This is a genomic window from Serratia sp. FDAARGOS_506 (assembly GCF_003812745.1).
In the GTDB taxonomy this organism is placed as follows: domain Bacteria; phylum Pseudomonadota; class Gammaproteobacteria; order Enterobacterales; family Enterobacteriaceae; genus Serratia.
In genome coordinates this window covers 4,170,291-4,395,472 of sequence record NZ_CP033831.1, presented here as the reverse complement: position 1 = coordinate 4,395,472, position 225,182 = coordinate 4,170,291, and the positions used below count along the sequence as shown (strand labels likewise).

The window sequence follows — 225,182 nt, the reverse complement described above, 5'->3', positions numbered from 1 at the left end:
ACGCTGGAACAGCAGTCCATCACCGCCAACAACCTGGCCAATGCGTCGACGCCGGGCTTTCGCGCCCAGCTCGCCGCATTGCGCGCAGTGCCGGTCGACGGGCCGAGTCTGGCGACGCGCACGTTGGTGACCGCGTCGACGCCGGGCGCCGACATGAGCCAGGGAGCGCTGAACTATACGGCGCGCCCGTTGGACGTGGCGCTGCAGCAGGACGGCTTCCTGGCGGTGAGCCTGCCGGGTGGCGGTGAAGCCTATACCCGCAACGGCAACATTCAGATTTCCTCCACCGGACAGTTGACGGTGCAGGGATTGCCGGTGATGGGCGACGGCGGCCCGATCGAGGTGCCGCCGTCGGCGGAGATCACCATCGCGGCCGACGGCACCATTTCGGCGCTGAACGCCGGCGATCCGCCAAACACTATCGCGCAGATCGGCCGCCTGAAGCTGGTGAAAGCCGATGCGCGCGAGGTGATGCGCGGTGACGATGGGCTGTTCCGCCTGACGCCGGAAACTCAACAGCAACGCGGCAATCAGTTGCAAAACGATCCGCAGGTGCGGGTGATGCCTGGCGTGCTGGAGGGCAGCAACGTCAAGCCGATGGAAACCATGGTCGACATGATCGCCAACGCCCGTCGTTTTGAAATGCAAATGAAGGTCATCCACAGCGTGGATGAAAACGAACAGCGTGCCAACTCACTGCTCTCGGTGAGCTAAGCAGCAAGGAAATAACCGATGATTCCATCCTTATGGATTGCCAAAACCGGTCTGGACGCGCAGCAGACCAATATGGACGTGATCGCCAACAACCTGGCGAACGTCAGCACCAACGGCTTCAAGCGCCAGCGCGCGGTATTTGAAGATCTGCTGTACCAGACCATGCGTCAGCCGGGGGCGCAGTCCTCCGAGCAGACCACGTTGCCTTCCGGCCTGCAGATCGGCACCGGCGTGCGTCCGGTGGCGACCGAGCGCCTGCACAGCCAGGGTAACCTGTCGCAGACCAACAACAGTAAAGACGTTGCCATCAAGGGGCAGGGTTTCTTCCAGGTGATGCTGCCGGACGGCACTCAGGCCTATACCCGTGACGGATCGTTCCAGATCGATCAGAACGGTCAGTTGGTGACCTCCAGCGGTTTCCAGGTGCAGCCGGCGATCACCATTCCGGCTAACGCACTGTCCATCACCGTCGGGCGCGACGGCATCGTCAGCGTCACCCAGCAGGGGCAAACCGCCGCCCAGCAGGTAGGCCAACTGACGCTGACCACTTTCGTCAACGACAGCGGTCTGGAGAGCGTGGGCGAGAACCTGTATCAGGAAACCGAAAGCTCGGGCGCGCCGAACGAGAGCACTCCGGGGCTGAACGGCGCCGGCTTGCTGTATCAGGGCTACGTGGAAACCTCCAACGTCAACGTGGCGGAAGAGCTGGTCAACATGATCCAGACTCAGCGCGCGTACGAGATCAACAGCAAAGCGGTATCGACCTCCGATCAGATGCTGCAAAAGCTGACGCAACTGTAATCTGTCATTGACGGGGGCGGCATGCCGCCTCCGTCATTCTCATTCGTGAAACAAAGGCGATACCCGTGGTAACCACATATTCGATGGCAATCCTGCCGCGGCAGGGACAACGCTGGCTGGCGGGAATGGTGATGCTGACGCTGAGCGGCTGCGCCTACATCCCGCACAAACCGCTGGTGGACGGCGCGACCACGGCGCAGCCCGCGCCGGCCAGCGCGCCGATGCCGAACGGCTCGATCTTCCAGACGGTGCAGCCGATGAACTACGGCTACCAGCCGCTGTTCGAAGACCGCCGTCCGCGCAACGTCGGCGACACCCTGACCATCGTGCTGCAGGAAAACGTCAGCGCCAGCAAAAGCTCCTCCGCCAACGCCAGCCGCAACGGCGCCAGCAAGTTCGGCGTCGCCACCTCGCCGCGTTATCTCGATGGCCTGTTGGGCAATGCGCGCGCCGATATGGACATTTCCGGCGACAGTACCTTCGGCGGCAAGGGCGGCGCCAACGCCAACAACACCTTCAACGGCACCATTACGGTGACGGTCAACCAGGTACTGGCCAACGGCAACCTGCACGTGGTGGGGGAAAAGCAGATTGCCATCAACCAGGGCACCGAATTCATCCGTTTCTCCGGCGTCGTTAACCCGCGCACCATCAGCGGCAACAACTCGGTCACTTCGACCCAGGTGGCGGACGCGCGTATCGAATACGTCGGCAATGGCTATATCAACGAAGCGCAGACCATGGGCTGGCTGCAGCGCTTCTTCTTAAATGTTTCACCGTTCTAAGGATTGACTGATGCTGAAAAAATGGTTTATCGCGCTGTGCGTCGGGCTGGTGTGCATGCCGGCGGCGGCGGAGCGCATCCGCGATCTGGTGACGGTGCAGGGCGTGCGAGACAACGCCCTGATCGGCTACGGCCTGGTGGTGGGGCTGGACGGCTCCGGTGACCAGACCATGCAGACGCCGTTTACCACCCAGAGTCTGAGCAACATGCTGTCGCAGCTGGGCATCACCGTGCCGCCGGGCACCAATATGCAGCTGAAAAACGTGGCGGCGGTGATGGTGACCGCCAAATTGCCGCCGTTCTCGCGCGCCGGGCAGAATATCGACGTGGTGGTTTCTTCGATGGGCAACGCCAAGAGCCTGCGTGGCGGCACCTTGCTGATGACGCCGCTCAAAGGTGTGGATAACCAGGTTTATGCGCTGGCGCAGGGCAACGTGCTGGTAGGCGGTGCGGGTGCGGCGGCCGGCGGCAGCAGCGTGCAAGTCAACCAGCTGGCGGGCGGGCGCATCAGCAATGGCGCCACCATCGAGCGTGAGTTGCCGACCACCTTCGGCAGCGGTGGCGTTCTCAACCTGCAGCTGAACGACGAAGACTTCACGCTGGCGCAGCAGATCAGCGACGCCATCAACCGCCAACGCGGCGGCGGCACCGCGACGCCGCTCGATGCCCGCACGATTCAGGTGCTGGTGCCGCAGGGGAACAGCTCTCAGGTGCGTTTCCTGGCGGAAATTCAAAACATCACCGTCAACGTCGGGGCGATGGACGCCAAAGTGATCATCAACTCGCGCACCGGTTCGGTGGTGATGAACCGCGATGTGATCCTCGATTCTTGCGCCGTAGCCCAGGGCAACCTGTCGGTGGTGGTCGATAGACAGAATACCGTCAGCCAACCGACGACGCCGTTCGGCGGTGGCCAGACGGTGGTGACGCCAAACACCCAGATCTCGGTGCAACAGCAGGGTGGGTCGCTGCAGAAGGTGAACGCCAGCGCCAACCTGAACAATGTGATCCGCGCGCTGAATGCGCTGGGCGCTACGCCGATCGATCTGATGTCGATCCTGCAGGCGATGCAGAGCGCCGGCTGCCTGCGCGCCAAGCTGGAAATCATCTGATGGCCGGCGATCTGATGGCGATGTCGGGCGCGGCCTATGACGCCCAGGCGCTGAACGGCCTGAAGCGCGATGCGGCGGCCGACCCGCAGGGCAACCTCAAGCAGGTGGCCCAGCAGGTGGAAGGCATGTTCGTGCAGATGATGCTGAAAAGCATGCGTTCTGCCTTGCCGCAGGATGGGGTATTGAGCAGCGATCAAACGCGGCTCTATACCTCGATGTACGACCAGCAAATCGCCCAGCAGATGTCGCAAAAAGGGCTGGGGCTGGCCGACATGATGGTCAAGCAGATGAGCAACGCCAATACGGTGCCGAGCGAAACGGCGGGCCTGTCGCCGATGGCGCTGGACAACGAGGTGCTGCAAACGCTGCCGAACCAGGCGCTGGAGCAGATGGTGCGCCGCGCGATGCCGAAAGCGCCGCCGGCCGCCGCGCCGCTGTCGCTCAACAACGGCAACTTTGTCGCCCGCCTGTCGATACCGGCGAAAGTCGCCAGCCAGCAGAGCGGCATTCCGCATCAGCTGATCGTCGCGCAGGCGGCGCTGGAGTCCGGCTGGGGGCAGCGCGAGATCCCGACCTCAGACGGCACGCCGAGCTACAACCTGTTTGGCATCAAGGCCGGCGGCAGCTGGAACGGGCCGGTGACGGAGATCACCACCACCGAGTTCGAACAGGGTGCGGCGAAGAAGGTGAAGGCGAAGTTCCGCGTCTACGGCTCGTACGTCGAAGCGATCGCCGATTATGTCAAGTTGTTGACCAATAACCCGCGCTACGCCGACGTGGCCGCCGCGCGCAGCCCGGAGCAGGCGGCGCATGCGCTGCAACGCGCCGGGTATGCCACAGACCCGCAGTACGCCAGCAAACTGGTCAGCGTAATTCAACAGATGAAGAACGCGGGGGAACAGGCGGTCAAAGCTTACACCCACGATCTGAAAGATTTGTTCTAAATCCCCGTCATTCTTGACGCCGCTGCGACGCCAATTATTGAGGGGACAGGCGGCAATGAAGGCTAGCTGGATGCTGACCGCATTGCCGCTTTTTTTCCTCAAGTTCTTCTCATTTTTGCCGATAACCGAGACAGGCTGAGCGAACAGGCTCAGCAGCTCAATTAAGAACCCTGTGGGCCACCGGCGCCGCAGCATAAGGAATTCCGATGTCCAATAGCTTAATCAATACCGCGATGAGCGGGCTGAATGCGGCTCAGGTGGCGCTCAGTACCGTCAGCAACAACATCTCCAACTACAACGTGGCAGGCTATAACCGCCAGACCGCTATCCTGGCGCAGAACGGCGGCATGGCCACCATGAGCGGCTTTATCGGCAACGGCGTGACCGTCACCAGCGTCAACCGCGAGTACAATCAGTTCATCACCAACCAGTTGCGCGGCGCACAGAGCTCGTTCGGGGCGCAAAACGCCTATTACGAGAAGATTTCGCAGATCGACAACCTGTTGGCGAGCAAAACCAACCCGCTGTCGACCAACATGCAGGATTTCTTCACCAACCTGCAGAACCTGGTGAGCAACGCCGGTGACGATGCCGCACGCCAGACGGTGTTGGGCAAGGCCAACGGCCTGGTGAACCAGTTCAACAACACCGACAAATTCCTGCGCGACATGGACAACGGCGTCAATCAGCAGATCAGCGATACGGCGCAGCAGATCAACAGCTACGGCCAACAGATCGCCAAGCTGAACGACGAAATCACCCGTTTGCGCGGCAGCGCCGGCGGCGAACCGAATGCGTTGCTGGATCAGCGCGATCAGTTGGTCACCGAGCTGAACCAACTGGTGGGCGTGCAGGTTACGCAGCAGGACGGCGACGCTTATACCGTCTCCTTCGCTAACGGTTTGACCCTGGTGCAAGGCAGCAACACCTATCAGGTGGAGGCGATGCCTTCCAGTAGCGATCCTTCCCGGCTGACCATCGGTTATAACCGCGGCAATGGCGCCAGCGAAGTGCCGGAAGGCCAGATCACCAGCGGCACACTGAGCGGCGTGCTGAAATTCCGCAGCGAGACGCTGGACGGCGTGCGCAATCAGCTCGGCCAGTTAGCGCTGGCGATGGCGGACAGCTTTAACCAGCAGCATCGCGCCGGTTTCGACCTGAACGGCGACGCAGGCGGCGACTTCTTCAGCTTCAGCGGTGGCCGGGTGGTGGATAACACCCGCAACACCGGCGATGCGTCGCTGTCGGTTTCTTACACCGATACCGGCAAGGTGAAGGCTAACGATTATCGCGTCGAGTTCGACGGCAGCAACTGGCAGGTCAGCCGTCTGCCGGACAACGTGAAAGTCAACGCCACGCCAGGTACCAGCGCCGACGGCAAACCGACGCTGAACTTCGATGGTCTGGAAGTGAGCATCGACGGCAATGCGCAGGCTAAAGACAGTTTCACCGTGAAGCCGGTCAGCGACGTGGCGGGCAATCTGAAGGTGGCCATCACCGATTCGTCCAAGATAGCTGCCGCCGGTAAAGATGACAGCGGCCGCGGCGATAACGAAAACGCCAAGAAGCTGCTGGATCTGCAGACCAAAAACCTGGTGGACGGCAAGGCGACCCTGAGCGGCGCTTACGCCGGCATCGTCAGCGGCGTCGGTAACCAGACCGCTGCCGCCAAAGCCATCGCCACGTCGCAGGCCAAGATCGTGACGCAGCTGGGCGCGCAACAGCAGTCGATGTCCGGCGTCAACCTTGACGAAGAGTACGGCGAACTGCTGCGTTTCCAGCAGTACTACATGGCCAACGCGCAGGTGATTCAGACCGCCAGCTCGCTGTTCGACGCGCTGCTGAATATTCGTTGATTTCATTGTTAACCGGCGCCGATAACGGCGCCGGTCGCTCAGAGTAAGGAACCCACAGCATGCGCATGAGCACCAGCATGATGTACCAACAGAACATGAACGGCATCACGGGCAATCAGTCGCTGTTTATGAAGGCCGCCGAGCAGCTTTCCTCCGGCAAGCGGGTGATCAACCCGTCTGACGATCCGCTGGCGGCGTCGCGTGCGGTGATGTTGTCGCAGTCGCAGGCGGAAAACAGCCAGTACACGCTGGCGCGCACTTTCGCTCGTCAGAGCGTGTCGATGGAAGAGACGGTATTGGCCGGCGCAACCTCTACCATCGCCGACATGAAGGCACTGGTCGTCAGCGCCGGTGGCACCGAAAGCGATAACGACCGCCAGTCGTTGGCCACTCAACTGCAGGGGCTGAAAGATCAGCTGCTGAACCAGGCCAACAGCACCGACGGCAACGGCCGCTATATGTTCGGCGGATATGTGAACGACAAGGCGCCGTTCGTCGATAACGGCGGCACCGTCAGCTATCAGGGCGGCGACAAGACGGTTCAGCAGAAAGTGGATGCCAACCGCACCATGACCATCGGTCATACCGGCAACGCGGTGTTCATGTCGTTGACCAGCAATCCCAAGCCCGAGCCGGACGGCAGTGCCCCGGTCAGCAACGTGTTTGAGAGCATCGATATCGCGCTGAACGCGTTGAAAACGCCGCTGCGGGATGCCGATGAGGCCACCAAGCAGCAGGTGAATGACGCGCTGGCGAAAGCCAACCGCGGTTTGGACAACTCCTACAACAACGTGTTGAGCGTGCGCGCCGAGCTGGGCAGCCAGTTGCAAGAGATGGACCAGCTGGACAGTATCGGTAAAGAGCGCGATATGACCAACCAGGTCCAGATGAGTGCGTTGACGGATGCCGACCTGGCCGAGTCTATCTCGTCTTACTTCATGCAGCAGGCGGCGCTGCAGGCGTCTTATAAAACCTTCAGCGATATGCAGGGCATGTCGCTGTTCCAGATGAATCGTTAAGAGCAATACCCCGTTGCCTGACCGCGACGGGTTTCCCTTTAGTGCGCTTAGAAAACGTCCTCTCCGCCCCGCGGGGAGGGAGGCTTCTTGAAACCGGGCGCACTCGTTTGGCGCGTCACTCGTTCTCCCACTACTGACTGAGTGACGCGCCTTTTTTTCATCAAGAAAGAAATAATAAGATTGTCGCCAGCATTTAATGCACAACGGCATGATTGAACTCACCGGCGGAAAAATCGTGAAGGGATATTATTTCCCTGGTGATGAATAGCGGTATTATTTCTTTTTCTTCACTACTTTCCATTTTCCGCCATCGGCCGTCTCGGTAAAAGAAACTCTAAATTTGTTGCTTTTCCAGTGGGTCAAACCGAATAACCGGCGTGCCTTGCGGTTGCTTTTCGCTTTAATCATGATCTCGCTCCTGTAGTTAGCAAAGGTCAATGCTGCGCCCTGCAGCCGGCGGGCGTCGGACGCATTTATTCAAGGTGTCAGTCATCTGTCGCGCATTGAGCAATGCGTGACTGCGTTATTTTAATTTTTTACTCGGAATAAACGTATTTTATCGCCGTGGAAGATGAAGGTGATGCAGGCGATATTCTTTGTTGCCGGGTCTATTCTAGGTCGGGGTTTTATTTATTCAAGCCGCCGGAGACATTTGAACCTTAATCCGGATAAAAGACGTTTCTCAGGCTTTTGTCCCAAGAAAGCGTTTTTATTGCCATTTTGTCTTAGGCGGAAAAGGGGAGGAAGGGGCGGCGCAGAGGCTTAGAAGGTCATGCCGCCGATCACCGCCGCCAGCCGGTCGAAGATTTCACCGAACAGGTGCTCACAGAACGGCGCCAGCATCGGCATCATCATGCCGAGCGTCATGATGCCGAAGGTCATGGTAACCGGGAAGCCGATCACGAAGACCGACAGCTGCGGCGTCATGCGGTTAAGCAAGCCGAGCGCCATGTTCAGCGTCAGCAGCAGGCAGATCAGCGGCAGCGCCAGCATCATGCCGTTGATGAAGATCAGCGATCCGACCTGGGTCAGCACCAGGAAGCCGTTGCCGTTCAGCGGCTGCGTTTGGATAGGCAGGGTGTGGAAGCTGTCCGCCAGCAGCGAAATCAGCCACAGATGGCCGTCGAAGCTGAGGAACAGCAGCATCGCCAACAGGTTGAGCAGGCGCGCCAGCACCGGCATGTTCGGGCCGCCGCTGGGATCGAAGAAGGTGGCGAACGACAGGCCCATCTGCATGCCGATCACTTCGCCCGCCAGGCGCACCGCCGCGAAGGCGAACTGCATGGTCAATCCCAGCGCTACGCCGATCAGAATCTGTTGAATCGCCAGCCACAGGCCGGCGGCGGAGAAGATCGGGATATTGCTGGCGGGCAGCGTCGGCGCAATCAGGATGACGATCAGCCCGCCAAGGCCGATTTTGACCTTTTTGCTGATTTGCTTTTCGCTGAATATCGGCGCGGTGCTTATCAGCGCCAGAATACGCAGCAGCGGCCAAAAATAGTGACTGAGCCAGACGGTGAGCTGGGCGCTGTCGAAAGTGAGCACGGTTAGCCGATCAGGGTAGGCAGGTTGCTGAACAGGGTGCGCATGTAGTCCAGCAGCAAGTTCAACATCCAGGGGCCGGCGATGATGATGGTGGCCACCACCGCCAGAATTTTGGGGATGAACGACAGCGTCATTTCGTTGATCTGGGTGGCGGCCTGCAGCAGGCTGACCACCAGGCCGCTGATCAGCGCCGCCAGCAGCAGCGGGGCGGCCAGCGCCAGCGCCACTTTCATCGCTTCGGTGCCGAGCGCCATAACCGATTCAGGTGTCATCTCGCGTTCTCCGATCGGGGGTTACGAATAGAAGCTCTGCGCCAGCGAGCCGAGCAGCAGCTGCCAGCCATCGACCAGCACGAACAGCATCAGCTTGAACGGCAGCGAGATGGTGGCCGGCGGCACCATCATCATCCCCAGCGCCATCAGCACGCTGGCGACCACCAGGTCGATAATCAGGAACGGAATGAACACCGTAAAGCCGATCTGGAAGGCGGTTTTCAGTTCGCTGGTGACGTAGGCGGGCAGCAGGATGCGCATCGGCACCGCTTCCGGGCCGGCGATCGGCGGTTGATTGGCCAATCTGGCGTACAGCGCCAAATCGGTTTCGCGCGTTTGGCGCAGCATAAATTCGCGCAGCGGCTGCGCGCCTTTATCCAGCGCGACCTCCAGCCCGATCTTGTCCTGGCTGAACGGCAGGTAGGCGTCCTGATAGACCTTGTCGAACACCGGCGACATGATAAAGAAGGTCAGGAACAATGCCAGCCCGAGCATCACCTGGTTCGGCGGCGCCGACGGCGTGCCCAGCGCGTTGCGCAGCAGCCCAAGCACGATGATGATACGGGTGAAACTGGTCATCATCAGCAGCATGGCAGGCAGGAAGGTCAGCGAGGTCAACAGCACCAGCGTCTGCACCGGCAGCGACCAGCTTTGGCCGCCGTTGGCCAGCGGCTGACTGATCAGCCCCGGCAGTTGAGCCAAAGCCGCCGGGCTGATGAACAGCAGGGCGGCAGGGAGCCAAACCGCCGGACGGCGGACGAGGGTATGAAGAGTCGAGGTCATGCCGATTTTTCCGGGCGTTTCAGAACTTTTTGCATCAGTTGGCGGAAGTCCGCCGGCGCCGCCGCATCGGCCGCACCCTCGTCTTTCGGCGGGGCGGGCAGGGTGTGCAGCGGAGTGATCTGCTGGGCGGTGACGCCCAATACCAGCAAGGTATCGTCGACTTCCACCACCACCACGCGCTCGCGCTGGCCAACCTGGCAACTGGCGCGCAGGTTGAGCAGCTTGTTGTTGCGCGCCTGCGGGGCGAAGCCCAGCCGGCGAAACAGCCAACCGGCCAGCAGGATCAGCAGCAGAATACCGCCGAGTGCGCTGCTGACCTGCATCAACACCGAACCGGCCGGCAAGGCCGGCGCGGCGGGTTGTTGGGTGCTTTGGACGGTAACGGGCGCCGCGACGGTCATCAGCGGCTCAGTCGACGCATGCGTTCGGACGGGGTGATGATGTCGGTGATGCGCACGCCGAACTTGTCGGCCACCACCACCACTTCACCTTGTGCGATCAGGTAACCGTTGATCAGGATGTCCAACGGCTCGCCGGCCAGGCCGTCCAACGCCACCACCGAGCCTTGCGACAGGCGCAGCAGCTCTTTGATGGTCATCTTGGTACGACCCAATTCCACGGTCAGCTTGACCGGAATATCCAGGATCAGGTCGATATCCTGCAGGCTGCCGAGCGCATCCTGAGCTTCCAGCGACTTGAACACCCCTTCGGTGCTCGCGCCGGATTTCTCGGTCGACTGCTGCTCGTTAAACGCATCAGCCCACAGATCGTCCACGGATTCCTTTCCTTCGCCAGACGGTTGCTTAGGATCACTCATTGGGCTGTTCCTCACTCAGAGCATTCAAAATAGGGTTAATCAAATGTTCAACACGCAGGGCATATTGCCCGTTCAACGTGCCGTATTGGCTGGTCAGAACCGGTACGCCGTCCACATGGGCGATCAGGCGTTCCGGCTTGTCTATCGGTAATACATCGCCCGGCTGCAGCTTCAGGACTTTCGACAGCCGCATCGGGATATCGACGAAGTTGGCGATCAGCTCCAGTTCGGAGTGTTGCACCTGTTTCACCAGCGTTTCGCGCCAGTGGCTGTCTTCCTGCCGCGAGTTCTCCAGCGGCGGGTTGGTCAACAGCTCGCGCAGCGGTTCGATCATCGCGAATGGAATGCAGATGTTGAACTCGCCGGTCAGCGCGCCGATCTCCACCTGGAACGGCGTGGTAACCACGATGTCGTTCGGCGAAGTGGTGATGTTGGTGAACTTCACCTGCATTTCGGCGCGCACGTACTCTACGTCGATCTTGTAGATGGCGCTCCAGGCGTCCCCGTAGGCGTCCAGCGCCAGGCGCAGCATGCGCTTGATCACCCGCTGTTCGGTCGGGGTGAATTCGCGGCCTTCGACCTTGGTCGGGAAGCGGCCGTCGCCGCCGAACAGGTTATCGACGGCGATGAACACCAGGCTCGGCGCGAACACGAACAGGGCGGTACCGCGCAGCGGGTTCAGATGCACCAGGTTCAGGTTGGTCGGAACCGGCAGGTTGCGGGCGAACTCGTGATACGGCTGGATTTTGATCGGGCCGACGGTAATGTCCGGGCTGCGGCGCAGCAGGTTGAACAACCCCATGCGGAACTGCCGGGCAAAACGTTCGTTGATGATTTCCAGCGCGTGCAGACGCTCGCGCACCACGCGGCGCTGGGTGTTCGGATCGTAAGGCTTGACCTCGCTCTCTTTGCCGACAATCGCTTCGGGTTCATCGCCCGCGCTGTCGCCGTTGAGCAAGGCGTCGATCTCTGCCTGTGAAAGAATGCTATCGCCCATAGTGATTACCGCAGTATGAAGGCGGTGAACAGCACGTCGCTGACCACCTGCTTCGGTTGTCCCTTAACCAGCGGCGGGCTGAGCACATCCTTAATCTGCGCCACCAACTGTTGCTTCCCTTGTTCATTGGCCAGCTGACTCGCTTCCTGGCGGGAGAGCAGCATCAGCAGACGGCTGCGCACTTCCGGCAGAAAATCGTTCAACTGGCGGCGGGTACTTTCGTCCGGCAGACGCAGCGTGAGGCCGATGTACAGCACGCGATCCGGATTGTTGTCCGGCGTCACCAGGTTGACGGTAAAGGTGTCGAGCGGCATGAACACCGGCGCGGCCGGTGGTTGCTGTTTGGCGGCGGCCGGTTCGGCGCCGTTTTTATGCTGTTGCAGCAGCCACCAGCTGTAGCCCGCGGCGCCACAGGCGACGACGCTGATCAAAACCAGCAGGATGACCAGAAGGGGGCGTTTCGGTGCTGCCGGAAGGGAGTTCTGAGACATAGCGAAATCTAATTCCTGTTGTTCCACCCGCGGCCGGCGAGGCGGCGGGCATGGCGCGCGGCAAAGCCGCACGCATGACATGTAAAGGTATTATCGCGTCTATTGCGGCGTGCAATAGCCTGAATAGACGCGCAAATGGGTGCCAGCTTGGGCGTTTGCGGCAGCTCAGGCGAAAATATCGACGCCGTTGACCGCGCTGGCCATACGCTGCAGCGCCGCCGGTGCGCTGACGCCCTCGGCGGCTGCGCCGTCACCGCCGTGATGTTCAGCATAGCTGGAACGACCCTGGCCGTTGGAAGCCTGCTGCTGCGCCTGTTGCTGCCATTGCGGGGTGGACTCGCCGCCCACGCTGCTCTGCCCCAGGTTGATACCGCTCTCCGCCAGCGCGTGACGCAGCTGCGGCATTGCCGCTTCCACCGCCGCGCGCACCTGACCGTGAGCGGAGGCGATGTGCAGCTGCGCCTGCTGATCGTCCAGTTTCAGCGTGATCTGCAAGGCGCCCAGCTCCTGCGGATGCAGGCGCAGCTCGGCGCTCTGCTGGCCATTGCGATGGAACATCAGCACCTGTTGGTTCAACGCCTGCTGCCACTCCGGGCTGCCCAGCTGCGCGTTGAGCTGCGGCGCAGGCGGTGCGGTCACCAGTGCGCTGGCAGGGGCGGCCGTTTGCGTCGGGCTGGCGGCAGCCAGAGCGACGGCGTGATTGAACGTCGGTTGCGGTTGCGCATCGCCAGCCGGTAGCGGCTGTGCGGTATTTGCCCGTTCGCCGCTGGTCGGCTGTGGGAGCGCAGCTTGGGCATTATTGCCGTCGGTGGCCGGCGTTTTCGCGCCTGTCGGCGACGGAGCAGGGGATGCCGACGAACGAGCGGTGGTTTTATCACCGGCCGCCGCGATGTTCAGCAGGCCATTGCCGGGCTGCAGCGTAGTCGCATCATCGGCATTTTCCACCGGCAGTGGCCGTTGCCCGTCGGCCGGTTGCGCTTGGGCGACGATCGCGGCCGGCAGCATGGCGTACAGCGCCTGCAGCGTTGCGGCATCCAGCTCTTTGGCGGCGGCGATCGGCGGCTGAGCCGGTTTATCGCCGGCGGCGAGCGCCTCGCCCTCGACGCCGTCAGGTGAAAGCGCGTCGGCTGAGGTTGTCTGGCCCGGCAGCAGGCCGCCGCGTTCGCCGAAGGTGGCCAGCAGTTGATTGAGCTGGCTGCGGCTCAGGGCCGGGGCGTGTTCATCGTCCGCGCTCAGCGCGACCGGCGGCTGTTTGCCGTCGGCGGCGGGCGCGAAACGGGCGCCGAGCAGTTGAGCGAAAGCGGACGACAGCTGGCTCTCATCCAGCGTCGACGTCAGTTCGGCCAGGCCGCCGGTGTCGCCGGGTAAGACCAGGCCGGGCAGGGCGTTCAGATTCATGGGTTGGTATTCCTTTGTGCACTGCGTTGAGCGAACTCATCCATCAGTTTTTGATCCCGTTTGTTCTCCAACTGCTGCTCCGCCGTTATGGCGCGGGTATGCAGGGTTTCGAAAGCGTTCAGCCGCTGTTGTTTGTCTTGCCACTGCTTCACCGCATGATCCACTTTCTGCCCCCACTGCAGCAGCTGCTGGCGGTGCTGGTCGATGGCCTGTTCCAGCGTGCCGATAAACTGCTGGTAGTTTTGCCAGCGTGAGCTGTCCATGCCGTCGCAGAGCGTATGATTCAGCTTCTGGCGGTATTCGTCCTGGTAGTTGAGCAGCATCGACAGCTGTTGCTCTGCCGCCTGCTGCGCCTGCCGTACCTGGCCCAGCTGTTGCGCGGCCTGTTCCACCGCATCCTGCGCCAGATCTCGCAGGGTAATCAGGGGGGATTGTGATTTCATCGCTGTGCGCCTCTGGTGACGTTAAACAATCAACTGCTGCAACTGTTGACAGGCTTCATCATAGCCGCTGCGTTCAAAGATGCCCTGTTGCAGGTAAGCTTCCATCTGCGGATACAGCGTCATCGCTTTGTCCAGCAGCGGATCGCTGCCCGCTGCGTAGGCGCCGACGCTGATCAGATCGCGGTTGCGCTGATAGCTGGCCAGCATCTGTTTGAAGGTGCGTACCCGGCGGTAATGCTCTTCGTCGATCAGCGACGTCATGGCGCGGCTGATCGACGCTTCGATGTCGATCGCCGGATAGTGACCGGCCTCCGCCAGGCGTCGGGACAGCACCACGTGGCCATCGAGAATCGCACGCGCCGAGTCGGCGATCGGATCTTGCTGATCGTCCCCTTCGGTCAACACTGTGTAGAAGGCGGTGATGGAGCCGCCGCCGCTGATGCCGTTGCCCGCGCGTTCCACCAGCGCAGGCAGTTTGGCGAAGACCGAAGGCGGATAGCCTTTGGTCGCCGGTGGCTCGCCGATGGCCAGAGCGATCTCGCGCTGCGCCATGGCGTAGCGGGTGAGGGAATCCATGATCAGCAATACGTGCTGCCCGCGATCGCGGAAATCTTCGGCGATGCGGGTGGCGTAGGCCGCCCCCTGCATGCGCAGCAGCGGCGATACGTCCGCCGGCGCGGCGATCACCACCGATCGCGCCCGGCCTTCGGCGCCGAGGATGTTCTCGATAAAGTCTTTGACCTCGCGGCCACGCTCGCCGATCAGGCCAACGACGATCACATCTGCCTGGGTATAACGGGCCATCATGCCGAGCAGCACGCTCTTGCCGACGCCGGAACCGGCGAACAGGCCCATGCGTTGGCCGCGACCGACGGTCAGCAGGCCGTTGATAGTGCGCACCCCCACGTCCAGCACTTGCTCAATCGGCGTGCGCTGCAAAGGGTTGAACGGCGCGGTGATCAGCGGCGCGCGGTAACCGGTTTCCGGCGAAGGCAGGCCGTCGAGCGGTTTGGCGCTGCCGTCCAGCACGCGCCCCAACAGCGCCGGGCCGAGCGGCAGCTGTTTGCCGGCGCTTTGGCCTTCCGGCGCGATGCGGGCGTAAACCCGCGCGCCCGGCACGATGCCTTCCACTTCTTCCAACGGCATCAGGAACAGCCGTTGGCCGTTGAAGCCGACCACTTCGCTTTCCACTTCCTGCACCTCACCGGCGTCGTGCCGTTCGATGAGGCAGGTCGCGCCGAGCGGCAGCTGCAGGCCGGTAGCCTCCAGCACCAGCCCGGTCGCGCGGGTCAGGCGACCATAGCGGCGCACGGTCGGCGCGCGCGCAATGCGTTTTTCCAGCGTATCCAGAGAGCTCAGCCAGCGGCCGAGACGCGCGGTCATCAGACTTCTCCCGGTGCCGCCAGGCGGCACAGTTCATGCCAGCGTGTCGCCAGGCTGGCGTCGAGATCGCCTTCCTCGGCGCTGACCTTACAGCCGCCCGGGTGCAGTTCGCCGTCCGCCAGCAGGCGCCAGCCGTGCAGGCTGAGGGTGACCCCCAGCTGCTGCTCGACGCGCTGGTAGTCGTCCGGGTGCACCCGCAGCTGCGGCTTACCGTTGAACATCGGCTCCTGCTGGATCAGCTGTTGGATCTGCGCCAGCAGGGCGGTGCCGTCGCACACCGGCGGCTGGCCCAGCACCTGTTTGGCGGCGGTCAGCGCCAGCTGCATCAACCGCGAAGCGATCACGCTGTCGAGCGCGTCCAACGTGTGCTGGAATTCGGTGACCAACTGCTGCCAGTGGGCGGTCAGCGGCTGTTGTTGCTGTTGCGCTTCCAGCAGCCCTTGCTGGCGGCCTTCCTCCAGCCCGGACTGAAAACCGGCCTCATAACCTTTTTGCTGGCCGTCGGCATAGCCCAACTGTTGACCCTGTTGCTCCGCCTGCAACCGCAGCGTTGCCAGCTGCTGTTGTAATTCGGCCTGCGCGTCCGGCGACGGATCGTCAAGTTCGAGATCCGGCAGCTGCGGCAGTTCGATCGCCGGTTTCTGTTCGCCCAGGTCGTTGAGCGACCAGGGTTGCCAGGGCAGGGTGTTAATGCGATCAGACATAGGTGTCCTCGCCGCCGCCGATGATCATTTCGCCGCTTTCCGCCAGGCGTCTTACCACCAACAGAATGGCTTTTTGCTCGTTCTCCACCTGCGACATGCGCACCGGCCCACGGTTGGCCAGATCGTCGCGCAGGATGTCGGCGGCACGCTGCGACATGTTCTTGAGGAACTTCTCGCGCAGCGGCTGTTCGGCACCTTTCAACGCGATCAGCAGCGACTCGCCTTCCACTTCCTGCAGCAGGCGTTGGATACTGCGATCGTCGACTTCCACCAGGTTTTCGAACAGGAACATCTCGTCGATGATCTTCTGCGCCAGTTCGCCGTCGTATTCGCGCATCGCGTCGATGACCGCCTCTTCCTGCTGGGTTTTCATCAGGTTGATGATCTCGGCGGCGGTACGCACCCCGCCCATTTTGCTGCGCTTGAGGTTCTGGCCGTCGAGCAGGTTGTTCAGCACTTCGGTCAGTTCCGCCAACGCCGCCGGCTGCACGCCGCCGAAGGTGGCGATACGCAGCATCACATCGTTGCGCAGGCGTTCGTCGAACAGGGCCAGGATATCCGCCGCCTGGCCGCGTTTGAGGTGCACCAGGATGGTGGCGATGATCTGCGGGTGTTCGTCGCGGATAAGATCGGCGGCGCTCTGCGGCTCCATAAAGTTGAGCGTTTCCATGCCGGTGGTAGTCTCGCGCGATTCGAGAATGTCTTCCAGCAGGCTGGCGGCGCGCTCTTCACCCAGTGCTTTGACCAGCACCGAACGCAGGTAATCGCTGGCGTTGACGCTCAGCGCCGCGTATTGCTCGGCGTCGTCTTCAAACTCAGTCAGTATTTCGCCGAGCTGTTTGTGTGAAACTTGGCTCATGCCGGCCATGGTGCCACTCAACAGCTGTACTTCGCGCGAGGAGAGGTGTTTGAACACCTCCGCCGCGCGATCTTCACCCAGCGTCATCAGCAGGATGGCGCTTTTGTCGGTTCCGGTCAGGCTCATATCTCGTTACTCATCCATTGGCGGATTACCAGAGCGACCACGCGTGGGTCTTTGTCAGCCAGATCGCGGATCCGCTGGCTCTGGACTTCTGCGCTGACGCGCTGCTGCGATTTACGACGCTGCGCCAGCTCCTCGTTGCTCGGTTTGCTGCTGTCAACCGCTTTAGCGGCAGGGGCGTTGGCGGCGGCGATGGCGGCCTGTTGCGCGGCCTGGCGCTGTTGCAGCTGCGGCCGCACCAGTTTGCGCCACAGCAGCCAGGCTACCAGCAGCACCAGCAGATAGCGGCCCGCGTCGATCAGGCGATCGATAAACGACTGACTTTGCCAGAACGGCAGTTCGCCACCGGTCACCTGACTGTCGGTAAACGGCGTGTTGACCACGTTCAAGGTATCGCCGCGACTGCTGGAGTAGCCCATTGCCTCACGTACCAGCGCTTCGATCTGCGCCAGCTGTTCTTTGCTCATCGGCTGCGGTTTGCCGTCTTTATCGGTGCCCAGATAGTTGACCACCACGGCGACCGACAGACGCTGCACGGTGCCGGCTTTTTGCTGGGTATGACGGATGGTGCGGTCGAGTTCGTAGTTGGTGGTCGCGTCGCGACGGGTATTTTGCGGTACGCCGCTGGCCGCCGCGCTGCGGGTGGTTGCGGCGTTTTGCGCGGTGGTGTTGGCATTGTTGCCTGCCGCGCTGGCCGGCTTGGCGGTCTCAATCGGCGCTGTGGCCGGAGCGCTTGGCTGATTGGACAGCGCGCCCGGCACGCCGCCCACCTGTGGTCCGCCAATTTGCTCGCTCAGGCTGGTTTGCTGAGAGCGGATCGCGGCTTTGTCCGGCTGCTGGTTAGGCTGGTACTGTTCATCGGTTTGTTCGCGAGTGGCGAAGTCTATCTGCGCCGTGACCTGCGCGCGCACGTTGGCGCTGCCGACCACCGGGGCGAGGATCGCTTCGATGCGGCGCTGGAAGCCGTTTTCCACTTCGTTGGCGTATTTCAGCTGAGAGGCGTTGAGATCGCGCCCGGTGCCGTCGGACTGCGTCAGCAGACGGCCGGCCTGATCGACCACGGTCACGTTGCCCGGCGGCAGGCCGGCGACGCTGCTCGACACCATATACACAATGGCGTTGATCTGGCCGTCGTCCAGCGCGCGGCCGGGTTGCAGGGTCAGCGTTACCGACGCGGAAGGGGATTTTTGTTCGCGCACGAACAGCGAAGGTTTAGGCAGCGCCAGGTGAACGCGGGCGTTTTGCACCGGCCCCAGCGATTCGATAGTGCGCGACAGCTCGCCCTCGAGGGCGCGCTGATAGTTGATCTGCTCACTGAACTGGCTGATGCCGAACTTTTCCTGATCCAGCAGTTCGAAGCCGACCGCGCCACCTTTCGGCAGCCCTTGCTGCGCGAGGCGCAGGCGGGTTTCATGCACCTTTTCCGCGGGGATCAGCAGCGCTGCGCCATTCTCGGCAAAGCGGTAAGGGATATTCATCTGCGTCAGCTGGGTGACGATGGCGCCACCGTCGCGGTCATTCAGATTGCTGTATAGCACGCGGTAGTCGGGACTTTTCACCCACAACAGCAGTGCGACGACGATCGCGATCGCGGCGGAAGCGGCGACCAGCAACGGAATTTTTGGGTTGGCGCGCAGACGATTCCAGATGGCCTGCAGGCCGTTGTCGCGGCTTTCGCCGGCGGTTATCGAAGCACTCATTTTAGGTCTCGTCCTTCAATGGCGCTCACGATCCCGTACGGGCCGCTGAGCAGCTCCCTGCCAGGCTGATGAACGGTATGGTTAGCGTTGTGTGACAAAACAGACTCCCTGATACACATATCTTCTAAATAGCGGCGCTCCCATTTCTGGGCAGGCCATTATTCGCCTTATCAGATGATTCCGATTGCCCGATAAGCCGGGTTTTTTGCAGTTAATTAACCGCTTTAGGTCTGAAAACGCTGTGCTAGGGTGTGCATCATTGGAGAAGTGCAGGGTGAAACTTCACCCGGCGAGACGAGATGATTGAGGACCAGATGGCGATTCAGGGCATTGAAGGGGTACTGCAGCAGATGCAGACCATGGCGGTTCAGGCCGGCAAAATGGGGCAGAATGCGGCGCCGCAGGGCGTCAGCTTCGCCAGCGAACTGACCGCGGCGCTCGGTAAGATCAGCGAGACCCAGCAAACGGCGCGCAAGCAGGCGCAGGATTTCGAACTGGGCGTGCCGGGCATCAGCCTGAACGATGTGATGGTCGATCTGCAAAAATCGTCGGTTTCTTTGCAACTGGGCGTGCAGGTGCGCAACAAGCTGGTGGCGGCCTACCAAGACATCATGAATATGCCGGTGTGACGGGGGACATGACGATTCGGTCAACTTGAATCCACCGTTCAACAGTTTATTGATACCTACATGAGGGAGAAGGTACAGGTCGGTGGGATCACCATGGATACTTTTGCTTCCCATTTTAGTCGTTACCTCACTCAGCTAAGACTCAAATCGCGTTCATCACCAAACACATGATGAACGCTACACCTGACTACAGGCTTTAAGCGGTGGCTAGATTAAGGAATGAGGTTAGCCTGGTGGTGCACATCTGGGGGGAGATTGCATCGTATTTGAAATGTGAGCAGGTTGATGGCTGCCCGTTATGTTTGTTAATCCAAGCATTCTTTATCGGTCGTCTAAATTGCTCTCATTCTTAATCATTTACTATTTTTGCTATGGGGTATCATACTAATCCTATATTGTCATTTCATCGTATTAATGCCGCGGCAGTCATTTAGCACGGTCTCTCGCATATCCCGCTGAATAATATTGTTTTTTAATTTTTTTAGCGATATTCCCATCAGCATGAGGATGGTTGCTATCACATAATTAGCGCAGTTGCAAATATTTACATTGAAAAAAGGTGGTATATACTCATATTCTCAGTAATATCAATAGTGCAAGGTTTTTTACTAAAATGATAAATAATATACAAATACTTAGGGCCCTGGCTGTTTTAATGGTAATCGCAAACCATTCATCAGGTTTGGTCTATAAATATGGTTTCAATGCTAATGGGTTTTTACAGGTTGGACATTGGGGGGCATATGGGGTTGATATATTCTTTGTGATATCTGGTTATATCATGGCGATGATTGACAAAGTGAAAAGTAAGACGCCTGCAAGTTTTATCAAAGATAGGTTTGTTAGGATTGTTCCTGTTTATTGGATATTTACCTTGTTAATGATATTCATGCAGGCTGTTTATCCGGAGGCCTTTAGAGAAGGTTTATTCACGAATGAGCAGAATATTTCATCGATGCTTTTTATTAGCTATCTGTTAGGTTATGACTATCCAACCATATATGTTGGTTGGAGCCTTGAGCTTGAAATGACTTTCTATGCGATTTTTGCACTGTGCCTTTTTATTGGAAACCAATTCATAAAAATATCTTTGTTGGTTACGCTTATTTTTATTTTGTCCTTTTTGGGGTTCATGAGACCAGCAGCGGTAGAATTTTCATTCGGTATCCTGCTGTATTACTTGGCCAATGGGTTGAAGATAGAGAATAAACTCAGCGCTTTTTGGTTTATCCCTCTGATTGTGACCCTAGTTACCATTCTTATGATTAGCGATATGCCGATAGATCTTGTCTCTTGGAGTAGACCATTAGTTATCGGAGTTATATCATTTGCTATGGTTGCTTTTTCAATTGTTTGTGTTGACCTTCGTAAAGGCTTTCTTACATACATCGGCGATGCATCGTATTCTATTTATCTGGTTCAGGTTTTCTCACTGCCAATTATAATGAAGCTTTCAGTAAAATTTTTACATGGCATGGATGGGATATATGCATTTATGATCTCAATTATATTCACCGTTCTCAGTGGGGTGATTTTTCATGAGTGTGTTGAAAAAAATATTATTAATCTGGTAAAAAGAAAACCTCTGAGGTTTTTTAACTTTGGCTAGCATCTTATTGACATTCTGGTTGAGACTGTCGCTAATTAATGGGGCATGTGCTATAACATGCTACCAGGGATACCTCAGAGGGTGCCGGTAGCAGGAGAGGCGCCATGAGTCGCTCCATGGCGTAAATTTCTGACAGCGAATTCGCGCACTCGCGAACTAAATAGGCTTCTACTTAGTTCGCGGAAAATAGGGGGTTAGAACATGTTTTTCTCTTTCATCTTCTCTATGACGATGGCGAAAGTAAGGGCAAAGGCAAGGGTCGCAGTAGAGATAACCAGACCACCCGTATACCCTGCAAATTTGAACATCATTTCGCAGATTGGGTGGTAAAAGTAAACTCTCCCAGAAACTTTTTCTTCGAATGATAATGCCATGTTTTTAAAGAATATAAATAGTACTGGTGCTGTGAACATCAATGTGATATATAAATCCCGTGCCATGTTATCTTTTGTCTCCGCGAGTGCGAAAATTATAACTTCAGTTAACAATACCGCGATGGAAATCGCCAGCAATGGCAATGAAACCTTTAAATTCTCATTCTTTCTAATATAAACCCCTATCAGCATGAAAGGTACGGCGAATGTCAATGCGTTCCTATAAAGGTATAGCTTGCTGTTTAACTTTTCAAATATATCGCCGTCGAGTAAAAGATAAGAGTTTTGAATAAAATAAGATGCAATAAATAGAAGGGTAGATATTGCTAATAATAATCCGGTTTTATTGCGCATTATATAAATAATAACGGAAGCGACGATGAGTGATGACAAATACCATAAGTGATGCCATCCAATGACGATGTTATAGGTCAGTGTTTTCATTATCCCATAGGGTGATGATAAATCAAGCCAGAGTGGGGAGAATAGCATCAAGAGAAAGGCGTAAATAACAAAAAGCTTTTTTAATTTAGAAATGAATTGTTCTTTATCGAAACTAAAAAAATACCCATTCATCACAAAAAATAAAGGGACTGCTATTCTAAATATACCGTTCGAAGTGATTGAATTTATGAATGGATAATTTATAAAAGGCCTAGTGTGAATTAATACAACAAAAACACACAAGATAACCTGTAACAGACAGAGGCCACCGATTTTTTGTTTTTGCATTTTATACCCTTCAGATATGTGGTTTCATAAGGCAGGAAGTGAAACAATAGCGATATAGATAGCCTATTTTTTAATGATTAGCAAGTTAGGTGTGGTGTTCTGTCCTGATTTAAGATAAATCACACGATATTGATTCCATGCTGCCCGGGCTATGATGGAGAGTGAAAAAGGAGGGTAGACAGACTTCTACGGGAAGAGTCAAAGGAGGTTTGTATGTTATCTGTGCGATCATAATGAATTCGATAGTGTGTTAACATTTCTATAGTGAATGCTTTCCTCCGAATAGCGCAAGAGCTCCGACCAATGTGTTAATTGGCTCGTTAATATGAGTTGTTTTTCGGTACCAATAACAGCCAGTCCTAATTGCCATTATGTCGAGTGGCCACTGAAAGCGGCGGTTTAGCGCGCGTTTTTCCAAAGAATAGTGCTGACATGAGTGTTTCTATTTTCAAATGCATGATGTCGAAACTTGAAGGTGTGATAATACTGGCCGGTTTTTTAGGTGTTGTAAACTGAAAGAACAAGTGGTCATTTTAATCATGTTCTCTTCGTCGTATTTTCAGCAGCATTTATGGCACAGTAGTGCTGGAGATGGGGAAATGGTTTTATCTCAAGTGCAGCTAAAATGTCCCCTCTGACCCGGTATGTATCAGAGCGGCTACTCGCGGATACTGCGTCAATGGGGACTCGACGCAGCGACTTTAGTCCGCCAATTCCGCAATCCGTTCGTGGGCGCTCGCCAGCCCCTGAGCGAGGCCGTGCGGTTTCATATCCAGCCCCTCGGCGTAGATAAATTGCACATCAGTTATGCCCATCAGCCCCAGCACCGAGCGCAGGTAGGGGGTCACGGCGTCGGTAGGGTGGCCGGCGTGTATGCCGCCGCGTGAACTGAACACCAGTGCATTGACGCCTTCCACCAGCCCGACCGGATAGGTGGCGGTGTAGTTGAACGTCACCCGGGCGCGGGCCACCAGATCGAACCAGTTTTTCAGCTGGGTCGGTACGTTGAGGTTGTACATCGGCGCCCCGATCAGCAGCAGATCGCACTCTTTCAGTTCGGCAATCAGTCGATCGGAGAGCGCCACCGTCGCCTCGGCGCGTCGGCTGGCGTTTTCCGCACCGCGCAGCGCACTGAACAACTCTCCGTCCAATACCGGCAGATCCAACGCCGTCAGATCGTGTTCGACGACCTGGTCTTCGTGTCCTTTGGCTCGACGTTCCGCCAGATAGCGGTCAATCAGGTTATTGGTTTGTGAGTCGTTGCCCATAATGCTGGATTTGAGTACCAGTATTTTTTTCATGCTGTTGTCCTCTGACGATAATCTGCGGTTTTCACCGGGGTTCCGGGATGACTGCAGGTTATCATTGCTTGAGGTTCACCAGTGGTGATAGGTTTTCACCTAATTGATTCCAGTTTGGAAACGATAAAATGAAAAGTGATCTCAGTGCGCTGCCGGCTTTTGTCGCCGTGGCGGAAGGCGGCAGTTTTGCCGCTGCCGCAGAAAAACTGCATTTGACGCGTTCAGCGGTCAGCAAAATCGTGTCGCGTCTGGAGGCTCGGCTCGGCGTGATGCTGTTTCTGCGCACCACGCGCAGCCTGAAGCTGACGGATGAAGGCGCGCTGTACTATGAGCACTGTCGGCAAGCGTTGGTTAGCATTCAGGCGGCGGAAAACCAGCTGGATAGCGGCAAGATGCAGGTCAGCGGCCGTCTCAGGGTCTCGGTGCCGGTGCTGTTCGGCCATTTGTGCATTGCGCCCGTGTTGACGGCGCTGGCGAATGAGCATCCCTTACTGACGCTGGAAATTTCATTCAGCGACCGCAGGATCGATCTGATCGACGAAGGGTTCGATCTGGCGGTTCGCATTGGCGAGCTGGCGGACAGTGGCAGCTTGGTTGCGCGGCGCTTGGGCGAACACGGCATGCTGCTGTGCGCCTCGCCCGATTATCTGCAGCGCTGCGGCGAGCCCAGAACGGTAGAGGCGTTAAGCCGACATCAGGCGGTGGGGTATCTGCACGCCGGCGCCGTGCTGCCCTGGCAGCTTCGCGGCGAACACGGCGAGCTGCGGCCGTTCAGGCCACCGGCCAAGATGATGATGGATGACATGCAGGGGATCGTCGATGCCGTTTCCGCCGGCGCCGGTATTGCCTGGCTGCCGGAGTGGTTGGTACGTGATCGGCTGGTGGCGGGGACGCTGGTGGAGATCATGCGCGGTGAGTCCAGCCTCAGTTTTCCGGTGAATGTTGTGTGGCCCTATATGCCTTACCAACCGCTCAAGGTACGGCTGGCGGTGGACAAACTGGTGGCGGAACTGCCGGGAAAATTGGCGCTTGCGGCGCCGTCGGTATCACAACGCTAAGCACTGGTGCCATAACTGACAGGAAGTGCGCGCTAATGTACCGAATAGAGGGACGAAAACGGTGCTGTCAGGCTTATTGAATGCGCAGGTGACCATTTATTATGGCCCGATTAGTAGGGTTATTATTCGAGGCAGGTCAATGAGCACGAAAAGCGAATCCAGATGGCGTCTGATCAGTATTTTAATGCTGACGATACTCGTCGTATTAATTGGCATTCTGGTTAAACTGGACTGAAGTCTGACCAGGCGATAAAAAGCCTGGTCGTTTTATTGTGCGGCAAGTAGACGCATCATATCTTCTTCATACAGTAATGCTAGCAGCCAGAGTCCCAACAACATTATTGCCAGAGAAAATAATCGCTTTTCATTTCGCATCGTTTAATTCGCTTTTCGGCGGTTCGACATTGCGTAGCGTATCTCAGCGTTGTTACAACTGTTAGGGACTTGTGCCAAATAAAGCTGTTTTGTTGCGCGTCTATTTATGTTTCTCCGGCGGCTATCGCTTCGATTCCCTGTGGGCCCGGTTCCATAATCCTTTGGTGACCGCGAATGGCGGTAGGCGCAAAACCGAAACGCTTGCGAAAACGTTCGGCGAAACGCGACGCGCTTTCATAGCCGACGTGTTGCGCGATGGCGGAGATCGGCCAGTCAGTCGATTGCAGCAGAGCCAGCGCGCTGCTCATGCGCACGTCGATCATCAGGTTGCGCAACGCGGTATTTTCCATCGACAGTTTGCGGCGCAACATCACTTCACTCATCGACAGGCTCTCCGCGACTTTGGCCGCCGTCCAAATACTGTGTGGATCGGTTGCCAGACAGCGGCGCACGCGCTGCGTCAGGTCTTTAGCCTCGTTGTGAATGAAGCGAATACCGAACTGGGCCAGCCACAACAGAATTTCCAGCATTTTGTGCCGCACGATGATGGTGGGAAAACGCTGCCGGAGCGCCAGCGCCAGGCTGGTGGTCTCAAAGCTGTGCTTCAGAGCGCAGGGCAGGTTACGCAGCGCCAGGACGGCATCGAACGGCATCGGAGCCGGCGTTTCCTGGGCCGGAGGCTGAATAGTGAGCAGCAGTGGGTCGCAGGTCAGCAACTGACAGCTAAAAACACCTTCTTCGGATGGGCCATTAATAATATCCACCGTTTGTCCCCCGTCGATAATCAACAGCTCGCCGGGATGAGCCACCACTTCGTGTTGTTGCCAGCGTACGCGCTTATGGCCTTGTTGTATTAGATACAGATGTGGTTGCTCAAAATAGACTGAAGGGAATAATAATTCAGTATGCTGAACGATGTGCGCTGAGGCACCAATTCCTGGACAGAGATTAATTGTACGTTCCATCGATATTCATTTCGCAGCCATTATCTGAGAATATCTTTACGCTTTGATCAGCGTTGGAGCAACATTTTTCCATAGGCCGTGAAACACAGCGGCGTGTTTTATCTATCAAAAATCAATTTCCTGCTGAACAGAAAACGTCCGTGTCGGGATGATGTTTATCCATTAAAGTGAGAGCAAGGCTCGAAGCGCGCATTTTACCAATTACCCATAAACTGAATAATTCAAATGCCATAGATTAATATCCTAACGTAACCCGAGAGTAATAGCGCATAGTGCTATTTAATCCATTTTCGTCAGTATTGTCGATCTTATCGGACCTGTGGTTCCCCCAGCAACAGCGCACGGTCATGAAATTGGCCATAGGTCGTGTTGACCACGTTCTGGCGCGTGGACTGCTCGATCAGCATTTTCAGCTCATCCATTCGCTGCTGTAACAGACGTTTGAGCTCGGTTTCGTTGTCGAGGATCTGTTGCAGCTTATTGCGCAACATCTCCTGCAGTGCCATTGACGGGCCGGCTTGCCCGGTAAAGGCGGCGGTTTTTTCCACCGCCGTCACATAGGCGAATTCGAGCTCGACGAGCTCCTCCCAGCGCCCGGTTTGCGCCAGCGCGATCATCTGGCTGCTCAGGCTATAAATTTGTTGATAAGCGGCTAACAGCTGCTGTTGACGTTCCATTACACGGCGTCCTGCGAAGGTTGGTAGTTGGGGCCGATCTGGCGCCAGGCGTCGGCGATGTTTTCCAGCAGTTTGACCACTTCGGCGATCGCCGCTTCGTCGTTGTGCAGGTTGGCCTGCATTAACCGACGCTTCATGTAGTCGTACAACGCCGCCAGATTTTCGGCGATCTCGCCGCCCTGCTGAGGGTCCAGGCCGCCTTTAAGGCCGTTATCGATGATGTTGATGGCTTTGGACAGCGCCATGCCTTTGCCGGCGATATCGCCCTGGTTCATCAGGATGCGTGCGCGAAGCAGGGCGCTGAGCGCCCCGTCGAACAACATCACGATTAACTGGTGCGGGCTGGCGCTCATGGCGCCGCTTTCCAGACTGACCTGTGCATAGGCCTGAGTGCCGCTTCTGTTATACATGTTGTTTCTTTACCTGGTTAAAGGGTTACTTGAACTGTTGGGTCAAATAGTTACTGGTGCCGTTCATTTTCGACATCATGGTATCCAGCTGAACGAATTGCTGCTTATAGCGGTCGATGGTGCTCTGAATGCTGGCTGAAACCGTAGTGATCTGGCCGTTCAGGCGATCGAGGTTGGTGTTGATGCTCTTGGTCGAGTTCTCGATGATGCCGCCGGATTTGATGTAATTCTGGATCTCGTTGTGGATCTCGGTGGCCATGCCGGTGTCTTTGCCGTTGCCGACGAAGAAATTGCTGACCTGATCCGGTTTTTCATCCAGCGCTTTCTTCAGCTTGGCGCTGTCGATTTCCAGCTTGCCGGTCTTGGTGTTGGTGGAGATGCCCAGGTTGCCGAGGCCTTTCAGCTCCGGGTTGTCCTGTGCGGCGCTCAGCGCGCTTTTGATAGAAGACTGAATGCCGCGCAGGGTGTTGTCGCCGAGCAGCGGGCCATTGCTGGGGTTTGGCGCTTCGCCGGTTTTCACCGGGGTATATTTGGTCAGTGAATTAAAGGTGTCCAACAGCGAGTTATAGCTGTCGACCCACTCTTTAATCTTGTCGGTGGTGCCGGCGGTATTGCTGCTGATCACCAGGTTTTGCGGCTCGGCGTCTTTGGTTTTGGTCTTCAGATCGATGGTGACGCCCTGCAGAGCATCGCTGATCGAGTTGGTGCTGCGTTTGATATCCGTGCCGTTCACTTTCAGCTGTGCATCTTGCGGCGCCACCGTCTGTTTCATGGCGGTGCCGGTGCCGCGCGTGGCGTTGTAGTTCAGGATATCGCCCAGTTTGTCGTCATTGTCGACCTGGAGGGTGATCTTGTTGTTCTCGCCGGTCGTCGAGGAGCTGATCGCCAACTGATAGTCGTTGTCACCGACGCGCATGATGCTGGCGGTCACGCCGGCCTTGGCGCCGTTGATGGCGTCACGCAGTTCCACCAGCGAGGTTTGGTCGTCGCTGAGAGGGATCTTGGTTTCTTTCGGCGGGTTACCGGCGGTGATGGTCAGAGAACGGTCCGTCGCGCCGTCGGTGCCTAACTTAGCCGTTTGCTCGCTGATGGGGGCCTGGGTGGTCAGGGTTTGCGCCTGCGCCAGCTGCTTTACTTCCACCACGTAGTTGCCCGGCACCGCCTTGGCGTTGGTGGTGATCTTGAAGGCGTCGTGTTCAGTGGCGGTGGTGCCCTTGAAGAAGTCTTCTTTCGCCATCTCTTTGTTGAGATTGTCGAACTTTTCCAGCGCACCCTTGAGCGTGCCGTAACCGGTCAACTGGGCGTTATAGCTGGATTGCTTGGTGGTGTAAGGGGTCAGGCGCTGTTGTTCCGCTTTGGTCAGCTTGTCCAGCAAGCCGTTGAGGTCGAGTCCTGAGCCGAGACCTAATGAACTGATCGTTGCCATGAGTAATTCTCCTTGATTATGACTTTATTCGCTTTACGCGTTATCGGCCCAGTGATGAAAAAGTTTACCGAAAAAAACAAAAAGCCTATGGCGCAATAGAAGAGGGAAAAACCGCGCTATTTCCGCCATTGCCGCCGGCGCAAAAAAATTTAAAAAAATTCTAAAGGTTGTTAGGGGAGGGCCGATACCTGAGGGGACGGTGGTTGACGCCGTGGGCAAACAAGCCCGAACCTTTTAACTGTGTTGCGAAGAACGCAACTGACTCGTAAGGAAAGCAAACAATGGCACAAGTAATCAACACTAACAGCCTGTCTCTGATGGCGCAGAACAACCTGAACAAATCTCAGTCTTCTCTGGGTACTGCGATTGAGCGTCTGTCTTCCGGTCTGCGTATCAACAGCGCTAAAGACGACGCTGCGGGTCAGGCGATCTCTAACCGTTTCACCGCGAACATCAAAGGCCTGACTCAGGCTTCTCGCAACGCCAACGACGGTATCTCTCTGGCGCAGACCACTGAAGGCGCACTGAACGAAGTTAACGACAACCTGCAGAACATCCGTCGCCTGTCTGTACAGGCGCAGAACGGTTCCAACTCTTCCAGCGACCTGAAATCTATCCAGGACGAAATCACTCAGCGCCTGTCTGAAATCAATCGCATCTCCGAGCAGACTGACTTCAACGGCGTGAAAGTGCTGAGCAGCGATCAGAAACTGACCATCCAGGTTGGCGCTAACGATGGTGAAACCATCGATATCGATCTGAAAAAAATCGATGCTAAAGAACTGGGCCTGGATAAGTTCGATATCACAACTAAAGGTACTAAAGTTGGCGGCGCAGTAACCGACGGGTCAACTATTAAATATAAAGATGGTACCGATACTGTTGATGCAAAAGTAAAAGTTGATACCACGTCCATCAAAGATGGCGATAAATTGGTCAGCGGTACCGACAAAGATGGCGCGACTGTGTATATGGTTGAATCAACTGCTAAAGATGGCACTAAATCTTACGTTGAAGCAAAAGCAGCATATGACAACACAAGTGGCACCGTGACTTTCACCAAAGACACTAAAACAGTCGATGACGTGCAAAATCCACTGGCTACCTTGGACAAAGCGCTGGCACAGGTTGACGGCCTGCGTTCTTCCCTGGGTGCGGTACAGAACCGTTTCGACTCTGTTATCAACAACCTGAACAGCACCGTTAACAACCTGTCCGCTTCTCAGTCTCGTATCCAGGATGCTGACTACGCGACCGAAGTGTCCAACATGAGCCGTGCCAACATCCTGCAACAGGCTGGCACCTCTGTTCTGGCACAGGCTAACCAGTCTACTCAGAACGTGCTGTCCCTGCTGCGTTAATCGTCTCTCCCGATTAACTGTCGCAAAGAAACCCCGCTTCGGCGGGGTTTTTTTTATGCTCGCGCATCGCGCGGTTATTACATGGCGCAAATAAAGCCCGTTTTGTGCGACTGTTCAGCCGATTGGCATTCCGCCCCCTACGCATAATAGCGCTGACTCTCTTATCCGCAGGTTTAAGACATAGTGAGCGATCTGTATACCGCCGAAGGCGTGATGGACAAAAATTCTCTCTGGCTGCGCTACGTCCCGTTAGTGCGCCACGAGGCGTTGCGCCTGCAGGTCAGGCTGCCCGCCAGCGTGGAGCTCGACGACTTGCTGCAGGCCGGGGGAATCGGGCTATTGAACGCCGTTGAGCGTTATGACGCCCTACAGGGAACCGCCTTTACCACCTATGCGGTGCAACGCATTCGCGGCGCGATGCTCGACGAGTTGCGCAGCCGCGACTGGGTGCCACGCAGCGTGCGGCGCCATGCGCGCGAGGTCGCGCAGGTGATGCGGCAACTGGAACAGCGTTACGGCCGCCCGGCGAGCGAGACGGAAGTGGCGCAGGCGCTGGACATCTCGCTGGATGAGTACCGTCAAATTCTGTTGGACACCAATAACAGCCAGCTTTTCTCCTACGACGAATGGCGCGAGGAGCATGGCGAGAACGCGGAACCGATGCTGGAAGGGCATGAAGAGGCCAATCCGCTGCATCACCTGTTGGAAGGCAGCCTGCGCCAGCGGGTGATCGACGCCATCGAGGCGTTGCCGGAGCGCGAAAAAATGGTGCTGACGCTGTATTACCAGGAAGAGTTGAATCTCAAAGAGATCGGCGCCGTGCTGGACGTTGGGGAATCCCGCGTCAGCCAACTGCACAGTCAGGCGATCAAACGGCTGCGCGCGCGGCTGGCGAATGATACCTGACGGCGGCCGCCGCCCCTCAACTCGATGACCCATGCGACAACCGGACTGCCCCTTATGCCAGGAATACTGTTGAAAAAACGGCCGCTTAGCCGTTACCTGAAAGACTACAAGCACAGCCAGACCCATTGCTCCCAGTGCGGCAAACTGTTGGACCGCATGGCGCTGGTGTTTCGCGGCAAAATCATCAATAAAGAAGCCATCGCGCGCATGGATCAGCCGATCGACGATGCGGTCTGGCAAAACGTGCAGCACGAGCTGACCGCGCTGTGCCGCTTCTGCAGTGAGATCTCCTGCAACAGCCATCCGAGCTATTTCGACATCATGGCGTTCAAACAGTATCTGTTCGAACAGACTGAGATGAGCCACAGCACCATCCGCGAGTACGTGGTGCGGCTGCGCCGGCTGGACGAAATGCTGGTGGCGCGCAATTACCCGGCGGACAAGTTTGCCAACAGCGCCAGCCATCAGCGCATCATCGACGATCTGCCTACCGCGGCGCACAATAACTACCGCATCGCGCTGCGCAAATACGATCAGTATCTCGCCTGGCAGCGCAGCTACTGAGACTTTTCCCCGGCCGTTGAGCTGGGGCCTGCTGTTCCCCCCGTGATAAAGGATGATTATTCAGTTCACATCTGATAAACCTATCGCTTATCTGATGTTGATACTCGATTCCCTGGGGGGAAAGTAGTGAACCTGCAACAACAACTGGCGCAATTTCCGCGTCTGGATCTGGTTGGCACCGCCACACCGCTGGAAAAGCTGTCCCGTCTCTCCGATTACCTCGGCCGCGAAATCTACCTTAAACGTGACGATGTCACCCCTATGGCAATGGGTGGCAACAAGCTGAGAAAGCTTGAGTTCCTGGCCGCCGACGCGTTGCGTCAAGGCGCCGATACGCTGGTCACCGCCGGTGCCATTCAATCCAACCACGTGCGCCAGACGGCGGCGGTGGCGGCGAAACTGGGCCTGCACTGCGTCGCGCTGTTGGAGAATCCTATCGACACTCGTGCGGAAAACTACCTGACCAACGGCAACCGCCTGTTGCTCGGCCTGTTCAACGTCGAGGTGGTGATGTGCGAAGCGCTGCACGATCCGCAGCAGCAGCTGGCGGAACTGGCGACGCGCATTGAGGCGCAGGGCTTTCGCCCTTACGTGGTGCCGGTGGGCGGTTCCAATGCCCTGGGCGCGCTGGGATACGTGCAGTGCGCATTGGAAATCGCCGAACAGAGCCAACGCAGCAACGTGGCGTTCAGCTCAGTGGTGGTGGCATCCGGCAGCGCCGGTACCCACGCCGGACTGGCGGTGGGGCTGCAGCAGCTGCTGCCGGAAACTGAGCTGATCGGCGTGACGGTCTCGCGCACGGTGATCGATCAGCTGCCGAAGGTGGAACAGATTCAGAAAGCTCTGGCCTGTTCGCTGAATATCGACGAACTGGCGCCGATCGCACTGTGGGATGATTACTTTGCGCCGCAGTACGGCATGCCGAACGAAGAGGGCATGGCGGCGGTGCAGCTGCTGGCGCAGCAAGAGGGCGTGTTGCTGGATCCGGTATACACCGGCAAAGCGATGGCCGGTTTGATCGACGGCATTGCCCAGCGGCGTTTTCGTGATGAAGGCCCTATTCTGTTCGTTCACACCGGCGGTGCGCCGGCGTTGTTCGCCTATCATCCGCAGGTGTAAATACCGCTTGTTATTCCATTTTGAACTATATTTATAAAGTTATATTCCTTTATGCGGGCGGTCGCACTGTTAAAGTGCTGATATCAAAAAAGATAAATAACACACAGGGGTGTTTATGATGTTTGCGAAAGTTCGTCGTCAATGGTTGTTGGGCGTAGTGGGCGTCGCGTTGGCCGCCGGTTTGGCGACCCAAACCTACGCTGCCGACAATCTGCTACAGCAGGTGAAACAGCGTGGCACGCTGATCGTCGGCCTGGAGGGCACCTATCCGCCGTTCAGCTTCCAGGGGGAAGACGGCAAGTTGACCGGTTTCGAAGTGGATTTCGCCAACGCGCTGGCGGAACATCTGGGCGTGAAAGCCAAGCTGAACCCGACCAAGTGGGACGGCATGCTGGCTTCGCTGGATTCGAAGCGTATCGACGTGGTCATCAACCAGGTGACTATCTCCGATGAACGCAAGAAGAAATATGACTTCTCCACCCCATACACCGTTTCCGGTATTCAGGCGCTGGTGAAAAAAGGCAACGAAAGCACCATCACCAAACCGGAAGACCTGAAGGGCAAGAAGGTCGGCGTTGGCTTGGGTACCAACTATGAGCAATGGTTGCGCGAGAATGTGCAGGGCGTGGACGTGCGCACCTACGACGACGACCCGACCAAGTATCAGGATCTGCGCGTTGGCCGCATCAACGCCATTCTGGTGGATCGCCTGGCTGCGCTGGATCTGGTGAAGAAAACCGGCGACACGCTGGCGGTAGCCGGCCCGGCGTTTTCTCGTCAGGAGTCCGGCGTGGCGCTGCGCAAGAACAACCCAGAGCTGCTGGCCGCGATTGACCAAGCGATCGCCGAGATGCAAAAAGACGGCACGATGGCGAAGATCTCCGAGAAATGGTTTGGCGCGGACGTAACTAAATAATGCACGAAAGTATTCAACTGGCGCTGGATTCAGCGCCATTTTTATTGAAGGGCGCAATACTGACGCTTCAGCTCAGCCTGGGCGGCATGGCGTTGGGGTTGCTGCTCGGTTTTCTGCTGGCGCTGATGCGCCTTTCACCGCTGTGGCCGCTGGCGTGGCTGTCGCGTATCTATGTGTCGCTGTTTCGCGGCACGCCGTTGATCGCCCAGCTGTTTATGATCTATTACGGTTTGCCGCAGTTCGGTATCGAGTTCGATCCCTTCCCGGCGGCGCTGATTGGCCTGTCGCTCAATACCGCCGCCTACACCTCGGAAACGCTGCGTGCGGCCATTTCGTCCATCGACAAAGGGCAGTGGGAAGCCGCTGCCAGCATCGGCATGACTCGCTGGCAGACCCTGCGTCGGGTGATCCTGCCGCAGGCGGCGCGCACCGCCTTGCCGCCGCTGGGCAACAGCTTTATCGGCCTGGTGAAAGACACCTCGCTGGCCGCCACCATTCAGGTGCCGGAACTGTTCCGTCAGGCGCAGCTGATCACCTCGCGCACGCTGGAAGTGTTTACCATGTACCTGGCGGCATCGCTGATTTACTGGGTGATGGCGACCCTGCTTTCCGCACTGCAAAACCGTCTGGAAGCCCACGTTAATCGCCAGGATCAGGAGTAACGCATGAGTGCCATTGAAGTTAAGCAATTGACCAAGCAGTTCAAGGGGCAGACGGTGCTGCATGGGATCGATCTGGCGGTGGATGCCGGCGAAGTGGTGGCGATCATTGGGCCGAGCGGCTCGGGGAAAACCACCTTATTGCGTTGCATCAACCTGCTGGAGGAGCCGGATTCCGGCACCATTCGCGTCGGCGATATCCTGATCGACGGCAGCAAACCGCTGAGCAAACAGAAGAGTCAGGTGCGGGCGCTGCGTCAGCAGGTCGGTTTCGTGTTCCAGAACTTCAACCTGTTCCCGCACCGTTCGGTGTTGGAAAACATCATCGAAGGGCCGGTGATCGTCAAGGGTGAGGCGAAAGCCAGCGCGGAACAACGTGCCCGCGCGTTGCTGGCCAAGGTGGGGTTGAGCGGCAAAGAGCAGGCTTATCCGCGGCGGCTGTCCGGCGGCCAACAGCAGCGGGTGGCTATTGCGCGCGCGCTGGCGATGCAGCCGGAGGTGATTTTGTTTGATGAACCGACGTCGGCGCTCGATCCCGAGCTGGTGGGGGAAGTGCTCAATACCATGCGTTCATTGGCGGAAGAGAAACGCACCATGGTGATCGTCACCCATGAGATGAGTTTCGCCCGCGACGTGGCCGACCGGGTTATCTTTATGGACCACGGCCGCATCGTCGAGCAAGGCCCGGCCAAAGCGCTGTTCGCCAACCCGCAGCACCAGCGTACTCAGCAATTCCTCGACAAATTCCTGAATCAATAAGGCGGCGGGGGAGCCTCCCCCGACCGCATTCACTCAGTTTTCAATAATTCGTTTCGCGCAGCGGCGGCGAGAAACCCGCTGCGGCTGCCGTATCCTGGATGTTGCCGAACCAGAGAGTCAATGCGACTTAACAGGCGCTGGGGCAAGGTGATGTTAATCCGTTCGGCCCGACCGTCAAATTTATCCATATTGATAGCGACCAATAACCATTGTCCACCCTCGAAAGAGCCCGCACCTTTGGCAAGATGGGCAGCGACGGCATGCGGGCGCGGTATCGGTTGATTGTCTTCGCTCAACAACTCAAAGTGCGCATCCAGTGCGCTTTGGGCATCGATAAAAGCGTCGTCCAGGCTAGCGCCGGCGAAGTAGCAGCCAGGGACGTCGGGAAAGAAACCGCTGGCGCTGCCGTTTGACTCTGTATGGATATAAGCGGGATAAAACATGGTCTCTCCTGTTAACGCGTGGCGATGTGAAGCGCACTCAACCCCGCGTCTTTAAGTATCTGCCGCAGCGTGCCCAGCTTTAGATCTTTCTTTGGGGGCGGTACGGTGATGATCAGCGCAAAATCGGGATGTTTGAATTGATGGTGGCTACCTTTTACCCGCCGCAATACCCAACCGTGGCTTTCCAGTAACGCAATCAGTTCTGCACTCTTCACGATGTTATCGTCCTTAATCTACACACCATACACACTCTCAGGTAAGGAGATTAATACGCTAACGGCTGACCGGGCTGCGGACAATAAAAAACCCTGCACAGGTGCAGGGTTTGCGTGGCGGTATGCAAATCAGGCGGCAACGCATTGCCGCCTTGACTAAGCGTTAACCGATGGTCATCAGGCTGGCGTTACCGCCGGCGGCGGCAGTGTTGACGCTCAGAGAACGCTCGATCAGCAGGCGTTCCAACAGGATGTTGGTTTCACCGTGGGCAAAGCCCTGCACCGAGACGATCGCGCCGCCGCGCTGCGCGATCTGCTCGCACAAGGTGCGCAGCTGATCGGCATCGCCGTGATAGATGGCGGCGTCGAACTCGACCTTGTCCTGCTGCCAATCTTTGCTGAAGGCGATGCGCGCCTGTACATCGTTCGGCAAGCGGCGGAACAGGTTGCGTTGCAGTTCCGCTTCCGGCCACAGCGCGCTGCTGCCGACCGCCAGCACGGCGGCCAGTTGGATCAGCGCGTCGGTTTCGTTATCCGCCAGGCATAGCACGCGTTCACGCGGCAGCAGGGCATAGGTATTGCGCTCGCCGGTCGGGCCCGGCAGCGGGCGCACGGTGCCGCCCTGGCCCAGTTCCGCATAGCGCTGCGCCAATGCCGCCAGTTCGCCGTGTTGGCTGGTGATCGCCCATTTTTCCAGCGATTGCAGCGCGCCCAACAGCTGCGGCCGCGCGGTGGCTTCCATCGGGCGCTCTTCGTCCTGACGATGCAGCGTGCGCTGCAGCGCGTCGTCCGGACGGTTAGCCAGCAGACGGTACAGGTACAGCGGGCCGCCGGCTTTCGGACCGGTGCCCGACAGGCCTTCGCCGCCGAACGGCTGTACGCCGACCACCGCACCGACCATGTTACGGTTGACGTACAGGTTGCCAACCTTGGCGCGTTCGGTCACTCGCGCGATGGTTTCATCGATACGGGTGTGAATGCCCAGCGTCAGGCCATAACCGGCGGCATTGATCTGATCGACCAGCGCGTCCAGATTGTTGCGCTGGAAGCGCACCACGTGCAGCACCGGGCCAAAGATCTCCTTTTGCAGCTCGTCGAAGCTGTCGAGTTCGATCAGCGTCGGTTTGATGAAGGTGCCGCGCGCCCACTCTTTCTCATCCTGCGCGCTGCCTTTGGCGGCCTGGTAAACCTTGCGGCCTTTGGCGCGCATCGCCTGGATGTGGCGTTCGATGCCGGTTTTGGCTTCGGCGTCGATCACCGGGCCCACGTCGGTAGACAGGCGCTCTGGGTTGCCCATGCGGCATTCGGCCATCGCGCCGCGCAGCATTTGCAGCGTGTGCTCGGCCACGTCTTCCTGAATGCACAGGATACGCAGCGCGGAGCAGCGCTGGCCAGCGCTGTCGAAGGCGGAGGCCACTACGTCGGTCACGACCTGTTCGGTCAGGGCCGAAGAGTCGACGATCATGGCGTTCAGGCCGCCGGTTTCGGCGATCAGCGGTGTCGGACGGCCTTGCGGATCCAGACGACCGGCGATGCTGCGCTGCAGAATGCCGGCGACGTCGGTGGAGCCGGTGAACATCACGCCGCGGACGCGGGCATCGTTGACCAGCGTCGAGCCGACGGTTTCACCCTGGCCCGGCAGCAGCTGCAGCACGCCTTGCGGAATGCCGGCTTCCAGCAGGATACGCACCGCCTGCGCGGCCACCAGCGGCGTTTGCTCGGCCGGTTTGGCCAACACGCTGTTGCCCGCCGCCAGCGCGGCGGCGATTTGGCCGGTGAAGATCGCCAGCGGGAAGTTCCACGGGCTGATGCAGACCACCGGACCCAGTGGGCGGTGGCTGTCGTTGGCGAAATCGTCGCGCACCTGGCCGGCGTAGTAGTGCAGGAAATCGACCGCTTCGCGCACTTCGGCGATGGCGTTGTTGAAGGTTTTACCCGCTTCGCGCACCAGAATGCCCAGCAGGCTTTGCAGCTGGCTTTCCATCAGCTCTGCAGCGCGTTCGAGGATCGCGGCGCGCTCCGTCGGCGGCGTAGCGAACCAGATTGGGCCGGCGGCCGCAGCGGCGTCGAGCGCACGGCTGACTTCGCCTTCGGTAGCTTCACGCACGTAGCCGACCACATCGCCCGGCTCGGCCGGGTTGATCACCGGTTGCTCCACGCCCTGATCCAATTCGGCGTCGATGATCGGTTCCGCGCGCCATGGATGGCTGGCGCTGGTGAGCAGGGCGCTGGAGAGCGAGGCCAGACGCTGTTCGTTAGACAAATCCAGACCGCTGGAGTTGGTGCGCTTCTCGCCGTACAGCTCGCGCGGCAGCGGAATGCGTGGATGTGGCAGGCCAATCTGGCCTTCGCTGGCCGCCAGCGCTTCCACGGCGCTGACCGGATCGGCCACCAGCTCGTCGAGCGGCAGGGTGGCATCGGCGATGCGGTTGACGAACGAGGTATTGGCGCCGTTTTCCAGCAGGCGACGTACCAGATACGCCAGTAGCGTTTCATGGGTGCCGACCGGCGCATAGATGCGGCAAGGGCGGTTCAGCTTGCCGTCGGCCACTTTCCCCACCACCTGTTCGTACAGCGGCTCACCCATGCCGTGCAGGCACTGGAACTCATACTGGCCAGGGTAGTAGTTGTTGCCGGCCAGGTGATAAATGGCGCTCAAGGTATGGGCGTTGTGGGTCGCGAACTGCGGATAGATCAGGTTCGGCACCGACAGCAGTTTGCGGGCGCAAGCCAGGTAGGAAACGTCGGTATAGACCTTGCGGGTGTAAACCGGGTAGCCTTCCAGGCCGTCCATCTGAGCGCGTTTGATTTCGCTGTCCCAGTAGGCGCCTTTCACCAGGCGGATCATCAGGCGACGGCGGCTGCGTTGCGCCATGTCGATCACGGCATCGATGGCGAACGGACAACGTTTTTGGTAGGCCTGGATCACGAAGCCGATGCCATTCCAGCCGGCCAGCTGCGGTTCAAAGCACAGCTTCTCCAGCAGATCGAGCGAGATCTCCAGACGGTCGGCTTCTTCGGCGTCGATGTTGATGCCGATATCGTACTGACGCGCCTGCAGGGTCAGCGACAGCAGGCGCGGGTAGAGCTCTTCCATGACGCGTTCGTACTGCGCGCGGCTGTAGCGCGGGTGCAGGGCGGACAGCTTGATGGAGATGCCGGGGCCTTCATAGATGCCGCGGCCGTTGGAGGCCTTGCCGATGGCATGGATCGCCTGCTGGTAGGAAACCAGGTAGGCCTGCGCGTCGGCTTCGGTCAGGGCGGCTTCGCCCAGCATGTCGTAGGAGTAGCGGAAGCCTTTTTCTTCTAGTTTGCGCGCGTTGGCCAGTGCTTCGGCGATGGTTTCGCCGGTCACGAATTGTTCGCCCATCAGGCGCATCGCCATGTCCACGCCTTTGCGGATCAGCGGTTCGCCGCTCTTGCTGATAATGCGGTTCAGCGAACGGGACAGATTGGCTTCGTTATGCGTGGACACCAGCTTGCCGGTGAACAGTAGGCCCCAGGTGGCGGCGTTGACGAACAGCGACGGGCTGCGCCCCAGGTGCGAGTGCCAGTTGCCGTTGCTGATCTTGTCGCGGATCAGGGCATCGCGGGTTGGTTTATCCGGAATACGCAGCAGCGCTTCCGCCAGGCACATCAGTGCCACGCCTTCCTGCGAGGAGAGGGAGAACTCTTGCAGCAGGCCTTGCACCATGCCGGCGCGGCCGTTTGCACTTTTTTGGTTACGCAACTTCTCGGCGATGCCATAGGCCATTTTGTGAGTAGCCTGAGCAAGATCGGCGGGCAATCGCGCCTGTTCGAGCAACATCGGCACCGCTTCGGTCTCCGGGCGGCGATAGGCTGCGGTGATGGCGGCGCGAGTAACCGACTGCGGCAGAATTTGTTCGGCGAAATCGAGGAATGGTTGGTGTGACTCTTCCTGCGCTTGCGGCATAATGTCGTCCGCTTCAGCCTGGCCCGCAGCGGCCAGCGCTGGAATTTCAGGAATATCGGTACCGCTCTCGAGACGCTCGAGGTAATTAAAGATGGCCTGCTTGATGAGCCAGTGCGGCGTGCGATCGATGCGCTGCGCGGCGCTCTTGATCCGGTCGCGTGTTGCCTCGTCGAGTTTCACGCCCATTGTGGTAGTGCCCATGCCTGTCCAACTCCTGTGTTTAGAACCTATCCCATCAGGCTAGACAAACAGCAGGTCGGAAAGCCTGTTGGGATAGGTTCGTGAGATGTGTGGTGTCAAGAATGCTGACAATATCCTGCATGTTGCAACTTTGTGCAACCTTGTTAAATCAGGCTGATGAGCGAAGTGTGAGTTTCATCGATTTTTTAACATGGGCAGTTGGCACGAATGTTGCGTTATTGAGCGAATGCGGCGGGGTTTATGCTGCCGCAGACGCTTTACCTTGCGCTATATAAGGGTAATAACCAGGTGCAACTCATTTTGCTTGTCGTGAGTGCAACCTTTGGGCCCGGTAAATGTGACGCAGGGTAAACTTTGTGTAACTTTGTTGTTAAATATCTTGTTGGTTGATGAAAGGCTCATCTAGGATAACCGACGGTCAACAATTACGGGCAGAAACTATTTTACCTGCACTTGCTCGCAGGCTGCGCCACGTTCCGGTGCGGCGGCCAGTGAAATGCATTGCGCGTGGGTTTACCGGCGCCGGCTTGGCCGGAGCGAAACGCGAATAATAATGAAAGTGGAGAATTAAATGACAATGAGCACACCTATGCTGGTGACCTTCCTGGTGTACATTTTCGGGATGGTGCTGATCGGCCTGCTTGCCTACCGGGCAACCAACAACTTTGATGACTATATTCTCGGCGGCCGCAGTTTGGGCAGCGTGGTGACCGCGCTGTCCGCCGGCGCTTCCGACATGAGCGGCTGGTTGCTGATGGGCCTGCCGGGCGCCATCTTCCTCTCCGGCATCTCCGAAAGCTGGATCGCTATCGGCCTGACCATCGGCGCTTACCTGAACTGGAAGCTGGTGGCAGGAAGGCTGCGCGTACATACCGAAGCCAACAACAACGCCCTGACGCTGCCGGACTATTTCACCAGCCGCTTTGAAGACAACAGCAAGCTGCTGCGCGTGATCTCGGCCATCGTCATCCTGGTGTTCTTCACCATTTACTGCGCCTCCGGCATCGTAGCCGGCGCGCGCCTGTTCGAAAGCACCTTCGGCATGAGCTACGAAACCGCCCTGTGGGCCGGCGCCGCAGCGACCATCCTCTACACCTTTATCGGCGGTTTCCTGGCGGTGAGCTGGACCGACACCGTGCAGGCCAGCCTGATGATTTTCGCGCTGATCCTGACGCCGGTGATCGTGATCTTCGCCGTCGGCGGCATCGATACCTCGATGCTGGTGATCCAGGCGCAGAACCCGGCCAACCTCGACATGCTGAAGGGGCTGAACTTTGTCGCCATCCTGTCGCTGCTGGGTTGGGGCCTGGGCTACTTCGGCCAGCCGCACATCCTGGCGCGTTTCATGGCGGCGGATTCTCACCGCACCATCCGCAGCGCGCGCCGCATCAGTATGACCTGGATGATCCTGTGCCTGGCCGGCACCATCGCCGTCGGTTTCTTCGGGATCGCTTATTTCGCCAACAACCCGGAGCAAGCCGGTAACGTGTCGCAGAACGGCGAACGCGTGTTCATCGAACTGGCGATGCTGCTGTTCAACCCATGGGTGGCCGGCGTGCTGCTGTCGGCGATTCTGGCGGCGGTCATGAGTACCCTGAGCTGCCAGCTGCTGGTGTGCTCCAGCGCGATCACCGAAGATTTGTATAAGGCGTTCCTGCGCAAAGGCGCCAGCCAGCGCGAGCTGGTGTGGGTCGGCCGCGTGATGGTGCTGGTGGTGGCGTTGATCGCCATCGCATTGGCGGCCAACCCGGAGAACCGCGTGCTGGGCCTGGTGAGCTACGCCTGGGCCGGTTTCGGCGCCGCCTTCGGCCCGGTTGTGCTGATTTCGGTGATGTGGTCGCGCATGACCCGTAACGGTGCGCTGGCCGGTATGCTGGTCGGTGCAGTGACGGTAATTGTCTGGAAACAGTACGAGTGGCTGGGCCTGTATGAAATCATCCCGGGCTTTATCCTGGGCTGCCTGGCCATCGTGGTAGTGAGCCTGATGGGCCGCCAGCCTTCCGCCACCATGACCGAGCGTTTCGATCAGGCGGAAGCCGAGTACAAAACGGTGTAACTGCCGTTCGATGTCAGTCAGTAAGGGCGCGCAGAGCGCCCTTTTTTTTGCCTGCTTAACACCACCACCCGGCTGTAACACCTGGCGACATTTGATTAGAAAAAATCACGCTTGCGCCTCTTGTATTTCTTTTTGGCAGAATGATAATCACTCTCGTTGTATTTTACGTTTCTTTACATACTCGCCGCGGCTCATTGCGAGCCGGTTTTCTCTGCCGCCGCGGTCTTTTCAGGGGTGATTAGTTATGTTCGTTCCCTTTCTTATCATGTTCCGTGAGGGTCTGGAGGCCGCGCTGATCGTCAGCCTGATCGCCAGCTACCTGAAACGCACGCAGCGCAGCCAATGGCTGGGCGCGGTGTGGATCGGCGTGATAGTCGCTGCGGCGCTGTGTCTGGCGCTCGGCATCTTCATCAATGAAACCACCGGCGAGTTCCCGCAGAAACAGCAGGAGCTGTTCGAAGGCATCGTGGCGGTGGTGGCGGTGGTGATCCTCACCTATATGGTGTTCTGGATGCGTAAAGTCTCCAAGTCGGTCAAGGTGCATCTGGAAGGGGCGATCGATCAGGCGCTCAACGCCGGTAAAGGGCAGGGCTGGGCGCTGGTGGCGATGGTGTTCTTCGCCGTGGCGCGCGAAGGGTTGGAGTCGGTGTTCTTCCTGCTGGCGGCGTTTCAGCAAGACGTGGGCGCTGCGGCGCCGATCGGCGCGGTGCTCGGCCTGGTGGCCGCCATCGTGCTGGGGATGATGATTTATTGGGGCGGGGTGAAGCTGCACCTGGCCAAATTCTTCAAATGGACCAGCCTGTTCATTCTGTTCGTCGCCGCCGGCCTGGCCGCCGGGGCGATCCGCGCCTTCCACGAAGCCGGCTTGTGGAACCACTTCCAGGACATCGCCTTCGATTTCAGCGGCACCCTGTCGACCCATTCGCTGTTCGGCACCCTGCTGGAAGGCATTCTCGGGTACCAGGAAGCGCCGACGGTCAGCGAAGTGGCGGTCTACTTCCTGTATCTGATCCCGGCGCTGATTTTCTTTTTCCTGCCGCAGCGCGCGGAGCCGGCAGCGGCCCCGGCGCAACGTAAAATCAATCATTAATGTTTAATAGGGAATCTCGTATGTCTACTCCGTTATTTCGCCGTAAGGCGTTGCACGCAGCATTACTGGCTATCCCGGCGTTTGCGCTGAGCATCGACGCGTTGGCGGCGGACGTGCCGCAGGTCAAGGTTACGGTTAACGACAAGCAGTGCGAACCGATGCAGCTGACGGTGCCGGCCGGCAAGACGCAGTTTGTGGTGCATAACACCAGCCAGAAAAACGTCGAATGGGAAATCCTGAAAGGGGTGATGGTGGTGGAAGAGCGCGAAAACATCGCGCCGGGCTTCACCCAGAAAATGACCGCCACGCTGGAAGCGGGCGAATATGACATGACCTGCGGGCTGCTGAGCAACCCGAAAGGCAAACTGACCGTCACCGCGGCAACCAACGGCGCCACCGACGGCAAACCGAACGCGCTGGATCTGGTTGGCCCGATCGCTGAATACAAAGTCTACGTCATCAAAGAAGTCGACGGGCTGGTGAAACAGACCAAGCTGTTCACCGACGCGGTGAAGGCCGGCAACGTGGAACAAGCGCGCAAGCTGTACGCGCCGACCCGCCAGCACTATGAGCGCATCGAGCCGATCGCCGAGCTGTTCTCCGATCTGGACGGCAGTATCGACGCCCGTGAAGACGATTACGAGAAGAAATCGGCGGATCCGAATTTCACCGGTTTCCACCGTCTGGAGAAGGCGCTGTTTGCCGATAACTCGACCAAAGACATGGGCAAATATGCCGATCGTCTGTATCAGGACACCGTTGAACTGCAAAAGCGCGTGGGTGAACTGACCTTCCCGCCGAGCAAGGTGGTGGGCGGCGCAGCCGGGTTGATCGAAGAAGTGGCGGCCAGCAAGATCAGCGGTGAAGAAGATCGTTACAGCCGCACCGACCTGTGGGATTTCCAGGCCAACGTCGACGGCGCGCAGAAGATCGTCAACCTGCTGCGCCCGCTGTTGCTCAAGGCCAACAAGCCGCTGCTGGACAAGATCGACGCCAACTTCAAAACCGTGGACACCATTTTGGTGAAGTACCAAACCAAAGAGGGGTATGAGTCCTATGAGAAGCTGACCGATGCCGACCGCAATGCCTTGAAAGGGCCGATCACCACGCTGGCGGAAGATCTTTCCCAACTGCGCGGCGTATTGGGTTTGGACTGAGGCATACGGTTATGAGCAACAAGGCAGGCCCGAATAATGGGCCTCATCCGCACTTTCAAGGAGCTGCATCCCCTTCACGCCGCCGTTTACTGCAGGGGCTGGGACTGAGCGCGCTGGCGCTGGGTAGTGGCCGTCTGGTGCAGGCGGCGGACAAAGCGGCGGAACCGGTGGCGGCACCGCAGGATGAGCGCTGGCAGAAACAGCCGTTTTATGGCCGCCATCAGGCCGGGGTGCTGACCCCGCAACAGGCGGCGATGATGCTGGTGGCGTTCGACGTGCTGGCGACCAGTAAAGCGGACCTGGAGCGGCTGTTCCGGCTCCTGACCGACCGCATTGCCTTCCTGACCCACGGCGGCAAGGCACCGGAAGTGGATGCCAAGCTACCGCCGCTCGATTCCGGCATCATGGGGCCGGAGATTTACCCGGATAACCTGACCATCACCGTCTCGGTCGGCGCGTCGCTGTTCGACGAGCGCTTTGGCCTGCAGGCGCAAAAACCGCTGCGGTTGCAGAAAATGACTCGTTTCCCCAACGATGCGTTGGACGCCGGGCTTTGCCACGGCGATCTACTGCTGCAGATCTGCGCTAACACCAATGAAACGGTAATCCACGCGTTGCGCGATATTATCAAGCATTCTCCGGATTTGCTCAGCGTGCGCTGGAAGCGGGAAGGGTTTATTTCCGCGCACGCGGCGCGCAGCAAAGGCAAAGAGACGCCGATTAACCTGCTGGGCTTCAAAGACGGCACCGCCAACCCGAAAACCGACGACAAACCGTTGATGGATAAGGTGGTGTGGGTCGGCGACAATGTCGGCGAGCCGGCGTGGACGGTGGGCGGCAGCTATCAGGCGGCGCGCATTATTCGCTTCCGCGTCGAGTTTTGGGATCGTACGCCGCTGCAGGAGCAGGAAACCATTTTCGGTCGCGAAAAGCACAGCGGCGCGCCGCTTGGCATGAAGCATGAACATGACGAGCCGAACTACGCGAACGATCCCGACGGCAAGGTGATCCCGATGGATGCGCACATCCGGTTGGCTAACCCCCGCACGCCGGAAAGCCAAAGCAACCTGATGCTGCGGCGTGGCTACAGCTATTCCCTTGGCGTTTCCAATGCCGGGCAGCTGGAAATGGGGCTGCTGTTCGTCTGCTATCAGGCCGATCTGGAGAAAGGATTCCTGACGGTGCAAAAAAGGCTCAACGGCGAAGCGCTGGAAGAATACATCAAGCCGATCGGCGGCGGATATTTCTTCGTATTGCCGGGCGTGAAAGAGAGCGGCGACTATTTGGCCAGCGGCCTGCTCAAGGCCTGAGTGCGCAATGACGAGGCGGGATCTCCCGCCTCGTTTTACTTTAGCTTGCTTATTACCCGGACATTAAGCGACGGAGTTCAATTCAATCCTTCGCCTGCGGATTAAAAAATCTGAACGACCCGCCGACTTTAGATTGTGCAAAATTTAATCATAAAACCAAAGTGTCATTTGCGGTTTTTAATTGTAATTTATTGATATTAATGTGATTAAAATTTTTATGGAATGACGTGCCGAGCGTGATATAGTGTTTTTGCGCTCACTAAAAACAAAACATATAAAATTTTTTTACATTTTAGTAACGCGACAGGATTGAATGTCATTATACTGTAATCATCTGGCGGTAGTTTTCACACGGTGCACAGCTTGAAGCTGTAAATATCACTGCGGGGATCGCTAATGGTAAAGTCCTTGGTTGGGCTGGAAAGAAAAAATAACACATCTCCCCTGATTTCTCGTTGTAACGAGGGTTCTCTCTCCGACTCTCTTTTACCGGCAACCCCGCACTCTTATCGCTATCGAATCTCATCACTTTTTACTCCACGTTTATTGATGCAGTCCGCGTTGTCCCGTGAAGACACGGCGCTTAAGCGTTGCCGTCGATTCACCTTGTCCCTTGGCTCTTATTGGCTCGGAGGAGGCCAAAACCTAATACGTGTGTGAAACATAATCGCGCGGCCCGGCCGTTGCGGTAGGTGAAACAAACTGTAAGGTGCCACTATGGGTAGACAGAAAGCAGTGATCAAAGCACGTCGTGAAGCGAAACGCGTTATTCGTCGTGACGCTCGTAGTCATCGCCAGCTGGAAGAAGAGTCTGTGACCTCGCTGGTGCAAATGGGGGGAGTCGAGTCTATCGGCATGGCGCGAGACAAGCGCGATAGCTCACCCATCGAGGCTAGAACCGAAGCTCAGGGTCATTACTTATCAGCCATAGAGAATAAGCAGCTGATTTTCGCCACCGGCGAAGCCGGCTGCGGCAAAACATTCATCAGCGCCGCCAAGGCGGCGGAGGCGCTGATCCATAAAGAGGTGGATCGGATTATCGTTACCCGTCCTGTTTTGCAGGCGGATGAAGACCTCGGTTTCTTGCCGGGTGATATCTCCGAAAAATTCGCGCCTTATTTCCGCCCGGTGTATGACATTCTGGTGCGCCGTTTGGGTTCCTCCTTTATGCAGTACTGCCTGCGCCCGGAAATCGGCAAGGTAGAGATTGCGCCGTTCGCTTATATGCGCGGGCGCACCTTCGAAAATGCGGTCGTTATCCTGGATGAAGCCCAGAACGTCACCGCCAGCCAGATGAAAATGTTCCTGACCCGCCTGGGTGAAAACGTGACGGTTATCGTTAACGGCGACGTGACCCAGTGCGACTTGCCGCGCGGCGTGAAATCCGGCCTCAGCGATGCATTGGAGCGCTTCGAAGAGGACGAGATGATCGGCGTCATCCGCTTTGAAAAACAGGACTGCGTACGCTCCGCTTTGTGCCAGCGCACGCTCAACGCTTACAGTTAACCTATCCGCTACTGAAAAAAGGTCGCCTCGGCGGCCTTTTTTATCTGCGCAATTTCCCTTCTCGTTTAACCTTTGTGTAAATTATTGTGGCTTTTTGTATAGATTTTCGTTGAGTTAGCGTTAATGATTAGTGGGTTCCAGATTGGCGCGCAACTTGCGTGCGCCGCCAAAAGGACACTATCTGGGGTGTGCGCCGTGCGGCGCATTGCGTGTGGGTTCTTGATGCGATTCAAACATGAAATATATCATTCTGATTTTGCTTATTTTATGCGTCGTCTATGTGCATTACCGCGGACGGGTTCGCTACAACGTGTGGCGTCAGCTGTCTGACCATTCCACCTTTACCGCACCGCTGAACGTCTTCATGTATCTGTTTTCCCGCGTGCCGACCACGCCGTACCTGAAGCCGGAGCAGTTCCCTGAGCTGGCGGTACTGCGGGAGAATTGGGAAACCATCCGCGACGAAGGACAGAAGCTGATGGAGATCCAGCAGATCAAAGCGTCCGATCAATTCAACGACGCCGGTTTCAACTCGTTCTTCAAGACCGGTTGGAAGCGCTTCTACCTGAAATGGTATGAAGACAGCCATCCTTCCGCCATGACCCTGTGCCCGCAGACCACGGAATTGCTGCGCAGCTTGCCTTCGGTCAAGGCGGCGATGTTCGCCGAACTGCCGGACGGCAGCCGTTTGCCGCGCCACCGCGATCCTTACGCCGGTTCGCTGCGTTATCACCTGGGGCTGATTACCCCCAACGATGACCGCTGCTTCATTGAGGTGGACGGCGAGCGCTACAGCTGGCGCGACGGTGAAGGCGTGATGTTCGATGAAACTTACCTGCACTACGCGGAAAATCAGAGCGGGCAGAATCGTCTGATCCTGTTCTGCGACATCGAACGGCCGATGCGTTATCGCTGGGCGCAGGCGGTTAACCACTGGCTGGGGCGCAATTTGATGAGCGCCGCCACCGCGCCTAACGAAGAGGGCGATCGCACCGGCGGCGTCAACAAGATGTTCAAATACATCTATGCGATACGCCGGGTGGGGAAACGCCTGAAGGCCTGGAACCGCACCGGTTATTACATCATCAAATGGATTTTGTTCGGGGGGATCGCCGCGGCGATATTCTTCTCGGTATAACGAAGACAGGGGCGCACGGTGTGCGCCCCTTTTTGATCAGGCGAAGATAGTCATCATATAGGCGGCGAACAGCGCCAGGTGGGCAGTGCCGTTCAGCACGTTGGTGCGGCCGGTCGAGAACGACAGTTGGCACAGCAGCAGCACTGTCAGCATCACCACGATATGCGGCGTTTGCAGGCCGAAGATCAGCGTCTGTCCAGTCAGGGTGGCGATGATGGTGACCGCCGGAACCGTCAGGGAGATGGTCGCCAGCACCGAACCGAAGAACAGGTTCATGGCGCGTTGCACCTGGTTGTTCAACACGGCGCGCAGTGCCCCCAGCCCTTCAGGCGACAGGATCAGCAGCGCTACCAGGAAGCCGGTGAACTGAGCCGGCGCATTCATTTTGGTCAACAGACCTTCCAGCGGATTGGCGTTGAACTTGGTGACGGCGATAACCGCGATCAGGTGCACGATGAGCCAGGCGGCATGCCAGGCGCTGCTGTGCGAAGAGGGCTTGCCGTGGTGCGGGTCGCCATCGTCGTCTTCATGCTCGTACACGAACAGGCTCTGGTGAGTTTTGGTCTGGATCACCAAGAACACGCCATACATGGCGGCGGAGATCAGTGCCACCAGCAGCGCTTGCCCGGTGCTGAAGTTGCCGCCCGGCAGCGCGCTCGGGAATACCAGCACGATCACCGCCAGCGGGAAAATCGCCATCAGGTACTGTTTGATGCCGCCCAGGTTGACGTACTGGGTGGCGAACTTGCGCCCGCCGAGCAGCAGCGCGAAACCGACCAGGCCGGCGGAAACGATCATGATGATGGAGTACAGCGTGTCGCGCATCAACGCCGGCGCGGCGTCACCGGTGGCCATCAGCGCCGAGATCAGGCTGACCTCGAGGATCACCACCGACAGGCTGAGGATCAGCGAGCCGTAGGGTTCCCCCAAACGGTGCGCCAGCACGTCGGCGTGGCGCACAACGCTGAAGGCGCTGCTGAGGATACCCACCAGCGCGAGAATATTAATGCCAACGATCAGCGGAAAGTTATCGGTGCTGCCCCATAAATTCAACACCACCAGCGCGGCGATGGGGAAGATCAGTGAGTATTCGGTGTGGCGAGACTTGGTGGATCGGCCAGGATCGTGTTGCGACTTCATGAGGGTGGCACTCCTTCTCAAACAGCGTAGCCCGTCAGCGCCGGTCGCCGTGGCACGGCAACTCTGCGTTTCCAGTAGGTATTTTATATTAGGATACACCCGCGGCGCCGGTGTGATGTTGTTTTTATCTGAGAAAGCAATTGCTTGCTTTATGTGATCAGGGTAGCAAAAAAACCGCACGGGGTGCGGTTTTATTTACTTACTTTTACGCAATAACGCCGATTTTTAACGTTAGATTTGAGAAAAGTCGTGTTTACTTGTTTAGTTCGTGGTTAATCAAGGAATATACAGTCGTTAATCGTCAATATTATCCATGATTTCATGCCGTTTATTGTGGTAACCCTCTTCATTTAGTCCCTCACGCCAGTAAGGTACGGCATAAAGACGATTACGATCGCATTGGCGTTCGCGACGCAGGTAGCGGCGCAGCTCTACCACCAGGCGATCTTCACCGGCGAGCCAGAAGTGCGTTTCGCCCTGCGGCAGGGATTGTGCGCGGAAACGGGCGATCAGTTCGTCGGTGTTCTCCGTGCCGCCAACGATCCAATTCACCTCAACGCCGGCCGGTTTCTTCAGATCAATCACGTCGGCGGTGCTGTCGACGCGGACGAAAGCGCTCCCGGCGCTGTGCGGCGGCAGGTTCTCCAGCAGCGCGGCCAGCGCAGGCAGTGAGGAAGGATCGCCCGCCAGGCAGTAGAAATCGGCCGCCGGCAGCATAGGTTTCGGGCCACCTGGGTTGCTGATGCCGATTTTATCGCCGGCTTTCGCCTGGCGTGCAAAATCGACCGCTGGGCCCCGGTGATCGTGAATCGCGAACTCGATGTCCACCTCCGCCAGCTCCGGGCGCACGGCGCGAATGGAATAGGTGCGTACGATAGGACGCACCGCGTCTGCCGCCCACCGTGGACCGTTTTCGGTCAGCGTCGGCAGATCCGGCTGGGTTTGGCCGGCGAGCGGCAAAAATACTTTGATGTGTGCAGCAGCGGCGTTGGCCGGGTAGTAGCGCAGATCGGGGGCGGTAAAGGTGATACGGCGCAGGTGTGGCGTCATGTCCTGTACGGCGCTGACGGCGATCAGGTAGGGGGCGCGTGAGCGAGGGGCTTCGGTAGTCACGGGGATCTCCTTATAGTTCGTTTGGCGGTGAGTATATCATGCCGTTTGATAATGAGAATTGTTTGCTCATTGAGGCGCAGTCGCCTGTGGGCTAGGCTTAAGGTTCACGCAATACGCACGGGAGGACGTGATGCCCTATCAAGACACGAACGACTTGCCGGACAATGTGAAGCATGTGCTGCCGGCCCATGCGCAGACGATCTATAAGGAAGCGTTCAACAGCGCGTGGCAACAATATCAGGATCCTGAGGACCGCCGCGGTGACGACAGCCGGGAAGAGACGGCGCACAAGGTGGCCTGGGCGGCGGTCAAGCAAAGCTATCGCAAGGGCGACGATGAGCGTTGGCACAAAAAGTAACGCCTTTGTGCTCCGGTAAAAATCGCGCAGACGTTATGTTGACCTCGGCAATTAATATTATTGCTGCTCAGTACAAATACTTTTTCACTTTAACGCCGCTTTGCAACTTGATTGCGCGGCGGGAAAAGAATATGGTCATTGTTAATAGGCGCGGTTATTGAATTAATAAAATTCCGTAGCCAAAAATAAAATTGCAAAGATTCAGCAGTGGCGAGGGAGAACGAGAAATCGTATTCCCGGGAGGTTGTAACAGTGTTAACGCGAGATTTTCTGCAAAAAGCGGATTGCAAAACCGCATTCGGCGCTATTGAAGAGTCGCTGTTGCTGACGCCTGAACAGCGCGCAGCCTCGTTGGATTGCACGTTATCGCGTCGGCCGGATCACAGCCCGGTTTGGATATTCGGTTACGGTTCGCTGATGTGGAATCCGGTTTTTGAATCGGAAGAAGTGCGGCCTGCCCTGCTGCAGGGCTGGCACCGCGCGTTCTGCATGCGCCTGACCGCCGGGCGTGGCACGCTGCATCAGCCGGGGCGCATGCTGGCGCTGAAAGAGGGTGGCCAGACTACCGGATTGGCTTTCCGTTTGCCGGAAAGCAAGCTGCGCGAGGAGCTGGAGCTGCTGTGGAAGCGCGAGATGATCACCGATTGTTACGTGCCGACCTGGTGTGAGCTGCAGCTGGAGGGCGGTGAGGTTGTCACTGCGCTGGTGTTCGTGATGAACCCGCAGCACCCCCTGTTTGAGGCAGACACCAGCCACCAAGTGATCGCGCCATTGATCGCCAGCGCCAGCGGCCCGCTGGGCACCAACGCGCAATATCTGTTTGCGTTGGATAACGAACTGAAGCACCACGGCATGCAGGATGATTGCATCGGCGATCTGGTGCGTTACGTACAGCAATGGTTGCAGCAGAACCGCCCCGGCGCTTTCGGGGCGGAGGCCACGGCCTGAGGTGTTTGCGGGTTGGCAGAAAGTGAAGGGCTCAGCACGCTGAGCCCTTTTTAATATATCTAATACCTCTATTTAATAACTATATGCTGCATGATTACTTAAACCTCTTTCTCTGTATGGTTATTTATCTCTTTATTTTTAAAGCCTTTCATCATGTCCCCGCGTCTTCACCACCCGAGAGTTACGCTAAATAATTCACTTAGTATTAAATTGCATAACTAAAGGTTATTTCTTATTTGTTCAGCCCCGCAGGACTCCGTATCAATAATGGCAGACGCTACCGCAAGAAACAGGGAGACGGGATGAACTTTCAACAATTAAAAATTATTCGTGAATCGGCGCGCTGCAACTACAACCTGACCGAGGTCGCCAATACCTTATTTACTTCGCAATCCGGCGTAAGTCGGCATATTCGCGAGCTGGAAGAAGAACTGGGCATTGAAATATTCATTCGCCGCGGTAAGCGGCTGCTGGGCATGACCGAACCCGGCAAAGAGCTGCTGGTGGTAGCGGAACGTATTCTCAACGACGCCAATAACATCCGTCGCCTGGCAGACGTCTTCAGCAGCAACGATTCGGGGCAGCTGCATATCGCGACGACGCATACCCAGGCGCGCTACAGCCTGCCGGGGGTGATCAAAGAGTTTCGTGCGCTTTACCCGCGGGTGCGGGTGGTGCTCAATCAGGGTAGCCCGGAGGAGATCGTCTCGATGCTGGCCGCCGGCGAAGCCGATATCGGCATCGCCAGCGAACGGCTGATGAGCGATGAATCGCTGGCCGCGTTCCCTTATTACCGCTGGCATCACACTATTCTGGTGCCGGAAGGGCACGAGTTAACGCGCCAGCCGCAGGTGACGCTGGAAATGCTCAGCACCTTACCGTTGATCACTTATCGTCAGGGCATTACCGGGCGCGCGAAGCTGGATGCGGCGTTCAAAGCGGCGGGCCTGACGCCGGACATCGCGCTCAGCGCCCAGGACTCCGACGTGATTAAAACTTACGTCGAGCTGGGATTGGGCGTGGGCGTGCTGGCGGACATGTCGTATGAAAAAGAGCGTGACCGCGGGTTGGTCAGCCTCAATGCCGAGCACTTGTTTGAACCGAATACGGTATGGCTGGGTCTGAAACGCAGCCAGCTGCAGCGCAACTATGCCTGGCGCTTTATCCAGCTGTGCAACCCGACGCTGTCGCTGACCGAAATCAAGGACAAGGTGTTCTCGTCACAGCTGGATGCGGCCATCGACTACCAGATTTAATCAGACAACCGGGCCCCGCCGGATTGTCACGGGGAAGGGGGATTAGTCGTCGGTACGTTCGATCAGGTGACGTTTACTTTTTCTGAACGGGCCGATGGCTTCCCATTCCGGGAGTTCTTCGGGCGGACGCGGGTCGGTCAGATCCTTTTTGCCATTTTGGCTTCCTTTCTGCTCGTTATTTATACGCACCTCATCACATTTGGCCCCGTACTTTTCCAGCGATTGTATATACTTTTTCAGTGCGTTGAAGCTGGTTTCACATGTCATGGGGTGTCACCTCAAAGGCGGCCTGACGAGTATACAGCGCCAACACGCGGTGATTGATTGCGTGGCTGATAAGTATGTCCGGCGGAGGCACCGGCGTCAGCCTCTGCTCTTGCAGGTTCAGGCCATACAGATACAGTACCTGCAAGCAGTTGCGCAGCATATTGCCTTTCAGTGGATGTTGCGCTTCACGCAGGGAGAAATTCTCCAACGCGACAAGTTCGATAACGTTCTCTGCCTGGAGATAACGGCACAGGCAAAAGCCGGCGCGGCTGAGCGGGCTGGCCATTTGCCGATGACGAAAGCGAAAATCATCGGCGTTTGGGCATGATATTTAGAAAGAGAGCGCCAATTTAACGTATGCCCGTTTTTTCTGCCTTTTTGCCAGCACCGGTCTTGTACCGTCAGACGAGTCATAAACAGATCCGACTCAAGCAGGACGCTGTTCATGTCTGCCAGTGTTTGCTCTATCGCTCTCTCATGCCGGTGTGAGACGCCATTTTCTGATGGATGGTTTTCCATTTTCCCGTCCCTTGGGTGACCGAGCTCACGTTAATCACCCAATGAAACAGACTCAAACCCCGCCTTTCATCGCTGCGAACTGCGCCGCAAAACAGTTATCCATTGCGGCCAGGTGCTGTGAGAGTGCGATCTGGCGTGCAGTACTCTCTCTAATAATCAAAACCCCATCTATATATACAAAAAGAATATCTATAGTGATTTAAGTACCTTCAGCTGCCGATCGTGCTCGCATACACTCGCGAAATTATTATAAATTCCATCCGCTTGGAGAGTTTCAGATGAAAGCGCTCGTTCCTTCTTTGCTGTTTTTAGCCGTGGCGGCCAGCGTTAACGCGCAGGCGGCGACGCCGGCCAACACGCTGGTGATCGCGCAGTCTATCGATGACGTGGTCAGCTTTGACCCGGCCCAGGGATTTGAGTTAACCACGGTGCAGTCGTTCAACAGTCTGTATCAGCGTCTGATTCAGTCTGATCCGCACAACCCTATCGATCTCAAACCGACATTGGCCAGCAGCTGGCAGGCCGGTGCCGACAATCGCAGCCTGACTTTCAGCCTGCGCCCGGACGCCAAATTCGCCAGCGGCAATCCGCTGCGCCCTGAAGATGTGATCTTCTCGCTTTCAAGGGTGGTGAAACTGAATCTGGAGCCGTCGTTTATCCTGACGCAGCTGGGCTGGAACGCGAAGAACGTGGAGCAACATCTGAGCAAGGTGGATGATCACACGGTAAAAATCAGCTGGAGTGAAAACGTTAGCCCGGCCTTCGTACTCAGCCTGCTGTCAGCGCCGGTATCGTCGATCGTCGATGCCAAAGAGGCGTTGGCGCACCAGCAGGGCGACGATCTGGGGCACCAATGGTTGAACAGCCACTCCGCCGGCAGCGGCCCTTACAAAATCCGTACCTATGTGCCACACGAAGTGGTAGTGCTGGACGCCAACCCCGGCTCGCCGGAAGGGGCGCCGACGCTGAAAACCATCCTGATCAAAAACGTGCCCGATCCGGCTGCTCGCCGCTTGCTGATCGAGCAGGGCGATGCCGATATCGCGCGCAACCTGGGAGCAGACCAGATGGCGGCCTTGAAGGGCAAGCCGGGCGTCAAACCGCTGGCCATTCCTTACGCCTCGCTTTATTTCCTGCAGTTCAACGCCAAGGCGTCGCCGGCGCTTGGCAATCCGGCGTTCTGGGAGGCGGCGCGCTGGCTGTTCGATTACAAAGGCATCGCCGACGATTTGCTGAAAGGGCAGTTCCAAAGCCATCAGGCGTTCCTGCCGGACGGTTATCTGGGTGCGCTCAAGGATCAGCCGTATAGTTTCAATCCGCAAAAAGCCAAAGAGATACTGGCCAAGGCAGGGCTCAGCAACGTCAGTTTCCGTCTGGACGTCAACAACCAACCGCCATACCTGGATATCGCTCAGGCGCTGCAGGCCAGTTTTGCCCAGGGCGGCGTGAAAGTGGAACTGGTGCCTGGCATCAGTTCACAGGTCTCCACCAAGGTGAAATCACTTAACTACGATGCGACGCTGACTTCCTGGGGGCCGGATTATTTCGATCCTAACACCAACGCCGCAGCCTTCGCCTACAACCCGGAAGATGGCAGCAAGACGCTGGCCTGGCGCGCCAACTGGCAGATCCCGGCGCTGAGCAAGCTGACGTTGGCCGCCACCGCGGAAAACGATACCGCCAAACGGGTGGCCGACTATCAGCAGCTGCAAAAACAGGTGCAGCAAAGCTCGCCGTTCGTTATCGGTCTGCAGGCGCGCAGCCTGATTGCGGTGCGTGACAACCTCAAGGGCTATGTGCAGGGCATCAACCCTGACATGGTGTTCTACAGCAAGGTCAGTAAGTAATGGCCGGCGAACTGTCGGCCTCCGCCGGGGTTACCCGGCGGTATTGGCGCTGGGGTGGGCGGCTGCTCGGCGGCGCCTTGTCGTTGGCGTTAACGTTGCTTGGCCTATTGCTGTTCACCTTCATGCTGTCGCACCTGGCCCCGATCGATCCGGCGCTGCAGGTGGCGGGCGATCACGCGAGCGAAGCCACCTATGCGCAGGTGCGGCACGAGCTGGGGTTGGATCAGCCGTTGCCGGTGCAGTTTTGGCGTTATTTGGTGCACCTGGCGCACGGCGATTTGGGCATTTCGCGCATCACCGCCCAGCCGGTATTGAGCGATCTGCTGCGTACCTTCCCGGCGACGGTCGAACTGGCCACCTGCGCCATTATCCTCGGCGCCCTCGGCGGCATTACGCTGGCGTTTCTGGCGGTGCTCAAACCTGGCAGCTGGCTGGATAACGCGGCGCGTTTGCTGTCGTTGGTAGGCTATTCGGTACCGATTTTCTGGCTGAGCCTGCTTGGGCTGCTGCTGTTCTATGCCACGCTGCACTGGTCGGCGGGGCCGGGGCGGCTTGACGACATTTACTTGTACAGCATGGAACCGCGCAGCGGTTTCGTGTTGATCGACAGTTGGCTGTCCGGCGATCGCGAAATGTTCTACAACGCCATCGGCCACCTGTGGCTGCCGGTAGTGGCGTTGGCGCTGCTGTCGATGGCGGGCATTACCCGATTGCTGCGGGCGGCGATGCTGGAAGAGTGCAACAAGGAATACGTGACGCTGGCGCGTTCCAAGGGTGCCGGCCGCCTGCGCATTCTGCTGCGGCACGTGTTTCCCAACGTGCTGGGCACGCTGATCACCGTGCTGTCTCTCTCCTATGCCAGCCTGTTGGAAGGGGCGGTATTGACCGAAACGGTGTTCGCCTGGCCCGGCGTCGGGCGTTATCTGACCTCGGCGCTGTTTGCCGCCGACACGCCGGCGATCCTCGGCGCCACGTTGCTGATCGGCACCTGTTTCGTGTTGTTGAATGCGCTGGCCGACGCCTTGACCTATTTAGTGGATCCGCGAACCCGATGAGCCAATATCTCTCTGAACACGAACCGCAAAGCGAGCCGGCCATCGGTTACCGCAGCGGTCGCCGTCTGACCACGCTGACGCTGGGCGCGGCGCTGGTGGCGATTCTGATCGTCACCGCGCTGCTGGCCCCGTGGCTGGCGCCTTTCGATCCCAATCTGCAGCATATCGAGCTGCGGTTATTGCCGCCTTCCGCCGCACATTGGCTGGGCACCGACGGCTTTGGCCGCGATTTGCTCTCCCGCGTGATTTACGGCGCGCGGCCAACGCTGATTCTGGTGTCGCTGATTTTGGTGTTGACCATTCCCATCGGCCTGTTGGTCGGCATTTGCGCCGGCTACCTTGGCGGCTGGGTAGAGCGCATTTTGATGCGTCTGACCGACATTTTCCTGTCGCTGCCGAGTCTGGTGATAGCGCTGGCGTTCGTGGCGGTCATGGGGCCGGGGCTGATGAACGGCGCACTGGCGCTGGCATTGACCAGCTGGCCGGCCTTTGCCCGCCAGGCGCGGGCCGAAACCCTGGCGCTGCGCCGCAGCGACTACCTGGCGGCGGCGCGCATGCAGGGCATCAACGGGCTGCGGTTGATGGTCGGCCACATTTTGCCTTTATGCCTGCCGAGCGCGGTGGTGCGCGCGGCGCTGAGCCTGGGTGGCATCATTTTGTCCGCCGCCGGTCTGGGGTTTCTCGGCATGGGCGTCGCGCCGCCGACCGCCGAATGGGGCTCGATGGTGGCCGAAGGCAGTAAAGTGATTTTCGACCAATGGTGGGTCGCCGCCGCACCGGGCGGGGCGATCCTGTTCGCCAGCCTGGCCTTTAACCTGCTGGGCGATGGCCTGCGCGACAAAATGGATCCTCGTCATGGGCACTGATAACACCTTATTGACCGTCGAACGCCTGGCGATTGGCGTACCGGGGCCACAGCCGGTGGCGCTGGTGAAAAATATTTCGTTCAGCATGGGACGGGAGCGGCTGGCGCTGGTCGGAGAGTCCGGTTCCGGCAAGTCGTTGACCGCGCGTGCGCTGATGGGGTTATTGCCGCCGCCGTTGCAGCTGCAGGCGCAGCGTCTGACGTTGGGCGATGAAGACTTAACGCGCCTGAGCGAGCGCCAGTGGAGCCGCCTGCGCGGCGACCGGGTGGCGATGGTGATGCAAGATCCCAAGCATGCCCTGAATCCCAATCAGCCAATCGGCCGCCAGGTGGAGGAGCCGCTGGTGCTGCATGCGAAGCTGAGTCGCGCCGAACGGCGTGAAAAAGTGCTGGAGATGCTGGCGGCGGTGGGCTTGCCCGATCCGGCGGGGCTGTGCCGCCGCTATCCGCATCAGCTCTCCGGCGGCATGGGACAGCGGGTGATGCTGGCCATTGCGCTGATCAACGATCCGCAGTTGCTGATTGCCGACGAACCCACTTCGGCGCTGGATCATCAGATGCGCGATCAGGTTCTGCAACTGATAGAAAATCTGGTGGCGCAACGCAATATGGGCCTGATCCTGATCAGCCACGATTTGCAACAGGTGGCGCACCACTGCGAGCGTGTGCTGGTGATGTACAAAGGCGAACTGTTGGATCAACTGCCGGCGGCGGAGCTGGCGCAGGCCTCGCATCCTTATACCCGCACCCTGTGGGCGTGCCGGCCGAGCCGCGAGACGCGCGGCAAGCCGTTGCCCGTGTTGGATCGCGCGCTGTTGGAGACGTTGAAATGAGCGTGATCGCACTGGAGAAACTGAGCGTCAGTCACCGTCAGGGCTACGAGCTGCGCACCGTGGTGCATGGGGTTAACTTGCGCATCGAACCGGGTGAGTGTTTCGGGCTGGTGGGGCCTTCCGGCTGCGGCAAGTCCTCGTTGCTGTGGGTGCTGGCCGGGCTGAACGGCAGCTGGCAGGGAGGCTTTGAGTTGCTGGGGCGGCAGCTGCAGCCGGGGCAGGCGTTTACCGGCGAACTGCGGCGCGAGGTGCAGATGGTGTTTCAGGATCCTTATGCATCGCTACACCCCAAACACCGGCTTTTGCGCACGCTGTCGGAGCCACTCAAACTGCTGAAGGAAAGCGACATCGAACGCAAAATCAGCGCGGGCTTTCGCCAGGTCGGGTTGGATCCGCGCCTGCTGGATCGCTACCCGCATCAGCTGTCGGGCGGCCAGCGGCAGCGCGTGGCGATCGTGCGCGCATTGTTGTTGCGGCCGAAGCTGTTGCTGCTGGATGAGCCAACCTCGGCGTTGGACATGTCGGTGCAGGCTGAGATCCTTAACCTGCTCAACGAACTAAAACAGGCGGGCGATCTGACTATGGTGCTGGTCAGCCACGATGCGGACGTAATCGATCACATGTGCGATCGCGCGGTGGCGATGGCACACGGACGCATCATGGCTTGAATTCGTGCCCGCCAACGCGGCGGGCATATCCATCTTGGTAATAAATAAAGCAATTTATCGTCGTTCTGCCGTTAATTCTTACCCCCTACACTCGACAAACAGCGCAACCGCGTGATTGTGGAGAGTGTATCGATGAAACGGTTAATCCCAACCTTATTGTTTGGCGCGATGGCGGCCGCTTTCGGCGCGCAGGCCGCCACCCCGCAGGATACCTTGGTGGTCGTCAGTTCGCTGGAGGGCATTATCAGCCTCGATCCGGCGGAGAGTTTTGAAACCGTCAGCTCGGCCAATCTGGTCAACCTCTATCAGCGCCTGGTGGCACCGGATCGCAATGCGCCGCAAAAGCTGGCACCGGACGCCGCAGGCAGTTGGCAAGCGGGCGCCGATGGCCGCAGCCTGATCTTTACCCTGAAACCGCAGCAACGCTTTGCTTCCGGCAATCCGCTGCGGCCTGAGGACGTGATTTTCTCGCTGGTTCGCGCGGTGAAGCTGAACAAGGCGCCGTCGTTTATCCTCGGTGAATTTGGCTGGACGCCGGATAACGTTGAGCAGCAGCTGAAGAAGGTGGGGGATAACCAGGTGCAACTCAGTTGGCCGGCCAACATCGGCAGCGAGCTGGCGCTGCGCCTGCTGACGGCGAATGTGGCCTCGATCGTGGATGAGAAGCTGCTGAATGAGCACGCGCAACAGGGGGATTACGGCAATGCCTGGTTGCACAGCCATTCCGCCGGCAGTGGCCCGTATCGGGTGAACAACTATGTGCCGCACGAGGCGCTGCTGTTTGGCCGCAACGACTATGCGCCGTCGCCGGCCAGGCTGAAAACGGTGTTGTTCAAGAATGTCAGCGACGCCGGTACTCGCCGCTTGCTGCTGCTGAAAGGGGATGCCGATGTGGCCTACGATCTGGGGGCCGATCAGTTCGACTCGCTGCGCAATGCGCCCGGCGTACGCATCGAGCAGGCCGATGCGCCCAGAGTGTATTACCTCGGTTTCAACACCGGCAGCAAAGACAATCCGTCGCTGGGCAACCCTGCATTATGGCAGGCGGCGCGTTGGTTGGTGGATTATCAGAGCATCGCCGAGCAGCTGCTGAAAGGACAATATCGCGTGCATCAGGCCTTCTTGCCGCAGGGATTGGACGGAGCGCTCGACGAGCGGCCGTTTAAGCTCGATGTCGCCAAGGCCAAACAGATCCTGCGTGAGGCCGGCATTGCCGAAGGCACGCGCATCAGTCTGATCGTCATTAACCAGCCGCCGTATACCGACATCGCGCAGGCGCTGCAAGCCAGCTTTGCGCAGGCCGGGCTGCGGCTGGATATCCAGCCGGTGGTGGAGAGCGATTTGTGGGGCAAAATGCGTGGCCGCGATTTTCAGGCGATTTTCACCTACTGGGGTGCCGACTACCTGGATCCGAACACCAACGCCAGCGCCTTTGCCTACAACGTACCGGGCGGGCCGAAAACCCTGGCCTGGCGCACCCAGTGGAGCATTCCGGCCATCAGTGCGCAGACGCGTGCGGCGGCTGCGGAGGGCAACAGCGCCGCACGCGGCGCACGTTACGTCGCGCTGCAGCGGGAATTACAGGTTAGTTCGCCCTATGTGGTGACGCTGCAAGGGCAAACGCTGGTGGCATTGCGGGACAATGTTGAAGATGCCCGGGTGGATATCGCCAACAGCATGCTGTATCTGGACCGGGTGAGTAAGTAGCGACAGCGCCGCGCGCCTGGCCGAGCTTTGTGTCGCGTCGAAGGTCGACAGCGTGTGAACTTGCGTGCTGTTGCAACCACGAATTACGAGGTGTTGTGTCAGAGTGAAATAAAATGAAATTTCATAACGTGCTCACGTGACGATGATAGGTTGGGATTGCAAGACGGCGTTGGTTATGCCGTCCACCGCCACCGTCCGCATTGATGCGGACACATCATGTCAGGAGAGATTATGGACAATAACGAAAACGTTTCAGTTGAGCGCGCAGCAACCTTGCTCGCCACCGGTGAGGTTGTGACGCCGGAACAGTTTTATCAGGACAGCGACGGCAGCAACTGGGGGCCGGCGATCAACAAAGCGGCGGCGGCGGCGCTGCAAGCCGGCGGCACGTTGTCCCTGGGTAAACGGGTGTATACGGTCGCCGGGCATGTACTCATTCAAACGACAACGGACATCTACGGCGGCATCGGCTTGCGGGTGGTCGGGTTGGGGCGGGCGACCAAAATCGTCAAGACTGCGGACAGCAGTTATACCAATGAACAAGGCGAAACGAAGAAAGCGGTGATCGTGGTGAAAGGCTTCGCCAATCTGACGCTGCACGGCTTGACGTTGCGGGATGATACCGGCGCAGACGATACCCACGGCGTATGGTTCAGCGATCTCAATATGACGAAGTTTGATATCCGTGACATCTACACCAAGGTTGGCGGTTATTCGCTGTTTGTGTCGGGCGACATGTTCATTAACTGGCTGGTGAACGTGCAGATGGAAGCTAACGCCAATCGCCCGGGAGATGGTGTGCTGTGGATGAACAAGTCCGGCACCACCAACTTTATCGATGGGCTCTACGCCGCTCACGCCAAGGGCACTGCGTTCAGAATTTCAGGGTTCTATTCCACCATCGGCTCGTTGGCCGCGGATGACTGCACCGGCGATATCTACTCTTTCAAGGATTTTAACGGCACGATCAATTCATTGGGCTGTGAGAACCGCAACACGCAGCGTGCCGCCAGCGTCAGCGTGCTGTCCACCAACTTTGCTCAGGGCACGATAGGCAATATCAATATCCAGGACGCGCAGAACGTGGAGAGCGGGGGCGTGTTGTGCCGATTCATTAACGAATCCCGTTGGGATATCGGTCAGTTGAATCTTTACAGCGGTTCGAAGACGCCTTTCCCGATGGCAATCGCCGCCTGTAACAACAATACCGAGGTAACTTTCAGTAACGTATACAACGGCGGCATCCCGGTGGCCGGCAAAAGCAGCGTTGACGTTACGTCGTTTTTAAGCGGGGTCGAAACGATGTACAGTCTGGGCGAGCGGGGGATTGCCCCTTCCTCCACCAGCAATCATTTGCCGCGTAATATCTCGAAACAGCCATCGTGGACTTTTTTAGGCACACTGACCGCGCCGGATCGGCAACCCACAACGCACATTACGCTTCAGCAGGGCGTCAGCACCAAGGTGCTGGCGTGCGATTTATATATCACGTTCGATCTGTCTTCGCAGGCGACCGCCTTTGTCGTCAATAAAGGTAGCTATAGCGCGAAAGGCGCCTTTATGTTGCGGCGCACCGGGCCGTTGAGCTGCGAAATATATTATCGCGTCGAGAAGGATTTCGGCTTTGGCAGCTATCAGGTGCAGACTACGCGTGGCAGTTACTGGCGGCCGGACGGCGCTTCGTTGAGCACGCCTCCCTCCGATGCGTTGGAAATCCGTAGCGACGAGGTGTTATCCACGACCAAACTCGCGGTGATCCAGCCGCTGGCCAATCCGACAACGGCCAGCACGGCAGAAGTGGCCGGATTGCTCAACCGGCTGATCGAGGCACTGAAGAACTAACCGAACAGCGCCGGCGTATTTTGGTCGGCGTCCATCAAGAGCTGCAGCCAGCCGGCCACCGCCAAGGCGATACCGAAAGGTTGCGGCGTTCGCCAGGCGCGGCGGTTATGCAGGCCGTGCGCTACAGCCAGGCTTAACCCGAACGCCGCCGCCAGGCAGAGCAACAGCGGCAACGTCGTCCAACCGAGCCAGGCGCCTAGTGCCGCCAACAGTTTGAAATCACCCTGACCGATGCCGTTACGTCGCCGCGCCTGCCGATAAAGCGCGTTGAGCAGCCACAGCGCGCCGTAACCGGCCACAGCGCCGATAACCGCATCGTCCAGCGGCGCCCAGCGGGCGTCAAGGTTACACAGCAGCCCGCTCCACAACAGTGGCTGGGTGAGCCGGTCCGGCAGCCATCGGTGGCGCCAGTCGAGCCAGCTCAGGGCGATCAGCAGCGCCGCGGCCGGTGGCAGCCACAGCCGGTGCGCTGCCGGCAGGTCGAAGGGCAATGTCGCCAATGCTAAACCGAAGGCTGTCAGCAGCAGGCTGCAGCGGCGCAATCTCGGCGGGTTGGCGCGTACGTACTCCGTTCGTTCCAGCCAGGTGATGAGCGAGAAGGCAACCATGCCTGCTGACAGCAGCGCGGTGAAAAACAGCGCTTGCCACAGTAAAGGAATAAACATTCAGGGTTCCGCCAGCCGTAAAACAGACGTTTAAAATAACGGCAAAATGCACATTTCATCGGGATGAAACGCGGTGCTCTGCCGGATATGCGTGGTTGTTCGCAACGTGGCTTGGCGTATTGCATGATGAAACAAGCATCTACGTGTCGGCTCGCAGCTTTTACCGCACGTTTTTTCGGCAAAATTGGCGCTAAAATGGTATGAATTCACTGGGTGAACGGCGTGGCCGAGTTAATGGCACTATGTGACGGCGTCACAAGGTGCGATTGGGGTTTATCCTATTGTTTCTGCTCGTCAAGCCGCTAGGCTTAAGGGAGAGGCGCACCCGCCAGGCCGGGGGCGCGAGTTTTTTCAGATCTGCCGCGGGAAAAGCGGCGGCAAAGCAGTGAGTTGGTGTATTCCAGGAAGGAGATAAGCCAACGGTGTCATGAAAGACGTGATTCAGGCAATACTCATCAAGACCCAAAAAAGACTCTGGCGCTGCCGCCAGACGGCGTGGCTGGCCGGGCCGCTGGTGTGGCTGGCCGGCGCGTTGCCCGTGTACGCTGAGTCGCCACCGGCGCCGGATACCGTAAGTCCTTCCGAGCAGCAAGCCGCGGATCCGGCCAAAAACTTGCCGGAGCTGGGCGGCGCGCCCGACGACGCCGCGCGCGAAAAGCAGTGGGCCGAGATGGCCAAACAGCTCGGCGAAAAAGATCTGAATAACGTTTCACGTCAGCAGATGCGCAGCCGCGCCGAGGACTATTTGCTGGGCCAGGCGACGGGCGCTTTGCAGCAACAGGCGCAGGAACTGTTGTCGCCGCTGGGCACTGCCCGGTTATCGCTGAAGATGACCGGCGAGGGCGACTTTACCGGCAGCAACGGGCAGTTATTCAGCCCGCTGTACGACGTCGACGGATTGCTGACCTACAGCCAGATCGGCTGGCTGCAGCAAAGCGCCGGGGCGCTGGGTAATTTTGCGCTGGGGCAGCGCTGGATCGTCGGCGACTGGCTGCTGGGCTACAACACGGCGCTCGACAGCGATTTCGCCCGGCAGCGCAATCGCGGCAGCGTCGGTGCGGAAGCCTGGGGAGACTACCTGCGTTTCTCCACCAACTATTACTACCCGCTGTCGGCGCTGTCGCAGCAGCCCGGCGACGGGGTGTTTTTCAGCCGTCCGGCACGCGGTTACGAAATCACGACGCAAGGCTACTTGCCGTTTTACCGCCAGATCGGCGGTTCGCTCAGCTATGAGCAGTACCTGGGCGACAATGTCGATCTGTTCGGCAGCGGCAAAAAGCAAAATGATCCGCGCGCGATGCAGCTGGGACTCAATTACACCCCGGTACCGCTGGTGACGATGAAGGCGTTGCACAAGATTGGCGCGGGCGGGCAGAGCCAGGACCAGGTTGAACTGGCGTTGAGCTATCGGCTCGGCGTACCGCTGGTGAAGCAGATTTCGCCGGAGTACGTGGCGCAGGCCAAGTCGCTGCGCGGCAGCCGCTACGATCCTATCGAACGCAAGAACGTGCCGGTGCTGGAGTTCCGCCAGCGCAAGACACTGCAGGTGTTCCTCGCCACGCCGCCGTGGAGCCTGCAGGCGGGAGAAACCGTGCCGCTGGTGCTGGAGATCAAGGCATTGAATGGGATTTCTCACGTCAGTTGGCAGGGGGATACGCAGGCGCTGAGCCTGACGCCGCCGCATAATGCCAACGATCCGCAGGGCTGGACGGCGATTGTGCCGCCGTGGGATGACGCGCCGGGTGCCGCCAACAGCTATCGGTTGTCGGTCACGCTGGAAGACGATAAACAGCAGCGCGTGACGTCCAACTGGATAGAGCTGAAAGTGGCGCCGCCGCTGACGGCGACCACCGGGGAAGACGCGGACCTGCCGCCGATCAAAACCCTGACGCCGCCGCCCATTCCGGCGCAAACCGGGCCGCTGTACGGCGGCGATTAACCGTTTTTACCCTGCAGCACCCACACGGCCGCCTCGACGCGGGATTTTAGCTTCATCTTTTTCAGCAGGTGTTTGACGTGCACCTTGACGGTGCTTTCGGTGATGGTCAGGCGGCGGGCGATCAGTTTGTTCGGCAGCCCCTGAGCGATCAGCTTCAGGATATCCCGCTCGCGCGGCGTCAATTGCTGAATATCGCGATCGGCGCTGGGGCGGTTTTCCCGCAGGCTGGCGGCGAGGATTGGCGTCAGCGTCTCGCTCAGCACCATCTGCCCGGCCGCCGCCTGATGCAGCGCTTTCAGCAGATCCTCCGGCTCCATATCTTTCAACAGATAGCCGTCGGCGCCGCGTTTGAGCGCGCTGACGACATCGTCTTCATGGTTGGACACGCTGAACACCACGACGCGTCCTGACAGGTCGGTTTGGCGTAAGCGATCCAGCGTTTCCAGCCCGTTGATGCCGGGCATGTTCAGGTCGAGCAGGATCAGATCCGGATCGTGCTGTTCCGCCAGCGCGACCCCTTGTTCACCGTTGCTGGCTTCGGCGATGACCTGCAGGCGAGCGTCCATGCCAATCAGCTGTTTTACGCCGTTGCGCAGCATCGGGTGGTCGTCGATCAGTAAGATTGTGGCGGCGGTTTCTGTCGTCATGGTGTCTCCGTTAGTCGATGGCGTGGTTATCCGGCGTGAAGCTGACCCGCACCTCGGTGCCGCCGCCGCTGCGCGGTAAAATGTCGCAGCGGCCGTGCAGGCTCTTGGCGCGATCGCGCATGATGATCAAGCCGTAATGGTCGGGGCGGGAAGTCTCGGCCGGCAGGCCGCGTCCGTTGTCGCATACGCTCAGGGTCACTTCGCCCCGTTTGTTGATGACCTGAATGCTCACCTGGCTGGCGGCGGCATGCTTAAGGATGTTGCTGAGCGCCTCGCGGGCGATCTGCAGCAGGTGAATGGCCTGGTAGGCGGGCACCGTGCGCGGCCCCAGTTGGTAATCGAGATGGATGGTCAGACCCAATTTGGGATTGAACTCCGCGACCGTCGATTGCAACGCCGCCAGCAGGCCCGGTTCGGTCAACTGCAGGCGGAAGGTGGTCAGCAGCTCACGCAGCTGGCGATAGGCGCCGTTCAGCTCTTCGCGCATCTGTTGCACCAGCGCCTGGCTGGCGGACGAGAGTGTTTCGCCCTGCATCTGCAGGCAGGCGATTTGCATCTTCAGGCAGGAGAGCGATTGGGCGATGGAGTCGTGCAGCTCGCGGGCGATTGCCGCCCGTTCTTCCATCAACATCAGCTGCTGCTGGTGGTCGACCTGACGTTCGATGGCCAGCACGCTGGTTAACTGTTCTACCAGGGTGTTGATCAGTTGGCGGTGCTCATCGTTCAGCGGCTGTTGCGGCGCATGCTGCGCCACGATTACGCCGTAGTCGCCGAGCTTGTCGCTCAGGCTCCAGCTCAGCGACGGATTGTCGGGAAGCTGGCGGTCGCTGTCGTTCAGGCAGGCGCTGCATACCGGGTTATGGCAATGCTCCGGCCGCAGCGGCTGGTTGCCGCTCAGCTGCAACAACGGTTCCCGGCTGTCGTTTTCATACAGCCGTACCTGAATGGCGCGCAGCGGCGTCAGGGTTTGCAGTTGGTTGAGCAGCGGCGTCAGGCGGCTGCACAGCGGCTCGCTGGCGTGCAGCAGGCGGCTGGCTCGGTAGAGGAAGCTCAGCACCTGATTTTTCTGCTGCAGGTCGGCGGTCTTCTCGGCCACGCGCTGCTCGAGCCCGCTATAGGTGGCCGACAGCTCGTCGGACATGGTGTTCAACGCGCCGCCAAGCGACGCCATTTCATCCTGGTGGCCACGCTGCGCAAAGCGGCGGCTAAAATCGCCGCGGCCTACCGCCAACGCCATCTCCACCAGCTGTCGCCACGGATGCAGCAACCGGCGGCGCAGGTAGCAGGTGGTACCGATCAGCAGCAGCAGGGTCAGCGCGATGAAGCCGGCCTGCACCAGCGTCACCATCAGCAGGCGACGCTCGGTTTGCCTGTCGATATCCGAGACCAGCTTATCCAGCAGCTGTACGAAGTGCGCCACCTGCGGCGCGGCGTCGGCCGGGCGCTGTGCGGTTCGCAGGCGAGGTTGCAAGGTTTGTTGCCAATAGTCGCGCAAGGCGTTGAAAGGTTGTGTCAATCCCTCCTGTTCCACCGAACGCTGCAGGTCGGGGCTGTTTTCGTCGCGCTCCAGCTCCCGGATCAGCGTTTCGTGCCGTTCATCCAGCGGCACCTGCGCCAGCAGCCGGTAACTTTGCATACGCAGCGAACCGGCCTTGTTGATGGCGTGTGCGTTGCCCTGAATGCTCTGCGACATCCAGGCGGAAATCCCCATGCCGGCCACGCCCAGAATGCCCGACAGCAACATCAGCAGGGCGACCTGATTTACGATCGAAAGCGGAGCCAACAGGCGTTTCATAAGCGCGGATTCCTGGCATTTGGCGCCGCTGAAGCTCAGGGGCGAAGGCGGCGGCGGGGGTAAACAAGTAACGATTCAGCCGTATTTTTGATTATCCCTGAGCATAACCCCATACCTCGAATGAAGTACCCATTAGTTTCCGATGGCGGGGCGGGACGATGAAAGTGATGAGTGTTTTATTTTCAATGCGTTGATTTTAATTAATTTAATTTTTAATAGGGGCGTACCCCTAAGGGGATGAAGGCGCTATTTACGTCGCCAACTACTTGCACTCGGGTTGATATACATCAACTTTGCCGCCGGGGCCGCCCCCTAGGGTGTGCGGAATGATCCCCCCGTGTCTGAGGTTTTTATGTCGCAACTTGCAACGCCTTCATCAAAGAAAACCGGTGCGCTGATTCAGGACTGGCGTCCTGAAGACAGCGCCTTTTGGCAGCAGCGTGGCCATCGTATCGCCACCCGCAACCTGTGGATTTCCATTCCCTGTCTGCTGTTGGCCTTCTGCGTCTGGATGCTGTTCAGCGCCGTTGCGGTCAATCTGAACAAGGTCGGCTTCAACTTCACCACTGACCAGCTGTTCCTTTTGACAGCGCTGCCGTCGGTCTCGGGCGCTATTTTACGCGTACCGTATTCATTCGTGATCCCGCTGTTTGGTGGCCGCCGCTGGACCGCTATCAGCACCTGCTTCCTGCTGGTGCCGTGCCTGTGGCTCGGATTTGCGGTGCAGGACAGCAGCACGCCGTACAGCGTGTTCGTCATCATTTCCCTACTGTGCGGTTTCGCCGGCGCCAACTTTGCTTCCAGCATGGCCAACATCAGCTTCTTCTTCCCGAAAGCGCGTCAGGGCGGCGCACTGGGCCTCAATGGCGGGTTGGGGAATCTGGGCGTCAGCGTCATGCAGCTGGTCGCGCCGCTGGCGATCTCTTTCAGCCTGTTCGGCCTGTTTGGCGGCACGGCGCAAAATCAGGCAGAGGGTGGCCAGCTGTGGCTGGAAAATGCCGCCTGGGTCTGGGTGCCATTCCTGCTGGTCGCCACGCTGGCGGCCTGGTTCGGCATGAACGATCTGGCGGCGGCCAAGGCATCGTTACGTCAGCAATTGCCGGTGCTCAAGCGCGGGCATCTGTGGATGCTGAGCCTGCTGTACCTCGCAACCTTCGGATCCTTCATCGGTTTCTCCGCCGGTTTCGCCATGCTGTCGAAAACGCAGTTCCCGGACGTGGTTATCCTGCATTATGCGTTCTTCGGGCCATTCCTCGGGGCGCTGGCGCGGCCGGTTGGCGGTGCGCTGTCTGACCGTTTCGGCGGCGTGCGGGTGACGTTGATCAACTTTGTGGTGATGGCTGTTTTCGCTGCACTGTTGTTCCTGACGTTGCCGAATGCGGGTGAGGGCGGTTCGTTCATCGCTTTCTACGGCATCTTTATGGTGCTGTTCCTCACCGCGGGCCTCGGCAGCGGCTCGACTTTCCAAATGATTGCCGTCATTTTCCGTAAAATCACTGTCGATCGCGTCAAAGCGGCCGGTGGCAGCGATGAGAGCGCACAGCGTGAAGCAGTAACAGATTCCGCCGCTGCATTGGGCTTTATCTCGGCGATTGGCGCCGCCGGCGGCTTCTTCATTCCTCAGGCGTTCGGCACCTCGCTGGCGCTGACCGGTTCGCCTGCCGGGGCGATGAAGGTGTTCCTGGTGTTTTATATCCTGTGCGTGGTGATCACCTGGGCGGTGTATGGCCGTAAGAAAAAGGCCTGAGTACCAAATGGTTTTCTCTATCCCTTCCCGACAGGGGAGGGATATTTCGTTCATCCCGAGTCTTCTCTCCTCTCCTCCTCAGTGAAATTTTCTGTCTTTAGGTAAAATTCTCATCTCCGCTTGCCATTTTTTCCTTTTTTTATAGCACTATCTCTCAATGTCAGAATGCTTTCGCGCAAAGGGATTATATTATTTGCACGGTTTTTTCGTTTTGTTGAGAGTATTCTTACATTAAAGTATTAATGTCTTTCCCGCAGGTTAAATGAAATTTCCGAGTGGGTAAGGCATAATTAGTGCGATTGTTATAAAATCAGCAATAGGGTTTTGTCTTAGATGCTACGCCTGCTGAGTGGAATGAATGCCGGGGTTAAATCAGATAACTCTCATTCTGTTTTTTTCGGCTTTTTGTAGTCTATCTGGCAATCAGATTAGGTGGAAAAACAGGATGAATTCAAGGCGCGGAATGAAATTTCACAATTTTATTCGATTAACAATCAAACAACATTGTTAGTTTTTTCTTTTTAAATCAATGAGGTGTTCGTTTGAATTTTACGGTAACCATGAAAGAAATCCATGTTGCCAACAGGGAAAAAGAGTCATTTGGATAAACATAACATCCTCAATAAGGGCTAATGTAAAAAATGAAATCAGAAAATTTTTATAAAAGCCAATATCCAATGGATGCAACCTGTTGAGTTTACATTTAATTTCTTGAACATTTTTTGATATTTCTATACAAAGTGTGCAGGACAGGCACGCTAAGGAAATTAAAAGTGAATCTTGATAAAAGAATAAAGATTAGGAATCTCGATGTTCTGACTCCTGCCGGGGAGAAATTCCGTCTGCGTTGGAAAGAGTATCAAATTCTTTCGCTGCTTGTCGCCAGATCACCAGAGCTGGTTACCCGAACGGAAATTATAGAAAATATCTGGAAAGGAACTTATTGTTCAGATTCGACTATAAATCAAACAATTAAATCTATCCGTCAGAAAATTAGCGATGCGGAACACACGCTTATCAGAACTATTCCTCGATTGGGTTACAAGGTGGAAAATCAAGCAGTTTTTCACTTTATATCCGAAGATGAAGACTACGCTGGCGATGATATATTAAATGGCGACAATGATATTGGTGCTGATATTCAAGCGGAACTTTCTGAAAGTGAAAGTGAATCGCCTGAAATCAACGAAGAGAAAATAGATAAGCCGCGTAAATCGACGCTTGTCGCTGCGCCTGTCGCAACGATGGAGTCATCCAAAACACCGATGCAGGAAAAGAAGTCGGCGGCGATGCGCCGTTTTTTCAGCATGCCTGCCAGCCGCGTAGTGAAATACCTGACGGTATTCGCTTCTTTACTGGTTATTTCACATTTTTCATATGTCCTGGGCAACCAAACCCGCCCGCCGGTGATCAATGATATTCAGAACAACACGCGCGTCGTGTTGACGCTGACGCTGAATAACCCTCATACCAACAGCCCGCAAACCTTGTTCTGTCTGTACCAGGGAGAGAGCCTGGAGCAGGCGACCATTGAATGTGTCGACCCTAAGCAAGGCCAGCTTAAATTGCCGGTAAAATATGAGACCTCTTCTACACCAGGCAAGGGTCAGATTAATCTCATATTGCCTAATAAAACCCTGCAATATCAAGTCGCTTACGATGTTAAAAATTAGCGCTGAATGAGGTTTTATCTTTAGCGATAATTTCACATTTAATGAAATCTTTTATTTCATTATTTGTTATTTGAAAGCCAGGTTCGATTTGTCCAGTCTGGAGCTCATTACCTAACGCATATTAGCGTCCTGTTTCCGCCATGGTGACAGGAATAATGAGAACCTGCTGAGTGACAAATTATGGATAAGCGTAAAGTAGCTATTATCGGGGGTTCCGGTTTTATCGGAACACGCCTGGCGAAACGTCTCAGTATGCGCGACGACCTGTCGTTGGTCATCGTTGATAAGCAACCCAGTGCACATTTTCCTGATCTCTATCAGTATGGCGATGTGACGCAACCCCAGACTTTGCAAGCACCGCTGGCGGGCTGTGATGCCATCATTAATCTGGCAGCGGAGCACCAGGACAATGTCGATCCCATTTCGCTCTATTATCAGGTCAACGTTGAAGGCGCACGCCATGTCTGCATGACCGCCTCCGCATTGAATATTCGCCAAATCATTTTCACCTCTTCGGTTGCCGTTTACGGCTTCGTTGAACAGGAAACCGACGAAGGGGGACGTTTTGAACCCTTCAATCATTACGGCAAGTCCAAGCTCGAAGCAGAATATGTCTATGAGGCCTGGCGTAAGGCGGACAGCACCAACAAATTAACCATCATCCGTCCTACAGTGGTATTCGGCGAAGGCAACCGCGGCAACGTGTATAACCTATTCCGCCAGATCGCCAGCGGCCGATTTGTAATGATTGGCAGCGGCAATAATATGAAATCGATGGCCTACGTTGAAAATATTGCCGCTCGCCTGGAACATGCGCTGGATCAACAGTCAACTTATCAGGTCAGCAACTACGTCGATAAGCCGGACTTTACGATGAATCAATTGGTCGACGTTATCTCCTCTTCGCTGGGGCGAGAAAACAAGACGATTCGCATTCCCTATGCCGTGGGAATATGCGGCGCAACCGCATTGGATGTCGTGAGTAAAATAAGTCGAAAAAAATTCCCAATCAGTCGCGTCAGAGTGCAGAAATTCTGCGCCAGAACGCAATTTAAAAGTAGTGTGCAGAATAATTTCGTGGCGCCGGTTGAACTTGATTCGGCAATCGAAAGAACCATTAAACATGAGTTTTCTGATAGATAACTTAACCGCACGCTGACGTTATTTACCTATTTCCGCCGACAAGCGGATAAATCTGCATTTTTCAGGATTAACTCATGCTGACTTATATCCTGGCAGGATCAATTTTGTTTTTGTTAATAGCGCATTGGGAGCTGTAACTCAAGGGCGGTAGCGTGCTTATTCGCTGGAGGAACGATGTTATATCAACTGAGCGTGATATTTGTGCTGGCGGTGACGTGGGTGCTTATTGCCCGTCGGGCCGCCTTGGCGGTGGGGCTGGTGGATAAGCCCAATGCGCGCAAGCAACATCTGGGGCATATTCCGCTGGTCGGTGGTATCGCCGTGTACCTGACGCTGATGCTGATGACGCTGTGGCAACCTGCCTGGTTGCCCGACAGCACGATCTACCTGCTGTGCGTCACGGCGCTGGTGGTGTTGGGCGTGCTGGATGACCGCTTTGATCTGCCCGTGGCGCCGCGCGTCATGGTGCAGGGAGGGATCGCGCTGGCGATGATGCTGGCGGCAGGGATGCAACTTTCCTCGCTGGGTTATGTCTGGGGACATCAGGAAGTGATGCTTGGTTATGGCGCGTTGCTGCTCACGCCGCTGGCGGTCTGGGGGGCGATCAACGCCTACAACATGGTCGATGGCATCGATGGGCAACTGGGGGCCTTGTCCTGCGTTACCTTCGTTGCGTTGGCCATCGTGTTCGGACTGGGCGGCCGGGAGGACCTGGCGCTGTGGTGTCTGGGCCTGATCGTCGCTCTGGCGGCGTACCTCTTGTTTAACCTGAGCCTGTTCGGCGCACGCAACAAGATCTTTATGGGTGACGCCGGCAGCATGGTGATTGGTTTCAGCGTGCTGTGGCTGGTGTTGCTGGCGACTCAGGGGCCGCAGGCGGTGATGCGCCCGGTCACCGCGCTGTGGTTGATCGCCATTCCTCTGATGGACATGGTGACCGTGATGGTGCGCCGCCTGTTGCGTCGCCAAAGCCCATTCAAAGCGGGACGCGACCATTTACACCATATTCTGATGCGTCGCGGGCTTAATGCGCGCCAGGCGCTGGCGATGAGCACCATGCTGGCGGTGACGCTGGCCTGCATCGGCATTTGCAGCGAAGTGTTGAAGCTGCAGGAAAGCCTGATGCTGGTAGCGTTTCTACTCTGTTTTTGCGGTTATTTCGCCATGCTGCGCGAACCGCGGCAGGCAACGGTGCTTAGCGACAACCCAACCGTTGGTCGTTAATCTTTTCACGGGCTGCGGCAGCAGCCCGTCTATCACGGTACCCCCATGAATTTTCATTTGCCTCTTTTGATGCCGTTGGTCTGTACCTCTGCGCTGTTGAGCGGTTGTACGGTGGTCCCCGGCTCGCATTTACCTACCAGTGGAAAAACTATCGTCGTGCAGCAGGACGACGATTTCGATTTGAATAACCAGGTACAGGTTTATCGCATGTCGCCGATGCTGCTGCAGAAAATGCGGCGTGTAGAACCGGTCGCCCGGCCGAATCCGGCGCTGGATCAGCGGTTGCAGAGCTATCAATACCGCATCGGCATCGGCGACGTGTTGAACGTCACGGTTTGGGATCACCCCGAGTTGACCACGCCGGCCGGCCAGTACCGCAGCGCCAGCGACACCGGCAACTGGGTGCATGCGGATGGCACGATCTTTTATCCCTATATCGGGCGCGTGGCGGTGGTGGGCAAGACCGTCACCGAAGTGCGCAGCCTGATTGCCGGCCGTCTGGCGCAGTATGTGGAAAGCCCGCAGGTGGACGTCAGCATCGCCGCTTTCCGCTCGCAGAAGGCCTACGTGACCGGCGAGGTGAAAACCTCCGGCCAACAGGCGATCACCAACGTGCCGTTGACCATTTTGGATGCGATCAACGCCGCCGGCGGCCTGACGGACAACGCCGACTGGCGCAACGTGGTGCTGACCCATCAGGGCAAAGAGCGCGCTATCTCGCTGCAGGCGCTGATGCAGCGCGGCGACATCAGCCAGAACGCGCTGCTGCAACCGGGTGACATCCTCTACATTCCGCGCAATGACGAATTGAAAGTGTTCGTGATGGGTGAGGTGGGCAAACAAACGACGCTGAAGATGGATCGCAGCGGCATGACCTTGACCGAAGCCCTCGGATCTTCCGAAGGGATCAGCCAGACGGTGGCGGATGCGACCGGGGTGTTCGTGATCCGGCCGAGCGGCGGTAAAGCGCCGCAGCGGCTGGCGACGCTGTATCAGTTCGATCTCTCCGACGCCAGCGCGCTGGCAATGGGCGCCGAATTTCAGCTGCAACCTTACGATGTCGTGTACGTCACTGCGGCGCCGGTCGCGCGCTGGAACCGTTTGATCAGCCAGCTGGTGCCGACCATCAGCAGCTTTAACGATCTCAGCGAGGCTACCTTGCGCGTGCGCAACTGGTAACTCCGCAGGGTGAATAAGGAACAGAAGATGAAAAACAATGCGCTGTCTGTGATGGTGGCCGAACAAGATGAAAAGCTGGAGTGGGAGCGTCTGGTAGGGCCGCTGTGGGATAACCGTTGGCGGATCGCCGTCGTGACCGGTTTGGCCGGCGTGCTGGGTGTCGCTTACGCCCTGTTGGCCACTCCGGTGTATCAGGCTACGGCGGTGGTGCAGGTGGAGAAGCAGCTATCCGGCGATTCGCTGCTGCGTGAAACGCTGGACAACTCGATGGGGCAAAGTTCAGCGACGCAGGATGAGGTGACGTTGGCCAAGTCACGCTACGTGCTCGGCAAAACGGTGGACGCCCTCGGCTTGACGGTGCGCGTCAGCCCGGACTATTTCCCGGTGTTCGGCAAAGGTTTTGCCCGGCTGAGCGGCGAAAAACCGCCGGTCCTGGACATTGCCACGCTGACGACGCCGGCGGACATGCAGGACGAATCGCTGACGCTGACGGTGCGCGACGGGCAGCATTACGAGTTGAGCTATGACGGCGACAAACTGTTCAGCGGGATTGTCGGGCAGCCGGTGAAGCAGGGCGATTGGAACATGACCGTCACGGCGCTGGACGCGGCACCGGGCGCCAGTTTCACCGTGGTTAAAGTCGCGCGTCAAAAAGCGGTGGACGATCTGCGCAAATACCTGGACGTGGTGCCGGGTGGCAAGGACAGCGGCATCATAACCTTTACGCTGCCGAGCGAAGATCCGCAGAATGCCGAGGCGATGCTGAAGAACATCACCGACAACTATCTGCAGCAGAACGTGGATCGCAAAACGGAAGAGACGCAGCGCATGCTGGCGTTCCTGCAAGAGCAGCTGCCGCAAACGCAAACCTCATTGAACAACGCCGAAACCCAGCTCAATCAATTCCGCCAGCAAAACGACTCGGTGGATCTGTCGCTGGAAGCCAAATCGGTGCTGGATACTCAGGTGCAGCTCGAGGCCCAGCTCAACGAGCTGACCTTCAAGGAAGCGGAAATCTCCAAGCTCTATACCCGCGTGCACCCGGCTTACCGGGCGCTGCTGGAAAAGCGCGCCACGCTGGAGGCGGAAAAGGCGCGGTTGGGTAAACAGGTACAGACGCTGCCGAAAATGCAGCAGGAGATCCTGCGCCTCACCCGTGACGTGCAGGTGGATCAGCAGGTTTACATGCAGCTGATGAACAAACAGCAGGAGCTGAGCATCAGCAAAGCGGGCACGGTGGGCAACGTTCGCATCATCGACGAAGCGGAAACCGCTATCCGGCCGATTCAGCCGCAAAAGATGTTGATCGTGCTGCTGGCGCTGCTGCTGGGCGCAGGGGGCGCCGCGTCGGTGGTGCTGCTGCGTGCGGCTTTCCATCGCGGCATCAATGATATCGATACCCTGGAGAAGCGGGGCATTAACGTCTACGCCACCGTACCGCTGTCGCCGTGGCAGGTGAAGCGCAATCGCGAGCAACGGCAACTGCTGCCTAAGTCCGGTGGCCGGCGCTTGCCGATCCTGGCGGTGGTCGAACCGACGGATCTGTCGGTGGAAGCGATTCGCAGCCTGCGCACCAGCCTGCATTTCGCCATGCTGGAGGCCAAAAACAACATTCTGATGGTCTCCGGCGCCAGCCCGGAAAGCGGCAAGAGCTTTACCAGCACAAACCTGGCGGTGGTGGTGGCGCAGGCCGGGCAGCGGGTGCTGCTGATCGACGCCGATATGCGCAAAGGCTTCCTGCACCGTTGGCTGGCGGACGATGGCCATAAGGGCCTGTCCGACATGCTGGTGGGCAACGTGATGGCGGAAGAGGCGGTGCGGAAAACCGCCATCGCCAATCTGGATTTCGTGCCGCGCGGCCAGGTGCCGCCCAACCCGTCCGAACTGCTGATGCACCGCCGTTTCGCCGATTTTCTGCGCTGGGCTGGGCAAAACTACGATCTGGTGCTGATCGATACGCCGCCGATTCTGGCGGTGACGGATGCGGCGATCGTCGGCAATCACGCGGGCACCTCGCTGCTGGTGGTGCGTTTTGAGGTCAATACCGTCAAGCAGATCGAAACCAGCATGCGCCGTTTCGAACAGAATGGGGTGGCGATCAAGGGGGTGATCCTCAACGGCATGGTGAAGAAGGCGGCAACCGACATGAGCTATTACAACTTCGCCTATCCAAGTCATCGGGAAGATCTCCCGCCTGCAGGGAAATAAGCGGGTGAAGGCCATTATCACCAATGCCTTGTGGCTGATGCTCGAACGCGTTTCGCTCAGCCTGTCCGGCATCTTCGTCTCCATTTACGTTGCGCGCTATCTGGGGCCCGCGCAGTTTGGCGCTCTCAACTATCTGTTGGCGACGATCGCTATCGTGGTGCCACTGGTGCAGTTGGGCGCCGACAGCATCATTTTCAACCGTGTCGCCCGCCGACAGCCGAGCGGCATTCGCCTGATGCTGGCGTCAATTCGCCTGCGCCGTCGGCTGTTCCTGGTGGTGGCGCTGCCGATACTGATATGGAGTTATTTCAGTCAACCCCTCGCCAGCCAACTGATGACGCTGTTGCTGCTTATCAGCGCCTATTTCTCGATTCAGGACGTGTACAAAATTTATTACGACGCCCGCCTGCAGTCGAAACGCAATACGCTGATCAACAACCTGGCGCTGCTGCTGTCGATCGGGCTGCGGCTGGCGTTGGTGAGCGCTGCGCTGCCGCTGGTGTGGTTCGCGGTACCCTACATCCTCAGCAGCGCCGTACCTTACCTGGCGCGCCTCTGGCTATTCCGTGGGGAAGCTGCGGCCTCGCCGCGGATTACGACGCGCCAGGCCGGGCGCTATGGCCGTTATTTGCTAAAGGTGGGGTTGCCGCTGGCCATCTCCAGCCTGTCGATAGTGATCTATACCCGCATCGATCAAATCATGCTGGGCAATCTGGTCGGCGAGCAGGCGGTAGGCTGGTTCAGTGCCGCCACCACCCTTAGCCAAGGCTGGGTTTTTGTGCCGATGGCGCTGATCACCTCATTGATGCCGGGCATTGCCAGCTGTCGCGATCCGTTGGAGCAGGAGTACCGTATCCGGGTGCTTTACCTGGTGGTCTTGGGCCTGTCGTTGCCGGTATTGCTCGGCCTATGGTGGTTCGCCCAGCCGGCCATTGCGCTGTTGTACGGCGCCGCTTTCCAACCGGCCGCCGGCATCCTGGCTATTTGTACGCTGACCTCGCTGTTCTCGGTAATGGGGACGGTTTCCTACCGCAGCATCGTGCTGTTCGCCGGCTATCGCTTTATCGCCATCAAGATGCCGTTGGTGGCTGTGGCGAACGTGGTGATGAATCTGCTGCTGATCCCGCGCTACGGCCTGATCGGGGCGGCGGTGTCTACGCTGTTGGCGGAATTCATTTCGTTCTTTGTGCTGAACAGTCTATTTCGTGGCGGAAAAATTACCCGACTGCAGCTGACCTGTTTTTACTGCCTGCCGCGTCTTGTCAGCAAATTAAGGAGAGAGCATGTTAAATACCCTGGTTAAAAACATTTCCAAGCGCCTGCCCGATGCCTGGCACCATCAGGTTAAATACGCGCTCTATTTCAAGAAGCTGCCGCACCTGTCAAAACCGACCGGTTTCAGCGAAAAGATCATGCGTCGTAAGATTTACCCGCGCAGCATCTACACCACCTTGTCGGACAAGTTCAAGGTACGCGAATTTATCGCCGGCCTGTGGGGCGAGGAGTATCTGGTGGAACTGTATGCGCATGGCACTGAGCTCAGCTACGACATGTTCAGGCAGTTGCCTAACGCCTTCGTGCTGAAAGCCAATCACGGCAGCGGTTATAACCGATTGGTGTTCGACAAACGGCAGGTGAGCTACGCGGAGTTGTACGATCTCAGCAACTCTTGGATGCACAGCAACTTTTACGAGCAGAGTCGCGAAAAACATTATCTGGGCATCGAACCCTGCATCATGGTGGAGCGCATGTTGCTGGATGACGAGCAGGTGCCGAACGATATCAAGTTTCATTGTTTCAACGACAATCATGAAATTCGCATGTTCATCCAGGTGGATTATCAGCGTTTCGGCACTCATCGCCGCGACATTTTTGATATCGACTGGAACCGCACCGAAATCCGTATCAGCTTACCGAATGCCGACGAACCGATGCCGCGCCCTACACGGCTGGAAGAAATGACGCGTTTGGCTCGCCAGGCTGCGCAGCAGTTCTCTTATGTCCGCGTGGATTTCTACCAGGTCGGTGAGAAGGTGTATTTCGGCGAGTTGACGTTTACGCCCGGCGCGGGGTTAAGCAAGCTGATGCCGAAAAACATTGAGCAGGAATGGGGCAGTTATTTTACTGAGTAAACACTTATGCAAAGAGTCGCCTCCGATTTTCAAATGCATGCCAATGCCGGTTATAATCAGTCGCGGGATTTAGTCAATCAATCCATCGTATTGACATTTCTGCTGATGTTTTTCGTGAAAACTTTTCTGACCTCGGGATCGTTCAACAGCGAGCTGATTAATAAAGCCGTGATGGGACTTAATGGGGTGATGTTACTCTATGTCGGTTATGCATTTTTTATCGCTACGCTGGCGGAAAAGGTGGTTGCGGGTTTTTTGGCTCTGCTGTTTATGGTTAATATTGCCACTGGGCATGGAGATTATCTGTTTGGGGCGGTGTTCAGCACGGCGGTGATAATTTTATTTCGCCGCATAGACATGGGGCGTGGCGCTGAAATGTTTGCCATCACCTTTGTGGTGGCAGGGTTGCTGATGATTATTCCCTATGCCTTTTACACCAATGGGTTCGTTTACCTTGATGAGCGTTACGGCAACAGATTAACGCTGGGTTTCGATAACCCGAATACCCTGGCGTATTATTCTTTTGCCTTGTTCGCGACACTGCTGTGTCTGATCGATCATGCAAAATTAACGCGTGGAATGAAAAATATCGCTTCGTTGGCGGTGTCGGCGTTAATTCTCCCGGTGCTAATGTATTCCTATTCTCGCACCTGTTTTATGCTGGCCTTGTTGATGTTACTGCTGTTTTGGCTGGCGCCGCTGCTGCGTGTCGCCCCCAATAGAAAAGTCTGCATCGCGCTGACGTTGATCATTGTTGGCTTTCAATTCGCCAGCGTTATGCTCTGGGGGAGCAATCCGGCATTGGACGTCCTATTGAACCAGGCGTTGACCGGGCGAGTCTGGTTCTCCTGGCAGATGTTTCAGGCGGTGGGACTGCCCAACCCGCTGTTTGGCATGAATATAGAACCTTATAAGCCTGTCGATTTCTTCTTCATTGCCATGTTTTATTCGGCCGGTGGAATCGCCTCTGTTGTTATGCTTTTCTGTTACTTTCACCTGTTGGGTAATATGCGAAGGCTGAGTCGATTCATGCGCTGGGTGGTGGTCGTTTTCCTGTTAACAACGCTTACAGAAACCTATTTTTTGGTCCCGGTATTTAATGTGTCGTTATTGCTGCTTTGCCGTGGAAAAGAAATGATAAATTCTAAATTGGAGGGTTAAGAAATGGATTTCTCGATCGTGATCCCTATTTATAATAGTGCGCGCTACCTGCCTAAAACTCTGAAGCGGATTTTCAACGCTTGCCAAGGGTTCGACTATCAGGTGATTTTGGTTGATGATTGCTCTGACGAGGATGACATCAAATATATTCGCCAGATAGCAGCGACCAATAGCAACGTGATGCTGCATGAAAAAAAGCAGAAGAGCAATGCGGCGGTATCGCGTAACTTGGGTATCAAGCTGGCGCAATCGGAGATCGTGTTTTTCCTCGACTCTGATGATTACTTCACGACCAACTATATTATTCGCCGCATGAATAAACATGAAGATCGCCAGATTGATATTATCTTCGGCAACTATGCGGAGGTGAGCGGCGATTCGGTACGTGACTTCAACTTCCACTATAAATCGGGTTCCTCCGGCGAGGATTTCCTTTTTCTGGAAATGGGCGATATTCGTTCATCCACCATCAGCATACGTAAAAAAAGCGATCGCCGCTTTTTATTTCCCGAGTTTCTCAATAAGCATCAGGATTGGGGCTTTTTGGTCAATGCCACCAATTTGGGCGCGCATGTGGCGCACGACGCCGGCGGCGGCGTGTTTCTTGACGTAGGGCGCTACGGGCGCATGACGGCGAAGCTTAATCTGGAGGCCAGCGATCGCTTTATCAATACGTTCCTCAGCCCCAGCGATCGCCATATCAGCGGATTCGCCTGCAAGCATCTGCTGGCCTCGCTGTATTCGGAAAACGCCCAGGCGTTCAATTATTACTCGTCGCGCATCGTGCGGCACAGCCTGAGCGGCAAGTTCAAGATGATCAAATGGTATGGCGATTGTCTGGCGCGGTTGGGGTTGTTCTCGGTGGGTGGCCGGCTGCTGCGCAATGTGCGCCAGGGATTCAGGAGATGATATGCAACCACGCAAGGTAATCATCGTTATCGAAAATATAGCGGGCAAGGGCGGTACTGAACGGGTCGCCAGCGGATTGGCCAATGCGCTGGCGCGTCTGCCGGGCTACGACGTGGCGGTGTTTTCACTGTTTGGCGATCGGAGCTTCTTTCCGCTGGCGAGCGATGTCCGGCTGCGCTGCGGAGGTGGCGATTCGTTGTTCTGGCCATGGCGGCTTGCATTGGCACTGCGGCGTGAACGCGCGGACGTGATCATTACCGTTTCCATGGGGAAACTGTCGGTGGTGATGACGCCTTTTCTGCGTTTGTTTTGCGCCCGCAGTCGGCTGCTATTGAGTGAGCACGTCAGCTTTCACCAGTATCCGCGCGTATTTAAGTGGTTGAAGTTGTTGGTTTATCGGCTGGCTGATTGCGTGATTTTCCTGACGCGGCAAGATAGCGACGCCATCGCTCGCTGGGTGGGCGCCGGGAAATGTCGGGTGATCGAGAACGTTTCACCGTTCGGCGCGCAAGCGCCGGCGCCGGCGCTGCAGGAAAAGGTGGCGCTGGCGGTGGGGCGATTGAGTCGTCAGAAAGGCTTCGATCGTCTGATCGCGTTGTGGCGAGGAGTGGCGGCGCAGGTGCCGGATTGGCGGTTGCTGATTATTGGCGACGGCCCGGAGCGCGACGCATTGCGGCGGCAGATTGAAGACGCCGGGTTGGAGCGGCAGGTGAGCCTGCTGCCGGCCACCGCCGACGTGGCGGCCTATTATCGCCGAGCCAGTCTGTATTTAATGACCTCGCGCTATGAGGGGTTGCCGATGGTGCTGATCGAAGCGATGAGTTTCGGCCTGCCGCTGGTGGCCTACGACTGTAAGACCGGCCCGGCCGAGTTGATAGATGATGGCGTCAACGGCTATCTGGTGCCCGATGACGACGCCGCCGCCTTCAGCGAAGGGGTGATCAAATTGATGCTCGATCCGGGGTTGCGCGAGCACTTTTCTATCGCCGCGTTAGAGAAGTCTCGTCGTTTTTCTCCTGAACGTATTTATCCCCAGTGGCAACAGCTCACCGAGTGAGGACAGAATGGAAAAGATATCCGTGATAATGCCGGCCTACAATGCGGCGCACTCTATTAAAGAGTCGATCCTGGGCGTGCTGAATCAGCGATTTACCGATTATCACCTGTATGTGATCGATGATGCGTCCACCGACGATACTGCCGAGGTTGTGCGGCCGTTTATCCACGATCGCCTCACCTACATACGCAATGAGCATAACCAGGGCGTGGCGGAAACGCGCAACATCGGCATTGAGGCGGCGAAGGGTGACTATATCGCCTTCTGCGACAGTGATGACGTATGGCTCCCCAACAAGCTGTCGCGCCAGGCGAGCATTTTGCAAACCCGCCGCTATGACGTGGTGTGTTCCCATTATTACACCTTCGAAGACGACCTGAAATTGATCAAAAACACCCGCGGCGCGGATGAGCTCATTGGCTATCAGGACATGTTGAAAAGCAACTGGATCGGCAATCTCACCGGGATCTACAACCAGAAGCGTATCGGCAAGGTGTATCAGCAAAAAGTGGGCCATGAGGACTATTTGATGTGGCTGGCGGTGCTGCAGAAGGCGCGTAACGGCCTGGCTTACTGCATTCCCGAACCACTGGCCTGTTACCGATTGTCTACCCACTCGCTGTCGGGCAACAAAATCCGCGCCGCAGACTGGCAATGGCGGATTTACCGTCAGCATTTGGGGCTGTCTTACCAGAAATCCTGTTATCTGTTTGCCACCTATCTGTTCAATGCCGTGGTGAAAAGGAAATGACCATGAAGGGGATGTATCAGATGGTGGCTCTGGGCTGTTGCGCCTGGTGGAGCGCTTCGGCTTTGGCGCAGAGCTGCCAACTCAATCTGTTGGCCAACCCCGGTTTTGAGCAGGGGCTCAGCGGCTGGCGTGCGCAGGGCGCGCAGGCCGACGGCGATACGCACAGCGGCCGTGGTAGTCTGCGTTATGACAATGCAGATGCGGCACAGTACCGCACCTTCAGCCAGGCGCTGCGAGTTGTGCCCGGGCAGACGATCGATTTCGGCGTTTGGCTCAAGACCCATGGCGTACGCGGGCAAAGCCGCGACGGCGGCGCCGGGGTTTATCTGCAGAGCTTTGATGCGCAGGGGCGCTTTCTGGAAGGCAGCTATCCGACAGGGGTGACCGGCGACAGCGCCTGGCAGCAGGTGAGTGCCAGCTATACCGTGCCGCCGCAGGCGGCGCGAGTCACTTTTGGCGTCTATCTGCGCAAGGGGAGCACCGGTACCGCCTGGTTTGACGACGCCTATGCGTGTGCTCGAGCATCTACGCCGGCGTTGTATCAGCTCGGCGCGTCGACGCAGGGGAAGGTCGACACGCTGCTGGTCACTCCGCAGCCGCAGCATTTGCAGGTCGACAGTGAATTGCTCAATGCCGAGGGGCAGGTTGTTCACAGTAGCCGCGACCGTTATCAGGTTGAAGGGCAGCGCCGTATCGAGTACCCACTGCCGACTGGCCTGGCCCAGGGTGAATACCGCCTGCGTCAGCAGGTCATCGGGCAGCCTTCCCAGCCGGCACAGCGCAGCGAGCTGTCTTTTCGCGTCGGGCAGCCTGCGGCCAAAGTGGCGATCGACAGCGAAGGCTTTACCCTGCGCGATGGTCAGCGGCTTTTCCCGTTGGGCATTTATGCCAACGTGGCGACCGATGAGCATTTGGCGCGCATCGCATCGGCGGGATTCAACACGGTGCTGAACTATGATTATGGGGAAAAGAAAGATCCTTACGCCTTTTTCCGCAACGCACGCAAACGCGGGCTGCTGGTCATTTACTCCGTCAAAGATCAGTACAGCGGCACCCGTTTCGCTCCGGCCGTCCGCGGCGGCGACTACGCGGCGCTGACGGCCTGGTATGTGCAGCGCTTGCGCTCTCAACCTAACCTGCTCGCCTGGTACATCAACGATGAGCTGGGGCCGGAATATCTCGATAAGATCGAGGAAAAAAACCTGCAAATAAAGCGACTTGACGGCGATCATCCCACCTTCCAGGTGCTGAACAAAACCGGAGAGTTGGACGCTTACTTTAACAGCAGCGACATTTTGGCGACCGACCCTTACCCGGTGGGGAACGATCGCGATCTGACGCGCACCACGCGTTATACCGAACTCACGGTGCAGGCCGCCCGCCAGGCGCGTGGGGCCTGGGTGGTGATGCAAATCATGGATCACGCCGCTTATGACGCCCGCCGTAAGCCACATCCGCCGTCAGAGGCAGAAATCCGCAATCAGGCCTGGCAGGCGCTGATCGGCGGCGCCAAGGGGCTGTTGTTTTATTCTTATACCGATCTGTTTTACAAGCGCAAAACCGGCCGCTTCGATCAACGCGAGTTTGACGCCACCTGGCGTGGTGTGGCTGCCGTATCACAGCAAATCGCCGCCTTCACCCCTTATCTGCTGACGGGAAAATCGACTCCGCTGGCGGGAAGCGACCCTCAAATCCCGGTGCGGATGTTTATTCTGGGCGATCGCGCCTTGCTGCTGGCAGCCAACCCCTACTATCGAGAGGGAAGCACCCGATTGCGCCTTCCGGCGGGCTGGCGGCAGCAGGGAGGAGGAACGGAGATCCAGCTGGCGTTGTCCGCTGTGGGCACCGCGACGCTGTGGCTGCAGCGCTGAAGGCGTCGAGTAAACGTCACGCGGGAGGTTTCTCCCGCGTCCTACCCCCAAATACCCCGTCTAGCCTCCCTCCCGCCAAATTCTGTCGTGAACCCCAACTTTATTCATTTAAATTCAATCGATTAACATCATTTCCCGTACCTGTACTTTGGTGGTATTCCGCACCCGGAGAGTGTATCGCCTCCCGCTTTCTCTTGATCGCAATCAATTTGCCGCCGGTTGGCCGTCAGTAGGCTGGCGGCAGATTGAGCATGTCTTCTTATAACGACAAGAGCCTTCAGGAGCATTCCGGATGAGCAAATTTTTAGACCGTTTCCGCTATTTCAAGCAGTTGGCGGAACCTTTCTCTGGCGATCACGGCCAAACCTTGAACACCAACCGCGACTGGGAAGACGGCTACCGCAGCCGCTGGCAGCACGACAAAGTGGTGCGTTCCACCCACGGCGTGAACTGCACCGGTTCCTGCAGTTGGAAGATCTACGTGAAGAATGGCCTGGTGACCTGGGAGACCCAGCAAACCGACTATCCGCGTACCCGGCCCGATCTGCCCAACCATGAACCGCGCGGCTGCCCGCGCGGCGCCAGCTACTCCTGGTACCTGTACAGCGCCAACCGGCTGAAATACCCGTTGATGCGCAAGCGTCTGCTCAAGCTGTGGCGCGAGGCTAAAGCGCAGCACAGCGATCCGGTTGCGGCCTGGGGCTCGATCGTCGGTGATGCGGAAAAAGCCAAAAGCTACAAGGTGGCGCGCGGCCGCGGCGGTTTCGTCCGCTCCAGCTGGCAAGAGGTCAATGAACTGATCGCCGCCGCCAACGTCTATACCGCCAAAACCTTCGGCCCGGACCGCATTATCGGCTTCTCGCCGATCCCGGCGATGTCGATGGTGTCCTACGCCGCCGGCGCCCGCTACCTGTCGCTGATCGGCGGCGCCTGCCTGAGCTTCTACGACTGGTATTGCGATCTGCCGCCGGCCTCGCCGATGACCTGGGGCGAGCAGACCGACGTGCCGGAATCCGCCGACTGGTACAACTCCTCCTACATCATCGCCTGGGGCTCCAACGTACCGCAGACGCGCACCCCGGACGCCCACTTCTTTACCGAAGTGCGTTACAAGGGCACCAAAACCGTGGCGGTGACGCCGGACTACGCCGAAGTCGCCAAGCTGTGCGATCACTGGCTGAATCCGAAGCAGGGCACCGACAGCGCGATGGCGCTGGCGATGGGCCACGTGATGCTGAAAGAGTTCCATCTCGATCGCGAAGTCGGCTACTTCCGCGACTACGTGCGCCGCTATACCGACATGCCGATGCTGGTGCTGCTGGAAGCGCGTGAAGGCGGCCATTACGCCGCCGGCCGCCTGCTGCGCGCCGCCGATCTGGTGGGCGGATTGGGCCAGGAAAACAATCCCGAGTGGAAAACCGTCGCTATCGACAGCCGCAGCGGCGATCTGGTGGCGCCGCAGGGCTCCATCGGCTTCCGCTGGGGCGAGAAGGGCAAGTGGAACCTGGAGCAGCGCGAGGGCAAGTCGCAACAGGAGGTCGAGCTGCAGCTCAGTCTGTTAGGTCGCCATGACGACGTTGCCGAAGTGGGCTTCCCGTACTTCGGCGGCGCCGACAGCGAGCATTTCAACAGCGTGGCGCTGGACGAGATCCTGCTGCACAAACTGCCGGTGAAACGCCTGCAGCTGGCGGACGGCAGCGAAGCGCTGGTGACCAGCGTGTACGACCTGACGCTGGCTAACTACGGCCTCGATCGCGGGTTGGGCGACGCCAACTGTGCCGCCGACTATGACGAGGTCAAGGCCTACAGCCCGGCCTGGGCCGAGCAGATCACCGGCGTATCGCGTCACAACATCATTCGCATTGCCCGCGAGTTCGCGGAAAACGCCGAGAAGACCCACGGCCGGTCGATGATCATCGTCGGCGCCGGCGTTAACCATTGGTACCACATGGACATGACCTACCGCGGCCTGATCAATATGCTGATCTTCTGCGGTTGCGTCGGCCAGAGCGGCGGCGGCTGGGCGCACTACGTCGGCCAGGAAAAACTGCGGCCGCAAACCGGCTGGCTGCCGCTGGCGTTCGGCCTCGACTGGCAGCGTCCGCCGCGCCACATGAACAGCACCTCGTTCTTCTACAACCATTCCAGCCAATGGCGCTATGAAACCGTCGGCACCGACGAGCTGCTGTCGCCGCTGGCGGACAAGTCGTGCTTCGGCGGCAGCCTGATCGACTTCAACGTGCGCGCCGAGCGCATGGGCTGGCTGCCGTCGGCGCCGCAGCTGGGCACCAACCCGCTGCGCCTGGCGGAGCAGGCCCGCGCGGCCGGTCAGTCGCCGGTCGAGTTCACCGTCGACAGCCTGAAAAACGGCACGCTGGGCTTCGCCGCCGAGCAGCCGGACAATCCGCAGAACTTCCCGCGCAACCTGTTCGTCTGGCGCTCCAACCTGCTGGGCTCCTCCGGCAAGGGCCATGAGTACATGCTCAAATACCTGTTGGGCACCGAAAACGGCATCCAGGGGAAAGATCTCGGCCAGCAGGGCGGCGTGAAGCCGCAGGAAGTGGAATGGCGTGAGCAGGGCGGCGAAGGCAAGCTGGATCTGGTGGTGACGCTCGATTTCCGCATGTCGAGCACCTGCCTGTACTCCGACGTGGTGCTGCCGACCGCCACCTGGTACGAAAAAGACGACATGAACACCTCCGACATGCACCCGTTCATTCATCCGCTGTCGGCGGCGGTCGATCCGGCCTGGGATTCGAAGAGCGACTGGGAGATCTACAAGGGCATCGCCAAGGCCTTCTCCGAGGTGTGCGTCGGCCATCTGGGCCAGGAAACCGACGTGGTAACCCTGCCTATCCAGCACGACTCCGCCGCCGAACTGGCGCAGCCTTACGGCGTGCAGGACTGGAAGAAAGGCGAATGCGATCTGATCCCGGGCAAAACTGCGCCGCATATCATCGCGGTGGAACGCGATTACCCGGCCACCTACGAGCGCTTCACCTCGCTGGGGCCGCTGCTGGACAAACTGGGCAACGGCGGCAAGGGCATCAGCTGGAACACCCAAACCGAGGTCGACTTCCTCAAGCAGCTTAACTACGTCAAGGCCGACGGCCCGGCGGCGGGGCGGCCGAAGATCGAGAGCGCCATAGACGCGGCGGAAGTGATCCTGTCGCTGGCGCCGGAAACCAACGGCCAGGTGGCGGTAAAAGCCTGGGAAGCCCTGAGCAACGTCACCGGCCGCGATCACCGGCATCTGGCGCTGAACAAGGAAGACGAGAAAATTCGCTTCCGCGACATTCAGGCGCAGCCGCGCAAAATCATCTCCAGCCCGACCTGGTCCGGTCTGGAGGACGAACATGTTTCCTACAACGCCTGTTACACCAACGTACATGAGTTGATCCCGTGGCGCACTATCAGCGGCCGTCAACAGCTGTATCAGGACCACGAGTGGATGCGCGCCTTCGGTGAAAGCCTGCTGGTGTACCGACCGCCGATCGACACCCGCGCCGCGCAGCCGCTGCTCAACAGCAAGCCGAACGGCAACAAGGAGAAGGCGTTGAACTTCCTGACGCCGCACCAAAAGTGGGGCATCCACTCCACTTACAGCGACAACCTGTTGATGCTGACGCTGTCGCGCGGCGGCCCGATCGTCTGGTTGAGTGAGGAAGACGCCAAAGATCTGGGCATCGCGGACAACGACTGGATCGAGGCCTTCAACGCCAACGGCGCGCTGACGGCGCGCGCGGTGGTCAGCCAGCGTATCCCGGCCGGCATGACCATGATGTACCACGCGCAGGAGCGCATCGTGAACCTGCCGGGCTCAGAGATCACCCGCCAACGCGGCGGCATCCATAACTCGGTGACCCGCGCCTGTCCGAAGCCGACCCACATGATCGGCGGCTATGCGCAGCTGGCCTACGGCTTCAACTACTACGGCACCGTCGGCTCCAACCGCGACGAGTTCGTGGTGGTGCGCAAGATGAACCGTATTGATTGGTTGGACGACGAAGGTAACGACTACGCGCAGGGCAGTCAGCAGGAGAACAGTAAATGAAAATTCGTTCGCAAGTCGGCATGGTGCTGAATCTGGACAAGTGCATCGGTTGCCACACCTGTTCGGTCACCTGCAAAAACGTCTGGACCAGCCGTGAAGGCATGGAATACGCCTGGTTCAATAACGTGGAAAGCAAGCCCGGCGTCGGGTATCCGCACGCCTGGGAAGATCAGGAAAAATGGAAGGGCGGCTGGATCCGTAAAATCAACGGCAAGCTGGAGCCGCGCATGGGCAACCGCGTCGGCGTGCTGGCGAAAATCTTCGCCAACCCGGACGTGCCGGCGCTGGATGACTACTACGAGCCGTTCGATTACGACTACCAGCATCTGCACACCGCCAAACAGGGCAAGCACCAGCCGGTGGCTCGCCCGCGCTCGCTGATCACCGGCCAGCGGATGAACAAGATCGAAAGCGGCCCGAACTGGGAAGAGATCCTCGGTGGGGAATTCGAAAAACGCTCGCAGGACAAGAATTTCGACAACCTGCAGAAGGCGATGTACGGCCAGTTCGAAAACACCTTCATGATGTACCTGCCGCGCCTGTGCGAGCACTGCCTCAACCCGGCCTGTGTCGCCACCTGCCCGAGCGGGGCGATCTACAAGCGCGGCGAAGACGGCATTGTACTGATCGACCAGGACAAGTGCCGCGGCTGGCGCATGTGCCTGACCGGCTGTCCGTACAAGAAAATCTACTTCAACTGGAAGAGCGGCAAGTCCGAGAAGTGCATCTTCTGCTACCCGCGCATCGAAGCCGGGCAGCCGACGGTCTGTTCGGAGACCTGCGTCGGCCGCATTCGCTACCTCGGCGTGCTGCTGTACGATGCCGACCGCATCGAGCAGGCGGCAGCGGTGGAGAACGACCAGGATCTGTACCAGAGCCAGCTCGATATCTTCCTCGATCCGCATGACCCGAAGGTGATTGCTCAGGCGCTGGCGGACGGTGTGCCGCAGGGCGTCATTGAAGCTGCCCAGCAGTCGCCGGTGTACAAAATGGCGATGGACTGGAAGCTGGCGCTGCCGCTGCACCCGGAATACCGCACGCTGCCGATGGTCTGGTACGTGCCGCCGTTGTCGCCGATTCAGTCCGCCGCCGATGCCGGCGAGCTGGCGCACAGCGGCGTGTTGCCGGACGTCGAGAGCCTGCGCATTCCGGTGCAGTATCTGGCGAACCTGCTGACCGCCGGCGATACCGAACCGGTGCTGCTGGCGCTGAAGCGCATGCTGGCGATGCGCCACTACAAGCGGGCGGAAACCGTCGACGGTGTGGTGGACACCAGCGCGCTGGAACAGGTTGGCCTGAGCGAAGCGCAGGCGCAGGAGATGTACCGCTACCTGGCGATCGCCAACTATGAAGATCGCTTCGTGGTGCCGTCGAGCCACCGCGAGCTGGCGCGCGAAGCCTTCCCGGAAAGCAAAGGCTGCGGCTTCAGCTTCGGCGACGGCTGCCACGGCAGCGACGGCAAGTTCAACCTGTTCAACAGCCGCCGCATCGACGCCATCGACGTGACCGCGAAAACCGCACGGCCGGAGGATGCCTCATGATCAGCCTGAAAGTGATCGCCCGCCTGCTGGATTACCCGGAGCAGGCGCTGTTTGACCATCAGCAGGCGCTGATCGAGGCGCTGGAGCCGGCCAGCGAGCTGGATCTGCACCACAGCGCGCAGCTGATTCTGTTTATCCGGCGCCTGTGCGCCCGCCCGCTGCTGGACGCGCAGGCCGACTATTGCGAGCTGTTCGATCGCGGCCGCGCCACCTCGCTGCTGCTGTTTGAGCACGTGCACGGCGAGTCGCGCGATCGCGGCCAGGCGATGGTTGACCTGATGGCGCAGTACCGCGCCGCCGGGCTGGAGATCGACAGCCGCGAGCTGCCGGATTTCCTGCCGCTGTACCTGGAGTACCTGGCCAGCCGCAGCGCGGCGCAGGCGCGGGAAGGGCTGCAGGATATCGCGCCGATCCTGGCGCTGCTGGGCGCACGCCTGCAACAGCGCGAGAGCCCGTACGCAGTGCTGTTCGATCTGCTGCTGGCGCTGTCCGGCAGCGCGGTGCAGGCCCAGGCGCTGGAGACCCAGGTAGCGCAAGAGGCGCGTGACGATACGCCGCAGGCGCTGGATGCGGTGTGGGAAGAGGAGCAGGTCAAGTTTCTCGGCGAACAGGGCTGCGCTTCCGCCCAGCAGACGGCGCACCAGCGGCGCTTCGCCGGCGCGGTGGCGCCACAGTATCTGGACCTGACGGATGCGTTAACCGGAACCAAAGGACGCTAATCATGCAATTTTTGAATCAGTTCTTCTTCGATATCTATCCTTATCTGGCCGGCGCGGTATTCCTGATCGGCAGCTGGTTGCGTTACGACTATGGGCAGTACAGCTGGCGCGCCGGCTCCAGCCAGATGCTGGATAAAAAGGGCATGCGGCTGGCGTCCAACCTGTTCCACATCGGCATTATCGGCATTTTCGTTGGTCATTTCCTCGGCATGCTGACGCCGCACTGGATGTATGAGGCTTTCCTGCCGATCGACGTGAAGCAAAAGCTGGCGATGGTAGCCGGCGGCGCCTGCGGCCTGATGACGCTGATCGGCGGCGCGCTGTTGCTGAAGCGCCGGTTGACCAACCCACGAGTGCGCGCCACCAGCAGCTTCGCAGATATCATGATCCTGACGTTGCTGATGGTCCAGGTGTGCCTCGGCTTGCTGACCATTCCGTTCTCCGCCCAGCATATGGACGGCAGCGAAATGATGAAGCTGGTGGCCTGGGCGCAGGCGGTGGTGACCTTCCACGCCGGCGCTTCTGCGCACCTGGAAGACGTGGCGCTTATCTTCAAACTGCACATGGTGCTGGGCATGACGCTGTTCGTGCTGTTCCCGTTCTGCCGCCTGGTGCACATCTGGAGTGCGCCGGTAGAGTACCTGACCCGTCGTTATCAACTGGTGCGCAACCGCCGCTGAGCCTGATCCCGCCGCCGCCGCTGATCGCCAGCGGCGGCGCTATTCTGATAATTCACCCGCCACCTGCCTATTCTCGCCGCCTTGCCGTAAACTGAATATCTCAGTAATGTTACGTTTATGCTTCCGCCGACGGACGTCGGCCGTGCCAGCCGATAACAAGAGATACCGCCTTGATGAAAGGCATTTTGGGACATAAAAACCGGGGATGATCCGCGTGGCCTTCGCGCCGTGCGGGAGAATCGCTTTATGGATAGTCAGGTTAATCAATAACAATAATGACCACACAATTTCGCTCACCTGAGCTGCTGCCTCTGAAAGTCATCGCCACCGGGGCTGCGTTGCCGCCCAACCGCGTGGCTTCCTCTACGCTCGATGTCCGCCTGGGGAAACCGGCCGGCTACGTTGAGAAACGCTCGGGCATCGTTTACCGCTATCACGCCGCCGACGATGCCAGCCAGGCTGAACTCGCCGCCGCTGCGCTGCAAGACGCGCTGGGCCGCAGTGCCATCCCGGCGGCCTCCATTGATCTGCTGATCTCCGCCTCGGCGATAGCGGTGCAGGCATTGCCATGCTCCGCCGCGCATATTCTCAAGGTCGCCGGATTGGCGCCGGGTACGCCTGGTTTCGACATCAACAGCAGCTGCGTCAGCTTTATCTCTGCGCTGCAGGTGGCGGCGGGGCTGTTGAACGCCGGGACGTATCGGCGTATCGCCATCGTTTCGGCGGATCTCGCTTCGCGCGGTATCGACTGGCAGCACGAAGAGTCGTCGCTGATCTTCGGCGATGGCGCCGCCTGTGCCATCGTGGAGCGTGGCGACGGCGCCAGCGGCATTCTCGCCAGCCTGGTGGAAACCTATCCCGCCGGCAGCGAACTGTGCGAGATCCGCGCCGGCGGCACGCGCCGCAACCCGCGCGCCGGCATGTGCGAGCAAGACTTCCTGTTTCATATGCAGGGCAAGCCGCTGTTCCGTCAGGCGTCGGCGCTGATTGAGGGCTACCTCGACCGGCTGCTGAGCGCCAGCGGCTTGACCCTGGCGCAGATTGCCACCGTGGTGCCGCACCAGGCCAGCCATCTGTCGCTCGAACATATGCGCAAACGGCTGCACGTCTCCAGCGAGGCGCTGGTGGACATCTACCGCCATCACGGCAACCAGGTGGCAGCCTCTATTCCGACCGCGCTGCATGCCGCCGTGACCACCGGGCGCTTCAACCCCGGTCAACCGGTGATGCTGATCGGCACCGCCGCCGGGCTGGCGTTGGCCGGCATGGTGTTGCTGCCATGAGGGTGCTGGTGACCGGGGCGACCAGCGGACTGGGGCGCAACGCGGCGCAGTGGTTGCTGGAGGCCGGGCATCAGGTGCGCGCCACCGGCCGCGATGAGCGGGCCGGCGAAGCGTTGCGCCGGCTGGGCGCCGAATTTTACTCACTCGATCTGGCGCAGGCCACGCCGCCGCAGTGTCGGCAGCTGGTGACCGACTGCGAGTGGGTATGGCACTGTGCGGCCAAGTCATCGCCCTGGGGCAGCAAAGCGGAGTTTCACCGCATCAACGCCGCCGCGACGGAGAAGCTGGCGGAGGCGGCCGGGCGCTGCGGCGTGCGGCGTTTCGTGCATATCTCCACGCCGGCAATCTACTTCGATTTTCAGCCGCATTACAAGCTTGACGAGGGTTATCGCGCCCGGCGCTTCGCCAATCATTATGCCGCCAGCAAGCACGCCGCCGAGCAGCGGTTGTTGGCGCAGGCGAAGATCTACCCGCAAACCACCTATATCATTCTGCGGCCGCGCGGCCTGTTTGGCCCGCACGATCGGGTGATCGTACCGCGGCTGTTGCAACAGCTCGAACGCGATCGCGGCGTGCTGCGGCTGCCCGGCGGTGGGCAGGCGCTGCTGGATCTGACCTTTGCTCCCAACGTGGTGCACGCCATGGAGCTGGCCAGCCGGCAACGCGGATTGCAGTCCGGCGCCGTGTACAACATCACCAACCACCAACCGCAGCGGCTGGCGGAGATGCTGGATGCGTTGCTGCGCCAAGAGCTGGGGCTGCGCTACCGGCTGCAGGCTGTGCCGTATCCGCTGCTGCAGGCGTTGGCCGGCGGCATGGAGCTGTGGGCACGCCTCAGTGGCAAAGAACCGAGGCTGACGCGCTACAGCGTGGCGGCAGTGCATTTCGACATGACCCTGAGTCAGACTCGCGCGATCGAAGAGCTGGGCTACCGGCCGCGTTACTCGATGGAGGAGGGGATCCACCTGACCGGGGAGTGGCTGCGGCAGCAAGGAGGCGTACAGCATGGCTAAGGTCACCGTATTTGAAGTGGGCTATTGCACGCATATCGGCTGCATGGCGCTGCGCGGAGCCGGGTTCCGGGTGTGCAAATTCCCGGCGCGCGCCTATCTGCTGGAGGTGGGGGAGCGCCGCTGGCTGTGGGATACCGGCTACGCGCATTATTTTCAGCAGCACACGCAGTCGGGGGTATTCAGCCTTTATCGCCGCATGACGCCGGTTTATTTCGATCCCGCCGAGTCGTTGGCGCATCAGCTGCGTGAGGCCGGTTACGCCGAAGGCGACATCCAGGCGCTGATCGTCTCGCACTTTCACGCGGACCACATTGCCGGGCTGCAGGATTTCAGCCAACTCGATTTTATTTGCTCCGGCGAAGGCTGGCAGCAAACCCGTGGGCTGCGCGGTTTCGCGGCGCTGAAGCGCGCCTTTATTCCCGGCCTGATCCCGGCGGATTTCGAGAGCCGCCTGCAGTTTATGGAGGCATTTCCCTCGCTGGCGTTGCCCGCGTTGCTGGCGCCGTTCGATCGCGGTTACGCGCTGCCGGGCAGCGAAGGGCAGATCGTGCTGGTGCCGTTGCCGGGGCATGCGGCCGGCCATATCGGCGCCTTTATCCTTACCGACGCCGGTTGGACGCTGTTGGCCAGCGACGCCGCATGGTCGCCGCAGAGCTACCAGACGCTGCGCGGGCCTTCGCGCCTGGCCAATCTGGTGATGGACGACGCGGTGGCATACACCCGTACGCTGGAGCGGCTCAACCAGCTGTGGGCGGGCGGGCAGGTCAACATTTTGCTGTGCCACGAGGGGGACCTGTGATCTCCTTCATGACCCTTTGGCACTATTTCCGCGCCCGGCGCCTGCGCTTTGGCGATCGTGCGGCGCTGGAGGCGCATCAGGCTCGGCAGCTCGCGGGCTTTGCCCGCCGGGTGCTGAGCAAGAGCCCCTATTTTCAGCGCTTCAGCCGGCGGCCGCTCGCCGAATGGCCGCAGATGGACAAGGCGCTGATGATGGCGCAGTTCGACCGGATGAATACCGCCGGGCTGCAGCGTGATGCGGTACTGGCCTGCGCGCAGCGCAGCGAGGCGGATCGCGATTTCACGCCGAAGATCGGGCGCTACAGCGTCGGGTTGTCGTCCGGCACATCCGGGCAGCGCGGCGTGTTTGTCGTCAGTCCGCGCGAACAGCAGGTGTGGGCCGGCGGCATGCTGGCGAAAATGCTGCCGGACGGGCTGTTGGCCGGCGAGCGCGTCGCGCTGTTTCTGCGGGCGGACAATAATCTCTATCACAGCGTGAACAATCGTTGGCTGAGCCTGGCGTTTTACGATCTGCTAGCGCCGTTCAGTGAGCATCTGCCCGCATTGGAGCGGCAGGCACCCAGCATCATCGTAGCCCCGGCGCAGGTGCTGCGCGCCTTGGCGCTGGCAGTGCTGGCTGGGCAGGTGAAGCTGCCGGTCAAAAAAGCGATCTCGGTGGCCGAAGTATTGGAAGAGCAGGATCGCCGCCTGCTGATGCAGGTGTTTCCCGCGGTGGGCGAAGTGTATCAGGCTACCGAAGGATTCCTTGCCGCGACCTGCTCGCACGGCACGCTGCATCTGAACGAAGAGTTTTTGCATATCGAACCGCAGTGGATCGACGAGCAGCGTTTTACGCCGTTGATCACCGACTTTACCCGTAGCACACAGCCGATCGTGCGTTATCGGCTGGACGATGTGCTGGTGCTGCGCAAGGAACCCTGCCCGTGCGGGCAGCCGACGCGGGCGATCGCGCGTATCGAAGGGCGGCGCGACGATCAGCTGATGCTGCCCGATGCGCAGCGGCAACCGCAGGCAGTGTTCGCCGATGCCTGCAGCCGGACGATCGCCAATGCGCTGCCGCTGACCAGCGATTACCGCCTGATCCAGCGCGGCGAGCAGCGGCTGGAGCTGATCGCCGATTGCAGCCAGGCGGAATTGGCGCACTGTCAGGCGCAGCTGATCGCGCTGTTCGCTCGCCAGGGTATTGCCACCGATCGGCTCGAATGGCGGCTGACGGCACAGGCGGTGTTGCCGCAGTTCGATCGCAAGCGGCGGCGCATCGTGCGCCGGGCGGAGGACGCATGAAAAATATGCTGTTCCGGCTAGGGCACATGTTGCTGGGCTGGGGGACGGTCGGGGTGGTGTATAGCGTGACCGATCGTTTGCAGGGGGCGGGAACCCTGTTGCCGCCGTCGGCGCTTGACCGGGCTATCTCGTTCAACCCTGCGGCCATCTGGCTCTACCTGTCGTTTTTCCTCATCGTCCCGGCGGGTTATTTGCTGGCGCCGCTGCAACGGATCAAATGGCTGACGCTGGCGATGCAGTTGACGGCGTTGGGCGCCGGAGTGGTTTACCTGCTGTGGCCGACCACCATGGCCTATCCGCAGAACGATGGCGTTGGGATCAGCGCGCAGCTGCTGGCGGCGCTAACGCAGGTGGATTCGCCGCAGAACTGCCTGCCTTCGTTGCACATGGCGCTGACGGTGCTGGCGGTATGGGCGCTGAGCGACGGCGAGCATAAAGTGCGGACGGCGTTGTGGATGCTGTGGGGCGTGGCGATCGCGTTCTCCATTCTGCAACTGCGCCGGCATTTGTTTGTCGATTTGGCCGGCGGGACGCTGCTGGCGTTGTTCGCCGGCTGGCTGGCCCTGCGCATAAAGGCCCTGCGCCGGCGTGTGGTTAAAGGAGAAATGGGATGAGCGATCTGGCGTTGCCGATAGTGTTCATGCTGTTCATCGTGGTGGCCGAGGCGGTGGCGCTGCAGTGGGGTCGTCGTGAGCCGGTCAATTGGCACGATCTGGTGTTCAACCTGAACTCCGGTCATATCATGCTGTGGCTGTTCCGCGGACTGGAGATTACCTGCTACGGCTACGTGGCCGCGCATTTCAGTCTGGAGCTGCTGGATGCCTGGCCGCCGCTGTTGATGTGGCTGTTCGCTTTGCTGGCGTGGGACTTCGGTTTCTACTGGCTGCACCGTCTGCACCATCGCTTCCGGCTGCTGTGGGCGGTACATGTGGTTCATCATCAGGGCGAGCACTTTAATCTGTCGCTGGGGGTGCGCAATTCCTGGTATTCGTCGTTGACGTCGATCCCGTTCTTTTTGCTGCTGGCGCTGGCGGGCGTGCCGCTGTCGGTGTTTGTCACGGTGTCGATTTTTCACTACAGCATTCAGCTGTTTAACCACAATGCGCTGACGCCGAAGCTCGGCGTGCTGGAAAAAATCCTGGTCACGCCGGCGCACCACCGGGTGCACCACGTCAAGGACATGGCGTATTCCAATAAGAACTTCGGCGGCAGCTTTATCTTTTGGGACAAGCTGTTCGGCACGTTCTGCCCGGCATTGCCGACCACGCCGTTCAGCTACGGCGTCAGCGGCGATCGGTCGTCCGCCAACCCATTTTGGGCGAGTAACCTGCCGTTCCTGCGTTATTTCCGTCTGGCCTGGCGTCCGGCGCCGGGCCGGCCGCGCGACCGCCGTTCGGCGCTCAGCGTATTCAGCGGCGCGATGCTGCTGTTTACGCTGGTGGTCGGTTACGTCTACCAATACGGTTATGGCTATAGCGACATCAGTTGGCCGCAAATGATGTTGCTGGCGCTGTTGGCTCTGGGCTCGGCGGCGTTGGGCGGTATGACCGAAGGGCGGCCGTGGGCGAGCGCCGTCTGGTTGCTGATCGCGCTGGGCATGCCGCTGCTGTTTATCGGCTATCTCGGCTGGCCGCAGCGTTATTGGCATATCACCATGGCCGCTGTGGCGCTACATGCTCTGTGCGTGGCGCTGGGCTGGGGGCGAGTGGCCGCACCGGTCGCCGTGGAGGAACCGCATGGCTGAATCATTACCGCCGCTGCGTTTTCCCGCCGATGGCGAGCAGGCGTTTCACCGCGATCTCAAGCACGCGGCGCACGCCTGCCTGGCGGGCGATCATCGCTATGCCGATGCCGCGCGGCTGGCCAAGGCCGCGCTGTTGCTGGCGCTGTGCATCGGGTTTTACGCGCTGAGCCTGATGCAGCATCAGCCCTGGGCGTTTTTCCTCTGCTATTTCCTGTTCGTGGCCATGGGCATGCTGCTTAACGTCAACGTCAATCACGATGCTTCGCATAACGCCTTCTTGCGCGCGCCCTGGGCCAATCGCCTGGTGGGGCGGTTGGTGACGCTGCCGCTCGGCGTCGATCCGGACTATTGGCGCACGCGCCATGTGGATTACCACCACGTTTACGCCAACGTCGAACACTACGATCTGGACACCGAAGAGAACGGTTTTTTCCGCCAGACGCCGTTCCAGCGCTGGCGGCCGCATATGCGCTATCAGCATCTGTACTGGCCGCTGATCGCCGCGCTCTCGCTTCCTTACATTGCGTGGATTTTCGATTGGTCCGATCGGCTCGATAAAACGCCGCTGCGGGAAAAACGCGTGCTGGCGGGGCGGGGCGGTTGGGCGCTGTTCGTGCTGTGCAAGTTGCTCCATGTGGCGCTGGTGCTGGTGGTGCCGCTGATCCTGTGCCACCTGCATGGCATCGGTTGGGGCTGGGTGCTGCTGGCTTACACGCTCAGCCAGATGTTTGCCTCGCTGCTGGTGGTGTTCCTACTGCTGGGCACCCACTGGGCGCAGGCCGAGTTTTACCCGGCGCCGACGGGCGGCAGCATGCCGCACGGTTGGTACCGGCACAATTTCGCCACCGCCTGCGATTGGCGTCCCGAGCCGCGCTGGCTGGAGCACTTGACCGGCGGGCTGAACTATCACCTGACCCATCACCTGTTTCCAGGCTGGAATCACCGCCATTATCCAGCGCTGGCTGCCGCGGTGGCGGAAGTGGCGCAGCGGCACGGCATGGCGTATCGCTGCATCGGTTATCACGAATTGCTGGCGCAACAACAACACTTCTTGCGCCGGATGGGGCAACCATGAAACCGTTGCGCCCGTTAGCTTATCGGCGCGACGATAGCGGGTTGCATCGCGCGCTGATGCAGGCCGCCCAGCATTATCTGGCGGCCAACGGCGATCACCGCTTCGCCGACGGCGGCATGCTGGCTAAGGTGGCGTTACTGTTGGCGCTGTGCGGCCTGTGTTACGGGCTGAGCCTGCAGCAGCAAAACGGCTGGGCGTTTTTCGCCTGTTATTTCGGCTTTATCTTTATCGGCATGTTCCTGACGGTGAACGTGGTGCACGACGCCTCGCATAACGCGTTTTTCCGTCGGCCCGGGGCCAATCGCTGGCTGAACGCACTGGTGAGCGTGCCGCTGGGGCTGGATCCCGACTGCTGGCGCGTGCGGCACGTGCTGTTCCACCATGCCCATAACAATATTGAACATTACGATCCCGACATCGATGCCAACGGCGTGTTGCGGCAAACGCCGTTCCAGCGCTGGCGGCCTTTTATGCGCGCGCAGCGTTACTATTGGCCGCTGGTGGCGGCGCTGACGTTCCCGTACTACATCTGGCTGTTCGACTGGCTGGATCGGGCGGGCCGAACCCGCGTGGCGGCGCGCATGGCGCAGCAGGGCGTGCGCGGCTGGTGCGAGTTTCTGGCGGGCAAAGCGGCACACCTGCTGCTGGCGCTGGCGATCCCGTGCTGGCTGCTGCCGCCGGCCATCGGCATCGGGCAAATTCTGCTGGTCTATTTGTTGAGTCAGATGCTTTCTTCATTGCTGTTCGTGATGTTGATCATCGGTACCCACTGGGCCAAGGCCAATTTTTATCAGGCGCCGGCGCAGGGCGCGATGCCACACGGCTGGTATCATCATGTGTTCGCCACCACCTTCGACTGGCTGACCCGGCCACGCTGGTTGGGATACTGGCTCGGCGGGGCGAACCTGCATTTGACGCATCATCTGTTCCCGCACTGGAGCCACCGTCATTACCCGGCGCTGAGCCGCATCATCGGTGAGGTGGCACCGCATTTCGGCATCGACTACCGCCTGCTGGAGCTGGAGGAGCTGTTGCGCCTGCAGCAGCGTTTCCTCGGCGCGATGGGGCGCAAGCCCCAATAGCGTTGCATGCGGATTGTGCGAGGCGTTACGCAGTTCACTAATTGAACGATGTTTGCCCTTCCAGTAGACTTTCCCTCGGTGAATCAACGACCACAGGAGGTGGAGTATGCGCAGCTTGCCGATTCGGGTATCGAATAAAATTGATGATGATCTGAACGCTATCGCCTGGCGTCACGGGATGGAAAAAACCGAGGTAATCAAAATGGCGTTTGCACTGATTACCATTGCCGATAAGTACTGGATGAAACAGGATGGTACTTCACTTGGCATTGTACGGGAAAATGGTGAACAGCTTGAAGCGGTGGGGCGGGTCGTGGAGATCTTCCCATGAACATCGAAAGCCATAATCTGTGCGATGAGGCTAGCCAGGTTTATCTGGAGCAGGTCTTGGTCTTCGACGAAATGGAGCGGCTGCGCCTGGCGCGCCAGGTGCTGTGCGGGATCTTCGTGGTCAGCGTGGGCGTATTCGCCGCCCACGCGTATTGGGAGAAAAACGAAGCGCTGAGGCAAGCGTTCGAACTGGTGAAGATCGGCGCCTTGCCGCTGGTCACGCTGGTGGTATCCTTCTACTTTCCCAACAGCGCGGCCAGATAAGGCGCCGCGTCAATGCGACTTCATGCCTGCCGCGGTCATCAGCAGGCGGAACAGCGAGGCGACCACGAACAGCCCCAGCACGCTGGCGCTCCAGATGATCACCAGCCAGCCGATGCGTTTCCACCAGGGCGCCGGAGCAACGGCTGCCGTTTTATCTTGCATAGCGTCCTCCCTTCTCAGTGATAGCCGTGTTCATGGCTGATCTTGCCGCGGAACACGTAGTAGCTCCAGAAGGTGTAGACCAGAATGATCGGGATGATGAACAGCGCACCCACCAGCATAAAGCCGAGGCTCTGCGGCGGGGCGGCGGCGTCCCACAGGCTGATGGCCGGCGGGATCAAGTGCGGCCAAATGCTGATGCCAAGCCCGCTCAGGCCGAGGAACACCAGCAGCAGCGTCAGCATGAATGGCGAGTAGTGCGCGCCGCGTTTCACCCCGCGTTGAATCCCCCAGGCGCTGAGCAGCACCAGCACCGGCACCGGCAGTAGCCAGAACAGGTTCGGCAGCGTAAACCAGCGGGCGGCGATTTCCGGATGCGCGATCGGCGTCCAGATGCTGACCGCAGCCAGCACCAGCAACAGGATCGCCAGCAGCGGCGTCGCCAGATGATACATGCGCGCCTGCAGGTCACCTGCGGTTTTCATCACCAGCCAGGTGCAGCCGAGCAGGGCGTAGGTCACCACCAGACCCAGTCCGCAGAACAGTGCGAACGGCGTCAGCCAGTCCAGCGCGCCACCGGCGTAGGTGCGGCCTTCGACCGGGAAGCCGTTGATCACGGCGCCTACCACTACGCCCTGACTGAAGGTGGCGAAGATCGAACCCCAGATGAACGCTTTGTCCCAGATATGGCGTTTCTCCGGCTTCGCCTTGAAGCGAAATTCGAAGGCCACGCCGCGGAAAATCAACCCGATCAGCATCAGCGTCAGCGGGATCGCCAGCGCGTCGAGGATCACCGAGTAGGCCAGCGGGAAGGCGCCGAAAAGCGCCGCGCCGCCCAGCACCAGCCAGGTCTCATTGCCGTCCCACACCGGGGCGACGGTGTTCATCATCAGATCGCGGTCGCCGCTCTCTTTCACCCACGGAAACAGGATGCCGATGCCCAAATCGAAACCGTCCATCACCACGTACATCATGGTGCTGAACACGATGATCACAAACCAAATCAGTGGAAGATCGATGCCCATGTTCAGCTCCTGTCGTCCAGAGTATCGTTGACCGCGGACAGCGGACGCGCCGGGCGGCCCTCGGTATTGTCTTCTTGATGTTCATGCGGCTGCGGCCCTTTGCGGATCAGGCGCATCATGTAGGAATAGCCCACGCCGAACACCGAGCAGTAGACGATGATGAACGCCAGCAGGCTGATGCTCATGTGCAGATCGCCGTGCGCGGACACTGCGTCCTTGGTGCGCAGCAGCCCATACACCACCCACGGCTGGCGGCCGATCTCGGTGGTGAACCAGCCAGCCAGCAGCGCCAGCAGCCCGGAAGGACCCATCCACAGAATGAAGTACAGGAACGGACGCGACTGATACAGCCCGCCGCGCCAGCGCAGCCACAGGCTCCACACCCCGGCGAGTATCATCAGCATGCCCAGCCCGACCATGATGCGGAACGACCAGAACACCACGGTGGAGTTGGGGCGATCTTCCGGCGGGAAGGATTTGAGCGCCGGTACCTGTTCGGTCAGGCTGTGGGTCAGGATCAGGCTGCCGAGGTAGGGCACTTCCAGCTTGAAGCGGGTCTCTTCGCGCTGCATGTCCGGCCAGCCGACCAGGATCAGCGGCGTGGCTTCGCCCGGCGGGTTTTCCCAGTGGCCTTCGATGGCGGCGATCTTCGCCGGCTGGTGTTTCAGCGTATTCAGGCCGTGCGCATCGCCGATCAGCGCCTGCACCGGCGCGACGATCAGCGCCATCCACATCGCCATCGACAGCATCTTGCGCATCGCCGGGGTATCGCGGCCGCGCAGCAGGTGCCAGGCGGCGGAGGCGCCGACGAAGAACGCCGAGGAGAGGAAGGCGGCGGTGGACATGTGCAGCAGGCGGTATGGGAAGGACGGATTGAAGATGACCTTCAGCCAGTCGACCGGCACCACCTGACCATTGATGATTTCATGCCCCTGAGGGGTCTGCATCCAGCTGTTGGAGGCCAGGATCCAGAAGGTGGAGATCAGCGTGCCGAGTGCCACCATGCAGGTGGCGAAGAAGTGCAGGCCGGGGCCGACGCGGTTCCAGCCGAACAGCATCACGCCGAGGAAACCGGCTTCGAGGAAGAAAGCGGTCAGCACTTCATAGGTCAGCAGCGGCCCGGTAATGCTGCCGGCGAACTCGGAGAAGAAGCTCCAGTTAGTGCCGAACTGATAGGCCATCACCAGCCCGGACACCACGCCCATGCCGAAGTTAACGGCGAAAATCTTTGACCAGAAGTGGTAAAGCTCACGGTAGGCTTCATTGTGCGTTTTCAACCATAATCCTTCCAGCACCGCCAGATAGCTGGCTAAACCGATGGTGATGGCGGGGAAAATGATATGGAAAGACACGGTGAAGGCGAACTGTATTCTGGCAAGTTCCAGTGCATCAAGACCCAGCATGGCGCCTCCTAGGGTTGAACATAAATTAACCTCTTGAGTATAGCTGTCATTTTTATGTGAAAAGCTTGGCGTTAAGTTAATCACGAAGTACAGTGACTATAATAGTGACAGTTATTTTACTTTTTCATATAACAGTTAAGAGCTATGACCCGATACGAACAGCTTGCGCAGCAGATTAGAGAACAGATTCAGAACCGGGTGTGGCGGGCGGGCGACAAGCTGCCTTCGCTGCGCGAGAGTGGCAAACGCGCCGGATTGAGCCTGATGACGGTGGTACAGTCTTACCAACTGCTGGAAAGCCAGGGCTGGATCGTCGCTCGGCCGCAGTCGGGCTACTACGTGGCGGCGCGCCCGCAGCCGCTGCCTCAGCCTTCGCGCGGCGAGAAGCTATTGCTTAGCGAGCAGGTGGACATCAACGCCTTTATTTTCGACGTGCTGCAGGCCTGCAAGGATCCGGATATCGTGCCTTTCGGTTCGGCCTTTCCCGACGCCACGCTGTTTGCCCAGCCCAAGCTGGCGCGTGCGCTGAGCAGCGTGGCGCGCAAATTCACGCCACACAGTTCGCTGGCCAACCTGCCGCCAGGTAACGATGCGCTGCGGCGGCACATTGCCCAGCGTTACGCGCTGAGCGGCATGCAGGTCGCGCCGGACGAGATCGTCATTACCGCCGGGGCGATGGAGTCGCTCAGCCTCAGCCTGCAGGCGGTGACCCAGCCGGGAGACTATGTGGCGATCGAATCGCCGGCGTTTTACGGCGCGCTGCAAGCGCTGGAACGACTGCGGTTAAAGGCGGTGGCGATCGCCACGCATCCGCAGGACGGTATCGATCTGGACGCGCTGCAGCAGGCGGTGGAACAGTATCCGATCAAAGCCTGCTGGCTGATGACCCATTTCCAGAACCCGCAGGGTGCCACCCTGCCGGAGGCCAACAAGCAGCGGCTGGTGACGCTGTTGCGCGACCGACAGATCTCGCTGATTGAAGATGACGTTTACGGTGAGCTGTACTTCAGCGCGGAACGGCCGCTGCCGGCCAAGGCGCTCGACAGCGGCGGCCAGATTCTGCACTGCTCATCGTTTTCCAAATGCCTGGCGCCGGGCTTTCGCGTCGGCTGGGTGGCGGCGGGGCGTTATGCGCAACAGATCCAGCGTTTGCAACTGATGAGCACCGTTTCCACCAGCGTACCGACCCAGATGGCACTGGCGGATTATCTGCTGCACGGTGGCTACGACACCCATCTGCGGCGGTTGCGCCGCCTGCTGGCCCAGCGCCAAAGCGCGATGCGGCAGGCGATCGCCCACCATTTCCCGCCGACGGTGAAAGTCAGTCAGCCCGACGGCGGTTATTTCCTGTGGCTGGAGCTGGATCAGGCGCTGTCGTCGATGGAACTGTACCGGCGCGCACTCTCACGGGGCATCAGCATCGCGCCGGGGCGCATGTTCACCACCGGCGACCATTTCAACCACTGCTTCCGCCTCAACGCCTCTTTTGAATGGAACGACCGGTTTGAAGAGGCGATCAAAACCTTAGCCAAACTTATCCGGGGGCTGGCGGCGGCCGGTTAAAACGCGTTTTGCACCGAGCTTCACCCAAGAAAAATTCATAATGCTTTTTTCGGCAATGGAATGCCGGTTTCGTTGTTAGACAGCCCTGCAGTGGCCCATTACTCTGCGATAAATTTTGTCACATTTTTATCAACGGGAAGACGAGGGGCTGTGGGTGAGCAGAATAAAAAATAAGCTAAACAAACTGTTGCGTTATCGGCTGACGCCGCTGGCGTTGGTCTGCGCGCTGGGGCTGAGCGCCGGTGCGCAGGCGGAAACGCTGGCCGAAGGCATCACGCCGGCCAGCGACGCCGCTCGGGTTCCGGCCGCCGCCAAGCTGCGCAAAGACACCGTGGTGGCGGGTATCTCGGAGCCGCAAGGGATTTTCAACCCGTATCTGTTCACCAACGGCTGGGACGAGAACGTGACCGACGTGATCTTCAGCCGCGTGATTGGCCTGGACAGCCAGGGCAAGCCAGAAGGGCGATTGGCGGAGTCCTGGCAGGTCAGCCCCGATAATCTGACTTACACCATCAAGCTGCGGCCGAACCTGGTCTACAGCGACGGCTCGCCGCTGAAAGCCGACGATATCGCCTTTACCCTGACGCTGCTGCACGATCCGGCCTATGATGGTGACACTGACATCACACCGGCGCACATCCAGGGCGGCGCCGAGTATAAAAACGGCACCGCTTCAGGCATCAGCGGCCTGAAGGTGATCGACGATCGCACCATTCAGATCGTCACCACTCAACCGGGTGCGACTACGTTGCAACTGATCGGCGGTCCGGTGCTGTCGCGGGCTTACTACGGCAAAGACTATCAGCGCGGCAAGCTCGACGGCGTGCGCGCCTTCAACGGCAAACCGCTCGGCAACGGCCCCTATATTTACGATAAATATGTGCCAGGGCAGGAAATCCGCTTCCACGCCAACCCGAACTTCTATCTCGGTGCGCCGCCGATGGCACGCTTTATCTACCGCGTCACCAATCCGGCCACCAACTTCCAACTGTTCCAGACTGGCGAGACCGACTACGACGCTTTTACCGCCAAGCCGGACGATATCGAACAGCTGAAGCTGCTCGGCTTCGCCAATATCAACCTCTACAGCTCAAGCGACTACAGCCGCATCGATTTCAACCTCAAGCGCCCGGCGCTGCAGGACAAACGGGTGCGCCAGGCGCTGATCTACGGCCTGGATCGGCAAAAACTGATCGCCGTGGTGTACCAGGGTTACGGCAAGGTCGCCAACCAGCCGATCTCGCCGATCTCCTGGGCCTATGACGCGAACGGCATCAATCCCTACGCTTACGATCTCGATAAGGCCGGGAAACTGTTGGACGAGGCCGGTTGGCGAGTGGGCGCGGACGGCATTCGGCAAAAAGACGGTAAGAAGCTGGAGCTGACGCTGCTGGTGACCAAAAAGTTGATCAACGATGCGCTGGTGCCGATTGCCAAAGACAACTACCGCCGGCTCGGCGTGGTGCTCAAGCCACAGGTACTGGATTTCAACGCGCTGCTGGCGCAGCGCAAGGCGGGTAATTATGACCTGGCGTCTCTCAGCACCAGCACGCTGAACGACCCGCACGACGGCGTGCGCGATTTCATCAGCCGCGAGAGCGAGACCGGCTATAACAACCCGCAGGTGGACGCGCTGATCGCCAGAGCCAACGCCACGCTGGATATCGCCCAGCGCAAGCCGCTGTACCACCAGCTGTATCAGGCGCTGGCGGACGATCCGCCGGTGATCCTGCTCGGCAACCGCGAGATTTTGAGCGCCAGCAGCGCGCGCGTCACCGGCTTTAAACCGGATATCTACAACGGCTTGGTCGGCAGCCTGCCGAACGTCAAACCGGCGCCGTAACGCCCTGACGCCGCCGCGCCACTCCGGGCGGCGGCGATGGAAATCGCGATGAGAAATTTTATCCTGCGCCGTCTGTTGCAGACTATCCCGATGCTGCTGTTGGCTTCCTTGCTGATTTTTTGCATCTTCGCCCTGGCGCCCGGCGACTTTATCGACGGCAACATCAACCTGACCGCGCAACGCGCCGCCGAGCTGCGGGCGCTTTACGGGTTGGATCAGCCGTTGTTCAGCCGCTACCTGCACTGGCTCGGCCGGCTGCTGCAGGGCGATCTCGGTTTTTCGCTGCAGTATCAGATCCCGGTCAGCACGCTGCTGAACCAATACATCTGGAACTCGTTCCTGCTGGCGGCGGTGGCGATGGTGCTGTATTGGGGTATCGCGCTGGCGGTGGGGGTGATCTCGGCGATGAAACCCTATTCGCTGTTCGATCATCTGATTACCGTGGCGGTGTTCGCCGCCATGTCGTTTCCGACGTTCTTCCTGTGTCTGCTGCTGATCAAATGGTTCGCCGTCGATCTGCACTGGCTACCGGCGGGCGGCATGCTGCGCACCGGCAGCGAAGCGAGCGGGCTGGCCTGGGTATTGGAGGTGGCGGCGCACCTGCTGCTGCCGGTGCTGGCGCTGGTGATGCTGCAGGCCGGCAGCCTGACGCGCTATTTCCGCGCCAGCATGCTGGAGGTGATCCGCATGGACTACATCCGCACCGCGCGCGCCAAAGGGCTCAGGGAGAAAACGGTGATCCTCAAACACGCGCTGCGCAATGCGCTGTTGCCGATCGTCACACTGCTGGGGTTCGAGCTGCCGGGATTGTTTTCCGGCGCGCTGATCACCGAAAAAATCTTCAACTGGCCGGGCGCCGGGCATATCCATATCGATTCGCTGGCGGCGCGTGATTACCCGGTACTGATGGGGTTCACGCTGTTTCTGGCGGCCCTGACCATTCTCGGCAATCTGCTGGCGGACATTCTGTACGCCTACGCCGATCCGCGCATTCGCTTGAGGTAACGCTATGTTGGCTACGTTGTTTTTCGGCCGCCGTCGCCGCTGGCGCCAGGCCCAGTTGCCGGCGCTGGCGCAACTGTCGCCGCCGCCCGCAGCACAGGCCTGGCGGCGGCTGCGCCGCCATCGGCCGGCGATGATCTCGTTGGCATTACTGGTGCTGTTGGCGTTGCTATGCCTGATTGGGCCGTCGCTGTCGCCGTGGCGCGACGACGCTGGTGATGTGCTGAATATCAATCAGGCGCCGAGCGGCGCGCACTGGTTGGGCACCGACTTTCTCGGCCGCGATATCTGCACCCGGCTGCTGCTGGCGGGGCGGATATCGCTGACCATCGGCCTGGTGTCGATGTTGCTGTCGGTGACGCTGGGTTATGTGCTGGGCGCGCTTGCCGGTTATCTGGGCGGCGTAGCGGATCGGCTGATCATGCGCTTCGCCGATCTGTTGATGACCATCCCCGGCTTGCCGCTGTTGATCATCATGGGGGCGATGCTGACCGAGCTCGACGTCTCGCCGGATTACCGCATCTACATGGTGATGATCATGCTGAGCCTATTGGGTTGGCCGTCGCTGGCGCGGCTGGTGCGCGGCCAGATCCTGTCGCTGCGCGAGCGGGATTTCATGCTGGCCACCGAGGTGCTGGGGCTCTCCACCCGGCGGCGTCTTTTCGGCCATCTGCTGCCCAACACCGTGCCGATTTTGGTGGTGGTAGCCACCATGGCGGTGGCCAACGCCATCCTCAGCGAATCGGCGTTGAGCTATCTCGGGCTGGGCGTGGTGCCGCCGACGCCGTCGTGGGGCAACATGATGGACGCCGCCAACAGCCTGATCGACTTTCAGCACCGTCCCTGGCTGTGGATGCCGCCGGGGCTGGCGATCTTCGTCACCGTAGTGGCGATCAATATCTTGGGCGACGGCCTGCGGGACGCGCTCGATCCGAAAATGAACGGGGTAACGCGATGAGTCAACCGCTGGTGGCGTTCGATCGGCTGTCGGTGTCGTTTCAGGGAGAGCAAGGGCCGGTGCGGGCGGTGCAGCAGGTCAGCCTTGAGCTGCAGGCCGGGCAAACGCTGGGGATCGTCGGCGAGTCGGGCTGCGGCAAAAGCGTGACCGCCATGGCGCTGATGGGGCTGTTGCCGCAGCCGCTGGCGCAGGTAGACGGCGGTGAAATTCGCTTTGAAGGGCAGAACCTGCTGTCGCTGCGGGCATCCAAGATGGCCGACCTGCGCGGCAACCGGCTGGCGATGATCTTTCAGGAGCCGATGAGCGCGCTCAATCCGGTGTTGACCCTCGGTGAACAGCTGGTGGAACCGCTGATTCGCCACCTGTCTCTGCCGCCGAAAGCGGCTTGGCGTCAGGCGATTCAGCTCTTGACGGAAGTGGGGTTGGCGCGCGCGGAGGCGCTGATGCGCTGCTATCCGCATCAGCTGTCCGGCGGCATGTTGCAGCGCGTGATGATCGCCATGGCGATCGGGTGCCGCCCGGCGCTGCTGATCGCCGATGAGCCGACCACGGCGCTCGACGTCACGGTACAGGCGCAGATCCTGGCGTTGCTGCGCGAGCAGAGCCGGCGACACAATATGGCGATGATCTTGATCACCCACGATCTTGGGGTGATCACCCAGATGGCGGACCGGTTGGCGGTGATGTACGCCGGGCGCGTCGTCGAGCAGGGCTCGACGCGGGAAGTGCTGTCCGAACCGCGGCATCCCTATACTCAGGGGCTGATCGCCTCGCGGCCGGTGCCGGGCCAGCGGCTCCGCCGCCTGTATTCCATTCCCGGGCAGGTGCCGGATCTGGCGCGCTTGCCTGAACATTGTGCGTTTGCTGAGCGCTGTGCGCAGGCCTCCGCTCGCTGCCGCGACGGCATTCCGCCGCTGTATGGCACACAGCAGCGCCAATCCGCCTGCTTTCTCAACGCCGGAGGGCGCCCACATGTCGACTGAACCCCTGGTGGAAGTGAAAGGGTTAAAGAAATATTTCCCGCTGCGCGACGGGCTGTTCGGGCGAACCACCGGCCAGCTGAAGGCGGTGGACGACGTCAGCTTTAGCATTCGCAAGGGCCGCATTTTCGGGCTGGTGGGCGAGTCCGGCAGCGGTAAAACCACCGTTGGCCGCACGCTGCTCGGCCTGCATGATAAAACCGCCGGCGAGGTGATGTTCAAAGGGCAGGCGCTGGATAGCCTGAGCAAAGACGCGTTGCGCGCCCTGCGGCCGAAAATGCAGCTGGTGTTTCAGGATCCGTACAGCTCGCTGAATCCGCGCCTGCGCGTGGGCGACGCCATCGGCGAAGCGCTGTTGCAGCACGGCTTGGCGAGCAAGGCGGAACTGCGCGAGCGGGTGCTCGACACCCTGGCGATCTGCGGGCTGTCTCCACAGCATTACGGGCGGTTTCCGCATGAGTTTTCCGGCGGCCAGCGGCAGCGCATCGGCATCGCGCGTGCGCTGATCCTACAGCCGGAGTTTATCGTCGCCGACGAACCGATATCGGCGCTCGACGTGTCGATTCAGGCGCAGATCATCAATCTGTTTTCCGATTTGCAGGAACGGCAGGGGGTGACGCTGCTGTTTATTTCGCACGATCTCGGTGTGGTAGAGCATCTGTGTCAGGACGTGGCGGTGATGTATCTCGGGCAGATCGTCGAGAGCGCCGACCGCGATGCGCTGTTTCGCCGGCCGCTGCATCCCTACACGCAGGCCTTGTTGGCGGCGGTGCCGACGCTGGATGCGCATCGCTTGCCGCCGCAGGCAGCAAGCGGCGAGCCGCCGAATCCCGCCAACCCGCCACACGGCTGCCGTTTCCATCCGCGCTGCCCGCAGGCCACGGCGCAGTGCCGTGAACAGGCGCCGCGCCTGCGCAGCGTGGCGCCCGGTCATCAGGTGGCGTGCCACGTCGTCGGCTAGCGTCAGGACAGGTAGTGCTTCAACGCGCGCCCGGCCTGGTGGATCGCCGAATGCACCGCCGGGACGTGGGCGAGCGGATTCAACAGGCCGTAGTCGTGGATCAACCCGTTATAGCGGGTGGAAGTGACCTCGACGCCGGCGGCGTCGAGCAGACGCGCGTAGGCTTCGCCCTCATCGCGCAGTACGTCCAGCTCGGCGGTCTGCACCAGCGCCGGCGGCATGCCCCGCAGCTGTTCGGGCGTCGCGTTGAGCGGCGAGGCGTAGATCTCTTTGCGCTGCGCCTTATCGGGCGCGTAGCTGTCCCAAAACCACTTCATCATGTTGCGAGTCAGGAAATGGCCTTCGGCATACTGATGATAGGAGTCGGTATCAAAATGGGCGTGGGTGACGGGCCACAGCAGGATTTGGCAGCGCAGCGCCGGTATGCCTTTCTCTTTGGCCATTAGGCTGACTACTGTCGCCATATTACCACCGGCGCTGTTGCCGACCACCGCCAGTCGCGAACCGTCGACGTTGATCTTCTCGCCGTATTCGGCCACCCACTCGGTGGCGGCGTATGCCAGGTTGATCGCCTCAGGGTAGTGGACCTCCGGTGAGCGGGGATAGTTAACGAACACCGCTGCCGCGCCAGAGCTGTGCACCAGATCGCGTACCAGTCGCTCATGGGTGGGGAAATCCCCCAGCACCCAACCGCCGCCGTGAAAGAACATGAATACCGGCAGCGCCTCTTTGACCCTGGCCGGCCGCACCAGCTGCAGCAGAATATCCTGACCTTCCACGTGGATGGTTTTCTCGCTGATTTCCACTTCGCGCAGCGGCACCTCAACGCTGCGTTGCGCATCCTCCAAGACCCTACGCGCCTCTTTGGGTTTCATCTGTTCCATGGGTTTACCGCCGGCGGCATTCAACGCGTCGAGAAACGTGCGAATGTCCTGTTGGGCGCGTGGCTGGCTGAGATCGACGGTTTTCTTGGACATGGTGACTCCTTGTACGCAGAAGAGAAGATGCAGTCAGGATCACAGTGTAGTCGCTGGCGCACAAAGCAGGAGCCGCGGTCAGCCGGCCCTGTTTCGGGAGCATGGCGGGTGGGATCTTTGCGTCGCTGTCACGTTGCACGATCCTGGCGCACCGCTGCACCCGATTGGGCAAAAAGTGTGATAGCGAGCAAATCCGATGAAATTATTTTTGCGAGCCCGATCAGAAATCCTGAAGTTTTTCGTAATTGAATAGGATTTCGCGCGCAATGATGATTTTAGGCCTTATTTTTTAATTTATGCATTACCAATGCATAGAAATTGAATAAATATGCATTATAAGCCGTTGTTTTAACGCAAAAAATCGCAAAATTCGGCAAAAATCCCGTTTTGGCACGATAGCTGCTCTACACTCTTTATCAAACGACATGTATTTTAACTGCTCGTTAACATTTACTCCCCGCTCAGGGACCGGATATACGCCATAAATAGTGAAAAACCGATTTTATGTAACAGATTTGTTTCTAAATCAGCGGTAAGGGACAGCATTTTCTCCGCCGGGAAAGTCGGTTTCGAACAGCGGTTTTTTTGCATTGTGGCGGCCTAGCCGGGCTTGAGCGGTCCTTACAGTCAAAATTCAGCCTTTGCTGAGATTATGAGGTCACTATGGAACAGCCAATCGCAGTTACCCGCCAGTCTTTCGATGACTGGATGGTCCCGGTTTATGCCCCTGCCGATTTTATTCTGGTGCGGGGAGAAGGATCGCAGGTGTGGGATCAGCAGGGTAAGTCTTACATCGATTTCGCCGGCGGCATCGCGGTTAACGCGTTGGGGCATGCGCACCCGGCGGTCAAGGCGGCGCTGGTGGAGCAGGCGGGCAAACTGTGGCATCTGGGCAATGGCTATACCAACGAACCGGTGTTGCGCCTGGCCAAAAAGCTGATCGACGCCACCTTCGCCGACAAGGTGTTCTTCTGTAACTCGGGCGCCGAAGCCAACGAAGCGGCGCTGAAACTGGCGCGCAAACATGCGCACGACCAGCACGGCGCCGGCAAAGATCAGATTGTGGCGTTCAACAACGCGTTCCACGGCCGCACGCTGTTTACGGTGTCCGCCGGCGGTCAGCCAAAATATTCGCAGGACTTTGCACCGCTGCCGGGCGGCATCACCCATACGCCGTATAACGATCTGGCCGCGGCGGCCGAGCTTATCAACGATCGCACCTGCGCGGTGATCGTCGAGCCTATCCAGGGCGAGGGCGGCGTGCTGCCGGCGGAAGCCAGTTTCCTGCAGGGGCTGCGTGAGCTGTGCGATCGCCATAATGCGCTGCTGATCTTCGATGAAGTGCAGACCGGCGTCGGCCGCACCGGCCACCTGTATGCCTACATGCAGTACGGCGTGGTGCCGGACGTGCTGACCACGGCCAAAGCGCTGGGCGGCGGCTTCCCGATCGGCGCCATGCTGACCACCGATGCGCTGGCGAAAACGCTGGGCGTCGGTACCCATGGCACGACCTATGGCGGCAACCCGCTGGCGACGGCGGTGGCGGGGGAGGTGTTCTCCATCATCAACACCCCGGAAGTGCTGGAAGGCGTCAAACAGCGTCACCAGTGGTTTATCGACGGGTTGAACGACATCAACCGCCAGTACCCGATCTTCGCCGAGATTCGCGGCGGCGGTTTGCTGATCGGCTGCCAACTGAAGAAAGACTATGCCGGCAAAGCGAAGCAGATCACCCAATTGGCCAACGAAGAAGGCGTTATTGCGCTGATCGCCGGCCCGGACGTGGTGCGTTTCACGCCGTCGCTGATCATCCCTGAGCAGGATGTGAAAGAGGGGCTGGCGCGATTCGCGCGTGCCGTGGCGCGCATTTGCAGCTAATCAGCGGGCTGCGCCTTCACCGGCGCAGCCTGATTCAGAAGAGGTTCGCATTATGATGATTATTCGCCCTATAGAGCGTCGCGATCTGGCGGATTTATTGACGCTTGCCGGTAAATCCGGCATCGGTCTCACTTCACTGCCGCAAAATGAAGATACCTTGTCGGCACGCATTGAGCGGGCGTTAAAAACCTGGCAAGGCGAACTTCCGCAAAGTGACCAGTGTTATTTGTTCGTGTTGGAGGACAGCGAGCGCCGGCAGGCGGTGGGTGTCTGTGCGATCGAAGTGGCCGTCGGCCTGGCGGAACCCTGGTACAGCTTCCGGGTCGGCACACAGGTGCACGCTTCCAAACAGTTGAACGTCTATAAATCGGTACCGACGCTGTTCCTCAGCAACGACCATACCGGCCATTCGGAGCTGTGCACACTGTTCCTCGATCCGGATTATCGTCACGGCGAGAACGGCAAGCTGCTGTCGAAGGTGCGTTTCCTGTTTATTGCCGCGTTCCGCGAACGTTTCTCACGGCGCCTGATCGCCGAGATGCGCGGTTTCTCCGATGAAAACGGCCGTTCGCCGTTTTGGGAGAGCGTCGGACACCATTTCTTCTCCATCGAGTTCGCCAAGGCGGACTACCTGAGCGGCACCGGGCAAAAGGCGTTTATCGCCGAGCTGATGCCGAAACACCCGTTGTATGTCGATTTCCTGGCCGAAGACGCGCAGAAAGTGATCGGTGAGGTGCATCCGCAAACCTTGCCGGCGCGCCGGTTGCTGGAAGCGGAAGGCCTGAGTTACCAGGGGTACGTCGATATTTTCGACGGTGGCCCGACGCTGGAAGCCGAGATCGATCACATCCGCGCGGTGAAGCAGAGCCGCTTGGTGAAAGTGGTGCTGGATGACACGCCGATGCGCGCCGATGCACCGGTGCATCTGGTTGCCAACGACAACTATCAGAACTACCGCGCACTGTTGGTTAATGCCGATCTGTATGACGACCGCCTGCATATCAACGCCGCCACCGCTGCGGCGCTGGGTGTCGAGCAGGGCAGCCCGGTGCGGGTGCTCCCCCTTATTGCACAGGAGAAAGCATGATGTCCCATCCTGCACTGTTGATTAACGGCGTCTGGCGGCAGGGCCGCGGCGCCGAGTTCGGCAAGGCCGATCCGGTCGACAACCAGCCGCTGTGGCGCGCCAACGCCGCCGACGCCGGTGACGTTGCCGCCGCCTGTGAGGCCGCGCGCGCTGCGTTCCCGGCATGGGCGCGTACGCCGTTCGAACAGCGTGAACAGCTGGTGAAACGCTTCGCCGTCTTGCTGGAAGAACACAAACAGTCGCTGGCGGAAACCATCAGCCGCGAGACCGGCAAACCGCGCTGGGAAACGCTGACCGAAATTCAGGCGATGATCGGCAAGGTGGGCATTTCGCTGCAGGCTTATCAGACGCGGACCGGCTTTAGCCAGACGGCGATGGCCGACGGCGCTTCGGTGCTGCGCCATCGTCCGCACGGCGTGCTGGCGGTGTTCGGGCCTTACAACTTCCCCGGCCATCTGCCGAACGGCCATATCGTGCCGGCGCTGTTGGCCGGTAACTGCGTGGTATTCAAACCGAGCGAGCTGACGCCGCTGACCGCCGAGGAGACCCTCAAGCTGTGGCTGCAGGCCGGTCTGCCGGATGGGGTGATCAACCTGGTGCAAGGCGGCCGCGAGACCGGCGAAGCGCTGGCGGCCAGTGCGGATATCGACGGCCTGCTGTTCACCGGCAGCGCCGGCACCGGCTATCACCTGCATCGCCAACTGGCGGGGCAGCCGGAGAAGATCCTGGCACTGGAGATGGGGGGCAACAACGCGCTGATCGTCGACGGGTTCGACGATCGCGATGCGGCGGTCAACCTGGCTATCCAATCGGCGTTTATCTCCGCCGGCCAACGCTGCACCTGTTCACGCCGTATTCTGGTGAAGCAGGGAGCGGAAGGCGATGCCTTTATCGCGCGTCTGGTGCAGGTGGCGGGGGAATTGCGGGTCGGCCGCTGGGATGCCGAACCGGAACCGTTTATGGGCGGGGTGGTGTCGTCCGCCGCGGCGGAAAACATGCTGAAAGCGCAGCAGCGCTTGCTGGCGCTGGGCGGCAAATCGCTGCTGACCATGCGCCTGCTGGAGCCGGGCAGCTCGCTGCTCAGCCCGGGCATCGTCGATCTGACCGGCGTGGCCGGCGTGCCGGACGAAGAGTATTTCGGGCCGTTGACCACCATCGTGCGTTACCGCGACTTCGACGAAGCGCTGCAGCTCGCCAATCGGACGCGCTACGGCCTGTCGGTGGGCCTGGTGTCGCCGCAGCGCGAGCTGTTCGAGCGCTTGCTGCTGGAGGCGCGCGCCGGCATTGTCAACTGGAACAAGCCGCTGACCGGGGCATCCAGCGCGGCGCCGTTTGGTGGTGTGGGGGCCTCCGGCAACCATCGACCAAGCGCCTTCTATGCGGCGGACTATTGCGCCTGGCCGATGGCTTCGCTGGAAAGCGAAAGTCTGTCGCTGCCGGCGACGCTCTCGCCGGGCTTGTCGTTCCGTTAATTGTCTGCGGCGTCGCGATGGCGTCGCCGCACGCTATCCCCAGGGGATGAACATGTCAGGATATGAAGTCAATTTCGACGGTTTGGTGGGGCCGACGCACCACTATGCCGGGCTGTCGTTCGGCAATGAGGCTTCGACGCAGCATCAGAACAGCGTATCGAACCCGAAGCTGGCGGCGAAACAAGGCTTGCTGAAAATGAAGGCCTTGGCCGATCTCGGTTTCCAGCAAGGGGTGTTGCCGCCGCAGGAGCGGCCGCATTTGCCGATGTTGCGTCGCCTGGGCTTCAGCGGCAGTGATGAGGCGGTGCTGGCGCAGGCGATGCGTCAGTCGCCGCGACTGCTGTCGGCGCTTAGCTCGGCGTCATGCATGTGGACCGCCAATGCGGCCACGGTGTCGCCTTCGGCGGACAGCGCCGACGGTAAGGTGCATTTCACCGCCGCCAATCTGAACAACAAGTTCCACCGCGCCATCGAAGCGGAAACCACCACCGCCGTATTGCGGGCGATGTTCAGCGACGATCGGCATTTCGCCCATCACGAAGCGTTGCCGCAGGTGGCGTTGTTCGGCGACGAAGGGGCGGCCAACCACAACCGCTTGGGCGGCGACTACGCCAAGCGCAGTGTACAGGTGTTCGTCTACGGTCGTCAGGAGTTCGGCGGCGAAACGGCGCCGGCGCGCTATCCTGCGCGCCAGACGCGCGAAGCCGGCGAGGCGATCGCTCGCCTGCACCAGTTGGACGAGCAGCATACGGTCTTCGTGCAGCAAAACCCGGCGGTGATCGATCAGGGCGTGTTCCATAACGATGTGATTGCAGTCAGTAACCAGAACGTGCTGTTCCACCACCAGCAGGCGTTTTATCGCCAGCAACAGGCGCTGGATGAAGTGCGCCGCAAGATGGCGACGTTGGACAGCGAGCTGGTGGCGATCGAGGTGCCGACAGAACGCGTCTCGGTAGCGGACGCCGTGGCGACCTACCTGTTCAACAGCCAAATTCTTACCAAACCGAACGGCAAGATGATGATCGTCGTGCCGGAGGAGTCGCGTCAGCATGCCGGCGTGTGGCGTTATCTCAACGACATGATCGGCAGCGGCGGCCCGATCGATGAAATCCGCGTGTTCGATCTGCGCGAAAGCATGCGCAACGGCGGCGGCCCTGCCTGCCTGCGGCTGCGGGTGGCGCTCAATGAACAGGAGTTGCGGGCGGTGAACCCGCGCGTGATGATGAACGAACGGCTGTTTGCGACGCTGAATGAGTGGGTGGATCGCCATTACCGCGATCGTCTGACGCAGGATGACCTGGCCGATCCGCTGCTGCTGCGCGAAGGGCGCGAAGCGCTGGATTCGCTGACGTCGATCCTCGGTCTTGGTTCCATCTATCCATTCCAACGCTAAGGGAGGCGGCATGATCGATCTACTGCCTCTGACGCTGGAAGGGAACGAGCCCGTCGAATGGCAAGGTGAAACACCGCAGCTGCGCTGGCGCTGGCAGGGGGAAGGGGTGCTGGAGCTCACGCCGCGTCAGCCTTACCGCCAGGCGATGGTGATGTCGGCGGGCGTGCACGGCAACGAAACAGCGCCGATTGAACTGCTCAATCAGCTGGTCGGCGACCTGTTGACCGGCCGGTTGCCGCTGACGGTGCGGCTGTTGGTGGTGCTGGGTAATCCGGCGGCGATACGGGCCGGCAAGCGTTATCTGCACAGCGATATGAACCGCATGTTCGGCGGCCGTTACCGCAACTTCGCCGCCAGCGGCGAAACCGTGCGTGCGCAGCAGTTGGAGCGTGCGCTCGCTGCCTTTTTCGATGGGGAACAGGCGGCGCGTTTCCATTATGATTTGCACACAGCCATTCGTGAGTCGCGTTTGCCGCGCTTCGGCATTTTGCCTTTCCAGAAACGCCCGTACAGTGAGCCGATGTTGAAGCTGCTGGATGCGGCCGATCTGGATGCGTTGGTGGTACACAGCGCGCCGGGTGGTACTTTTAGCCACTATTCCAGCGAACATCTCAATGCGGCGAGCTGTACGCTTGAGTTGGGCAAGGCACGGCCGTTCGGCAGCAACGATCTTCAGCAGTTCGCCGCTATCGATCGCGCGTTGCGGGCTGCGGTCAGTGAAGGTGCTTTGCCGGTGCGTGCGGGCGATGAGATTCGGGTTTTCCGTGTGATGCACTCGTTGATTAAACACAGCGAAGACTTCAAGCTGCATCTGGACGATGACACGGCCAATTTCACCGAACTGAAACCGGGCATGTTGCTGTGCGAGCAGCCGCAGGAGGACTATCGCGTTGGCCAAGAGGGGGCCTGGATACTGTTCCCGAACCCCAGCGTGGCATTGGGCCTGCGCGCCGGTATGTTGTTGAAAGAAGTTTCCCGCTCTACGCTGTATTGATTTATCCACGGCGGCGCCGGCAGCGCGCCGCCGTTATTCCTTTCATTATTTTTATCTGCTATTTCTCCCTATTTAAATTGCCGTAAGGTGAATTTTATTCGCTCCGGAGATCTTCCTTTACGCGAATGAATAAAAGGTTGTGTCAGAGGGTTATCTGAAAGCCTTAATTGCCTGGCGAGTTTGTTAAGATAAAAATGTGAAATAAGTAACGTTTTTAATAACCATGCTAATTTTGTTGTTACTTTTGAATCGCTCAGAAAGCACACAAAACGAAACTGGTGTGCACTATTTTGATGCATTGCACCATTTTAGTTATAACTTATGTGATAAAATATTCTTATATTCAACGATTTGCGCGATTTCTTTGTTGTAATATTTTCTTACAAATAAACATGCTTTCTCCTCGTTGTTTCATGAATTTTTTGATTTTAAGTTTTGATTCATGATGCTAATGTCACATCACCCCGTATTAGGGGAACTCAAAAAATACCAAAAGATAAAATCACAGCCCAAATTATAAATTGGGCGTGACGGGCAGGGTTCTAATTATAATATCTAGGAAAATAAATGATGAAACGCAGTGTATTAGCCTTAGCTGTCGCCCTCGGGGCGGTCACCTCCTTCGCCAACGCGGCTGAAATCTATAATAAGGATGGCAATAAACTCGACCTGTACGGCCGCGTTGCTGCCAAACACGTTTTCAGTAAAGACAAGGATGAAGACGGGGATAAAACGTACGTTCGTCTCGGCTTTAAAGGCGAAACCCAAATCAACGATCAGTTGACCGGTTACGGCCAGTGGGAATACCAGGTTGCTTCCAACCACGACGAAGCGCAGGGCACCACCGGCACCAAAACGCGTCTGGGCTTCGCCGGCCTGAAGTTCGCCGACTATGGCTCATTCGACTACGGCCGTAACTACGGCGTGGTGTACGATGCCGAAGCTTACACCGACATGCTGCCAGAATTCGGCGGCGACTCCTACAGCTACACCGACAACTACATGACCGCCCGTTCCAACGGTCTGGCGACCTACCGCAACCGTGACTTCTTCGGTTTGGTGGAAGGGCTGAACCTGGCGTTGCAGTACCAGGGTAAAAACGACGGCGACAAGCGCAGCGTAACCAAACAAAACGGCGACGGCTACGGCATGTCTCTGGACTATCAGGACATCGGCGGCAGCGGCATCGGCGTAGCGGCGGCGTTCTCTGACTCCAACCGCACCAGCGATCAGAAGGCGCTGCAGTACGGTAAAGGCGACAAGGCCACCGCTTGGACCACCGCTGTCAAATACGACGCCAATCAGGTGTACCTGGCGGCAATGTATGCCGATACCCGCAACATGACGCCGATCAGCGTCAACGGCACGTCGGGCTTCGCCAACAAAACGCAAAACTTCGAAGTTGTGGCTCAGTATCAGTTTGAGAACGGTTTGCGTCCGTCCGTGGCCTACGTACAGTCCAAAGGCAAGGATATCGAAGGGATTGGCGATGCTGACTTGGTGAAATATGTGGAAGTTGGTGCGACTTACTACTTCAACAAAAACATGTACACCTACGTCGACTACAAAATTAACCAGTTGAACGACGACAACAAACTGAAGCTGAACACCGACGACATTGTTGCCGTCAACCTGACCTACCGCTTCTAAGTTTCCATCATTACCTTCATCCTGTGTCGGGATCGGTAATCAGGCAGGGCGCAAGCCCTGCCTTCGTTTTATCGGCCGCTCAACTTTTGGGCGCCAGCCCCACCAACTCAATAGCAGAGCGCAGCGCGGCGAAACGTTGCTGATCCTGCTCGCGTTCTATTTCCGTTACCAGCTGTGAAAGAATATTGCTGCCGGATACTTTTTTATGGTTTTTGATTAACTGCAACACCGCGTCGCCTAACGCCAGGCTGACGTTGCGGAGCAGTATTTCATAATGCTCGTTGGAATGAGCTGTTACTGACATGACCTTTCTCTGTCTCTCTTCTTCGGAAGCCGCAATTTAGCAAAACAGCGGCCTAAAGCCTCGGAGGCAGACGAAGTTTCCGATGAAATCAGAAATTCCTCAGTATCGGATGGGGGGCGTTAAAAATCCGAGTATTCGCTAGCCGGCAACCAAAAACCGTCGATAAACTCTTCCATGGGGTAACAGCCGGCGTGGCGCAGGTTCTGTTCCTTCATCACGACCAGGCATTGCGGTTCGTCGCGCAATATATCGACCACCATTTCACTGCAGCCGCCATCCAGATAACAGACAAACATCACCAATGCGTACATCGTTGCATGCCTCCTTCGTCGAACCGCCCTGTCTGCAACAGTGTAGGTAAAAAAGCGCGATTTTTCAGCACCATTGCGTTATATATCGCCATCGAGACGCCGCGGACGGCACTTTCGGAATTCTCTAACCGTTTCTGATGCCGGGAGCGGATGGCATATCCTTTTGACGATGCTAAGCTTAACAAGCCTTACTTAAACGCATTATTGCAACCATCAAAAGGAGTGAATATGGGCTTGTTTAACTTCGTCAAAGAAGCGGGCGAAAAACTGTGGGACACAGTCACCGGCAATGCCTCCACCGAAGATCAAAGCGCCAAACTCAAGGAGCATCTCGATAAGAGCGGCCTGCCAGGCACCGACAAAGTCGATGTGCAGGTGGTCGATGGTAAAGCCGTAGTGACCGGCGATGCCGTCAGTCAGGAGCTGAAAGAGAAGATCCTGGTGGCAATTGGCAACGTGGCCGGCATCAGCGGCGTGGAAGACAAGGTGGCGGTGGCGCAATCCGACGCTGAGAGCCGCTTCTACACCGTGAAGAAGGGCGATACGCTGAGCGCGATTTCCAAAGAGATGTACGGCAACGCCAATCTGTATAACAAGATTTTCGAAGCCAACAAGCCGATGCTGTCGAGCCCGGACAAGATCTATCCGGGGCAGGTGTTGCGTATCCCGCAATAACGTGTCGGTCTGCCATAGCCCGGTGCGTACCGGGCTTTTTTTTTGCCCTCTGTAATACGCATCTCTTATTTTCTTGCGATCCCAATGCCGGTTACATCTACCCTGTGCCCCTGCTCGCTTGCCGGCAGGGGGAGTGTTGACCCTGATGGGGAAAGTTGATAGCGTCATGCCCCGGTTGAAGCCGGAACGACCAAGGCGGCAACGTTAACGTCTTATTATGAGGGGACCTTTTGCCCCGTTAAACAGCAATGCAGCAGTTGAACGAGTGAAAACCGATTTAGTGAAACAACAGCGTGACGCCTCAACGGATAAAAATTATCGAGAAACCTTGGGTGATGCGCAATTTGCGATCGTCGTGTTGGCGGTGGCGTCCTGCTCACTGATTATCTTTACGCTGGCGGTCACGCTGTGGGTGACCTGATGCGATTAACTAGGGGAGATGAAATGGAGCCGAATCTCCATGACGAAACCAAACTGCTGGCGATTATCGGCCTGTTGGTTTCCGTGCTGCTGGTGGTATCAATTCTCTTTGGCGTGACCTATTTCTCCGATCTCAGGCACGCGCACGATGATATCGACATTAAAAGCTGCTACATCAAAGCGTCCTAATCCGCGCGAACGCGCCTGAGCGTCGCTGCTCTGTGAGGTGAACCGTCCTGTGTTAAGCTGGGGCGAGTTACCTTTGGCGAATCGACGCCATTCAGGAGGTCTTTGCGATGAGTCAGCCCCGTCCTATGCTCTCTTCACCTTCACGCGAGTGCCCCGTCGTCGACGGCGTGCGCCAGATCCAACGTATTGCCGTGCGTAACGCCGAAGTGGGGGGTATTCCGATCAACCGTGCGCTACCGACCCGGGAGCGGCGCACTGTCGGCGCCTGGTGCTTTCTCGATCACGCCGGGCCGACGGTATTCAACGGTACTTCGCCCGGCATGGATGTGGGGCCGCATCCGCATATCGGTCTGCAAACATTCACCTGGATGATCGAGGGCGAAGTACTGCACCGCGACAGCCTCGGCAGCGAGCAGGTGATCCGTCCGGGCCAGGTCAATTTGATGACCGCGGGGCACGGCATTGCACACACGGAACAGTCGGTGGGCGAGCAGCGGCGATTGCATGCCGCCCAGCTGTGGATTGCGCTGCCGGCCGAACATGCCGACATGGCGCCGCGATTCGATCATTATCCTGACCTGCCGCAGTGGCAGAATAACGGTGTGAACCACCGTTTGCTGGTCGGGGAATTTGGCGCTTATCGTTCGCCAGTGTTTACCCTTTCGCCATTAATCGCCATTGATATGGAATGGCAGGAGGCGGCAACGGTGCAATTGCCGCTGCGCGATGACTATGAAATCGGCTTCTTGCCCCTGATGGGGGAATTCGAACTTAATGGTGAAACCTTTTCACCTGACGAGTTTGCCTATTTGGGTATGAAGAATAACTCCATTGAGTTAAATGCTCAGAAGGGCAGCCGGGGATTATTAATTGGCGGCATGCCGTTAAACGAAGAAATCCTTATCTGGTGGAATTTCGTTGGCCATACCAAGGCAGAAATTACTCAGGCTCAGCGTGATTGGGAACAAGGGGCGCCGCGTTTTCCTGCGGTGAACGGTTATTCTGGCGAGCGTATGACCGCGCCACGCCTGCCCTGGAGCGATGTTTGATAGCGTTAGGATATAATCGCCGCGAATATTCGGCTTATTTCGCTCTAATAAGGCAAAATTACTGTGATCGCGGCTCCAGCTTTACGACAGAATAAGGTTTCTCGGCAGAACAGTGATCTGGCGCATATAATGATAACGAGAAGAAGTTTAGGATAATCCTCAGGAAGTCAGGTTGTCTCCCGTTAGTTAGATGTCAGTGAGGTCATTATGAGTCAGGTACTCTATCGTGCAAGACTGTCCCATGTCGTGATCGCCACGGCGCTGTTTTGGGTTTCTGTCGCGGCATTGTTGGTCGCCGTCTTAAGCTAACTTCAAAAAATGACTCCTGCATAAACCCGCTTCGGCGGGTTTTTTTATCGCCATTGTCTGGCAATATAGGCTACACGCTTATACTTAATGACATCTTCAATAAGCGATAGGACAATTATGAAGCTGTTTGCCGATATTTTGCTGTTGTTTATCGCAGTGCTCCATCTTTATATCCTGGTGCTGGAAATGTTCCTGTGGCGTGCGCCGCTTGGCAGACGGGCATTCGGTACGACGGTGGAATTTGCCGCGGCCACGCGGGTATTGGCCGCCAATCAGGGGCTGTACAACGGTTTTCTGGCGCTGGGGCTGGCATGGGGCTATTGGCGTGAGGACACGGCGCTGCAACTGTTCTTTCTCGGGTGCGTGTTGGCGGCTGGAGTGTTTGGCGGCCTGACCGCCAGCCGTAAGATCCTGTGGGTGCAGGCGCTGCCGGCCTTGATCGCGATGCTGGCGGTATGGGGAGGGCGTTAACCCACCGGTTTACGGCGGGCGTCAGGCGGATTTTTGATGAATGACGTGCAACGGCGGATCGATGTGCAGATCGACGCTCAAATCCTGGCGGAAATCATAAGGCGTGATATTAAAACGCTTTCTGAACATGTAGGTGAAGTGGGACTGTGAGCCGAAGCCAAAGTCCAGGGCGATATCGAAGATCGACGCTTCACTGCTGCGCAGTTGGTAGACCGCGCCGGCCAGACGGCGTTCGCGAATGTATTTGCCCAGCGAAATCCCTGTCGCTTCTTTGAACAGCTTCTGCATATGCCACAGCGAGTAGCCGGAATACTCGGCCAGCTCTTCGAGATGGATCACTCGTCCAAGGTGAGTTTCGACCCATTTGCTGAGGGCGCAGACCAATGAGAGATGGTGTTCTTGTATCATCAGTGCGTCAGTGTGAGATCTACATAGCGGTGAAGTATACACAACTTGCCGCCGCGGACAAAAACGCCGCCGGTGACGGGGAGCAATTATTCGGAAAAACCGTTCAACCGCCGCTTGTCAGTCGAAAGGAAAAACGGCTAATCTGAGACTGTCTCCGCCGAAATGGGGGACGCGGGGAAGGCCGCAGCAAGTAACCGCCAAAACAGAGTCAGCCGTAACAACTCAACGTTGATGGGGTGATCGCATGTTAATGACAGTGATTATTACTCTGGTTGTAATCGTGGGCGTCGGCGCTTTTATGGCGATGCCGGTGATGAGCATGAAAAATGCGGGAGGTGTGGGAGGTGAAGAACCGTGAGAGCAAGAGGCATTGCACGCCGCTGAGCGGGGCGATCGCTAATCGGGAAAGCCTGGGTCAGAAACCCGGGCTTTTTGTTGTATTGCCGCTAAACGTTTTTCCGCTCGACGGTTTCCTCTCCCCAATAAAGCTGGTCGGCGGTGGTTTTGGCAAAGGCCTTTTCCAGCGCTTCGTCGCTGCCTTCTTCCCAGATCTTCTGCGCCAACACTTCGTCATTCCCTGCCAGTTCAAAAATAGCTTCGGCGATTTCCACCGAAGTTTCACGCACTGTCGCCCAGGATTTCACATTGTGATTCGCCATAACTTTCTCCTGTTGGTTGTGGCTTACGGGTGGTTTTTGCCACCATCATGCTGCAAGTATAGGCTAATCTGCCGCGGGCTTTTGCTCGGCGGTGCGCAGAATGGGGAAAAAGGCGGGGAGAGCAGGCAATGGAGTGGGCGGCATGCTATTCTGTGCGGCGTTTGAATCAAGAGGAAAAGTTATTATGTCTGACATGCTGAGCAACGAACAGGAACTGGCTTCCGATCTGGTCGCTTGCCAACTGGTCATCAAACAGATTCTGGACGTTATCGACGTGATTGCACCGACCGAAGTGCGCGACAAGATGGCGGGACAGCTCAAAAGCATCGATTTCTCTACGCATCCTGCAGGCGCCGATCCGGTGACCCGGCGAGCGATTGACAAGGCGATTGCGCTGATCGAGATGAAGTTTACCCGCAACTGAGGCGGGGCCGCCGCAAAGCGGCGGCGTCGGGCGGTGGGGGGTTAATCCACCACCGTTTCGATTTTCTTGAACAGCGGACAGTCGGCTACGCCGATGAAACCGTTGTCGCCATTGACGTACTGGGCGATCGCCACGTTGCGCGCCGTCAAGTATTTGCACTGCAAACCCAACCCGCCAACGTTTTTGTTGCTGCCTATCAGCACGCCGTAACCCGAAATCAAAAAGCCGCCGTAAATGACCGCCAACACCACTACCCACTTAATCAATCTGCTCATTGCGCTTCCTCATTATCCCTGAGGGTTTATCTAGCCATGACTGCCGGGCGACGACAAGGGTAACAGTCTGAAAACCGGACGATAGCCAGAAATCTAAACGACAAGTTAAACTTCGTTTAACTTCGCTGTGATAACATGCGCGATAGGTTACCAAGATAACAATGAGGCTGCTAAATTTGTTGCGAAAAAAAGTCCTCGTGATAATGACGGCCGTCGCTGCCTGCCTGTTTTTCTACCTGTTGGCGCTGGACAGTTATTGCGACGATGGCGGGAATTTTGCGCTGGGCATCTGCTCGGTGACGCGCTTCGTGCCCTGGTAAGCAATTTTTGGCAGGGATGTTCGCACGGCCGTCGCGAGTGTTAAGATAGCGGCCTGAATTTTGCGGTAAATAGGGTTGTCCATGTACGATTTAGGTTTTGGCCAGAACGGCCTGTTGTCACTGGCGGTCGCCACGGTGGCGCTGTTGGTCGGGCTGTGGGTCTGGTTTCTGGTGAACCGCGCCAGCGTGCGCGCCAACGAGCAGATTCGCCTGCTGCAGGAAATTGCCGAACAGCAACGCCAACAAACGGCGCTGTTGAAGCGCCTGGCACACAGCGCTCGCGCTGACGGCGGCGATGCTGACGACGATGAGCTCAACCCTGCGCTGGACTTCAAAGGTTTCATCCCCGAACGTTGAGCATGATGCTCCGGTCGGCGGTCGCGCCGCCGGGGTAATTCAGTAAAACACCATGCCCTGATACGGTTTTTCCCGGCATGCCGCCAGGCGGCTGGCTAGATCGCCGGCATGGATCTCCAACTGATGCCCATCAGGATCGAGAAAATAGAGCGATTCGCCTTCGCTGCGATTGCTTTTCCACTCCTTGACGCCGCTCTGGCGCAACCGCTCGCTGACCTGCTCAATGTGATCCGGCGCTACGCTGAAGGCATAGTGGGTGTAATCGCGCGCGCTTTGTTGCGTCCGCGCCTCATCCCGCGACAGGCATAGCCATAATGCTCCCAACGAGAGATAGGCGCCGCCTTGCCAGCGGGCGTGCGGGGTAAATCCCAACAGATGACGATAAAAATCGAAGCTGCGATCGAGATCGCTGACGGCAAGCGTCAGGTGGTTGAGGCCGGTCAACATGCATGCATTTCCTGGGCGCTGAAGAAGGAGAAAAGTGTACGCAGGCGCTAAGGAAAGATAAAGGGGGACAAAGCATTAGTAGAGATAATGTGAAAACCGGCGGCGCTGTCATAAAACTGTCGTACAGACATCGTAATGTAGCGCGAACCTTACGAAAGATGGATAAAGCCGATGATTAAATGGTACGAAGAAAGCGATGCCGAAGTGAACCGCAGCATTGCGCTGCTGACCGGGGAGAACCCGGACAAGTGGTATCCCTACGGTGGTGTGAAAGGTAAAGATTACTGCAAGAATCCCTCCGATGCCTGGCCGATCATTTGCGCCAACAAAATCAGTCTGAACCCCGATAACCAAAGCGATAGCACGCAATGGCAGGCGCGCATGAGCACCCAGTGCGGTGAATGGCAAGCGGACAGCGCCAGCCCGTTGCGCGCGGCGATGATCTGCTTCCTGATGAGTCAACAGGCAAACTGATTCGAACAATGCCGGTGATTGGTAAGAGTTTCTCCTTTTTCTAATAACAGAGCTGTCGTTGGCGGAGGCTGTTTATGAAGCGCATTATCAAAGGTGATAAAAACTTGTCTCATCTGGTGATTGCCCATGCGGCGATCGATCGTCATGCCGAAAGCTTCGGTCAGCGCCGTCAGGGCTGGCCCTCGACCTACCTGATAAAATATCAAAACGATCGCGTGGCGGTGGAAGTGGTCACGCGTAGCCAATCTTATGTCGCCACGTTGATGATCGGCGCGCGCAACCTGACCAAACTGTGCGGTATGCCTGGCTAAACGTTGCCGATACCCGCTTTCTCACGGTAAAAAATCGCGCTCCGGCCTGCCGTCTCGGGGCGCTACTCCTTGATGCTCACGGGGTTAAGTGTTAAAAAGCCGCCCGCAGATACATTTATTGATTGGTGAAATCTTGGCCAATAACGGCAAGGATGGACGCCATATGAGGATAAGATGGGCGGTCAGCATCAGGATACTCCGCTAAAACGCGGCTTAAAAAACAGACATATACAGCTTATTGCCCTCGGTGGCGCCATCGGTACCGGTCTATTTCTCGGCATTGCGCAAACCATTAAAATGGCCGGCCCCGCCGTGCTGTTGGGCTACGCCATCGGCGGTTTTATCGCGTTTTTAATCATGCGCCAGCTGGGCGAAATGGTGGTGGAAGAGCCGGTCGCCGGATCTTTCAGCCACTTTGCCTATAAATATTGGGGCGACTTCGCCGGCTTCCTTTCCGGCTGGAACTACTGGGCGATGTTTATTTTGGTCGGCATGGCGGAGTTGACCGCTGTCGGCATTTACATTCAATACTGGTGGCCTGAGATCCCCACCTGGGCCTCCGCCGCGCTGTTCTTTGTGCTGATCAACCTGATTAATCTGGTGAACGTGCGCCTGTACGGCGAAACCGAGTTTTGGTTCGCCATCATCAAAGTGGTGGCGATTGTCGGCATGATCGTGTTCGGCGCCTGGCTGTTGGTCAGCGGCAGCGGCGGGCCGCAGGCCAGCATCACCAATCTGTGGCAGCAGGGCGGTTTTATGCCGCACGGCTTCTCTGGGTTAGTGATGGCGATGGCGGTGATCATGTTCTCGTTCGGCGGGCTGGAAATGGTCGGCATCACTGCGGCGGAAGCTGCCGATCCGCGTCGCAGCATTCCTAAAGCCACCAACCAGGTGGTGTACCGCATTTTGATCTTCTATATCGGTTCGCTGACCGTGCTGCTGTCGCTTTATCCGTGGGGGCAAGTGGTGGAAGGCGGCAGCCCGTTCGTGCTGATCTTCCATGCGCTGAACAGCAATCTGGTGGCGACCGTGCTCAACGTGGTGGTGTTGACCGCCGCACTGTCGGTTTACAACAGCGGCGTTTATGCCAACAGCCGCATGCTGTTCGGGCTGGCCAGCCAGGGCAATGCGCCGCAGGCGCTGACGCGCGTTAACAAGCGCGGTGTGCCGGTGCTGTCGATCGCGCTGTCGGCGTTGATTACCTCGATCGGCGTGTTGATCAACTACCTGATGCCCGGCAAAGCTTTCGAGTTGCTGATGGCGCTGGTGGTTTCAACGTTGGTAATCAACTGGGTGATGATCTGCCTGGCGCATCTGAAATTCCGTGCGGCAAAGAATCGTCAGGGTGTCATTCCCAGCTTTAAGGCGCTGTGGTATCCGTTCGGCAACTACCTGTGCCTGGCGTTCCTCGGCCTGATTCTGGTGATTATGTATTTCAGCGAAGGGATCCGCATTTCGGTGTTGCTGATGCCGGTGTGGATTGCGGTGCTGTGGGGCGGGTTTATGCTGACGCGCCGTAAAGGTGCCAAGCGTTAATCTGTGTGCTGCGGAGGCGTATTGCGCGCCTCCGTTTCTCTTCTCGTCAGCCGCGTGGCATAAAAGCGCGCCCCTCACTCTGGCCCCGTCCCAGCAGTTTCCGGCACAGCAGCAGCAGGGTGCTAATCACGTCGATGGCTACCACGCTGAGCATCAGCAGGGTCAGCATGAAGAACCCAAGCAGCGAACCGCCCAGCAGAACCAACGGCGCCGGTACGCGCAGACGGCGCAGCTTCATGGCGAAATACATTTTCCAGTATTGCTTTTGCGCCAGCAGCGCGCTGCGAATACGGCGCCCCAGGCCGATGCCTGATTTGCGGGATGTAGAACGACTCATAACTTCTCCTTTTCTGTATGCCCTACAAGTCAATCACAAAGATCTTAAGAGAGTCTTAACGGGCTCTTGGCGGCCCTGGCTGTCTCACCGAAGTGAGACAACAGCATACGGCAAAAGGTCCCGCAATGCAGCGCACGACTGACGAAGTGCGAGTTTCGTCTGGTTTGTTACACTGAAAATCACGCCCGAGCAGAGGGCGCAGCGGTCAGGAGAAGGGGCTGGATGAAGAGAGTCAATCGTTATTACGACGCGGCCAAGGCGCATCACACGCCGGAGGGATTTCGCAACCCGGAACCTTCACAGCGCCAGGAGGGGGACCTGCAGCGTTGGCAGGATGAACGCAAACGGCAGGGGTTGCCCAAGCCGCCGCAGCAGGGATATGCGCAATTTACCGAACGCTGGTGGCAACCCGCCGATCTCAGCGGCAGCGATGACGGCATCTGGTGGCTGGGGCATGCGTCAATGCTGCTGCGGCTGGGCGGCCGTTATATCCTGATCGATCCGGTGCTGTCCGAACGCGCATCGCCGCTGAGTTTCTACGGCCCGAAGCGCAAAACGCCTACGCCGCTGACGGTGGGGCAACTGCCGGCGGTGGATGCGGTGCTGATCTCCCATAATCATTATGACCATCTCGACAGGCGCACGGTGCGGCAGCTCGCGCGGCGCTTCCCGCAGGCCGAGTTTATCGTGCCGCTCGGATTGAAGCGTTGGTTCCGCCGTTATCGGCTGAAGGTGCATGAACTGGACTGGTGGCAAAGCCTGTCGCTGGGCGAATTGACGGTCTACGCCACGCCGGCGCGGCACTGGAGCATGCGCACGTTGTGGGATCGCAATCGCTCGCTATGGTGCGGTTGGGTGATCCATCATCCGGCACTGCGGTTCTATTTTTCCGGCGACAGCGGCTATTCGGCGCGGCTGGCGGAAATCGGTCAACGGCTGGGCCCGTTCGACGTGGCGGCGTTGCCCATTGGCGCCTATGCGCCGCGCTGGTTCATGCAGGAACAACATATGGATCCGCAGCAGTCGGTGACGCTGTATCGCGAGCTGAATCAGCCGCGAGCCATTCCCATCCATTGGGGGGTATTCGAATTGGCGGATGAATCGTTGGATGAGCCGCCGCAGCAGTTGAGCCTGGCGTTGAGCGAGGCGGGGCTGGGGCAGCATCAATTCCGCCCGCTGAAGATTGGCGAGCGCATCGCGTTGCAGGACTTACTGCCAACGTTGTCTATCCGCCCTGCGGTGCAGGGGAAAGAATAAGAGCAACGGTATGAAAGCGTGGCAGTAATTAGCAAAATTGATAAGTGCGGGTGGTGATTCAATTAACCACCCGATTTTCAGGATTTAATTCAACGCCGTACTTTCGCTATTCACAGGATTATTCCGGCTATTCAGACTAATGGCTTTCGGATTATTTATGATGCTGCCCAGGTGAGCGGTAGCTTTGCATGCTTATGCAACCGTTGCCTGCTGCGTCAACGGCACCCGTGTCTTCACTACGCTCCGGCGCGCGCCGTAGGCTTGCAGGTCTGATAGACGCCGATGAATGTGCTTTCCAGCGGTAAATGGTCGGAGGAGCATTGAATAAATCGGCCCCCGTTCATCGATATTCAAATGTTGCATATTACATTCCATAAAGATTCAAATTTTTTAACGCTATAAGCGGCCAAAAAGCGGAAAAGTCGCAACAGGGATGCGTCAAAACGATGAAAGTTTTGTTAAAAGGCCACCAGAATGCGGGGTTTGGCGCGATGATTTTGGCAAGCAGAAAATAGCCGATGCTTCAACATCTTTTGGGCTATTTAAGCTAATGTGGCTCTCGACCGTTTCAAATATGTGCGACATGTCGTTCAGTGATTAAAAATGGCTTGCCATCGCATACAGAGTATGTGATAACGCATCTGGGTAAAACGAGGTACAGTTCTGTATATGTGTGGCATTTTCAGTAAAGAAGTTCTGAGTAAAGACGTTAGCGTTGAATACCGCTTCTCTGCCGATCCTTATCTTAGTGCCTCAAGCAGTAACGACTCTAGTTTGTCTATGTAACGCCCTCGGGCGGTTTAAACAATCCAAAGGAAATACTCAAGATGGCAAAGATCAAAGGTCAAGTTAAGTGGTTCAACGAGTCTAAAGGTTTCGGTTTCATCACCCCGGCTGACGGCAGCAAAGACGTGTTCGTACACTTCTCTGCAATCCAGGGTAACGGCTTCAAAACCCTGGCTGAAGGCCAGAACGTTGAGTTCGAAATCCAAGATGGCCAGAAAGGCCCATCTGCAGTAAACGTTACTGCTATCTAATCAGCGTCAGCTGTACAAAAAGCCCGCCTTCGAGCGGGCTTTTTCGTTTCCGTCATCCGGCAGCGATGATGATGCCGGCGTACTGGTTGCGGCCTTTGATCCCCGGATGCGTCGGGTCCTGCGCGCGCCGGTGGCTGTTGCGGCGATAGCTGGTGTATTTGAAGCGCTGTGGCCGCTGAGGATCAACGTCCGGTGTACAGATGGTGCAACTGCCGGCGCGATCAATGGCGGCGAAACCGAGCGCCGCCAGCTTGTATTCGGCGATCGCGGCCAAATCCAGATGCCGATAATGCGGGCTGATCAGCGTGGCGGGCAGCGGCAGACGCTGTTTAAAATTCTCCACCAGCGCTTCATCGACTTCGTAGCAGCATGGGCCGGCGGCGGGGCCGATAGAGGCCACCCAATCGGCGGTGTCGTCGTCTTGGCGAATGCGCGCTGCCATCTGTTCCAGAATGCCGTCCAGCAACCCGCGCCAGCCGGCATGAACCGCGGCAATGGCACCCCCATCACGGCGACTGAACAGCACCGGCAGACAGTCCGCCGTCAGCACGCCGAGCAGAATGCCGGGCTGGCGGGTGTAGAAGCCGTCGGCTTCACCGCACGCCTGCGCCGGTTGCACTACGTCGACGATGCGGGTGCCGTGCACCTGCTTCTTTTCCGGCAGCGTGGCGCTGTAGGGCAGCAGATGCCCGGGCAGCAGCGCGAGTTTGCTGCCGAAGCCGTGCTGTATGTGAGGTACCGCATCGAGCAGCGTGGAACGATCGCTCATAAGTCATTTTCACCTGCGTGAGAAAACAGACTCTCAGTGTAGCCAGCTTTTTCCCCGCTTGACCAGGTGTTGTTGGTGGTGGAAGCGAGCGGGGATGCGCCTTGCATCGAGCCGACGCCTTCTTTAGACTAGCCGCGCCCTGTCTTTCTGGAAGCCCATTCATGTCTTATCACTGCCCCCTGTGTCATCAACCGCTGCATTTTTCATCACAACAATGGCGTTGCGACGGCAATCATCAGTTCGACCAAGCCAAAGAAGGCTATGTCAATCTGCTACCGGTACAGCATAAACGTTCGAAGCAGCCGGGAGACAGTGCGGAAATGATGCAGGCACGGCGTGCATTTCTCGACGGCGGTTATTATCAGCCGCTGCAACAGCAGGTGGCCGAGTGGCTGGATTTGGCGCTGGTGGCCGATGCAAGGGTGTTGTTGGACATAGGCTGTGGGGAAGGGTATTACACCGCCGCCGTAGCCGCACGGCTGGCACAGAAGCGCAATATGGCGGTTTATGGGCTGGACGTCGCCAAGGTGGCGATCCGCTACGCCGCCAAACGTTATCCCGCGGTCTCGTTCTGCGTGGCCTCCAGCCACCGTCTGCCGTTCGCCGATGGGGCGCTGGATGCGGTCTTGCGCATTTACGCGCCTTGCAAGGCGCAGGAGCTGGCGCGGGTGGTGAAGCCTGGCGGTGTGATTGTGACGGTCTCGCCGGGCCCCCGTCATCTGTATCAGCTGAAAGAGCAGGTGTATCAGCAGGTGCAGTTGCATGCCGAACAGGACGAACAGTTCGACGGTTTCGAGTGCGAGCGCAAAGAGGCGTTGGCCTATACGATGGCCCTGCCAGGTGAGCAGGCCGCCAATTTGCTGCAGATGACGCCGTTTGCCTGGCGCGCTACGCCGGAGGTGCAGCAGCGTCTGGCTAACGGCGGTGAGTTCGTGTGCGAGACGGATTTCGTGTTGTCGTTGTATCGACGCCGCGCTTAACAGGCGCAGTGAGCCCAGAAACAAAAAAACCTGCCGCGGCAGGTTTTTTTGCAGAGCGAGCGCCTCAGGCCAGGTAGCCGAGGTGCTCCAGAAGAATGTTGACGCCGATACCGATCAGCACCACGCCGCCGAGGATCTCGGCGCGTTTGCCCAGCAGCGGGCCGATAAAGCGACCGATCATCATGCCCAGCGTCGCCATGATCATGGTGGCGCAGCCGATGGCCATGGCGGTATGCACGATATTCACCTGCAGGAAGGCCAGGCCGACGCCGATAGCCATCGCGTCGAGGCTGGTCGCGATAGCGGTGGCCACCAGGATCCAGAAGCCGTGGCGTTTGACCTTCTCTTCTTCATCGGGCTTGTTGCGCACCCCTTCGACAATCATGCGCATGCCGAGAATGAACAGCAGCGAGAAGGCGACCCAGTGGTCCCATTCCATGATGTATTGGCTTGCGAACAGGCCGATGGCCCAACCGATGAGCGGGGTGATCGCTTCGACCACGCCGAAGATCAGGCCGGTGCGGATCGCTTCGCGGAAACGGGGTTGATGCAGGCTGGCACCTTTGCCGATCGAAGCGGCGAAAGCATCCATGGACATGCCAAAAGCGAGAATGAGTGTTGCTGAAAGGTTCATGTGAAATAGCCTCGGCCGGGTGGCTCCATATACACGCAACCCACCCCCAACCAAACGACGGAGTTACGTGCCTATGGTCTCGCCAACCTTACCTGGCTGCCCGCACCACGTTTCATACGGCGAAACGAGTATGTTGATACGGGCGTTTCTGGCGTTTTATTCTCCAGAAACCGGCTACTCCCCAATGACGGCGCAACCATACCATATTATTTCCGCCACCGACAACTTTATTCTAAGGCAAGGTTAGTTCTTAATTGAGACTTGTTTTCATTAATCTAATTTCATGCGGGAATATAATGTAGACGTGGGTAACAATGTTGCGGAAATAATAGTCAGAAAGAAATTGCGCTGCTGGTTAATTGTCCACAAACAGCGCGAGGTTTGAACGAAAACAAAATGGTTTTCTTTTTATTTATTGATTATCAACGAAAAAGTGGTAAATCTTCTCCAGGTCGTCCAGGTGTGTTACCTGAACCAACAGTCTGCGCTGCTCCAGGTCGATGGCCAGAATTCCGTCCTCCGATAAATTCATGGCTTTAATGCGGTTATATTCGACAAACACATTGGCGAAGAAAAAACCCTGCGCTTTAAACACCATCTTGGGAGCGCGAATATAAGAGATATAGATCGCGAGCAGTGCCAAAGAAATAAGCAGATAAGTGGTTAATACCGCACCGTGGGTGGTGACGTTGCGGTAAATCAGAATGGCGATCAGGCCGACGAAAATCAGGCTGTCGAGGCGATGACGGCGTTTGAGCGGCACCTTGAGCCGCGTTTTGCCTTTCAGCAGATCCATGCCGAATTCGTCATACAGCGAGTACAGCAACAGCAGGGCGATAAACAGCATCAGTACGGCGTCGGTCAGTGACATCTCTTGCTCCACACATAAAAAAGCCGGGGGTTGCCCCCCGGCCGTTTCGAACGATTACAGGCCCAGCAGGCCAATCCAATAGCCAAAGATACCGATGACGAAGAAACCGATGATGATCCACAGCGCGTTGACTTTCTTGCGCAGCAGCCACATACAGGCGAAGGTCAGCAGCAACGGCACCAGGCCCGGCATCAGCTGGTCGAGGATGGTCTGCACCGTGGTGACGTTGGTATGCCCGGTCTGGTCGGTGATCTTGGACACCACCAGCGGGATATTCACGTGCGTCCACTTGTTGACCAACGCGCCCATGACAAACAGGCCGAGAATAGACGCCCCTTCCGTCAGTTTCTGCAGGAAGCCGCCGCCCATGTCGTTAACGATATCCACCCCTTTGCGGTAACCGTAGGCCACGCCGTAGTAGCGGGTCAGCAGGCGCACCAGGTTGAACAGCACGAAGAACAGGATCGGCCCGAGCAGGCTGCCGCTCATGGCGATGCCGGCGCCGAGCGCGGCGAATACCGGCCGCACGGTGCCCCAGAAAATCGGGTCACCGACGCCTGCCAATGGCCCCATCAGACCGACCTTGATGCCGTTGATCGCGCCGTCGTCGATCGGCGCGCCGTTGGCGCGTTGCTCTTCCATCGCCATGGTGACGCCCAGCACCGGTGCCGCCACGTAAGGATGCGTGTTGAAGAACTCAAGGTGGCGCTTGATCGCCTGTTTGCGAGCGTCATTGTTTTCCGGATACAGGCGACGGATCACCGGCACCATCGAGAAGCAAAAACCCAACGCCTGCATGCGTTCGAAGTTCCACGAACCCTGGAACAGGTTCGAGCGCAGGAATACGCCGCGAATATCGGCCGGCGTGAGTTTCTTTTGAGCAGTTGTATCAACCATTTCTCTCACCTATTCCTAGTCGAGTTCGTTATCGAGATCGTTCGCGTTAGCCGGACCGGCCTGGACAACCTGAGACTTGTTGTATTTCGGGCTGAGCTGGATATACAGCACGGCCATCACCACGCCGATGACGCCGAGCGCCACCAGGTTGAAGTTGGTGAAGGCGGCGGTAACGAAACCGAGATAGAAAAACGGCATCAGGTAGCCGGCGCGCATCATGTTAATCACCATCGCGTAACCGACCACCACGATCATGCCGCCGGCGATGTTCAGGCCGCTGGTGACCACTTCCGGGATTGAGTTAAGCAGGGCGTGTACCCCGGCGGTGCCGACCGAGATGGCGACGATGACCGCCGGAATGGCGATACGCATCGCCTGCAGCAGCAGGGCGCCGATGTGGATCCAGGTGATGGCGCGCAGGCTTCCGCGCTCCGCAGCGCTGTCAGCCGCGTGCTGGAAGGCCACGGTGAGGGTACGCACGATGATGGTCAGCACCTGGCCGGCCGCCGCCAGCGGAATGGCCAGGGCGATACCGGCACCGACGCTTTGCCCGCCGGCTATGACCAGAATGGTCGAAATGATGGACGCCAGGGCGGCATCGGGCGCGACTGCCGCACCGATGTTCATCCAGCCCAGGGCGATCATTTCCAGCGTACCGCCGATGATGATGCCGGTTTTCATATCGCCGAGAATGAAGCCGATCAGAGTACAGGCGACCAGCGGACGGTGAAATTGGAACTCGTCGAGGACGGAACCCATCCCGGCGATACAGGCAACGATAAATATCAGCACAATCTGAAGAGTGGTGATCTCCATTGCACTTCTCCTATGACCAAAAAAGCTCTGAGTAAAATAATCAGCGGCTGGTGCCACTAATTGAGTTTGTTAATCAGGTCCATCATTTTTAGCCGGCTGTCGGACGAGACCTTACGCACCTCCAGCTCGATACCGCGATCGTTCAGTTTCTTAAACGCTTCGATATCTTTTTCATCGACGGAAACGGCGTTGTTCACCTGGGTTTTCCCCTGACGGAACGCCATGCCGCCGATATTGACGGATTGAATATCCACGCCGCCTTCCACCAGGCGCAGGACGTCGGTCGGGTTGGTAAACAGCAGCATTACGCGGTCGTTGGCGTATTTTGGGTTGTTCCAGACGCGGATCGCCTTCGCGACGTCCACCACGTGAGCGGTGACGCCCGGCGGGGCGACCTGGGTCAGCAGGGTTTTACGCACATGGTCGGCGGCGACTTCATCGCTGACGACGATAATGCGGCTGACGTTGGTTTCTTTGGTCCATCGGGTGGCGACCTGACCGTGAATCAAGCGGTCATCGATGCGCGCCAGACCGATTTTCATGTGGTCGTTCGGCCCCAGCGGCGCCTCAGGGGCAACGGCTTTGGCGACGGGTGCAGCGGGTTTGGCGGGTTCTTCCTGCGGTTTTTTCAGCGCTTTCACGCCTTCGCGGCCGGTTTCCAACGCCAGCGCCACCAGTTCATCGAAAGCGGGATTGTCGTCCCGCGCCATGAAGGTTTCCACCAGCATCGGAATGTTAACTCCGGTGACGACCTCATAGTTTTCTTTGTCGACCGCAATGCGGCTGGCGGCGTTGAACGGGCTGCCGCCCCAGGTATCAACCAGGAATAGCACGCCGCCACTGGTATCCAACCCACTGATTTTTTCGTTGTACTTGACGATTAACGTTTCGGCATTTTCACCGGGAACGAAGTCTATAAAGGCGACGTTGTCCTGCTCGCCCAATAGCATCTCCGCCGTTTTCAGCAGTTGTTCCGCTGCAGCCCCGTGTGTGCCGATGATAATAGCTATTGCCACTCGCTACCTCCTCGTTGAACTCCTGGCGCGGTTTGTGTCGTTCTTCCGCACCGTCTTGGCAGTCACTTCCGCGGTTCAGATACATTATGGTAGAAAAAAAGAAACGCACGCCTAACATTTCTCACGCAGTTTCAAATGCCTGTGCGCGATACTTCACGAACGCGTCATTTATTTTAGTGAGTGAAAAAATATTTTTTGTGACGCTGCTCAGCTATTGAATGCTCGGAGAAATCTTAGCTGTCGCAGACGATATGACGTGGCGCCATCCTAAACCGCCGTTGAAAAAGCCGCTTTGTCCCCCAGAAAAATCCTGATACAGTAATTTCCTCTTTCATCACTAAGGAGTGAAGGGCCTCAGCCCTCCCTATGGACTGTCACCGAAGTTACTGTTTTTCCAGGTTTCACCCGCCACCTGCTGGCGTCGCATATGCTGTTCGGCCCTTCGGCCATCACCCGGTAACCCCATCCCGTCACCTTGCTATTGTCGACTGCGCCCATGCAGCGGCGGCATCGTCACGTCTGAGCGGCGTGCGCGCATTCCCACTTTTCTCTGGAGTCTGATATGGAATTTTTAATGGACCCCTCTATTTGGGCGGGGTTGCTTACGCTGGTGGTGCTGGAAATTGTGCTCGGCATCGACAACCTGGTGTTCATCGCTATTTTGGCCGACAAGCTGCCGCCGAAGCAGCGCGATAAAGCGCGCATCATAGGCCTGTCGCTGGCATTGCTGATGCGTTTGGGCCTGCTGTCGGTGATCTCCTGGATGGTAACCCTGACCACGCCGTTGTTCCGCGTCGGCGATTTCAGCTTCTCCGGCCGCGATCTGATCCTGTTGTTCGGCGGGGTATTCCTGCTGTTCAAAGCTACAATGGAGCTGCATGAACGGCTGGAAGGGCAGACACACCAGGACGGCGCCAACCGCGGTTATGCCAAGTTCTGGGCGGTGGTGGTGCAGATCGTCATCCTTGACGCGGTGTTCTCGCTCGATGCGGTGATTACCGCCGTGGGCATGGTGAACGATCTGCCGGTGATGATGGCTGCGGTGGTGATCGCGATGGCGGTAATGCTGTTGGCGTCCAAGCCGTTGACTAACTTCGTGAACGCACACCCGACCATCGTGGTGCTGTGCCTGAGCTTCCTGTTGATGATCGGTCTGAGCCTGATCGCCGAAGGCTTCGGTTTGCATATTCCTAAAGGCTATCTGTACGCCGCGATCGGCTTCTCTATCCTGATTGAATTGTTCAACCAAATCGCGCGCCGCAACTTCATCAAGCATCAGGCGCGTCGCCCTATGCGCGAGCGCACCGCAGAAGCGATTATGCGTCTGATGGGGCAACAGCGTGCGCAGCAGACGGACGATGCGATTGCCCTGCCGAGGGATGAAACCTTTGCGGCGGAAGAGCGTTATATGATCAGCGGCGTGCTGACGCTGGCCTCGCGTTCATTGCGCAGCGTGATGACGCCACGTACCGAGATCTCCTGGGTCGACTGCGAGCGCTCCCGGGAAGAGGTGCGCGCGCAGCTGCTGGACACGCCGCACAGCCTGTTCCCGGTGTGTCGTGATTCGGTGGATGAGATCGTCGGCGTAGTACGCGCCAAGGATCTGCTGGTGGCGCTGGAGCAGGGTGAAGACATCGCCGAATTCGCCGCCCGCACGCCGCCGATCGTGGTTCCTGAAACCATGGACGTCATCAAGCTGCTGGCGGTGCTGCGCCGCGCCAAAGGGCGTCTGGTGGTGGTCACCAATGAATTCGGCGTCGTGCAGGGGCTGGTGACGCCGCTGGACGTGCTGGAAGCGATTGCCGGTGAATTCCCGGACGAGGACGAAACGCCGGACATTGTGGCGGAAGGCGACGGCTGGCTGGTGAAGGGCGGAACCGATTTACACTCGTTGGAACAGGCGCTGGCCTGTGATGATCTGGTCAGCCCTACAGCCGACTATGCCACCCTGGCGGGGCTGTTGTTGGCCCACTACGGCCAGATGCCGGTGGTGGGAGACTCCATCGAGCTGAACCATCTGCGTTTCGATATCGTTGAGGTGTCCGAATACCGTATCGAACTGGTGCGCGTTACCCGCGTCGCCCTGGACGAAACGGCGCACGCGTAACCTTCCCGCCGGGGGCTCAGGCCTCCGGCGAATTCTCTTCCGCTTTCCTGACGCGCGATTCGTACTGCTGCAGCCACAGCGGGAAAACATGGATCGGCATCGGCTTGGCGAAATAATACCCCTGCAGGGCATTGACCTCGCGTGAGCGCAGATAGTCGGCCTGTTCCTCCGTTTCTACCCCCTCTGCCACCAGTTTCAGCTTCAACCGCTGCGCCAGCGTAATGATGGTGTCGGTCACGGTGGCGTTGACTGCGTCGGTGCCGATGGCAGCGGTAAACCCGCGGTCGATCTTCAACACGTCCGGGCTGAGATTTTTCAGGTAGCTCAGCGAGCTGTGGCCGGTGCCGAAATCGTCGATGGCCAACATGATACCCATGTCTTTCAACGTGCGAATCTGGTCATACTGGATCGCCGACAGCGCGGTGCGCTCGGTCAGCTCCAGCATCAGTGACGGCATCGGGTGCGCCGGCAGCCAAATCTGGCGGATATCGTCGATGATGTTGAGCGTTTTAAAATGCTCTGCGGCGACGTTGATGCTGATGTAGAACGATGGCCGCGGCGGGAACAGCTGCAGATTTTCCGTCACGGTGTTCATCAGATAGCGAGTGAGCGGAATGATCAGGTCATGCTGCTCGGCCAGCGGAATAAACACGTCAGGCGAGATCCACCCCTGGCGCTTCTTTTTCCAACGCAGCAGCATCTCGACGCCGGCGCAACGCCCGGTGTCGCTGTGGATGATCGGCTGACAGTAGACGCGGAACTCCCGGTGGGTGATGGCATGGCCGATGTGATAAGACAGGCTCATGCGGTTGGCGGTGAGCAGGTAGACCACATAGGCCGCCAGCAGGCTGATCAGCAACGCCAGCGGAATATGGCGCGGCAATGCGGAAAGCGCCAGCATGCCGATCTGTGGACCGAACAGTGAAATCGAGAACGGATACAGCGCAGAGCCGGCGGTGCAGCGCAGATCGTTGGTCAGGGTGTCGCGGCTCAAGATTTCGCGGCGGCCGTATTCCAGACTGCTGTCGGCCACATTCAGCACCACTCGTTGAACGTAAGGCTCCTGCGGCTCAAGTAAGAAGTTGGACAGCAGTTCGATATTGAATACGTGCAGCACGCCGCTGGTTTTATCGCTGGGAGATGGTGTCCATAATACCAGCGTGGGCAGGCCTTTGCTCACTGCCAGCGAGGGGCGCAGCGCCAGTCTGGCGTTGCTGTTGACGAGGGTGGGCATCACCGCGGCCATTTGATAATGACGGGCGCCAAACAGGCTGGAACAGTAAATAATGCCGTTTTTGACCAGCAACATGGCGCGCAGCGCCTGATTTTGCGCGGCGCGAAAGCGCAGTGTCGACGAAACGTTTTCGCAGGGTTGGTCCAGCATGTCCATACTGCGTTCCGCTTGCATCTGCGCCGGCGTCAGCAACTGGTTGAGCTTGCCAACGGTGCGGGTGGCCAACGTCTGCTGGCTCTGCTCGATGCTTTTGACCTCTTGATAGTAACGGGTATACAGCGATACCAACAGAATAGCCACGCCCACCGCTCCGGCCAGCAGCCAACGGTAGTAACGATATCGGGACGCGGCGAGGTGGGTCATCAACATCCGGTAAATCCTTGTTCGGTAATCCAGCTCCGAGTCACAGTCAGGCTATAGATCCTTAAGTTGCGCTCGGCTAATTCTAGCCTGAGGTTATACAAGATTGATGGTAACTCAGTAAATTATTTCAGTTTGGTAAAACAGAAGGCCAATTTGCAGGCTAACCGCCGGATCGATGAGAAAAAAGCAGGATATTTCTGGTGACATTGTCACTAGGCGCGGTCAATGAATTGATTACCCATAAAAAACCCCGCCGGGCGGCGGGGTTGTCTGTCAGTCGCATTGCACCTTGATCGCCAGGCCGCCGCGCGAAGTTTCGCGGTACTTGGCGTTCATGTCTTTGCCGGTTTCGTACATGGTCTCGATCACCTTATCCAGCGAAACGCGCGGCTCGCTGGTGCGGCGCAGGGCCATGCGGGCTGCGTTGATCGCCTTGACCGATGCGATGGCGTTGCGTTCGATGCACGGCACCTGCACCTGGCCGGCGACTGGGTCGCAGGTCAGACCCAAGTTGTGCTCCATGCCGATCTCCGCCGCCACACACACCTGCTCAGGGCTGCCGCCCAGCAGCTCGGCCAGACCGGCCGCCGCCATGGAGCAGGCAACGCCCACTTCACCCTGGCAGCCGACTTCAGCGCCGGAAATGGAGGCGTTCATCTTGTACAACGCGCCGATGGCGCCTGCCGCCATAAAGTAGCGGATGTAGATATCCGGGCTGACAGACTCGATGAAGTGATCGTAGTAAGCCAGCACCGCAGGCACGATGCCGCAGGCACCGTTGGTCGGCGCGGTAACCACGCGGCCGCCGGCGGCGTTTTCTTCGTTAACCGCCAGCGCGAACATGTTGACCCAATCGATCACGTTCATCGGATCGCTGGAGAGTTTGTCCGACGCCACCAGCATACGGCGCAGCGCAGAGGCACGGCGCGGTACGCGCAGCGGCCCCGGCAGCACGCCCTCGGTGTTCAGACCGCGATCGATACAGGCACGCATGGTTTGCCAGACGTTCCCGAAATAGGTGTCGATCTCTTGCTTGCTGTGCAGCGCCAGTTCGTTCTGCATCACCATGCCGGACAGTGACAGACCGGTCTCGCGGCAGTGGTCGAGCATTTCACGCGCGGAGTTGAACGGGTAAGGCATTTGCAGCTCTTGCTCGCCGGCCTTGCCGAAGTTCTCCTCGTCGACGATGAAACCGCCGCCGATGGAGTAATAGGTCTTGCTGTACACTTCTTTATCGCCGGAGAAGGCGTGGATCTGCATGCCGTTCTCATGCAGCGGCAGGTTGTCGCTGCGGAAAACCATGCCGCCGTCGCGCGGGAAATCGACTTCATGCAGGCCGTTGGCCAGCATCAGGCGTTGACGTTGTTCTACATCGCGAATAAAACCCGGAATGCTATCGATATCGACGGTATCCGGCATATTGCCGGCCAGGCCGAGAATGATAGCGATATCGGTATGGTGACCTTTGCCGGTCAATGAGAGTGAGCCGTAAACGTCTACGGCAACACGCGTGATAGAAGGCATCAGGCCTTTATTTACCAGATCGTCGACAAACTGTTTGCCGGCTTTCATCGGTCCAACCGTATGAGAGCTGGACGGGCCGATGCCGATCTTAAACATGTCGAAAACGCTAATCACGCTAAAACTCCTTAAAGAGACGTATTGTTATGGCTGCAGCGGTTAAAAACCGCGCAGGGAACAGCGATATTGTAAAAGGGCCGTGCGGGTTCGGCTGCCTTTTTCGCATGAAATTAAATAATCCGTGGTGTCGCTTTTTTTACTGATTACCCGGGGCGAACCCTTATGCGGGGTATCCGCTTTCGCCCAAGTTCCATGAGTGGTAATCGCGCCAGCTTTCCGTGCTGAACGCCGCCGGCTTAATCCCTGTTTCTACAGTGGTTTATCTCGGACGGTGGTATTTTACAGGTATTTCGTAAGGTTTAAGAGAGGGTTTACAGTTTTTTTAAAACCATTCAATCGGAACGGTAGTTGAAAAAGCGATCAAATGAAGTGATTTCGATCGCTTTACCTGCAGCGAACGCCGACGGCCATGCCAGATTGCGAGTCAGATCACGCAATGCGGATTAAATACTGACCTGCTGAGCCAGGCGTCGAATGATGGCCGCGGTCAGCCCCCAGATAAACTGGCCGTGGTACCAGGAGAGGTAAATGCGGTGCGTATGGCCGGCGCGATGAATATCCAGCGGGTAGTAACGTGACAGGGTCAACGCTTCCCGCAGGGGCATCTCGAACACGTCCGCCACTTCGCCCTCATTGGCGTGGAATTGCACGTCTGGCGGGATCAGGCCGACAACAGGTGTGACCTGAAACCCGGTGCTGCTGTCGAGCGGCGCCATTTGGCCGAGCACGCTAACCACTTGCGGCGGTATCGCTACTTCTTCCTGCGCTTCACGTAGCGCCGTAACAATCGCAGACCCGTCTTCGGCGTCGGTTTTACCGCCGGGGAAGGCCACTTGGCCGGCATGTTTGCGCAGCGAATCGGCGCGGCGGGTCAACAGCAGCGTCGGCTCGGCGCGGCAGACGATAGGGATCAGCACCGCCGCCGGGCGCACATTGTGCGAGATCTGCGCCGCCTGCGGCAGCTGCAGTTGAAAACGGCTGATAAAGGCGTGCAGTGAGGCCGGTGAGTTCGATGGGATCACGACAGGGCGCACTCCCCCAGCTGCGGCAAAATACGGCCAACCTTGTCGAAGGTCTCCTGGTATTCCGCCTGCTCCTGGCTGTCCGCTACGATGCCGCCGCCGGCGGAGCAGTGGATGCGACCGTTTTCGGTGACGAGCGTGCGGATGGTGATGTTGGTGTCCATGGTGCCGCAGGCGCTCAGGTAACCGATGCTGCCGCAATAGGCGTTACGGCGCTGCGGCTCCAGTTCTTCGATGATTTCCATCGCTCGCACTTTGGGTGCGCCGGTGATCGAGCCACCGGGGAAGCAGGCGCGCAGCAGCTCGGTGGCCGAGGCCTGTTCCGGCAGGGTGGCGGTAATGGTGCTCACCAGGTGATGCACCGCCGGGAACGGCTCCACGACGAACAGTTCCGGCACCCGTACGCTGCCGGGCTGGGCGACGCGGCCAATATCGTTGCGCAGAAGATCGACGATCATCAGATTTTCAGCGCGATCTTTGGGCGAGTCGGCCAAACGACGAGCCTGTGCTGCGTCTTGTTCTGCGTTCGCCAGCCGCGGCAACGTGCCCTTGATGGGGCGGGTTTGGATACGCTGTTGCTCCAGCCACAAGAAGCGCTCGGGAGAGACGCTCAGCACGCTGTTGTGCGGCAGCCGCAGGAAGGCGGAGAACGGCGCGCGGTTGCAGGCGCTCAATCGGCAAAACGCCTGCCATTCATCCCCCTGGTAGTCGGCGGAGAATCGCTGTGCCAGATTAATCTGGTAACAGTCGCCGCTGCGCAGGTAGTGCTGAATACGTTGGAACTTTTCGCCGTATTGTTTTCGGCTCATATTGGCACGCCAGTCGCTCAGCAGGGTGAAAGGGCGCTCTGTCGGTGCGGTTTGGCTATTGAGCCAGCGCCAGCGCTGCTCCACATCGCCATAGCTGAGCAACGTCAGGGTTTGCCGCTGGTGGTCGGCGATCAATGCCCAGTCATAAATGCCCACTGCCATGTCCGGTAAAGCGAGGTCGGCTTCGGCCAACTGCGGTAAGGTTTCCACCCGACGCCCAAGATCATAGCCGAAAAGCCCCAGGGCACCGCCCTGAAACGGCAGATCTGGGTTAAAGGCCGGTTGCCAGTCTTGCGCCGCCAACTGTTGCTGCAGCAGGGAAAACGGATCTTCCATCGAATAAGTAGTGACGCCGTCACTTTCAATTTCCGTACCGGCACCTCGGGTGGTGAGCGTCGTGCGCGGCTGTGCGACCAGAATGTCGAAGCGATTATGCGAATGCTCGGCAAATCCAGAATGCAGCAACATCGCCCAGGGATGCGCTGAAAGCGGGGCGAAAAGCGTCATCAGAGCACGGCGGCTATAGGGCAAAAACTTTATGTTTGGGGCGGTTACGCTCATGAACGTCAAAAAACCTGGCTGTAAAGACGGCGTTGTCTGGCCGTTAGTGTGCCATAGACGGCCACGGCATGCATGTTTCGTCATGCGAGACATGCAGCACACTTCACATAAACGGCAGTTCAATAAACCTGAAATAAGGCATTTTTTGCGCCATTCATTATACTTCGATATGTTAAAAATTTAACGTCAAAATGAACTGGATGCCTCATTCATCGAGGGCGCAAGACCCGAGAAATATAAAAACGATTCGTTAGTTTCATAAATTTATTGTTACCCATCGTTATTACCCGGGTGGCGCGGGATAGTTTTGTCTGTGTTTTTTCACGCTGACTGTTCGGTGAAATTGGTGCCATATTAGCCACCGTTTTCCTGTTGAAAGCATGAAAAGACAAAACAAGATAAATCTTATTTAGCTTGCTGCGGAAATCTGAGCGCCAAGTTTTATTCTTCCGGTCGAACACTGAATAGACTGACTATTTTATAAAAAATAAAATTATTATTTTGTTACATTATCATTGAAGAGCTGCCTATGTCGTTAATGCTGAGCGTCATCGTCCCGATGCACAATGCGGGAGAACTATTAGAGCCTTTCCTGGCTTCGTTGCTGGCCCAACGCGAGCAACGGTTGGAAGTGATCATCGTCAACGATGGTTCTACCGACGGTTCAGGAGAAATCGCACACCGTTATGCAGCGGCGCATCCGCATATTCGTGTCATCGATCAGGTTAATGGCGGCGTTTCCAACGCGCGTAATGCCGGCCTCGCCGTTGCCCAGGGTAAATACGTAGCGTTTCCTGATGCCGACGATCTGTTGGCACCGGACATGTATTCCACGCTGTTGGAGCAGGCGGAGCAATATCAATTAGATGTGATGCAATGCAATGGCGAGCGCTATTTCGCCAGCGCAGACGAATTACAGCCGATTTTTCCCCAGGATCGTTTACAGACCACTGGCGTTATCACCGGCGTACAGTGGTTCGAACGTGCACTGAAATCGCGAAAATTTATTCACGTTGTGTGGTTGGCGATATATCGTCTCGATTTTATCCGTCAGCATCGACTCTATTTTGAACCAGGGTTGCATCATCAGGATATTCCCTGGACGACCGAGGTCATGTTTAATGCCCAACGGGTCAAATATTTAAGCACGCCGCTGTATCGTCAACGGGTACATGACAAGTCGATCAGCAACCGTCGCCGCACCGGCAAAGCGAACGTGGATTATCAACGCCACTATATGAAAATCGTCGAAATGCTGGAGCGGCTCAATCTGCGCTATGCAGGCACTATCGCGATTCGTCCGGCTTTTCATTGGCAAATCACCCGTGAAGCGTTGGGCATTTGCCACAGTATTCGCCGTGAGCCGGATCCGGCCGCTCAGAGTCAGATTACTGAAGAGTTCTATCAACGTGGCATCGACAGAGCGATGTTCGCCAACGCGCGCGGCGTGAAGCAGGGGTGGCATGTCATGTTGTGGCGGCATCGCCTGAAGCAGTGGCGGAGCGATAACGGCTGTTCGCAAGTGGCCTGAGGCACAAGACGTTGGGATCCGTCGCGTTAGCGCGTATACTCCTTCTCCCTTTTGCAGGAGAGAACGACACATGCATGCAGGTATGCCATTACTGAGTCACGCGGAGCAGCAGGAAGCGGCGGATCGCATCCATCAACTGATGGAGCAAGGCATGAGCAGCGGGGAAGCCATTGCTCGCGTTGCGCAGGAAATTCGTGAGAAGCATCAGGGCGCTCAGGTTGCGGTACTGTTCGATGACGAAGACGAGCAGCATGATGCCGCACCAGAGGCGTCGCGGGATGACGATGCTGAAGAAGACGAAGACTATTGATGTTATCGGGGCCGCGCAAGCGGCCCCGTCAGTTTCAGCCGTTAATCGCCACGGCGGCAGCGGCTTGTTTCGCCAGCTCCACCGCCTGTTCCGTCGTGTCCGCCGTCGCCAGTGCTACGCCCAGACGACGTTGCCCGGCGATCTCCGGTTTGCCGAACAGGCGTAACTGGTTGTGCCCGCGCAGCGCGTTTTCCAGCCCGCTGAAGCGTACATCGGTGCTGGTGAGCTGTGGCAGGATCACTGCCGAAGCAGAAGGGCCGAACTGGCGGATAGCGCCGATCGGCAAACCGAGAAACGCACGAACGTGCAGGGCAAACTCGGACAGATCCTGTGAAATCAACGTGACCATGCCGGTATCATGCGGGCGTGGCGACACTTCGCTGAAGATCACTTCGTCGCCACAGACAAACAGCTCCACGCCGAACAGGCCGAAACCGCCCAAAGCCTTCACCACTTTCTCGGCGATAGTCTGGGCCTGGCTCAGCGCCGTGGCAGACATGCGTTGCGGCTGCCAGGATTCGCGATAGTCCCCATCCTCCTGACGATGGCCGATCGGCTCGCAAAAATGCACGCCGTCCACGGCGCTGATGGTCAGCAGTGTGATTTCAAAATCAAATCTCACCAGCCCTTCGACAATCACCCGGCCGCCGCCGGCTCGGCCACCCTGTTGGGCATAGTCCCAGGCGCTTTGCAACTGCTCAGGCGTGCGGATCAGACTTTGACCTTTACCGGAAGAACTCATAACCGGTTTGACGATGCACGGGTAGCCGATGTGCTCGACTGCCTGTCGGAAAGTCGCCTCGCTGTCGGCAAAGCGGTAGCTGGAGGTGGGCAGGCCGAGTTCTTCCGCCGCCAGACGGCGGATGCCTTCACGGTTCATCGTCAGGCGTGTGGCTTCGGCGCAGGGCACCACGCGGTGGCCCAGACGTTCAAGTTCAACCAGCATGGCGGTGGCGATCGCTTCGATTTCGGGAACGATATAGTCTGGCTGCTCTTGTTCGATAACGGCTTTCAGCGCCTCGCCGTCCAGCATATTGATGACGTGGCTGCGGTGCGCCACATGCATGGCGGGGGCATCGGCGTAGCGATCGACGGCGATCACTTCCAAACCGAGGCGTTGGCATTCAATGGCGACTTCTTTACCCAGCTCCCCGGAGCCGAGCAACATAACGCGGGTGGTGGAAGGGCGCAGGGCGGTTCCAATCGTTAACATAGTTTCGTACCTGGATCGGTGAAAATAAGCGGATTGATGATCGGCGGGCAGTATATACGAAAACGATTGCGCGCACAGCCGCCGCGCAAAGTTTGTTGCTAACTTACTGTTTTTATAACAGGAAGAAATATTTGCCCTGCATGGGCGATTATGCGTTAATAACCGACGGCGAAAGAAGGCCTATATATCGCAAGGTTTTCGCGTCTCGTGCCGTCAAGGCAGGTTTATCAAGTAAAGGAAACACAAATGAGCAAGATCACTGGTCACGTTAAATGGTTCAACGAAAGCAAAGGTTTCGGCTTCATCACGCCTGCCGACGGCTCTAAAGACGTTTTCGTTCATTTTTCCGCTATCGTTAGCGATGGTTTCAAGACCCTGGCGGAAGGTCAGCAGGTTGAGTTCTCCATCCAGGACAGCCAACGTGGCCCAGCCGCGGCCAACGTCGTTGCTATTTAACGACTGAGCCGCCAAGAAACCCGCCGCCGGCGGGTTTTTTTATGCCCGCTGCCCGTAACGTTGCCCATCTCTGTTATCATTTACCGCTGATTCGGCGCCAGCCTGCGGGCGCGCCGCCATTCCATTCGTCATATAAGAGTTATCGCCGTGAGCACAGTTTCTTTTTCTTCCCTGCCTCTGCCAGCCGAACAGTTGGCCAACCTCAACGAATTGGGGTACGCCAAAATGACACCGGTGCAGGCCGCCGCGTTGCCCGCCATCCTGCAAGGGCGAGACGTGCGCGCCAAGGCGAAAACCGGTAGCGGTAAAACGGCTGCGTTCGGCATTGGTTTGTTGAATAGCATCGCCGTTGCTCAGGTTGCCACACAGGCGCTGGTGCTCTGTCCCACCCGTGAGCTGGCCGATCAGGTGAGCAAAGAATTGCGCCGTCTGGCGCGCTTCACGCAAAACATCAAAATCCTGACGCTGTGCGGCGGCCAACCTATGGGGCCACAGCTCGATTCGCTGGTGCACGCGCCGCATATCGTGGTGGGAACGCCGGGCCGCATCCAGGAGCATCTGCGCAAGAAAACGCTGCTGCTGGGCGAGCTGAAGGTGTTGGTGCTGGATGAGGCCGACCGTATGCTGGACATGGGCTTCGCCGACGACATCGACGATGTAATCAGCTACACGCCACAGCAGCGTCAGACGCTGCTGTTTTCTGCCACCTACCCGGCGGGCATCGAACGTATCAGCGATCGCGTTCAGCGCCAGCCGCTGAGCGTTGAAGTGGACGATGACGAGGCGCAGACCGCCATTGAACAACGCTTCTATGAAACCACGCGCGATCAGCGCCCGGCGCTGTTGGTATCGGCCATTCGTTATCATCAACCTGCGTCCTGCGTGGTGTTCTGCAATACCAAACGCGATTGCCAAACGGTGCTTGATGCCCTGGAGGCCCGCGGCATCAGCGCACTGGCGCTGCATGGCGATCTCGAGCAGCGCGACCGCGATCAGGTGTTGGTGCGTTTCGCCAACCGCAGTTGCCGAGTGTTGGTGGCAACCGACGTCGCCGCTCGTGGGCTGGACATCAAAGAGCTGGAGCTGGTGGTTAACTACGAACTGGCGTTCGATCCCGAAGTGCATGTGCACCGTATCGGTCGCACCGGCCGCGCCGGCATGAGCGGGCTGGCGATCAGCCTGTGTACGCCGCAAGAAATGGCGCGGGCGCATGCGATTGAAGACTACCTGCAGCTGACCATCGACTGGGCGCCGGTGTCCGAACTGAGCGGAGCCGCCAATGGCTCGCTGGAGGCGGAGATGGTGACGCTGTGCATCGACGGCGGCCGTAAGGCGAAGATCCGCCCTGGCGATATCCTTGGCGCGCTGACCGGCGATGCCGGGCTGACGGCGGCGGAAGTGGGCAAGATCGACATGTTCCCGGTGCATGCCTACGTCGCGATCCGTAAAGCCAGCGCGCGCAAGGCGCTGCAGCAGCTGCAACAGGGCAAAATCAAAGGCAAGAACTGCAAGGTGCGGCTGCTGAAATAAGCCGAAGGCGGGCGGCGGTTTGCCTTCCCGCTACTATCTATTTATACTGTATATAATTACAGTTATTTGAGTATTTGAGGACGCACGCATGGCGGTTGAAGTTAAATATGTGGTGGTGAGAAACGGTGAGGAAAAAATGACTTTCGCGAGCAAGAAAGAAGCCGACGCCTACGACAAAATGCTGGATTTGGCGGATAACCTCGGAGAGTGGCTGCAACAGGCGCCGCTGAACCTGGACGACGAACAGCGCGAAGGGCTGAGCTTCTTCCTGGCAGAGAATAAGGACGCGCTGGGTCTGATTCTGCGCGGCGCATCACCGGCGGAAATCGGCCAGAAACCGACGGAAGCGAAAGCAAAAAAGGCAGCTTCTAACTCAAAAGAGGGATCTGCGTCAGAAAAGCAAGCGGCATAATGGCTTATGTTGCGGTGTTGTGATGAAAAAGGATCTAAAATGAGCCGTGAAATAACTTTCTTCAGCCGCTTTGAGCAAGACATTCTGGCTGGGCGCAAAACCATCACCATTCGGGATGCCAGCGAGTCGCATTTCGAACCGGGTGAGGTGTTGCGCGTAAGCCGCAATGAAGACGGCGTATTTTTCTGCTTTATCGAAGTGCTGTCGGTAACGCCGGTGCGCCTGGATGCGCTGACCGAACGCCATGCACAGCAGGAGAACATGTCGCTCGGCGAACTGAAGCAGGTGATCAAGGAAATCTATCCGGGCTTGGATGCGCTGTTTGTCATCGAGTTCGTCAAACGGTAACCCCTTGCCGAAACCCTGTTGTGAGCCAGGGATGGGCGCCCGGATAGCGCTAATCACAACGGGAGGACATATGAAAAAAATGGGTTTGGCTATCGCCTTGTTGGCCATGATGGGAGCATCGACTGCGGTGTCGGCACAGGATCAAGAGCAACGCACCGCCAAGGTGGGGTTGTGTGCAGGCCTGCAGCCGGCGGATATTGCCGCCCAGGTCAAGCGTGATTTCTTGCAAAACCGCATTACGCGTTGGGAGGCGGACAAAAAACTGCTGGGCACCGCAACCCCGATCGCCTGGGTCAGCCCGGATGCCATCACCGGCAAGGATCAGGTGTGGCAAGTGCCGCTGACGGTGCGGGGTACCAAGATGGATAAAACCTACAACGTGACGCTCAACTGCAACACTGGCGAGATCGCCTACAGCGCGCCGCAGTAATACTTTCCTGGCAATAACAATGAAAAGCCCGCCGGTCGGCGGGCTTGATGCATCAAGGCGAGATCAGTCGCTAAACGGGATCACCAATTCACCCGGCTTCACTTCCAATCCCTTCGCCAGTTTTTTCGCCAGCGCTTCGGTTTTGCTGTTGTCAGGATTCAGCACATAAGCCGGCTTTTGGTCGAAGTAGGACTTCAGCGACTGGTTCAGGTATGGCGTCAACGCTTTCATGACCGTCTGCATTTTTTCCGGTTGTACGCTGTAATCGGTCAACTCCATATCCTTCAGATAAATGGCGCCCTGCGCACGGTCGTAAACCGGCTGCGCTTTCAGCGTCAGCTTCAAATCCGCCGCCTGCGGGCCGAGAATCGACGTGATGTTGACCTTGGCGTCGCCGGATAGGGTGACTTTACCCGGTTCACTGCGGCCGATCTGGCTTTGCAGCTGAGTCAGCACGATGTTGGCGTCCACCAGGCCAGGCACGCCAATCTGTTTCTGATAGTCGTTGTGTTTCTGCAGGTAGTCATTCACTTCCTGCTCGCTCAGGGTGTATTGGGTCAGTTGATTGCAACCGGCCAATACGCCGGCGAACAGCAGGGCGGCTGCGCCCATCAGGATCTTCTTCATTAATGCCTCATTGCGACTGCTGGCGAAAAGTGCTGCAGATAATTGATTAATCATTATAAACGCTCCGCCCACGCGTGAAAACGGCAGGCGGCGATGTGCAGAGGATAGTGCGCGCAAAAGCGGGCAAGACCTATCGGATAACGCCGAAAGCGTCAGCGCCGCAATCGCAGCGCCAAGAGAATCACGCCGGCCAGGCAGGCCGCGCCCCCCAACAGCGGGAACAGCGGAATGCCCCACAGCTGCAGCGACGAATGCATCAGATAAGGCGCCAGCCCCAAGGCAAAAGCGGCGGTGACGATGGCGATGGCCAGGGTGACAGCGGCGCGCTCCAGCGCTTTGCTCAACTGGCCGAGATTACTGACGTTGATATCGGCATTGAGCTGCCCGCGTTTTAGGCGACGCACCAACAGCCGTAGGGTTTGCGGCAGTTCTTCTCCGGCATCGAGCGCCTCCCCGCCCAGGGCCAACAGCCGCTGGCGCACGGCGTCGGGGGCGTAGCGCTGCAGCACCGTTTGTTGCAACATCGGTTTGAGCGTGGCCACGATGTCGAAGGCCGGATCCAACCGATGCAGCACGCCGTCGGCGGTGATTAATGCCTTGAACAGTAGCACCAGATCGGGCGGTAGCGCCAACTGGTGTTCGCGCGCCATCACCAGCAGGTCGGTCAAGGCTTTACCCAGCGTCAGGGTGGCGGCGGCCTGCTTGTCGAGAAAGTTTTGTGCCGCCAACTCCAGATCCATCAGGTCCAACGGTTCGCTATCCGACCAGGCGATCAGCGTGTTGACGATGCCTTCGGACTGGCGATCGGCGATGGCCTGCAGCAGCAGGAGCAACTGGTTGCGCCGCCGCTCGGACAGCTGGCCAACCATGCCGAAGTCGATAAAACCGACGCGGTCACCGCTCAGCGCCATGACGTTGCCGGGGTGCGGATCGGCGTGATACAGCCGATGTTCCAGCACCATGCTCATAAAGGCGCGGGCGCCGCGTTGCGCCAGCAGTGGGCCATCAAAGCCCGCTGCCGCCAGCTGTTCAGGGCTTTCCGGCGCGGTGCCGGGCAAGTATTCCTGCACTAACAGGCGAGGAGAAGAGTATTGCCAATAGATTTTCGGCACCACCACGTCGGGTTGACGTGCGAACATCCCGGCAACGCGGTCGCAGTTATGGCCTTCGTGGGTCAAATCCAGCTCGTGATTGAGCGCCGTCGCCAACGCTCTGACCATCTGCCGTGGCCGATAGCGTGCCAGCGCAGGGCTCTGCTGCTCCACGGTCTCCGCCAGCGAGGCCAGCAGCCGCAGATCGGCGTGGATGGTTTTCGCCAGACCGGGCCGCAGCACTTTTACCACCACTTGCTCACCGCTGTGCAAGCGTGCGCGGTAGATTTGCGCCATCGACGCCGCAGCCAGCGGCGTGCGATCGAATTCGGCAAACCGCTGTTCCGGTTCGCCCCCCAGATCGGCAATGATTTGCGACGCCAGCGTTTCCCATGGCAACACCGCCGCCTGGCTGTGCAGACGATCCAGTTCGTCGGTCCAGGCCGGATCCAGGAGATCAGAACGCGTGGCCAGGATCTGACCGAATTTGACGAAGGTGGGGCCCAACGCCTCGAGCGCTTCGCGCAGCCGCTCAGGCAGGGTTTGTGCATCCTGCGGGGCGGATTCGCCGCGGGCACCGCGTAGCAAGACCCCCAGGCCCAGCAGGCGCAGAACGTCTTGCAGACCGTAACGGATCAGAACGGAGGTTATTTCCTTCAGCCGCGCCCGATCGCGAGCGGTGGCGATCACCATTTTCAACATCAGTACGCCATATCCTTATTTGTCACTTCTTGGAAGTTATTGTTCCATATCCAGCAGCAACGGTACCTCGCTGCGCTGCGCCATGCGGTTGCGGTAGGCTTCCACATTGTCCGGCAGCGCAACCCCAGCGACGATCGACAATGAGCGTAACATCGGGAACAGGTGAATATCGTCCTCGGACAGCTCGCCGTTTACCGCTTCGGCGGAGACGATCAGCGGTGATAGCGCTTGCAGGTCGGCTTCAAGCTCGGCGATCAGATCGGCACTGTTGGCGAGATGCTCGGCAAAATCACCGATCGACGCCTGCTTTTTATCGATAAAGTAACGGCGGGCGCTGTCGGTGGCGAACTCTTCGAAATCGGCATGCGCAATACGCGGCAGCAGCAATTTGGCGCTGTAGCTGCCGACCCGCTGCAGCCACTCGGCGATGGCCGGGTTGGTGCTGCCGGTCAGCACCGGTTTGCCGTCCAGGTTATCGACATAGCGCACGATATCAAGGCTTTCCGGCATCGCTTCGCCGTCGTCTTTGACCAGGATTGGCGCCATTTTTTTGCCGATCAGGTTGAACGGGGTCGTTTCATCGTCGTTGAGCAATGTGACCAGGCGAATCGGCAGGTGCTTCAGGCCGAAAATCATGCGGGCTTTAACGCAGAATGGGCAATGATCGTAAATGAACAGTTTCATGCTTGCTCCGGGTTGTCAGGTTTTAACAGCAATAGTTACCACAGCTTACCGAGGCTGTCTTGAAGCGCGTGTGTTGGATGGTGCGTTATTGCGACATTGCCCGCGCAACAGGCGCGGGCGAGGGGCGTTATTTCTTGGCCGGAACCGAGTTGAGCACGTCGATCAGGTGAATGCGGGCCTGTTCCAGATCGACCTGATCGCGCTCGTTGGCGGCGGAGACGACCTGCAGCTGTTTGATGATGTCGCTTTTCAGCGCGCTGTCGCCGGCGATGATATGGGCCAGCGCTTTTTCCACCAGGGTAGAGCGCGCATAAATCATGCGCAGGTTCAGTATCATATGTTCGAGCAGTTGCGGTAACTTCGCTTCTTCAATCATGCCGACGGGCTCCTGTGGGGTTTTTACTAACAGGATAGCAGCTGCTGCCGATTCGGCCGGATTTCTATGGCGTTAACCGCCGCGCAGCATCATCGAGGCGCTGCGCCGAGGGCTGAACTGCCAATACAGTGCCAGCAGCGTGGCAAAACCGACGGCCCCGAGCAGCAACCAGGGCAGTTCCGGCATATTCATCGCCCGTCCGGTATCATACATCCAGCCGCCGCCGGTATAGCCCAACGCGCCGCCCAGCGCCAGACCGAGACGACTGAAGCCCATGTAGCTGCCGCGCGCACGCGGATCGGCCAGCGAAGCGCTCAGCGTTTCGCGCGCCGGCTCGGCGATAATCGAGCCCAGATAGAAGCAGCAGATCAGCGTGAAGACTCCCTGCAGGCTGGTGGCGAGACCGATCGGCAGCAGGCTGAGCGTCATCAGCAGCAGGCCCACCATCAGGCGCTGCTCAAGCCGGAAGTGTTTTTCTCCCCAACGCGCCAACGGATAGAGCAGCGATAACGACAGCGCCGCTTCGATCGCGTACATCCATTTCACCGCCGCCGGCGAACCGGCAATTTCGTTGACCACGATTGGCATCATCAGCATCACCTGCACCGCCAGCATGTAGTAACCGGTCAGCGTCAGGACATAGGTGAGGAAGCGGCGATCGCGCAGGACCCGCAACATGCCTTCTTTCATCGGCACGCGCACGGTGGAGATGCGATAAGCCGGCAGTAACCAGGCGTTCCAGCCGGCGGCCAGCACGAAGATCGCCGCCCCGACCCAGCAGACAAAGTGAAAATCGTACTGCAGCAGCCAACTGCCAATCAGCGCGCCGACCACCGCGCCGGCGCTGTCCTGCATCATCAGCAGCGAGAAAAAGCGGCCGCGCTCGTGCGGACGGGTCAGTTTGATCACCAAAGCGGTGCGCGGCGGATCGAATAAGGTGCCGCCGAGGGCGGAAAGCGCGCAGGAGAACCACAGTATCCAGGGCTCGTCGGCCATCGCCATGGTGGCGAACCCGGCGGCGCGCAGCAGCATGCCGGTGACGATCATCGGCTTGGCGCCGAAGCGATCGGCGATGGCGCCGCCAAAGATGCCGAGCCCTTGTTGCAACAGCTGGCGCAAACCCAGCGCGATGCCGACGATCAGCGCCGCCCAGCCCAGCTGATCGACGAAGCGGATCGAAATAAGCGGAAAAACGACAAAGAAGCCTAACACCACCAGCAGGTTGTCGAGCAACAGAAAATATTTACCCAAGCTGCGCGCTTGCGATACCAGAGACATGCTTCACCATGAGCAATTAAGAAAGAAGGGGGAGACAGCTGTTCCATTCTCTACCCAATTCCCGTACGGCGACAGGGGCGGCATAGATAATATTTTTTTATCGTCAAGGTGTTACCTGAGCTGCAAAATTGGCGGAAAAACGCCGTAAAACGCGTATTCGGCGATTTACTGAGCGGCCGGGATTTTACCTCGGGGGCGGGCTACGGTTATATTGGATGCAGGGAAGCGCAGTTCTGCGGCGCTATTGGCAAAATAAAACCATGGCAAAAGGTCGGCACAGGATAATGATCCGCTCGGCTTCCTAATAAATACTTCTTATCGAACCGTTTTGACTGCGGGGGAAATGATGTTCGGCTATCGCTCTGCATCGCCAAAAGTACGTCTTACAACCGACCGGATGGTGGTCCGTTTAGTGCATGAACGGGATGCCTATCGCCTGGCGGACTATTATGCCGAGAACCGGACCTTTCTCAAACCCTGGGAGCCGGTGCGCGACGAAAGCCACTGCTATCCTTCCGGCTGGCAGGCGCGCCTGGGCATGATCACCGAAATGCAAAAGCAGGGCAGCGCCTACTATTTTATCCTGCTCGATCCGGAAGAACAGGAAGTGCGCGGCGTGGCGAACTTCAGCAACGTGCTGCGCGGTTCGTTTCACGCCTGTTTCCTCGGTTATTCGCTGGGGGAAAAATGGCAGGGGCAAGGGCTGATGTTCGAAGCCCTGCAGTCCGCTATCCGCTATATGCTGCGCCAACAGCGCATGCACCGCATCATGGCCAACTATATGCCGCACAACCAGCGCAGCGGCGCACTGCTGACGCGTCTGGGATTCGAACGCGAAGGTTACGCCAAGGATTACCTGCTGATCGACGGCAAGTGGCAAGACCACGTTTTGACGGCATACACCAATAAAGAGTGGCTACCCCCACGTTGAGGCCAAACGATGAAATATGAATTGAACGCCAAAGAGGCCCGTGTTATCGGCTGCCTGTTGGAAAAACAGGTCACGACCCCGGACCAATACCCGCTTTCGCTTAACGCCATTACCCTGGCGTGCAACCAAAAAACCAACCGCGAGCCGGTCATGGATCTGAGCGAAAGTGAAGTGCAGCAACTGCTCGATCTGTTGCTGCGCAAACATTTCCTGCGCACCCTTAGCGGGTTTGGCAACCGTGTAGTCAAGTATGAACAGCGGTTTTGCAACTCCGAGTTCGGCCAACTGAAACTCTCGCCCGCCGAACTGGCGGTGATCGCCACCTTATTGCTGCGCGGCGCGCAAACGCCGGGCGAGCTGCGCACCCGCACCAATCGGATGCACGAGTTCAGCGATGTCAGCGAGGTCGAGCAGGTGCTGCAGCAGCTGGCCACGCGCGAAGACGGCCCGTTCGTGGTGCGCCTGGCGCGTGAGCCGGGCAAGCGTGAAAGCCGCTTCATGCATCTGTTCAGCGGCCAGATTGATGAGGCGCCGGCGGCGCTTGAGTCTGAGGACGACGGCGACCTGAGCGCCAGGGTCAGCGCATTGGAAAACGAAGTGTCGGAATTGAAACGGCTGGTGCAACATCTGTTGACGAGGGAAGCGAATGACTAAATTGCGTGTGGGCGTGGTGGGATTGGGCAGTATTGCGCAGAAGGCTTACCTGCCAATCCTCGGCCAGGCGGCGGACTGGACGCTGGTGGGCGGTTTTTCGCCCAATCAGCAAAAAGCGCAGCCGTTGTGTGACAGCTACCGCATGGCCTGTTTCTCCCGCCTGGACAGCCTGGCCGAACAGTGCGACGCGGTCTTTGTCCACAGCAGCACTGCCAGCCATTTTTCCGTGATAGGCGAGCTGCTGAACCGCGGCGTGCACGTTTACGTCGATAAGCCGCTGGCGGAAACGCTGGAGCAGGGCGAGCAGTTGCTCGAACTGGCCGAGCGGCGAGGCAAAACGCTGATGGTGGGGTTCAACCGCCGTTTCGCGCCGCTTTATCGGCAGCTCAAACAGCAAATGAACCAACCGGCTTCCATTCGCATGGACAAACATCGGGAGGACAGCGTCGGCCCGCACGATCTGCGTTTTACCCTGTTGGATGACTACCTGCACGTGGTGGACACCGCACTGTGGCTGGCGGGCGGACGTGAGCAGTTGCTGAGCGGCCGTTTGCAGGCCAACGCCGCCGGTGAAATGCTGTATGCCGAGCACCACTTCGCCTGCGGCGACACGCAGGTGACGACCAGCATGCATCGCCGGGGCGGCAGCCAGCGTGAAAGCGTGCAGGCGGTGACCGACGGCGCGCTGTATCAGTTGACCGACATGCGCCACTGGCGGCGTGAAGATGCCCAGGGCGAGTTGGAACAGCCGGTGCCGGGCTGGCAAAGCACGCTGGTGCAACGCGGCTTCGACGGAGCGGTGCGGCATTTTCTCAGCGCCGTTGCCAACCAGAGCGCGCCGGAAACCGGCGGAGAACAGGCGCTGATCGCCCAGCGGGTGGTCGAGCGTTTGCTGCGGGATAACTCTATGTAACATATGGCGGTAGCTATTCTTTTCCGGATGCGTAAACTGAGCCGATTGTTTCACTGACGCCTGCTGTTGCAGGCGTTGATATTTACGGTACCTATCAGACAACCACATGAACCTACTCAAATCCTTGGCTGCCGTCAGCTCGATGACGATGTTTTCGCGGGTGTTGGGCTTTGCCCGCGATGCGATCGTCGCGCGCGTGTTCGGGGCCGGCATGGCAACGGACGCCTTCTTCGTGGCGTTCAAACTTCCAAATCTGTTACGCCGTATCTTTGCCGAAGGGGCATTTTCGCAAGCCTTCGTGCCGATCTTGGCCGAATACAAGAGCCAGCAGGGTGAAGAGGCGACACGCACCTTTATCGCCTATGTCTCCGGGTTGCTGACGCTGGTGCTGGCGGTGGTCACGGTGCTGGGGATGCTGGCCGCGCCCTGGGTTATCTATCTCACTGCGCCGGGCTTTACTGATACGCCCGACAAGTTTGCCCTGACGTCGGCGCTGCTGCGCATTACATTCCCCTATATTCTGTTAATCTCACTGGCGTCGCTGGTGGGGGCCATTCTCAATACCTGGAACCGCTTCTCGATCCCGGCCTTTGCGCCAACGCTGCTTAACGTCAGCATGATCGGCTTCGCGCTGTTCGCCGCCCCGTATTTCAACCCGCCGGTGCTGGCGCTGGCCTGGGCGGTCGTGGTGGGCGGCGTGTTGCAGCTGGGTTATCAGTTGCCGCACCTGCGCAAGATCGGCATGCTGGTGCTGCCGCGCCTCAAGCTGGGCGATGCCGGGGTCTGGCGCGTGATGCGCCAGATGGGGCCGGCGATCCTTGGGGTGTCGGTCAGCCAAATCTCGCTGATCATCAACACCATTTTCGCTTCGTTCCTGGTGTCCGGCTCGGTGTCCTGGATGTACTACGCCGACCGCCTGATGGAGTTTCCTTCCGGCGTGCTGGGCGTGGCCTTGGGCACTATCCTGCTGCCGTCGCTGGCCAAAAGCTTTTCGAGCGGCAACCACGACGAGTATTCGCGCCTGATGGATTGGGGGTTGCGTCTGTGCTTCCTGCTGGCGCTGCCGAGTGCCATCGCGCTCGGCATTTTGGCCAAGCCGCTGACCGTTTCGCTGTTCCAGTATGGCAAGTTCAGCGCTTTTGACGCGGCGATGACGCAGCGTGCGTTGGTGGCTTACTCGGTAGGGCTGATGGGGCTGATCGTGGTTAAAGTGCTGGCGCCGGGCTTCTATTCGCGGCAGGACATCAAAACGCCGGTCAAGATCGCCATCATCACGCTGATCATGACGCAGGTGATGAACCTGGCGTTTATTGGCCCACTGAAACATGCCGGCCTGGCGCTGTCGATCGGTTTGGCGGCTTGTCTGAATGCCTCGCTGCTGTATTGGCAGTTGCGCAAGCAGAAGATTTTCCAGCCGCAGCCGGGGTGGGCGCTGTTCCTCACTAAGCTGGTGATCGCCGTGTTGGTGATGTCGGCGGTGTTGATTGGCGCGATGTGGCTGATGCCGGCCTGGGATCAGGGCAATATGCTGGAGCGTTTGCTGCGCTTGGCTGCGGTGGTGGTGGCTGGCGTGGTGGCGTACTTCGGCGTACTGGCCGGGTTGGGCTTCCGCCCGCGTGATTTCGCGCGCCGCGTCGCCTAAGCCGAATGAAAGCATAAAAAAAGGTCGCCTGGGCGACCTTTTTGCTTTCTGGGTGGCGCAGTTTACATGCGTTCGACGGTTTCGATGCCCAGCGTATCCAGACCGGTTTTCAGCGTTTTCGAGGTCAGCAGCGCCAGTTTCAGGCGGCTCTGACGCGCTTCTTCGCTGTCGGCGTTCAGGATCTGGCAGTGCTCGTAGAAACCGGAGAACAGGCCGGCCAGATCGTACAGGTAGCTGCACATGACGTGAGGCGTGCCTTCACGCGCGACGGTGGTGAGCACCTCTTCGAACTGCAGCAGACGGGTGGCCAGCGCAATTTCGCGCTCTTCGGTCAGCGTCAGTGGCAGCGTCAGGCTGGTTTCGTCGATGCCGGCGCGTTTGAATACCGATGCCACACGGGTATAGGCGTATTGCATATAAGGCGCGGTATTGCCTTCGAAGGCCAGCATGTTATCCCAGTCGAAGACGTAGTCGGTGGTGCGGCTTTTCGACAGATCGGCGTATTTCACCGCGCCGATGCCGACCACGCGGGCCACGGTTTTCATTTCGTCTTCCGGCATGTCCGGGTTTTTGCCGGCGATCAGCTGTTCAGCGCGTTCGATGGCCTCATCCAGCAGATCGGAGAGCTTCACCGTACCGCCCGAGCGGGTTTTGAACGGCTTGCCGTCTTTGCCCAGCATCATGCCGAACATGTGGTGTTCCAGCGAGACGGACTCCGGCACGTAACCGGCCTTGCGCACGATGGTCCAGGCCTGCATCAGGTGCTGATGCTGGCGGGAGTCGATGTAATACAGGACGCGGTTGGCGCCCAGGGTTTCATAGCGATACTTGGCGCAGGCAATGTCGGTAGTGGTATAGAGGTAGCCGCCATCCTTTTTCTGGATGATGACGCCCATCGGGTCGCCGTCCTTGTTCTGGTATTCGTCGAGGAACACCACGGTGGCGCCTTCGCTTTCCACCGCCAGCCCTTTGGCTTTCAGATCGGAGACGATGCCCGGCAGCATTGCGTTATACAGGCTTTCGCCCATCACGTCGTCTTCGGTCAGCGTGACGTTCAGACGGTTATAAGTCAGTTGGTTTTGCGCCATGGTGATGTCGACCAGCTTGCGCCACATTTTCAGGCAGTACTGATCGCCGCCCTGCAGCTTAACGACGTAAGCGCGTGCGCGCTCGGCGAACTCGGCATCCTCGTCGTAATGTTTCTTGGCTTCGCGGTAGAACTGTTCCAGATCGGACAGGCCCATGTCACTGGCGTTTTCATTCTGCATTTTTTCCAGGTAGGCAATCAGCATGCCGAACTGGGTGCCCCAGTCGCCGACGTGGTTGGCGCGGATCACTTTATGGCCCAGAAACTCCTGGGTACGTGCCGCGGCGTCGCCGATAATCGTGGAGCGCAGGTGGCCGACGTGCATCTCTTTCGCCACGTTCGGCGCGGAGTAATCGATAACGATGGTTTGCGGCTCAACCGGCGCGATGCCCAGTTTCGGTGCGTTCAGCACCAAGTCGGCCTGGCGCGCGACCCAGTCGCTGTTCAGGAAAATGTTGATAAAGCCGGGGCCGGCGATTTCCACTTTACCGGCGACGTCGCCGAGATCCAGCAGCTGCACCACTTTTTCCGCCAGCTGACGGGGCGGCATGCCCAGTTTTTTGGCGACGGACATCACGCCGTTGGCCTGGTAATCACCAAACTGCGCCTTGGCGGATGGGCGTACCTGCGCTTCGCAATCGGCTGGCGCGCCAGCGGCGATCAGCGCCTGACTGACTTTATCTGAAAGAAGAACCTGAATATTCACCGGGTTACCTTAATGACGAACGAGGGGCTGAAGCCAACCCCTGTGGGATTTAACGGTGGCGGGCGCCGGCGCACGATGGGCGCGGCGACCACCACAAAACAGCCTGCAATTGTAACCGATCTGACGGAGTCCGTCAGCAGTTGGCGCGGCCGCAGCGATGAAACATTGTCGGATGCGGCGCGCAGGATGCAGTAAGGTGAAATATCGAGTGGCCGAAAGAGAAGGTAGGGCGGAGAGAGTTAGGAGGCTAACGTTTTTTATTGTGACGTCTGGCGTCCAGCGTATTGGTGCTGCGCGATTTAAAATGACGGTAGATGGCGTATACGGCGATAATTATCAACACCAAGGATATCGTCAGCAATAACATAATGATCATCTCGAATTTAAATTTTCTCCAAAGTAGCTGAGTTGTCTTGGCGAATCAATTACCTGAGGATGAATTAAGATAATCCTTAGTTTTTTATCAGTTAATTTGTTCTACTTTCGTTTTAATACAATGAGTTAATTATCACGTTTGCTGCGGCTTTGATGAGCGGGAAAGGGCTGGGCAAACCCAACCATTCAATCAGTTTAACCTGCTGGCAATGTATGATTTTGTGCAAAATAACTTAAATCATAACGTCATGGTAAAAGGGTATAATGCACTACGAAAAATCTTATTTTTTATTTTTTGTTGATTTTATAAGCTGTCATATTAATAAGTTCTCAGGTTTCTATTCCCCATGCACACAGTCGAAAATCATTCTTAACGGCAACCGAAAAACCTCGCAATGCTGGCGAGCGCTGTCGCCACCGTGTAAATTACGGCGTTTCACATGCGTACCGTTGTTTTGAGGTTTCTATGACCACCCCATTGCAGGCCATTGCCGAGCTGGACGACCTGGTGCTCGACCTGCCGCGTTTCGAGCAGGCATTGCATCAATTTGCCGCCAAATTGCGGCTTGATCTGGCCGCGTTTACCGCCGATCACATCTCTCTGCGCTGTCATCAGAACGCTACTGCCGAACGCTGGCGCCAGGGGCTGATGCAGTGTGGGACACTGCTGTCCAAGTCGATGATCAACGGGCGACCTATCTGTCTGTTCGATTTGTCGCAGCCGCTGGCCGTGGGGCCGTGGCAGATAGACTGCGTCGAGCTGCCGTATCCCGGGGAGAAACGCTATCCGCACGAAGGCTGGGAACACGTTGAGTTAGTGCTCGGCGGCGATCCGCAGACGCTGCACGCCCGGGCGTTGAGCCACCTCGCCGATGAAGCGCTGTTGGCCCCGGGGATCAAACTGAAGCAAAGCTCGCCAAAAGGCGAGGGCGAGCGTTTGCCAAACCCAACCCTGGCCATCACCGATGGAACGGTGACGATCAAGTTTCATCCCTATTCCATTCGGGACATCGTCGCCAGCGAGCAAGGCTAGGCATGCAGCGCCGCGCAGGCTTGTGCCATACGATCGAGCGCTTCATCGAGCAGGGCCCGACGGCAACCAAAGTTAAGCCGCACAAAGCGCCGGTCGCCGAAATCCAAACCGGCGCTTAACCCTACGCCCGCGCGTTCAAAGAACTGATGCGGGTTGTCCACCGGTAAAGTGCTGCAATCGATCCACGCCAGGTAGGTGGCCTCGATTGGCAAAACCGTCAACCCCGGCATGGCGTTGATGCGCTCGATCAGCCGATCGCGGTTGGCGCGCAGATAAATCAGCTGCTCGTCCAGCCAGGGCTGCCCGTATTGATAAGCCGCCTGCGCCGCCACCAGCGCCAGCAGATTGACCTCCGGCACGATGCCGCTGCGTGCGCGTTTCAGTTTTTGTCGCAGCGCTTCGTTGGGGACGATCGCCATTGAAGCGCCCAGCCCGGCGAGATTAAACGTCTTTGATGGCGACATCAGCGTCACGCTGCGTTGGGCCGCATCGTCATTCAAGGTGGCGAAAGGGATATGCCGCACGCCGGGTTCAAGCAGCAGCTCGCAGTGGATTTCATCCGAACAGACGATTAAACCGTGCTCGCGGGCGAACTGATGATGTTGCAACAATTCCTCTCGGCGATAAACAGTGCCTCCGGGATTCTGCGGGTTGCACAGCAGCAGGAGCTGCTCGTTGCCGCTGAGCGTTCCTTGTATCGCGGAAAAATCCAGAACCCAACGTTGGTCGACAGCCGTCAGCGGCACCGAGAGGTGTTTACGCCCGGCGAACTTGGCCGCTTTGCGAAACGGCGGATAAATAGGGGAAGGGGCCAGCGTACTCTGATGCGCTTCGGTGCAGGCGCGCGCGCACAGGTTCAAGCCGCACACCAGGCCAGGCAGGAAAATGATCCATTCAGGCTTGATGTGCCAGTCGTAGCGCTCTACCATGCGGCGGGTAAAAACCTCAACAAGATCAAGGGATGGGTGAGTGTAGCCGAATACGCCGTGCGCCACGCGCCGCTGCAAGGCTTCGATCACCGCCGGCGGTGAGGTGAAATCACTGTCGGCGACCCACAGCGGAATGATGTCGCGATCTCGATATTTATCCCACTTAACGCTGTCACTGTGACTGCGGTCTACCCATTGATCAAAATTGAATGCCATAGTTACAACCCTGAACCGGTTTATGCCTAAGCATGAGCCTACGTGAGAAATGAAGAAATGAACAATTGCCGCCGTATGTTGGCCGTTATCTGGGGGTGACAATGATAAAACTGGAAGTTTGTTGCTTTAGCGTCGACTGTGCGCTGACGGCCGAACGGGCAGGCGCCGATCGCATCGAGTTGTGCGCCAGCCAGAGCGAGGGGGGATTGACGCCGAGCTATGGCACGCTGCGTCTGGCGCGCGAGCGGGTTGCGATCCCGGTGCATCCGATCGTTCGTCCTCGCGGCGGTGATTTCTGCTACGGCGCGGTGGATTTCGAGGTGATCAAACAGGATCTCCGTCAGATCCGCGAGATGGGGTTCCCCGGCGTAGTGGTCGGCATGCTGGACGAAGAGGGGCATATCGATCTGCCGCGCATGCGCGAAGTGATGAAGCTGTGCGAAGGTATGGCGGTAACGTTCCATCGCGCGTTCGACATGTGCCAGAACCCGATGGTGGCGTTGGAACAACTGACCGAGCTGGGCGTAGCGCGCATTCTGACCTCCGGCCAACAGCAGAGCGCCGAACTGGGCCTGCCACTGCTGCGCGATTTGCGCCAGGCCAGTCAGGGGCCGGTGATCATGGCGGGCGCCGGCGTGCGCCTCAGCAATCTGCATAAGTTTGTCGACATTGGCCTGCACGAATTGCACAGCTCTTCCGGCCATCTGGTGCCGTCGACCATGCGCTATCGCAAGGCGGGCGTCACCATGTGTTCCGATAACGAGTTTGACGAATTTAGCCATTATTGCGTGGATGGCGAAATGGTGGAGGCGATGAAAAACGCACTGGCCTTGGTCGATCCCTTGGCGCAAAGTGCATAAACACGCAGCTAACCGTGTTTGACAGCCGGTTTCCGGGCCGTAAGACCCCTTTGCGTGTCACTGAGCCCTCGGCGATCACGCAAGTACCAGGCCCCGGCGTTTTGCCGGGGCTTTTTTTATACCTTGCAAAGACGAGGAACCCGCCTCAAGGCTGTTTCTCGGTCGAATTGCGCCCCATCTCTTCTTGCGCTCGTCATGTCCTGCTGATAAGTTTGTGAGTTAAAATCCTTTAATTATCATTTATTTAAATGATTTTTCGGTATGCATTGATATGGTGAATGTCTTGCGTCATGCCCCTTATCGCCACGTCTGCATTTTTTATAACCTGCCTTGCGGCAGGAACATCACAGCATCCATTGAGGAGAACCGTCGGCACAGCCACAGAGCGCGTCGCCGGCGGATTAAACAAGGAGATAACGATAATGACCCGAACGGCACACTGTTTGACCGCGGCGCTTTTACTGACGTTGACCCTGACCGGCTGCCAGACCGCCAAGCGACCTGTTCCTACATCAAGTAAGCCGCCCAGCGCAGAGGAAATTGCAGAACAAGACAAGCGGCAGCGTGAAGCCGAACGTATGCAACAGTGCCAGCGCGAGTTGGATGCCATGCGAGGGATGGATAACGAGAAATACCAAAAATTCAAACGTGAATTCGATACCTTGATGGGGGGCGCAGCGCAGTATGCCGGGGTTCGCCAGCGGGTCAACACGGGCACGCAGGAAACCGTCGATGCCCTATATCGTTATCGCACCAGCCGTCTCTGCGCAGATATCAGTTCTGCCATGATGACCGGCCTGGCTGAGCGTGGAGAACGCACCCAATGAGTCTTCGTGCGAGAAAGGCGTTGCTGAGCCTGATGATACCGCTGGCATTTGCGCCAGCGGTGGCCGTAGCGGATGACGATGTGCCGGCATTATTGCAGTTTGCCGAGCGTTACCAGCAGCAGGAGGCACCGGCAGCGGATGCTGATACCGTCGTCACCCCCGCCAAGGAAACTCAAAAGCCGGCGTCCCGGCCGGTTCAAACTCGTGAAACGATCGCGCAGAGAAAGCAACTGGCGCAGTTGCAAAAAACGCTGCGCGTGAAAGAGGCTCAATTGGAGCAACAGCAAGCCGCTCTTCAATCCCTGCAGCAAGAGCTGACCGCGTTGCGGGTTGCGTCATCCCTGACGTCTGCCGATAAACCGGTGCCTGCTCCCGATCTGAGCGCGTTGAGCGACTTTGCCAGCGGTGTACGACAGGCGCTGAACCTGACGCCACAGGAGCGGAAGGCTCGGGCGCAGATCGCCGAAGCGCAGGCAGCGTTAGCGCGGGAAAAACAACAAACCGAGGAGCGCGATCGGCGCATCGCCTTGCTGGAACAACGGCTGGCGGCATTGCCTAAACAGTCTGATAACGCGCGGCAGCAAGCCTGGCAGGAGAAGTTGGCGGCGGCGCAGGCCGCCAGCGATAAAGCGCGCCAGCGTTATGAGCAGGATAAAAAAGCGGCCGCCGCTGAGTTGGAACAACAGAAGGCGGAGGCTGCCAGGCTGACGGGTGAACTTCAGCAGCAGCTGACGCAGCTGCAGAAAGAGCGTGATGGTCAACGCCAACAGGCCGAGCAGCAAGAGAAAAGTCTGAAGGCGGCGCTGGCGCAGCAAAGGGCCGAAGCCGCCAAGGCGGCGGGTGAACTTCAGCAGCAGCTGGCGCAGCTGCAGAAAGAGCGTGATGGTCAACGCCAACAGGCCGAGCAGCAAGAGAAAAGTCTGAAGACGGCGCTGGCGCAGCAAAAGGCCGAAGCCGCCAAGGCGGCGGGTGAACTTCAACAGCAGCTGACGCAACTGCAGGAAAAACACAAGACGCAAACCGAACAGGCTAAGGCGTTGGAACAACGTTTGGCGGTGGTAACGGCCGAAAGCGCGCAGGCTGCACAGCAGCGGGATAAAGCGACACTGCAGGCGGATAAAACGGCAACGGAGCTGGCGGCCGCCCATCAGGCGCAGCAAGCTTTGCAAGACGAGCTGAGCGGGCTGAGAGCGCGGGCCAAATGGCTGCCGGATGCGCAGGCGCTCAAGAAAAAGCCGGAGCAGCAGAGCTATGCTGCCGGTGTCGCTTTGGGACGCGATATTCAAACGATGCTGGCGGAGCGTAAAAATTGGGGCATCAATCCCGATAAAACCGTGCTGCTGGCGGGCGTGATCGATACCTTCAACGGCCATTACCAACTAAGCGATGCACAGTTGACCAACGCGCTGGCGGAGTCGGAAAAAGCGGTGAACGACGCCAGAAATCAGGCGGCGAAGACGCAGACCAGCAAAGGTGAGGCATTCGTCGCCGAGTTCAAAAAGAAGAAGGGCACGCAGAAGTCGCCTGCCGGTTTCTGGTATCGCATTGATTATGCGGGTGATGAAACCATTAAAGATAATGCGCGGGTAGACATCGTGGTGAAAGAGAGCTTAACCGATGGCAGCGTGATTCAGGATATGGATCGCAGCGGGAAGGTGATGTCGCAGCCGCTCTCCGCCTATCCGCCGTTGTTCCGCGAGGCGATCGGCCATCTGAAAAATCATGGCTCGCTGACGATGGTGGTGCCGCCGGAGTTGGCTTACGGTGAAACAGGCTATGCGCCGCAGATCCCGCCGAACGCGACGATGGTGTATGAACTGCGGATTGTCGATGTCAGCAACGGGTAAACACGGGCCGGCGCAGGCCGGCCCGATTAGCGTCGCTAGGGCTTTTTGGCGGTCAGCACGGCACGCAGCGGCGCCGGATAGCCTTCGACCGTTTTACTGCGATCGTTCGGATCGAGGAATTCGGCCAGCGACTCGCTGGTCATCCAGTCGGTGCGGCGCTGCTCTTCGAGGCTGGTGACGCACATATCGGCGATCTTCACGTCGACGAAGCCACACTTCTCCAGCCAGCATTTCAGCGCTTCGGCAGAAGGGATGAAATACACGTTGCGCATCTGCGCATAACGGTCGCCCGGCACCAGCACCTGATGGCGATCGCCTTCCACCACCAGCGTTTCCAGCACCAGTTCACCTTCAGACACCAGCTGGTTTTTCAGCTGATACAGATGATCGAGCGGAGAACGGCGGTGATACAGCACTCCCATCGAGAATACGGTGTCGAACGCCGCCAGGTCCGGCAACTGCTCAATGCCGAGCGGCAGCAGGTGGGCGCGCTGATCGCCGCCCAACAGCTTGCGCACCGCTTCGAACTGGCACAGGAACAGCTGCATCGGATCGATGCCTACGGCGAAGTGGGCACCAGCGCCGATCATGCGCCACAGGTGATAACCGCTGCCGCAGCCGACGTCGAGAATGGTACGGCCGGCGAGCGGGGAAATGTGCGGCAGCACGCGATCCCATTTCCAGTCGGAATGCCATTCGGTATCGATATCGATGCCATACAGCGAGAATGGCCCTTTACGCCATGGCATCAGGGTGCGCAGCATTTTCTCGATGCCCTCGAGCTGGCCCGGCGACAGGCCGGGTTCCATTTCGGCTCGTACGCCGTGCAGCAGATCGAGGTGGGTTGGGGTCAGCGTCGGCAAATGTTCTACCGAGTTGAACCACTGTTTGAATTTGCCGTGCAGCGATTCGCGTTGCCAGGCGCTGAGCTGCGCGGGCAGGGTATCCAGCCAATGGCTGAGGGGGCTCTTGGCAATATGCTGATAGAAATCACCGAACTCGATCATTGCGCATCCCCCGCTTTCAGGGCGATCAGCGAACCGAAGTTGAAGCATTGGAACCACACTTCGGCATGCTCGAACCCGGCTTGATGCAGACGCGCTTTGTGCGCTTCCACCGAATCGGTCAGCATCACGTTTTCCAACATGCTGCGTTTTTGGCTGATCTCCAGCTCGCTGTACCCGTTGGCGCGTTTAAAATCGTGGTGCATGTTGAACAGCAGCTCGCCGACTTTGGCGTCTTCAAAGCTGAACTTCTCCGACAGCACCAGCGCGCCGCCCGGGCGCAGGCCACGATAGATTTTCTCCAGCAGGCGCAGGCGATCGGCAGGTTCAAGGAACTGCAGCGTAAAATTCAGCACTACCATCGAGGCGTTCTCGATGTCGATATCGCGAATGTCGGCTTCGATGACGTCGACCGGCGTATCGGCGCGGAAGGCATCGATATGGCGGCGGCAACGTTCCACCATCGCCGGCGAATTGTCGACGGCGACGATATTGCAGCCGGGCACCTTGATATTCCGCCGCATCGACAGCGTCGCCGCGCCCAGCGAGCAGCCCAGGTCATACACCCGGCTGTCGGGTTGCACAAAGCGTTCGGCCAGCATGCCGATCATCGAGATGATGTTGGAATAGCCGGGAACGGAGCGTTGGATCATGTCGGGGAACACTTCGGCAACGCGTTCGTCGAAGGTCCAGTCGCCCAATTTGGCGATGGGGGCGGAGAAAAGGGTATCGCGGTTTGGCATAGCGGCAAATCAGTTCAGAATTCGAAGCTGCGTAGTCTAACAGAAAAGCGTAAAAAAGCGGAGCGGAAGCAGGCGGCGCGGCCGCCTGATGATAAAACGGGATCAATGCAGACTGAAAATCAGATCCCAAGGCAGATAGAAGATATTTGCCAGAACCATCAACAGCAAAGAGATATAGGTCGCGGCCATGCCAGAACGGCGCCAACGAACCTCACGATTGCGCAAACCGTAGTAATGCACCAGCCGCCCGGCCATCAGCATCAGGCCGCAGAGGTGAATCATCCAGATCTCCGCGCCGTTCATCTCCATGATCACCAGCAATACGGCAGCGATAGGAATGTATTCAACGGCGTTGCCATGTACGCGGATGGCGGTCTGCAATTCGTAGAAACCACCGTCGCCATAGGCTACGCGGTACTGCATCCTTAATCTGACTACGTCATAAGAGAGTTTGATCAACAACAATGCGCCGAGCACTACATAAAGCGCGCTTACCATTTTTAACTCCGTTCCCTAACCAAAACTGGCAGCCAGCATCATAGCCGTCATTGTATTCACTGTCGCGGGGAAATATTTGATGTTATTGGTCAGATTAATAGGTCAAAACAGCGCATCCTGTTCCGGCCAGTCTGGCGGCGCAGGCAAATCGGGGATCGCCAGGCGCAGCTGTTGCCAAATTTTTTGCGCCTGCTGGGGCGAGTCGCCGTTGTCCGGCGTATGAATAAACAGATAAGGTTGATGCTGTTGCTGCCACAGCGGCAGCTTTTGTTGCCAGGCTTCGAACCAGCGTAGGTTGTCGGCCAGCTGATCGCCGCCGATAAAGCGCACCAGCGGCTGGTCGGCGGTGACCAGGGCATGCACCGGCAGCCTCGGCTTTTTTTGCTGCGCATCGCGCACGGCGGCGGTATGGGGAGCGGCGTGATGCACCGGGCGGCTGTCGAGGATCACCCGATTGATGCCGCGCTGGTGCAATCCCTGATTCAGCGCACGCTCTTCCTCGCCCTTGGCGAAAAACGCCGGATGACGCACTTCAACGCCGTAGGTGAATTCCTTCGGCAGGCTTTCGAAGAATTGCCACATGCGCGGCAGCTCGTCAGGGCCGAAAGCGGCGGGCAGCTGCAGCCACAGTTGGCCGATGCGCTGATGCACCGGGCTCAGACAGTGATAAAACACCTGCAGCTCGGCGGCGCAGTTGCGCAGGGCTGCCTTGTGGCTGATGTCCGACGGAAATTTGAAGCAGAAGCGGAAATCGTCGCCGGTCATGTCACGCCAGCGCTGCACGATTTCCAGCTTCGGCAGCGCGTAGAAGGTCGTATTGCCTTCCACGCAGTTGAAGTAGCGGCTGTAATCCGCCAAATCACGCAGCCCGATACGGTTCCAGGCCGCATGTTGCCACTGCGGCAGTCCGATGTAGATCATGGCGTTGTCTTCCTTTACTGAGATCATCAGGCTACAACTTAACGTTACCGCTCTAGCGCGGCAAGAATTTCGCCGGTATCACGTACCCGCGCCAGACGCGGGAAGATGTGTTCGAACGCAAAGCGGTGCATTTCCGCATTCTGCGCGCTGCAGATGTCTTCGGCGATCACCAGTTCATAGCCGTGCTCCCAGGCGGCGCGGGCGGTGGACTCTACGCCGATATTGGTGGAGATGCCGCCCAGCACCACGGATTTGATGCCGCGGCGGCGCAGCTGTAAATCGAGATCGGTGCCGTAGAAGGCACCCCATTGGCGCTTGGTGATCAAAATATCGCTGTCATTGACCGCCAGCGGCGCAGGGAACTCCCACCAGTTGGCCGGCAAGCCACCGGCGGGCGCGGGAGCCGGTTTGTCCACCGGCTGTTTCAGCGCTTCGGCGAAGGTGTCGGACCAGCCGACGCGCACCAGCAGCACCGGTGCGTCCAGCAGACGAAAACGCGCGGCCAGCAGAGCGGCGTTCGCTACCACCTGGTCGGCGCTGTGTGGGCCGCCGGCGTAGGGCAGAATGCCGTTTTGCAAATCGATCAGCACCAGAGCGGTGGTTTGGGCGTCAAGTTTCAGCATGGATTTCATCTCGTTGCGAAGTGGATAAAAGATGTTCGGCGCGCCAGGCGAGTAGCCTCTGGCGCAAAACCGGGGGAGAATCAGGCTACGTGAAAAAACTGTCGCAGGTTAATGGGAAATTTGTTAATCGATGTGTTGATTCGCACAAAAACGCGTCATTTAGTGCAGTAACAATGCTGTGTTCGCACTTATCGGGCGCATGAATTTCCTTTATAATGACTCCCTTTTTTCAACACTCTTTAATCCAACGACCTATGCCGATTTATGAATATGCATGTGGTGCTTGCAACCATCGGTTAGAGAAATTGCAAAAATTTTCCGATGCGCCGCTGGCAGACTGCCCGGCGTGTGGGCAGCCCGCGTTGACCAAGTTGATCTCATCCTCCGGTTTCCAGCTCAAGGGTACCGGCTGGTATGCGACGGATTTTAAACCGGGCAACAAGTAGAATTTATCAGATAACAGCCGCGCGACAGGGGCGCAGTAGCCCGGCGCGGCATCGGCTGTGTAAAAGGATAGCGTATGCGTACTGAATATTGCGGGCAGTTGAATCTGTCCCACGTGGGCCAGGAAGTCACTCTGTGTGGTTGGGTCAATCGTCGTCGCGATCTCGGCGGCCTGATCTTTATTGATATGCGCGACCGCGAAGGCATCGTGCAGGTGTTCTTCGATCCGGACCAGAAAGTGGCGTTCGACAAGGCCTACGACCTGCGCAATGAGTTCTGCATCCAGATCGTCGGCACCGTGCGTGCGCGTCCGGACAGCCAGATCAATAAAGATATGGCCACCGGCGAAGTGGAAGTGTTTGCCCACGCGCTGGAGATTATCAACCGCTCCGAGCCGCTGCCGCTGGACTCCAACCAGGTGAACAGCGAAGAAGCGCGCCTGAAATACCGCTACCTGGATCTGCGCCGCCCGGAAATGGCCGAGCGTCTGAAGACCCGCGCCAAAATCACCAGCTTCGTACGCCGCTTCATGGACAGCCACGGCTTCCTCGACATCGAAACGCCGATGCTGACCAAGGCGACGCCGGAAGGCGCGCGCGATTACCTGGTGCCGAGCCGCGTGCACAAGGGCAAATTCTACGCGTTGCCGCAGTCTCCGCAGCTGTTCAAACAGCTGCTGATGATGTCCGGCTTCGATCGTTACTACCAGATCGTCAAATGCTTCCGCGACGAAGACCTGCGTGCGGATCGTCAGCCTGAATTTACTCAGATCGACGTCGAAACCTCCTTCATGACCGCCGAGCAGGTACGTGAAGTGATGGAGAAACTGGCGCGCGAACTGTGGCTGGACGTGAAGGGTGTGGATCTGGGCGATTTCCCGGTCATGACCTTCGCCGAAGCGATGCGTCGCTTTGGTTCCGACAAGCCGGATCTGCGTAACCCGCTGGAGCTGGTGGACGTGGCTGACCTGGTCAAAGACGTCGAGTTTAAAGTCTTCTCCGGCCCGGCCAACGACGCCAAAGGCCGCGTGGCGGCGATCCGCGTACCGGGCGGCGCGCAGCTGACCCGCAAGCAGATCGACGAGTACGGCGCTTTCGTCAACATCTACGGCGCCAAAGGCCTGGCGTGGCTGAAGGTCAACGACCGCGCCGCCGGCATGGAAGGCGTGCAGAGCCCGATCGCCAAATTCCTCAGCGCGGACGTGCTGGAAGCCGTCCTGGCTCGCACCGATGCGCAGACCGGCGATATCCTGTTCTTCGGCGCCGACAGCTTCAAGATTGTCACCGATGCGATGGGCGCGCTGCGTCTGAAGCTGGGTCGCGATCTGGCGCTGACGCAACTCGACAGCTGGGCACCGCTGTGGGTGGTTGATTTCCCGATGTTCGAAGAAGACGAAGAGGGCGGCCTGGCGGCCATGCACCACCCGTTCACCTCGCCGCGTGACATGAGCCCGGAAGAGCTGGCGGCAGCGCCGGTCAACGCCATCGCCAACGCCTATGACATGGTGATCAACGGTTACGAAGTGGGCGGCGGTTCGGTGCGTATTCACCGCAGCGAAATGCAGCAGACGGTGTTCAGCATTCTGGGTATTAACGAACACGAACAGCGCGAGAAGTTCGGCTTCCTGCTGGACGCGTTGAAGTACGGTACGCCGCCGCACGCGGGCCTGGCCTTCGGCCTGGATCGTCTGGTGATGCTGCTGACCGGCACCGACAACATCCGCGACGTCATCGCCTTCCCGAAAACCACCGCGGCGGCCTGTCTGATGACCGATGCACCGAGCTTCGCCAACCCGGCGTCGCTGCAGGAGCTGGCAATCAGCGTGGTAAAGAAAGCCGGTGCGGAACAAGAGAGCGAGTGATGAGTTATAAGCGCCCTGAATCTATCCTGGTAGTGATTTACGCGAAATCCAGTGGTCGGGTGCTGATGTTACAGCGGCGCGACGATACCGAGTTCTGGCAGTCGGTCACCGGCAGCCTGGAACAGGATGAGTCGCCGCCGCATGCCGCGCGGCGTGAAGTCATGGAAGAAGTCGGCATCGATATCGAAGCAGAGCACCTGCCGTTGTTCGATTGCCAGCGCTGCGTGGAGTTTGAACTCTTTGTCCATTTGCGACATCGCTATGCGCCGGGAACCACGCGCAATAAAGAGCACTGGTTCTGTCTGGCGTTGCCCGAGGAGCGCGATCCGGTGATTACCGAGCATCACGCTTACCAATGGCTTGAGGCGGCCGAGGCCGTGAAGTTGACCAAGTCGTGGAGCAATCAGCAGGCGATTGAAGAGTTCGTGATCAATTCAGTCCAGTAGTTTTTTTCGGAGATTTTTTATGGCAGGTCATAGTAAGTGGGCCAACACAAAGCACCGTAAAGCGGCGCAGGACGCCAAGCGCGGTAAAATTTTCACCAAGATTATTCGTGAGCTGGTCACGGCCGCCAAGCTGGGCGGCGGCGATCCGGATTCCAACCCGCGTCTGCGCGCGGCGATGGACAAGGCGCTGTCGAACAACATGACGCGCGACACCATGAACCGTGCGATCGCGCGTGGCGTGGGCGGCGATGATGATACCAACATGGAAACCATCATCTATGAAGGTTACGGCCCTGGCGGCACCGCCGTGATGATCGAATGCCTGAGCGACAACCGCAACCGCACCGTGGCGGAAGTGCGCCATGCCTTCACCAAATGCGGCGGCAACCTCGGCACCGACGGTTCCGTGGCTTACCTGTTCACCAAGAAGGGTGTGATCACTTACGCACCGGGCCTGGATGAAGACACCGTGATGGAAGCGGCGCTGGAAGCCGGTGCGGAAGACATCGTGACCTATGACGATGGCGCTATCGACGTGTTCACCGCCTGGGAAAGTCTGGGTGCGGTGAAAGACGCACTGACCGCGGCGGGCTTCGAAGCCGAAGCGGCGGAAGTGTCGATGATCCCATCGACCAAGGCCGACATGGACGCTGAAACCGCGCCTAAGCTGCTGCGTCTGATCGATATGCTGGAAGACTGCGACGACGTGCAGGAAGTTTACCATAACGGTGAGATCTCCGACGAAGTAGCGGCGACGCTGTAATCCGGTAAAACGGGCGCCGCCGTACGGCGGCGCCGTGCATGCAAGGTGGATGTAGATATGGCGATCATACTCGGTATCGATCCCGGCTCACGCGTCACCGGCTATGGCCTTATCCGCCAGCAGGGGCGTCAGTTGAGCTATATCGCCAGCGGCTGCATCCGCACGGTGGTGGACGACATGCCGACGCGGCTGAAGCTGATTTACGCCGGCGTCAGCGAGATCATCACCCAGTTTCAGCCCGACTTCTTCGCCATCGAACAGGTGTTTATGGCCAAGAACCCGGATTCGGCACTCAAACTCGGCCAGGCGCGCGGCGTCGCGATCGTCGCGGCGGTGAATCAGAATCTGGAAGTGTTCGAGTATGCGGCGCGGCAGGTCAAACAGACCGTGGTCGGCACCGGTGCGGCCGAAAAGGCGCAGGTACAGCACATGGTGCGTTCGCTGCTCAAACTCTCGGCCAACCCGCAGGCGGATGCCGCCGATGCCTTGGCCATCGCCATTACCCACTGCCACCTCAGCCAGAACGTGCTGCGGATGAGCGAAGGGCGGTTGAATCTGGCGCGCGGGCGTTTGCGCTGACGTAAAGCGATGATTGCTCAGGCTGGATATTCATCCAGCCTTTTTTATGTTATAAGCTTTACCAGCAACGGCATGGCAGGGCGCCATGCCCGGTAATTCTGCAGGAGGGTAAATGATAGGTCGTCTCAGAGGAAATATTCTGGAAAAGCAGCCGCCGCTGGTGTTACTGGAGGCGAATGGCGTGGGCTATGAGGTGCACATGCCGATGACCTGCTTTTACGAGCTGCCGGAACTGGGGCAAGAGGCCATCGTGTTTACCCACTTCGTGGTGCGTGAAGATGCGCAGCTGCTGTACGGTTTCAACGATAAGCAAGAGCGCGCGCTGTTCCGTGAGCTGATCAAGGTGAACGGCGTCGGGCCGAAGCTGGCGCTGGCGATCCTGTCTGGCATGTCCGCGCAGCAGTTCGTCAGCGCGGTGGAACGTGAAGAGATTACCGCGCTGGTCAAACTGCCGGGCGTGGGCAAGAAAACCGCCGAACGCCTGGTGGTAGAGATGAAAGACCGCTTTAAAGGGCTCAACGGCGACCTGTTCAACAGCAGCAGCGAGATCAGCCTGCCGTCAGCCGCCGACAAAGCGTCGGAAGCGGATGCGGAAGCTGAGGCCGTTTCGGCGCTGGTGGCGTTGGGTTATAAGCCGCAGGAAGCCAGTCGCATGGTCAGCAAGATTGCCAAGCCGGGCGCCGACTGTGAGACCCTGATCCGCGACGCGCTGCGCGCCGCCCTGTAAGGCCGCTAAGGGGTAGATAATGATTGAAGCCGATCGCCTGATTTCCGCCGAACCGATCAACGAAGAAGAGATCCTCGATCGCGCCATTCGTCCCAAGCTGCTGACCGAATACGTCGGCCAGCCGCACGTGCGCGAGCAGATGGAGATCTTCATTCAGGCGGCCAAGCAGCGCGGTGACGCGCTTGACCATCTGCTGATCTTTGGCCCGCCGGGGTTGGGGAAAACCACCCTGGCCAACATCGTAGCCAACGAAATGGGCGTGAATCTGCGCACCACCTCCGGCCCGGTGTTGGAGAAGGCGGGCGATCTGGCGGCGATGTTGACCAATCTCGAACCGCACGACGTCTTGTTCATCGACGAAATCCACCGTTTGTCGCCGGTGGTGGAAGAAGTGTTGTATCCGGCGATGGAAGACTATCAGCTGGATATCATGATCGGTGAAGGGCCGGCGGCGCGTTCGATTAAGCTCGATCTGCCGCCGTTCACGTTGGTGGGCGCGACTACCCGCGCCGGCTCGCTGACTTCGCCGCTGCGGGATCGCTTCGGTATTGTCCAGCGGCTGGAGTTTTATCAGGTGGCGGACTTGCAGCACATCGTCTCGCGCAGCGCCGGCTGCCTGGGGCTGGAGCTGTCCGACGAGGGCGCCCATGAAGTGGCTCGCCGCGCGCGCGGTACGCCGCGTATCGCCAACCGTCTGTTACGTCGAGTGCGCGACTTTGCCGAAGTGCGCGCCAATGGCGTGATCAGCGGCTCGGTGGCGGCGCAGGCCCTCGATATGCTCAACGTCGATGCCGAAGGTTTCGACTATATGGATCGCAAACTGCTGCTGGCGATTATCGACAAGTTTACCGGTGGCCCGGTCGGGCTGGATAACCTGGCGGCGGCGATCGGCGAAGAGCGCGAAACCATCGAGGATGTGATCGAGCCGTTCCTGATCCAGCAGGGCTTTATCCAGCGCACGCCGCGCGGCCGTCTGGCGACGCAGCATGCCTACCGGCACTTCGGACTCGAGCGCGAAGCATAAGTTTTCCACCCATCATAAAGAAGGGCCGCATCAGCGGCCCTTGTCATATCCCGGTTTTAATCAGGCCTGCTGCTTTTTGAACAGGCTCAGCGTGAACAGCACGGCGGCGCTCAGTACCACCGAAGGGCCGGCCGGCGTATCGTAAAACGCCGAGAAGGTCAGGCCGCCGGTGACGGCCACCATGCCGAGCAGCACCGCGACGCCGGCCATTTGTTCCGGCGTGCGTGCGAAACGGCGTGCGGTGGCTGCCGGAATGATCAGCAGCGAGGTGATGATCAACGCACCGACGAATTTCATCGCCAGGCCGATGGTCAACGCGGTAACCAGCATCAGCACGGTGCGCGCTCTAACCAGGTTGACGCCGTCGACGTGCGCCAGCTCCGGGCTGATGGTCATCGACAGCAAATCGCGCCACTGCCACCACAGGACCAACAGCACCACGGCGACGCCACCGGCAATCATCACGATGTCGCTCAGCGTGACCGACAGCAAATCACCGAACAGGTAGGCCATCAGATCGACCCGCACGTTGGACATCAACGCTACCACCACCAGACCCAATGACAGGGCGCTGTGAGCCAGAATGCCGAGCAGGGTATCCACCGAAAGCTGTGGGCGGCGTTCCAGCCACACCAGGGCCAGAGCCAACAGCAACGTAATGGCGATGACCGCATAGAAGGGATTAATGTCCAGCAGTAGACCAAAGGCGACCCCGAGCAGCGAGGCGTGCGCCAGGGTGTCGCCGAAGTAGGACATGCGGCGCCAGACCACGAAGGAGCCCAGCGGCCCGGCGGCGCTAGCCAACAACACGCCGGCCAGCCAGCCGGGAAGTAACAGTTCGATCATGCTTCGCGGCTCCCGGTTTTCTTCAAGACAATTCTTCCCTGCAGGTCGTGACGGTGGTTGTGATGGTGGCGATACACAGCCAGTTGTTCTGCGCCGCGGTTGCCGAACATGGCGATGAATTCGGGATGCATCGAAACCACCTCCGGCGCCCCGGAGCAGCAAATGTGCTGATTGAGGCACAGTACCTCGTCGGTTTTCGCCATCACCAGATGCAGATCGTGCGAGACCATCAGTACGGCACAGCCCAGTTCTTTACGCAGCTGATCGATCAGATCGTACAGCGCCAGCTGGCCGTTGACGTCCACCCCCTGCGTGGGCTCGTCCAGCACCAGCAGCTGCGGTTTGTTCAGCAGTGCTCGCGCCAGCAGCACGCGTTGGTTTTCGCCGCCGGAGAGTTTTTGCATCGGCTGGTCGAGCAGGTGAGCGGCGTGCACGCGCTTGAGGGCCGGCAGAATGTCGGCTTTCTTTACGCCGGGTTTGAGACGCATAAAGCGGCTGACGGTCAGCGGCAGGGTGGCGTCGAGGTGCAGCTTTTGCGGCACGTAGCCAATGCGCAGATCGGGCTCACGCTCCAGCGTGCCGGCGGTCGGTTTGACCAATCCCAGCACTACGCGCACCAGCGTGGACTTACCCGCGCCGTTAGGGCCCAGCAGCGTGAGAATACGGCCGGGCTGCAGGCTAAGGGAAATGTTCGACAGCACCTTGCGGCTGCCGAAGGCGACGGAGATATTTTTTAGCGTTATCAGTGTGGACATCTCGAGATTACAGGTTGCAGAACGAAGCGGATGTTATAATATCACGCCTTGTGGATGAAAACGATGGGATTACTGATGATGGCACAGAAAAATAAGTGGCTGCAGCGCACGCTGCTGGCCAGCGCACTGTTGATGGCCGGCCCGCTGAGCAGCGCTTCCGCTGCGGTGGTGACTTCGATTCGCCCGCTGGGCTTTATCGCTTCGGCGATCGCCGACGGCGTGACGCCGACCGAGGTGTTGTTGCCGGATGGCGCTTCGCCGCATGATTTTGCGCTGCGTCCTTCCGATATTCAGCGTTTGCGCTCCGCTGACCTGGTGCTGTGGGTCGGGCCGGACATGGAAGCGTTTCTGAACAAGGCGCTGGTGCCGATCTCGGCAAACCGAAAGCTGGCTATCAGCGAACTGCCGGCGGTGAAACCGCTGCTGATGAAAGGCGAAGATGATGACGATCATGATCATGCAGACGAAGCGCATAACCATGCGGATGACGATCATGGGCATCATCATGGCGAGTACAATATGCACGTTTGGCTGTCGCCGGAGATAGCAAAAGTGACCGCGATCGCGATTCACGACAGATTGTTGGAACTTATGCCGCAAAATAAGGACAAATTAGACGCAAACCTGCGCCAGTTCGAGAATCTGCTGACGCAAACTGACAAAAATGTTGGTAACATGCTTACGCCTGTGCAAGGTAAGGGTTATTTTGTTTTTCATGATGCTTACGGCTACTTTGAGAAACACTACGGTTTGAGTCCGCTGGGCCATTTCACCGTCAATCCCGAAATTCAACCTGGAGCACAGCGCCTACACCAAATTCGAACACAGTTGGTTGAGCAGAAAGCGGTATGCGTTTTTGCTGAGCCACAATTCAGGCCGGCCGTAATCAATGCCGTCGCCAAGGGTACCAAAGTGCGTTCCGGAACGCTGGACCCGCTGGGCATCGGCATCGCGCTGGGGAAGGACAGCTACGGGAAATTCCTGAGTCAGCTGTCAAACCAGTACGTGAGCTGCCTGAAGTAAAGCTTATGAGGATAATATCGAGTGCAGCAGATAGTCCGAACTATCGCTCTGGCGTATAACAACCTGCCACGGCCCCACCGCGTCATGCTGGGGTCGCTGACAGTCGTCACATTGGCCGTCGCTGTTTGGCGGCCTTTTGTTTATCATCCAGAACACAATCCCATTGCCAAGAGCGTCGAGTTAGAATCCAGCCAGATGCGGTCATTGCTCCCCGAAGCCAGTGAACCGATAGATGCCGACCAACCCACCCCCGATGACGAAATCCCGCAGGATGAGCTGGATCAGAAAGATGCCGGCGATGATGGCGTGCATGAATATGTGGTTTCCACCGGCGACACCCTCGGCAGCATTCTGACGCAATACGGCATCGATATGTCGGATGTCACCTTGCTGGCTTCGCAAAACCGCGATCTGCGTAATCTGAAGATCGGTCAACAGCTGTCGTGGACCGTAAACGATGCGGGCGATCTGCAACAGTTGACCTGGGAAGTTTCCCGCCGCGAAACCCGCACCTATGACCGCGTCGGCAATAGCTTCAAAGAGTCGAAAGAGGCGCAGCAGGGCGAATGGCGCAACAACGTGATCAGCGGCCGGGTCAACGGCAGCTTCGTCAGCAGTGCCGGCGACGCCGGGTTGAGCCGTAACGAAATCAATGCGGTGATCAAGGCGCTGCAGTGGCAGCTCGATTTCCGCAAGCTGCGCAAAGGCGACCAGTTCTCTGTGCTGATGTCGCGCGAGCATTTCGACGGTAAGAAATCGCAAAGCCAGCTGTTGGGCGTGCGTCTGCGCACCGGCGGCAAAGATTACTATGCGATCCGCGCCGAAGACGGCAAATTCTACGATCGCCAGGGCTCAGGCCTGGCCCGTGGCTTCATGCGTTTCCCGACCATGAAACAGTTCCGCATCTCCTCCAACTTCAACCCGCGTCGCGTGAACCCGGTGACCGGCCGCGTCGCGCCACATAAAGGCGTCGATTTCGCCATGCCGGTCGGCACGCCGGTGCTGGCGGTCGGCGACGGTGAGGTGGTGATCGCCAAACGCAGCGGCGCTGCGGGCAACTATGTGGCGATCCGCCACGGTCGCCAGTACACCACGCGCTATATGCACCTGAAAAAACTGCTGGTGAAACCGGGCCAGAAGGTGAAACGCGGCGATCGCATAGCGCTTTCCGGCAACACCGGCCGCTCCACCGGGCCGCATCTGCACTTTGAACTGTGGACCGGTCAACAGGCGGTGAACCCGCTGACGGCCAAGCTGCCGCGTTCCGAAGGGCTGAGCGGCAAAGACCGCAGCGATTATCTGGCGCAGGTGAAGGAAGTGGTTCCTCAGCTGCAGCTGGATTAATACCCCCTTTTTCCGGCGCTCCGGCGCCGTTAATTTCATCGGCCTGATTACGGGCCGATGCTGTTTTATCTGGGCGGTTCGCGGTTGTTAATTGCAAAATCGGTGATGGCAATTATGATTAGCCGAATCGCTAAGTTAAGAGCATGTGCATGCAAAACGAGAAGAAATCGAACGTAGAGTTCATCCCGCAGTTTCAGAAAGCCTTTTTATATCCGCGCTACTGGGGCGTATGGCTGGGAACCGGCCTGATGGCCGGCATTTCGCTGGTGCCTGCGCGCCTGCGCGATCCGGTGCTGGGTGCGGTCGGCAAACTGGCCGGCAAGCTGGCGAAGGGCGCGCGCCGTCGTGCCCGTATCAACTTGCTTTATTGCCTGCCGGATCTGCCGGAAAATGAACGCGAGCACATCATCGACCAGATGTTCGCCTGCGCGCCGCAATCGATGGTGTTGATGGCGGAACTGGCTTGCACCAAGCCGGAGAAAGTGCTCAAACGCGTGCGTTGGCACGGTGAAGAGGTTTTGGACAAGATCCGGGCGGAAGGGCGCAACGTGATCTTCCTGGTGCCTCACGGCTGGGCGGTGGATGTGCCGGCGATGCTGATGGCCGCGCGCGGCCAACCGATGGCGGCGATGTTCCACAATCAGCGTAATCAGCTGATCGACTACCTGTGGAATGCCGTGCGTCGCAAATTTGGCGGCCGCATGCACGCGCGCAACGACGGCATCAAACCGTTTATCAGTTCGGTTCGCCAGGGATATTGGGGCTACTATCTGCCCGATCAGGACCACGGCGCGGAGCACAGCGAGTTCGTCGATTTCTTCGCGACCTATAAGGCGACGCTGCCGGCGGTGGGGCGATTGATGAAGGTGTGTCGTGCGGCGATCGTGCCTTTGTTCCCGGTTTACGACGGCAAAACCAGCATGCTGGATATCTATATTCGCGAGCCGATGGATGACCTGGCCGAAGCCGACGATCCGCGCATTGCCCGCCGCATGAACGAAGAGGTGGAAAATTTGGTGGGGCCGAACCCTGAACAATACACCTGGATCCTCAAACTGCTGAAGACGCGCAAAGAAGGGGAAATTGAACCTTATTCGCGCGACGATCTGTATCGTTAATCCTTTTTACCGCTAACGCCGGCCGGGTATAACCCGTCCGGCGTTTCTTCAGATGTGCACCATACAGCCGCGAGCCCGCAGGATGTCGACGACTTTAGGCGTGCGGGTGAAATCATTCCAGCGCAGATCCAGCCTGCGCAAGCGGCTCAGTTCGCCGAGGCTTTCCGGCAGGTCGCTCAGACGGTTGGCGCGCAAATCCAGACTTCTCAGCGCCGTGAGCTCACCGATATTATCCGGCAGGCGTGTCAGCCGATTGAAACGCAGGTTCAGCTCGGTCAACCGCGGCAGCCGACAGAAGGCCTGCGGCAGCTCGGCGATGGCATTGTTAGCCGCGTCGAGTATCTCCAACTCACCGAGCTGGGCCATCTCCGCCGGCAGCGTGGCCAGGGCATTTTTCATGATATGCAGTTCGCGCAATGCGCGCAGTTGCCCGATTTCAATGGGCAGGTTGCCGATGCGATTGTTGTATAAACGCAGTTCCTGTAATGCCGAAAGCTTCGGTATCGCCTGTGGCAAAGCGGTTAAATGGTTGTCGGTCGCGTTGAGGTAAGTCAATTGCTGCAGCTGCGCCAGCGAGCGCGGCAGATCGCTAAAGCCGTTATCGCTCAGGTAGAGATATTTTAACCGATGCAACTGCCCCAGTTCGTCAGGAAGCTCGCTTGCGTGATTGTGGCCAAAGTCGAACATTTCGAGCTGTTGCAACTGGCCAATCTCCGGCGGAAGACGGTCGAGCTGATTGCAGGAGATATTCAGCACCCGCAGATTTCGGTGCCGGAAGATCGGGGCGGGGAAGGCCGTCAGCTGATTGTCGTACAGGCTAATCTTGCGCAGCGCGTGGCCGGCTAACTGCGACTCGTCGAGCTGCGTCAGGTTGTGGCCGTCGAGATCGAGCTCATCACCGCTCGTTGCGGGATTGTGTTGGTGGAGCATGGCGTTCTCCATCATTAATGGCTGTATCAGGGCAAAAAAAATGCCGGCCCGCTTAAGCCGGCCGGCATTCCGTCTGCGGCGTGAATTACTCGACGCGCAGGATTCGGCTGGTGTTGGTGGTGCCAACGGTTTCCATCACGTCGCCCTGAGTGACGATCACCAGATCGCCGGAGACCAGGAAGCCTTTGTCGCGCAGGCGATTGACGGCTTCATTGGCGGCGATCACGCCGTCTTTGTGGCTGTCGAAATACACCGGCGTCACGCCGCGATATAGCGCGGTCAGGTTCAGCGTATGCTCATGGCGCGACATGGCGAAGATCGGCAGACCGGAGCTGATACGCGACATCATCAGTGCGGTGCGGCCGGACTCTGTCATGGCGATCAGCGCGGTGACGCCTTTCAGGTGGTTGGCGGCATACATCGAAGACATGGCAATCGCTTCTTCGATGTTGTCGAACTGTACGTCCAGGCGGTGTTTGGAAACGTTGATGCTCGGGATCTTCTCGGCGCCCAGACAAACGCGCGCCATCGCCGCCACGGTTTCAGCCGGGTATTGGCCAGCGGCGGTTTCCGCCGACAGCATGACGGCGTCAGTGCCGTCCAGCACGGCGTTGGCCACGTCCATAACTTCGGCGCGGGTCGGCATCGGATTGGTGATCATCGACTCCATCATCTGGGTCGCGGTGATCACCGCGCGGTTCAGGGTACGGGCGCGGCGGATCAGTTTCTTCTGAATACCGACCAGTTCCGGATCGCCGATTTCGACGCCCAGGTCGCCACGGGCAACCATGACCACGTCGGAGGCCAAAATAATGTCGTCCATCGCTTCGTCGCTGCAGACCGCTTCGGCGCGCTCAACCTTGGACACGATTTTGGCGTTGCAGCCGGCGTCGCGCGCCAGGCGGCGAGCATAGTTCAGGTCTTCACCGGTACGCGGGAAGGAGACGGCCAGGTAATCGACGCCAATCTTGGCGGCGGTCACGATGTCTGCCTTGTCTTTTTCGGTCAGCGCTTCGGCCGACAGGCCACCGCCAAGTTTGTTGATGCCCTTGTTGTTGGACAGCGGGCCACCGACGGTCACTTCGGTAAACACTTTCATGCCCTGAACTTCGAGCACTTTCAGCTGAACGCGGCCGTCGTCGAGCAGCAAGACATCGCCCGGCACCACGTCGGCAGGCAGGCCTTTATAGTCGATGCCGACTTTTTCTTTGTCGCCTTCGCCTTTTGACAGGTTGGCGTCCAGCAGGAATTTATCGCCTACGTTGAGGAAGATTTTGCCTTCTTTGAAGGTGGATACGCGGATTTTCGGCCCTTGCAGATCGCCGAGGATAGCGACGTGACGTCCCAGTTTAGCGGCGATTTCGCGCACTTTGTCGGCGCGCGCCTGGTGGTCTTCCGGGCTGCCGTGGGAGAAGTTAAGCCGAACTACGTTGGCGCCGGCAGCAATGATCTTTTCCAGATTATTGTCGCGGTCTGTAGCCGGACCCAGGGTGGTAACGATTTTGGTTCTTCTGAGCCGTCTGGACATGTATTACTCCGTTGACTGGTGAAGCAAATATTGGTGTTGCGATAAACGTCGGATAACGAAACCAGGCGTGAAATGTAATTTTACAACACTGATATTTCACCCGGGTTACCCGCATGAGCATGTTAACAGGGTACAGCCTCTGATGCCGTCATTCAAATGTCTGTTGAACGGCGATTTTTTCTTCGTCAGGTCACGAGTCAAAACTGTTGGGAATGACCACGCCTTTATCAAAGCGCGATTCTTTGAGCGCTTCTTTGACCCGCTTCAAGTTATCTCTGAATTTAGCCCCTCTGCGCAAGGTAAATCCGGTGGCGAGCACGTCAATGAGCGTTAATTGCGCGATCCGCGACACCATTGGCATGTAAACGTCGGTGTCTTCGGGCACATCGAGCAGTAAAGCGAGGGTTGCCGCCTGGGCGAGCGGGGTGTCGCGCGAGGTGATAGCCAGTACCGTCGCGTCATTTTCTCGCGCCAGGTGCGCCATCTCCACCAGATTCTTGGTACGGCCGGTATGTGAAATCAGCACCACCACGTCGCCTTCGCTGGAGTTCATGCAGCTCATGCGCTGCATGACGATGTCATCGAAGTAGACCACCGGGATATTGAAGCGGAAAAATTTGTTCATCGCATCGTGCGCCACCGCTGCGGAGGCGCCCAGGCCGAAGAAAGAGATTTTTTTTGCCTGGGTGAGCAGGTCAACCGCACGATTGATTGCGGCAATATCCAAATTTGCCTTTACTGTATCCAGGCTGGCCATGACCGATTCGAAGATCTTGCTGGTATAGGAATCGACGCTGTCGTCTTCCTCTACGTTACGGTTTACGTAGGGCGTGCCGTTAGCCAGGCTCTGGGCGAGATGCAGTTTGAAATCGGGAAAACCTTTGGTATCAAGGCGGCGGCAAAAACGGTTGACGGTGGGTTCGCTGACGTCGGCCATGCGCGCCAACGTGGCAATGCTGGAGTGAATGGCGGTCTGTGGGGCGGCCAGGATCACCTCGGCGACTTTCCTTTCAGATTTGCTCAGGAGTTCCAGATGGCTCTGGATTTTGTCCAGCGTATTCATATAACGAGAGTCACTCATGGTTTTATCCCTGTGGCTTTCAAGCAACAGCGTCGAATTTCGCCCGTGTTCGCCGTGCAAGCAGACGCCAAACGAGCGGCTGTAACCTGGAATCGATAGGGTATGTCGATTTCAAACAAAGGAGAAATCAATGCCGGTTTAGTGAAAATATACTACGTGCTGGTAACCGTTGGCAGTCTCGACAGGGCGTATGCAGGCTTTTTTCACCAGAATATGACCTGTGTCTAACTTTCATAATGGTAACAGAGCGTCAAAAAAGACGAAAAATTACAGTTTTGCCCGCCTGTTCGGGCTCTGGCGCGCATTGGCGCTACCACTGGAATCTTGTGGTCTTTTTCCCGCTTTTGCACCGGGTTTGCTGGCCGTAGTCAAACAGAGTACATTAGTAATGTAAGAAAATTACAAATATCCTGCAACGAGGAGATGAACATGGCGGTAACCTCTACAGCCCAGGCGTGTGACCTGGTTATTTTCGGCGCGAAAGGTGATTTGGCGCGCCGTAAGCTGCTGCCTTCCCTGTACCAGTTAGAGAAAGCCGGACACATCCACCCGGATACGCGGATCATCGGCGTCGGCCGCGCGGAGTGGGATAAACAAGCTTATACCGAAGTGGTCAAGGAAGCGCTTGGCACCTTCATGAAAGAAAAACTGGATGACGAACTCTGGGCCACGCTGAGCGCACGCCTGGACTTCTGCAATCTGGACGTCAATGACAGCAAGAACTTTACCAAACTGGGTAAAATGCTGGATCAGAAACACCGCACCACCATCAACTACTTCGCCATGCCGCCAAGCACTTTTGGCGCCATCTGCAAAGGGTTGGGCGAAGCCAAGCTGAACCATGAGCCGGCCCGCGTGGTGATGGAGAAACCGTTGGGCACCGATCTGGCGTCTTCCCGCGTGATCAACGATCAGGTTGCGGAATACTTCAACGAATCCCAGGTTTACCGTATCGACCACTATCTCGGCAAAGAGACGGTGCTGAACCTGTTGGCGCTGCGTTTCGCCAACTCGCTGTTCGCATCCAACTGGGATAACCGCACCATCGATTCGGTGCAGATCACCGTGGCGGAAGAGGTGGGCATCGAAGGGCGTTGGGGTTACTTCGACCAGGCCGGCCAGATGCGTGACATGATCCAGAACCACCTGCTGCAGATCCTGACCATGATCGCTATGTCGCCGCCGGCGGATTTGACCACCGACCGCATCCGCGACGAGAAGGTGAAGGTACTGCGCTCGCTGCGCCGCATCGATCAGACCAATGTACGGGAAACCACCGTGCGCGGTCAGTACACCGCCGGTTTCGTCCAGGGCAAGAAAGTGCCGGGTTATCTGGAAGAGGAAGGGGCTAACAAGAGCAGCAGCACCGAAACCTTCGTCTCCATCCGCGTGGATATCGATAACTGGCAGTGGGCCGGGGTGCCGTTCTACCTGCGTACCGGTAAACGTCTGCCGACCAAATGCTCGGAAGTCGTGGTGTACTTCAAGAACCCACCGCTTAACCTGTTCAGCGATTCTTACCAGCAGCTGCCGCAGAACAAGCTGACCATCCGCCTGCAGCCGGACGAAGGCATCGAAATTCAGGTGCTGAACAAGGTGCCTGGGCTGGATCACAAGCACCGTCTGCAGACCACCAAGCTGGACTTGAGCTTCTCGGAAACCTTCAATCAGGAGCACGTGGCGGATGCCTACGAGCGCCTGCTGCTGGAGACCATGCGCGGTATTCAGGCGCTGTTCGTGCGCCGTGATGAGGTGGAAGAAGCCTGGAAGTGGGTCGACTCCATCATGGATGCATGGAAAGCCGACAACGAGGCGCCGAAGCCTTATCAGGCGGGCACCTGGGGGCCGGTGGCCTCGGTGGCGATGATCACCCGCGACGGCCGTTCCTGGAACGAGTTCGAGTAACGCGCAATGCCGGCAGCCTGTCTGCCGGCTTTTTTTTGCCTGCGATCTGCGCGTGGGCCACATCACTTACGGTACGGCCGGACGTCCGCGCATTTGTGCGGAGCCCTGTGGCAGGGGCGTGCCATTATTAACCGCGAGTAATGGAGAAATAACGATGAAAAACTGGAAAACCAGCGCCGAGCAGGTCCTGACGGCGGGGCCGGTGGTGCCTGTTATCGTGATCAACAAGCTGGAACAGGCGGTGCCGCTGGCGAAAGCGCTGGTTGCCGGCGGCGTGCGGGTGCTGGAGGTGACGCTGCGCACTGCCTGCGCGTTGGAGGCTATCCGCGCTATTGCCAAAGAGGTGCCGGAGGCCATTATCGGCGCCGGTACGGTGATCAATCCGCAGCAGCTGCGGGAAGTGACCGAGGCGGGAGCGCAATTCGCGATCAGCCCGGGGCTGACCGAAGCCTTGCTGCAGGCGGCGACGGCGGGGCCGATCCCGCTGATCCCGGGCATCAGCACCGTTTCCGAGCTGATGCAGGGCATGGATCACGGCCTGCGCGAATTCAAATTCTTCCCGGCGGAGGCCAACGGCGGCGTGAAGGCACTGCAGGCGATCGGCGGCCCGTTCCCGCAGGTACGTTTTTGCCCGACCGGCGGCATTACGCCGAACAACTATCGCGATTATCTGGCGCTGAAAAGCGTGCTTTGCATCGGCGGTTCCTGGCTGGTGCCGGCGGATGCGCTTGAAAACGGCGACTACGCGCGCATCACTGAACTGGCGCGCAGCGCCGTCAGCGGCGCCGCGTTGTAAACCCGCGCCACGCCTGAGGTTGGTGCTTATTTGCGCACCCACGATTATCGCAAGGCTCAACGCTTCGTTGGGCCTTTTTAAATTTTTATCGTGATTAACTTTCTTATTTTTAACCCGTTTTTTTCCGCTTTTTATGAAAACGGCAGTTTGCTTTCTTATTTTGGCTGTGGTAAAAATATCTCAGTTGAAAATTTTACTTTTATGAGGATATTGGGCAAATCGCACGGTGTGCGGCTGATAATAGAGAACTATTATGATGACTATTAACGGAACTACCCTCAGAACCTCTACTTGCCAACTCTTCCTGTCTGCGATCCTTGCCAGTGAGCATCACTGGTGCAGCGAGCTATAGCGTCTTTCTCCCTTAACCGGTGCGGGTGGCGGGCTTAGGCCTTCGCGCTACCGTTCCGCCGGGCAAACAATCTTTTTGCGTTTGGGTCAGTTTATCCCCAGGGATCTCTGCGTCTTGCGCGCCGAAATACGGCCGTTCGACGAGATAAATCGGGATAAATATGCCTTGGCGCGCGTTATTCGCCGTTTGGGAGAAAAATTATGATTTATTGGATCTTTTTAGGTTTGGCCATCATGACCGAAATCATCGGCACTTTGTCGATGAAATACGCCAGCGTTAACGGCGGCATGATCGGGCACATCGTGATGTACGTAATGATCACTGCGTCCTATGTGTTGCTGTCGGTGGCGGTAAAACGCGTGGCGCTGGGCGTAGCCTATGCGCTGTGGGAGGGCATCGGCATTCTGTTCATTACCTTGTTCAGCGTGCTGTGGTTCGACGAGCCGATCTCGGCGCTGAAGGTACTGGGCCTGGCTACGCTGATCGCCGGCATCATGCTGGTGAAATCCGGTACCCGCAAAGAGCGAAAACAGGTCAGCCCGCGAGGTGACAACCATGCAACAGTTTGAGTTGTACCACATTGGGTTCCTGGGACTGGCGATCGTGCTGGAAATCATCGCCAACATCTTCCTGAAGATGTCGGACGGCTTCCGTAAAATTTGGCTGGGGCTGCTGTCGCTGCTGTCGGTACTCGGCGCGTTCAGCGCCCTGGCACAGGCGGTGAAGGGCATCGATCTGTCGATCGCTTATGCGCTGTGGGGCGGTTTCGGTATCGCCGCCACCATCGCCGCAGGCTGGATCATGTTCGGCCAACGGTTGAATGCCAAAGGCTGGATTGGCCTGGCGCTGCTGCTGACGGGGATGGTGATCCTCAAATTGTCCTGATAGCGGGCAATAAAAAACCGCAGGCGTTGCCGTCTGCGGTTTTTTTTTCGTCAGCGCTCAGGCTTACAGTGCGGCGATGATTTTGATTTCGACCTTGTACTTCGGATTCATCAGCTGCGCCTGCACGGTGCAGCGCACCGGTGCGCTGCCGGCGACCACCCAGGCGTCCCAGGCGGCGTTCATCGCGGCGAAGTCGGCGGTGTTGGCCAGGAAGATGGTGGCATCCAGAATGCGGCTTTTGTCCGAACCGACGCGCGCCAGCAGCACGTCGATGGCGGCGAGGGCGTTGGCGGTCTGCGCGGTCGCGTCGTCGTCCAGGTTCTCCGGCACGCTGGTGTAGTAAACGGTCTCGTTGTGCACCACGGCTTCGGACCAGCGCTGATCGGGATCAATTCTTTCGATATTCATTTGCTTATCTCCATATCATAGTCGTGCTAAGGGTAGCACAGCCGGTCATGAAAATGCGCGGCGATAAAGTGGGTGGTAGCCGGGCGGCAGGCTTGGCATAATCACCGCTGAATGACACCGGCAGAGAGACAGCGTGACAGACGATTTTGCAACAGACGGCGCATTGGCGCAGGCTATCAAGGGATTCAAACCGCGTGAGCCGCAGCGGCAGATGGCGCAAGCCGTTACCGAGGCGATCAATTTCAAGCAGGAGCTGGTGGTGGAAGCAGGCACCGGCACCGGCAAGACCTTCGCTTATCTGGCGCCGGCGCTGCGCGCCGATCGCAAAGTGATCATCTCTACCGGTTCGAAAGCGTTGCAGGATCAGCTGTATGCGCGCGATCTGCCTACCGTCGCCAAGGCCTTGAAGTACAAAGGCAAGCTGGCGCTGTTGAAGGGGCGATCTAACTACCTGTGTCTGGAGCGGCTGGAACAGCAGTCGATGGCCGGCGGTGAGCTGGCGGGGCAGACCCTGATCGACCTGGTGCAGCTGCGCAAATGGTCGTCGCAGACCAAAGAGGGCGACATCAGTACCTGCAGCGAAGTGGCGGAAGACAGCTTCGTCTGGCCATTGGTCACCAGCACCAATGACAACTGCCTGGGCAGCGATTGCCCGCTGTATCAGGATTGCTTCGTGGTCAAGGCGCGCCGCCGCGCGATGGATGCGGATGTGGTGGTGGTGAACCATCACCTGTTCCTGGCGGATATGGTGGTGAAAGAGGGCGGTTTCGCCGAGCTGATCCCAGAAGCCGAGGTGATGATTTTCGACGAAGCACACCAAATCCCCGACATCGCCAGCCAGTATTTCGGCCAGCAGCTCACCAGCCGCCAACTGTTGGATCTGGCGAAAGATATCACCATCGCCTATCGCACCGAGGTGCGCGATTCCGCTCAACTGCAAAAAAGTGCCGACCGCCTCAGCCTGAGTACGCAAGATTTTCGCCTGAATCTGGGAGAGCCGGGTTTTCGCGGCAACTTGCGTGACGTACTCGGCGAACCGAACGTACAGCGTGCTCTGTTGCTGCTCGATGACGCGCTGGAGCTGTGTTATGACGTCATGAAGCTGTCGCTCGGGCGTTCGGCGCTGCTGGACGCCGCCTTTGAGCGCGCCACATTGTACCGCGCGCGCCTCAAGCGGCTGAAGGCGGTGACGGAACCGGGCTACAGCTATTGGTATGAGTGCAACTCGCGCCATTTCGTGCTGGCACTGACGCCGCTGACGGTGGCCGATCGGTTCCGCGAAATGCTGGACGAGAAGCCGGGCAGTTGGATCTTTACCTCGGCCACGCTGTCGGTCAACGATCAGTTGGGCCACTTCACCGAACGGCTGGGGCTGACCAAGGCCAAAACGCTGCTTCTGCCAAGCCCGTTCGACTATGCCAAACAGGCATTGCTGTGCGTGCCGCGCTTTTTGCCTTCGCCAAATCAGCCCGGCGGGGCGCGCCAGCTGGCGCGCATGCTGCGGCCATTAATTGAAGCCAACAACGGCCGCTGCTTCTTCTTATGCACCTCGCACCAGATGATGCGTGAGCTGGCGGAAGAGTTCCGTGCCACGATGACGCTGCCGGTGCTGTTGCAAGGGGAAACCAGCAAAGGGCAACTGCTCGCGCAGTTCGTCGCCGCCGGTAACGCGCTGCTGGTGGCGACCAGCAGCTTCTGGGAAGGGGTGGACGTGCGCGGCGATGCGCTGTCCTGCGTGATCATCGATAAACTGCCGTTCACTTCACCGGACGATCCGTTGCTGAAGGCGCGCATTGAAGATTGCCGCCTGCGCGGCGGTGACCCGTTCAATGACGTGCAGTTGCCGGATGCGGTCATCACGCTGAAACAGGGCGTTGGCCGCTTGATCCGCGACACCGACGATCGGGGCGTGCTGGTGATTTGCGATAACCGTTTGGTCATGCGCCCTTACGGCGAGGTGTTTCTCAATAGCCTGCCGCCCACGCCGCGCACCCGCGATTTGAAGCAGGCTATCGCCTTCCTGCAGGCCGCCGATGCGTCGGCCACGTGAAAGATGAAGGACTTACGGGGCTGTGCTACAATGCGCGCCCTGTATGAAAAACCCAGTTTTATTCCCGCCAGAGGTTGGCATGTCCACGCGAATTTTAGCGATCGATACCGCGACGGAAGCCTGTTCCGTCGCCGTCTGGAATCAAGGCGAAACCCACGCCCTGTTTGAGCTGTGCCCACGCGAGCATACGCAACGTATTTTACCTATGGTGCAGCAGGTGCTGGCGGAATCCGGCCTGTCGCTGAACCAGCTCGATGTGCTGGCCTTCGGGCGCGGCCCCGGCAGCTTTACCGGGGTACGTATCGGCATCGGTATCGCTCAGGGCCTGGCGCTGGGCGCCGATCTGCCGATGATTGGCGTTTCCACGCTGCAAACCATGGCGCAGGGCGCCTGGCGCGTCAGCGGCGCGGAGCGCGTGCTGGCGGCTATCGATGCGCGTATGGGTGAAGTCTATTGGGGGCAGTTCGAACGTCAGGCGGACGGCAACTGGTTGGAAAGCGAAGGCGAGGCGGTGCTGTCGCCGGCACAGGCGCTGGAGCGTGCGCAGCGCCTGCAGGGCGAGTGGGCCCACGTCGGCACCGGCTGGCAAACCTATCCCGATCTGGTCAATGGTTCCGCGCTGAGCGTACGCGACGGAAAAATGCTGTTGCCGCAGGCGCAAGACATGCTGCCGCTGGCGCTGCACGCCTGGCAACAGGGGTTGGCGGTGGCGGTGGAAAACGCCGAACCGACCTATCTACGCAATGAAGTCACCTGGAAAAAACTGCCGGGTCGCGAGTAAGCGCGGCGTATTGTGCTGTTGTTGAGACCGGGTGATGAAAGCCTGCAACTTGAACGATGAAACGCGGTCAAAGTTACAGGCATTTCAGGAGATTGCGACCATGTTAATCCGCACTGCAAGTAAAAAGCTGTCGCTGCTGGCCGTAGCCTGCGGCGCGCTGGTTCTGACCGGGTGCGTCACCGTACCGGATGCGATCAAAGGCTCCAGCCCTTCTCCGGTGACACAGCTTTCCTCGGTACAAAATGCACCGAACCTGTTTACCGGCGCGGAAGCCCGCTTCGGCGGCACCGTGGTGAACGTCGCCAACGAACAAGGGCGCACGGTGCTGGAGATCGCGGCGGTGCCGCTCGACAGCGGTGCGCGGCCGATACTGGGTGAACCTTCGCGCGGGCGCTTGCTGGCCACGGTAAACGGCTTCCTTGAACCGGTCGATTTCAAAGGCCAACTGGTGACCGTCGTCGGCCCGATTACCGGGCTGAAAGAGGGGCGGATCGGCATGACGCCGTATCGCTTTGTGACGATGAACGTGACCGGTTTCAAACGCTGGCATCTGGTACAGCAGGTGGTGATGCCGCCGGCGCCGATGGGCCCCTGGGGCTGGCGCGGTGGTCCGTGGGGACCCGGTTGGGGAGCTGGCTATGGCTGGTACAACCCTGGCCCGGCACAGGTGCAAACCATCGTAACCGAGTAGCATACGCTTGATGTGAACAAATTTGACAGGGCGGCTCAGGCCGCCCTTTTTGCTTTTTGGGATAAGGAATATCCGACAATTAGTGACGTACATCGCAACCTGAATAATGTTTAAAACTCGAACTGGTCTGCTGAGTTAAAATATTGTTATGGTTAGGCTGCGAGTTTGAGGGCTGCGATGATAATTAGTAATGATTTCAGGAGTAATACCTTGGATAAGGTCTGGTTAAAACGGTATCCGGCAGATGTGCCCGCAGAGATTGATGCCGATCGCTATTCGTCGTTGATCGAAATGTTTGAGCATGCCGTGCAGCGCTATGCCGATCAGCCCGCCTTTATCAACATGGGCGAAGTGATGACCTTCCGCAAACTGGAAGAGCGCAGCCGGGCTTTCGCAGCTTATCTGCAAAATGAACTGGGCCTGAAGAAGGGCGACCGCGTCGCGCTGATGATGCCTAACCTGTTGCAATACCCCATCGCCCTGTTCGGCATTCTGCGCGCCGGTATGGTGGTGGTCAACGTCAACCCGCTGTATACCCCGCGCGAGCTGGAGCACCAGTTGAACGACAGCGGTGCCAGCGCCATCGTTATCGTCTCCAACTTTGCCCATACGCTGGAAAAAGTGGTGTTCAACACCCAAGTCAAGCATGTGATCCTCACGCGCATGGGCGATCAGCTTTCGGCCGCCAAGGGCACGTTGGTCAACTTCGTGGTCAAATACGTCAAGCGCCTGGTGCCGAAATATAACCTGCCGGACGCCATTTCATTCCGCAGCGCGCTGCAACGTGGCCGCCGCATGCAATATGTGAAACCGGACATCATTAATGCCGATCTGGCCTTCCTGCAATACACCGGCGGCACCACTGGGGTGGCGAAGGGCGCGATGCTGACGCACCGCAACATGCAGGCAAACCTCGAGCAGGCCAAAGCCGCTTATTCGCCGCTGTTCCGTGAAGGGCAGGAGCTGGTGGTAACGGCGTTGCCGCTGTACCACATTTTCGCCCTGACGGTGAACTGCCTGCTGTTTATCGATCTGGGCGGGCGCAATTTGCTGATCACCAACCCGCGCGATATTCCGGGGCTGGTGAAGGAACTCGGCAAGTATCCATTCACCGCCATGAGTGGGGTGAATACCTTGTTCAATGCGTTGCTGAACAACGAAGATTTCCACAAGCTTGATTTTTCCACGCTACGTTTTTCGGTCGGTGGCGGCATGTCGGTGCAAAAAGCGGTGGCCGAGAAGTGGGAGAAAACCACCGGCAAACACCTGCTGGAAGGTTACGGCCTGACGGAGTGCGCGCCGCTGGTGGCCGGCAACCCTTACGACCTGAAACACTACAGCGGCAGCATCGGTCTGCCGGTGCCTTCGACGGACATTCGACTGGTGGATGACAACGGTCACGATGTGCCACCGGGCGAACCGGGCGAACTGTGGGTCAAAGGGCCGCAAGTTATGTTAGGCTATTGGCAGCGCCCGGAGGCCACCGACGACGTGCTGAAAGACGGCTGGTTGGCGACCGGTGATGTGGTGACCGTGGACGAACAGGGATTTGTGCGCATCGTTGATCGTAAGAAAGACATGATCCTGGTCTCTGGTTTCAACGTCTACCCGAACGAGATCGAGGATGTGGTGAGCCAGCATCCGAAAGTGCTGGAATGTGCCGCGATCGGCGTGCCCAGCGAAGCCTCCGGCGAAACGGTGAAGATCTGCGTGGTGAAGAAAGACGCCTCGCTAAGCAAGGAAGAGCTGTTGACCCATTGCCGCCGCCACCTCACCGGGTATAAAGTGCCTAAAATTGTTGAGTTCCGCGATGAACTGCCGAAGTCGAACGTCGGCAAGATTTTGCGGCGAGAACTGCGCGATGAGCAAAAAACGCCGAAGTCGGCCGATGCCGCCTAGGTTTCGCTCTTGCGCCTGACTATCAACAACGCCGGTGAATGCCGGCGTTGTTGTGTTTGAATCCTACAAGAGAATGATGTTTTGAATTATCAGTTGATCACTACCGATGCCGGATTGCAGCAGGTCTGCGAGCAGGCGAGAAAGCATGCCCAGGTTGCGCTGGACACCGAGTTTGTCAGAACACGCACCTACTATCCGCAGCTGGGCCTGATCCAGCTTTACGACGGTGAACAACTCTCCCTTATCGATCCTCTGCCGATCAAGCAATGGCAGCCGTTTGTCGACCTGCTGGCCGATACCGCTGTGGTGAAGTTCCTGCATGCCGGCAGTGAAGATCTCGAAGTGTTTCTCAACGCATTTAAAATGCTGCCGACGCCGATGGTCGATACCCAGATCCTGGCGGCCTTTACCGGCCGGCCGCTCTCCTGTGGCTTCGCGACGCTGGTGGCGGAGTACATGAAGGTTGAGCTGGACAAGAGCGAGTCGCGCACCGATTGGCTGGCGCGTCCGCTGACTGAAAGGCAGTGCGTGTACGCGGCCGCTGACGTGTTCTATCTGTTACCGATGGCCAAACAGCTGGTGCAAGAAACCGAAGAGGCCGGTTGGACTGCAGCGGCCAATAACGAGTGCCTGCTGTTGTGCCAACGCCGTAGCGAGGCGCTGGCGCCGGAATTGGCCTACCGTGAAATCAGCAACGCCTGGCAGCTGCGCCCGCGTCAACTGGGTTGTCTGCAGAAGTTGGCGGAATGGCGGCTGCGCCAGGCGCGTGAACGCGATCTGGCGGTGAACTTCGTGGTGCGAGAGGAGAACCTATGGCAGGTGGCGCGCTATATGCCGTCTTCGCTGGGAGAACTGGATTCTCTGGGGCTAAGTGGGCCGGAGATCCGTTATCACGGTAAAACGTTGCTGGCCCTGGTGGCAGAGGCCGAAGCGCTGGAGGAATCCGAGCTGCCGGCGCCGTTGGCTAACCTTATCGATCAGCCGGGTTATAAGAAGGTGTTTAAAGACATCAAGGCGGCGATCGCTACCGTCAGTGAGCAAAGCGGGTTGAGCAGCGAGCTGCTGGCATCCCGTCGCCAAATTAACCAATTGCTGAACTGGCATTGGAAACTGAAGGACGGTGAAAATCACCCTGAATTAATCACGGGTTGGCGCGGCGATCTATTAATGGCACCGCTGCAGGACATCCTGAAAGATTATTAATCACTGGCGATCACCAGGGCAGGGTCTGGAAACTCTGCTCGGGTGAATATAGGCAGGAAATAATGCGTTGAAGGTAAATCTGGCCAGAATTTACTTTAAACGAGATGGCGGCAAAGTTAATTGGGAATAGTCCCAAAGGAAAAATTCGCTTTTTTGTTGCCGATAAAGCTTAATAACTGGATGCACATACAGTTACCCCCTGCATAAAATACACAGGGGGTAATTAATGCGTCGCAATCATTTAGCTGCTTCTTTAGCTGCTTCTTCCGATTCCGGTAATGTCACGTTAAGTTCAAGTACCGAAATATCGTCCCCTTTCTGCTCGAACTGCACGTGCAGCATTTCTGGATCGATCTGAATATATTTGCAAATAACCGCCAGAATATCGCGTTTCAGATCAGGCAGATACGGGGGCTCACTGTCCCCGCGACGACGCTCTGCGACGATAATCTGCAGCCGTTCCTTGGCTATATTGGCTGTCTGTTTTTTGCGGGACAGAAAGAAGTCTAATAAGGCCATGGTTTATCCCCCAAAAAGGCGTTTCAGGAAACCCTTCTTCTCTTCTTCAATGAAGCGGAATGGGCGTTCTTCCCCCAACAAGCGGCAAACGGTATCGTCGTACGCCTTACCGGCGTCTGACTCGGCATCCAGAATGACAGGCTCACCCTGGTTGGAAGCGCGCAGTACAGACTGGTCTTCCGGAATTACACCCACCAGCGGAATGCGCAGAATTTCCAGCACGTCTTCCATGCTCAGCATATCGCCACGGCTGACGCGGCCCGGGTTGTAACGGGTCAACAGCAGGTGTTCCTTGATTGGCGATTCGCCTTTCTCGGCACGGCGTGACTTGGAAGAGAGGATGCCCAGGATACGGTCAGAGTCGCGTACCGAAGACACTTCCGGGTTGGTGGTGATGATCGCTTCGTCGGCGAAGTACAGTGCCATCAGCGCACCGGTTTCGATACCGGCCGGTGAATCGCACACCACGAAGTCAAAATCCATCTCGCCGAGATCGTTGAGAATTTTTTCAACGCCTTCGCGGGTCAACGCGTCTTTGTCGCGCGTCTGCGAAGCAGGCAGGATATAGAGGTTTTCAGTGCGTTTGTCTTTGATCAACGCCTGATTCAGCGTGGCATCGCCCTGAATCACGTTCACGAAATCATACACTACCCGACGTTCGCAGCCCATGATCAGGTCAAGATTACGCAGGCCGATATCGAAATCGATTACGACGGTTTTCTTGCCTTTCTGGGCCAGGCCGGTAGCGATGGCCGCGCTCGAAGTGGTCTTGCCAACGCCCCCTTTACCCGATGTAACAACAATAATGCGTGCCATGAAATGGATTCCTTGTCAAAAGGGCTTAATTTAAAGGTTGTATGGTTAAAGCGTTATCCAACAGGCTGAGTCGTACGGCCTGCCCGACGTAATCGGACGGGATTTGGTCGCTCAACCAGTACTGCCCTGCGATAGAGACTAGCTCAGCCGCCAGGTGGGTGCAAAAAATCTGACATTGCGTGTCGCCTGACGCGCCTGCCAGCGCGCGACCGCGCATCATGCCGTAGACATGAATGTTGCCGTCGGCAATCAATTCGGCGCCGGCGCTGACGCTGTTGGTCACGATAAGATCGCAGTTGCGGGCGTAAATCTGTTGGCCGGAACGGACAGGTGTACTGATGATGCGTGTTTTGGCGGGGGCGTTATCCGCCACCGCGGGCACAGGCGCTGGTGCGGGCTCTGGCGCCGCCATTTTCTGGCCTTTGCCTTCGCTCAGCAGCGGCAGCCCGGCACGGGCTATCGCGCGCTTTTGACGCTCATCTCTGCAACCGCTGATACCCACAACGCGCAGACCTGCTGCCGCGACAGCCTGTTGAAGTTCTTTCCAGTTCGCATCGCCATCCAGCGTTGCGACGTTGATAACAACAGGGGCGTTTTTCAGAAAAGCGGGCGCTTGCTCAACTTTTTCCTGTAACGCCTGACGTATTACCTCAGGCTGCGAATTATGCAAATGAACAACCGATAGGGTAAAACTGCTGCCTTTTAGCTCAATTGGCGATTGTGACATCTATCCTGACTCAGTCTCAGCAACTTTAAATCCCCGGAATACCACTCGGGGTGCGATATTCCGATGTACTATAAGCATGTTATAGTCAGAGTTATATCCAGGCAAGACGCTCCCTCAATTAAATAGAGTTAAAAAAATGCTTTGTGTGATCTATAGAAGCCCGAAACGCGATCAAACTTATCTTTATGTCGAAAAAAAAGACGATTTCTCTCGTGTGCCGGAAGAGCTGATGAAAAGTTTCGGCGTGCCACAATTCGCCATGATGCTTTCGCTCGATGAACGCAAGAAATTGGCTTCGGCGGATATTGAGAAGGTGAAGCAAGCGTTGAAAGACGAAGGCTATTACCTGCAGTTCCCGCCGCCGGTTGAAAATCTGCTCAATCAGCATCTGGCGGGCGACAAGGCCTGAGACGGTGGACACGGCCAGGGGAGGCGCGATGACACGTTCGGTGAGAAAAACCGTATTGGCCGCCTGGCTGGCGCTGGGCAGTGTGCTGATGCCGGGCGTATCGCCGGCGGCGCAGGAGACGACCCTGGCGGTGAGCGGCCGGGATCCGGCGCAGTTCCCGGCGTATGTTGAGCAACTCAAGCGCCGGGCGCGGGAGCAGGGCATCAGTCAGGCCACCCTTGACCGCGCTTTCGCGCAAATACATTTTGTCGACCGGGTGATCAAAGCCGACCGCAATCAGCCGGAGCAGAAGATCACTCTGGACGACTACCTGCGGCGTGTGATGTCGCCCGCCAAGGTGCGCCAGGGGCGTGAACTGTACCGGCAGCGCCAGGCGCAATGGACGCGCGCGAGCGATCGCTATCGAGTACCGGGGCGCTATATCATCGCCTTGTGGGGCATGGAGAGCGCCTACGGAAAAATTCAGGGGCGTGAAGACGTGGTGTCTGCACTGGCGACGCTGGCGTTTGAAGGGCGCCGCGAGGCCTTTTTCAGCCAGGAACTGATGGCGGCGTTGCAGATAGTTGAACAGGGACACGTTGGCGATACGCCGTTGAAAGGCTCCTGGGCCGGCGCGATGGGGCAATGTCAGTTTATGCCGAGCTCCTTCTTGCGCTATGCGGCGGACGGCGACGGTGACGGGCGCATCGATATCTGGAATAACATTGATGATGTCTTTGCCTCTACGGCCAGCTATTTGTCCAAAGAGGGCTGGCAGCCCGGCATCGGCTGGGGGCGCGAGGTCAAACTGCCCGCCGGTTTCAATCGGGCCGAGCTGGGATTGAAAGACGCGCAGGCGCGCAGCGTCAACGCTTGGCAGCAGCGCGGGGTGCGTCGCGCGGATGGCAGTGCGTTGCCGCATGCCGTTCAGCGCGGTTGGATCATCGCGCCGGATGATCTGCAAGGGCGGACGTTCCTGGTCTATGATAATTTCCGTACCCTCATGCACTGGAATCGCTCTTACTATTTCGCCATCGCCGTGGGTATGATGGCGGACGCGATCGGGCATTGATCCGGCACACCAATAATCGGCTTGGCGCGCCAAGCCTCTACAGTTTGGGAGAAGCGGTATGTATCAACATAGAGACTGGCAGGGTTCGCTGCTCGATTTCCCGGTGAACAAGGTGGTCTGCGTCGGCAGCAACTACGCCGATCACATCAAGGAAATGGGCAGTGCGGTTTCCGTCGAGCCAGTCGTGTTCATCAAACCGGAAACGGCGCTGTGCGATATTCGCCAGCCGGTGGCCATCCCCAAAGAGTTCGGCTCGGTGCACCATGAGGTGGAGTTGGCGGTGCTGATCGGCACGCCGTTGAAACAGGCCAACGAAGACCGCGTTGCGCGGGCGATCGCCGGTTATGGCGTGGCGCTCGATCTGACGCTGCGCGATCTGCAGGCGGGCTTTAAAAAAGCCGGTCAACCGTGGGAAAAGGCCAAGGCCTTCGACGGTTCCTGCCCGATGTCGGGGTTTATCCCGGTGGCGGAATTCGGCGATCCGCAAAACGCCGAGCTGTCATTGACCGTCAACGATCAACTGCGCCAGCAGGGCAATACGCGAGACATGATCACGCCGATCCTGCCGCTAATCAGCTACATGAGCCGTTTCTTCACGTTGCGCGCCGGTGACATTATCCTGACCGGCACGCCGCAAGGCGTGGGCCCGATGGCCTCCGGCGACATGCTGAAAATCAGCCTGAACGGCAAAACGCTCAGCACCCGCGTGATTTGATTTCTCTTGCCGCCGGCGCCGTCGGCGGCAAAGCTTGCATCTTGTGGCTAAAATGTCTATATAGTCCCCCCTCGAACCTGTGCGCAGGTGACTTATCCATTTACCGAAACCGGACGCTAACATGTCACAACTCGCTTTTTGGCAACAGAAAACGCTGGCGGAAATGTCAGAACAAGAGTGGGAATCGCTGTGCGACGGGTGCGGGCAATGCTGTTTGAATAAGCTGATCGACGAAGATACCGACGAGATTTATTTTACCAACGTAGCCTGCAACCAGCTCAACATCAAATCCTGCCAATGCCGTAACTATGAGCGGCGCTTCGAGCTGGAAGAAGACTGCATCAAACTGACGCGCGAAAACCTCACCACCTTCGATTGGTTGCCGCCGACCTGTGCTTATCGCCTGATCGGTGAAGGCAAGCCGTTGTTCCCTTGGCACCCGCTGCTGAGCGGTTCCAAGGCGGCAATGCACGGCGAGCGCATCACGGTGCGGCATATTGCGGTGCGCGAGAGCGAAGTGGTGGACTGGCAGGACCATATCCTCAACAAACCGGACTGGGCCAGATAAAGTTGCCCCTTGCGCAGCAAGATAGGTCTCATGTAAGAGGGCGGCGTGTGCAGACATGCCGCCCTCTGCGCTATTTATAGCGTTACCCACGGGCGTGGCGCTCATGACATAAGCCGTCACTTCACGCCTGTTTGTTGCGGCGGTGCCAGTTAGCCAGGTTTTTCAACGGTTGCTTCACATAAGGGCTGGCTTTGATCAGGCTGAACAGCAGTTTGTTCACCACCGTGCCCACCTTGTCCATCGGCCGGTCGATATCGAGAAACAGCACCGCACGCAGCTCGTCGGTGTCGTTGCGGACCTCGTGCTCGTAGGAATCATCAAACAGAATTACCTTGCCTTCATCCCAGTGCAGGATCTGATCGTCAACGCGGATCCAAAGCTTTTCCCGATCTTTTGGCACGATCAATCCCAGATGCGCTCGCACCACGGCACGGGTCGGGCCTTTGTGGGGCACGATGTGGTAGTGCGGTTTGAGGATCGAAAACATCGCGGTACGCATGCCGGGGATCGCGCTGACCGCCTGTGCGGTGCGCGGGCAAATGGCGCAGTTCTCATCAACCCGCTGCCCGTAGACAAACAGCCCGAAAGTTTTCCAGTTATCCCCTTTAGAGATGCGTTTCTGATCCGGTGATATTTGGTGGAACGCGGGAATATCCTCCGGATGCTCCAACAGCCGATCCAACTCCTCCCGAATCGCAGGCCAATGGGCTTCCAGCGTCGTGACCCAGTTAAATTCATGATTACCAATCTGCGGTGTGGTGGAGATTAGCGAATGGCGGGTCTGAAACTCGCCGTTCCAGCGCAGGAATCTTTTCCCGGCTTTAAGCAGCAGGCGGCGCAGAAGGGGGCGCTGAGATGCAGGGGGCAATGCGGTATCCGGCATAGGTCGTGTCCTTGATATCATTGACGTGCTGTAGTCAGCCAAAGACAGGGCCTGGCTCACTAAAGGAAAGAGTGAAAATCAAAACGTCATTAGGATAAGGAAAGAATCGCGAATGATTTTAATCATTAGTGCGCGAACGGTGAGCGGGATTTCTGGATAAACAGGCGTGTTCGTCAGTGAGGGGGGAAGGAAAAAAGCCCCTGCAAAGATGAGGGGCAAGACACACAACAACACCAGGGAAATCGGTAATACTCACTTTGCCGATACTATAAGGATTTTATAGGCAAACTTCACCAAAATATTGTGCTCTGAATGTGACAAAGACGCAGCGGTTCATAAGTAACGGTAATTTATTGCTGCCCGAAGGCCGTAAGGAAAGCGCTGGCGCCGCCTGTTTTTGCCCGACGATATCGCAGAAGTTTAATGTTATGTAAATTACGCGCTTAACCGAACCGGAATGCTTCTTTTTAAACGATAAGTTGGGTAATTTGGCCACTCTCCCGCATGCTCGAGAGTATAACAATGAAAATGATCCGTCTGTTTGCCGTGGCTGGAGTGCTGATTGTGCTCGTTTATTTCCTTACACACACATGAAGTGGGGTTACCTCTGAATTTGACCGCAATACCCTAAAAAAACGGCGCCTTCCGGCGCCGTTTTTTGTTTGTTTACCTATCAGCGGCCGAACAGGTCGCGGCGACGTGGGCGAACAAATTGTGCGATCAGCACAATCAGCGCCACCAGCAGGTAGGCGCCGAAGATGCCGACCAGCCACTGTGGCATTTCCAACGTCAGGAATTGCCATTGGCGCACGGAGCAGTCGCCGGAGGCGTGGAATACCGCCGGCAGCCATTTATCCAGCGGCAGCCACGAAGGGAAGCTGACGAAAAAGTCGCAGGTATTGAACGGAGAAGGGTGCAACTGGATCATGGTGTGCTTCCATGCCAGCTGTACGCCTTCCCAGGCGCTGTAAATCCACAGCAAGATCGCCGCGTAGCGCAGCGGGGTTTTCGGCGCGATGGCGCCCACCAGTGAAGCGCCGAGGATGCCGAACAGGGCGCAACGCTCGTAAATGCACATGACGCAGGGCTGCAGCAGCATAACGTGCTGGAAATAGAGCGCGACCAGTTCCAACACCAACGCTGTCAGGGCCATCAGCAGCCAAGCACCGCGTCCTTGTGAACAGCGGTTAAAGAATTGCAACATATCTAGATTCTTCCATGCAGTAAGCAATTGAACCGGCAGTGTAAACCAATTCCTCCTCGCTGCCAGCCACCTGGGCTGGATTCAGCGCAAAAATAGTCGGTTCACCCTGCCTGCACCGCCTCAGTGGCCGATGGCGTCGATGGGCGGCAGCGTCAGCCAATGCCACTGCGTCAACAACTCGGTCGCCGGCTCCAGCGTGGACTGGACGCACAGCAGGCCGACCACCGTCAGCACCACCGTATAAGGCAGGGCCATCCACACCATGCGGCCATACGACAGACATACCAGCGGCGCCAGTGCCGACGTCAGCAGGAACAGGAAAGCGGCCTGGCCGTTAGGGGTAGCGACCGAAGGCAGGTTGGTGCCGGTATTGATGGCGACCGCCAGCAGTTCGAACTGCTTCAGCGAGATGGTGCCGCTCTCAAGCGCGGTGCGCGCCTCGTTGATGTAAACCGTGCCGACGAACACGTTGTCGGAAACCGACGACAGCAGGCCGTTGAACAGGTAGAACAGCGAAAGCTGAGAGGCGGGATCGGCGCGCAGCACAAACTGGATCACCGGGCTAAACAGGTGCTGTTCGATGATCACCGCGACCACGGTGAAAAACACCGTCAGCAGGGCTGTGAACGGCAGCGCTTCCTGGAACGCTTTGCCGATGGCGTGTTCGTCGTTCACGCCGCACAGGGAAGTGGCGAGGATGATCACCGACAGGCCGATCAGCCCGACCTCCGCCAGATGGAAGGCCAGCGCCAGCACCAGCCAAACGCCGATCAGCGCCTGCATCACCAGCTTGAGGCGTTCTTGCTTGCTGCGGCCGGCGGTGGCTTTGCGATCATACTCTTTCAGTACGTCACGTACTGCTTCCGGTAACTGCGCGCCGTAGCCAAACAGGCGAAAACGCTCTACCAGCCAACAAACCAGCAGGCCGCACACCAACACCGGCAGCGTGACCGGCGCCATACGCAGGAAGAAGTCGATAAAGCCCCAGCCCGCGCTTTTGGCGATGATCAGGTTCTGCGGTTCGCCCACCATGGTCATGACCCCGCCTAGCGCGGTGCCGACGCCGGCATGCATCAGCAGGCTGCGCAGAAAGGCGCGGAATTGCTCCAGCGTCTGTTTGCGCTCTTCGCCGGTGAAATCGCTGTCATCGCCGATGTCGCCATCGGAGCGATTCGACGTCACGTTGTGATAGATGGAATAAAAACCGGTGGCCACGCTGATCACTACCGCCACGACCGTCAGCGCATCGAGGAACGCGGAAAGGAAGGCTGCGGCCAGGCAGAACGCCAGCGACAGCAGCGTTTTCGAACGGATGTTTAGCAGCAGCTTGGTGAACACGAACAGCAGCAGCTGCTTCATAAAGTAGATGCCGGCGACCATAAAGACCAGCAGCAGCAAGACTTCCAGGTTATGTTCGATTTCCTGCGAGACCTGCGCCGGGCTGGTCATGCCGATGGCCACCGCCTCCAGCGCCAGCAGGCCGCCCGGCAGCAGCGGGTAGCATTTCAATGCCATCGCCAGGGTAAAGATGAACTCGACTACCAGCAGCCAACCTGCGATAAACGGGCTGGCGAAAAAGAACACCAAGGGGTTGATCGCCAGGAAAATGAGAATGGTCAGTTTGTACCAGTCGGGAGATTGCCCCAGAAAATTTTTGAGCAGGGCGCTGCGCAGGGTTGTTTCCATTGTCCTTTATGCATCCTTAAATCAGTCGTAGCACGTACCCTAACAATGCGGTGGGGGCGGGCGCAACCGGAGCTTGTTTTACGGCGGCAAATTTCTGCCGACCGGTGTTTTTGCGCGTTTTTTGCCACTTTATGCACACTTTCGTTTATTGTTTTTCGCTCACGCTATGTCATGTCGGTGCGATCTGGTATGATGAGCTGATTACTTTTACTGATTTTATCGTCGCAACGGAACGTCAAACACATGGTCATAAAGGCGCAGAGTCCTGCCGGTTTCGCGGAAGAGTACATTATTGAGAGTATTTGGAATAATCGCTTCCCCCCTGGCTCTATTTTGCCCGCGGAGCGTGAGCTTTCGGAGTTGATTGGCGTCACGCGCACCACGTTACGTGAAGTGTTGCAACGTCTGGCTCGCGATGGCTGGTTGACCATTCAGCATGGCAAACCGACCAAAGTGAACAATTTCTGGGAAACGTCCGGCCTCAATATCCTTGAGACCGTGGCCCGTCTCGATCACAAGAGTGTCCCGCAGCTGATCGATAACCTGTTGTCCGTGCGCACCAATATCGCGTCGATCTTTATTCGCGCCGCCGTGCGCAATCATCCGGAGCAGGCTCAGGAAGTACTGGCGAAGGCTGCCGAGGTAGAAGATCAGGCGGACGCTTTCAATCTGCTCGATTACGAGATCTTCCGCGGCCTGGCGTTCGCCTCCGGCAACCCGATCTACGGTCTGATTTTCAACGGGCTGAAAGGGCTGTATACCCGCGTGGGCCGTTACTATTTCTCTAACCCGGAAGCGCGCAAGCTGGCGCTGACCTTCTACAGCAAGCTGTCCACGCTGTGTCATGAGAAGCTGTACGACCAGGTGATGGATACCGTGCGCAACTACGGTAAAGACAGCGGGGCGATTTGGCAGAGTATGCAGGGCACTATGCCGAGCGATCTGACCGAGGCGCGCCGCTGATAGTGTGCGAGCGAAATAGTAAAGGGCGCCATTTGGCGCCCTTTGTCGTTATAGCGGTTACAGCGGCGTCGGCCGCGGCGGACAACGATCGAGCAACTCCACGCTGCCGTCTTCGTTTTGCTGCTCGAGGATCACGTCGAAACCCCACAGGCGATGCAGGTGTTTCAACACTTCACGGCGGCTTTTATCCAGCGGCGCGCGCTCTTGCGGGATATAACGCAGCGTCAGCGAGCGGTCGCCGCGCAGGTCCACATTCCAGATCTGAATGTTCGGTTCGTGATTGCTCAGGTTGTATTGCGCCGACAGCTCCTGACGGATCGCACGGTAACCGGCCTCGTTGTGGATCGCGGCAATTTCCAGATAGTTATTGCGATCGTCGTCCAGCACGGTGAACAACCGGAAGTCGCGCATCACTTTGGGCGACAGGAACTGGCTGATAAAGCTCTCGTCCTTGAAGTCGCGCATGGCGAAGTGCAAGGTTTCCAACCAGTCTTTGCCGGCGATGTCCGGGAACCAATAGCGGTCTTCTTCGGTCGGCGATTGACAGATGCGCTTGATGTCCTGGAACATGGCGAAGCCCAGCGCATAGGGGTTGATGCCGTTATAGTACGGGCTGTTATACGGCGGCTGATAGACCACGTTGGTGTGGCTGTGCAAAAACTCCAGCATAAACCGCTCGGTTACCCGACCTTCATCGTACAGATGGTTGAGGATGGTGTAGTGCCAGAAGGTGGCCCAACCCTCGTTCATCACCTGAGTCTGCTTTTGCGGGTAAAAATACTGGCTGACTTTGCGCACGATGCGCAGCACTTCACGCTGCCAGGGTTCCAGCAGCGGCGCATTCTTCTCGATAAAATAGAGGATATTTTCCTGCGGTTCGCTCGGATAGCGGCGCGCCTGCTCCGGCGACTCTTCGCGTTCGACGCGCGGCAAGGTCTTCCACAGCGTGTTCACCTGGCTTTGCAGATACTCTTCGCGGCTTTTCTGGCGCGCTTTCTCTTCTACCAGGGAGATTTTCTGCGGGCGTTTGTACCTGTCGACGCCGTAGTTCATCAGCGCGTGGCAGGAGTCCAGCAACCGCTCCACCTCATCGACGCCGTAGCGCTCTTCGCACTGGCTGATGTAGTGGCGGGCGAACAGCAGATAATCGACGATGGAGCTGGCGTCGGTCCAGCTGCGGAACAGATAGTTATTCTTGAAGAACGAGTTGTGGCCATAGCAGGCGTGCGCCATCACCAGCGCCTGCATGGTGATGGTGTTCTCTTCCATCAGGTAGGCGATGCAGGGATTGGAGTTGATGACGATCTCATACGCCAACCCTTGCTGGCCCTGCTTGTAGCGCTGTTCGGTTTCGATGAACTTCTTGCCGAAGGACCAATGGGTATAGTTGATCGGCATGCCGACGCTCGAATAGGCGTCCATCATCTGCTCAGAGGTGATCACCTCGATCTGATGGGGGTAGGTGTCGAGCCGGTAATGCTTGGCGACGCGGTCGATCTGCTCCAAATACACCTGCAGCAGTTCGAACGTCCAGTCCGGTCCATCGCTCAGACGTTTATCATCCTTAACCTTTTCATGTGTTGAAGTAGTCATCAGCGCACCCTCATTATTCACGGGTCTTGCTCAAACGGCAGGCCCTGTAACAAGCATAGTTCAAGTCATAATTAACCGTTGCAAATCAGTGAAATAAAAATTCTGGTACGCAAAGGAGCGAACGACGGCCAATTCGGCGTCGCGTCCATCCCGGCAGAAGGCGGCGCAGCACCGCGCTTCTTCTCCGAGTATAGCCCTGCGGCCGGGGGGCGCAACACATTGCCTGCTGCGCGACAGGGATTGAAAAATGTTATGTTATATTGTAACTTTTAATTTTCTCAATAACGGACAAGGAGCATCTTTTGGCGAGGCATTTTGGCAAATTGGCGGTGGCGCTGGCCGCGTTGTTCATCGGCGGGCAGGCGCTTGCCCACGGGCATCATTCACATGGCAAACCGCTGACGGAAGTTGAAAAAAAGGCGGAGGCGGGCGTGTTCGACGATAAAGACGTCAAAGATCGCGACCTGGCGGATTGGGAGGGCGTGTGGCAATCCGTGTACCCTTATCTGCTCAATGGGGATCTCGATCCGGTGTTCAAGAAGAAGGCGGCACAGGATAAGAGCAAGACCTTCGCAGAAGTGAAGGCGTATTACCGCAAAGGGTACGCCACCGACGTGGATACCATCGGCATTGAGAATGGCGTCATGGAATTTCACCGCGGCGACCAATCCAGCGCCTGCCAGTATAAGTACGCCGGGCATAAGATCCTGACGTATGTCTCAGGTAAAAAGGGCGTACGTTATCTGTTCGAATGCCAGGATGCCGGCAGCCTGGCGCCGAAATTCGTGCAGTTCAGCGATCACATTATCGGCCCGCGCAAATCGGCGCATTTCCATATCTTTATGGGCAACACATCGCAGGAGGCGCTGCTGAAAGAGATGGACAATTGGCCGACCTATTACCCGTTCCAGCTGCAGACCAAGGAAGTTGTGGACGAGATGCTGCACCATTGATGCCATCGCTCACGCAGGTATAAGCCCACTCACGTGGGCTTATAGTCAGTTAAACGGCCTGACTTGCAGGTAATCGTCCGTTACTTCCATTTCAAATAACGTTTCATCCGCCAACAAAGTCGCGCGCATTCGCTCCCGGGCTTGCCGGTAGCGCTCATCCAGCTGAATATCACCGGCGTTTTCCCATGCGGCGCGGTTTGGCCACTGCGCATAGCCGATAAACTGCCCGCCCACATCCTTATGCAGGCGCGATCCGAGGCTGCCGCGCTGCAGATAGATGCCTTGGGTCAACTCAAGCCAGGCCTGGCGAAAGATTTGTTCGTGTCCGGTTTTGACTGAGAACTGGTAGATAGCGATAAACATAAGGAACTCCCCAGAAGAACGACAGTGTGAACTTTAGGATCTGCTTTGGGTTTTAACGTTCATATCGTGCTTCAGCGTTCAAAATAAATGGGTGCGGCTAAGGTGATCGGCCGTTTTATTCCAGCATCAAATATAAGGTTAATTTTTTGCCGAAATTTTACGCGATTTTTCTGCTGCGGGGAGAGGGCGCTCTCTTTGTCTGTTGTGTTGGTATTTTTTGTTTTATTAGTTTTTTATTCTGATTATGTGTTTGGCGGTATTTTTATATTCTGTTAAATCATTGTTGCTGGCCATGCCTTTTTTCTTTGCTGTCATTGATAGCATTGCTATCAATTCAGTGACGGTTTGGCGCCATATTCCTCCTTAAACCGCATCTTATCGCTATTTACGCGCGGCTATTGCAAATGCAGGGCCCATCGACGATAAATTAATTGTGAATATTGTCACGTTTGATGACGAAGTTGTTGGACGGATTTTTTCACTGAGTTAATTTCCTGTAAGCAGAAGATTATGCTTTATGAAGCCTTGGGCTGGAGTCAGCGATGCGAGTGGTAATTTTAGGTAGTGGAGTGGTGGGCGTAGCCAGTGCCTGGTATTTGGCGAAGGCGGGGCATGAGGTGACGGTGATCGATCGTCAGCCTGGTCCTGCATTGGAAACCAGTGCGGCGAACGCCGGGCAGATTTCGCCGGGCTATGCCGCTCCCTGGGCGGCGCCGGGTGTGCCGCTGAAGGCCATCAAGTGGATGTTCCAACGCCATGCGCCGTTGGCGATCCGTCTTGACGGCAGCAGCTTCCAGCTTAACTGGATGTGGCAGATGCTGAAAAACTGCAACACCGAACACTACATGACCAACAAAGGCCGTATGGTGCGCCTGGCTGAATACAGCCGCGACTGCATCAAGGCGTTGCGGCAGGAAACCGGTATCCAGTACGAAGGCCGCCAGGGCGGCACGCTGCAGCTGTTCCGCACCCAACAACAGTTTGAAAACGCGGCGAAAGACATTGCGGTATTGGAAGATGCCGGGGTGCCTTACAAACTGCTGGAGGCTAGCCAGCTCGCCAGCGTTGAGCCGGCGCTGGCCCAGGTAGCGCACAAGCTGACCGGCGGCCTGCAGCTGCCGAACGACGAGACCGGCGATTGCCAGCTGTTTACGCAACAGCTGGCGAAGATGGCAGAGCAGGCGGGTGTGACCTTCCTGTTCAACCGTAGCGTCGATCGCCTGCTGGTGGAGGGCGACAAGATCGCCGGCGTGCAGTGCGGTGCAGAAGTGTTTAAGGCCGATAGTTACGTGGTGGCGTTTGGTTCGTACTCCACGGCACTGCTGCGCGGCTTGGTGTCGATACCGGTTTACCCGCTGAAGGGGTATTCGCTGACTATCCCTATCACAGACGAAGCGGCTGCGCCGTTCTCAACGGTGCTGGACGAGACATACAAAATCGCCATCACGCGCTTCGACCAGCGTATTCGCGTTGGCGGCATGGCGGAGATCGTCGGTTTCAATACGCAGCTGGAGCAAAAACGGCGCGAAACGCTGGAGATGGTGGTGCGCGATCTCTACCCGAACGGTGGCAGAGTGGAAGACGCGACGTTCTGGACCGGTCTGCGCCCGATGACGCCGGACGGCACCCCTATCGTCGGCCGCACTTCGTTGAAGAACCTGTACCTCAATACCGGGCATGGCACGCTGGGCTGGACGATGGCCTGCGGTTCCGGGCAGTTGCTGTCCGATCTGATGTCCGGCATTACGCCGGCGATCCCTTCCGATGATCTGGCGGTGGCGCGTTACAGCGCCGGGTTTCGCCAGCAACACTCGGTTCCGCTGAACGACGTGCATCCCGCACGTTAATCGTCACTCTGTCATAGACTTAACCGGCCACGCGCAGGCGCGCGTGGCCGCTGTACGCTGCCCCAAGGAGAACCGATGCCCCGTCCCATAACCGCCACGATGCATCTCGGCGCGATTGAAAATAACCTGCAGGTGGTGCGCCGCTTTGCCCCCGGCGCCAAAATCTGGGCGGTGGTCAAGGCCAACGCCTATGGCCACGGCATCAAACACGTTTGGCGCAGCATGGCACAAACCGATGGCTTCGCCATGCTGGATCTGGCCGAAGCGGTGCTGTTGCGCGAGTCGGGTTGGCAAGGGCCGATTCTACTGTTGGAAGGTTTCTTCCAGCCGCAGGATCTGGCGTTGCTCGATCGTTATCGTCTGACGACGGCGGTGCACAGCGACTGGCAGTTGGCGGCGATCGCTGACGCCACGCTGAGCGCACCGCTCAATGTTTATCTGAAAGTGAACAGCGGCATGAATCGGTTGGGGTTTGCACCCGAACGGCTGCGCGAGGTGTGGCAAAGGGCGCAGGCGGTTGCCAACATCGGCGAGCTTACGCTGATGAGCCATTTCGCTACCGCTGACGGCCCGGAAGGCGTAACCCAGCAGATGGCCACCATCGAGGCGGCGGCTACCGATATACCGCTGCCGCGCTGCCTGGCCAACTCGGCCGCCACGCTGTGGCACCCTTCGACCCATGGCAGCTGGGTCCGCCCTGGGATCATTCTGTATGGCGCTTCGCCGAGCGGTTGCTGGAATGATGTTGCGGCGACGGGGCTGCAGCCGGCGATGACGCTGAGCAGCGAGATCATCGGCATTCAACAGCTGAAGTCTGGCGATCGCGTGGGGTACGGCGGCCGTTACAGCGCCGCCGGCGCGCAGCGTATCGGCGTGGTGGCCTGCGGCTATGCCGACGGCTATCCGCGCCATGCGCCGACTGGTACGCCGGTATGGGTGGATGGCTTGCTGACGCGCACGTTGGGAACGGTATCGATGGATATGCTGGCGGTGGACCTGACGCCCTGTCCGCAAGTCGAACTGGGCGCCGAAGTTGAGCTGTGGGGGAAACGCCTGCCGGTGGACGAGGTGGCCACGGCGGCAGGGACGTTAGGCTATGAGCTGCTGTCGGCGTTAGCGGCGCGGGTGCCGGTCGTCACCGAAGCCTGAGCTGCCGCTCAGGCGACTTTTCTAATTTGCCCTTTAATCTGCCTGCTGAGCCGCCGCGCATGCAGCGCCAGCAGGCAGCCTGCCAGCATCACCAGTGCCAGCGACAGCTTAGGCTGCAGCGGCAACGCCATCGCCACCAGACCCAGCGCGGCGCCGCCCGCCATCTGCACGAAACCAACCAGGGCGGACGCGACGCCGGCCTCATTGAAATACGGCTCCAGCGCGTAGCTGGTGGCCGGGCCCATCACGAACGCCAACCCGGCGCAGGCGCTGGCGACCGGTAGCATATACGCCAGCCAGTGCGCTTGCGTCGTCTCGGGCAGCAGCATGACGCCCAGCAGCAGGCCCAGACAGCCCAGCCCCATCAAAATACCGCCGGTCGCCAGACAAACCGGCCGGCCGACCTTGTGAATGATGCGGTTGGCGAAGAAACTGACCAGCATGATCCAGAAACCATTGGCGCCGAACACCAAAGAGAATTGCAGCGGGGTCAAGCCGGCGGTGCCCATCAGCACATTCGGTGCCAGAGAAACGTAAGTCAGCGCCATGCCCATCGCTCCGGAGTTCACCACCGCAAAGGAGAGGAAACGCCTTTCGCTGAGGATGCGTGCGTATTGGCGCACCGGTAGCCCTTTGACCGGCACGGTATCGGCGGGGCGGGTTTCCGGCAAACGTAGCGCGATGAGCACCAACACCAGCAGCGCATAGCCGACCAGGAACCAGAAGGGCGCGCGCCAACCGAAGGCTTCGGCGAGCAGGCCACCGAGCAGCGGTGCCAGCGCCGGGATAATGTTCAGCGTGCCGTTGAGAAAGCCGAAAGCGCGGGCGGCATCGTCGCCATTCAGGCGATCGCGCACGCCGCTGAAAGCGACGACGGCGGTGCAGCAAACCGCTACCCCTTGCAGCAGACGCGAAGCGATGAATACCGTCGGACTGGTGGCCAGCGCAGCCATCGCGGCTCCGATCATATAGAGGATAATGCCGGCCAGTGCCACTGGCTTGCGGCCATAGTTATCCACCAGTGGGCCGGCAATGATCTGGCCGAGGCCGAGCACCAGGATAAACAGCGAAATGGTGGATTGGATTAGCGCTTCACTGCTGCCCAGGCCGACGGCAATGGCGGGAATGGTCGGCAGGTAAAGATCGATGCCTAATGGGCCGAGCAGCACCAGGCTGAGAAGCATAAACAGAAACTTTTGCATAACAGGAAAGGCACGTCCGAGTGACAAAGAGGGCTAGAGTAGAGATTTTGGCGATAAATGAAAAGGGGCAAGCGGGTCAGCGCTGCGCCCCCTGGCGGTAATAGAGCGCCGAGACGGTATCGGCCACATAGCGGGCCTGGTGGCGGGCGTCATCCAACGCACGATGCGGCATGCCTTCGAACGGGCGAGTCTTTTTCGGGTTAAAGCCGTGCAGTTCCGCCAGCGTGATCACCGTGCGCACATCCTGTGTATCCCAGAATTTCCACGGGCAGGGCATTTCCAGCTGCTGGAAGGCGTGCTCGAGGATCGCGCAGTCGAATTCTTTGCCGTTGCCCCAGACTTTCACCGTATCGGTGCTGTTCATATGGATAAAGCGGCTGAGGCTGCTCAGCACGCGTTTCAGGCTCTCGGTGCCGCCGAAAGCCAATTTGCGTGCTTCGTCGGACTGTTTTGCCCACCAGGCGACCGTGTCCAGGCTGATGGTTCGGCCCGGTTGGTCTTTCTGGCTGCTGACGGCGGCTTCGAATTCGGCACCCAACTCCCCGGTTCGGGGATCGAAAAACACCGCTGCTACCACCAGAATGACGGCGCTGGGTTTTATATCCAGGGTTTCAATATCTAACATCAGATGGTGCATCGGCGTTTCCGGTGGGGGCGTGTTGTCTTAATGTTACTACAGAACGTGCGCCAATGCGGCCGGTGCGCACATGAAATCCTTTTAAAGCGCCTCGTTCAGGTTATGATGCTCGGGATACTCTTGTCAGGTTGGTCGCTATCGGTGAGAACGCTTATCTTTATTCTGTGCATGGTTGGCTACTTGCTGTTGCTGGGCTACCTTAGCGTGTTCGTCACGGACAAGATCTGTGAGAAGGCGGGCAACTACACCAAAATATGCCGCATCGTAGACATTTCCGAGCCCCATATCCCCAAATAACGCCATTCTTACCCCAGATAGTCAGTGGTAATCAACGGGGTCAGGATGGCCGCCAGCGCCGTGAGAGCACCCCATTGCCGCCAACCCAGCCGCGCCAGCCAGTCATGCCGCAGCGGGGGCGTTGCCAGTTGCCCGACGGCCACGGCGCCGGTAAGCAGCAGCGTCAGAATCAGTAGAACCAGGCCGCGGCTCACTAACGTGAACTCGACATGTAGCACATTGGCGTAATACAGGCGCATCAAAATAAAGTAGCTCAGCACAATCCAAGCGAAAACGACATTTTTCTTGAGCACCTGTTGCAGCATCAACGCGAGGAACAGGCTGTGAAACAGCGACAGCAGTGGGGCTTCGATCGGATGCCGAACGCAGACGTTGTAGACCGCCATGTAAATATTGAAAACCAGCAGGATATAGATCACGTAAATATACCAGCCGTAGATCACTTTGAGTTTTTTCGGGTTCGGCGGCAGAGAGAGTGCGTCCGGTTTCATTAATGCCTCCTGATGATGCCGGGCAAACGCGGCGGCATCGTAATTTAAAATCCACTGGGTATATATCACCCGATCGCTAAATGAGAATTAAACACAAGAACGGCTTTATTTCCGCGTTAGCCTGGAACTCCTTTTCTCTCGCGGGGTCGGTTGGCGAGCGAACGCTCGGCGGTCTTTGCACCATAATAGGATGTTGTGGGCGGGGCTGAATATTTTTCTATGGCTATTGGTGGGGGACAGGGCGGCTGTATCAACGCTGGAGAACGGCTCACGGCTGATATCCTCCCCAAGGGTAAAAGTTGCACAGGGAAATGACTTTACATTTGGTAATGAGACGTATTATCATTTTTTCACCGGTAAGGGGAAAAGGGTTGTCTCCTTCTGTGCCCCCCGAACCGGCACGACATTGCTCACATTGCTTCCAGTTTTCATGCCAGCCTTGCGCTGGCTTCTTTTAATCCCACGCCAAAAACCGCGACGTCGGCGGTCAGCTCTTTTTCATTAGCATGACAGTTTAACGCGAGGTCCGTTGGGGCGTTAGAACAGCGAGAACAGCAACACGACAGGCAGGCTCAGCGGCCAGGTTAACCCGATGGTTAGCGCACTGATACAGCGAATTTTGACGGTGTCCCGGCTAACCAGGTAGGTGAAAACCATAGAAACGAACAGACCAATAAAATAACAGTATTGCGTTGCAACCCACAGCGACGACATGAAACCCGATCCCAGTTGTATTTTTACGCGGGAATTCTAGGAGCTTGGCGGGTGATAATCAATGGCCAAAGGCCGTTTACACGAACCTTTATCCATAAGAATACATAATTTATTTCTATAAAGAACGTAGGGTTATTAACGGTTCAATGTTTATTACGAAAAGAAATCAACAACATAGTTACCGGTAACATTTGCGTCAGGCAAGCCATCTCTCTGAAGGGGATCCCGCTCAGTAAGAAAAGAGCCGGTGAGGCAGGCAGAAATGCGATAGGGAGAGATTCATAAAAGTTATTGATATATTTGTAGGCGTGAAGTCTAAGGCAAGAGGGCGTCGGGATTGGTGATTAGTGAGCGATTTGTGGGCCGCTTTTAGCGCATCGTGCCGATGCGCTGCTAGTCAGTCAGGAAGGAGCGTTTGTGGCCGCAGCAGGTTTAATGAATGTTAAGACCATAGACGAACAGCCACGAAAACAGCAGCGCCAGCAGGCATGTCATTAAGACAATGGAGATCATTTCCTTCACAACTTCATTCCTTTTCCCGGTGATTCAAATTTACTTCTCTTTGTTTTTGCGAAGGATTCTAGATCGGTATGGGTAAAAATCCTAGTTTTTATCCCGTTTTTTTCTCTGGCCTTGCGCCGCATGCCGCTTCGACAGACCACGGTGATGCTGAAAATCGGGCACGTCATCCGTAGTCACTATTAGCCGGCCGCTGCGCGGCTGACGATAAAAAATGGGGAGCGTGCGACGTCGTCGGCAGCAAGACGCATCCCTTTAAGGCTGGCACGAATCTGGCCCCAGACAGCGACGGTTATCTGTGGATCAAAACCGACAAGTTTCACGAACGCTTTTGCCAGGATCTTACCGCCGATGAGGCGTGGGTGATGGCGTAGCGTCGGAAAATCAACGGCGCGGGGTGCAGCGGCTGCAGGCTAAAAAAGTGATGGCGCCCAATGTCAGCGATGTTTCGCATGGTTTCCCATGCCGATGGAGGGCGGGATGGATTGACGAAACGGTCGGTTCGAAATAAAGCGGGGATAGGAGAATTATCAGGACGCGCAGAAGACACCCTGCGACAGATTATCCCTCCGCTGTCTATTACGCCTGGCTAAAAAGCCGGCGTAATAGGAGCTCATCAGGGATAAGCGTTGATATCGCTATCGATGTTAATGATCAACAGCATCACCAATACCACGAGGGCGGCAATAATGGCGTAGATTTCCGCCTTGCGCATATTCCCTCAGCGCCCGTTAACGCCAATCATTTCGATCGCCGCACGATGCAGCCTCTGAAAATAATCATCGGGCTGTTTTTCTACCTCCTGGATAAGGCTGGCAAGCAGGTTCTGTTTGGTTATCTGCTTGTTGGCGGTTAACACCAACAGCACGTTTTTGCCAAGCAGGCAGCATATTTGCTTATGGTATTCCTCAACATCGTGCTTGTTGAGGCCATAGAGGGTGTAGTCGATCATGATGTGTAACCTGCTGACCGGTAAACGCCCGCCGTAGCGGGCTGAGAAGCCATAGAGAAATAAAGTGAGGCAAATTTCGCTTAGGAAAGGCCTTAAGCGATGAGTTAACGATAACTGAATGGGAATATTCCTATCAAGGCGCGTGGGCGTAGACGTGAATGTTTAGGAATAACCTCAGAAGAACCAATAATAGTTAGGGGCGTTCTGGGTAGCGCGACTTATTATTGATGCTGGCGGTGTTCAAAAATTAAACATGGATAGGTAAATATATAATGGCGAAAAAGAAACAGCCGGAAAACGACGTTTTCCGGCTAGGGTGATGCTCACGCAACGTTATTCACACGGTCTGCTTGCGAAACAGTTCGCGGAATACCGGATAGATATCGTCCGGTTCGCGGATATGTTGCATGGCGAAGTTGTCGAATTTCGCCTGCAGATCCTCATATTCGCGCCACAGCGTTTGATGAGCGCGGCGAGTGATTTCTATGTAGCTGTAGTAACGCACCATCGGCAGGATTTTCTTCGCCAACAGTTCATGGCACAACGGTGAATCGTCCGCCCAGTTGTCACCGTCCGACGCTTGCGCGGCGTAGATATTCCATTGCGCCGGGTCGTAACGTTCTTCGACCACGTCGTTCATCAGCTTCAACGCACTGGAGACGATGGTGCCGCCGGTTTCCTGCGAATAGAAGAACTCCTGTTCATCCACCTCTTTTGCCTGGGTATGATGGCGGATATAGACCACCTCGACGTTTTTGTAGGTTCGGCTCAGGAACAGATAAAGCAGAATGTAAAAACGTTTGGCCATATCTTTGGTAGCTTGATCCATCGAACCGGATACGTCCATCAGGCAGAACATTACCGCCTGGCTGGAGGGTTCCGGCCGGCGCTCATAGTTTTTGTAGCGCAGGTCGAAGGTGTCGATAAACGGCACGCTTTCGATTTTCTTGCGCAATTCGGCAATCTCTTTGCGTAACCGCTCCTCTTCCAGCAATTGCACCGGTTCGGTGTTTTCCAACTGGTTCAGCTCGTCTTCCAGTTCGTGCAACGCGCGTCTTTTACCGGCAGTCATGGCGGTACGTCGCGCCAGCGAGTTTTGCAACGAACGCACGACGCTGATATTGGCCGGCACGCCGTTGGCGGTATAACCGGCGCGGTGGGTTTTGAACTCGGTCAGCTGCTTGTACTGATTCTTTTTCAGATTGGGCAGGGCGAGATCTTCGAACAAAAGATCGAGGTACTCGTCTTTGGAGATCTGGAAGACAAACTCATCCTGACCTTCGCCATCCTGGCTGGCATTGCCCTGGCCGCCGCCACCGCCTGATCCGCCCTGAGGCCGCTCAACGCGATCGTTCTGCACAAAGTGGTCGTTGCCCGGGTGAACGCGATGGCGCGTACCGCCGCGCCCCTGATGAAACATCGGTTCGTTGATGTCGTCAGTGGGGATGGAGACGGACTCCCCGCTGTCTACGTCGGTGACCGAACGCTTGTTGATGGCTTCGGCAATCGACTGTTTGATTTGCGACTTGTAACGACGCAAGAAGCGCTGGCGGTTCACCATGCTCTTGTTTTTGCCGTTTAGCCGTCGGTCAATGAAATAGGCCATACTTCCCCCAAACGACGTTGCCAACTCTTCATGTCCCGGCCGCTGTAGCGCAATGTGCAGCCCCTCCGTGGGCTGCGCTGCAACGACCATGACTGTGGACATGGCCCTGATAATGCCGCTTACCTGAGGCGTTATGAGGATTTTCTGACCCGCAGGTACCATTCACACAGCAGGCGTACCTGCTTACGGGTATAGCCTTTCTCCATCATGCGGTCGACGAAGTCGTCGTGTTTTTTCTGCTCGTCCGTCGAGGTTTTGGCATTGAACGAAATCACCGGCAACAGCTCTTCGGTATTGGAGAACATTTTCTTCTCGATCACGGTGCGCAGCTTCTCGTAGCTGGTCCAGTTCGGGTTACGGCCGTTGTTGTTGGCACGGGCGCGCAGTACGAAGTTCACGATTTCGTTGCGGAAATCTTTCGGGTTGCTGATACCGGCCGGTTTTTCAATTTTCTCCAGTTCGGCGTTCAGGGACTCACGGTCGAACAGCTGACCGGTGTCGGGATCGCGATACTCCTGATCCTGGATCCAGAAGTCTGCGTAGGTCACGTAGCGGTCAAAAATGTTCTGCCCGTATTCCGAGTAGGATTCCAGGTAGGCGGTCTGGATCTCTTTGCCGATAAACTCGGCGTATTTCGGGATCAGATAGCCTTTCAGGTGCTCCAGATATTTCTCGGCCAAATCCTGCGGGAACTGTTCGCGTTCGATCTGCTGCTCCAGTACATAGAACAGGTGCACCGGGTTAGCCGCCACCTCGGCGTGATCGAAGTTAAACACCCGAGACAGGATTTTAAAGGCGAAACGGGTAGAGAGACCGTTCATGCCTTCATCAACCCCGGCGTAGTCGCGGTACTCCTGATAGGACTTGGCTTTCGGATCGGTATCCTTGAGGCTTTCGCCGTCATACACGCGCATTTTCGAGTAAATGCTCGAGTTTTCCGGCTCTTTCAGCCGCGACAGCACGCTAAACCGCGCCAGCGTCTCCAGGGTGCCCGGCGCGCAAGGCGCGTGGGTCAACTCGCTGTGATCCAGCAGCTTGTCGTAAATCTTGATTTCTTCCGACACGCGCAGGCAGTAAGGCACCTTGACGATATATACGCGGTCGAGGAACGCTTCATTATTCTTGTTGTTGCGGAAGGTCACCCACTCGGACTCGTTGGAGTGCGCCAGAATAATGCCGTTGAACGGCAGGGCGGAGATGCCTTCGGTGCCGTTGTAGTTGCCTTCCTGGGTCGCCGTCAGCAGCGGATGCAGCACCTTGATCGGCGCTTTGAACATCTCGACAAACTCCATAATCCCTTGGTTGGCGCGGCACAATGCGCCGGAGTAGCCGTAGGCGTCCGGATCGTTCTGCGCGTGGTTCTCCAGTTTACGGATATCCACTTTACCGACCAGCGCCGAGATATCCTGGTTATTCTCATCGCCCGGTTCGGTTTTGGCGATGGCGATCTGTTCCAGAATGGAAGGGCGTACTTTCACGACTTTAAACTTGGTGATGTCGCCGCCGAACTCATGCAGGCGCTTGGCCGCCCACGGCGACATGATGGTGCCGAGATAGCGACTCGGGATGTTGAACTCTTTCTCCAGGATCGAGGCATCTTCCTGCGGATTGAACAGGCACAGCGGATGATCGTTGACCGGGCTGCGTTCGCCGTTGGCGCTGAGGGTGTAGATGGGCACGCGCTGCATCAGCGCCTTCAGGCGCTCCGCCAGCGAGGATTTACCACCACCCACCGGGCCGAGCAGGTACAGGATCTGTTTCTTCTCTTCCAGGCCCTGGGCGGCGTGTTTCAGGTAAGAGACGATCTGCTCGATGGCCTCTTCCATGCCGTAGAATTCTTCGAAGGCCGGATAGCGTGCGATCACGCGGTTGGAGAACAGGCGCGACAGGCGTGATTCTAGCGCAGTGTCGACCATCACAGGTTCACCGATAGCCATCAGCAGACGTTCGGCCGCGTTGGCATAGGCACTGCGATCTTGCCGGCAAATGGTAAGAAATTCCTGCAGTGTGAACTCTTCGTCCTTGGCAGCTTCGTAGCGCTGGCGATAGTGGTCAAATATGTTCATGATGCCCGTCCTTTCGTTATTAGCACAGGTTAAAGAGAGCGTGTGATAGTGTTCTGGCTCCCGAAAGATGAGAATACGCCTGAGTACAGCAACCCGTATGCCAACTTGGTGCGCTTATTATCGCGAGTTGCGCTGTATGCCACTGGGCCCAGGATAAATTCACCTTCTGATTTAAGCTTAGTTTGCTTGCCGGAAAATTTCCTGCCGCAGAAAAAGCTTTTTTTAAGTCATATCAATGACTCAGTTATTACCGTGGGAGCCAAATGCCTTGTCTGGCGCGGCCTGCGGGATGAAACGTCATCGTTCCGCAATGATTAATTCATAATTCCGCTATAAGTTATTCGATCTTGGTCGTTTTCTATTGTAAAGATTAGGCACGTAACTAAATTTTCACATAAACTATTGCGGCTATTAACCCTGTAATTTATGGAAAAAGAACCAGTGAAGATTTCAAAACTTAAAACGCTAGCAATTATCGCTTCCGCAATGGTTTGTGCGCAAAGTGCTCAGGCGGGAACCTGGTCACTCGGCGCTGCCGCGCTGGTTAGCCCGGACGCGTATCGCGGTTATCAGGACCGCGTTTATCCGGTGCCCGTCATCAACTATGAAGGTGACGATTTCTACTTCCGTACTCTGACCGCGGGTTACTACCTGTGGAAAGATCAAGAAAATCAGCTGAGCATCATGGGTTACTACACGCCATGGGGCTACCGTCCTGGCGACAGCGACGACGATCGCATGAAGCGTCTCGACAAACGCCGTGGCACGCTGATGGCCGGCCTGGCCTATTCGCACAACGCAGAGTGGGGCACCCTCCGCACTACCTTCACCGGTGACACGCTGAACAACAGCAATGGTCTGGTGGGCGATGTGGCTTACCTGTACAAGTTTGATCTGGACGCACTGACGCTGGTCCCAGGCGTGGGCGTGATGTGGAACAGCAAAAACCAGAACAAATATTACTATGGCGTCAGCGCCAATGAATCTCGCCGCAGCGGCCTGGACAGCTACACCCCAGGCGATAGCTGGGCGCCGTATCTTGAACTGAGCGCCAATTACCAGATCAACAAAAGCTGGAACGCCTTCTTCGTCGGTCGCTATGTGAAGTTGTCTGATGAAGTGAAAGACAGCCCGATGGTGGATAAATCCTACACCGGTTTGTTGATGACGGGTGTGAGCTACACCTTCTAATCACGCATTGCACGAACATCGTGCATGGTGGGCATCAAAAAGGGGCGCTAGCGCCCCTTTTTGCACATCTGTGGTGCGCTGCCGCGCATGATTTTTCAAGCCTGCTTACGGCTGCGGAAGGTAACACCCAAACGAGCAGGCTGTTCGCCGGCGGCGACCAGCGGTTTGCTGACGCGCCCGGTCTCAACGCAGACCATGGTTTTGTAGCCGTCGTTCGGCATATCCCCCATGCTGCATGAGAGTTCTACACCCGGGTTCCAGGCGATAACGTCACTCATATGATGGTGATGAACCTCGATGGTGCGTGCGAGCGCCGGATCGCGGATCAGGCTGAATGCCTCGGGGCGAGTGTAGACGCGGTCGGTTTGGCCGACGAAGGTCACTTCGCCTGTCTGGCGCGCCTCTGCGCCACCCGCTACCTTGTCGATATAAGGCTCGCCCAGGCCCGCCACGCTAACCCGGTCGATGTCGCCCACCTGGAAGTAGCTGTGCAGCGCTGCTGTGGCTTGATACTCGCCGTGCGATTCCAGTTCGATCTCGCACTCTTCACCCAGCTTGAAACGGGCAATCAATGTGAAGGCGTGCGGCCACAGTTTGCGGGTCTGCTCATTGTCTTTCAGCGTGAAGGTCAGGATGACGCCGTTGTCATCTTCATCGTGCGCTGTCAGGCTCCAGGGCTGGTTGCGGGCAAAACCGTGAGACGGTTGCGCTACCGGGCCGAACCACGGCCAGCAGATCGGCACGCCGCCGCGGATGGCCTTGCCTTTGGCGAATGGGGTGTTATTGCTGAGCCAAATCACCGGCTGCTCACCGCTTGGCTGCCAGGCCAGCAAATGGGCGCCTTGCAGCGCGACGGCCGCACGCACTTTAGGGTGCGAGACCACAACCACGCCCAGCTCATCGAGTTGACGCTGGCTGATGTAAGGCGAAATCTGTTCGGAAACGGGCAGGGTGAAAATTTTCTCGTTCATTTCATGACCTATTGTTTGCCGGAGATACAAATAAAAAAGGGCGACAAAAATGTCGCCCTCATTATCAGCTTAACATCATGCCATTACTTGGAGATGTGAGCGATCAGGTCCAGAACCTTGTTGGAATAACCGGTTTCGTTGTCGTACCAGGAAACCAGTTTCACGAAGTTGTCGTTCAGTGCGATACCGGCTTTGGCATCGAACACGGAAGTCAGCACTTCGCCGTTGAAATCGGTGGAAACCACGTCGTCTTCAACGTAGCCCAGAACGCCTTTCATAGAACCTTCAGCGGCGTCTTTGATGGCTTTCTTGATTTCTTCGTAGGTAGCCGCTTTTTCCAGACGCACGGTCAGGTCAACAACGGATACGTTAGGAGTCGGTACGCGGAACGCCATACCGGTCAGTTTGCCTTTCAGCTCTGGCAGAACCACGCCAACCGCTTTCGCTGCGCCGGTAGAAGAAGGGATGATGTTCTGGGATGCGCCGCGGCCGCCGCGCCAGTCTTTGTGAGACGGGCCATCAACGGTTTTTTGAGTTGCGGTGGTCGCGTGAACGGTGGTCATCAGGCCTTCTACGATACCGAAGTTGTCGTTGATGACTTTAGCCAGTGGTGCCAGGCAGTTGGTGGTGCAAGAGGCGTTGGAAACGATGTCCTGGCCGGCATATTTGTCAAAGTTAGCGCCGCGAACGAACATTGGGGTCGCATCTTTGGATGGGCCAGTCAGAACCACTTTTTTAGCGCCAGCGGTGATGTGTTTACGCGCGGTTTCGTCGGTCAGGAAGATACCGGTCGCTTCAGCAACCACGTCAACACCCACTTCGTTCCACTTCAGGTTAGCCGGGTCTTTCTCTGCGGTAACACGGATGGTTTTGCCGTTAACAACCAGGTGGCCGTCTTTAACTTCTACCGTACCGTTGAAACGGCCGTGAGTAGAGTCATACTTCAGCATGTAGGCCATGTACTCTGCGTCCAACAGGTCGTTGATTGCAACGATCTCGATGTCAGAACGCTCTTGAGCAGCACGGAAAACAATGCGACCGATACGGCCAAAACCGTTGATACCTACTTTGATAGTCATATATTCCACCAGCTATTTGTTAGTGAATAAAAGGTTGGTTGTAAAATTACAAAAACCTTACCCAGCGTCAAGCGGAATCGTGTCAATTCTTGCGGCAAGTCAAACCGGAAGGGTGGTTTTGCACGCTTATTGCACAGTCCATTTGCGCTCGGCCTCATCCGTTATATGGGGACAAGCCGCCAAGTATAAAGTCAGCATACGCAAGATGTGTGATCGCTATCACATATCATCGTGACGTGGCCTTTATGGGCTACAGTTTAGGCCAAAAACCCCTGCAGTGGTGTTAATTTTTTGTTATTATTAATCATTGTTTTCGTTGACATTATCCATATTCAGAGATAAGCACAAATGGCTAAAGAGACAACCCCCGGTCATCCGGTCACGGAACTGAATGAAATCCAACGTTATGTGACACAACAGCGTGGCACCGAAGCGCCGTTCAGCGGCAAATTGCTGCACAACAAGCGCGAGGGCGTGTACCATTGTCTGTGCTGTAACCAGCCGCTGTTCTATTCCGAAACCAAGTATGATTCTGGCTGCGGCTGGCCGAGCTTTTATGAGCCGGTTTCCGCCGATGCAATCCGTTATCTCGATGATAATTCACATAATATGCATCGTGTTGAAATCCGCTGCGGCCACTGTGATGCGCACCTGGGGCACGTTTTCCCCGATGGCCCGCAACCGACCGGCGACCGCTATTGTGTCAACTCCGCCTCACTGAGTTTCACCGATGGCGAAAATGGCGACCAAACGGCCGGTTAAGTGGTAATTTAACCGACAAAATCGATTCAGCTAATTATTCATCCGTAAGCGAGAAGGGCTCTGATGGACGTGAAAGATCTGATTGCGGCGATGACGCCCGAGATATACCAGCGCCTGGTGCAGGCGGTTGAGCTGGGCAAATGGCCGGACGGCGTGGCGCTGACGCCGGAGCAGAAAGAAAACAGCCTGCAGGCAGTGATGCTGTGGCAGTCGATGAACAACGTCGATCCGCAGCATATGAGCATCGGCACCGACGGGCAGATCGTGATGAAGAGCAAGCAAGAGCTGAAGCAGCAGTTCGTCGCCGAGCCGTTGGTGAAACTCAAGCCGCAGTAAGGCTGCCTTAAAGCGGGGCGA

At 58.0% G+C, this 225,182-nt stretch carries 222 protein-coding genes and 1 riboswitch (1 of these 223 only partly in view); of the genes, 135 read left to right on the top strand and 87 right to left on the bottom strand.

Annotation, left to right across the window (positions count from 1 at the left end):
- The 7 genes from EGY12_RS21250 to flgL form a co-directional block, all read left to right on the top strand.
- On the top strand, positions 1-714 hold the 3' portion of the coding sequence (locus EGY12_RS21250) for a flagellar basal body rod protein FlgF (RefSeq protein ID WP_060421516.1). It extends 42 nt beyond the left edge of the window; the window shows 714 of its 756 coding nt (coding positions 43-756); its start codon lies off the left edge, out of view; it ends in the stop codon at positions 712-714.
- A gap of 18 nt (positions 715-732) precedes the next feature.
- Positions 733-1,515, top strand: a complete 783-nt coding sequence (gene flgG, locus EGY12_RS21245; RefSeq protein WP_004934819.1) for a flagellar basal-body rod protein FlgG — start codon at positions 733-735, stop codon at positions 1,513-1,515.
- Positions 1,516-1,598: 83 nt separating this feature from the next.
- Positions 1,599-2,300, top strand: a complete 702-nt coding sequence (flgH, locus tag EGY12_RS21240; RefSeq protein ID WP_004934817.1) for a flagellar basal body L-ring protein FlgH — start codon at positions 1,599-1,601, stop codon at positions 2,298-2,300.
- A gap of 10 nt (positions 2,301-2,310) precedes the next feature.
- Complete coding sequence (locus EGY12_RS21235) at positions 2,311-3,411, top strand: flagellar basal body P-ring protein FlgI (RefSeq protein WP_123895270.1); 1,101 nt, start codon at positions 2,311-2,313, stop codon at positions 3,409-3,411.
- Positions 3,411-4,355, top strand: a complete 945-nt coding sequence (gene flgJ, locus EGY12_RS21230; RefSeq protein ID WP_049200258.1) for a flagellar assembly peptidoglycan hydrolase FlgJ — start codon at positions 3,411-3,413, stop codon at positions 4,353-4,355. The genes EGY12_RS21235 and flgJ overlap by 1 nt, the downstream gene beginning before the upstream one ends.
- A gap of 206 nt (positions 4,356-4,561) precedes the next feature.
- Positions 4,562-6,211, top strand: a complete 1,650-nt coding sequence (flgK, locus tag EGY12_RS21225) for a flagellar hook-associated protein FlgK (protein WP_123895269.1) — start codon at positions 4,562-4,564, stop codon at positions 6,209-6,211.
- A gap of 59 nt (positions 6,212-6,270) precedes the next feature.
- Positions 6,271-7,230, top strand: a complete 960-nt coding sequence (flgL, locus tag EGY12_RS21220; RefSeq protein WP_123895268.1) for a flagellar hook-associated protein FlgL — start codon at positions 6,271-6,273, stop codon at positions 7,228-7,230.
- Between the two features lie 273 nt (positions 7,231-7,503).
- On the opposite strand, the gene sra is transcribed toward flgL, so the two are convergent.
- The 14 genes from sra to fliF all read right to left on the bottom strand — a co-directional run bounded on the left by sra (position 7,504) and on the right by fliF (position 18,745).
- Positions 7,504-7,638, bottom strand: coding sequence for a stationary-phase-induced ribosome-associated protein (gene sra, locus EGY12_RS23435; protein ID WP_086556932.1), 135 nt, complete (start codon positions 7,636-7,638; stop codon positions 7,504-7,506).
- Positions 7,639-7,992: 354 nt separating this feature from the next.
- Complete coding sequence (gene fliR, locus EGY12_RS21215; RefSeq protein ID WP_033632754.1) at positions 7,993-8,775, bottom strand: flagellar biosynthetic protein FliR; 783 nt, start codon at positions 8,773-8,775, stop codon at positions 7,993-7,995.
- 2 nt (positions 8,776-8,777) lie between these two features.
- Complete coding sequence (gene fliQ / locus EGY12_RS21210; RefSeq protein ID WP_004934803.1) at positions 8,778-9,047, bottom strand: flagellar biosynthesis protein FliQ; 270 nt, start codon at positions 9,045-9,047, stop codon at positions 8,778-8,780.
- Between the two features lie 21 nt (positions 9,048-9,068).
- Complete coding sequence (gene fliP / locus EGY12_RS21205) at positions 9,069-9,830, bottom strand: flagellar type III secretion system pore protein FliP (RefSeq protein WP_123895267.1); 762 nt, start codon at positions 9,828-9,830, stop codon at positions 9,069-9,071.
- Positions 9,827-10,231: a flagellar biosynthetic protein FliO gene (gene fliO / locus EGY12_RS21200; RefSeq protein WP_123895266.1), complete on the bottom strand. Its 405-nt coding sequence runs from the start codon at positions 10,229-10,231 to the stop codon at positions 9,827-9,829. Before fliO ends, fliP begins: the two co-directional genes overlap by 4 nt.
- Complete coding sequence (fliN, locus tag EGY12_RS21195; RefSeq protein ID WP_038876868.1) at positions 10,231-10,647, bottom strand: flagellar motor switch protein FliN; 417 nt, start codon at positions 10,645-10,647, stop codon at positions 10,231-10,233. The genes fliO and fliN overlap by 1 nt, the downstream gene beginning before the upstream one ends.
- Entirely contained in the window at positions 10,640-11,644 is a 1,005-nt protein-coding gene (gene fliM / locus EGY12_RS21190) for a flagellar motor switch protein FliM (protein WP_025303254.1), read from the bottom strand. The genes fliN and fliM overlap by 8 nt, the downstream gene beginning before the upstream one ends.
- Positions 11,645-11,649: 5 nt before the next feature.
- A complete protein-coding gene (gene fliL / locus EGY12_RS21185) occupies positions 11,650-12,135 on the bottom strand; it encodes a flagellar basal body-associated protein FliL (RefSeq protein WP_004934797.1) in 486 nt (161 codons plus the stop codon).
- Positions 12,136-12,300: 165 nt separating this feature from the next.
- Positions 12,301-13,533 carry a flagellar hook-length control protein FliK gene (locus tag EGY12_RS21180; RefSeq protein WP_123895265.1) on the bottom strand — a complete coding sequence of 411 codons (1,233 nt, stop codon included), beginning with the start codon at positions 13,531-13,533 and terminating at the stop codon, positions 12,301-12,303.
- Complete coding sequence (gene fliJ / locus EGY12_RS21175) at positions 13,530-13,976, bottom strand: flagellar export protein FliJ (protein ID WP_049200249.1); 447 nt, start codon at positions 13,974-13,976, stop codon at positions 13,530-13,532. Before fliJ ends, EGY12_RS21180 begins: the two co-directional genes overlap by 4 nt.
- Before the next feature lie 21 nt (positions 13,977-13,997).
- Positions 13,998-15,359: a flagellar protein export ATPase FliI gene (gene fliI, locus EGY12_RS21170; RefSeq protein ID WP_004934781.1), complete on the bottom strand. Its 1,362-nt coding sequence runs from the start codon at positions 15,357-15,359 to the stop codon at positions 13,998-14,000.
- Positions 15,359-16,063, bottom strand: coding sequence for a flagellar assembly protein FliH (fliH, locus tag EGY12_RS21165; RefSeq protein ID WP_049271769.1), 705 nt, complete (start codon positions 16,061-16,063; stop codon positions 15,359-15,361). The genes fliI and fliH overlap by 1 nt, the downstream gene beginning before the upstream one ends.
- A complete protein-coding gene (gene fliG / locus EGY12_RS21160; protein WP_033634975.1) occupies positions 16,056-17,048 on the bottom strand; it encodes a flagellar motor switch protein FliG in 993 nt (330 codons plus the stop codon). The genes fliH and fliG overlap by 8 nt, the downstream gene beginning before the upstream one ends.
- Positions 17,045-18,745 carry a flagellar basal-body MS-ring/collar protein FliF gene (fliF, locus tag EGY12_RS21155; RefSeq protein WP_123895264.1) on the bottom strand — a complete coding sequence of 567 codons (1,701 nt, stop codon included), beginning with the start codon at positions 18,743-18,745 and terminating at the stop codon, positions 17,045-17,047. The genes fliG and fliF overlap by 4 nt, the downstream gene beginning before the upstream one ends.
- A 314-nt stretch (positions 18,746-19,059) precedes the next feature.
- Between fliF and fliE the strand changes: the two genes are divergently transcribed.
- Complete coding sequence (fliE, locus tag EGY12_RS21150) at positions 19,060-19,374, top strand: flagellar hook-basal body complex protein FliE (protein ID WP_025159836.1); 315 nt, start codon at positions 19,060-19,062, stop codon at positions 19,372-19,374.
- 655 nt (positions 19,375-20,029) lie between these two features.
- Positions 20,030-20,983 carry an acyltransferase gene (locus tag EGY12_RS21145; RefSeq protein ID WP_172962943.1) on the top strand — a complete coding sequence of 318 codons (954 nt, stop codon included), beginning with the start codon at positions 20,030-20,032 and terminating at the stop codon, positions 20,981-20,983.
- A gap of 194 nt (positions 20,984-21,177) precedes the next feature.
- On the opposite strand, the gene EGY12_RS21140 is transcribed toward EGY12_RS21145, so the two are convergent.
- Both EGY12_RS21140 and EGY12_RS21135 read right to left on the bottom strand, forming a co-directional pair.
- The gene (locus tag EGY12_RS21140) at positions 21,178-22,089 is read right to left on the bottom strand and encodes an acyltransferase family protein (protein ID WP_123895262.1); all 912 of its coding nucleotides are present in this window, start codon (positions 22,087-22,089) and stop codon (positions 21,178-21,180) included.
- A gap of 701 nt (positions 22,090-22,790) precedes the next feature.
- Positions 22,791-23,390, bottom strand: coding sequence for an FMN-dependent NADH-azoreductase (locus EGY12_RS21135; RefSeq protein ID WP_123895261.1), 600 nt, complete (start codon positions 23,388-23,390; stop codon positions 22,791-22,793).
- Between the two features lie 128 nt (positions 23,391-23,518).
- Between EGY12_RS21135 and EGY12_RS21130 the strand changes: the two genes are divergently transcribed.
- Positions 23,519-24,448: a LysR family transcriptional regulator gene (locus EGY12_RS21130; RefSeq protein WP_123895260.1), complete on the top strand. Its 930-nt coding sequence runs from the start codon at positions 23,519-23,521 to the stop codon at positions 24,446-24,448.
- 479 nt (positions 24,449-24,927) lie between these two features.
- Here EGY12_RS21130 and EGY12_RS21125 read toward each other — a convergent pair whose 3' ends face one another.
- The 4 genes from EGY12_RS21125 to fliD form a co-directional block, all read right to left on the bottom strand.
- Entirely contained in the window at positions 24,928-25,788 is an 861-nt protein-coding gene (locus EGY12_RS21125) for a helix-turn-helix transcriptional regulator (protein ID WP_049200240.1), read from the bottom strand.
- Positions 25,789-26,096: 308 nt separating this feature from the next.
- Positions 26,097-26,465: a flagella biosynthesis regulatory protein FliT gene (gene fliT / locus EGY12_RS21120; RefSeq protein WP_049200239.1), complete on the bottom strand. Its 369-nt coding sequence runs from the start codon at positions 26,463-26,465 to the stop codon at positions 26,097-26,099.
- On the bottom strand, positions 26,465-26,875 hold the full coding sequence (gene fliS / locus EGY12_RS21115; RefSeq protein ID WP_049200238.1) for a flagellar export chaperone FliS: 411 nt from the start codon (positions 26,873-26,875) through the stop codon (positions 26,465-26,467). Before fliS ends, fliT begins: the two co-directional genes overlap by 1 nt.
- A gap of 25 nt (positions 26,876-26,900) precedes the next feature.
- A complete protein-coding gene (gene fliD / locus EGY12_RS21110; protein WP_123895259.1) occupies positions 26,901-28,301 on the bottom strand; it encodes a flagellar filament capping protein FliD in 1,401 nt (466 codons plus the stop codon).
- A gap of 281 nt (positions 28,302-28,582) precedes the next feature.
- Between fliD and EGY12_RS21100 the strand changes: the two genes are divergently transcribed.
- From EGY12_RS21100 to tcyN, 7 genes are all read left to right on the top strand, one after another.
- Complete coding sequence (locus tag EGY12_RS21100) at positions 28,583-29,662, top strand: FliC/FljB family flagellin (protein WP_123895258.1); 1,080 nt, start codon at positions 28,583-28,585, stop codon at positions 29,660-29,662.
- Between the two features lie 183 nt (positions 29,663-29,845).
- A complete protein-coding gene (locus tag EGY12_RS21095; RefSeq protein ID WP_110158021.1) occupies positions 29,846-30,568 on the top strand; it encodes an RNA polymerase sigma factor FliA in 723 nt (240 codons plus the stop codon).
- Between the two features lie 54 nt (positions 30,569-30,622).
- On the top strand, positions 30,623-31,132 hold the full coding sequence (gene fliZ, locus EGY12_RS21090; protein ID WP_004934751.1) for a flagella biosynthesis regulatory protein FliZ: 510 nt from the start codon (positions 30,623-30,625) through the stop codon (positions 31,130-31,132).
- A gap of 126 nt (positions 31,133-31,258) precedes the next feature.
- Complete coding sequence (locus EGY12_RS21085; protein WP_123895257.1) at positions 31,259-32,251, top strand: D-cysteine desulfhydrase; 993 nt, start codon at positions 31,259-31,261, stop codon at positions 32,249-32,251.
- 115 nt (positions 32,252-32,366) lie between these two features.
- Positions 32,367-33,167: a cystine ABC transporter substrate-binding protein gene (tcyJ, locus tag EGY12_RS21080; RefSeq protein ID WP_123895256.1), complete on the top strand. Its 801-nt coding sequence runs from the start codon at positions 32,367-32,369 to the stop codon at positions 33,165-33,167.
- Complete coding sequence (tcyL, locus tag EGY12_RS21075; RefSeq protein WP_041035592.1) at positions 33,167-33,829, top strand: cystine ABC transporter permease; 663 nt, start codon at positions 33,167-33,169, stop codon at positions 33,827-33,829. Before tcyJ ends, tcyL begins: the two co-directional genes overlap by 1 nt.
- A gap of 3 nt (positions 33,830-33,832) precedes the next feature.
- Complete coding sequence (gene tcyN, locus EGY12_RS21070; RefSeq protein WP_049197983.1) at positions 33,833-34,585, top strand: L-cystine ABC transporter ATP-binding protein TcyN; 753 nt, start codon at positions 33,833-33,835, stop codon at positions 34,583-34,585.
- A gap of 29 nt (positions 34,586-34,614) precedes the next feature.
- Here the strand turns inward: tcyN and EGY12_RS21065 are convergent, their stop codons facing one another.
- The 3 genes from EGY12_RS21065 to putA all read right to left on the bottom strand — a co-directional run bounded on the left by EGY12_RS21065 (position 34,615) and on the right by putA (position 39,378).
- Entirely contained in the window at positions 34,615-35,028 is a 414-nt protein-coding gene (locus EGY12_RS21065; protein ID WP_123895255.1) for a type II toxin-antitoxin system HicB family antitoxin, read from the bottom strand.
- 11 nt (positions 35,029-35,039) lie between these two features.
- Positions 35,040-35,243: a type II toxin-antitoxin system HicA family toxin gene (locus EGY12_RS21060; RefSeq protein ID WP_123895254.1), complete on the bottom strand. Its 204-nt coding sequence runs from the start codon at positions 35,241-35,243 to the stop codon at positions 35,040-35,042.
- Positions 35,244-35,406: 163 nt separating this feature from the next.
- Entirely contained in the window at positions 35,407-39,378 is a 3,972-nt protein-coding gene (gene putA / locus EGY12_RS21055; protein ID WP_123895253.1) for a trifunctional transcriptional regulator/proline dehydrogenase/L-glutamate gamma-semialdehyde dehydrogenase, read from the bottom strand.
- 571 nt (positions 39,379-39,949) lie between these two features.
- On the opposite strand from putA, the gene putP reads away from it, so the two are divergent.
- From putP to lpxO, 6 genes are all read left to right on the top strand, one after another.
- Positions 39,950-41,434 (top strand): sodium/proline symporter PutP, encoded by a 1,485-nt coding sequence (gene putP, locus EGY12_RS21050; RefSeq protein ID WP_123895252.1) that lies wholly within the window; start codon positions 39,950-39,952, stop codon positions 41,432-41,434.
- 244 nt (positions 41,435-41,678) lie between these two features.
- The gene (gene efeU / locus EGY12_RS21045) at positions 41,679-42,524 is read left to right on the top strand and encodes an iron uptake transporter permease EfeU (RefSeq protein ID WP_123895251.1); all 846 of its coding nucleotides are present in this window, start codon (positions 41,679-41,681) and stop codon (positions 42,522-42,524) included.
- Positions 42,525-42,544: 20 nt separating this feature from the next.
- Entirely contained in the window at positions 42,545-43,681 is a 1,137-nt protein-coding gene (efeO, locus tag EGY12_RS21040) for an iron uptake system protein EfeO (RefSeq protein WP_123895250.1), read from the top strand.
- 11 nt (positions 43,682-43,692) lie between these two features.
- On the top strand, positions 43,693-44,991 hold the full coding sequence (gene efeB / locus EGY12_RS21035; RefSeq protein ID WP_123895249.1) for an iron uptake transporter deferrochelatase/peroxidase subunit: 1,299 nt from the start codon (positions 43,693-43,695) through the stop codon (positions 44,989-44,991).
- Positions 44,992-45,708: 717 nt separating this feature from the next.
- Positions 45,709-46,497 carry a phosphate starvation-inducible protein PhoH gene (phoH, locus tag EGY12_RS21030; RefSeq protein WP_015378226.1) on the top strand — a complete coding sequence of 263 codons (789 nt, stop codon included), beginning with the start codon at positions 45,709-45,711 and terminating at the stop codon, positions 46,495-46,497.
- A gap of 235 nt (positions 46,498-46,732) precedes the next feature.
- Positions 46,733-47,635: a lipid A hydroxylase LpxO gene (lpxO, locus tag EGY12_RS21025; RefSeq protein ID WP_025303230.1), complete on the top strand. Its 903-nt coding sequence runs from the start codon at positions 46,733-46,735 to the stop codon at positions 47,633-47,635.
- Positions 47,636-47,671: 36 nt separating this feature from the next.
- Here the strand turns inward: lpxO and chaA are convergent, their stop codons facing one another.
- Positions 47,672-48,775, bottom strand: coding sequence for a sodium-potassium/proton antiporter ChaA (gene chaA / locus EGY12_RS21020; RefSeq protein WP_025303229.1), 1,104 nt, complete (start codon positions 48,773-48,775; stop codon positions 47,672-47,674).
- 294 nt (positions 48,776-49,069) lie between these two features.
- On the bottom strand, positions 49,070-49,888 hold the full coding sequence (locus EGY12_RS21015) for a siderophore-interacting protein (protein WP_123895248.1): 819 nt from the start codon (positions 49,886-49,888) through the stop codon (positions 49,070-49,072).
- Positions 49,889-50,018: 130 nt separating this feature from the next.
- Between EGY12_RS21015 and chaB the strand changes: the two genes are divergently transcribed.
- From chaB to cbl, 3 genes are all read left to right on the top strand, one after another.
- Positions 50,019-50,246 (top strand): putative cation transport regulator ChaB, encoded by a 228-nt coding sequence (chaB, locus tag EGY12_RS21010; RefSeq protein WP_123895247.1) that lies wholly within the window; start codon positions 50,019-50,021, stop codon positions 50,244-50,246.
- 252 nt (positions 50,247-50,498) lie between these two features.
- Complete coding sequence (locus EGY12_RS21005; RefSeq protein WP_123895246.1) at positions 50,499-51,194, top strand: gamma-glutamylcyclotransferase; 696 nt, start codon at positions 50,499-50,501, stop codon at positions 51,192-51,194.
- A 302-nt stretch (positions 51,195-51,496) separates the two neighbouring features.
- Positions 51,497-52,450 carry an HTH-type transcriptional regulator Cbl gene (cbl, locus tag EGY12_RS21000; RefSeq protein ID WP_123895245.1) on the top strand — a complete coding sequence of 318 codons (954 nt, stop codon included), beginning with the start codon at positions 51,497-51,499 and terminating at the stop codon, positions 52,448-52,450.
- 42 nt (positions 52,451-52,492) lie between these two features.
- On the opposite strand, the gene EGY12_RS23510 is transcribed toward cbl, so the two are convergent.
- Together EGY12_RS23510 and EGY12_RS23505 are read right to left on the bottom strand one after the other, a co-directional pair.
- Positions 52,493-52,717, bottom strand: a complete 225-nt coding sequence (locus EGY12_RS23510) for a hypothetical protein (RefSeq protein ID WP_253722883.1) — start codon at positions 52,715-52,717, stop codon at positions 52,493-52,495.
- Positions 52,707-53,003: a hypothetical protein gene (locus EGY12_RS23505; RefSeq protein ID WP_253722880.1), complete on the bottom strand. Its 297-nt coding sequence runs from the start codon at positions 53,001-53,003 to the stop codon at positions 52,707-52,709. The genes EGY12_RS23510 and EGY12_RS23505 overlap by 11 nt, the downstream gene beginning before the upstream one ends.
- Positions 53,004-53,514: 511 nt before the next feature.
- Here EGY12_RS23505 and EGY12_RS20990 point away from each other — a divergent pair.
- The 7 genes from EGY12_RS20990 to EGY12_RS20960 all read left to right on the top strand — a co-directional run bounded on the left by EGY12_RS20990 (position 53,515) and on the right by EGY12_RS20960 (position 62,053).
- Positions 53,515-55,083: an ABC transporter substrate-binding protein gene (locus EGY12_RS20990; RefSeq protein ID WP_123895244.1), complete on the top strand. Its 1,569-nt coding sequence runs from the start codon at positions 53,515-53,517 to the stop codon at positions 55,081-55,083.
- Positions 55,083-56,138, top strand: coding sequence for an ABC transporter permease (locus tag EGY12_RS20985; protein ID WP_123895243.1), 1,056 nt, complete (start codon positions 55,083-55,085; stop codon positions 56,136-56,138). The genes EGY12_RS20990 and EGY12_RS20985 overlap by 1 nt, the downstream gene beginning before the upstream one ends.
- The gene (locus EGY12_RS20980) at positions 56,135-57,004 is read left to right on the top strand and encodes an ABC transporter permease (protein ID WP_123895242.1); all 870 of its coding nucleotides are present in this window, start codon (positions 56,135-56,137) and stop codon (positions 57,002-57,004) included. Before EGY12_RS20985 ends, EGY12_RS20980 begins: the two co-directional genes overlap by 4 nt.
- Positions 56,994-57,836 (top strand): ABC transporter ATP-binding protein, encoded by an 843-nt coding sequence (locus tag EGY12_RS20975; protein WP_123895241.1) that lies wholly within the window; start codon positions 56,994-56,996, stop codon positions 57,834-57,836. Before EGY12_RS20980 ends, EGY12_RS20975 begins: the two co-directional genes overlap by 11 nt.
- Entirely contained in the window at positions 57,833-58,504 is a 672-nt protein-coding gene (locus tag EGY12_RS20970) for an ABC transporter ATP-binding protein (protein WP_123895240.1), read from the top strand. The genes EGY12_RS20975 and EGY12_RS20970 overlap by 4 nt, the downstream gene beginning before the upstream one ends.
- Before the next feature lie 132 nt (positions 58,505-58,636).
- Complete coding sequence (locus EGY12_RS20965) at positions 58,637-60,211, top strand: ABC transporter substrate-binding protein (RefSeq protein WP_123895239.1); 1,575 nt, start codon at positions 58,637-58,639, stop codon at positions 60,209-60,211.
- 231 nt (positions 60,212-60,442) lie between these two features.
- On the top strand, positions 60,443-62,053 hold the full coding sequence (locus EGY12_RS20960; protein ID WP_123895238.1) for a hypothetical protein: 1,611 nt from the start codon (positions 60,443-60,445) through the stop codon (positions 62,051-62,053).
- On the opposite strand, the gene EGY12_RS20955 is transcribed toward EGY12_RS20960, so the two are convergent.
- Positions 62,050-62,718: an A24 family peptidase gene (locus EGY12_RS20955; RefSeq protein WP_123895237.1), complete on the bottom strand. Its 669-nt coding sequence runs from the start codon at positions 62,716-62,718 to the stop codon at positions 62,050-62,052. The two genes, EGY12_RS20960 and EGY12_RS20955, sit on opposite strands and share 4 nt — an antisense overlap.
- Positions 62,719-63,145: 427 nt before the next feature.
- Here EGY12_RS20955 and EGY12_RS20950 point away from each other — a divergent pair, with 427 nt between their 5' ends.
- Positions 63,146-64,657 (top strand): YchO/YchP family invasin, encoded by a 1,512-nt coding sequence (locus EGY12_RS20950; RefSeq protein WP_123895236.1) that lies wholly within the window; start codon positions 63,146-63,148, stop codon positions 64,655-64,657.
- Here the strand turns inward: EGY12_RS20950 and narL are convergent.
- Positions 64,654-65,304 carry a two-component system response regulator NarL gene (gene narL / locus EGY12_RS20945; protein WP_004934684.1) on the bottom strand — a complete coding sequence of 217 codons (651 nt, stop codon included), beginning with the start codon at positions 65,302-65,304 and terminating at the stop codon, positions 64,654-64,656. The two genes, EGY12_RS20950 and narL, sit on opposite strands and share 4 nt — an antisense overlap.
- 10 nt (positions 65,305-65,314) lie before the next feature.
- The gene (gene narX, locus EGY12_RS20940) at positions 65,315-67,099 is read right to left on the bottom strand and encodes a nitrate/nitrite two-component system sensor histidine kinase NarX (protein WP_123895235.1); all 1,785 of its coding nucleotides are present in this window, start codon (positions 67,097-67,099) and stop codon (positions 65,315-65,317) included.
- A 352-nt stretch (positions 67,100-67,451) separates the two neighbouring features.
- Here narX and EGY12_RS20935 point away from each other — a divergent pair, with 352 nt between their 5' ends.
- The 27 genes from EGY12_RS20935 (at position 67,452) to EGY12_RS20805 (ending at position 100,021) form a co-directional block, all read left to right on the top strand.
- Entirely contained in the window at positions 67,452-68,846 is a 1,395-nt protein-coding gene (locus tag EGY12_RS20935; protein WP_123895234.1) for a NarK family nitrate/nitrite MFS transporter, read from the top strand.
- Between the two features lie 773 nt (positions 68,847-69,619).
- Positions 69,620-70,519, top strand: a complete 900-nt coding sequence (locus EGY12_RS20930) for a helix-turn-helix domain-containing protein (protein ID WP_123895233.1) — start codon at positions 69,620-69,622, stop codon at positions 70,517-70,519.
- Between the two features lie 180 nt (positions 70,520-70,699).
- Positions 70,700-71,662, top strand: coding sequence for an NAD(P)-dependent oxidoreductase (locus tag EGY12_RS20925; protein ID WP_123895232.1), 963 nt, complete (start codon positions 70,700-70,702; stop codon positions 71,660-71,662).
- Positions 71,663-71,836: 174 nt separating this feature from the next.
- Complete coding sequence (gene wecA, locus EGY12_RS20920) at positions 71,837-72,886, top strand: UDP-N-acetylglucosamine--undecaprenyl-phosphate N-acetylglucosaminephosphotransferase (protein ID WP_049271703.1); 1,050 nt, start codon at positions 71,837-71,839, stop codon at positions 72,884-72,886.
- Positions 72,887-72,931: 45 nt separating this feature from the next.
- Positions 72,932-74,065 carry a polysaccharide export protein gene (locus tag EGY12_RS20915; RefSeq protein WP_123895231.1) on the top strand — a complete coding sequence of 378 codons (1,134 nt, stop codon included), beginning with the start codon at positions 72,932-72,934 and terminating at the stop codon, positions 74,063-74,065.
- A 27-nt stretch (positions 74,066-74,092) separates the two neighbouring features.
- A complete protein-coding gene (locus EGY12_RS20910; protein ID WP_123895230.1) occupies positions 74,093-76,273 on the top strand; it encodes a polysaccharide biosynthesis tyrosine autokinase in 2,181 nt (726 codons plus the stop codon).
- A 4-nt stretch (positions 76,274-76,277) separates the two neighbouring features.
- Positions 76,278-77,576, top strand: a complete 1,299-nt coding sequence (locus EGY12_RS20905) for a flippase (protein WP_123895229.1) — start codon at positions 76,278-76,280, stop codon at positions 77,574-77,576.
- Positions 77,557-78,405 (top strand): ATP-grasp fold amidoligase family protein, encoded by an 849-nt coding sequence (locus tag EGY12_RS20900; RefSeq protein WP_123895228.1) that lies wholly within the window; start codon positions 77,557-77,559, stop codon positions 78,403-78,405. Before EGY12_RS20905 ends, EGY12_RS20900 begins: the two co-directional genes overlap by 20 nt.
- 6 nt (positions 78,406-78,411) lie before the next feature.
- Positions 78,412-79,566 (top strand): hypothetical protein, encoded by a 1,155-nt coding sequence (locus EGY12_RS20895; RefSeq protein ID WP_123895227.1) that lies wholly within the window; start codon positions 78,412-78,414, stop codon positions 79,564-79,566.
- Positions 79,567-79,569: 3 nt separating this feature from the next.
- Positions 79,570-80,475 (top strand): glycosyltransferase family A protein, encoded by a 906-nt coding sequence (locus tag EGY12_RS20890; protein WP_123895226.1) that lies wholly within the window; start codon positions 79,570-79,572, stop codon positions 80,473-80,475.
- Position 80,476: 1 nt separating this feature from the next.
- Positions 80,477-81,532: a glycosyltransferase family 4 protein gene (locus EGY12_RS20885; RefSeq protein ID WP_123895225.1), complete on the top strand. Its 1,056-nt coding sequence runs from the start codon at positions 80,477-80,479 to the stop codon at positions 81,530-81,532.
- A 7-nt stretch (positions 81,533-81,539) separates the two neighbouring features.
- The gene (locus EGY12_RS20880; protein WP_060424048.1) at positions 81,540-82,283 is read left to right on the top strand and encodes a glycosyltransferase family 2 protein; all 744 of its coding nucleotides are present in this window, start codon (positions 81,540-81,542) and stop codon (positions 82,281-82,283) included.
- 11 nt (positions 82,284-82,294) lie between these two features.
- Positions 82,295-84,154: a carbohydrate binding domain-containing protein gene (locus EGY12_RS20875; protein ID WP_123895645.1), complete on the top strand. Its 1,860-nt coding sequence runs from the start codon at positions 82,295-82,297 to the stop codon at positions 84,152-84,154.
- Between the two features lie 292 nt (positions 84,155-84,446).
- The gene (locus EGY12_RS20870; RefSeq protein WP_123895224.1) at positions 84,447-88,208 is read left to right on the top strand and encodes a nitrate reductase subunit alpha; all 3,762 of its coding nucleotides are present in this window, start codon (positions 84,447-84,449) and stop codon (positions 88,206-88,208) included.
- The gene (gene narH, locus EGY12_RS20865; RefSeq protein WP_123895223.1) at positions 88,205-89,749 is read left to right on the top strand and encodes a nitrate reductase subunit beta; all 1,545 of its coding nucleotides are present in this window, start codon (positions 88,205-88,207) and stop codon (positions 89,747-89,749) included. Before EGY12_RS20870 ends, narH begins: the two co-directional genes overlap by 4 nt.
- Positions 89,746-90,468 carry a nitrate reductase molybdenum cofactor assembly chaperone gene (gene narJ / locus EGY12_RS20860; RefSeq protein ID WP_123895222.1) on the top strand — a complete coding sequence of 241 codons (723 nt, stop codon included), beginning with the start codon at positions 89,746-89,748 and terminating at the stop codon, positions 90,466-90,468. Before narH ends, narJ begins: the two co-directional genes overlap by 4 nt.
- Positions 90,469-90,470: 2 nt before the next feature.
- Positions 90,471-91,148, top strand: a complete 678-nt coding sequence (gene narI / locus EGY12_RS20855) for a respiratory nitrate reductase subunit gamma (RefSeq protein ID WP_123895221.1) — start codon at positions 90,471-90,473, stop codon at positions 91,146-91,148.
- A gap of 275 nt (positions 91,149-91,423) precedes the next feature.
- Positions 91,424-92,431, top strand: coding sequence for a 3-oxoacyl-[acyl-carrier-protein] synthase III C-terminal domain-containing protein (locus EGY12_RS20850; protein ID WP_123895220.1), 1,008 nt, complete (start codon positions 91,424-91,426; stop codon positions 92,429-92,431).
- Positions 92,428-93,444, top strand: coding sequence for an NAD(P)-dependent oxidoreductase (locus EGY12_RS20845; protein ID WP_123895219.1), 1,017 nt, complete (start codon positions 92,428-92,430; stop codon positions 93,442-93,444). Before EGY12_RS20850 ends, EGY12_RS20845 begins: the two co-directional genes overlap by 4 nt.
- Positions 93,437-94,243 (top strand): MBL fold metallo-hydrolase, encoded by an 807-nt coding sequence (locus tag EGY12_RS20840; protein WP_123895218.1) that lies wholly within the window; start codon positions 93,437-93,439, stop codon positions 94,241-94,243. Before EGY12_RS20845 ends, EGY12_RS20840 begins: the two co-directional genes overlap by 8 nt.
- Entirely contained in the window at positions 94,240-95,526 is a 1,287-nt protein-coding gene (locus EGY12_RS20835) for a F390 synthetase-related protein (protein ID WP_123895217.1), read from the top strand. Before EGY12_RS20840 ends, EGY12_RS20835 begins: the two co-directional genes overlap by 4 nt.
- The gene (locus tag EGY12_RS20830) at positions 95,523-96,140 is read left to right on the top strand and encodes a phosphatase PAP2 family protein (protein WP_123895216.1); all 618 of its coding nucleotides are present in this window, start codon (positions 95,523-95,525) and stop codon (positions 96,138-96,140) included. The genes EGY12_RS20835 and EGY12_RS20830 overlap by 4 nt, the downstream gene beginning before the upstream one ends.
- Positions 96,137-97,270 carry a sterol desaturase family protein gene (locus tag EGY12_RS20825; protein WP_123895215.1) on the top strand — a complete coding sequence of 378 codons (1,134 nt, stop codon included), beginning with the start codon at positions 96,137-96,139 and terminating at the stop codon, positions 97,268-97,270. Before EGY12_RS20830 ends, EGY12_RS20825 begins: the two co-directional genes overlap by 4 nt.
- Complete coding sequence (locus tag EGY12_RS20820) at positions 97,263-98,345, top strand: acyl-CoA desaturase (RefSeq protein ID WP_123895214.1); 1,083 nt, start codon at positions 97,263-97,265, stop codon at positions 98,343-98,345. Before EGY12_RS20825 ends, EGY12_RS20820 begins: the two co-directional genes overlap by 8 nt.
- Positions 98,342-99,427 carry an acyl-CoA desaturase gene (locus EGY12_RS20815; RefSeq protein WP_123895213.1) on the top strand — a complete coding sequence of 362 codons (1,086 nt, stop codon included), beginning with the start codon at positions 98,342-98,344 and terminating at the stop codon, positions 99,425-99,427. The genes EGY12_RS20820 and EGY12_RS20815 overlap by 4 nt, the downstream gene beginning before the upstream one ends.
- A gap of 106 nt (positions 99,428-99,533) precedes the next feature.
- Positions 99,534-99,758 (top strand): hypothetical protein, encoded by a 225-nt coding sequence (locus tag EGY12_RS20810; protein WP_123895212.1) that lies wholly within the window; start codon positions 99,534-99,536, stop codon positions 99,756-99,758.
- Positions 99,755-100,021, top strand: coding sequence for a hypothetical protein (locus EGY12_RS20805; RefSeq protein ID WP_123895211.1), 267 nt, complete (start codon positions 99,755-99,757; stop codon positions 100,019-100,021). Before EGY12_RS20810 ends, EGY12_RS20805 begins: the two co-directional genes overlap by 4 nt.
- 9 nt (positions 100,022-100,030) lie before the next feature.
- Here the strand turns inward: EGY12_RS20805 and EGY12_RS20800 are convergent, their stop codons facing one another.
- The 3 genes from EGY12_RS20800 to EGY12_RS20790 are packed head-to-tail and all read right to left on the bottom strand — an operon-like array spanning position 100,031 to position 102,608.
- Positions 100,031-100,183 carry a DUF2474 domain-containing protein gene (locus EGY12_RS20800; RefSeq protein WP_015378180.1) on the bottom strand — a complete coding sequence of 51 codons (153 nt, stop codon included), beginning with the start codon at positions 100,181-100,183 and terminating at the stop codon, positions 100,031-100,033.
- Positions 100,184-100,197: 14 nt separating this feature from the next.
- Positions 100,198-101,205 carry a cytochrome d ubiquinol oxidase subunit II gene (gene cydB, locus EGY12_RS20795; RefSeq protein WP_049202081.1) on the bottom strand — a complete coding sequence of 336 codons (1,008 nt, stop codon included), beginning with the start codon at positions 101,203-101,205 and terminating at the stop codon, positions 100,198-100,200.
- A 2-nt stretch (positions 101,206-101,207) separates the two neighbouring features.
- Positions 101,208-102,608, bottom strand: a complete 1,401-nt coding sequence (locus tag EGY12_RS20790; RefSeq protein ID WP_004934615.1) for a cytochrome ubiquinol oxidase subunit I — start codon at positions 102,606-102,608, stop codon at positions 101,208-101,210.
- Positions 102,609-102,752: 144 nt separating this feature from the next.
- Between EGY12_RS20790 and EGY12_RS20785 the strand changes: the two genes are divergently transcribed.
- The 6 genes from EGY12_RS20785 (at position 102,753) to EGY12_RS20760 (ending at position 109,915) form a co-directional block, all read left to right on the top strand.
- On the top strand, positions 102,753-104,171 hold the full coding sequence (locus EGY12_RS20785; protein ID WP_123895210.1) for a PLP-dependent aminotransferase family protein: 1,419 nt from the start codon (positions 102,753-102,755) through the stop codon (positions 104,169-104,171).
- Between the two features lie 154 nt (positions 104,172-104,325).
- On the top strand, positions 104,326-106,014 hold the full coding sequence (locus tag EGY12_RS20780; protein ID WP_172962942.1) for an ABC transporter substrate-binding protein: 1,689 nt from the start codon (positions 104,326-104,328) through the stop codon (positions 106,012-106,014).
- Between the two features lie 48 nt (positions 106,015-106,062).
- Entirely contained in the window at positions 106,063-107,019 is a 957-nt protein-coding gene (locus EGY12_RS20775) for an ABC transporter permease (protein WP_123895209.1), read from the top strand.
- 4 nt (positions 107,020-107,023) lie between these two features.
- The gene (gene opp4C / locus EGY12_RS20770; protein ID WP_123895208.1) at positions 107,024-107,974 is read left to right on the top strand and encodes an oligopeptide ABC transporter permease; all 951 of its coding nucleotides are present in this window, start codon (positions 107,024-107,026) and stop codon (positions 107,972-107,974) included.
- Positions 107,971-108,957 (top strand): ABC transporter ATP-binding protein, encoded by a 987-nt coding sequence (locus tag EGY12_RS20765; RefSeq protein WP_123895207.1) that lies wholly within the window; start codon positions 107,971-107,973, stop codon positions 108,955-108,957. Before opp4C ends, EGY12_RS20765 begins: the two co-directional genes overlap by 4 nt.
- Positions 108,947-109,915: an ABC transporter ATP-binding protein gene (locus tag EGY12_RS20760; RefSeq protein ID WP_123895206.1), complete on the top strand. Its 969-nt coding sequence runs from the start codon at positions 108,947-108,949 to the stop codon at positions 109,913-109,915. The genes EGY12_RS20765 and EGY12_RS20760 overlap by 11 nt, the downstream gene beginning before the upstream one ends.
- A 2-nt stretch (positions 109,916-109,917) precedes the next feature.
- Here the strand turns inward: EGY12_RS20760 and EGY12_RS20755 are convergent, their stop codons facing one another.
- A complete protein-coding gene (locus EGY12_RS20755; protein WP_123895205.1) occupies positions 109,918-110,892 on the bottom strand; it encodes an alpha/beta hydrolase in 975 nt (324 codons plus the stop codon).
- Positions 110,893-111,555: 663 nt separating this feature from the next.
- Between EGY12_RS20755 and EGY12_RS20750 the strand changes: the two genes are divergently transcribed.
- From EGY12_RS20750 to ompC, 6 genes are all read left to right on the top strand, one after another.
- Positions 111,556-112,770: an aspartate aminotransferase family protein gene (locus EGY12_RS20750; RefSeq protein ID WP_015378175.1), complete on the top strand. Its 1,215-nt coding sequence runs from the start codon at positions 111,556-111,558 to the stop codon at positions 112,768-112,770.
- Between the two features lie 52 nt (positions 112,771-112,822).
- Entirely contained in the window at positions 112,823-113,857 is a 1,035-nt protein-coding gene (astA, locus tag EGY12_RS20745; protein ID WP_038877029.1) for an arginine N-succinyltransferase, read from the top strand.
- Positions 113,857-115,329: a succinylglutamate-semialdehyde dehydrogenase gene (astD, locus tag EGY12_RS20740; RefSeq protein ID WP_123895643.1), complete on the top strand. Its 1,473-nt coding sequence runs from the start codon at positions 113,857-113,859 to the stop codon at positions 115,327-115,329. Before astA ends, astD begins: the two co-directional genes overlap by 1 nt.
- 52 nt (positions 115,330-115,381) lie before the next feature.
- Positions 115,382-116,722: an N-succinylarginine dihydrolase gene (gene astB / locus EGY12_RS20735; RefSeq protein ID WP_064290082.1), complete on the top strand. Its 1,341-nt coding sequence runs from the start codon at positions 115,382-115,384 to the stop codon at positions 116,720-116,722.
- Positions 116,723-116,732: 10 nt separating this feature from the next.
- A complete protein-coding gene (astE, locus tag EGY12_RS20730; protein WP_123895204.1) occupies positions 116,733-117,716 on the top strand; it encodes a succinylglutamate desuccinylase in 984 nt (327 codons plus the stop codon).
- A gap of 567 nt (positions 117,717-118,283) precedes the next feature.
- Entirely contained in the window at positions 118,284-119,366 is a 1,083-nt protein-coding gene (ompC, locus tag EGY12_RS20725) for a porin OmpC (RefSeq protein WP_123895203.1), read from the top strand.
- A 79-nt stretch (positions 119,367-119,445) separates the two neighbouring features.
- Here the strand turns inward: ompC and EGY12_RS20720 are convergent, their stop codons facing one another.
- Both EGY12_RS20720 and EGY12_RS20715 read right to left on the bottom strand, forming a co-directional pair.
- Complete coding sequence (locus EGY12_RS20720) at positions 119,446-119,670, bottom strand: biofilm development regulator YmgB/AriR family protein (RefSeq protein ID WP_123895202.1); 225 nt, start codon at positions 119,668-119,670, stop codon at positions 119,446-119,448.
- A 119-nt stretch (positions 119,671-119,789) separates the two neighbouring features.
- The gene (locus tag EGY12_RS20715) at positions 119,790-119,981 is read right to left on the bottom strand and encodes a YebW family protein (RefSeq protein ID WP_049202096.1); all 192 of its coding nucleotides are present in this window, start codon (positions 119,979-119,981) and stop codon (positions 119,790-119,792) included.
- Between the two features lie 228 nt (positions 119,982-120,209).
- Here EGY12_RS20715 and lysM point away from each other — a divergent pair, with 228 nt between their 5' ends.
- The 5 genes from lysM (at position 120,210) to EGY12_RS20700 (ending at position 123,094) form a co-directional block, all read left to right on the top strand.
- Positions 120,210-120,656 carry a peptidoglycan-binding protein LysM gene (lysM, locus tag EGY12_RS20710; protein ID WP_123895201.1) on the top strand — a complete coding sequence of 149 codons (447 nt, stop codon included), beginning with the start codon at positions 120,210-120,212 and terminating at the stop codon, positions 120,654-120,656.
- A 265-nt stretch (positions 120,657-120,921) separates the two neighbouring features.
- On the top strand, positions 120,922-121,077 hold the full coding sequence (locus tag EGY12_RS23410) for a hypothetical protein (RefSeq protein WP_162838238.1): 156 nt from the start codon (positions 120,922-120,924) through the stop codon (positions 121,075-121,077).
- A gap of 23 nt (positions 121,078-121,100) precedes the next feature.
- Positions 121,101-121,265: a hypothetical protein gene (locus tag EGY12_RS23405; protein WP_162837923.1), complete on the top strand. Its 165-nt coding sequence runs from the start codon at positions 121,101-121,103 to the stop codon at positions 121,263-121,265.
- A gap of 107 nt (positions 121,266-121,372) precedes the next feature.
- The gene (locus EGY12_RS20705) at positions 121,373-122,314 is read left to right on the top strand and encodes a pirin family protein (protein WP_123895200.1); all 942 of its coding nucleotides are present in this window, start codon (positions 121,373-121,375) and stop codon (positions 122,312-122,314) included.
- Positions 122,315-122,740: 426 nt separating this feature from the next.
- On the top strand, positions 122,741-123,094 hold the full coding sequence (locus EGY12_RS20700) for a DUF1304 domain-containing protein (RefSeq protein ID WP_123895199.1): 354 nt from the start codon (positions 122,741-122,743) through the stop codon (positions 123,092-123,094).
- Positions 123,095-123,115: 21 nt separating this feature from the next.
- On the opposite strand, the gene EGY12_RS20695 is transcribed toward EGY12_RS20700, so the two are convergent.
- Together EGY12_RS20695 and EGY12_RS20690 are read right to left on the bottom strand one after the other, a co-directional pair.
- Positions 123,116-123,502, bottom strand: coding sequence for a helix-turn-helix domain-containing protein (locus tag EGY12_RS20695; protein ID WP_004927697.1), 387 nt, complete (start codon positions 123,500-123,502; stop codon positions 123,116-123,118).
- A 446-nt stretch (positions 123,503-123,948) separates the two neighbouring features.
- Positions 123,949-124,161, bottom strand: a complete 213-nt coding sequence (locus EGY12_RS20690; RefSeq protein WP_004927694.1) for a YccJ family protein — start codon at positions 124,159-124,161, stop codon at positions 123,949-123,951.
- Positions 124,162-124,345: 184 nt separating this feature from the next.
- Between EGY12_RS20690 and EGY12_RS20685 the strand changes: the two genes are divergently transcribed.
- Positions 124,346-124,585, top strand: coding sequence for a DUF2766 family protein (locus EGY12_RS20685; RefSeq protein WP_004927692.1), 240 nt, complete (start codon positions 124,346-124,348; stop codon positions 124,583-124,585).
- 41 nt (positions 124,586-124,626) lie between these two features.
- Here the strand turns inward: EGY12_RS20685 and EGY12_RS20680 are convergent, their stop codons facing one another.
- Complete coding sequence (locus EGY12_RS20680; protein ID WP_049202099.1) at positions 124,627-124,860, bottom strand: YobH family protein; 234 nt, start codon at positions 124,858-124,860, stop codon at positions 124,627-124,629.
- A 203-nt stretch (positions 124,861-125,063) separates the two neighbouring features.
- Here EGY12_RS20680 and mgrB point away from each other — a divergent pair, with 203 nt between their 5' ends.
- Positions 125,064-125,180: a PhoP/PhoQ regulator MgrB gene (gene mgrB / locus EGY12_RS20675; RefSeq protein ID WP_019452853.1), complete on the top strand. Its 117-nt coding sequence runs from the start codon at positions 125,064-125,066 to the stop codon at positions 125,178-125,180.
- Between the two features lie 81 nt (positions 125,181-125,261).
- Entirely contained in the window at positions 125,262-125,537 is a 276-nt protein-coding gene (locus EGY12_RS20670) for a YebO family protein (RefSeq protein ID WP_123895198.1), read from the top strand.
- Between the two features lie 39 nt (positions 125,538-125,576).
- Here the strand turns inward: EGY12_RS20670 and fos are convergent, their stop codons facing one another.
- Positions 125,577-125,984 (bottom strand): fosfomycin resistance glutathione transferase, encoded by a 408-nt coding sequence (fos, locus tag EGY12_RS20665; RefSeq protein WP_123895197.1) that lies wholly within the window; start codon positions 125,982-125,984, stop codon positions 125,577-125,579.
- Positions 125,985-126,155: 171 nt separating this feature from the next.
- Between fos and EGY12_RS20660 the strand changes: the two genes are divergently transcribed.
- From EGY12_RS20660 to EGY12_RS20650, 3 genes are all read left to right on the top strand, one after another.
- Complete coding sequence (locus tag EGY12_RS20660; protein WP_123895196.1) at positions 126,156-126,458, top strand: phage protein NinX family protein; 303 nt, start codon at positions 126,156-126,158, stop codon at positions 126,456-126,458.
- Between the two features lie 74 nt (positions 126,459-126,532).
- Positions 126,533-126,769, top strand: a complete 237-nt coding sequence (locus tag EGY12_RS20655) for a DUF4060 family protein (protein WP_004927680.1) — start codon at positions 126,533-126,535, stop codon at positions 126,767-126,769.
- A gap of 174 nt (positions 126,770-126,943) precedes the next feature.
- On the top strand, positions 126,944-128,305 hold the full coding sequence (locus tag EGY12_RS20650) for an amino acid permease (protein WP_049271648.1): 1,362 nt from the start codon (positions 126,944-126,946) through the stop codon (positions 128,303-128,305).
- Positions 128,306-128,351: 46 nt separating this feature from the next.
- On the opposite strand, the gene EGY12_RS20645 is transcribed toward EGY12_RS20650, so the two are convergent.
- Complete coding sequence (locus EGY12_RS20645) at positions 128,352-128,642, bottom strand: hypothetical protein (protein ID WP_048234324.1); 291 nt, start codon at positions 128,640-128,642, stop codon at positions 128,352-128,354.
- Between the two features lie 222 nt (positions 128,643-128,864).
- On the opposite strand from EGY12_RS20645, the gene EGY12_RS20640 reads away from it, so the two are divergent.
- From EGY12_RS20640 to cspE, 3 genes are all read left to right on the top strand, one after another.
- Positions 128,865-129,899 carry an MBL fold metallo-hydrolase gene (locus tag EGY12_RS20640; protein ID WP_123895195.1) on the top strand — a complete coding sequence of 345 codons (1,035 nt, stop codon included), beginning with the start codon at positions 128,865-128,867 and terminating at the stop codon, positions 129,897-129,899.
- A gap of 669 nt (positions 129,900-130,568) precedes the next feature.
- The gene (locus EGY12_RS20635; protein ID WP_002211058.1) at positions 130,569-130,685 is read left to right on the top strand and encodes a DUF2627 domain-containing protein; all 117 of its coding nucleotides are present in this window, start codon (positions 130,569-130,571) and stop codon (positions 130,683-130,685) included.
- A gap of 41 nt (positions 130,686-130,726) precedes the next feature.
- Positions 130,727-130,936: a transcription antiterminator/RNA stability regulator CspE gene (cspE, locus tag EGY12_RS20630; RefSeq protein WP_002221949.1), complete on the top strand. Its 210-nt coding sequence runs from the start codon at positions 130,727-130,729 to the stop codon at positions 130,934-130,936.
- Between the two features lie 52 nt (positions 130,937-130,988).
- On the opposite strand, the gene pgeF is transcribed toward cspE, so the two are convergent.
- The gene (gene pgeF / locus EGY12_RS20625) at positions 130,989-131,705 is read right to left on the bottom strand and encodes a peptidoglycan editing factor PgeF (protein WP_123895194.1); all 717 of its coding nucleotides are present in this window, start codon (positions 131,703-131,705) and stop codon (positions 130,989-130,991) included.
- A gap of 161 nt (positions 131,706-131,866) precedes the next feature.
- On the opposite strand from pgeF, the gene rlmA reads away from it, so the two are divergent.
- A complete protein-coding gene (gene rlmA, locus EGY12_RS20620) occupies positions 131,867-132,685 on the top strand; it encodes a 23S rRNA (guanine(745)-N(1))-methyltransferase (RefSeq protein WP_123895193.1) in 819 nt (272 codons plus the stop codon).
- Positions 132,686-132,749: 64 nt separating this feature from the next.
- Here the strand turns inward: rlmA and mntP are convergent, their stop codons facing one another.
- The 5 genes from mntP to manX form a co-directional block, all read right to left on the bottom strand.
- Positions 132,750-133,319: a manganese efflux pump MntP gene (gene mntP, locus EGY12_RS20615; protein ID WP_033647683.1), complete on the bottom strand. Its 570-nt coding sequence runs from the start codon at positions 133,317-133,319 to the stop codon at positions 132,750-132,752.
- A gap of 7 nt (positions 133,320-133,326) precedes the next feature.
- A riboswitch (yybP-ykoY riboswitch) is annotated at positions 133,327-133,514 on the bottom strand.
- Between the two features lie 217 nt (positions 133,515-133,731).
- Positions 133,732-134,190 carry a DUF986 family protein gene (locus tag EGY12_RS20610; protein WP_123895192.1) on the bottom strand — a complete coding sequence of 153 codons (459 nt, stop codon included), beginning with the start codon at positions 134,188-134,190 and terminating at the stop codon, positions 133,732-133,734.
- A 54-nt stretch (positions 134,191-134,244) separates the two neighbouring features.
- Entirely contained in the window at positions 134,245-135,087 is an 843-nt protein-coding gene (locus tag EGY12_RS20605; RefSeq protein ID WP_123895191.1) for a PTS mannose transporter subunit IID, read from the bottom strand.
- Positions 135,088-135,102: 15 nt separating this feature from the next.
- A complete protein-coding gene (locus tag EGY12_RS20600; RefSeq protein ID WP_033634888.1) occupies positions 135,103-135,903 on the bottom strand; it encodes a PTS mannose/fructose/sorbose transporter subunit IIC in 801 nt (266 codons plus the stop codon).
- A gap of 56 nt (positions 135,904-135,959) precedes the next feature.
- Complete coding sequence (gene manX / locus EGY12_RS20595) at positions 135,960-136,919, bottom strand: PTS mannose transporter subunit IIAB (RefSeq protein ID WP_123895190.1); 960 nt, start codon at positions 136,917-136,919, stop codon at positions 135,960-135,962.
- A gap of 562 nt (positions 136,920-137,481) precedes the next feature.
- Here manX and EGY12_RS20590 point away from each other — a divergent pair.
- Positions 137,482-139,026: a TerC family protein gene (locus EGY12_RS20590; protein ID WP_123895189.1), complete on the top strand. Its 1,545-nt coding sequence runs from the start codon at positions 137,482-137,484 to the stop codon at positions 139,024-139,026.
- 16 nt (positions 139,027-139,042) lie between these two features.
- Here EGY12_RS20590 and EGY12_RS20585 read toward each other — a convergent pair whose 3' ends face one another.
- The 4 genes from EGY12_RS20585 to pabB all read right to left on the bottom strand — a co-directional run bounded on the left by EGY12_RS20585 (position 139,043) and on the right by pabB (position 144,656).
- Positions 139,043-140,629, bottom strand: coding sequence for an EAL domain-containing protein (locus tag EGY12_RS20585; RefSeq protein WP_123895188.1), 1,587 nt, complete (start codon positions 140,627-140,629; stop codon positions 139,043-139,045).
- 267 nt (positions 140,630-140,896) lie between these two features.
- Positions 140,897-142,261, bottom strand: a complete 1,365-nt coding sequence (sdaA, locus tag EGY12_RS20580) for an L-serine ammonia-lyase (protein WP_123895187.1) — start codon at positions 142,259-142,261, stop codon at positions 140,897-140,899.
- A 446-nt stretch (positions 142,262-142,707) separates the two neighbouring features.
- Positions 142,708-143,286 (bottom strand): CoA pyrophosphatase, encoded by a 579-nt coding sequence (locus tag EGY12_RS20575; RefSeq protein WP_123895186.1) that lies wholly within the window; start codon positions 143,284-143,286, stop codon positions 142,708-142,710.
- Positions 143,283-144,656, bottom strand: coding sequence for an aminodeoxychorismate synthase component 1 (gene pabB / locus EGY12_RS20570; RefSeq protein ID WP_123895185.1), 1,374 nt, complete (start codon positions 144,654-144,656; stop codon positions 143,283-143,285). The genes EGY12_RS20575 and pabB overlap by 4 nt, the downstream gene beginning before the upstream one ends.
- Before the next feature lie 529 nt (positions 144,657-145,185).
- Here pabB and EGY12_RS20565 point away from each other — a divergent pair.
- Positions 145,186-146,187, top strand: coding sequence for a glycosyltransferase (locus tag EGY12_RS20565; protein ID WP_123895184.1), 1,002 nt, complete (start codon positions 145,186-145,188; stop codon positions 146,185-146,187).
- Between the two features lie 70 nt (positions 146,188-146,257).
- Positions 146,258-146,497, top strand: a complete 240-nt coding sequence (locus tag EGY12_RS20560; protein WP_123895183.1) for a YoaH family protein — start codon at positions 146,258-146,260, stop codon at positions 146,495-146,497.
- Positions 146,498-146,531: 34 nt separating this feature from the next.
- On the opposite strand, the gene purT is transcribed toward EGY12_RS20560, so the two are convergent.
- Positions 146,532-147,710, bottom strand: coding sequence for a formate-dependent phosphoribosylglycinamide formyltransferase (purT, locus tag EGY12_RS20555; RefSeq protein WP_123895182.1), 1,179 nt, complete (start codon positions 147,708-147,710; stop codon positions 146,532-146,534).
- A 246-nt stretch (positions 147,711-147,956) separates the two neighbouring features.
- Between purT and cspC the strand changes: the two genes are divergently transcribed.
- From cspC to yebF, 5 genes are all read left to right on the top strand, one after another.
- A complete protein-coding gene (gene cspC / locus EGY12_RS20550; RefSeq protein ID WP_004927572.1) occupies positions 147,957-148,166 on the top strand; it encodes a cold shock-like protein CspC in 210 nt (69 codons plus the stop codon).
- A gap of 147 nt (positions 148,167-148,313) precedes the next feature.
- Complete coding sequence (gene dbpA / locus EGY12_RS20545; protein ID WP_123895181.1) at positions 148,314-149,696, top strand: ATP-dependent RNA helicase DbpA; 1,383 nt, start codon at positions 148,314-148,316, stop codon at positions 149,694-149,696.
- Positions 149,697-149,784: 88 nt separating this feature from the next.
- Positions 149,785-150,108, top strand: coding sequence for a YebG family protein (locus EGY12_RS20540; RefSeq protein ID WP_123895180.1), 324 nt, complete (start codon positions 149,785-149,787; stop codon positions 150,106-150,108).
- A 39-nt stretch (positions 150,109-150,147) separates the two neighbouring features.
- Positions 150,148-150,456 carry a N(4)-acetylcytidine aminohydrolase gene (gene yqfB / locus EGY12_RS20535; RefSeq protein WP_004927562.1) on the top strand — a complete coding sequence of 103 codons (309 nt, stop codon included), beginning with the start codon at positions 150,148-150,150 and terminating at the stop codon, positions 150,454-150,456.
- A gap of 70 nt (positions 150,457-150,526) precedes the next feature.
- Entirely contained in the window at positions 150,527-150,886 is a 360-nt protein-coding gene (yebF, locus tag EGY12_RS20530; protein ID WP_123895179.1) for a protein YebF, read from the top strand.
- A gap of 63 nt (positions 150,887-150,949) precedes the next feature.
- Here the strand turns inward: yebF and EGY12_RS20525 are convergent, their stop codons facing one another.
- The 5 genes from EGY12_RS20525 to mdtH form a co-directional block, all read right to left on the bottom strand.
- Complete coding sequence (locus tag EGY12_RS20525) at positions 150,950-151,513, bottom strand: lipoprotein (RefSeq protein WP_004927555.1); 564 nt, start codon at positions 151,511-151,513, stop codon at positions 150,950-150,952.
- Positions 151,514-151,665: 152 nt separating this feature from the next.
- Positions 151,666-153,306, bottom strand: a complete 1,641-nt coding sequence (locus EGY12_RS20520; RefSeq protein ID WP_123895178.1) for an AarF/ABC1/UbiB kinase family protein — start codon at positions 153,304-153,306, stop codon at positions 151,666-151,668.
- 36 nt (positions 153,307-153,342) lie between these two features.
- On the bottom strand, positions 153,343-153,990 hold the full coding sequence (grxB, locus tag EGY12_RS20515) for a glutaredoxin 2 (protein WP_123895177.1): 648 nt from the start codon (positions 153,988-153,990) through the stop codon (positions 153,343-153,345).
- Between the two features lie 127 nt (positions 153,991-154,117).
- Entirely contained in the window at positions 154,118-154,366 is a 249-nt protein-coding gene (locus EGY12_RS20510; RefSeq protein ID WP_049202450.1) for a hypothetical protein, read from the bottom strand.
- 72 nt (positions 154,367-154,438) lie between these two features.
- Positions 154,439-155,644 (bottom strand): multidrug efflux MFS transporter MdtH, encoded by a 1,206-nt coding sequence (mdtH, locus tag EGY12_RS20505; RefSeq protein WP_123895176.1) that lies wholly within the window; start codon positions 155,642-155,644, stop codon positions 154,439-154,441.
- Positions 155,645-155,990: 346 nt separating this feature from the next.
- On the opposite strand from mdtH, the gene rimJ reads away from it, so the two are divergent.
- From rimJ to murJ, 4 genes are all read left to right on the top strand, one after another.
- Positions 155,991-156,575, top strand: a complete 585-nt coding sequence (gene rimJ, locus EGY12_RS20500; protein ID WP_025159814.1) for a ribosomal protein S5-alanine N-acetyltransferase — start codon at positions 155,991-155,993, stop codon at positions 156,573-156,575.
- Positions 156,576-156,584: 9 nt separating this feature from the next.
- Positions 156,585-157,229 carry a YceH family protein gene (locus tag EGY12_RS20495; protein ID WP_123895175.1) on the top strand — a complete coding sequence of 215 codons (645 nt, stop codon included), beginning with the start codon at positions 156,585-156,587 and terminating at the stop codon, positions 157,227-157,229.
- Positions 157,222-158,142: a Gfo/Idh/MocA family protein gene (locus EGY12_RS20490; RefSeq protein WP_123895174.1), complete on the top strand. Its 921-nt coding sequence runs from the start codon at positions 157,222-157,224 to the stop codon at positions 158,140-158,142. Before EGY12_RS20495 ends, EGY12_RS20490 begins: the two co-directional genes overlap by 8 nt.
- Before the next feature lie 106 nt (positions 158,143-158,248).
- Positions 158,249-159,784, top strand: a complete 1,536-nt coding sequence (gene murJ, locus EGY12_RS20485) for a murein biosynthesis integral membrane protein MurJ (RefSeq protein WP_123895173.1) — start codon at positions 158,249-158,251, stop codon at positions 159,782-159,784.
- 62 nt (positions 159,785-159,846) lie between these two features.
- Here murJ and argS read toward each other — a convergent pair whose 3' ends face one another.
- The gene (gene argS / locus EGY12_RS20480; RefSeq protein ID WP_049202455.1) at positions 159,847-161,577 is read right to left on the bottom strand and encodes an arginine--tRNA ligase; all 1,731 of its coding nucleotides are present in this window, start codon (positions 161,575-161,577) and stop codon (positions 159,847-159,849) included.
- Positions 161,578-162,418: 841 nt separating this feature from the next.
- On the opposite strand from argS, the gene EGY12_RS20475 reads away from it, so the two are divergent.
- Positions 162,419-162,985, top strand: a complete 567-nt coding sequence (locus tag EGY12_RS20475; RefSeq protein WP_123895172.1) for a VOC family protein — start codon at positions 162,419-162,421, stop codon at positions 162,983-162,985.
- Here the strand turns inward: EGY12_RS20475 and EGY12_RS20470 are convergent.
- Positions 162,982-164,130, bottom strand: coding sequence for a MalY/PatB family protein (locus tag EGY12_RS20470; RefSeq protein ID WP_123895171.1), 1,149 nt, complete (start codon positions 164,128-164,130; stop codon positions 162,982-162,984). The genes EGY12_RS20475 and EGY12_RS20470 overlap by 4 nt on opposite strands.
- Positions 164,131-164,231: 101 nt before the next feature.
- Here EGY12_RS20470 and cutC point away from each other — a divergent pair, with 101 nt between their 5' ends.
- From cutC to EGY12_RS20455, 3 genes are all read left to right on the top strand, one after another.
- Entirely contained in the window at positions 164,232-164,990 is a 759-nt protein-coding gene (gene cutC / locus EGY12_RS20465; RefSeq protein WP_123895170.1) for a copper homeostasis protein CutC, read from the top strand.
- A gap of 422 nt (positions 164,991-165,412) precedes the next feature.
- Positions 165,413-165,817, top strand: a complete 405-nt coding sequence (locus tag EGY12_RS20460) for a hypothetical protein (protein WP_049202462.1) — start codon at positions 165,413-165,415, stop codon at positions 165,815-165,817.
- A complete protein-coding gene (locus EGY12_RS20455) occupies positions 165,814-167,664 on the top strand; it encodes an FKBP-type peptidyl-prolyl cis-trans isomerase N-terminal domain-containing protein (RefSeq protein WP_172962941.1) in 1,851 nt (616 codons plus the stop codon). Before EGY12_RS20460 ends, EGY12_RS20455 begins: the two co-directional genes overlap by 4 nt.
- A gap of 35 nt (positions 167,665-167,699) precedes the next feature.
- On the opposite strand, the gene cmoB is transcribed toward EGY12_RS20455, so the two are convergent.
- The 5 genes from cmoB to EGY12_RS20430 form a co-directional block, all read right to left on the bottom strand.
- A complete protein-coding gene (gene cmoB, locus EGY12_RS20450) occupies positions 167,700-168,671 on the bottom strand; it encodes a tRNA 5-methoxyuridine(34)/uridine 5-oxyacetic acid(34) synthase CmoB (RefSeq protein ID WP_123895169.1) in 972 nt (323 codons plus the stop codon).
- Complete coding sequence (gene cmoA, locus EGY12_RS20445) at positions 168,668-169,411, bottom strand: carboxy-S-adenosyl-L-methionine synthase CmoA (RefSeq protein WP_123895168.1); 744 nt, start codon at positions 169,409-169,411, stop codon at positions 168,668-168,670. Before cmoA ends, cmoB begins: the two co-directional genes overlap by 4 nt.
- A gap of 102 nt (positions 169,412-169,513) precedes the next feature.
- Positions 169,514-169,909, bottom strand: coding sequence for an MAPEG family protein (locus EGY12_RS20440; RefSeq protein WP_004932387.1), 396 nt, complete (start codon positions 169,907-169,909; stop codon positions 169,514-169,516).
- A gap of 102 nt (positions 169,910-170,011) precedes the next feature.
- Positions 170,012-170,827, bottom strand: a complete 816-nt coding sequence (locus tag EGY12_RS20435; RefSeq protein ID WP_123895641.1) for a DUF72 domain-containing protein — start codon at positions 170,825-170,827, stop codon at positions 170,012-170,014.
- 47 nt (positions 170,828-170,874) lie between these two features.
- Positions 170,875-171,453, bottom strand: a complete 579-nt coding sequence (locus tag EGY12_RS20430) for a hydrolase (RefSeq protein ID WP_123895167.1) — start codon at positions 171,451-171,453, stop codon at positions 170,875-170,877.
- 215 nt (positions 171,454-171,668) lie between these two features.
- Here EGY12_RS20430 and EGY12_RS20425 point away from each other — a divergent pair, with 215 nt between their 5' ends.
- From EGY12_RS20425 to ruvB, 7 genes are all read left to right on the top strand, one after another.
- Positions 171,669-171,899 carry a zinc ribbon domain-containing protein gene (locus EGY12_RS20425; protein ID WP_320204121.1) on the top strand — a complete coding sequence of 77 codons (231 nt, stop codon included), beginning with the start codon at positions 171,669-171,671 and terminating at the stop codon, positions 171,897-171,899.
- Between the two features lie 74 nt (positions 171,900-171,973).
- Entirely contained in the window at positions 171,974-173,758 is a 1,785-nt protein-coding gene (gene aspS, locus EGY12_RS20420) for an aspartate--tRNA ligase (RefSeq protein WP_123895166.1), read from the top strand.
- Positions 173,758-174,204, top strand: coding sequence for a dihydroneopterin triphosphate diphosphatase (gene nudB / locus EGY12_RS20415; RefSeq protein WP_004932373.1), 447 nt, complete (start codon positions 173,758-173,760; stop codon positions 174,202-174,204). Before aspS ends, nudB begins: the two co-directional genes overlap by 1 nt.
- A gap of 19 nt (positions 174,205-174,223) precedes the next feature.
- Positions 174,224-174,967, top strand: a complete 744-nt coding sequence (locus EGY12_RS20410; protein WP_033647638.1) for a YebC/PmpR family DNA-binding transcriptional regulator — start codon at positions 174,224-174,226, stop codon at positions 174,965-174,967.
- A 57-nt stretch (positions 174,968-175,024) separates the two neighbouring features.
- On the top strand, positions 175,025-175,546 hold the full coding sequence (gene ruvC / locus EGY12_RS20405; RefSeq protein ID WP_004932367.1) for a crossover junction endodeoxyribonuclease RuvC: 522 nt from the start codon (positions 175,025-175,027) through the stop codon (positions 175,544-175,546).
- A gap of 112 nt (positions 175,547-175,658) precedes the next feature.
- Positions 175,659-176,273 carry a Holliday junction branch migration protein RuvA gene (gene ruvA, locus EGY12_RS20400; RefSeq protein WP_123895165.1) on the top strand — a complete coding sequence of 205 codons (615 nt, stop codon included), beginning with the start codon at positions 175,659-175,661 and terminating at the stop codon, positions 176,271-176,273.
- Positions 176,274-176,292: 19 nt separating this feature from the next.
- Complete coding sequence (gene ruvB / locus EGY12_RS20395; protein ID WP_038877130.1) at positions 176,293-177,297, top strand: Holliday junction branch migration DNA helicase RuvB; 1,005 nt, start codon at positions 176,293-176,295, stop codon at positions 177,295-177,297.
- A 60-nt stretch (positions 177,298-177,357) separates the two neighbouring features.
- Here ruvB and znuB read toward each other — a convergent pair whose 3' ends face one another.
- Positions 177,358-178,143 carry a zinc ABC transporter permease subunit ZnuB gene (gene znuB, locus EGY12_RS20390; RefSeq protein ID WP_025303124.1) on the bottom strand — a complete coding sequence of 262 codons (786 nt, stop codon included), beginning with the start codon at positions 178,141-178,143 and terminating at the stop codon, positions 177,358-177,360.
- The gene (gene znuC, locus EGY12_RS20385) at positions 178,140-178,898 is read right to left on the bottom strand and encodes a zinc ABC transporter ATP-binding protein ZnuC (protein ID WP_004932357.1); all 759 of its coding nucleotides are present in this window, start codon (positions 178,896-178,898) and stop codon (positions 178,140-178,142) included. Before znuC ends, znuB begins: the two co-directional genes overlap by 4 nt.
- 78 nt (positions 178,899-178,976) lie before the next feature.
- Between znuC and znuA the strand changes: the two genes are divergently transcribed.
- The 3 genes from znuA (at position 178,977) to lpxM (ending at position 182,383) form a co-directional block, all read left to right on the top strand.
- Entirely contained in the window at positions 178,977-179,921 is a 945-nt protein-coding gene (gene znuA / locus EGY12_RS20380) for a zinc ABC transporter substrate-binding protein ZnuA (RefSeq protein ID WP_123895640.1), read from the top strand.
- Positions 179,922-179,942: 21 nt separating this feature from the next.
- On the top strand, positions 179,943-181,265 hold the full coding sequence (gene mepM / locus EGY12_RS20375) for a murein DD-endopeptidase MepM (protein WP_038877136.1): 1,323 nt from the start codon (positions 179,943-179,945) through the stop codon (positions 181,263-181,265).
- 149 nt (positions 181,266-181,414) lie between these two features.
- On the top strand, positions 181,415-182,383 hold the full coding sequence (lpxM, locus tag EGY12_RS20370) for a lauroyl-Kdo(2)-lipid IV(A) myristoyltransferase (RefSeq protein WP_123895164.1): 969 nt from the start codon (positions 181,415-181,417) through the stop codon (positions 182,381-182,383).
- Positions 182,384-182,431: 48 nt separating this feature from the next.
- Here the strand turns inward: lpxM and EGY12_RS20365 are convergent, their stop codons facing one another.
- The 3 genes from EGY12_RS20365 to EGY12_RS20355 form a co-directional block, all read right to left on the bottom strand.
- Complete coding sequence (locus EGY12_RS20365; protein ID WP_123895639.1) at positions 182,432-183,313, bottom strand: leucine-rich repeat domain-containing protein; 882 nt, start codon at positions 183,311-183,313, stop codon at positions 182,432-182,434.
- An 85-nt stretch (positions 183,314-183,398) separates the two neighbouring features.
- On the bottom strand, positions 183,399-184,841 hold the full coding sequence (gene pyk / locus EGY12_RS20360) for a pyruvate kinase (protein WP_019452801.1): 1,443 nt from the start codon (positions 184,839-184,841) through the stop codon (positions 183,399-183,401).
- 190 nt (positions 184,842-185,031) lie between these two features.
- The gene (locus EGY12_RS20355; RefSeq protein WP_123895638.1) at positions 185,032-185,904 is read right to left on the bottom strand and encodes a MurR/RpiR family transcriptional regulator; all 873 of its coding nucleotides are present in this window, start codon (positions 185,902-185,904) and stop codon (positions 185,032-185,034) included.
- Between the two features lie 447 nt (positions 185,905-186,351).
- On the opposite strand from EGY12_RS20355, the gene zwf reads away from it, so the two are divergent.
- From zwf to mdtI, 4 genes are all read left to right on the top strand, one after another.
- A complete protein-coding gene (gene zwf / locus EGY12_RS20350; RefSeq protein ID WP_004932333.1) occupies positions 186,352-187,827 on the top strand; it encodes a glucose-6-phosphate dehydrogenase in 1,476 nt (491 codons plus the stop codon).
- A 154-nt stretch (positions 187,828-187,981) separates the two neighbouring features.
- Complete coding sequence (locus EGY12_RS20345) at positions 187,982-188,623, top strand: bifunctional 4-hydroxy-2-oxoglutarate aldolase/2-dehydro-3-deoxy-phosphogluconate aldolase (RefSeq protein ID WP_123895163.1); 642 nt, start codon at positions 187,982-187,984, stop codon at positions 188,621-188,623.
- 552 nt (positions 188,624-189,175) lie between these two features.
- The gene (gene mdtJ, locus EGY12_RS20340) at positions 189,176-189,544 is read left to right on the top strand and encodes a multidrug/spermidine efflux SMR transporter subunit MdtJ (protein ID WP_004932327.1); all 369 of its coding nucleotides are present in this window, start codon (positions 189,176-189,178) and stop codon (positions 189,542-189,544) included.
- On the top strand, positions 189,531-189,860 hold the full coding sequence (gene mdtI / locus EGY12_RS20335; RefSeq protein WP_016927446.1) for a multidrug/spermidine efflux SMR transporter subunit MdtI: 330 nt from the start codon (positions 189,531-189,533) through the stop codon (positions 189,858-189,860). The genes mdtJ and mdtI overlap by 14 nt, the downstream gene beginning before the upstream one ends.
- 63 nt (positions 189,861-189,923) lie before the next feature.
- Here mdtI and EGY12_RS20330 read toward each other — a convergent pair whose 3' ends face one another.
- Positions 189,924-190,268 (bottom strand): RidA family protein, encoded by a 345-nt coding sequence (locus tag EGY12_RS20330; RefSeq protein ID WP_015378124.1) that lies wholly within the window; start codon positions 190,266-190,268, stop codon positions 189,924-189,926.
- A 133-nt stretch (positions 190,269-190,401) separates the two neighbouring features.
- On the opposite strand from EGY12_RS20330, the gene EGY12_RS20325 reads away from it, so the two are divergent.
- From EGY12_RS20325 to rnd, 5 genes are all read left to right on the top strand, one after another.
- Positions 190,402-192,318 (top strand): ATP-dependent DNA helicase, encoded by a 1,917-nt coding sequence (locus EGY12_RS20325; RefSeq protein WP_123895162.1) that lies wholly within the window; start codon positions 190,402-190,404, stop codon positions 192,316-192,318.
- Positions 192,319-192,397: 79 nt separating this feature from the next.
- Positions 192,398-193,099: a tRNA (adenosine(37)-N6)-threonylcarbamoyltransferase complex dimerization subunit type 1 TsaB gene (gene tsaB / locus EGY12_RS20320; protein ID WP_123895161.1), complete on the top strand. Its 702-nt coding sequence runs from the start codon at positions 192,398-192,400 to the stop codon at positions 193,097-193,099.
- Positions 193,100-193,199: 100 nt separating this feature from the next.
- Entirely contained in the window at positions 193,200-193,790 is a 591-nt protein-coding gene (locus EGY12_RS20315) for a Slp family lipoprotein (protein WP_049271641.1), read from the top strand.
- A gap of 210 nt (positions 193,791-194,000) precedes the next feature.
- Entirely contained in the window at positions 194,001-195,689 is a 1,689-nt protein-coding gene (gene fadD / locus EGY12_RS20310) for a long-chain-fatty-acid--CoA ligase FadD (protein WP_123895160.1), read from the top strand.
- 81 nt (positions 195,690-195,770) lie between these two features.
- Positions 195,771-196,892 carry a ribonuclease D gene (rnd, locus tag EGY12_RS20305; protein ID WP_123895159.1) on the top strand — a complete coding sequence of 374 codons (1,122 nt, stop codon included), beginning with the start codon at positions 195,771-195,773 and terminating at the stop codon, positions 196,890-196,892.
- 237 nt (positions 196,893-197,129) lie between these two features.
- On the opposite strand, the gene minE is transcribed toward rnd, so the two are convergent.
- Genes minE through minC form a run of 3 tightly spaced genes read right to left on the bottom strand, consistent with a single transcriptional unit; the run spans position 197,130 to position 198,954 of the window.
- Positions 197,130-197,411: a cell division topological specificity factor MinE gene (gene minE / locus EGY12_RS20300; RefSeq protein WP_123895158.1), complete on the bottom strand. Its 282-nt coding sequence runs from the start codon at positions 197,409-197,411 to the stop codon at positions 197,130-197,132.
- 3 nt (positions 197,412-197,414) lie between these two features.
- A complete protein-coding gene (gene minD / locus EGY12_RS20295) occupies positions 197,415-198,227 on the bottom strand; it encodes a septum site-determining protein MinD (RefSeq protein WP_016927452.1) in 813 nt (270 codons plus the stop codon).
- 25 nt (positions 198,228-198,252) lie between these two features.
- Positions 198,253-198,954, bottom strand: coding sequence for a septum site-determining protein MinC (minC, locus tag EGY12_RS20290; protein ID WP_049271627.1), 702 nt, complete (start codon positions 198,952-198,954; stop codon positions 198,253-198,255).
- 136 nt (positions 198,955-199,090) lie between these two features.
- Between minC and EGY12_RS20285 the strand changes: the two genes are divergently transcribed.
- The 4 genes from EGY12_RS20285 (at position 199,091) to EGY12_RS20270 (ending at position 201,697) form a co-directional block, all read left to right on the top strand.
- Positions 199,091-199,363 carry a YcgL domain-containing protein gene (locus EGY12_RS20285; protein ID WP_004932294.1) on the top strand — a complete coding sequence of 91 codons (273 nt, stop codon included), beginning with the start codon at positions 199,091-199,093 and terminating at the stop codon, positions 199,361-199,363.
- 28 nt (positions 199,364-199,391) lie between these two features.
- A complete protein-coding gene (locus tag EGY12_RS20280) occupies positions 199,392-200,414 on the top strand; it encodes a lytic transglycosylase domain-containing protein (protein ID WP_123895157.1) in 1,023 nt (340 codons plus the stop codon).
- Between the two features lie 58 nt (positions 200,415-200,472).
- Positions 200,473-201,129, top strand: a complete 657-nt coding sequence (locus EGY12_RS20275) for a fumarylacetoacetate hydrolase family protein (RefSeq protein ID WP_025159804.1) — start codon at positions 200,473-200,475, stop codon at positions 201,127-201,129.
- Between the two features lie 121 nt (positions 201,130-201,250).
- The gene (locus EGY12_RS20270) at positions 201,251-201,697 is read left to right on the top strand and encodes a YcgN family cysteine cluster protein (protein WP_025159803.1); all 447 of its coding nucleotides are present in this window, start codon (positions 201,251-201,253) and stop codon (positions 201,695-201,697) included.
- Positions 201,698-201,818: 121 nt separating this feature from the next.
- On the opposite strand, the gene EGY12_RS20265 is transcribed toward EGY12_RS20270, so the two are convergent.
- From EGY12_RS20265 to nhaB, 3 genes are all read right to left on the bottom strand, one after another.
- A complete protein-coding gene (locus tag EGY12_RS20265) occupies positions 201,819-202,580 on the bottom strand; it encodes an aspartyl/asparaginyl beta-hydroxylase domain-containing protein (protein WP_123895156.1) in 762 nt (253 codons plus the stop codon).
- A gap of 673 nt (positions 202,581-203,253) precedes the next feature.
- Positions 203,254-203,784, bottom strand: coding sequence for a disulfide bond formation protein DsbB (gene dsbB / locus EGY12_RS20260; RefSeq protein ID WP_004932277.1), 531 nt, complete (start codon positions 203,782-203,784; stop codon positions 203,254-203,256).
- Positions 203,785-203,904: 120 nt separating this feature from the next.
- Positions 203,905-205,470: a sodium/proton antiporter NhaB gene (nhaB, locus tag EGY12_RS20255; protein ID WP_123895155.1), complete on the bottom strand. Its 1,566-nt coding sequence runs from the start codon at positions 205,468-205,470 to the stop codon at positions 203,905-203,907.
- Between the two features lie 243 nt (positions 205,471-205,713).
- On the opposite strand from nhaB, the gene fadR reads away from it, so the two are divergent.
- Entirely contained in the window at positions 205,714-206,433 is a 720-nt protein-coding gene (gene fadR / locus EGY12_RS20250) for a fatty acid metabolism transcriptional regulator FadR (RefSeq protein ID WP_025303107.1), read from the top strand.
- Between the two features lie 57 nt (positions 206,434-206,490).
- Here fadR and EGY12_RS20245 read toward each other — a convergent pair whose 3' ends face one another.
- Entirely contained in the window at positions 206,491-208,026 is a 1,536-nt protein-coding gene (locus EGY12_RS20245; protein WP_123895154.1) for a SpoVR family protein, read from the bottom strand.
- Positions 208,027-208,328: 302 nt separating this feature from the next.
- On the opposite strand from EGY12_RS20245, the gene zinT reads away from it, so the two are divergent.
- Entirely contained in the window at positions 208,329-208,979 is a 651-nt protein-coding gene (gene zinT, locus EGY12_RS20240; protein WP_123895153.1) for a metal-binding protein ZinT, read from the top strand.
- Positions 208,980-209,024: 45 nt separating this feature from the next.
- Here the strand turns inward: zinT and EGY12_RS20235 are convergent, their stop codons facing one another.
- Positions 209,025-209,342 carry an antibiotic biosynthesis monooxygenase gene (locus EGY12_RS20235; RefSeq protein ID WP_123895152.1) on the bottom strand — a complete coding sequence of 106 codons (318 nt, stop codon included), beginning with the start codon at positions 209,340-209,342 and terminating at the stop codon, positions 209,025-209,027.
- Positions 209,343-209,884: 542 nt separating this feature from the next.
- Here EGY12_RS20235 and EGY12_RS20230 point away from each other — a divergent pair.
- On the top strand, positions 209,885-211,189 hold the full coding sequence (locus EGY12_RS20230; protein WP_123895151.1) for a D-amino acid dehydrogenase: 1,305 nt from the start codon (positions 209,885-209,887) through the stop codon (positions 211,187-211,189).
- Positions 211,190-211,264: 75 nt separating this feature from the next.
- The gene (dadX, locus tag EGY12_RS20225) at positions 211,265-212,338 is read left to right on the top strand and encodes a catabolic alanine racemase DadX (protein ID WP_123895150.1); all 1,074 of its coding nucleotides are present in this window, start codon (positions 211,265-211,267) and stop codon (positions 212,336-212,338) included.
- Positions 212,339-212,346: 8 nt separating this feature from the next.
- On the opposite strand, the gene EGY12_RS20220 is transcribed toward dadX, so the two are convergent.
- Positions 212,347-213,540 carry a multidrug effflux MFS transporter gene (locus tag EGY12_RS20220; protein WP_123895149.1) on the bottom strand — a complete coding sequence of 398 codons (1,194 nt, stop codon included), beginning with the start codon at positions 213,538-213,540 and terminating at the stop codon, positions 212,347-212,349.
- A 76-nt stretch (positions 213,541-213,616) separates the two neighbouring features.
- Positions 213,617-214,177 carry a 3'-5' exonuclease gene (locus tag EGY12_RS20215; RefSeq protein ID WP_123895148.1) on the bottom strand — a complete coding sequence of 187 codons (561 nt, stop codon included), beginning with the start codon at positions 214,175-214,177 and terminating at the stop codon, positions 213,617-213,619.
- 141 nt (positions 214,178-214,318) lie between these two features.
- Here EGY12_RS20215 and EGY12_RS20210 point away from each other — a divergent pair, with 141 nt between their 5' ends.
- Complete coding sequence (locus EGY12_RS20210) at positions 214,319-214,474, top strand: hypothetical protein (RefSeq protein WP_223294931.1); 156 nt, start codon at positions 214,319-214,321, stop codon at positions 214,472-214,474.
- A gap of 8 nt (positions 214,475-214,482) precedes the next feature.
- On the opposite strand, the gene EGY12_RS20205 is transcribed toward EGY12_RS20210, so the two are convergent.
- The 5 genes from EGY12_RS20205 to yeaG form a co-directional block, all read right to left on the bottom strand.
- Positions 214,483-214,965, bottom strand: a complete 483-nt coding sequence (locus EGY12_RS20205) for a hypothetical protein (RefSeq protein ID WP_123895147.1) — start codon at positions 214,963-214,965, stop codon at positions 214,483-214,485.
- 537 nt (positions 214,966-215,502) lie between these two features.
- Complete coding sequence (locus EGY12_RS20200) at positions 215,503-215,679, bottom strand: GhoT/OrtT family toxin (protein ID WP_123895146.1); 177 nt, start codon at positions 215,677-215,679, stop codon at positions 215,503-215,505.
- Between the two features lie 1,240 nt (positions 215,680-216,919).
- A complete protein-coding gene (locus EGY12_RS20190) occupies positions 216,920-217,150 on the bottom strand; it encodes a hypothetical protein (RefSeq protein ID WP_123895145.1) in 231 nt (76 codons plus the stop codon).
- A gap of 337 nt (positions 217,151-217,487) precedes the next feature.
- Positions 217,488-218,756, bottom strand: a complete 1,269-nt coding sequence (locus EGY12_RS20185) for a YeaH/YhbH family protein (protein ID WP_038877203.1) — start codon at positions 218,754-218,756, stop codon at positions 217,488-217,490.
- A 131-nt stretch (positions 218,757-218,887) separates the two neighbouring features.
- Positions 218,888-220,822: a protein kinase YeaG gene (yeaG, locus tag EGY12_RS20180; protein ID WP_004932230.1), complete on the bottom strand. Its 1,935-nt coding sequence runs from the start codon at positions 220,820-220,822 to the stop codon at positions 218,888-218,890.
- Positions 220,823-221,248: 426 nt separating this feature from the next.
- On the opposite strand from yeaG, the gene EGY12_RS20175 reads away from it, so the two are divergent.
- Positions 221,249-222,013, top strand: a complete 765-nt coding sequence (locus tag EGY12_RS20175) for a MipA/OmpV family protein (RefSeq protein WP_049201693.1) — start codon at positions 221,249-221,251, stop codon at positions 222,011-222,013.
- 95 nt (positions 222,014-222,108) lie between these two features.
- Here the strand turns inward: EGY12_RS20175 and EGY12_RS20170 are convergent, their stop codons facing one another.
- A complete protein-coding gene (locus tag EGY12_RS20170) occupies positions 222,109-222,984 on the bottom strand; it encodes a D-hexose-6-phosphate mutarotase (RefSeq protein ID WP_123895144.1) in 876 nt (291 codons plus the stop codon).
- Between the two features lie 83 nt (positions 222,985-223,067).
- Positions 223,068-224,063: a glyceraldehyde-3-phosphate dehydrogenase gene (gene gapA / locus EGY12_RS20165; protein WP_004932222.1), complete on the bottom strand. Its 996-nt coding sequence runs from the start codon at positions 224,061-224,063 to the stop codon at positions 223,068-223,070.
- 348 nt (positions 224,064-224,411) lie between these two features.
- On the opposite strand from gapA, the gene msrB reads away from it, so the two are divergent.
- Positions 224,412-224,825 (top strand): peptide-methionine (R)-S-oxide reductase MsrB, encoded by a 414-nt coding sequence (msrB, locus tag EGY12_RS20160; protein ID WP_004932219.1) that lies wholly within the window; start codon positions 224,412-224,414, stop codon positions 224,823-224,825.
- A 63-nt stretch (positions 224,826-224,888) separates the two neighbouring features.
- Positions 224,889-225,161 carry a YeaC family protein gene (locus EGY12_RS20155; protein WP_004932218.1) on the top strand — a complete coding sequence of 91 codons (273 nt, stop codon included), beginning with the start codon at positions 224,889-224,891 and terminating at the stop codon, positions 225,159-225,161.
- Positions 225,162-225,182: the final 21 nt, after the last annotated feature.

Excerpts from the sequence above, each read along its gene's own strand:
- flgG (WP_004934819.1), top strand. The coding sequence starts at position 733 with ATGATTCCATCCTTATGGATTGCCAAAACCGGTCTGGACGCGCAGCAG.
- flgH (WP_004934817.1), top strand. The coding sequence starts at position 1,599 with ATGGCAATCCTGCCGCGGCAGGGACAACGCTGGCTGGCGGGAATGGTG.
- EGY12_RS21235 (WP_123895270.1), top strand. The coding sequence starts at position 2,311 with ATGCTGAAAAAATGGTTTATCGCGCTGTGCGTCGGGCTGGTGTGCATG.
- flgJ (WP_049200258.1), top strand. The coding sequence starts at position 3,411 with ATGGCCGGCGATCTGATGGCGATGTCGGGCGCGGCCTATGACGCCCAG.
- flgK (WP_123895269.1), top strand. The coding sequence starts at position 4,562 with ATGTCCAATAGCTTAATCAATACCGCGATGAGCGGGCTGAATGCGGCT.
- flgL (WP_123895268.1), top strand. The coding sequence starts at position 6,271 with ATGCGCATGAGCACCAGCATGATGTACCAACAGAACATGAACGGCATC.
- sra (WP_086556932.1), bottom strand. The coding sequence starts at position 7,638 with ATGATTAAAGCGAAAAGCAACCGCAAGGCACGCCGGTTATTCGGTTTG.
- fliQ (WP_004934803.1), bottom strand. The coding sequence starts at position 9,047 with ATGACACCTGAATCGGTTATGGCGCTCGGCACCGAAGCGATGAAAGTG.
- fliP (WP_123895267.1), bottom strand. The coding sequence starts at position 9,830 with ATGACCTCGACTCTTCATACCCTCGTCCGCCGTCCGGCGGTTTGGCTC.
- fliO (WP_123895266.1), bottom strand. The coding sequence starts at position 10,231 with ATGACCGTCGCGGCGCCCGTTACCGTCCAAAGCACCCAACAACCCGCC.
- fliN (WP_038876868.1), bottom strand. The coding sequence starts at position 10,647 with ATGAGTGATCCTAAGCAACCGTCTGGCGAAGGAAAGGAATCCGTGGAC.
- fliM (WP_025303254.1), bottom strand. The coding sequence starts at position 11,644 with ATGGGCGATAGCATTCTTTCACAGGCAGAGATCGACGCCTTGCTCAAC.
- fliL (WP_004934797.1), bottom strand. The coding sequence starts at position 12,135 with ATGTCTCAGAACTCCCTTCCGGCAGCACCGAAACGCCCCCTTCTGGTC.
- EGY12_RS21180 (WP_123895265.1), bottom strand. The coding sequence starts at position 13,533 with ATGAATCTGAACGCCCTGCCCGGCCTGGTCTTACCCGGCGACACCGGC.
- fliJ (WP_049200249.1), bottom strand. The coding sequence starts at position 13,976 with ATGAAATCACAATCCCCCCTGATTACCCTGCGAGATCTGGCGCAGGAT.
- fliI (WP_004934781.1), bottom strand. The coding sequence starts at position 15,359 with ATGACCGCGCGTCTCGGCCGCTGGCTGAGCTCTCTGGATACGCTGGAA.
- fliH (WP_049271769.1), bottom strand. The coding sequence starts at position 16,063 with ATGTCTGATCGCATTAACACCCTGCCCTGGCAACCCTGGTCGCTCAAC.
- fliG (WP_033634975.1), bottom strand. The coding sequence starts at position 17,048 with ATGAGCCTGACCGGAACCGACAAAAGCGCCATCCTGCTGATGACGCTG.
- fliF (WP_123895264.1), bottom strand. The coding sequence starts at position 18,745 with ATGAGTGCTTCGATAACCGCCGGCGAAAGCCGCGACAACGGCCTGCAG.
- fliE (WP_025159836.1), top strand. The coding sequence starts at position 19,060 with ATGGCGATTCAGGGCATTGAAGGGGTACTGCAGCAGATGCAGACCATG.
- EGY12_RS21145 (WP_172962943.1), top strand. The coding sequence starts at position 20,030 with ATGGTAATCGCAAACCATTCATCAGGTTTGGTCTATAAATATGGTTTC.
- EGY12_RS21140 (WP_123895262.1), bottom strand. The coding sequence starts at position 22,089 with ATGCAAAAACAAAAAATCGGTGGCCTCTGTCTGTTACAGGTTATCTTG.
- EGY12_RS21135 (WP_123895261.1), bottom strand. The coding sequence starts at position 23,390 with ATGAAAAAAATACTGGTACTCAAATCCAGCATTATGGGCAACGACTCA.
- EGY12_RS21130 (WP_123895260.1), top strand. The coding sequence starts at position 23,519 with ATGAAAAGTGATCTCAGTGCGCTGCCGGCTTTTGTCGCCGTGGCGGAA.
- EGY12_RS21125 (WP_049200240.1), bottom strand. The coding sequence starts at position 25,788 with ATGGAACGTACAATTAATCTCTGTCCAGGAATTGGTGCCTCAGCGCAC.
- fliT (WP_049200239.1), bottom strand. The coding sequence starts at position 26,465 with ATGGAACGTCAACAGCAGCTGTTAGCCGCTTATCAACAAATTTATAGC.
- fliS (WP_049200238.1), bottom strand. The coding sequence starts at position 26,875 with ATGTATAACAGAAGCGGCACTCAGGCCTATGCACAGGTCAGTCTGGAA.
- fliD (WP_123895259.1), bottom strand. The coding sequence starts at position 28,301 with ATGGCAACGATCAGTTCATTAGGTCTCGGCTCAGGACTCGACCTCAAC.
- EGY12_RS21100 (WP_123895258.1), top strand. The coding sequence starts at position 28,583 with ATGGCACAAGTAATCAACACTAACAGCCTGTCTCTGATGGCGCAGAAC.
- fliZ (WP_004934751.1), top strand. The coding sequence starts at position 30,623 with ATGCCAGGAATACTGTTGAAAAAACGGCCGCTTAGCCGTTACCTGAAA.
- tcyJ (WP_123895256.1), top strand. The coding sequence starts at position 32,367 with ATGATGTTTGCGAAAGTTCGTCGTCAATGGTTGTTGGGCGTAGTGGGC.
- tcyL (WP_041035592.1), top strand. The coding sequence starts at position 33,167 with ATGCACGAAAGTATTCAACTGGCGCTGGATTCAGCGCCATTTTTATTG.
- tcyN (WP_049197983.1), top strand. The coding sequence starts at position 33,833 with ATGAGTGCCATTGAAGTTAAGCAATTGACCAAGCAGTTCAAGGGGCAG.
- EGY12_RS21065 (WP_123895255.1), bottom strand. The coding sequence starts at position 35,028 with ATGTTTTATCCCGCTTATATCCATACAGAGTCAAACGGCAGCGCCAGC.
- putA (WP_123895253.1), bottom strand. The coding sequence starts at position 39,378 with ATGGGCACTACCACAATGGGCGTGAAACTCGACGAGGCAACACGCGAC.
- putP (WP_123895252.1), top strand. The coding sequence starts at position 39,950 with ATGACAATGAGCACACCTATGCTGGTGACCTTCCTGGTGTACATTTTC.
- efeU (WP_123895251.1), top strand. The coding sequence starts at position 41,679 with ATGTTCGTTCCCTTTCTTATCATGTTCCGTGAGGGTCTGGAGGCCGCG.
- efeO (WP_123895250.1), top strand. The coding sequence starts at position 42,545 with ATGTCTACTCCGTTATTTCGCCGTAAGGCGTTGCACGCAGCATTACTG.
- efeB (WP_123895249.1), top strand. The coding sequence starts at position 43,693 with ATGAGCAACAAGGCAGGCCCGAATAATGGGCCTCATCCGCACTTTCAA.
- phoH (WP_015378226.1), top strand. The coding sequence starts at position 45,709 with ATGGGTAGACAGAAAGCAGTGATCAAAGCACGTCGTGAAGCGAAACGC.
- lpxO (WP_025303230.1), top strand. The coding sequence starts at position 46,733 with ATGAAATATATCATTCTGATTTTGCTTATTTTATGCGTCGTCTATGTG.
- chaA (WP_025303229.1), bottom strand. The coding sequence starts at position 48,775 with ATGAAGTCGCAACACGATCCTGGCCGATCCACCAAGTCTCGCCACACC.
- chaB (WP_123895247.1), top strand. The coding sequence starts at position 50,019 with ATGCCCTATCAAGACACGAACGACTTGCCGGACAATGTGAAGCATGTG.
- cbl (WP_123895245.1), top strand. The coding sequence starts at position 51,497 with ATGAACTTTCAACAATTAAAAATTATTCGTGAATCGGCGCGCTGCAAC.
- EGY12_RS23510 (WP_253722883.1), bottom strand. The coding sequence starts at position 52,717 with ATGACATGTGAAACCAGCTTCAACGCACTGAAAAAGTATATACAATCG.
- EGY12_RS23505 (WP_253722880.1), bottom strand. The coding sequence starts at position 53,003 with ATGGCCAGCCCGCTCAGCCGCGCCGGCTTTTGCCTGTGCCGTTATCTC.
- EGY12_RS20990 (WP_123895244.1), top strand. The coding sequence starts at position 53,515 with ATGAAAGCGCTCGTTCCTTCTTTGCTGTTTTTAGCCGTGGCGGCCAGC.
- EGY12_RS20985 (WP_123895243.1), top strand. The coding sequence starts at position 55,083 with ATGGCCGGCGAACTGTCGGCCTCCGCCGGGGTTACCCGGCGGTATTGG.
- EGY12_RS20980 (WP_123895242.1), top strand. The coding sequence starts at position 56,135 with ATGAGCCAATATCTCTCTGAACACGAACCGCAAAGCGAGCCGGCCATC.
- EGY12_RS20975 (WP_123895241.1), top strand. The coding sequence starts at position 56,994 with ATGGGCACTGATAACACCTTATTGACCGTCGAACGCCTGGCGATTGGC.
- EGY12_RS20970 (WP_123895240.1), top strand. The coding sequence starts at position 57,833 with ATGAGCGTGATCGCACTGGAGAAACTGAGCGTCAGTCACCGTCAGGGC.
- EGY12_RS20965 (WP_123895239.1), top strand. The coding sequence starts at position 58,637 with ATGAAACGGTTAATCCCAACCTTATTGTTTGGCGCGATGGCGGCCGCT.
- EGY12_RS20960 (WP_123895238.1), top strand. The coding sequence starts at position 60,443 with ATGGACAATAACGAAAACGTTTCAGTTGAGCGCGCAGCAACCTTGCTC.
- EGY12_RS20955 (WP_123895237.1), bottom strand. The coding sequence starts at position 62,718 with ATGTTTATTCCTTTACTGTGGCAAGCGCTGTTTTTCACCGCGCTGCTG.
- EGY12_RS20950 (WP_123895236.1), top strand. The coding sequence starts at position 63,146 with ATGAAAGACGTGATTCAGGCAATACTCATCAAGACCCAAAAAAGACTC.
- narL (WP_004934684.1), bottom strand. The coding sequence starts at position 65,304 with ATGACGACAGAAACCGCCGCCACAATCTTACTGATCGACGACCACCCG.
- narX (WP_123895235.1), bottom strand. The coding sequence starts at position 67,099 with ATGAAACGCCTGTTGGCTCCGCTTTCGATCGTAAATCAGGTCGCCCTG.
- EGY12_RS20935 (WP_123895234.1), top strand. The coding sequence starts at position 67,452 with ATGTCGCAACTTGCAACGCCTTCATCAAAGAAAACCGGTGCGCTGATT.
- EGY12_RS20925 (WP_123895232.1), top strand. The coding sequence starts at position 70,700 with ATGGATAAGCGTAAAGTAGCTATTATCGGGGGTTCCGGTTTTATCGGA.
- wecA (WP_049271703.1), top strand. The coding sequence starts at position 71,837 with ATGTTATATCAACTGAGCGTGATATTTGTGCTGGCGGTGACGTGGGTG.
- EGY12_RS20915 (WP_123895231.1), top strand. The coding sequence starts at position 72,932 with ATGAATTTTCATTTGCCTCTTTTGATGCCGTTGGTCTGTACCTCTGCG.
- EGY12_RS20910 (WP_123895230.1), top strand. The coding sequence starts at position 74,093 with ATGAAAAACAATGCGCTGTCTGTGATGGTGGCCGAACAAGATGAAAAG.
- EGY12_RS20900 (WP_123895228.1), top strand. The coding sequence starts at position 77,557 with ATGTTAAATACCCTGGTTAAAAACATTTCCAAGCGCCTGCCCGATGCC.
- EGY12_RS20895 (WP_123895227.1), top strand. The coding sequence starts at position 78,412 with ATGCAAAGAGTCGCCTCCGATTTTCAAATGCATGCCAATGCCGGTTAT.
- EGY12_RS20890 (WP_123895226.1), top strand. The coding sequence starts at position 79,570 with ATGGATTTCTCGATCGTGATCCCTATTTATAATAGTGCGCGCTACCTG.
- EGY12_RS20885 (WP_123895225.1), top strand. The coding sequence starts at position 80,477 with ATGCAACCACGCAAGGTAATCATCGTTATCGAAAATATAGCGGGCAAG.
- EGY12_RS20880 (WP_060424048.1), top strand. The coding sequence starts at position 81,540 with ATGGAAAAGATATCCGTGATAATGCCGGCCTACAATGCGGCGCACTCT.
- EGY12_RS20875 (WP_123895645.1), top strand. The coding sequence starts at position 82,295 with ATGTATCAGATGGTGGCTCTGGGCTGTTGCGCCTGGTGGAGCGCTTCG.
- EGY12_RS20870 (WP_123895224.1), top strand. The coding sequence starts at position 84,447 with ATGAGCAAATTTTTAGACCGTTTCCGCTATTTCAAGCAGTTGGCGGAA.
- narH (WP_123895223.1), top strand. The coding sequence starts at position 88,205 with ATGAAAATTCGTTCGCAAGTCGGCATGGTGCTGAATCTGGACAAGTGC.
- narJ (WP_123895222.1), top strand. The coding sequence starts at position 89,746 with ATGATCAGCCTGAAAGTGATCGCCCGCCTGCTGGATTACCCGGAGCAG.
- narI (WP_123895221.1), top strand. The coding sequence starts at position 90,471 with ATGCAATTTTTGAATCAGTTCTTCTTCGATATCTATCCTTATCTGGCC.
- EGY12_RS20850 (WP_123895220.1), top strand. The coding sequence starts at position 91,424 with ATGACCACACAATTTCGCTCACCTGAGCTGCTGCCTCTGAAAGTCATC.
- EGY12_RS20845 (WP_123895219.1), top strand. The coding sequence starts at position 92,428 with ATGAGGGTGCTGGTGACCGGGGCGACCAGCGGACTGGGGCGCAACGCG.
- EGY12_RS20840 (WP_123895218.1), top strand. The coding sequence starts at position 93,437 with ATGGCTAAGGTCACCGTATTTGAAGTGGGCTATTGCACGCATATCGGC.
- EGY12_RS20830 (WP_123895216.1), top strand. The coding sequence starts at position 95,523 with ATGAAAAATATGCTGTTCCGGCTAGGGCACATGTTGCTGGGCTGGGGG.
- EGY12_RS20825 (WP_123895215.1), top strand. The coding sequence starts at position 96,137 with ATGAGCGATCTGGCGTTGCCGATAGTGTTCATGCTGTTCATCGTGGTG.
- EGY12_RS20820 (WP_123895214.1), top strand. The coding sequence starts at position 97,263 with ATGGCTGAATCATTACCGCCGCTGCGTTTTCCCGCCGATGGCGAGCAG.
- EGY12_RS20815 (WP_123895213.1), top strand. The coding sequence starts at position 98,342 with ATGAAACCGTTGCGCCCGTTAGCTTATCGGCGCGACGATAGCGGGTTG.
- EGY12_RS20810 (WP_123895212.1), top strand. The coding sequence starts at position 99,534 with ATGCGCAGCTTGCCGATTCGGGTATCGAATAAAATTGATGATGATCTG.
- EGY12_RS20805 (WP_123895211.1), top strand. The coding sequence starts at position 99,755 with ATGAACATCGAAAGCCATAATCTGTGCGATGAGGCTAGCCAGGTTTAT.
- EGY12_RS20800 (WP_015378180.1), bottom strand. The coding sequence starts at position 100,183 with ATGCAAGATAAAACGGCAGCCGTTGCTCCGGCGCCCTGGTGGAAACGC.
- cydB (WP_049202081.1), bottom strand. The coding sequence starts at position 101,205 with ATGGGCATCGATCTTCCACTGATTTGGTTTGTGATCATCGTGTTCAGC.
- EGY12_RS20790 (WP_004934615.1), bottom strand. The coding sequence starts at position 102,608 with ATGCTGGGTCTTGATGCACTGGAACTTGCCAGAATACAGTTCGCCTTC.
- EGY12_RS20785 (WP_123895210.1), top strand. The coding sequence starts at position 102,753 with ATGACCCGATACGAACAGCTTGCGCAGCAGATTAGAGAACAGATTCAG.
- EGY12_RS20775 (WP_123895209.1), top strand. The coding sequence starts at position 106,063 with ATGAGAAATTTTATCCTGCGCCGTCTGTTGCAGACTATCCCGATGCTG.
- opp4C (WP_123895208.1), top strand. The coding sequence starts at position 107,024 with ATGTTGGCTACGTTGTTTTTCGGCCGCCGTCGCCGCTGGCGCCAGGCC.
- EGY12_RS20765 (WP_123895207.1), top strand. The coding sequence starts at position 107,971 with ATGAGTCAACCGCTGGTGGCGTTCGATCGGCTGTCGGTGTCGTTTCAG.
- EGY12_RS20760 (WP_123895206.1), top strand. The coding sequence starts at position 108,947 with ATGTCGACTGAACCCCTGGTGGAAGTGAAAGGGTTAAAGAAATATTTC.
- EGY12_RS20755 (WP_123895205.1), bottom strand. The coding sequence starts at position 110,892 with ATGTCCAAGAAAACCGTCGATCTCAGCCAGCCACGCGCCCAACAGGAC.
- EGY12_RS20750 (WP_015378175.1), top strand. The coding sequence starts at position 111,556 with ATGGAACAGCCAATCGCAGTTACCCGCCAGTCTTTCGATGACTGGATG.
- astA (WP_038877029.1), top strand. The coding sequence starts at position 112,823 with ATGATGATTATTCGCCCTATAGAGCGTCGCGATCTGGCGGATTTATTG.
- astD (WP_123895643.1), top strand. The coding sequence starts at position 113,857 with ATGTCCCATCCTGCACTGTTGATTAACGGCGTCTGGCGGCAGGGCCGC.
- astB (WP_064290082.1), top strand. The coding sequence starts at position 115,382 with ATGTCAGGATATGAAGTCAATTTCGACGGTTTGGTGGGGCCGACGCAC.
- astE (WP_123895204.1), top strand. The coding sequence starts at position 116,733 with ATGATCGATCTACTGCCTCTGACGCTGGAAGGGAACGAGCCCGTCGAA.
- ompC (WP_123895203.1), top strand. The coding sequence starts at position 118,284 with ATGATGAAACGCAGTGTATTAGCCTTAGCTGTCGCCCTCGGGGCGGTC.
- EGY12_RS20720 (WP_123895202.1), bottom strand. The coding sequence starts at position 119,670 with ATGTCAGTAACAGCTCATTCCAACGAGCATTATGAAATACTGCTCCGC.
- EGY12_RS20715 (WP_049202096.1), bottom strand. The coding sequence starts at position 119,981 with ATGTACGCATTGGTGATGTTTGTCTGTTATCTGGATGGCGGCTGCAGT.
- lysM (WP_123895201.1), top strand. The coding sequence starts at position 120,210 with ATGGGCTTGTTTAACTTCGTCAAAGAAGCGGGCGAAAAACTGTGGGAC.
- EGY12_RS23405 (WP_162837923.1), top strand. The coding sequence starts at position 121,101 with ATGGAGCCGAATCTCCATGACGAAACCAAACTGCTGGCGATTATCGGC.
- EGY12_RS20705 (WP_123895200.1), top strand. The coding sequence starts at position 121,373 with ATGAGTCAGCCCCGTCCTATGCTCTCTTCACCTTCACGCGAGTGCCCC.
- EGY12_RS20700 (WP_123895199.1), top strand. The coding sequence starts at position 122,741 with ATGAAGCTGTTTGCCGATATTTTGCTGTTGTTTATCGCAGTGCTCCAT.
- EGY12_RS20695 (WP_004927697.1), bottom strand. The coding sequence starts at position 123,502 with ATGATACAAGAACACCATCTCTCATTGGTCTGCGCCCTCAGCAAATGG.
- EGY12_RS20690 (WP_004927694.1), bottom strand. The coding sequence starts at position 124,161 with ATGGCGAATCACAATGTGAAATCCTGGGCGACAGTGCGTGAAACTTCG.
- EGY12_RS20685 (WP_004927692.1), top strand. The coding sequence starts at position 124,346 with ATGTCTGACATGCTGAGCAACGAACAGGAACTGGCTTCCGATCTGGTC.
- EGY12_RS20680 (WP_049202099.1), bottom strand. The coding sequence starts at position 124,860 with ATGAGCAGATTGATTAAGTGGGTAGTGGTGTTGGCGGTCATTTACGGC.
- mgrB (WP_019452853.1), top strand. The coding sequence starts at position 125,064 with ATGACGGCCGTCGCTGCCTGCCTGTTTTTCTACCTGTTGGCGCTGGAC.
- EGY12_RS20670 (WP_123895198.1), top strand. The coding sequence starts at position 125,262 with ATGTACGATTTAGGTTTTGGCCAGAACGGCCTGTTGTCACTGGCGGTC.
- fos (WP_123895197.1), bottom strand. The coding sequence starts at position 125,984 with ATGTTGACCGGCCTCAACCACCTGACGCTTGCCGTCAGCGATCTCGAT.
- EGY12_RS20660 (WP_123895196.1), top strand. The coding sequence starts at position 126,156 with ATGATTAAATGGTACGAAGAAAGCGATGCCGAAGTGAACCGCAGCATT.
- EGY12_RS20655 (WP_004927680.1), top strand. The coding sequence starts at position 126,533 with ATGAAGCGCATTATCAAAGGTGATAAAAACTTGTCTCATCTGGTGATT.
- EGY12_RS20650 (WP_049271648.1), top strand. The coding sequence starts at position 126,944 with ATGGGCGGTCAGCATCAGGATACTCCGCTAAAACGCGGCTTAAAAAAC.
- EGY12_RS20645 (WP_048234324.1), bottom strand. The coding sequence starts at position 128,642 with ATGAGTCGTTCTACATCCCGCAAATCAGGCATCGGCCTGGGGCGCCGT.
- EGY12_RS20640 (WP_123895195.1), top strand. The coding sequence starts at position 128,865 with ATGAAGAGAGTCAATCGTTATTACGACGCGGCCAAGGCGCATCACACG.
- EGY12_RS20635 (WP_002211058.1), top strand. The coding sequence starts at position 130,569 with ATGTGTGGCATTTTCAGTAAAGAAGTTCTGAGTAAAGACGTTAGCGTT.
- cspE (WP_002221949.1), top strand. The coding sequence starts at position 130,727 with ATGGCAAAGATCAAAGGTCAAGTTAAGTGGTTCAACGAGTCTAAAGGT.
- pgeF (WP_123895194.1), bottom strand. The coding sequence starts at position 131,705 with ATGAGCGATCGTTCCACGCTGCTCGATGCGGTACCTCACATACAGCAC.
- rlmA (WP_123895193.1), top strand. The coding sequence starts at position 131,867 with ATGTCTTATCACTGCCCCCTGTGTCATCAACCGCTGCATTTTTCATCA.
- mntP (WP_033647683.1), bottom strand. The coding sequence starts at position 133,319 with ATGAACCTTTCAGCAACACTCATTCTCGCTTTTGGCATGTCCATGGAT.
- EGY12_RS20610 (WP_123895192.1), bottom strand. The coding sequence starts at position 134,190 with ATGTCACTGACCGACGCCGTACTGATGCTGTTTATCGCCCTGCTGTTG.
- EGY12_RS20605 (WP_123895191.1), bottom strand. The coding sequence starts at position 135,087 with ATGGTTGATACAACTGCTCAAAAGAAACTCACGCCGGCCGATATTCGC.
- EGY12_RS20600 (WP_033634888.1), bottom strand. The coding sequence starts at position 135,903 with ATGGAGATCACCACTCTTCAGATTGTGCTGATATTTATCGTTGCCTGT.
- EGY12_RS20590 (WP_123895189.1), top strand. The coding sequence starts at position 137,482 with ATGGAATTTTTAATGGACCCCTCTATTTGGGCGGGGTTGCTTACGCTG.
- EGY12_RS20585 (WP_123895188.1), bottom strand. The coding sequence starts at position 140,629 with ATGTTGATGACCCACCTCGCCGCGTCCCGATATCGTTACTACCGTTGG.
- pabB (WP_123895185.1), bottom strand. The coding sequence starts at position 144,656 with ATGAGCGTAACCGCCCCAAACATAAAGTTTTTGCCCTATAGCCGCCGT.
- EGY12_RS20565 (WP_123895184.1), top strand. The coding sequence starts at position 145,186 with ATGTCGTTAATGCTGAGCGTCATCGTCCCGATGCACAATGCGGGAGAA.
- EGY12_RS20560 (WP_123895183.1), top strand. The coding sequence starts at position 146,258 with ATGCATGCAGGTATGCCATTACTGAGTCACGCGGAGCAGCAGGAAGCG.
- purT (WP_123895182.1), bottom strand. The coding sequence starts at position 147,710 with ATGTTAACGATTGGAACCGCCCTGCGCCCTTCCACCACCCGCGTTATG.
- cspC (WP_004927572.1), top strand. The coding sequence starts at position 147,957 with ATGAGCAAGATCACTGGTCACGTTAAATGGTTCAACGAAAGCAAAGGT.
- EGY12_RS20540 (WP_123895180.1), top strand. The coding sequence starts at position 149,785 with ATGGCGGTTGAAGTTAAATATGTGGTGGTGAGAAACGGTGAGGAAAAA.
- yqfB (WP_004927562.1), top strand. The coding sequence starts at position 150,148 with ATGAGCCGTGAAATAACTTTCTTCAGCCGCTTTGAGCAAGACATTCTG.
- yebF (WP_123895179.1), top strand. The coding sequence starts at position 150,527 with ATGAAAAAAATGGGTTTGGCTATCGCCTTGTTGGCCATGATGGGAGCA.
- EGY12_RS20525 (WP_004927555.1), bottom strand. The coding sequence starts at position 151,513 with ATGAAGAAGATCCTGATGGGCGCAGCCGCCCTGCTGTTCGCCGGCGTA.
- EGY12_RS20520 (WP_123895178.1), bottom strand. The coding sequence starts at position 153,306 with ATGTTGAAAATGGTGATCGCCACCGCTCGCGATCGGGCGCGGCTGAAG.
- grxB (WP_123895177.1), bottom strand. The coding sequence starts at position 153,990 with ATGAAACTGTTCATTTACGATCATTGCCCATTCTGCGTTAAAGCCCGC.
- EGY12_RS20510 (WP_049202450.1), bottom strand. The coding sequence starts at position 154,366 with ATGATTGAAGAAGCGAAGTTACCGCAACTGCTCGAACATATGATACTG.
- mdtH (WP_123895176.1), bottom strand. The coding sequence starts at position 155,644 with ATGTCTCTGGTATCGCAAGCGCGCAGCTTGGGTAAATATTTTCTGTTG.
- rimJ (WP_025159814.1), top strand. The coding sequence starts at position 155,991 with ATGTTCGGCTATCGCTCTGCATCGCCAAAAGTACGTCTTACAACCGAC.
- EGY12_RS20495 (WP_123895175.1), top strand. The coding sequence starts at position 156,585 with ATGAAATATGAATTGAACGCCAAAGAGGCCCGTGTTATCGGCTGCCTG.
- EGY12_RS20490 (WP_123895174.1), top strand. The coding sequence starts at position 157,222 with ATGACTAAATTGCGTGTGGGCGTGGTGGGATTGGGCAGTATTGCGCAG.
- murJ (WP_123895173.1), top strand. The coding sequence starts at position 158,249 with ATGAACCTACTCAAATCCTTGGCTGCCGTCAGCTCGATGACGATGTTT.
- EGY12_RS20475 (WP_123895172.1), top strand. The coding sequence starts at position 162,419 with ATGACCACCCCATTGCAGGCCATTGCCGAGCTGGACGACCTGGTGCTC.
- EGY12_RS20470 (WP_123895171.1), bottom strand. The coding sequence starts at position 164,130 with ATGGCATTCAATTTTGATCAATGGGTAGACCGCAGTCACAGTGACAGC.
- cutC (WP_123895170.1), top strand. The coding sequence starts at position 164,232 with ATGATAAAACTGGAAGTTTGTTGCTTTAGCGTCGACTGTGCGCTGACG.
- EGY12_RS20460 (WP_049202462.1), top strand. The coding sequence starts at position 165,413 with ATGACCCGAACGGCACACTGTTTGACCGCGGCGCTTTTACTGACGTTG.
- EGY12_RS20455 (WP_172962941.1), top strand. The coding sequence starts at position 165,814 with ATGAGTCTTCGTGCGAGAAAGGCGTTGCTGAGCCTGATGATACCGCTG.
- cmoB (WP_123895169.1), bottom strand. The coding sequence starts at position 168,671 with ATGATCGAGTTCGGTGATTTCTATCAGCATATTGCCAAGAGCCCCCTC.
- cmoA (WP_123895168.1), bottom strand. The coding sequence starts at position 169,411 with ATGCCAAACCGCGATACCCTTTTCTCCGCCCCCATCGCCAAATTGGGC.
- EGY12_RS20440 (WP_004932387.1), bottom strand. The coding sequence starts at position 169,909 with ATGGTAAGCGCGCTTTATGTAGTGCTCGGCGCATTGTTGTTGATCAAA.
- EGY12_RS20430 (WP_123895167.1), bottom strand. The coding sequence starts at position 171,453 with ATGCTGAAACTTGACGCCCAAACCACCGCTCTGGTGCTGATCGATTTG.
- EGY12_RS20425 (WP_320204121.1), top strand. The coding sequence starts at position 171,669 with ATGACTCCCTTTTTTCAACACTCTTTAATCCAACGACCTATGCCGATT.
- aspS (WP_123895166.1), top strand. The coding sequence starts at position 171,974 with ATGCGTACTGAATATTGCGGGCAGTTGAATCTGTCCCACGTGGGCCAG.
- nudB (WP_004932373.1), top strand. The coding sequence starts at position 173,758 with ATGAGTTATAAGCGCCCTGAATCTATCCTGGTAGTGATTTACGCGAAA.
- EGY12_RS20410 (WP_033647638.1), top strand. The coding sequence starts at position 174,224 with ATGGCAGGTCATAGTAAGTGGGCCAACACAAAGCACCGTAAAGCGGCG.
- ruvC (WP_004932367.1), top strand. The coding sequence starts at position 175,025 with ATGGCGATCATACTCGGTATCGATCCCGGCTCACGCGTCACCGGCTAT.
- ruvA (WP_123895165.1), top strand. The coding sequence starts at position 175,659 with ATGATAGGTCGTCTCAGAGGAAATATTCTGGAAAAGCAGCCGCCGCTG.
- ruvB (WP_038877130.1), top strand. The coding sequence starts at position 176,293 with ATGATTGAAGCCGATCGCCTGATTTCCGCCGAACCGATCAACGAAGAA.
- znuB (WP_025303124.1), bottom strand. The coding sequence starts at position 178,143 with ATGATCGAACTGTTACTTCCCGGCTGGCTGGCCGGCGTGTTGTTGGCT.
- znuC (WP_004932357.1), bottom strand. The coding sequence starts at position 178,898 with ATGTCCACACTGATAACGCTAAAAAATATCTCCGTCGCCTTCGGCAGC.
- znuA (WP_123895640.1), top strand. The coding sequence starts at position 178,977 with ATGGCACAGAAAAATAAGTGGCTGCAGCGCACGCTGCTGGCCAGCGCA.
- lpxM (WP_123895164.1), top strand. The coding sequence starts at position 181,415 with ATGCAAAACGAGAAGAAATCGAACGTAGAGTTCATCCCGCAGTTTCAG.
- EGY12_RS20365 (WP_123895639.1), bottom strand. The coding sequence starts at position 183,313 with ATGCTCCACCAACACAATCCCGCAACGAGCGGTGATGAGCTCGATCTC.
- pyk (WP_019452801.1), bottom strand. The coding sequence starts at position 184,841 with ATGTCCAGACGGCTCAGAAGAACCAAAATCGTTACCACCCTGGGTCCG.
- EGY12_RS20355 (WP_123895638.1), bottom strand. The coding sequence starts at position 185,904 with ATGAATACGCTGGACAAAATCCAGAGCCATCTGGAACTCCTGAGCAAA.
- zwf (WP_004932333.1), top strand. The coding sequence starts at position 186,352 with ATGGCGGTAACCTCTACAGCCCAGGCGTGTGACCTGGTTATTTTCGGC.
- EGY12_RS20345 (WP_123895163.1), top strand. The coding sequence starts at position 187,982 with ATGAAAAACTGGAAAACCAGCGCCGAGCAGGTCCTGACGGCGGGGCCG.
- mdtJ (WP_004932327.1), top strand. The coding sequence starts at position 189,176 with ATGATTTATTGGATCTTTTTAGGTTTGGCCATCATGACCGAAATCATC.
- mdtI (WP_016927446.1), top strand. The coding sequence starts at position 189,531 with ATGCAACAGTTTGAGTTGTACCACATTGGGTTCCTGGGACTGGCGATC.
- EGY12_RS20330 (WP_015378124.1), bottom strand. The coding sequence starts at position 190,268 with ATGAATATCGAAAGAATTGATCCCGATCAGCGCTGGTCCGAAGCCGTG.
- tsaB (WP_123895161.1), top strand. The coding sequence starts at position 192,398 with ATGTCCACGCGAATTTTAGCGATCGATACCGCGACGGAAGCCTGTTCC.
- EGY12_RS20315 (WP_049271641.1), top strand. The coding sequence starts at position 193,200 with ATGTTAATCCGCACTGCAAGTAAAAAGCTGTCGCTGCTGGCCGTAGCC.
- minE (WP_123895158.1), bottom strand. The coding sequence starts at position 197,411 with ATGGCCTTATTAGACTTCTTTCTGTCCCGCAAAAAACAGACAGCCAAT.
- minD (WP_016927452.1), bottom strand. The coding sequence starts at position 198,227 with ATGGCACGCATTATTGTTGTTACATCGGGTAAAGGGGGCGTTGGCAAG.
- minC (WP_049271627.1), bottom strand. The coding sequence starts at position 198,954 with ATGTCACAATCGCCAATTGAGCTAAAAGGCAGCAGTTTTACCCTATCG.
- EGY12_RS20285 (WP_004932294.1), top strand. The coding sequence starts at position 199,091 with ATGCTTTGTGTGATCTATAGAAGCCCGAAACGCGATCAAACTTATCTT.
- EGY12_RS20280 (WP_123895157.1), top strand. The coding sequence starts at position 199,392 with ATGACACGTTCGGTGAGAAAAACCGTATTGGCCGCCTGGCTGGCGCTG.
- EGY12_RS20275 (WP_025159804.1), top strand. The coding sequence starts at position 200,473 with ATGTATCAACATAGAGACTGGCAGGGTTCGCTGCTCGATTTCCCGGTG.
- EGY12_RS20270 (WP_025159803.1), top strand. The coding sequence starts at position 201,251 with ATGTCACAACTCGCTTTTTGGCAACAGAAAACGCTGGCGGAAATGTCA.
- EGY12_RS20265 (WP_123895156.1), bottom strand. The coding sequence starts at position 202,580 with ATGCCGGATACCGCATTGCCCCCTGCATCTCAGCGCCCCCTTCTGCGC.
- dsbB (WP_004932277.1), bottom strand. The coding sequence starts at position 203,784 with ATGTTGCAATTCTTTAACCGCTGTTCACAAGGACGCGGTGCTTGGCTG.
- nhaB (WP_123895155.1), bottom strand. The coding sequence starts at position 205,470 with ATGGAAACAACCCTGCGCAGCGCCCTGCTCAAAAATTTTCTGGGGCAA.
- fadR (WP_025303107.1), top strand. The coding sequence starts at position 205,714 with ATGGTCATAAAGGCGCAGAGTCCTGCCGGTTTCGCGGAAGAGTACATT.
- EGY12_RS20245 (WP_123895154.1), bottom strand. The coding sequence starts at position 208,026 with ATGACTACTTCAACACATGAAAAGGTTAAGGATGATAAACGTCTGAGC.
- EGY12_RS20235 (WP_123895152.1), bottom strand. The coding sequence starts at position 209,342 with ATGTTTATCGCTATCTACCAGTTCTCAGTCAAAACCGGACACGAACAA.
- EGY12_RS20230 (WP_123895151.1), top strand. The coding sequence starts at position 209,885 with ATGCGAGTGGTAATTTTAGGTAGTGGAGTGGTGGGCGTAGCCAGTGCC.
- dadX (WP_123895150.1), top strand. The coding sequence starts at position 211,265 with ATGCCCCGTCCCATAACCGCCACGATGCATCTCGGCGCGATTGAAAAT.
- EGY12_RS20220 (WP_123895149.1), bottom strand. The coding sequence starts at position 213,540 with ATGCAAAAGTTTCTGTTTATGCTTCTCAGCCTGGTGCTGCTCGGCCCA.
- EGY12_RS20215 (WP_123895148.1), bottom strand. The coding sequence starts at position 214,177 with ATGCACCATCTGATGTTAGATATTGAAACCCTGGATATAAAACCCAGC.
- EGY12_RS20205 (WP_123895147.1), bottom strand. The coding sequence starts at position 214,965 with ATGAAACCGGACGCACTCTCTCTGCCGCCGAACCCGAAAAAACTCAAA.
- EGY12_RS20200 (WP_123895146.1), bottom strand. The coding sequence starts at position 215,679 with ATGTCGTCGCTGTGGGTTGCAACGCAATACTGTTATTTTATTGGTCTG.
- EGY12_RS20190 (WP_123895145.1), bottom strand. The coding sequence starts at position 217,150 with ATGATCGACTACACCCTCTATGGCCTCAACAAGCACGATGTTGAGGAA.
- EGY12_RS20185 (WP_038877203.1), bottom strand. The coding sequence starts at position 218,756 with ATGGCCTATTTCATTGACCGACGGCTAAACGGCAAAAACAAGAGCATG.
- yeaG (WP_004932230.1), bottom strand. The coding sequence starts at position 220,822 with ATGAACATATTTGACCACTATCGCCAGCGCTACGAAGCTGCCAAGGAC.
- EGY12_RS20175 (WP_049201693.1), top strand. The coding sequence starts at position 221,249 with ATGGAAAAAGAACCAGTGAAGATTTCAAAACTTAAAACGCTAGCAATT.
- EGY12_RS20170 (WP_123895144.1), bottom strand. The coding sequence starts at position 222,984 with ATGAACGAGAAAATTTTCACCCTGCCCGTTTCCGAACAGATTTCGCCT.
- gapA (WP_004932222.1), bottom strand. The coding sequence starts at position 224,063 with ATGACTATCAAAGTAGGTATCAACGGTTTTGGCCGTATCGGTCGCATT.
- msrB (WP_004932219.1), top strand. The coding sequence starts at position 224,412 with ATGGCTAAAGAGACAACCCCCGGTCATCCGGTCACGGAACTGAATGAA.
- EGY12_RS20155 (WP_004932218.1), top strand. The coding sequence starts at position 224,889 with ATGGACGTGAAAGATCTGATTGCGGCGATGACGCCCGAGATATACCAG.